Here is a 230686-nt window from a genome sequence, read left to right as displayed (position 1 = left end):
AAGCGGACGCGGTAGCGCTCGGCCCCGGCGCGGAGCTCCCGGTCGAGCGCGTCGGCGTCCGCGGCCGCTGCTGCGCCGGTGCCGTCACCAGCGGCGGACGAGGACCCGGTGACCTGGTACGTCGCCGGTCGGCCGCCGTACTGCTCGTTGAACGCCGCCGTCACCCGTTCCGCGAGCGCCCCGAAGCCGACGACGACCGCGAGCGACGCGACCGCGATGGTCACGCCGACCAGGCTGAGCACGACCCTGCCGCGGTGCACCCGGAGTTCCTGCCACGACTCGACGACCGTCCCGACGACCGTGGTGAGCAGCCGGTTCACGCCGCCACCACCCCGGTCGCCACGGCCGCCGGGTCGACGACGAGTCCGTGGTCGATGCGGTGCACGACGTCCGCGCGCGCCGCGACCGCCGCGTCGTGCGTGATCGTGACGAGGGCCGCACCCGTCTCGGCCGCGACGGTCTCGAGGAGCTCCATCACCACCCGGCCGGTGTCGACGTCGAGCGCCCCGGTCGGCTCGTCGGCCAGGATGAGCCGCGGCGAGCGGACGAGCGCCCGGGCGATCGCGACCCGCTGCTGCTCCCCGCCGGAGAGCCGGTGCGGCTGGGTGTCGGCCCGGTCGGCCAACCCCACACGGTCGAGCATCGCGAGGGCGAGCCGACGCCGCGACCAGAACGCGCGGCCGGTCGCGTAGAGCAGGGGGACCTCGACGTTCTCGAGGGCGGTCCGGCCCTGCAGCAGGTTGAACTGCTGGAACACGAAGCCGACGTCCGCTCCCCGCACGCGGTCGCGTCGGACGGATCCGGCGCGGCCGAGGTCCTGCCCGTCGAACTCGTGCAGTCCCTCGGTGGGGGTGTCGAGGAGACCGAGGACGTTGAGGAGCGTCGACTTGCCCGAACCCGAGCGGCCGACGATCGCGACACGGCTGTCCGCCTCGACGTCGAGGTCGACCCCGCGGAGGATCTCGAGCGTCGAGCCGTCCGGCAGGGCGACGGACTTCCGCAGGTCGCGGACGCGCACGAGGCTCATCCGCCCACCACCGTGCCGTCCTCGGCGGACCCGTCGTCGGGCTGCGCCTCCTTGCCCGGGACGAACTGCAGGACGGTGTCTCCCTCGGTCAGTCCGTCCTCGATCTCGACGTGCTCGCCGTCGTTCAGGCCGAGGGTGACCTGGCGCTCGGAGCGCTTCCCCTCGTCGTCGACCACGGTGACGACGCCGCGCTGCGCGGTTCCCTGCACCGCGGTGGTCGGCAGCGTGAGCACGCCCTGGGCCGAGCCCGCCGACACGGCGACCGTGACCTCGAGCCCGGGGAAGACCGTGACGTCCCCGGGGACGTCGCAGCGCAGTTGCGTCGCGCCACCGCCCGACGCCGAGCCGCCGTCCGTGCCGTCGGATCCCGCGCCGGACGCGCTGCTCGAGGCGGAGTCGGAGGCGGGGGCCGCGGAGCTGAGCGACAGGTTCGTGCAGGTGAACGGCGCCGGCCCGTCCGTGATCGTCACGGTCGCCTCCGACGGGCGCGAGGTCAACCGGTAGAGCTGCGCGGCCTTGAGCGTTGCGGTCACGCGGTACGCCTCGGGAGCGACGCGCGCGACGGTGTCCCCGATCGCGACGGGCTGCTTCGCCACGAGGTCGAGGCCGGAGACCGTGCCCGACGACGACGCGACGACGGTCGCGAACGTCACGACCGCGGGGAGCGGCTCACCGTCCTCGGTCGTCCCCGTCGCCGGCGTCTCGACCCGCAGGTCGATGATCGGCGCGCCCTGCTCGACGTGCGTGCCGTTCGTCACGAACACCTTGTTCACCGTGCCCTCGGCGGTCGACCGCACCGGTGTCGAGGCGACGGACTCGATCGTCCCGGTCGCCTCGACGTCGTTGACGACGTCGCCCGTCTCCACGGTGACGGTCGGGTCCTCGAGCTGCGCCGTCGGCAGCGTCTCGGCCTCGTCGGGCTGCGCCGCGAAGAAGGCGAGGCGGACGAGCGACACCGCGATGGCGGCGAAGACGAGGAACTTCAGGCCGGGCCACACCCAGCGACGCAGGACGGTCACCCTCGGACGGTATTGGCTGACATACCGAGCGAGCATCAGCCTGAGGGATGACGCAGGGTGGCCGCCCGGCCGGTTCCGGCCGGTCCCGGCCGGTCCCGGCGGACCGCCAGACCGGTCCCGGCGGACCGCCGGACCGGTCCCGGTGATCACGACGTCACCACGGGACGGGAACGGCCGGGAGGCACGGCGAGCGTTCCCGGGGAACGCTCGCCGTGCCTCCCGGCCGGTTGCCGCGCTGGTGCCTACGCCTCGATGACCACCGGGACGATCATCGGACGACGACGGTGCTTGGTGTTGACCCAGCGGCCGACGGTCCGGCGGACGACCTGGCTGAAGGCGTGCGCATCGCGCGTGCCGTTCGCCGCGGCCTCGGCGATCGCCTTGGCGATCTGCGGGCGGACGTCGTCGAAGACGGAGTCGTCCTCGGCGAAGCCGCGCGACTGGATCTCCGGCCCGACCACGCACTGGCCGGTCGTGAAGTCGACGGCGCAGAAGATCGAGATGAAGCCCTCCTCGGCCAGGACGCGGCGGTCCTTGAGGTCGGCGTCGGTGATCTCACCGACGGTCGAGCCGTCGACGTAGACGTACCCGATGTCGAGCTGTCCGGCGACGCTCGCGACGCCGTCCTTGAGGTCGACGACGATCCCGTCCTGCCCGAGGATGACGTTGCGCGGCGGGACACCCGTCTGGATCGCCAGGTCGGCGTTCGCGTACAGGTGGCGGTGCTCGCCGTGCACGGGCAGCACGTTCCGCGGACGCAGGATGTTGTAGCAGTACAGGAGCTCGCCGGCGGACGCGTGCCCGGAGACGTGCACCTTGGCGTTGCCCTTGTGCACGACCTTCGCGCCGAGCTTCGTCAGGCCGTCGATCACGCGGTAGACGGCGTTCTCGTTGCCCGGGATCAGGCTCGAGGCGAGGATGACGGTGTCGCCCTCGCCGATCTCGATCTGGTGCTCGAGGTTCGCCATGCGCGCCAGGACGGCCATCGGCTCACCCTGCGAGCCGGTCGACATGTAGACGATCTGGTCGTCGGGGACGTTCTTCGCCTTCTTCGTGTCGATGAGCACGTCGTCCGGCACCCGCAGGTAGCCGAGCTCGGCGGCGATGTTCATGTTGCGGATCATCGACCGGCCCATGAACGCGACCTTGCGGTTGGTCGCGGCGGCGGCGTCGAGGACCTGCTGCACGCGGTGCACGTGCGAGGAGAAGCTCGCGACGACGACCTTCTTGCGGGCGCGCGAGATGACGTTCTCGAGCACCGGTCCGATGTCGCGCTCGGGGGCGGTGAACCCCGGCACGTCGGCGTTCGTCGAGTCCGGCAGGAACAGGTCGACGCCCTGCTCGCCCAAACGGGCGAAGGCACGGAGGTCCGTGATCCGGTCGTCCAACGGGAGCTGGTCCATCTTGAAGTCGCCCGTGTGCAGGACACGACCGGCCGGCGTCGTGATGGCGACGGCGAGGGCGTCCGGGATCGAGTGGTTCACGGCGACGAACTCGAGGTGGAACGGGCCGAGCTGCTCGGTCTGGTCCTCCTGCACGACGAGCGTGTAGGGCTTGATCCGGTGCTCCTTGAGCTTCGCCTCGACGAGCGCGAGGGTCAGCGTCGAGCCGATCAGGGGGATGTCGGCCTTGAGCTTGAGCAGGTACGGGACGGCGCCGATGTGGTCCTCGTGCCCGTGCGTGAGCACGACACCGAGGACGTCGTCGAGGCGGTCCCGGATCGGCCCGAAGTCGGGGAGGATGAGGTCGACGCCCGGCTGGTGCTCCTCGGGGAAGAGTACGCCGGCGTCGACGATCAGCAGCTTGCCGTCGAACTCGTAGACGGTCATGTTGCGACCGATCTCGCCGAGGCCCCCGACGGGGATGACGCGGAGGGTGCCGGGTTCGAGCGGCTGCGGTGTGGAGATCTGGGTGGGCATTCGGTCCTGACTGTCGTGCGACGCGCTCCGGCGCCGCGGTCTTCCTAACGTGTGGTGCCTGGCACCTTCGGCAGTGCGCCGCCGGCCGCCGCGTTGCGGTCCGGGCGGAAGTTCGAGAAGTCGGCGCCGGGGATGTCCCGGACCGCTTCGAGTGAGGTCTCGATGGCGTAGGCCTCGGTGTCCTCGGGGCCGACGAGCGGGAGCCGGACGCGCGGGCTGCCGATGCGGCCGAGCCCGTGCAGGACGTACTTGGCCGCGACCGTGCCGGGGACGTGCGTCATGATCGCGCGGACGAGCGGCTCGACGCGCTTGTGCTCGGCGGTCGCGGTCGCCAGGTCGCCGCGGTTCACGGCGTCGACGATGGTGCGGTACGGGGTGCTCGTGATGTTCGCCGTCACGCCGATGAGGCCGGTCGCGCCGATCGACAGGTGCGGGAGCACGTTCGTGTCGTCGCCCGAGAAGTACATGAGGTCGGTGTTGTTGAGCACCCGTGAGACCTCGGCGAAGTCGCCCTTGGCGTCCTTCACCGCGAGGATGTTCGGGTGGTGCGACGCCCGCACGATGGTCTCGTACGTGATCGGGATGCCCGTGCGACCCGGGATGTCGTACAGGATCACCGGCAGGTCGGTGGCGTCGGCGATCATCCGGAAGTGCGTGAGGACGCCCGCCTGCGTCGGCTTGTTGTAGTACGGCGTGACGATCATCACGCCGTCGGCGCCAGCCTTCTCGCTCTGCTTGTACAGGTGGATGGCGTGCGCGGTCTCGTTCGACCCGCCGCCCGTGATGATCTTCGCGCGGCCCGCGGCGACGGACTTGCCGACCTCGACGAGCCGCAGCTTCTCGGGGTCGGTCAGGGTGCTCGTCTCGCCGGTCGTCCCGGTGACGACGATGCCGTCGGCGCCGGCGGTGATGCAGTCGTCGATGTGCTGCTCGACGCCGGGCCAGTCGACCTCGCCGTCGGCCGTGAACGGCGTCACGAGGGCGACGAGGACCTGACCGAAGGGATTCTCACGCGGGGACACGCCCTCCAGCGTACCGGGGATGCGCGCGGGGACCGCCGTCCGGTCGGACGGTGCGCGGCTCGCGGACGGCGTGCGGCCCACGGACGGTGCGCGGCTCGCGTCGGTCGCTCGGACGGGAGGCGCGGTGCACCTCCGCCGGGCGGCTCGCCGTCGGCGCGTGGTCGCGACCGGCTGGCGCGCCGCACGACCGGAGGCACGTCGCGCCGCGGAATCGCGTGGCGCGACGTGCTTCCGGTTGTGCGCGAGCACGTCGCACCGGCGGCTGCGTCGCGCCGCGTGCGGCCTGCGGCGCTCGCTACGCGCGGCGGCGCCACTCCAGGAAGCGGTAGCGGGTACCGTCGACGCGGGACTCCTGCCACGGGCCCTCGTCGACGAGCTCCCACGCGTCGTCGAGCGCCGGCGCGCGGGTGTCGCCCGGCACCTCGAGGTCGACGATCGTCTCCGAGACCCGGTCCGCGAAGGGCAGCGCGTCGGCGTAGACCGCTCCCCCGCCGATCACCCACACGGGTTCGTCGGTGTCGAGTGCCGTCGCCAGGTCGTGCACGACCTCGGCGCCCTCGGCCGACCACGAGGCGTCCCGCGTCAGCACGACGTTCCGCCGTCCGGGCAGCGGCCGGAACCGCGGCGGCAACGAGTCCCAGGTGCGCCGGCCCATCACGACGACGCCGTCGCCGGTGACCTGTCGGAAGTGCGCGAGGTCCTCCGGCACGTGCCACGGGATGCCCCCGTCGGCGCCGATGACCCCGGCCGCCGTGCGCGCCCAGACCATGCCGACCCCGCGGACGGGCTCGGCCCACGCGGCGTCGGAGGTGTCGGAGCCCATCAGACCGCGACCGCGGCCGCGATCGCCGGGTGGTGCTCGTACCCGACGACGGTGAGGTCCTCGTAGACGTAGTCGTCGATCGAGTCGCGCGGGGCGATCTCGAGCGTCGGGTACGGGTACGCCGTGCGGGACAGCTGCTCGCGGACCTGCTCGACGTGGTTGTCGTACACGTGGCAGTCGCCGCCGGTCCACACGAAGTCGCCGACCTCGAGCCCGGTCTGCGCAGCGATCATGTGGGTGAGCAGCGCGTACGAGGCGATGTTGAACGGCACGCCGAGGAACATGTCCGCGCTCCGCTGGTACAGCTGGCACGACAGCTTGCCGTCGACGACGTAGAACTGGAAGAACGCGTGGCACGGGGCGAGCGCCATCTCCGGCACGTCGGCGACGTTCCACGCCGACACGATCAGACGCCGCGAGTCGGGGTTCGTGCGGATCTGCTCGATGACCTGCGCGATCTGGTCGACGTGCTCGCCGGACGGGGTCGGCCACGAGCGCCACTGCACGCCGTACACCGGGCCGAGGTCGCCGTCCTCGTCCGCCCACTCGTTCCAGATGCGGACGCCGTGCTCCTGCAGCCAGCGGGCGTTGCCGTCGCCGCGCAGGAACCAGAGCAGCTCGTACGCCACCGACTTGAAGTGCACGCGCTTGGTCGTGACGAGCGGGAAGCCCTGCGACAGGTCGTAGCGGAGCTGCGCGCCGAAGATGCTGCGCGTTCCGGTGCCGGTGCGGTCGCCCTTCGGCGTGCCCTCCTCGAGCACCCGGCGCAACAGGTCCTCGTAGGGAGTGGGCACTGCCGGGGTGGGGACGGTGGGGTCGGGCTGCACGGTCTCGCTCACACGGAGAGCCTACGTCCACAAGGAGAACGCGGAGCGCGCTGAGTACCGTGGCCCCCATGTCGACCCAGCCGCTCTCGATCCTCGTCGCCGGTGCGTCCGGCTTCATCGGGACCCCCTCGTCCACGCCCTGCGCGAGGCCGGGCACCACGTCACCACGCTCACCCGCAGCGAACCCCGCACCGCGAGCGCGTTCCGCTGGTCCCCCGGCACCCGCCCGCTCGACCCGGCGGTGCTCGACGGTGCCGACGTCGTGATCAACCTCGCCGGGGCGAACATCGGCAAGCTGCCGTGGACCGAGTCGTACAAGCGCGAGATCCTCGACTCGCGGGTCCAGGCGACGGAGACCCTCGTCGAGGCGATGCGCCACGCCGCGGCGCCGCCGGCGCTCTTCCTGTCCGGGTCGGCCTCGGGCGTGTACGGCGACCGTCCCGTGGACGTCCTCGACGACGACGCCGATGCGGGCAGGGGCTTCCTCGCCGACGTCTGCACGAAGTGGGAGGCGGCTGCGACCGCCGCACCCGAGGGTGTCCGCGTCGTCCTGCTCCGCACCGGCATCGTGGTCGGCCAGGGCGGCGGCGCGCTCGCACCCCTCGTGCCGCTCACGAAGGCGGGCCTCGGCGGCAAGCTCGGCACCGGCGGGCAGTTCTGGCCGTGGATCGCGCTCGAGGACGAGGTCGGCGCGATCGTGCACCTCGCCACCAGCCCGGACGCCGCCGACGTGCGCGGTCCGGTGAACCTGGCCGGCCCGGAGGCCGCGGTGTCGAACCGCATCACCCGCCGCGTCGCCGAGGACCTGCACCGCCCCTACCTGTTCAGCATCCCGGCGTTCGCCCTGCGCACGCTGCTCCGCGAGGCCGCCGACGAGATGCTGCTCTCCAGCCAGCGCATGGTGCCGCGGAAGCTCACCGAGTCCGGCTACCGGTTCCGGCACGCGACCGCCGAGGACGCGGTCGACGCCGCCTTCTGACCCGACGGCGCGGCCAGACGGCCCGAGTTGACGTCCCGGCCCGACGGCCCGACGGCCCGACCCGGACCACACGACGGACGGGAGGCCCGTGGCGACACCGCCACGGGCCTCCCGTCCGTCACCGGGTCGCCGCAGCCTTCGCCAGTGCGGTCCGCATCGCCGCTCGCGCCCGCTTGCGGTCGCCTGCGGCGTCGTAGACGACGCCGAGCCGGTACCAGCCGCGCCAGTCCTCGGGGTCGGCCTCGACGGCGTCCCGGTACCGCGGGAACAGCTCGTCGGCCGCCTCGCGGGTCGGCCGACCGGACGGGCGGACCGGGACGACCTCGTCGGGGGTCGCGCCCTCCTGTTCGAGCCGCGCACCGAGCCGGGTGATGCGCACGCCGAAGCGGACCTCGAGCACGAGCAGCAGCGCACCGATCGCGGCGACGACGAACAGCGCGACGCCGATGCCGATGCCGATCGGCTGGCCGGTCTGCACGAACGCGACCGCACGCTGCCCGACGAGCCCGATGTAGAGCGCGAGCAGCAGGGTCATCAGTGCCGCGCCCCAGAACGGGGAGCGGAGGGACCGCCAGGTCGAGGTCACGGCTGTCCGATGCCGAGGACGCTGCCGAGGCCGACGGTCAGGCCGCGGGCGTCGACCACGGCGGACAGGGCGGCGCGGATGCCGGCGACGTACGCCACGTCGTCGTTCGTGTCGTGGCGGATCGTGACGGTCTCGCCGGGGCCGCTGAGCAGCACGTCCTGCACGGCCTTGACGCCGGGCAGGCGGAGCGAGTGGATCGGCACGCTCGCGACCTGCTGCCCACGGGCGCGCTGGTCGACGTGCGGGGCGTCCACGGGGCCGACCTCGCGCCGGGCGTCGGCGATGAGCTCGGCGGTCCGGACGGCGGTGCCCGACGGGCTGTCGATCTTGCCCGCGTGGTGGGTCTCGACGATCTCGACGGACGGGAACCACGGCGCGGCGATCGTGGCGAGGTGCGTCGCGAGCACCGAGCCGATCGAGAAGTTCGGGACGACCAGGGCGCCCTGGTCCGGTCGTGCCTCGAGTCCGGCGCGGAGCTTCGCGAGGCGGTCGAGCGACCAGCCCGAGGTCCCGACCAGGACGTTCGCGCCGCTGGCCAGCGCGTGCTCGACGATCGCGGGGCTGAGGGCGGGGACGGTGACGTCGACCACGACGGCCGCTCCCCCGAACACCGACGGCGGTGCCTCGTGCACGGCGTCCCGCGAGGACAGCGAGGCGACGAGCTCGAAGCCGTCGAGCGACTCCACGACGGAGGCCACGAGACCCCCGAGACGACCGGTGGCGCCGACGACGGCGACGGGAGTGACCATGGCTCCATCCTAGGATCGACGCATGCCGCTCCAGGTCAGGTCCGTGCCCGCCGACGCGCCCGAGGTCGACGCACTGCTCGACGCCTACCTCGACGAGCGCGAGGCGACGTTCCCGAGCGCGCAGGGCTCGTACTCGCGGAAGCGCACCCCGGCCGTCGAGTTCACGGCGCCGGACGGGGTCTTCGTCGTGGCGTACGAGACGGACGGCGACGCAACCGTCCCGGTCGGGTGCGGCGGCCTGCGGCGGATCCGGACCCCGCAGGCCGTCGACGACGACGTGTGGTTCGAGGTGAAGCACGTCTACGTCTCCCCCGACGGCCGCGGGCGGGGCGTGGCGACCGCGGTGATGGACGCGCTCGAACGGGCAGCGCGGGACCTCGGTGCGACGAGCGTCGTCCTCGACACCAACGACTCGCTCGTCGCCGCGGGGGCGATGTACCGGAGCCGCGGCTACCAGCGCGTCGCGGCGTTCAACGACAACCCGAACGCGACCGCCTGGTACCGCCTGCCGGTGCGCTGACCGAGGTCGCGCCTCCCGGTCGTCGCCGTCCCGCGGCCGTCGGCCGGTCGCTAGACGGGCTGGTCGACCGGCAGCCCCGTGCGGAGCTCCACCGGCAGGTGGGCCAGGTCGTTGAGGGTGACCACCTCGGCCGGCTTGGCCGACCGGATGCGGATGATCGTCAGTGCGGTGTGCGCCACGTTCGTGCCCATCCAGCGCCACTCCGGGGCCTGGAATGCCTCGCGCACGAACCAGCCGATCACGGCGTTGTGCGTGATGAGCAGGTCGTGGCGGTCCTCCCGCGCGGGCGTGAAGAACTCGGCCACGGCGTCGCCCATCTGGGCCTGACCCGCGACGATCTCCTCCTCGGTCACGCCGCCGTACCAGCCCTGGTAGGCGTGCGGCATGTCCGGAGTCGGACCGGACGGGATGCAGTCGAAGAGCAGCGTCGAGGGCTCGGGCTGGATCGACGGCAGGCGCTGCGCGAGGTACGCGGCGGTCTCGCTCGCGGCGTCGAGCGGCGAGTGGTACACGCCGTCGAAGGGCACCCCGCCGAGCCGGTCGGCGACGAGCACCGCCTGGCGCTTGCCGCGCTCGGACAGCTTGCCGTCGCGGAGGCCGTGCTCGGCGTCCTGGTGCTCACCGTGCCGGACGAGGTACAGGTAGTGCGACACGTCCGTCACCCCTCGACGCCGAGGGCCGCTGCGAGCTCGTCCCGCTGCACGGCACCGACCACCGAGGTGATGGTGGGGCGGGTCAGCAGGTCGCGCGCCAGGTCGAGCACGTCGCCGGCGGTGACCCGGTCGACCCGCTGCAGCGCGGTGCCGAGGTCGGTGAACTCCCCGGTGCCGAGCTCGGAGCGGCCGAGTCGGGTCATCCGGGCGTCGGAGTCCTCGAGCGAGAGCGTCAGGGCGCCCTCGATCTGCCCCTTGGCGCGGCGGAGTTCGTCCTCCGTGATGCCGTCGTCGACCATGCGCGCGAACTCGGCGTCGATGATCTCGACGACGCCCGCGACGTTGTCCGGGGCGCAGCCCGCGTAGACGCCGAACGCGCCGTTGTCGAGGTAGGCCGGAGCGAAGGACGACACGGCGTAGGCGAGGCCGCGGCGCTCGCGGACCTCCTGGAAGAGGCGCGAGCTCATGCCGCCGCCCAGGACGGCGTTCAGCACGCTGAGGACCGGACGGCGGTCGTCGCGCAGGTCGAGGCCCTGCGAGCCGCGGAGCATGCTGACCTGCTCGGTCGGACGGTGCGCGACCGCCAGGCGCGGGACGGCCGGGTCGGCCACCGTCTGCGGCGTGCGTCGGGCGAGCGGCGAGGCCTTCGGCGCGTCGCGGAAGACCCGCTCGACGAGCTCGCGGAAGCGGTCGTGGTCCACCGCTCCCGCGGCGGTGACGACGATGCCGTTCGGTGCGTAGTGCTCGCGGTAGTGGTCGAGGACCTGGTCACGGCCGACCGCGCGGATGCTCTCCGGGGTCCCCCCGATCGGACGGCCGAGGGGGTGTCCGTCGAAGGCGGCGGCGAAGAAGGCCTCGCCCGCGACGTCCGCGGGGTCGTCAGCGGCCATCGCGAGTTCCTCGAGGATGACGCCGCGCTCGACGGCGAAGGCGTCCTCGTCGAGCACCGAGCCGGTGACCATGTCGCCGATCACCTCGACCGCCATCGGGACGTCGGTGTCCCGGACGCGGGCGTAGTAGCAGGTGTACTCCTTGGCGGTCGCGGCGTTGTGCTCACCGCCCACGGAGTCGAAGGCGATGGCGATGTCGAGTGCGCTCCGACGTGCGGTGCCCTTGAACAGCAGGTGCTCGAGGAAGTGCGTGGACCCGAACTGCCCCTCGCGCTCGTCGCGGGAGCCGACGCCGACCCAGAAGCCGAGGCTGGTCGAGCTCGCCCCCGGGACCGATTCGGTCAGGACGCGGACACCGGACGGCAGCACGGATCGACGGACGAAGGCACCACCGGACGTCAGGAAGGACGTGTCCTGGGCCTCGAGCGGCAACGGCACTGGCTGGTTCATCGCAGGAGAGCCTACTGACCCGTCAGGGCCGATCATCCAGTTTCCACAGCCTCGCGGCGCGTGCCTCGAAGTGGGGTACGGCAGAGGAGGATAGAAAGACTCGTCTGTCTGTCCTCACTGTGGTACAGTCGTCACATCGGGTCGGAAGCCCCCCTAGATTCCGACCCGGTGGCTCGGGACATCAGTCCTGCGCGGCGGAGTCCCCCCACTCCCCCGCGGAGCCGATGAGTCCGAGGAGCAGCGCTGTGACGGTCGATTCCCCCCAACCGACCGTCCAGCGTCTCCCCGGCCCGAGCACGAACCTCGCGTCGCCGGACGGGTCGAGCGTCCCCCCGACTCCCCGCTCCGGCGGCGCGAAGGTCCGCATCCTCGAGACCGCGTCGAGGCTCTTCTACGAAGAGGGCATCCGCGGCGTGGGCGTCGACCGCCTGATCTCCGAGGCGAGCGTCACGAAGGCGACGTTCTACAAGCACTACGGATCCAAGGACAACCTGATCCTCGCCTACATCCGCGCGCAGGACGAGCGGGTGCAGCAGGCCTTCGGGCGCATCGTGGCCGAGGCGCCGACGCCGACCGACGCCGTCCGCGCCTGGGTCGCCGCCGTCTCCGACGACGTCGGCCGACCGGACTTCCGCGGCTGCGCCTTCCTGAACGCGGCAGCGGAGTACCACGACCCCCGCGACCCGGTCCGCCAGGTCGTCGCGGCGCACCGTGACTGGTACACCGAACAGCTCTTCGCGCTGCTGCAGCGTGCCGGGCACCCGATGCCGGGTGACGGCGCGGACGAGCTGATGCTCGCGCGCGACGGCGTCATGGCCGGTGCCTACGCCGGCGACGCCATCGCGGCCACCGCAGCGCTCGGGCGGGTCGTCGAGCGCGTCATCACGCGCTGACCGCGACGGACGGGAGTCACGGGGCGGCGCCGCCGCGTGCCTCCCGTCCGTCCCACCCGCGGACCAGGACGCGGGTGTTGGCTGGTCGCATGGCCAACGACCCCAACTGGAACCTCCCCGAGGTCCCCACGTTCACCCTGACGAGCCCCGACTTCACCGACGGCGACCGTCTGCCCGACTGGGCACGCGGCTCCGACGTGGGCGGCGAGGACCGCTCCCCCGCACTCGAGTGGTCCGGGGCGCCCGAGGGCACGCAGAGCTACGTCCTCACCGTGTACGACCCCGACGCCCCGACCGGCTCGGGCTTCTGGCACTGGAGCCTGAGCGACATCCCGGCGTCGGCCACCTCGCTGCCGCAGGGTGCCGGTACCGACGACGCCCTGCTGCCCGCCGAGGCACTGCGTCGTCGCAACGAGTACGGCACGGACACGTTCCTCGGCGCCGCACCGCCCGCGGGCCACGGCCCGCACCGCTACGTCTTCACCGTCAGCGCGCTCGACGTGCCGGTGCTCGAGGCACCCGCCGACGCCACCCCGGCCGTCGTCGGCTTCCTGCTCCGCGAGCACCTGCTCGGTCGCGCGCAGCTCACCGGCACGCAGGAGACCCCCGCCTCCTGACGCCTCCGTACCGACGGCGACGGCCGCCACTCCAGCAGGAGTGGCGGCCGTTGCGGTCTCAGCAGCGCGAGGCGCCGGGGATCAACCCTCGGCGGGGTCCTCGGTGTGCTTCTCGTGGCCCTCGCGGCCCTCGGTGTCGACCTCGTCCGCGACGACCGGCGCGAGCGACAGCTTGCCGCGGTCGTCCACCTTGGTGACCTCGACCAGGATCTTCTGGCCGACGCCCAGGACGTCCTCGACGTTCTCCACGCGCTTGCCACCGGCGAGCTTGCGGACCTCGGAGACGTGGAGCAGACCGTCGCGGCCCGGGAGCAGCGACACGAACGCACCGAACGTCGCGATCTTGACGACCGTGCCGAGGAACTGGTCCCCGATCTCCGGGTTCGTCGGGTTCGCGATCGCGTTGACCTGGGCGCGGGCGGCCTCGGCCGACGGGCCGTCGACGGCGCCGATGTAGACCGTGCCGTCGTCCTCGATCGAGATGTCGGCGCCGGTCTCGTCCTGGATCCCGTTGATCGTCTTGCCCTTCGGGCCGATCAGCTCGCCGATCTTGTCGACGGGGATCTGCACCGAGATGACGCGCGGAGCGGTGTCCGCCATCTCGTCGGGGGCGTCGATCGCCTCGGTCAGCACGCCGAGGATGGCCGAGCGGGCCTCCTTGGCCTGCTTCAGCGCGGCGTCGAGGACCGACGACGGGATGCCGTCGAGCTTCGTGTCGAGCTGGATGGCGGTGACGAACTCCGAGGTACCGGCGACCTTGAAGTCCATGTCGCCGAGGGCGTCCTCGGCACCGAGGATGTCGGTCAGCGCCGCGTAGCGGGTCTGGCCGTCGACGGTGTCGGAGACGAGACCCATCGCGATGCCCGCGACCGGGGCGCGCAGCGGCACACCGGCGTTGAGGAGCGACAGGGTCGAGGCGCAGACGGAGCCCATCGACGTCGAGCCGTTGGAGCCGAGGGCCTCGGACACCTGACGGATCGCGTAGGGGAACTCCTCACGCGACGGCAGCACCGGCACGAGGGCGCGCTCGGCGAGGAAGCCGTGGCCGATCTCGCGACGCTTCGGCGAACCGACGCGACCGGTCTCACCCGTCGAGTACGGCGGGAAGTTGTAGTGGTGCAGGTAGCGCTTCTTCGTGACGGGCGACAGCGAGTCGATCTGCTGCTCCATCTTGAGCATGTTCAGCGTGGTGACGCCGAGGATCTGCGTCTCGCCGCGCTGGAAGATCGCCGAACCGTGGACGCGCGGAATCACGGCGACCTCGGCGTCGAGCGGACGGATGTCGGCGAGGCCGCGACCGTCCATGCGGACCTGCTCGGTCAGGATGCGGCCGCGGACGACCTTCTTCGTGACCGACTTGTAGGCGGCGCTGACCTGGCCGTTCGCGGACTCGGGGAGCTCCCCGGCCTCGACCTTGGCAGCGACGGCCTCCTTCACGCGGGCCTTGAGGGCGTCGTCCTTGTCCTGACGCTCGAGCTTGCCGGCGATCTGGTAGACGTCCTTGAGCTCGTCGAGGGCGATCGCCTCGACGGCGGAGTAGACCTCGGGCGCGTACGGCGGGAAGACCGGGTAGTCCTGGATCTCCTTGGCCGACTGCGCGGCCATCTTCGCCTGCGCCTCGACGAGGACCTTGAGGAACGGCTTCGCCGCCTCGAGGCCCTGGGCGACGATCGCCTCGTCGGGCTTGGTGGCGCCGCCCTGGATGAGGCCCCAGGCGTGCTCGGTCGCCTCGGCCTCGACCATCATGATCGCGACGTCCTCGTTGCCCTGGTCGTCGGTGACGACGCGGCCGGCGACCGTGAGGTCGAAGACCGCTTCCTCGAGCTGCGAGGCCTTCGGGAACGCGACCCACTGGTCACCGATCAGCGCGAGGCGCACACCGGCGATCGGGCCGGAGAACGGCAGACCGGAGATCTGCGTCGACGCGGACGCCGCGTTGATCGCGAGCGCGTCGTAGAACTCGTCCGGCGCGATGCTCAGGACGGTGATGACGATCTGGACCTCGTTGCGCAGGCCGTCGACGAACGACGGACGCAGCGGCCGGTCGATGAGGCGGCAGACGAGGATCGCCTCGGTGCTGGGACGGCCCTCACGACGGAAGAACGAGCCGGGGATCTTGCCGGCGGCGTACGAGCGCTCCTCGACGTCGACCGTCAGCGGGAAGAAGTCGAAGCCCTCGCGCGGGTGCTTGCCGGCGCTGGTGGCCGAGAGGAGCATGGTCTCCTCGTCGAGGTACGCGGCGACCGCGCCCTGGGCCTGCTGTGCGAGGCGGCCGGTCTCGAACCGGACGACGCGCTTGCCGAACTTGCCGTTGTCGATGACGGCTTCGGCGAACTTGATCTCGGGACCCTCCAAAGGGGTGCCTCCTTGACGTGTTCGGCAGACCTGGGCGACGGCACCCGTGGTGCGTGCACGCCGAGGGGTCGGGGCGCATGTCTGGCCAGCAGTAGAAGCACTCGGGACTCCGAACGGCCCGCGAGCCACCACCGATGACCAGCTCCGTGCCCGGTCTGCGCAGTGTTGTGTGCCAGCCCCGCGAGTGTGACAGCGGGGCGTGACGTCCGGAGAACGGTCCCCGGACGATGAGGACTTTACCAGTCCTCAGGCGTCCGGCGGGTGTTGCTCCCGGCGAACGGGCGTGTCCCCGGTAGCCTGCCGCCATGCGCACCAGCCCTTCCCGGCGCGTGCTCGTCGCGGCCGCCGTGGTCGTGGGCGCGCTCGTCGCACCGGTCGTCACCGCCCTGCCCGCGAGCGCCGCGACGACGCAGTACCCGACGTGGCAGGACGTGCAGCAGGCGAAGGGCAACGAGCAGGCCGCCGCCGCCGAGGTGACGAAGGTGCAGGCCGCGCTGCAGTCGGTGCAGGCCGACGCCGCCGCGAAGTCGCAGCGCGCACTCGACGCCTCCGCAGCAGCCGACCGGGCCGAGGCGGACCTCGCCGCGGCGACGCAGACCGCATCCACCCTCCGCACCCAGGCGGACGACGCCGAGCGCACCGCCGCCCAGGCGCAGGACCGCGCCGGGCAGCTCGCCGCGACCCTGTACCGCGACGGCAGCCAGAACGCCATGACGACGCGGATCGCCACGACGCACGACCCGGACCAGCTGCTCTACCAGCTCGGCGCGGTCGACCAGCTCTCGAGCACGTGGGAGGGCGTGCTCGAGGACGCCTCGGTCGCCGGCCGCACCGCGGAGTCGCTGCACGACCAGGCCGAGCGTGCGGAGTCCGAGCGGAGCACCCTCGCCGCCGCCGCCGAGGACCGCTCCGCGTCGGCCCGCACCGCGTCCGACGCCGCCGCGCGGGCCGTCGCGGACACGCAGCAGCACAGCGACGAGCTCTACGCGCAGCTGGCCGCCCTGAAGGACACCACCGCCACGACCGAGCAGCAGTACGAGCTCGGCGTGCAGGTGGCCGCGCAGCAGGCCGCCCAGCAGCGGGCCCGTGAGCGAGCGGCCGCAGCAGCGGAGCAGCAGGCGGCGGCCGCCGCCGCCGTACCGTCGTCCCCGGCGCCGGTCGCGACGAGCGGCGGCTCGGGGACGAGCTACCCGAGCACCGGCGGCGTCACCGTCGACCCGGCAGGCGCGCAGGCGTACGCCCGCAGCGCGATCGGCGCCTACGGCTGGGGCGGCGACCAGTTCTCCTGCCTGGTGTCCCTCTGGACCCAGGAGTCCGGCTGGCGGGCCAACGCCCTCAACGCCTCGAGCGGCGCGTACGGCATCCCGCAGTCACTGCCCGCGAACAAGATGGCGGTCGCCGGTGCGGACTGGCGGACGAACGCGGCGACGCAGATCAACTGGGGGCTCGCCTACATCCACGACGCCTACGGCTCCCCTGCGCGGCGTGGAACCACGAGATGAGCGTCAACCCGCACTGGTACTGAGCGCCCGGTCGGGCGGCCCGGTCAGTGGCCGAGGCCGCCGAGCAGGGACGCGAAGTCGGTCGGCGCGGCGAGCGTCTCCTGCTGCGGGCTCCGCCGGGAGGCGCGGATCGCCCAGGCGAGGTCGACCCCGGCCCGTCGGATGCGGGCGTCGAGCGCGGCCGAGTCCGCCTCACTCCCCCAGTCGTCGGTCGCCGCGAAGACGCCGGTCGGCACCACCGCTGCGCGGAGGTACGCGAACACCGGGCGCAGGGCGTGGTCGATCGCGAGCGAGTGCCGTGCGGTCCCCCCGGTGGCGGCGAGCAGCACCGGCAGGTCGGTCACGCCGTCCTTGTCGAGCACGTCGAGGAACGACTTCGCCAGACCGCTGACCCCCGCGGTGAAGACCGGGGTGACGAAGACGAGCGCGTCGGCCTCGAGCACGGTGCGCTGGGCGGCGGCGAGGCCGGGTGCGGCGAACCCGGTGAGCATCGCGTCGACGATTTCGTGCGCGATCGGACGCAGCTCGACGTGGCGGACGTCCACCGCGCCTCCCGGCTGGTCGGCCGAGACGGCGGCGACCGCGGAGGCGGCGAGCCGGTCTGCGAGCAGGCGGGTGGAGCTGGGCTCGGAGAGCCCGGCGGAGACGACGACGATGGTGGTCATGGCAGTTCCCGACTTTCGATGCGTTTGCATGAACACCCTACCGAACCGAGCTGCCGGCGCAACCATTCCCGGTCCCTGTCGGCCGGCGACCCAGTCCTCTGCGACCGGGGAACGAGGAACGCCCCGGTCCTCACGAGGAGGACCGGGGCGTCCGGTCACGCAGTGTCTGCGAGTCGACTAGCGGCGCAGGCCGAGGCGCTCGATGAGCGCACGGTAGCGGTTGATGTCGACGTCGGAGAGGTAACCGAGGAGACGGCGACGCTGACCGACCATGAGCAGCAGACCACGACGCGAGTGGTGGTCGTGCTTGTGCTCCTTGAGGTGCTCGTTCAGGTCGTTGATGCGACGCGTCAGAACGGCGACCTGGACCTCGGGGGATCCGGTGTCGCCCGGGTGGGTCGCGTACTCTTCGATGATCTCCTGCTTGACCTTCGCGTCAAGTGCCATGGATGATCCCCTTTCCTGTCCGTTGCGCGGTGCCCGTACCTGATGCACGAGCGCTCTTGATCCGCGGCCGTTCGACGGCAACCGGACGAGACTACCAGAGATCAGGCGGTGCGGGCACGCAGGCGCTGCCGTCGCGGCACCGGGAGCAGGCTCCGGACGAGCCCGACGAGGGTTGCCCCGAGCAGTCCGCCGAGGCCGTTCGAGAGCACGTCCCGAGGGTCGGCGACGCGGTACGGCAGGAACCGGGCCTGCGCGAGCTCGATCCCGACCGACAGCACGACCGCGATCACCGCTCCCGCCAGCCACCAGCGGCGCGGCAGCCAGAGCGCCGCGATCATCCCGACGGGCACGAACATCCCGATGTTCGCGAGGAACTCGACCCGGTCGTAGGTGAACCAGGCGCCGTGCGGGAGCTGCTGCAGCCAGGCGATGGCGTGCAGCACGAGCTCGTCCTGCGCGTGCGTGAAGACCCGCGGCGTCAACGTCGTCCGCCAGATCACCCAGGCGTAGCCGGCGGTGAGGGCGAGCAGCAGGAGCTTCCGGAACATCCGGTCAGTATCGCTGCCGGGTCCTGGCAGGCGGCCGCACTCCACCTGGGCGGACGCCGGGCCACCCTGGCGGGACGCCGTGGACTGCTGCCAGCATGGACGCATGCCGGAGCAGGGGACGCGCGGCCGCACCAGGGGCAGCGGACGACGACAGTGGGCTGTGCTCGCCGTCGGTGGCGTCGTCGCGGTGGCCGTGGTCGCGCTCGTGCTCGCCACGGTGACCGGACCCGACGGCGGCGGGCGCGGAGGTGCCGGGACGGACCGGCCCGTCGCCGGTCGCGAATCGGCCGCGGCGGCGTTCCCGGGCGGCCTCGCCCGGCAACCGGAACAGGACAACCAGGCGGCGCGCCGCGCGGCGGACGCCCGGGCGGACGGCGACCGCACCACCGCCGACCGGATCGACGTGATCGCGGACCAGCCGGTGGCGACCTGGCTCGCTGACCCCTCCGAGTCCGCCACCCGCCAGGTCGTCCGGCGGGTCGTCCGGAGCGCCGAGCAGCAGCACCGCACGCCGGTGTTCGTCCTGTACGCGATCCCGGACCGCGACTGCGGCAGCTACTCCGCGGGCGGTACCGCCGAGGACGCCTACCTGCCGTGGGTCCGGTCGGCCGTGCGCGCGATGGCGGGTTCGCACGCGGTCGTGCTCGTCGAACCGGACTCGATCGCGCAGATCCACGTGTGCGAACGCCTCGGGCAGGACCGGCTGCGTCTGCTCGACCGCGCGGTGGACGAGCTCACCGGGCACGGACTGACGGTGTACCTCGACGGCGGCAACGAGGACCGGGTCCCCGTCGCCACGATGGCGCGCTGGCTGCGGGAGGCCGGGGTCGACCGGACGCAGGGCTTCGCGACGAACGTCTCGAACTTCTACCGGGTCGACACCGAGCGTGCGTACGCGGACCGGCTGGCGGACGCGATCGGCGGCGACCCGCACTTCGTGATCGACGTCTCGCGGAACGGGCAGGGTTGGCGCGGGACCTGGTGCAACCCCGAGGGTGCGGGACTCGGACAGGCGCCCCACGTCACCGCGGGGTCCTCCCGGCTCGACGCCCTGCTCTGGGTGAAGACCCCCGGGCTCAGCGACGGCACGTGCAACGGCGGCCCGGCGGCCGGACAGTGGTGGGAGTCGTACGCGCTGGCGCTCGTGGAGCACCGCCGCCAGGACTGACCCCGGCGCGGCCCGTCGTCGGTCGTCGGTGGTTCCATGGCGCCATGACCGCCATCCGTCGCCACTCCGTCGTCCCGCCGTACCTGCTGCGCGCCGTCGCCGCCGCTTCGGAGCACCCCCGAGCAGCCTCGGCGGCCCGGACCGCCCTCGCCGAGCTGGAGGTCGTCGCCGCACCGAAGCACGAGCACCGCGTCCGGCCGCAGGGCATCAGCGGCACGGTCGACCGGTCGCCGCAGCGCACGATCTCCGACGCGCGCGGAACGACGACCCTGCCGGGCGAGGTCGTCCGGCGGGAGGGCGACGCGGACTCGGGCGACGCCGCGGTGGACGAGGCGTACGCCGGCCTCGGCGCGACGCACGCGTTCTGGCTCGACGTGTTCGGTCGGGTGTCGATCGACGGCGCAGGGCTCCCCCTGGACGCCACGGTGCACTACGGCCAGGACTACGACAACGCCTACTGGGACGGCCAGCGGATGGTGTTCGGCGACGGGGACGACGAGGTGTTCCGACGCTTCACGATCGCGCTCGACGTGATCGGCCACGAGCTCGCGCACGGTGTCACGCAGTACACGGCCGACCTCACCTACCAGGGGCAGTCGGGTGCGCTGAACGAGTCCGTGAGCGACGTCTTCGGCTCGCTCGTCGCGCAGTACGCCGCCGGGCAGACCGCCGACCAGGCGACCTGGCTCATCGGCGAGGGGCTCTTCACCGACGCCGTGCACGGTGTGGCGCTCCGGTCGATGCGGGCGCCGGGGACCGCGTACGACGACCCGGTGCTCGGGAAGGACCCGCAGCCGGCGACCATGGCCGACTACGTCGAGACCACCGAGGACTCCGGCGGCGTGCACCTGAACTCGGGCATCCCGAACCACGCCTTCTTCCTCGCCGCGACGGCGATCGGCGGGTTCGCGTGGCAGGGCGCCGGAGCCGTCTGGTGGGACTCCCTTACCTCGCCGGAGACGTCCGAGGACATCGACTTCGCCGGCTTCGCACGCGTCACCGTCGACGCCGCCGCGGCGCGCTTCGGGCAGGGCTCGACGGAGCACACCGCGGTCGCGGACGCCTGGCGGACCGTGGGCGTGCTCACCGGTCCGTGACGGCGTACAACCGGAGCATGCACATCGTCGTCCGCCGCAGTGGTGGGTTCGCCGGTCTCTCGCGCGGCTGGCGGATCGACACCGCCTCGTGCGACGACCCTGGCGCATGGGACGACCTGGTCGGCGCGCTCCCGCGCGAGGCGCCCGTCCGGCACCGGCACACGGTGCCCGACGACTTCACCTGGACCGTGACGGTCGCCCGCACCACCGTCGAGATCCCCGGCAGTCAGCTCGACGGCCCGTGGGCGGCCCTCGTCACGCGGGTGCGCGACGAGGGCGAGCCGATCAGCCGGTGACGTCGATCAGTTGCTGACGTCGATCACGACCAGGCGACGCGTCGGGCGGGTCATCGCGACGTAGACGGCGGCTGCGGCCCGCGCCGCGTCGGCGCCGACCCGGTCCGGGTCGACGAGCAGGACACCATCGAACTCGAGGCCCTTCGCGTCCGCACCCGTCAGGACCGTCACCGACCCGGGCCGCGGCGAGCCGAGCCCGCGGACGTCCGCGTCGGTCCGCGCCAGGCGCTCGCGGACCGCGGCGACGTCGTCCTCGGGCACGATGACCCCGATGGTGCCGGAGCCGATCCGCCCGCGCTCGGCCTCGACGCGCCCGGCGACCGTGTCGAGGAGCGCCGCGCGGGGCACCGCCACGCGGTCGACGGGGTCCCCGTCGCGGACGGCCTCGGTCCTGGTGACCGCCAACCCGGCGGCGTCGGCGAACGCACCGGCGGCCTGCACGATGGACCGCGGGGTGCGGTAGTTGACCGTCAGCTCCTCGATCCGGTGGTCGAGCGGCACCACGGGCGCACGCCCGCGACGACGGCGTGCGAGCGCACCGACGACGTCGTCCCACGTGCGGGCGGCGGCGGGCGAGGAGCCCTGCGCCATGTCCCCGACGATCGTGAACGACCGGAGGGGGTTCCGGCGGGCGAGGACCCGCCACTGCATCGGCGAGAGCTCCTGCGCCTCGTCGACGACGATGTGGCCGTAGGTCCACTCGCGGTCCTCGGCGGCGCGCTCCGCCGTGGTGCGGGGGTCACCGCCCTCGGCGAAGGACCCGGCGACCTGCTCCGCGGTGACGATGCCCTCGACGCCCATGTTCTCGATCGCCTGGCGGGCGTTCTCGATGTCGCGGTTCCGGCTGGCCTTCGCGGCACGCTTCGCCGCGCCGCCGGTGGGGTCGAACGGCCCGAGCAGCTCGGCGGCCTCGTCGAGCAGCGGGACGTCCTCGATCGTGAACCCGGCACCGCGGGGTCGCTGCAGCAGGGCGCGGCGAGCCGGGGTCCAGTCGGGGGTCAGCGAGGCCAGCCAGTTCGGCCGGGCGTACAGGTCCTCGAGGAACTTCTCCGGCGGGAGCGGCAGCCAGGCGGTGTTGAGCAGGACCCGGGCGTCGTACGAGCTGCGGATGTCCTCGCGCAGGACCTTCTCGTCGGCCTCGTCCACCGTGGTCCCACGGGCACGGAGCTGGTCGGCGAGCAGCCGCGTCATCGCGTCGAGGGCGATCTTGTTGAAGGTGACCCGGGCGACGTTGTGGGGCTTCCCGCGGTCCTGCGCCCGCTTCAGTGCGTCGGCGACGAGCTGCGGCGGCACCGTGAGCCGCTCCCCCTCGACGTCGAGCACGACCGACTCGGTGGGGACGACCTGGCGGGACCGCACGGCGCGGCGGAGCAACGACGCCATCTGCGCCGACCCCTTCACCGCGGCGACGTCCCCGTGGTCGTGCGTCGTGGCGTGCACGCCCGGGTAGAGCGAGCCGAGCGAGGCCATCACCACACCGGTCTCGCCGAGGGACGGCAGCACCTGCTCGATGTAGGTCAGGAACGCCGAGGACGGCCCGACCATGAGCACGCCCGAGCCGCGGAGCCGGTCGCGGTGCGTGTAGAGCAGGTAGGCGGCGCGGTGCAGCGCCACGGCGGTCTTGCCCGTCCCGGGGCCGCCCTGCACGATCAGGACGCCCTCGAGCGGGGAGCGGATGATGCGGTCCTGCTCGCCCTGGATCGTCGCGACGATGTCCGTCATCCGACCGGTGCGCTCGGCGGTGACGGCCGCGAGGAGCGCTCCCTCGCCCTGCAGGTGCGTGCGGTCGTCGTCGTAGAGCGACGCGTCGAAGACCTCGTCCTCGACGTTCACGACGGACCGGCCGTCGAGCGTCAGGTGCCGGCGGGCGCGCATGCCCATCGGGTGCGCTGCGGTCGCCTGGTAGAACGCGCTCGCCCCGGGGACCCGCCAGTCGAGCAGGAGCGGGCGGTGCTCGACGTCGCGGAGCCCGACGCGGCCGATGTAGCGGAAGGCGTCGTCGGCCTCGTCCGGCTCGGAGACCTCGAGCCGTCCGAACACCAGACGGTCACCGACGCGCTCGAGCGTCGCGATGGTGTCCTCGTAGAGGCGGGCGTACGCGTCACGTTCGCTGCGGCTCTGGTGGTTCCCGCCGACCGCCTGACGGCGGGTCTCGGCGAGGCGCTGCTCGGCCTCGGCCGTCAGCTCGTCGAGGCGGGTGAAGAGGCCGTCCACGTACGCACGCTCACGGTCGATCTCGGTCGGTTCGGACACACGCCACCCTTCGGGAAACAGGGGTGTCCAGTGTAGTCCCGCCGTGCGACCACCGGAGGCGACGTGACGCACGGGTGACAGGAGGACGGACTGGAGGCGCGTGGCGGACCCGCCACGCGCCTCCCGTCCGTCAGGGCGTCAGCCCCTACATCTCCTCGTGCGAGTCCGGGTCGCCGTCCCAGAGGCGACCGCGCTCGAGCCCGGAGATCGCCCGGACCTCGTCGTCGGACAGTTCGAAGCCGAACACGTCGAGGTTCTCGCGCTGCCGCTGCGGGTCGCCGGACTTCGGCACCGGTACGGCACCGAGCTGGACGTGCCAGCGGAGCACGACCTGGCCGGGCGTCACGCCGTGTGCGGCCGCCGCGTCGAGCACGGGCTGCTCGGTGAGCAGCTCGGACTGCTTCGCGAGCGGGCTCCAGCTCTCGGTGACGATGCCGTACTCGGCGTGCACCTTGCGGAGCTCGGCCTGCGGGAAGTACGGGTGCAGCTCCACCTGGTTCACGGCCGGGGCGACACCGGTGGCGTCGATGATGGCCTTCAAGTGCTCCGGCGTGAAGTTCGAGACGCCGATCGAGCGGACCTTGCCGCTGTCGCGGAGGTCGACGAACGCCTTCCAGGTGTCGACGAACTTCCCGACCGATGGGTTCGGCCAGTGGATGAGGTACAGGTCGACGCGGTCCAGCCCGAGGTTGCCGAGCGTCTCGTCGATCGAGCGGTGCGCCTCGTCGTAGCCGTGGTGCCGGCCGGGGAGCTTCGAGGTGACGACGAAGTCCTCGCGGTCGACCTCGGCCTCGCGGACCGCACGGCCGACGGCGTCCTCGTTGCCGTAGTTCAGCGCGGTGTCGAGCAGCCGGTAGCCGCTCGAGATCGCCGCGCCGACCGCCGCGGTGCCCTCGTCGCCGTTCAGCCCGTACGTGCCGAGGCCGAGCTCCGGGAAGCGGTGGCCGTCGTTCAGCTCGACGGTGGGCGCGCCGACCTGCATCAGCGGACCCCGAGCAGGTCGATGATGAAGATCAGGGTCTTGCCGGACAGGAAGTGGCCGCCGCCGGCCGGGCCGTAGGCGAGCTCCGGCGGGACGGTCAGCTTGCGGCGTCCGCCGACCTTCATGCCGGGGATGCCCTCCTGCCAGCCGCGGACGAGCGCCGCGAGGGGGAAGTCGATCGGCTCGCCGCGGTTCCACGAGCTGTCGAACTCCTCGCCGGACTCGTACTCGACGCCGGCGTAGTGCACCTTGACGGTCGAGCCGGGCTGCGCGACGTCGCCGTCGCCCTCGACGATGTCGGTGATCACGAGCTCGGTGGGGGCCGGGCCCTCGGGAGCGTCGAACTCGGGCTTGCTGTTGAGGTCAGTCATGGTCGTCAGTCAACCAGGTGGGGTGCGGGGGCATCCCCGGCGGCACGGACGTCTCGCTCCCCGCGAACGGGCACGATCCGTCACGCTCGGCGGACGAACGCGACGGATCCCGCCCGCTCGTGCCCGCGATGGTGCCGGTTCTGCCCGCTCGCGCCCGGCAACCCGCAGAATGGTTCCACCGTGACACGACCTGACACCGCACCCCGACGCCGCCTGCTCGCCGACCTCACCCCGCTCCGCCGCTCCCCCGCGTTCGCCCGACTGTGGGCCGGCACGGCGATCGCCGGCATCGGCACGCAGATGACCACCGTCGCGGTCGGCCTCGAGGTGTACGAGATCACCCGCTCGACCTTCGCGGTCGCACTCGTCGGCGTCATCGCCCTCGTCCCGATGATCGTCGCGGGGCTCTACGGCGGGATGCTCGCCGACGCGTTCGACCGGCGGCTCGTGGCCCTGGTCTCGGCGATCGTCGCCTGGGTCGCGGTCGCGCTCATCGCCACGCACGCCTGGCTCGGACTGCAGAGCGTGGCGTTGCTCTACGTCCTGGCGACGGTGAACGCCGTGGCCGCGACCGTGAGCAACGCCTCGCGATCGGCGATCGTCCCCCGGCTCGTCGGGACCGACCTGCTCCCCGCGGCGAGCGCCCTCGGCGGCATCGCGTCCGGGTTCCAGGTGACCGTGGGTCCGGCGATCGCCGGAGTCCTGATCGCGAGCGTCGGGTTCGCGCCGACCTACACGATCGACGTCGTGCTCTTCACCTTCGCGTTCCTCGGCGTCTTCACCCTGCCCCGGATGGCGGCGGACCGCGACGCCCTGCGCCCCGGACTGAGCTCGCTGATCGAGGGCGCGCGCTTCCTCAAGCGGTCCCGCAACATCACCATGACGTTCGTGCTCGACATCGTCGCGATGACGTTCGGGCAGCCCCGTGTGCTCTTCCCAGCGATCGGCGCGCTCGTCATCGGCGGCGGTTCGATCACGGTCGGCACCCTGACCGCCGCCTACGCCATCGGTGCCCTGCTCTCGAGCGTGTTCTCCGGTCCGCTCGGGCACGTGCGCCGCCAGGGCGAGGCCGTCGGCTGGGCGATCACCGCGTACGGCGGGGCGATCGCGGCGTTCGGTGTCGTCATCGCGGTGGCGCACCTGCTCGGCGGTCGGTCCGGCGAGGCGTTCGGCGTCGAGATCCTGCCCGCGCTCGGGCTCGCGGCGCTGTTCCTGGCCGCGGCGGGCGGCGCGGACAACGTCAGCTCGGTGTTCCGGAACACGATCCTGCAGGCCGCGTCGCCCGACGGGATGCGCGGCCGGCTGCAGGGCATCTTCATCGTGGTCGTCACGGGTGGCCCGCGCCTCGGCGACCTGTACGCCGGTCTCGTCGTGGCGGCCGGCATCGCCTACCCGCCGATCATCGGCGGCGTGCTGATCATCGGCCTCGTCGCGCTGCTGCTCCGGCTGGTGCCGTCCTTCCGCCGCTACGACGCGCTCGACCCGCACGCGAACTGACCGGCGGCGCGGCGACACCACGCGCTCAGCGACACCTCACGGCGCGGGGCGCCCGTGAACTGTCGCTGAGCGCGAAGAACTGGATGGACCCCACGGGACGCGACCGGATGACGGACGGGAGGCGCGTAGCGGCGGTGCACCGCGCCTCCAGGCCGTCACGGGGTCGGGTACCGTACATCGCATGCCCGACAGCGCCTCGCGCGACCTGCAGCGGACCGGTGTCCGCGCGGTCGTCCGGCGCACCTACCACTCGGTGATCCGGCACCGCGTCGTCGACGCCGCGGCCTCGCTGACGTTCTTCGCGCTGCTGACGGTGTTCCCGGCGGCGCTCGCGGTCGTCTCTGCGCTGTCCGTCGTCGACCGGCAGGGCGACAGCCTGACCGACATCGTCCAGGTGCTCGGGTTCATCGTCCGACCGGAGACCGCGCAGCACCTCGAGGGACCGCTGCGCCAGCTCCTGACGCTCGACAACCCGTGGGTCGGGTTCTCGATCGGGCTCGTCCTGACGCTGTGGTCGCTCTCCGGCTACGCGACCGCGTTCGGTCGTGCGATGAACACCGCGTACGAGGTCGAGGAGGGTCGCCGGATCTGGAAGTTCCGCAGCATGATGCTCCTCGTCACGCTGCTCGTGATGGTGGGCGGGGCGATCGCGATCATCATCCTGCTCGGCACCCCCACGATCTCGGCGGCGATCGTCCGGCAGCTCGGGTGGGCGCCGTGGATCGACGACCTGTGGAACGTGGCGAAGTGGCCCGTGCTCGCCGTCGTCCTCGTGGTGATGGTCGCGGTGCTGTACTACGCGACCCCGAACGTGAAGACCCCGCAGCTGCGGTGGGTGTCCGCCGGAGCGGCGTTCGCCATCGTGACCTGGGCGCTGGCGACGGTCGGCTTCTCGGTGTACGTCGAGACGGTCGGCAGCGGCGGGAACCGGGCCTACGGCTGGCTCGGCGGCGCGATCCTGCTGCTCGTGTACCTGTACATCTCGAACTTCGTCCTCGTGGTCGGCGGGGAGCTCGACTCCGAGGTGATCCGGATGCGGCAGCTGCTCGCGGGCATCGAAGCGGACGAGTCGATCCGGCTGCCGCTCCGCGACGTCACGCGGAACTTCACGCTCGCGCGGTGGCGTGACCAGGACATCGCGGCGGCGCACCGGGTGCGGATCGCCGCGCAGCAGCGTGCGGAGGACGCGGAGCCCTCGCCGACGGAGGAGCACCTGCGGGCGATGTCCCGCCAGGTGCGGGTCGGCGAGCCCCCGCTGCCCTAGTGCCCGGCGGCGGCTCAGCGCTCGCGCGCGACCCGCTCGGCCTCGGCGTCGAGCATGGCCTCGGTGACGACCGGGATCGCCCCCGTCGCGAGCTCGATGCCCGACAGACGCGCCGGCGAGAGCACGCGCTGCACCTGGTCCTCGTCCATCAGTCCGGCAGCGGTGACGAGCGTCGCGATCGGCGTCGAGGTCGTCAACGCCGTGTGCGCGATCGACGCAGCGGCCGCGTACCCGATGTACGGCGTCAGGGCGGTCACGACGCCGACGTTGGTGTCGACCTGCGCGGCGAGCTTCGCCTCGTTCGCCTCGATCCCCGTCACGCAGTTCACCCGGAGCGTGGCGCACCCGCTCGCCATCCACTGCAGCGACTGCAGGATCGAGTGCGTGATGATCGGCTCGAACGCGTTGAGCTGCAGCTGCCCGCCCTCGGCCGCCATCGTCACCGTGGTGTCGGCGCCGGCGACGGCGAACGCGATCTGGTTGACGACCTCGGGGATCACCGGGTTCACCTTGCCGGGCATGATCGACGAGCCGGCCTGGCGTGCGGGCAGCGTGATCTCGCCGAGTCCCGCCTGCGGCCCCGAGGCGAGGAGGCGCAGGTCGTTGCAGATCTTCGAGAGCTTCGCGGCGCTGCGCTTCACCGTGCCCGACAGCGTCATGAAGGCACCGGCGTCGCTCGTCGCCTCGATCAGGTCGGGCGCGGTGACGATGTCGAGCCCACTCGCGACCTGGAGCTGCCGACGCACCTCGTCGCGGTACTGCGGGTCGGCCGTGATGCCCGTGCCGATCGCGGTGGCACCGAGGTTCGTCTCCGCGAGCAGCGGCGAGACGGTACGGAGGAGCAGGACGTCCTCCTGGATGGTGTGCGCGAACCCGGTGAACTCCTGCCCGAGGGTCATCGGCACGGCGTCCTGCAGCTGCGTGCGGCCGATCTTCAGCACGTCCTGGAACGCGCGGCCCCGCTCGGCGAAGGCGTCCGACAGCCGCTCGAGCTCACCGGTGAGCCGCCGGACGCCCAGGATCATCGCCAGCTTGATGCTCGTCGGGTAGGTGTCGTTCGTCGACTGGCTGCGGTTCACGTGGTCGATCGGGTGCAGGTACGCGTAGTCGCCCTTCTCGCGCCCGAGGAGCTCGAGGGCCCGGTTCGCGAGCACCTCGTTCGTGTTCATGTTCGTCGAGGTCCCCGCCCCGCCCTGCACGATGTCGACGACGAACTGGTCGCGCAGGGCCCCGTCGCGGACCTCCTGCGCCGCCTGGTCGATGGCGTCCGCACGCTCGGCGTCGAGCACGCCGATGGCCTTGTTCGCCCGGGCGGCGGCCTGCTTCACGGTCGCGAGCGCCTCGATGAGGTCCGGGTACACCGCGATCGGCACCGACGTGATCGGGAAGTTCTCGAGCGCCCGCAGGGTGTTGATGCCCCAGTAGGCGTCGATCGGGACCTCGCGGGATCCCAGGGAATCGGTCTCGGTGCGCGTTCGTGGTGCTTCGTTGCCGGTCACCCGTCCGAGGCTAGCCCGTCCGGCCGGTCGGGGCCGGCAGGCGGATGCGCGTGGTGGGCGGACGACACGGACGGGAGGCCGGGTCGCCGACGTCAGTGGAACTGCGGGACGATCAGGTAGATGCCGTAGAGCACGGCCAGGCCGCAGACGGCGAAGCACGCCACCGCGAGCGCGCGGAACGCGCGGACACCGGGCTGGACGACGCCGGGCTGCGGGAAGCCCATCGTGGCCGGACCGACCGTGCCGTCGTCCTTCACCGTGTACTTGCCGGCGCGGGTGTCGGCGGCGCTCCACAGGCGCAGGCCGATCGAGTAGACGAGCACCACGAAGCATGCAGAGACCACCGCGACGATCGCGACCGTCAGGAATGCGAACCAGTCGATGCCCATCAGCGGGTCCCTCCGATCAGGAAGGCGAAGCAGCGCGAGTCAGTGGCGATGCGCATCAGCGGGTCCCTCCGATCAGGAAGGCGAAGCAGCGCGAGTCAGTGGCGATGCCCATCAGCGGCGTCCTCCGTTCCGTCCGGCCATGCGGCGCAGGGTGCGCTCGCGGCTCAGCTCCGCGCGGCGCTCGGCCACCTGGGCGGCACGCTTCTTGCGCTGCAGGTCGCGGAGCTCCTTGCGGGTGTAGACCGCGTTGGCGGCCACGTCGACCTCGATGGCCGCGGCCTGCTCGTGCGGCTTGCGGAGCGACCACAGGTACAGCCCGAGGATCACGGCCGCGCCGACGACCGCGTCGACGACGAGACCGCCGACACCGAGCCGGGCGATGCCGGAGGCGATCGCGCCCACGGCTGCCGCGGCCGGCAGGGTGATGAACCAGGCGATGACGATCTTGCCCGCGGTCGACCACTGGATCTTCGAGCCGCGTCGGCCGAGACCAGCACCGATGATCGAGCCCGACGACACCTGCGTGGTCGAGAGCGCGAAGCCGAGGTGGCTCGACGCCAGGATGGTCGCGGCGGTGGAGGCCTCGGCCGCGAAGCCCTGCGTCGCACGGATCTCGGTGATGCCCGAGCCCAGGGTCCGGATGATGCGCCAACCGCCGGTGTACGTGCCGAGGGCGATCGCGAGCGCACAGGCGACGACGACCCAGAACTGCACGCCCTGGTCGGCGGACTGCGCACCCGACGCGATGAGCGTCAGCGTGATCACGCCCATGGTCTTCTGCGCGTCGTTCGTGCCGTGCGCGAGCGACACCATCGAGCTCGTGAACACCTGGCCGATCCGGAAGCCGCCGCGTTCGTTCGGGAACACCGGCCGACGGGTGACGCGGTACGCGATCCGGGTCGCCAGGAGCGACACCAGCGCGGCGATCACCGGCGACAGGAACGCCGGGATGATCACGACGGTCAGCAGTGCCGCGTAGTTGACGGACCCGAACCCGGCGCCGACGATCGCAGCGCCGATGAGCCCGCCGAACAGCGCGTGCGAGGACGACGACGGCAGACCGCGCAGCCACGTGATCATGTTCCACACGACCGCGCCGATGAGGCCCGCGAAGATCATCTCCGGGGTGATCGCGACGCCGCCGGGGCCCTCGTTGATCAGCCCGTGCGAGATCGACGTCGCCACGGCGGTGCTGAGGAACGCACCGACGAGGTTGAGCACCGCGGCGACCGTGACGGCCACCTTCGGCTTCATGGCACCCGTGGCGATCGGGGTCGCCATCGCGTTGGCGGTGTCATGGAATCCGTTTGTGAAGTCGAAGAAGAGGGCCAACGCGATGACCAGGACGACTATGAGTGTGATGTCCACCGCGGGCAAGTGTCCCAGGCCCGACCGCTGAGCACAAACCCTGTCGTTCACCCGCCGTTCACCCCGCCTGCGCAGTCGTTCAGGTTCGGAACCATCCGGATGGGAGGATTGCTCCCATGGACACCGCGGAACTCCTCATCCTGTTGATCGGTTCACTCGCGGTGACCGGGTTCGCGCGGGCGAAGGGACTCCCCGCTCCGCTGCTCGTGACGGCCGTGGCCCTCGCGGCGTCGTTCCTGCCCGGTCTGCCGGAGATGGAGATCGACTCCGAGGTGATCCTCACGGTCATCCTCCCGCCGCTGCTGTACTCGGCGGCGCTCGACGTGTCGTGGCAGAGCTTCCGGCAGTCCATCAAGCAGATCCGCCGACTCGGCATCTTCCTCGTCATCGTGACCGCCCTCGCGGTGGCGGTCGCGGCGTACGTGCTCATCCCCGACATGGACTGGCCGGCGGCCATCCTGCTCGGCGCCGTCGTCGCGCCGCCGGACGCCGTGTCGGCCGCGGCCATCGGCCGGAAGCTCGGACTCCCCCGCCGGGTGATGACGGTGCTGTCCGGCGAGAGCCTCATCAACGACGCGGCGTCGCTGACCCTCGTGCGGGTCTTCACGCTGATCGCGGCGGGGACCTCGCTGACGATCTGGCAGGACCTCGGGATCTTCGGGCTCGCGATCGGCGTCGGCCTCGCGGTCGGGATCGTGCTCGGCGTCGCGGTGCACTGGATCCGGATGCGCATCAACGACCCCGTCGTCGAGACGATCATGAGCATCCTGCTGCCGTTCGTCGCGTACATCGTCGCCGAGGACCTGTCCGGCTCCGGGGTCATCGCGGTCGTCACCGCCGGCCTGTACATCGGCTACAACTCGCCGAAGGAGGGCTACGCGACGCGGCTGCAGGAGCGCCCGCTGTGGACGAGCATCGACGTCATCCTCGAGGGCTTCGTCTTCGCCCTGATCGGCCTGCAGCTGAAGACCGTCGTGCAGGACCTGGTGGAGAGCGACCGGAGCCTGACCCAGACGCTCACCGCGGCGGCCGTCGTGCTGGTCGTCGTGATCCTGGTCCGGCCGCTCTTCGTGTTCGAGTCCTACGTGCGGAACCGCATCAACGGCCGGTGGCTCCGACCGCTGCGCGTCCGACTGTCCCGTGGGCACCCGTCGCTCCGCTGGCTCCGCGGTTCCGCGGAACCGAAGCTCAACTGGCGGGAGCTCACGGTCATCTCCTGGACCGGCATGCGCGGGGTGGTGACCCTCGCCGCGGCGGTGTCGGTCGTCGGCAACTCGGTCCAGATCAAGGCGCAGGACACCATCTTCGTGATCGCCTTCGTGGTGACGGTCGGAACGCTCCTGCTGCAGGGCCTGACCCTGCCCTTCGTGATCCGCGCGCTGAAGGTGCAGGACCCGGCCGAGGGCGAGGAGGACGTCCGCAGCGAGATGCGCCTCAACCAGCGGACGACCGAGGCCGCGATCGCGCTGCTCGAGCGGCGGCGGCCGGCGTGGGCCGAGCAGTACGGCGCCGAGGCATCGGACAGCGTCGTGAACCGGCTGAAGGCACGACTCGAGCGGCAGGCCGAGACCTTCCGTCGCGATGCGGAGGAGGAAGAGGTCGAGGACCGGAACGCTCCCCTCCGGCTCCGCGGGGCGCAGATCCAGGACATCCGGCGCGAACTGCTCGACCGGCGGCGCGAGATCGTGCTCGAGGAGCGCGAGAAGGGCAACCTCGACGAGGAGGTCATGCGGCGCGTGCTCGTGACGCTCGACGCCGAGGAGCTCGCGATGGACTCGGCGCAGGCGTCCCGCAGCCGGAGCTGAGCTGCCGGCGTCCACGGCCGGGGCTGCGCTGCTCTCGGCGCGCGGTGAGCGCGCGCGGCGTACCGTGATGCTCCGACCAGCAGAAGGAGCAGAGCGCCGAGTGAGCGAGCCGCGGAACGACGTCCCCAGGAACAGCGACCTCCCCGATCGCGACGGAGCGCCGCGGTCCTCCACGCCGAAGCCCCGCCAGACGCGACCCTCGACGCGCAGCGGCTCGCGACCCCGTCGTGGCGCACCCGTCGCCGGCAGCCGCGGCGGCGGGCACCGCGCAGCACGTGTCCGCCAGGCACCCGTGCCGGAACCGCAGAAGATCAGTCGCTACCGCCGCTGGTACGGCACGCTCCACCCGTCCCTGCAGCTCATCGGCCTGCAGCTCTGGATGCCGTTGTTCTTCATCGTCGGCTTCTGCCTCTGCTACGTCTTCGCCTTCCACGCCCCGCACCCGCACGACGTCCCCGTCGCCCTGGTCGGCAGCGACCCGACGCTCGTCGCCGCCGTCGACAAGGCCCTGCCCGGCGAGTACGTCTTCCACACCTACGACTCGCTCGCCCGCGCGAAGCAGGACGTCCTCGCCGGCGCGATGGCCGTCGCGTACGACCCGTCCGCCAACGAGGTCTTCAAGGCCAGCGCTCACCAGTTCCAGGTCGCCTCGCTCGTCCCGGCCACGTTGAGCTCCGTGCTCACCGGCATCGGCGTCGCCGCTCCGACCGTCACCGAGCTCGCACCGCTGCCCGCGTACGACGAGTACGGCACCGTCGCGATGTACGTCATGCTCGCGTGGTGCATCGGCGGCTACATGGTCGCGATGTTCATCGGCATCATGGGCGGCCCGCTGCGGCACCGCACCCGCATGACCGTGATCGTGGTCGGCGGCCTCGTGATCTCCCTCATCACGAACACACTGGCCGGCCCCGTCGTCGGTGCGATCCGGGGGCACTGGATCGAACTCGTCCTCATCGCGTGGGGCTGGATCGTCGCGATCGGTCTCGCCGTCAACGGACTGAGCTACTTCGTCGGCCGCTTCATCGCCGCACCCGCCATGATCTGCTTCGTCTTCCTGTCGATGCCGTCCTCCGGCGGGGCGTACCCGAAGTGGTTCATGCCGGAGCCGTTCGCCTGGCTCAACCACGTCGTGGTCGGCTCGAGCATGGTCGACATGATCAAGCACGAGATCTACGGGGTCGGTCCCGGGTTCGGCCGCGGCCTGATCACCATGGGCTGCTACGCCGCGGCCGGGCTCGTGCTCATGTTCTTCGGCAAGCAGTGGTGGGAACGCCGCCGGATCTCCGCGATCGTGAACAACCGCACGACGATGTTCCAGGACGCGCAGAACGCGAACCGCGAGTTCCTCGGCAAGCAGCGGGACGCCGAGCTCGAGCGCCACGGCTTGACCTCGACCGAGACCGGCACGCTGAGCGTCCTGCGCGACGACGACTGGGAGGACGACCGGGTCTCCGGCGACGTCTTCACCGGCGGCCGCGACGGCCTCGAGCAGGAGACCACCCCCACCGGACGCATCCCCGTGGTGCGGCAGGCGGACCGGTCCGGTCCCGGTCGACCGGGAGGCCCGTCCAGCGGCCCGCGCACCCGTCCCGTCCCGCGCGTGGACGCAACCGGTCGGCGCCCGGCCCCGGCGGGATCGCGCACGACGCGCACCGGTGCGCCCGAGGGGCGCGAGCGTGAGCGCGAGCACGGACGGCACGCCGAGCGCTGACGCGCGCGTATCCTGGTCCGCATGCACCCGCGCACCGCCTGGCACCGCGTCCTCGTCACCGCCGTCGTCGCGTTCCTCGTGCTCGCGGCCGCGTTGTACGCCGCGAGCGTGTTCCTCGCGCCCGCCGACGGCCGGAACACCGCAGGCCTCTTCGTCGGCTGGGCGATGTTCGCCGTGCTCGGCGCGATCGCCGCGGGCATCGTCGACTTCTTCGTCCGCCCGCTCGGTGGCCGCAGCGGGGACGCGGACGTCCTGGCCGCGGCCGAGGAAGCACGCACCGGCAGCACCCGGGTGCAGCAGGGCCGCGCCGGCGTCCGCTAGACGCCCGCGCCGCTGAAGCCCGACACCGTCGCGTTGTCCTCCGCGAACGTGAAGCGAGCGTGGACGCTCCCACCGGCCAGTACGCCCGGCAACCAGTAGCGGGCGTCGTCCCACATGGCGTCGTACGGCACCGTGTCGACCGGGATCCAGCGCGGCTCGAGCTCGTCGCTGCCGGACGGTTCGCCCTGCCACCGGCGGCAGACGAAGACGTCCGAGACCTGTGACCAGGACGGGCGGAACGGGAACCGGTAGTCCAACGTGCCACGTGCCTCCAGGTCGTCCGTGTCGAGGCGCAGGCCGACCTCCTCCGCCACCTCGCGGACCGCTGCCGCCACCGGCGGCTCCCCCGGCTCCCGCTTGCCGCCGGGACCGACCACCCGACCGGCACCGAGCCCGCGACGCTTCTCGCCGAGCAGCACCTCGGGGCCGTCGACGCCGTCGCGGAGCAGGTAGACGACCACGACCGGGGCGTGCTGGGACTTCGTCTCGTCGCGTGCGGTCACGGTCCCCAGTCTGGCGGACGTGTCCGGTGGACGCTCCGTGCTGGCGTACGATCGCAGGCATGGCAGGCGTGCTGCGGGGGCACCATGGCTGAGCCCCGCAGGACCGGGCGCAGCCTCGAAGTGCTGCGCGCCGAGGCCGCCGAGGAGATCTCGATGATCGTCGAGCACCGGAGCCGCGCGGGCGAGGACCCGTGGGAGTTCATGCCGACGCTGCCGACCGTGGACGAGCAGGTCGTGCTCATCCTGCGCGCGGACGCCGTCGAGCTCGACGCGGCGATCGGGCAGCGGAGCGCGCACTGGGCCGGGCACCCGGCGTCCGGGCAGCGCACCGAGCTCGGCGAGGAGTACCACCGGCTGCGTCGCATCGCCCTGCAGCACCCTGAGCTGACGCCCGCGGTGTGGAAGCTCATGGGGTCGCTCCCCGGCCGCGACTGACGCCCGCCCACCCGGCGCTGCGGTTGGATGGACGCATGACCGACACCGTCCTCGCCGTCCTCAATCAGCCCTCGCGCGACGCAGCCCCGCACGACCCGGAGGCCGACGCCTTCACGTGGGCGACGCCGCTCGAGGAGCACCTGCAGGTGCAGGACCTCGGCGCGATCCGCGGCGACGGGGTGTTCGAGACCATCACGGTCGTCGACGGTCGGCCGCAGGCACTCGAGCCGCACCTGGCGCGGTTCGTCCGGTCGGCGGCGATGCTCGACCTCCCCGCGCCGGACCTCGACGCGTGGCGGCAGGCGATCGAGGCCGCGTGCGCCCGGCTCGACCCGGTGCACGAGGCCTTCGCGAAGACCGTCATGACCCGCGGCGTCGAGGGGTCGGGTCGCCCGACCGGCTGGGTGTACGCGGCGCCGTCCGGTGACCAGACCCCCGCACGCACCGAGGGCATCGCCGTCGTGACGCTCGACCGCGGCTACCGGCACGACGTGGAGCGGACCTCGCCGTGGCTGCTGCAGGGCGCGAAGACGCTGTCGTACGCGGTGAACATGGCGGCGCTCCGCGAGGCCGAGCGGCGCGGCGCCGACGACGCACTCTTCGTCTCCTCGGACGGCTACGTGCTCGAGGGCACGCGTGCGAACCTCGTGGCGTCCGTGGACGGACGGTTCGTGACGCCGCGGACCGACATCGGGATCCTGGCCGGGACGACGCAGGCCGACGTGTTCCGGTTCGCCGAGGGCGAGGGCATCGAGACGTCGTACGAGCTGCTCACCTTGGCCGACCTCGAGGCTGCGGACGCCCTCTGGCTGCTGTCGAGCGTCCGCCAGGCCGCACCGATCCGCTCGGTGAACGGCGTCGCCCGGTCGATGGACCTGCCGATGACGGAGCGCATCAACGACTTCCTGCTCTCCCGCGACCAGTAGCCGGACGGGAGGCCCGTGGCGGGTCGCCACGGGCCTCCCGTCCGCCACCGGGTCACCAGCGCGGGGTGGTGACGCCCGTCCCGTCGGCCCACTCGTAGACGGACGCGCCCTCGATCCAGACGCGTGTCGCGCGACTGGTCGCGGCGAGCGGGTCGCCGTCCCACAGGACCAGGTCGGCGTCGAATCCCGGCGCGATGCGGCCGACGCGGTCGCCGAAGCCCAGGAAGTCCGCCGGGTTGGTGGTGAGGGCCTCGAGCGCGGTCTGCCAGGGCAGGCCCTCCTTGACCGCGGCGGCGGCCTGGTCGACGAGCATCGCGATCGGCACGACCGGTGCGTCCGTCGTGATCGCCACCCGGACACCGGCGGCGGCGAGCGCCACGACGTTCGGGATGCCGCGGTCGCGGAGCTCGACCTTCGAACGGCTCGTGAACAGCGGGCCGTAGATGACCGGCACGTCGCGTTCGGCGAGCAGGTCCGCCAGCTTGTGCGCCTCGGTGCCGTGGTTCACGACGAGCCGGTAGCCGAACTCGTCCGCCAGGCGGAGTGCGGTCGCGAGGTCGTCGTGCCGGTGCACGTGCTGGTCCCAGGCGAGCTCGCCGTCGAGCACCCGGACGAGCGTCTCCTTCGTCAGGTCGCGGGTGAAGGGCTCCCCCTTCGCAGCCGCGGCGTCACGGGCGGCGCGGTGGTCCTGCGCGGCGACGAAGGCCTCGCGGATGACCTTCGCGACGCCGAGCCGCGTCGACGGCGTCCTCCCCTTCTCGCCGTACACCCGCTTCGGGTTCTCGCCGAGGGCACTCTTCACGCTCACGGCGTCCGAGATGAGCTGCTCGTCGATCGTCCGACCGCCCCAGGTCTTGATCGCGACGGTCTGCCCACCGATCGGGTTGCCCGAGCCGGGCTTCACGACGATGCTCGTGATGCCGCCGGACAGCGCGTCGCGGAAGCCCTCGTCGTCGATGTCGACGGCGTCGATCGCCCGGACCGCGGCCTGGTTCGGGTCGGTCATCTCGTTCGTGTCGTTGCCGGCCCAGCCGTTCGCCTCCTCGTGGATGCCGACGTGGCCGTGCGACTCGACGAAGCCGGGGACGAGCCAGGCACCGGCGGCGTCGACCACGGGCAGGCCCCGGGGCGGCGTGACGTCGGGACCGACCGCGGTGATGCGGCCGTCCTCGACGACGACGGCACCGCCGTCGAAGGGCGGAGCGGTGACGGGGACGACGTGCGCCCCGGTGACGACGAAGGAGTTGCGCATGCCACCACGGTACGGCGGCCCGGTGACGCCGCTCGCGAGATGCGGATTCCTGGTACCAGCGGGGCGGATCGTCCTAGCGTCTCGGCACCGACGACCCACCCAGGAGGCCCCGTGACCCGACCCCGACCCCGCTGGCCCGTCCACGGCACGGTCGTCTGTCCCTGGCGCAGCGCCGTCCGCGGTGACCGGACCGTCCGCCGGACCACGACCGTCACCGCCTCGGTCCCGCCCCGGATCGCCGACGCCTGCTGGGAGCCCGATCCGACGACCGCCGCCCTGCTCGACCGCAGCCTCGACGCACTCCGGGCCCTCGACGACGGCGACGGCGGTGCCGCTCCCCTGCACCGGCTGCTCACCCGGACCGAGGCGGTCGCGACCTCGCGCATCGAGCACGAGGACGCCACCGCCGAGGACGTCGCACGCGCCCTGGTGGGCATGCGGGCGAACACGAGCGCCACGGCGATGGTGCAGGCCGGCGACGCCCTCGAGCGCCTGGTGCGCGCGGCCGGGGCCGGACGCCTGGACGAGACCGCACTGCTCGACGCCCACCGTGGTCTGCTCCGGGGCGACCCGGTGGACGGCCCGTACGCCGGCCGCTACCGGACGGTGCAGAACTGGATCGGCGGCGGACGCACACCGGGTGACGCCGACCACGTCCCGCCGCCGCCCGGACTCGTGCCCGGCCTGATGGCCGACCTCTTCGCCTTCCTCGAGCGCGACGACCTGCACCCGGTGGCCCAGGCGGCGATCGCACACGCGCAGTTCGAGTCGATCCACCCGTTCACGGACGGCAACGGTCGGACGGGGCGGGCGCTCGTGGCCGCGGTGCTGCGCGCTCGGGGCGCGTCACGGCGAGCGAACCCGCCGGTCTCGACGGTCCTGGTCGCCGAGCGAGCGCGGTACTTCGCCCACCTGGCTCGGTACCGCGACGGCTTCGTCGACGAGTGGGTCCGCGACGTGGCGATCGCCGTGGGCGCCGGCTCGGACGAGGCGCTCGTGACGGGTCTGCTGCTCGACGAGGTCGCACAGGACCGCGCGGCGACGGTCTGTGCTCCCGGTCCGCACGCGGTGCTCGTACGGGCGCTCGAGCAGGACGCCGTCCTGACGGAGGAGCACGCCGAGGACCTCCTCCGCCGCGCGATCAGGCAGGGCGTCGTCGGGGGCGCGGTCGAGCCGTTGCTCGAGACCACGATCGTCGACCTCTGCCGGGCCGGGGTCCTCCGGCCGGTGACCACGCGTCGACGACGCCGCGCGTGGATCGCACCCGCGGTCGTGGTCGAGCTCGACGCGTTCACCGAGCGCGTGCGGGCGGGCGTCGAGGCCCGGGCGCATAGGGTGGCGTGGTGAGCAGTGAGCACGCCCAGGCCACCCCGCCGACCGCCGCGAAGCGGCCCGTCACGCGGACCCACCACGGCATCGACTTCGTCGACGACTACGAGTGGCTGCGGGACAAGGAGTCACCGGAGACCCTCGCCCACCTCGAGGCCGAGAACGCTTGGACCGAGGCGCGGACGGCGCACCTCGCCGGACTCCGCGACCGCATCTTCGCCGAGGTGAAGAACCGCGTGCAGGAGACCGACCTCTCCGTGCCGGTGCGGATGGGCGACTGGTGGTACTTCACGCGCACGGCCGAAGGCAGCCAGTACGGCGTGCACTGCCGCGCGCCGATCAGCGGCCCGGACGACTGGACGCCGCCCGCGGTCGACGAGGGCGCAGCGGCCCTGCCCGGGGAGCAGGTCGTCCTCGACGGCAACGCCCTGGCCGAGGGACACGACTTCTTCTCGCTCGGCAGCTACGACATCAGTGACGACGGCACCCGCCTGCTGTACGGCGTCGACGTCGAGGGCGACGAGCGCTACACGCTGCACGTGCGGGACCTCACGACCGGCACGGACCTCGGTGACGAGATCCCGGACACCGGCTCCGGCGCCACCTTCGACCCGTCCGGGCAGTACGTGTTCTACCCGACGGTCGACGAGTCCTGGCGTCCTGACCGCATCTGGCGGCACGCCGTCGGCAGCGCCACGGGCGATGACGTCGTCGTGTTCGAGGAGTCCGACGACCGCTACTGGGTCGGCGTCGGGGTCACCCGCTCGTCGCAGTACATCGTCATCGAGCTCGGGTCGAAGATCACGTCCGAGGCGCTGGTGCTCGACGCGGCCGACCCGACCGGTGAGTTCCGCGTCGTGTGGCCGCGGCGCGACGGTGTCGAGTACGAGATCGAGCACGCCATCGTCGGTGGGAGCGACCGCTTCCTGGTGCTGCACAACGACGGCGCCGAGAACTTCGAACTCGTCGACGTGCCCGCCGATGACCCCACCTCGGAGCACGACCGGCGGGTCGTCGTCGCGCACCACCCCGAGCGTCGCATCGAGTCCGTGGATGCCTTCGCCGGGCACCTCGCGCTCGAGTACCGGGCAGAGGCGCTCCCCCGCGTCGCCGTCATCCCGATCGAGGGCGACGGGTACGGCGACGCGCACGAGGTCCCCTTCGACGAAGCGCTGTTCTCGGCGGGGCTCGGCGGCAACCCCGAGTGGGAGCAGCCGACCCTGCGCATCGGGTACACGTCGTTCGTCACCCCGTCCGAGGTGAGCGACCTCGACCTGGCGACCGGCGAGGTCACGGTCCTCAAGCGCCAGCCGGTCCTCGGCGGCTACGACCCGGCCGACTACGTGCAGGAACGGGACTGGGCCACAGCCGAGGACGGCACGAAGGTGCCGATCTCGCTCGTCTGGCGTCGCGACGCGGTCGACGCCGACACCCCTTCGCCGCTGCACCTGTACGGCTACGGGTCGTACGAGCACTCGATCGACCCGGGCTTCAGCGTCATGCGCCTGTCGATGCTCGACCGAGGGGTCGTCTTCGCGGTCGCCCACGTGCGGGGCGGCGGTGAGATGGGCCGCCACTGGTACGAGGACGGCAAGACGCTGACGAAGAAGAACACCTTCACCGACTTCGTCGCGGTCGCGGAGCACCTGATCGAGAGCGGCCGGACGAGCGCCGACCGCCTGGTGGCCGAGGGCGGCAGCGCCGGTGGCCTGCTCATGGGTGCCGTCGCCAACCTGGCGCCCGAGCGCTTCGCCGGCATCCTGGCCGCCGTCCCGTTCGTCGACGCGCTGACCAGCATCCTCGACCCGGACCTGCCCCTCACGGTGATCGAGTGGGACGAGTGGGGCGACCCGCTGCACGACGCCGAGGTCTACCGGTACATGAGCGAGTACTCGCCGTACGAGAACGTGCGCGACGACGTGCAGTACCCGCAGATCCTCGCCGTGACATCGATCAACGACACGCGCGTGCTCTACGTCGAGCCCGCGAAGTGGACGGCGAAGCTCCGTGAGGTCGGCGCTCCGGTGCTGCTGAAGACCGAGATGGCCGCGGGACACGGCGGTGTGAGCGGCCGGTACGACTCCTGGCGTGAGCGGGCGTTCGAACTCGCGTGGCTGCTCGACGTGCTCGGTCTGGCCGACGTCAACCCGGCGGCCGCCACGGCGGAGCCCATCGCCGCCGGCTGAGCGCGGAGCGGCTGCCGGGCTGCCGCGCTGGGCGCTGGGCGCTCGCCGCTGGCCGCTCGCCGCTCGCCGCTCGCCGCTGGCCGCTGGCCGCTGCCGATCGTCCCGCGACAGCGACAGGACTCCGCCGAACATCGGCGGAGTCCTGTCGCTGTCGCGGAACACCTGCGCGCAGCACGCGGGCTGGGCGCCCGGCCGCCACGGGCTCACACGCGGTTGAGCGCGTGCACCGCCTGGTCGTAGGAGTCCTCGGCGAGCCGCACGCGGTCCCCCGCGAGCACGCCGTACCCGAACGTCCCCTCTCCACCGCGCTCGGCGATGCCGGAGTGCACCCGCAGCACGTCGAGGGCGTGCAGGGAGCGCACCCGCTCGGTGAGCACGTCCGCGGCGTCCCCGATGCGCTTCCACAGCGCGTGCGGGAAGGCGTCGTCGCCCAGCACGTCCATCGCGGCGCGGGCACGGGTCGCCGCACGCCAGGCCTGCTCGGTCGCGGCACGGTCGGCGGCCTCGCGGTCCACGAGCCCGACGCTCTCGTCGTCGTCCCCGACGGCGTTGCGGACGAGCTCGCGGACGCGCGGCTTCTCGACGGCCGAGACGTCCTGCGCCACGTGCTTCGGGGAGCGCAGCGCCCACGCCGTCGGAGCCGGCCGTTCGACGGCGTCGTCGAGGGCGTCGAGGAGCTCGAGGTACGGCTCCGAGTGCAGGAACGCCGTGACCTCGCCGACCGCGACGGCGCGGCGCTCGCGGGTTGCGGCGAGGACGCGCTCGCGGGTCATGGCGTCGACGAGCAGGTCCTGCGCCGGCGTCGACGCGTTCGGCAGCCGCTCCACCAGGTAGTCGGCCAGTGCGGCACGTGCCGTCACGGCGGCCAGGGCGTCCGCTGCCTCGGCGGCGCGGTCGGCGGCCGGTGTGGCGGGGAAGGCCGGCCGGTAGGAGCCCAGCACCGCGGCGGTGTCGAGGGCGGTCCGCGCGGTGGCTCGGAGGTCGACGTCGCCGCCGGTCCGCAGCTCGGCGTCCGCTGCCAGGAGCGCGGCCCGGAGCTTGCGCAGGCGCTTCGTCAGCGCACGTGCGGCGGTGTGCTTCTCGGGCTTCTCGGCCGTCCGGAGCCGCGCGGCGGGGGCGCCCTCGAGTCCCCGTGCGAGCTTCGAGGTGACCGCCGCGGGGTGGGCGCCGATGTCGGCGAACCGACCGTCGAGCGCTGCGAAGAGCTCGTGCGCCACCTGCTCGTCGACACCTTCGACCGTCTCGACCTCGACCTCGCGCCAGGTACGCGGGGTCGCGGGCGCCTGGTCGTCGAGGCGCTGGGCGACCACGCGGTCGTCGGCGAGTTCGGCGACCTGGTCGTCGTCCTCGTCGAGCAGCCGGGTGACCGCCCGCGTGGTGGTGATCCGGACGACCGGGCGCAGGCCGCGGCCCCGACGCTCGGTGAAGAGCGCGCCGAGGACCGCGTCGGGCACGGTGTCGGCGTCGTCGGTCAGGGGGAAGTGCTGCTCGTGCCGGACGGTGTCCGACGCGGCTCGCTTGATGTGCCACCCGGCGTCCGGGCCGCCCGTGCGCCGTCGGACGGTCACCCGCGACGCGACGAGGTCGTACCGCTCGGTGTCCCAGTAGGTGGCGTCGAGCTCGAACTGCTCCTGGTGCTCCGTCCGGGCGATGCTACCGACCCCGATGAGGTCCGGCAGGGCGTCGCCCTCGGGCATGTCGTACGTACGCTCGATCTCGAGGTGGGTGTCCGTCACGCGCTCCTGTCTACCAGGGGTCACCGGGGTTCCCCGACCCGACGGGGTTAGCCTGGTGCCCATGAGCGAGACAGTCACCCGAGACGCGTTCGTGCCCGAGGCCGGCGGCGTCACGATGTTCACGACGACCTGGTGCGGCTACTGCGCCCGGCTGAAGAACCAGATGACGAAGGCCGGCGTGCCCTTCCGCGAGGTCGACATCGAGCAGACCCCGGGCACGGCCGAGCTCGTCGCCGAGGTCAACGGCGGCAACCAGACCGTGCCGACGCTCGTGTTCCCGGACGGCAGCACCGCGACGAACCCGTCCCTGGCCGAGGTGCAGTCGCGCATCTGACGCTGCGCACCCCGCTCAGGCGCTGCGCACAACAGGAAGCGGCTCGAACCACGGAATTCCGTGGTTCGAGCCGCTTCCTGTTGTGCGTGAGCACGTCGCGCCACAGCGCGGCGCCGCCGCCGATGCGCCCGGCGGTCAGCCCCCGAGCGCCTCCGTCAGCAGCGCCACCATCGCGTCGAGCTGGATGTCGCCCGAGTCGTCGACCTCCTCGTCGGAGCCGTCGAGCGCGCGGGCGGCCAGGGACGCCTTCGAGTCGATGAGCTCGGCGATCTTGGTGTCGATCGTCTGCGCGGCGATGATGCGCCACGCGGTGACGGGTTCCTCCTGCCCGATCCGGTGCACGCGGTCGATCGCCTGTGTCTGCTCGGCCGAGGTCCACGACAGCTCGGCGAGCACGACGTTCGAGGCCACCTGCAGGTTCAGGCCGACGCCCGCAGCGGTGAGCGAGCAGACGATCACGGCAACGTCGGGGTCGTTCACGAACGCGTCGATCTCGGCGGTGCGCTGCGCGGGCGTCTGGTCGCCACGGACGGTCGCGGTCTTCAGGTGCCGACGGGCGAAGACCTCCTCCGCCTGGTCCATCACGTCGAGGTGCTTCGCGAAGAACACGACCTTGCCGACGTTCGAGGCGAGCTGCGCCGCGTAGTCCGCCGCGAGCTGCGCCTTGGCGCGACCGATCCGCCGGACCATGGAGAACACGTTCTCGCCGGTCGACGAGGCGTCCTGGTCCTCGAGCTCCCACCGGGCGACCTGGCGGACGAGCTTGTGGTCGATGCCGACGACGGGGTCCTGCCCGGTGCGGGCGTCGAGTGCCTGGTGGTAGCGCCGGACGAGCTTCGCGGTGAGCTCGCGCTCGGCGTCGCGGATCGAACGGCCCTCTTCCCCGTCGAGCTCGACCGGGATGTCGGCGATGCGTCGGGCGGGGATGTCCGCGGCGACGTCCACCTTGCGGCGGCGGACGATGCCCTGGTCGATGACGGCCTTGCGCGCCTCGACGAAGAAGCCGGGGTCCGCGGGGGTGAGCCCGATGTCCTCGAGCTCGTTCATGAGCTTCGCGCGGGGCTTCTTGTCGTCGATCCAGCCGAGGAACTCCCAGATGGTGCGGAAGTCCTCGACCGAGTTGATCAGCGGGGTACCGGTCAGCGCCATGAACAGCGGCGAGGACACCCGCGAGCGGATCTGCTCGGCGAGCTGCAGCACGAACCGGGAGCGCTGCGACTCCTTGTTCTTGATGAAGTGCGCCTCGTCGACGACCATGCCCTTGAACCCGAAGGACCCGAGCCACCCGGCGTGCCGGTCGAGGATCTCGTAGTTCACGATGACGATGTCGGCGAAGCCGTCCAGGTCGTCCCCGTCGCCGTGGATGACGGTCGCGGTCCGGTTCGGCACCCAGCGCTCGGCCTCGCGCGCCCAGTTCGTCTTGACGACGTTCGGCACCACGACGAGCAGCGGGAAGGCGTTCGCGGCGTCGGCGGCGAGCAGCGACTGCGCGGTCTTGCCGAGGCCGGGCTCGTCGGCGAGCAGGAAGGTGCGGTGCCCGTGCGACGCGGCGGCGACGAGCTCCGCCTGGTGCTTCATCAGCGTGGTGCCGGACCGCGAGTGCAGCGACGTCGGCTCGGGCAGCGGCATCGACGCCGCTCCCCCGCCCGCGCCGTACTCGAACGACTTGAACAGCGGACCGAAGAGCTCCCAGTTCGCCAGGCGACGCGGGTGCGCGACGGGCTGGTCGGCGAGGGCGAAGTCCGGCGGCAGGAACGGGTTGGCGAGCTGCCGCTGCACGACTGCCTGCGGGACGACCGCCCGCACGGGCGACTCGACCACCGGCGAGGGCTCCGCCGCGATGACGAGCTCCTCGGGCTGCAGCTCCATGCCACCGGCGATCATCATGTCGCGCTTGACCGTCCGCGTCGCCTCGCTCACCGAGGCCTCCTCGGTCAGCAGCTGGATCACGCTGGTGTCCCGCGCCGCGGTCTTCGCCAGGATGGTGGCGACGCCGTCGAGCCGCTTCAGCTGCTCGGCGCGCTGCGCGTCGGTGAGCTCCGGGTCGGCCTTGACCCGCGCACGCTCCTCGCGCATCAGCAGGGCCACCGCCTGGAACTTCGACCGGTTGGACGCCTTGAGCGGTCCGCGCTGCGCTGCCGCCTCGACCTCGCGCACCGCGCGGGCGAGCACCGGGATGACGCCGTCGTTGTCCAGCGGCCGGGTGCGGCGCGACGCGGTCCGCGTCCCGCCGGCTGCTCGCCGGGTGCCTGATCGAGCCAACGCTCCTCCTCCTTGCGCCCGTTCCGCACGGGCGAGCCGCCGTCGTGGCGGGAAGTCCTCGACCGGCGTCTGGCGCGACCCCGGTCCACGGGCCACCCTGGCCCGCTCGTGCGCCGGTCCCGTCGAGGGACGTCCGGTGGACTCCCGCGGCCCGCGCGGCCGGCACACTCGGGTGCTCGGCACGACGATCCGCGCCGGGACCCGGCGCCGTCGCACGCACGTGGTGCCCGTCGGACGCCCACGGATCCGGTCCCCACGTCGGTTCGGTGACCGACAGCCGCGTCCGGAAACGACGCGGCACGCGACGACACGGTGCGTGCTGCGCACAGTTTACTCCCGCACCCCCGACGGAGGCGACTCGACAGGACCCGCGCGCGTCGTGCCTCCCGTCCGGTCGTCGGGCGGTCGGGACGGGCGTCGGCCGGGAGGCGCGGCTCCCCTCCACCTGCCCGTCCGTTCCCGGCGGACGGCCGGGTCAGGCCTGCGGTGCGGACCGCGGACGGAACACGCCGTCCGAGGGCACGGTCGGCGCCGCCTCGGCGAGCGCGGCGCGCGTCGCCGCCAGCAGCTGCCGGGCGGTCCGGATCCCGTTCTCCGAGCCGGTCGTGGCCTGTCCGCCCGCGTGGGCGAGGAGCTGCGCGCCGATGGCGGGGCCGATGCGGTCGGCCTCACCGGGGTTGCGCGCGACCCAGTCGCGGGCGACGGCGTCGGCGAGCCGCTCGGCAGCGGCCCCGCGCTCGGCGTCCCCGCGCGACCGGTGCCACAGCCCGGTGACGACCAGGTGGGCGACGACCGCACCGACGTCGCGGACCGGGAACCCCCAGCCGGCGGTGTCGATGTCGAGCAGGCCGGAGATGCGCCACGGCTCGTCCTCGTCGACGAAGACCTGCTCGAGGTGCAGGTCACCGTGCACCACCTGCTTCGTGGCGGCGCCCCAGCCGACCGACCGTCGACCGATGGCGTCGTAGAGCTCGTCGACCTCGGCGGCGTCCTGCGGCAGTGCGGCGACGAGCGTGCGGCGGTGCCAGTCCGCGTGGTCCATCGCGTCGGCCCGTGCCTGCTGCGTCATCGGGACGGTCGCGATGCGACCGGTCAGGGCGGCGAGCGACGCGACGAAGCGCGGGTCGTCGGCGATCTCGGTGATCCGGCTGCCCGCGGGCATGCCCCGGATGCGCTCGAGGACGAGCAGTCCGTCGCCCCGGCTCGACAGCACCCGCGGGACCGGCAGTCCGGCGGCCACGAACTGCTCGTGGGTCTCGACGATCGGCGCGACGCGGTGCGGGCGGACGATCTTCAGGAAGAGCACCCGCTCCGGGGCGTCGACGCGGACGACCGCCCGCTTGCCCGGGCGGTAGGCGGCCACCGACAGCACCGGGTCGGTGACCGGCATCCCGATGCCCGCGAGGAGTTCGGCGACGGCGTCGCGGTACGTCACCTGCGGCAGCACCGGCAGCCCGGGGTCGTTCGGGTAGGCCCAGACCGAGACCGGCTCACCGGTGGCCGGGTCGGTGACGATCGCGCTGTTCTGGTCGTGGGCGCCACCGGTGTCGACGTAGGTCAGGACGGTGGCGCGCTGACCGGTCCGGTCGACGGTGTCGACCTCGTAGCCGTACAGGTAGCCGTTGCCCGACGGCTCGACCGAGTGCGCGCGTGCGGCCACGACGGAGGTCCCGGAGCCGGCGAAGGCCTGCGGGATGACGCGCTCGTGGTTGGGCCACACGGGACCAGTCAACCGTGCCGCGGCGGTTTCGTCGCCATCGTGCACGGCTCGGCGTGCGGCTTGTGGCTACCGTGGTCGTCGTGAACCCGGTCGCACGTCTCCGCAGTTCCAGCCGCACACCGTTCCTGCAGGTCGTGAAGACGGCGGTGGCGGTGGTCGCCGCAGTGCTGCTCTGCCGGGTCCTCATCGACGGCCCCTTCCCGACCTTCGCCGCGATCGCCGCGCTCCTCGTCGTGCAGCCCAGCATCAACCAGTCGTTCGTGAAGGGTCTCGAGCGCAGCGCCGGCGTGGTGCTCGGCGTGGTGCTCGCGACCGCGTTCCACCTGCTGCTCGGCGACTCGGTGTGGGTCGTGCTCGTCGTCATCGTCCTGGCGATCCTGCTGAGCTGGGCGCTCCGCCTGACCCCGACCTCCGCCACCCAGGTCGGCATCAGCGGCATGCTCGTGCTCACCGCCGGGGTCGTCACGCCGAACTACTCGGCCGACCGGATCCTCGAGACGGTGGTCGGCGCGGTCGTGGCGCTTGCGGTGAACGCCGTGGTCGTGCCGCCGGTCCTGCTCGAGCCGGCACACCTCGCGGTCGCCCGACTGGCCCGCGACACCGCTGCCGCGTTCGAGCGGATCGCGATCGGCCTCACTGAGGGCTGGGACGCCGCCCGGTGGGACGAGGCCCTGCGGCAGGCGCGGGCGCTCCGACAGCAGCACGCCCGTGCCGAGGCCTCGCTCACCGCTGCGGGCGAGTCGCTCACGATGAACCCCCGCGGTGGCCGGCACCGGACGATCCTGCAGCGCGACACGGCGATCGCCGAGCACCTGCGCGTGCTCGTCACCCGTGTCACGGGGATGACCCGGGCGATCCGGGACAACACCGCACCGGACCTCCGGTCGGACCCGGTGGTGGGGAGCATCGCGACCGAGGTCGCCCGGATCGGTGCGGACGTCCGGGCGCTGAGCGCGCGGGTCGAGGCGACGCGGCTGCACCACGTCGAGCGGGACGGCTTCACCGGCACCGGTGGCGAGGACACGACGGCCACGGACCACGCGTTGACGGCGCCGCTCGAGGTCGTCCGACCGAACTCGCGGCACTGGGTGCTGATCGGCGCCCTGCTCGAGGACATCCGACGCGTGCGCGAGGAACTCCTCGGCGAGGACGACTGAGGTCCGCGGGCGGTCGTGCCGGTGCCCGGTCAGGCCGTGGCGTGCTGCTCCGCGCGGTCGTACGCTCCTGCTGGCCCGGTGGCGGCGGACTCGTCGGCGGCGGCGACCGCCTCGAACGCGGTGAGCACGAGCCGGTCCCACAGCGCCGTCGCCGACTCGTGGTCGTCGGCCCGGCTCCCCTCGAAGCGCCGGATGGTGGCCACCGCCCGGTCCGAGCCGGCCTCGTACGCCGCGCGGCTCGCGACGTCCGGCACGGCGCTGAGCAGCTCCGCGACGACCCGCTCGCGCCGGTCGGTCTCCAGCTCGCCGAGCACGCCGATGCCGTCCCGTGCCGCGTCGAGCTCCGCCTGCAACCGGACGATCGCCGGGTGGTCGCTGTCGTCCGGACGGTACGGACGGTTCTCCTGATCCTGCATGGTGCCCCCTCGGGACACTGCGTCGGGTACGCCGTGTCCGGTGCGGAGCCTAGCAACGCGGCGCTCCTCGGGCCGATACCCCCCTCCGTGGGACAGGGCGTTCTGCCCTCGTCCGGGTGACGGACCCACCGCGCCGCGCGCACCGCGGTCGGACCGCGGTCACTGTGACGAGATTCAGCGACTTCCCACCGGGAATGGCCCACCGGCGCCCGTTCCCTGCCACGATGGGGGCCGAGGAGGTCGATCATGCGCCTGTTGGTGGTCGAGGACGACGACGAGATGCGCGCGCTCATGGAGCGTGGTCTCGCGGCAGAGGGGTACCGCGTCACGGCGGTCGAGAACGGTGTCGAGGCGCTCATCGCCCTCGGCGAGCAGGCCTTCGACCTGGCGGTCGTCGACGTCATGATGCCGGGCATGTCCGGCTTCGAGCTCGCCCGCCGGATCCGCGAGCGCGAGGACCCCGTCCGCATCCTGCTCGTCACCGCACGCGACGCCGTCGACGACCGGGTCTTCGGGCTCGACGCCGGTGCGGACGACTACCTCACGAAGCCCTTCGCCTTCGCCGAGCTGACCGCTCGCCTCCGTGCGCTCGGTCGCCGCGAGTCGGCTGCCGGGCAGCGGGTCATCGAGGTCGGCGACGTCGCCATCGACTCCGAGGCCCGACGCGTCGCGATCAAGGGCCAGCGCGTCGCCGTCAGTCCGACCGAGTTCGCCCTGCTCCGGCTGCTCGCCCGTTCCGTGGGCACGGTCGTCGACCGTCCGAAGATCCTCGAGGAGGTCTGGGACGGCTCGCAGCACGTCGACCCGAACGTCGTCGAGCAGTACATCTCCTACCTGCGCAAGAAGCTGACCTCGCACGAGGCGACGGTCGCCATCGCGACGGTCCGGGGCCGCGGCTACCGGCTCGACCTGCTCGGGGCGTGACCGGGACGGCACCCACGACCGGGACGGCCCGCGGCGGACGCGGCCTGCCCCGGCCCCTCCGGGTGCTCTCGCTCCGCGCGCGCATCACCATCGGCTCGACGGCCATCGCCGCGGTCGTGATCCTGCTGCTCGTGCTCGTCATGCGCTTCCAGGTCGTCAGCGTGGTCGCGAGCGCCACCAGGACCCTGCTCGACGCCGACGTCGACCCGTACGTGGCGACGCTCGAGGTCGACAGCGACCCGGACCTGTCCGCGCCGGGGAACGCCCAGCTCGTCGCCGTCGTGGCACCCTCCGGCCAGATCCGGCTGTCGACCATGCCACCGCGGGTCGAACGGGCGCTCGGCAGCCTGGCGTCCACCGAGGCGGGCACGTCGCTCATCACCGTCTCCGGGTCGGAGTACCGCGTCGTCATCGAGCACCCGGTCAACGCCGCCGGGCGCTGGACCGTCGTCGCGGCGCGCAACTCGCAGGCGGAGGCGATCGTCGTCGACGACCTCACGACGACCCTGTCGCTCACCGGCCTCGCGATCCTCATCGCGTTCGGCATCGCGTCCTGGGCCCTCGCGACCGCCGCCCTCCGCCCGGTGAACCGGATGCGCCGCGAGGCCGAACGGCTCTCCGTCGCTCCCGAGCGCGCCGAGCTGCCGGTCGGTCCGGCGCAGGACGAACTGGCCTCGCTCGCCACCACGCTGAACGCGTTCCTCGCCCGCACGCGCCAGGTCACCGAGCGCGAGCGCCAGATGGTCTCCGACGCCAGCCACGAACTCCGCACGCCGCTGGCGATCCTCACCACCCAGCTCGACCTGGCGTCGCTCGACGGTGACGACGCGGCGGCGCTCGCCGCGCACATCGACCGCGCCAAGCGGAGCGTCGCGCGGCTCTCGCGGCTCGCGAACGACCTGCTCACGCTGTCGCGCATCGAGGACGCCGAGGAGCGCGAGCAGGACGGCGCCCACCCGACCACCACCTGGAGCGACCTGGGCGACGAGGTCATGGCCGCCGTCGACCGCGTGCGTCTCATCGCGTCGGCGAAGGACATCACAGTGGACTTCGACCTCGAGCGGAGCGAGGACTCGTCCGAGGCGTCGGAGCCGCGATTCCGCCTCGACACCGGCGGCATGGCACAGCTCGTCACGAACACCGCGAGCAACGCGGTCGCGGCACTCCCCGCGGCGGCGGCGTCTTCGTGTCGTGGCGGGTCGAGGGCGACGAGGGCGTCCTGCAGGTCACGGACGACGGCCCCGGTGTCCCGGAGTCGTTCATCCCGGTCGCGTTCGACCGTTTCACCCGCCCGGACGAGGCCCGGACCTCGCGCCGCGACCCGGACCCGGCGACGGGCGGCGTCCCGGTACCGGGCGGCTCGGGCCTCGGGCTCGCGATCGTGCGCGCGATCGCGGAACGGTCGGGAGGCACGGCTGCCCTCCGCAACGTCCGCTCCGGTGGGCTCGAGGTCACCGTGCGCATCCCCGCGGTGCGCGAGCAGACCGGGTCCTGACCCGGCACTGCCGGGCACGGCCGGTCGCGGCCGGCCCCGGTCCGACACGGCCGGTCGCAGCCGGTCCCGGTCCGTCACGGCCGGTCGCAGCCGGTCCCGGTCGGTCACGTCCGTCACGGCCGGTCACTGGAAGTCCCGCGACCGGGTCCGCACTGCCAACGGCAGGTGCTCGATGCGGTCCGCCACGAGGTTCACCACGCCGTCCGGCGACCGCTCCAGGATCCCCCGCACCACCACGGCCGGCGACTCCCGCGCCACCCGTCGGTACCGGCCCCACACGCCCACGCTGCAGATGACGTTCACGAGCCCGGTCTCGTCCTCGACGTTCAGGAACGTGATGCCCGACGCCGTCGCCGGCCGCTGCCGGTGCGTCACGATGCCGCCCACCTCGACCCGGCGTCCGGTCTCCGCCGTCGCGGTGTCCTGCACGCTGAGCACCCCGCGGGCCCGCAGCCGCGGTCGGACGTGGTGCACCGGGTGGTCGTCGGTCGACATGCCCGTCGACCACATGTCCGCGATCAGGACGTCGCCGCTCGTCATCTGCCCGAACAGCGGCGGCTGCACCGTGACCTGGGTGTCGGGCAGCTGGTCTGGGCGTTCCGCCGCGGCCTGCGCCGCCGACCACATGCCGCTGCGCCGGTCGATGCCGAGCCCGGCGAAGGCGTCCGCCGCCGCCAGGGCCTCGAGCTGCGCCGTCGTCAGCCGGACCCGGCGGGCCAGGTCGGACATGTCGGCGAAGGGTCCGTGCGCCTCGCGCTCCGCGACGATCGCCTCGGCGCTCCGCCGGCCGAGCGAGGCGACCTCGACCAGCCCCAGGCGGACGGCGAAGGCACCGTCGCGGCGGTGGTCAGCGGTGTCGTCGGGCGACGAACCGTCGAACGGCAGCACGGGGGGTTGTTCCTCGGCCAGGCAGGCGTCGGCGCCCGTCGGACCGGCCTCGCCGTCGGACAGCGGCTCCAGTGTCGCGTCGACCGCCGACCGCAGGACGTCCGGCCGCAGCACCCGCACCCCGTGCCGTCGGGCGTCGGCGACCAGGGTCTGCGGCGAGTAGAACCCCATCGGCTGCGCCCGGAGCAGTGCCGCCAGGAACGCGCCCGGGTAGTGCAGCCGCATCCAGGCGCTCGCGTAGACGATGAGCGCGAAGCTGATCGAGTGGCTCTCCGCGAACCCGAAGTTCGCGAACGCCTGGATCTTGGCGTAGATCGCATCCGCGTCCTCGCCGTGGATGTCGTTCGCCGCCATCCCCGCGTAGAGCTTCTCGCGCAGCCGCTCGATCTTCTCGAGGCCGCGCTTGGAGCCCATCGCCCGCCGGAGCAGGTCCGCGTCGTCCCCGGAGCACCCGCCGACGGCGATCGCCATCTGCATGAGCTGCTCCTGGAACAGCGGCACCCCGAGGGTCCGCTCGAGCACGGGTTCGAGCGACGGGTGGATGTACGTGATCGGTTCCTCGCCCGTCCGACGTCGGATGTACGGGTGCACGGCACCGCCCTGGATCGGGCCCGGACGGACGAGCGCGACCTCGATCACCAGGTCGTAGAACCGTCGGGGCAGCAACCGCGGGAGCGTGCCCATCTGCGCGCGGGACTCCACCTGGAACACCCCGATCGTGTCCGCGCGGCAGAGCTGGTCGTAGACGCCCTGTTCCTCCTTCGGGATCGAGTGCATGTCCCAGCGCTCCCCGCAGTGCTCGTCGGCCAGGTCGAACGAGTACTGCAGCGCCGCGAGCATCCCGAGCCCGAGCATGTCGAACTTCACGAGTCCCATGAAGGCGCAGTCGTCCTTGTCCCACTGCAGCACGGTCCGGCCGTCCATGCGGGCGTGCTCGATGGGCACGACCTCGCCCACGGGTCGGTCGGTGAGCACCATGCCCCCGGAGTGGATGCCGAGGTGCCGCGGGAAGCCGAGCACCTGCTGCGCCATGTCGACCACGGTGTCCGGGATGTCGTGGTCCTGGCTCTCGGTGACCGACCCCCACCGCTCGACCTGCTTCGACCAGGCGTCCTGCTGCCCGGGACTGTGCCCGAGGGCCTTCGCCATGTCCCGCACGGCCCCCTTCGGCCGGTAGGTGATGACGTTCGCCACCTGCGCCGCGTTGAACCGTCCGTACTTCTCGTAGACGTACTGGATCACCTCTTCGCGACGGTCCGAGTCGAAGTCGACGTCGATGTCGGGTTCCTCGTCGCGCATCGCCGACAGGAACCGCTCGAAGGGCAGTCCGTACCGGATCGAGTCGACCGCGGTGATCTCGAGCAGGTAGCAGACGGCCGAGTTCGCCGCCGAGCCGCGCCCCTGGCACAGGATGCCCCGCTGCCGGGCGTACTGCACCATGTCCCGCACGATCAGGAAGTACCCCGGGAAGTCCTTGTCCGCGATGACGGAGAGCTCGCGCTCGATCCGCTCGCGCTTCTGCGGGTCGACCCCGTCGGCACTGCCCGGGTAGAACCGCCGGGCGCCCCGCCAGGTGAGCTCCCGCAGCCACGACATCGTCGTGTGCCCCTCGGGGACCTCGACGTCGGGCAACCCGGGCTTGGCGGTCCGGAGGCGGAAGCCGAGCTCGTCTGCCAGCTCCACGCTCGTCTCGACCGCACCCGGCCACCGCGCGAAGCGCCTGGCCATCTCGGCGCCCGACCGCAGGTGGGCGGTCGGGGCCGCCGGCAGCCAGCCGTCGATCTCGTCGAGGCTGCGCCGGGCCCGCACGGCCGCCAGCGCGGTCGCCACGGGGAAGCGGTCCGGGGTCGCGTAGTGCACGTTCCCGGTCGCCACGACGGGCAGGGCGTGCCGCGCCGCGAGCGTTGCGAGGACGTCGTTCCTGGCGGTGTCGAGCGGTTCGCCCTGGTCGGTCAGCTCGACGACGACACCGGCCGTGCCGAACCGGTCGAGCAGTGCCCGCAGGGCCTCGTCCGCCGCCGACTCCCCGCCGCGCTCGAGGGCCTGGCGCACGGTGCCCTTCCGGCAGCCGGTGAGGACCCGCCAGTGCCCGTCGGCCTGCGCCGCGAGCTCGTCGAGGTCGTACTGCGGCCGCCCCTTCTCGGCGCCAGCGGCCAGGTTCGCCCGCGTGACGGCGGCCGCGAGCCGGTGGTAGCCGTCCTGCCCGTCGGCGAGGAGCAGCAGGTGCGTGCCCTCCGGGTCGGGGACGCCGTTCTGCGGCTCGGTCAGCCCGAGGGACAGCTCGGTGCCGTACACGGTCGTCACGGTCGGGTACGCCTCGGCCACCTCGGCCATCCGGGCAGCGCCGTAGAACCCGTCGTGGTCGGTCAGCGCCAAGCCGTGCAGGTGCAGTCGTGCGGCCTCCTCGACCAGGTGCTCCGGGCCGCTGGCACCGTCGAGGAAGCTGAAGGTCGAGTGCGCGTGCAGCTCGGCGTACGGCACGACGGGGACGTCGTCGTCGGCCGCGGGTGTCGGTGGGACGTACCGGGACCGCTTGCGCGACCAGGCCGGGCTGTCCCCGCCGTCACCGGCGTGCGCGCTGTCCGGGCGCCCGTCCGACAGCGCACGCTCGAACTGCGACCACGGGATCGGTGGATTGCTGTAGCCCATCAGGTCTCCTTCACGTCGCGACCGCCTCGGCCCACCACCGGTGGTCGGCGAGCACCAGGTACCAGGCCCGGCCGTCGTCGTCGACGAGCTGCAGTCGGTGCAGGCGTCGTCCGCCGGCCTCCCACCAGCGCACCACGAGCGGCCAGGGCCCCGCCCACGCGGTCACGGGTGCGAACCTGCCGCCCCGCTCGCCCTCGGCCCGGAACCGCTCCGGCACCCCGGTCAGTGCGCCGCGCTCGTCGACGTCGACGGTGTCGCCGCCCGCCGCCACGACGTCCACCGGACGGGGCCGCTCGAGCACGGTCGCCGGCGGCGGGCCCGGCAGCCTGCCCGGCCACGGTCGGTCGCGCACCGTGGCGAGCGCCCGCTCGCCACCGACGGGGGTGTCGCCCCACGGCACGAGCACGACCCGCTCGGCCAGCGTCCGGCCGCCACCGATCCGCGGGGTGACCACACCCTCGTGCCCCACGAGCCCCTGCACCCGGGCGAGGGCGTGGTGCACCCGTTCGTCGGGCCCGGTCCCCCAGAGCCCGCGCTCGTGGTTCGACGCGTCGTCGACCGCGACCGGCTCGAGCACCACCTGGACCACGGGTGCCTCGAGCCCGGAGGGGTCGACGCCGCCCGCGAGCTGCCAGCGCACGCGGTCGACCACGTCGGCCGCGTCGAACCAGCGCGGGTGCACCCAGGTCCGTTCGAGCAGCAGGTCGCGTTCGTCGACGATGCCGACCCGGATCGTGGTCGCGACGAGCCCGGCGGCGCGCAGCCGGGCGGCGAAGTCGTCGGCCGACCGGCGGAAGGCGAACGCGACCTGGTCGGCGCGGTCGAGCGGCGGCTCGAAGGACGCCTCGACCCGGAGCTCCGGCGGGACCGCCCGCGCGGCGACCTCGCGCGGGTCGCGGCCGCCCGCCAGCCGGTGCAGGAACGCGCCGGCGACCCCGAACCGGTCGCGCACCTGTTCGTCGCCGAGTGCGGCGAAGTCGCCGAGCGTGGCGATGCCGAGCCGCCCGAGCACCATCGCCAGGTCGGGGTCGCCGAGCACCCCGAGCGGCAGGTCCGCCAGGAACGCCGCCGATCCCCCGACCGGCACGATGCGCACCCGCTCCCCCGGCCGCACCGGGCGCGCCCGCGCTGCCTGCTCCGCCGCGAACGGGGTGTCCGCCACCCCGGCACGGACGCCGGGGGCCCCGTGGTCGGCGGCGATGCCGGCCAACGTCGCCGCAGCCGCCCGCTCGCCGCCGTAGTACCGCGCCGGCCCGCGGGAACGCAGGGCGACTGTGCCGGGACGCAGGACCTCGACCCCGGGGACCGCCCCCTCGATCGCACGGATGACCGGCTCGAACGCACGGTGGTCGAGCGCGTCGTCGTAGGGCTCGACCACGAGCTCCGGACAGCGTGCCTGGGCCTCGCGCACGCGGAGGCCACGGACCACCCCCTGCTGCCGGGCACTGGCCGAGCTGGCGAACACCAGCCCCTTGGCCACCAGCGCGAAGGGGTGCTCGGGCGGTGACCCCGCTGCCCGGGCGGCCGCGATCACCGGCCAGTCCGGGCACCAGAGCACGATCGTGCGCGCGGGTGGCGGTTCCGGCAGGGCACCACCGCGCGCCAGCGCGTCGGCACGGACGACCCCGGCACCCGGCACCCCTGCCCCGGCGGTGCCCCGGATCGCGCCGCGCGGCGAGGCGGCACGTGCTCGTCCTCGGGGACTCACGACGCCACCGCGACCGGACGCAGCACGCGGGACGTCCCGGCGCCGTCCGCCGGTGCGGCACCGGGGACGACCGGGGTGGTACCGGGTCCACCGGTGACACCCGTGTCGGTCCCGCCCGCCCGGGTGACGAGGGGCGCAGCGGGTCGCACCGCACCGTCCGCCGCCGGCAGCAGCAGGTCGGCGCTGACGCCCCGCCCCGCCCCCGCGCGGCCGGACGCCGTCACCGTGGCCCGGCGCTCCGCCAGGTACCCGTGCCCATCGCCGATGCCGGTCCACACCGAGCCGCTCACCCGCAGGGTGACGTCGGCGCCCGGCCACGACCCGAGTGCGACGAGTGCCCCACCGCGCTGCCGCAACCGCGCGGACAGCCGGGAGACGTCACCGGGCACGACCCGACCGAGCGGCCGCGTCAGGACGATCTGCGCCACGTCGGCGAGGGCCGCGGTCACGGTGAGCCACTGGTCGCCCGGGTCGGGCACGAGCACGAGCCGCTCGAGGTCGATGCCCATCGCCGCAGCCGCCTCGACCCCGAAGGACGGCACCCCGACCACGGCGCACCACGCACCCTCGGCCGAGGCCGCCTGCAGCATGGTCATCGCGAGCAGCACGGACTCCTGCACGGCGTAGGACCCGCCGACCCGGATCGCGCCACCGGGCAGCAGCGGCTGCAGGGCGTCGGCGGTGGGGAGCCCCTGGACGTCGACGCGGGGGGCCTCCATCTCGGACACCCGGGAGCGCAGCGCCGTGATGCGTTCGAGCGCCGTCCGGGCATCCCCCAGGTGGTCGACGCGCCGGGTCGGGCGGGTCGTTCCCGACCGGCCACCGGAGCGGCCGGGCCCGTCGGGACGAGCGGGCCCGTCGGGACGAGCAGGCCCGTCGTGCCCGGTCGCCCCCTCGGGTCCGGGCGACAGGAGTGCCGCCGCCGTCTGCATGCCCTCATATTCGAACATGTGTTCGATGATGTCAACCGGGTCCGACATCCGGTGGACACCGGATCGAACACTCGTTCGACACGCCCGGTGGCTCACGACCAGGAGCCCGCCTCCGTCCGGGTCACCAGCTGGCCGTGACCCCCAGCGCCCCGAACACCGACCGTGTCTTCGTCTCGACCTCGTCCGCCTCGTCCGACGCGACCGAGGACCACGTCACCGCACCGCCGGCCCCGAACGTCCGCGAGCGTTCCGCTCCCCGGTCGTCCAGCACCGTCACCAGTGTGCGGATGGCCACCGACAGGTCGACCGAACCGTCCGCCGAGAAGTACCCGACGACCCCCGAGTACACGCCGCGGGGCGCCCCCTCGAGCCGGTCGGCGATCGCCATCGCGCTGATCTTCGGCGCCCCGGTCATCGACCCCGGCGGGAACGCTGCACGCACCACCGCCGCTCGCGACGCCCCGGCCGGCAGCACGGCGGACACCGTCGACACGAGCTGGTGCACGGTCGCGTACGTCTCGACGTCGCAGAGCCGCTCGACGTGCACCGACCCGGGCACCGCCGTGCGCAGCAGGTCGTTCCGCAGCAGGTCGACGATCATGACGTTCTCCGCGCGGTCCTTCGAGCTCGCCGCGAGCGCCGACCGGGCGACGGCGTCCCGTGCCGGGTCCGCGTCGCGCGGCCGCGTGCCCTTGATCGGCTCCGCGACCACCGTGCCGTCGGCGTCCACCCGCAGGAACCGCTCCGGCGACCGACTGGCGATCCGCAGCGGGCCGAGCCGCAGCCAGGCACCGAACGGGACGGGGTCCGCGCGGCGCAGTCGCAGGTACTCGACCAGGTGCGGGTCGGTGGCGGGCGCGAGCAGGGCCTCCCGTCCGGACGCGCCCACCGCGAAGGCGGTCGTGAGGCACACCTGGAACGCGTTCCCGTCGCGGATCTCGGCGCGGCACGCCTCGACCGCGCCCTCGTACGCGGTGCGGGACACGCGACCGACGGCGACGGCCGGGAGGCCCGTGGCGCCGTCCGGCACGTCGACCGGCGGCCGTCCCGTGTGCGGTCCGTCGAGCCACGCGCGGTTCGCAGCGCTGGCCGCCGGTTCGTCGTCGGTCACCAGGGCGAGCGCCCAGGCGCGGCCGTCGGCGTGCACCAGGACCGCGCGGTCCGCGAAGCGCAGGTCGGCGTCCGCGTGCGCCGCGGTGCTGTCCGGGCCGCCGGACTCCCGGCCGAGCTCGTGGCCGAGGAACCCGACCCAGCCGAGCGCGAAGCCGCAGCCGGGCACCGGGGTGTCGAGCGCGGGTGTCCGCGAGAGCAGGTCGTCGAGCACGGCGAACGCCGGGCGGTCCTCGGAACGCGACGTCCCGAACCACCGGCGGGCCGCGGGCGGGACCTCGAGCTCCGCGCGTCGGTCCTCGTGCCGGAACCGGGTCGCGAACGGTCCGTCCGTGTGCGCGAGGAGCGACCACCGGGCGCGTCCGCGAGCGGCCTCCGGCGCACCCTCCGGCAGTCCGGAGTCGAGCCAGACGACGTCGGACCCGGTGGCCGCCGCCAGCGCGCCGAGGTCGGGCGCGACGTCGAGCCGTCGCGTGAGGACCCGCGCTCGGGTCAGACCGCGGCGATCGTCCACGAGGCGGCGTGCGCGGCACCGGGGGCGAGCACGACGAGGCCGGCCTCCTCGCCCGCGTTGAAGGCGTCCGGTGCGCAGGTCATCGGCTCGACCGCGAGGCCGACACGGTGGTACTCCGGCACGACGTGGTCGGCGGTGTGCACCTGCGCCCAGCCGCACTCCGGCCCGAAGGACACCCGCACGCCGCGGCCGTCCGCCGCGGTGAGCTCGATCGTGGCCAGTCCCTCGGCGTCGCGGTCGAACCCGGTGAACGCGTGGTCGATGAACCGGTCGCCGATCGGGGTCGCCGTGCGCAGGTCGAACTCGTCGTGCACGGGCGCCAGGCCGGTCGGCACGAGGCGGTCCTCGGTGACCTCGAGCACCTCGGCGGCGGGCAGGGTCAGCGTCCAGTCGTCGACACGGCCCGCGCCGGCGACGAGGTACGGGTGCGGACCGGTCCCCCACGGCGCGGCGTCCCCACCCGTGTTCGTCCCGGTGACGGTCGTGTGCAGGCCGTCGGCGTCCACGCGGTACTCGACGAGCACCTCGACGCGGTACGGGTACCCCTCCTGCGCGGGCACCGTCGTGGCGAGCACCGCACGGTCGGGCTCGTGGGCGACGACACGGAAGTCCGTCCAGGCGACGAGACCGTGCAGTGCGTGGTGCCGCTTCGGCTCGGTCAGCGCGAGCTCGTGGTCCTGCCCGCCGAAGGCGTACCGGCCGTCGACGACACGGTTCGGCCAGGGCGCCAGCACGGCCCCGCGGAAGGCCGGACGGACCTCGTCGGCGGAGAACGGGACGACCAGGTCACGTCCCTCGGCGCGGAGGGTCCGGAGCGATGCCCCGACCGAGGCGATCTCGGCGGTGTACCCGCCTGCGGTGATCGTCAGGGCGGATCCGGACAGCGGGGCTCCGGCGAGGGGCGCGTCGTTGCTCATGCGCAACAGCGTAGTGGGACCTGGGAGCCCGGACGGCCTCGGTCACCGATGGTCGCGCCGCCTGTCGGGGCCGGACCTGCGGAACGACGAAGCCCCGCCGGAGGTCCGGCGGGGCTTCGTCTCGTGGGTGGATCTGAGGGGACTCGAACCCCTGACCCCCTGCATGCCATGCAGGTGCGCTACCAGCTGCGCCACAGACCCATGTTCACTTCTTCGCTGTGTTCCCCGTTCCCGGAGGCACCATGGAAGCGTACACCACGCGAACGCCCGGTGACGAAATCGACTCCGTCACCCGGGCGCGTCGCGTCTACGCCGTGTGGTCGACGGGCAGCTCGAGCGGGATCGTCGGGCAGTCCGACCAGAGGCGCTCGAGCGAGTAGTACTGGCGGTCTTCCTCGTGGAAGACGTGCACGACGATGTCACCGAAGTCGATGAGGACCCAGCGGCCCTCGGTCCGGCCCTCGCGACGGAGCGGCTTGGCCCCGGCTGCGATCAGGCGTTCCTCGACCTCGTCCGCGATGGCGAGCACGTTGCGCTCGTTCCGACCGGTCGCGAGCAGGAACACGTCGGTGAGCTGCAGCGGCCCGGTCACGTCGAGGGCGACGAGGTCTTCGGCCTGCTTCGCGTCGGCCGCCTGGGCGGCGATCTGTACGAGTTCCACTGCGCGTGAGGAGGCGGTCACGGAGTCCTTCCGGTCGTCGGCACCGCACTCTGCGGGTCCGTGTGATGGGTCCTGATCATAGGCCACCCCGCCGACAGCGGCCAGGCCGGTGGGCCGGGACGGACGACGGGGCGGTCGGATGCGAGGGGTCCGGCGGGCGGTCAGCCGCCGAAGTGGGTGGTGAGCAGGGCGACGATGATGACCCCTGCGGCAGCCAGGCCGACGGCCCCGACGGTGACGCCGAGGATGACCGGCGTCCGGGACTCCTTCGGCTTCGCGGCGGCGAGCACGACCTGACGCGTGGACGTGTGGCTCGAGATCGCTCGGCTCGCTCGGACGGGACTCGCGTCGGTCTCCGGCTGCTCGTCGTGCTGCTCGAGCAACCGATCGACCTCGGCCCCGTCGATCGGTCGGTGCGACCCGGTGGACGACAGCGAGGCCGGCAGGTCGATCGAGCCGGTCAGGATCACCTCGCCGGTGGCATTCAGGGCGCCGGTCGGGTCGGCCAGCGCGGAGTTCGGCAGCACGATCGAGTTGGTGTCCTGCACGGCGACGCGGCGGGTGCCCGTCACGTCGTGCACCTCGGCGTCGTCGGTGTCCCGGGCCTGCTGGGTCCAGTGGCCAGCCGGGGGCTCGAAGGCCGTCGTGACGGGCTTCGGCTCGGGGCTGCGCCGGAAGGCCGCCGGGACGCGCGGTGCATCGGCATCCGCGTCGTCGCCCCGACCGGCACCGTCGTCGGACCGACGAGCGGTCGCGGGCGTCGGGAGCTGGATCGGGACCTCGTTGGTGTCGTCGTCGAGCGACAACGGGAACACGACGGGGGTCGACGCCGTCGGCGCCGGTGCGGACGCCCGGGCGGCGTCCTCGGACTCGGGTGTCTCGGTGTCGTCGGTCTCCGGCGGGGCCCAGGTCGTCCGGTGGCGCCGGGGCTCCTCGGCGTGGGCTGCGGCCTCGCTCAGGGGCTCGATCGCGTCCGGGGACCCGTCCGCCTCGGTCGCCTGCGCCACCGCAGCCGGGTCGAGCAGTTCGGACTCGGCCGACGGCTCGTCTGCCGGTGCCTCGCGCTCCGGGGCCTGCTCTGCCGCACCGGTCCGGTCGTCGCGGTCGCCCGACGCCTCGGACGCGTCGACGACCGGGGTCGGGGCGAGCGGGAACTGTGCGGAACGAGCCGGGTCCTGCGCCGACGTCGGACGCTCGGCCGGAGCCGGGACCGGACGGTCGTCGGCCGGACGTGCCTGGGCGTGCGACCACGCGGCGGTCGGCGCCGAGCGCGGACGCTCGGCGTCCTGGTCGAGGTGGTCGACCGACCCGATGACGTCCTGCACGGTGCGGTCGGACGACTGCGGGGTCGGTGCCTGCAGCGGAACGGGCTGCACGGCCTGCCCCTCGGCCTCGCGCATCAGGCGGAGCTGGCGACGGGTGAGGCCACCGGTCCCCGGCACGATCTCGGTCGCCGAGGCCGGCGCCGGTGCGAGGGGGAAGACCGGCCCGGGCTGCTGCTCCGGCTCAGTGCCGCCGGAGGTCGGACGGGCGGCCGACCGCGCGGGGCCGCTCGGCGAGGGCGCGACGTGCGAGCCCGGCCGGCGGCGGGCGTCGGACCGGTCGGACGGTGCGGCGACGGTCGGCGGCGGGGTGACGGGCTGCCCGCCGGCTGCGGCGGCACGCTCCCGCTCGCGCGCCTCACGCCGCGAGAGTGGCGGCTGCGCGTCGGACGAACTCATGCAACGCTCCGATACAGGTGGTGCTTGGAGATGTACTGGACGACCCCGTCCGGCACGAGGTACCACACGGGGTGACCGCGCCTGACCCGGTCGCGGCAATCGGTCGAGGATATCGCCAGTGCGGGGACTTCGAGCAAGCTCACGTCTCGCTCGGGGAGTCCGGTGATGCTCAGGTCGTGGCCCGGACGGGTGACCGCGACGAAGTGCGCGAGGTCCCAGAGACCATCGTGGTCCTTCCAGTCGAGGATCTGCTGAACGGCATCCGCGCCGGAGATGAAGACGAGCTGCGCATCCGGTCGCTGGTCGCGCAGGTCGCGCAACGTGTCCACCGTGTAGGTGGGCCCGGGACGGTCGATGTCCACCCGACTGACCGTGAACATCGGGTTCGACGCGGTGGCGACCACCGTCATCAGGTACCGGTGTTCGGCGTCGGTGACGTCCGACTTCATGTACGGCTGGCCGGTGGGGACGAAGACGACCTCGTCCAGGTCGAACGCACGGGCGACCTCCGACGCCGCCACGAGGTGCCCGTGGTGGATCGGGTCGAACGTGCCGCCCATCACGCCGATGCGTGGGCGCCCCGTGCTCTCGAGCATCGAGCGGCGTGTCAGAGCTTGGTGTGACCGAACTCGTCGACACCCGTCTCGTGGTGGCGGGTGGCCTCGAACTTGTGCGAGTGACGGTACGCGACGTCGCGGAAGCTCCAGGTCACGAACCCGAGGAAGGTGAAGAACAGCGCGCCGCACATCGGGAAGACGAACGCGGGCACTCCGGAGGCGTGCTCAGCGGCTTCAGCGAGGAAGGTCATCGGTCCGGTGCTCCGTTCGATCGGGTGGGAAGTCGCCGCCCAGTCTAGCCGCGGATCTGTCCGTGCCCGCGCACGATCCACTTGGTACTGGTCAGTTCGGGGAGCCCCATCGGCCCGCGCGCGTGCAGCTTCTGCGTCGAGATGCCGACCTCGGCCCCGAAGCCGAACTCGCCGCCGTCGGTGAACCGGGTCGACGCGTTCGCCATGACGACTGCCGAGTCGACCTCGGCCAGGAAGCGCTCGGCGGTGTCGACGTCGTCCGTCACGATGGACTCCGTGTGGTGCGTCGACCACCGCGCGATGTGCGCCATCGCGGCGTCGACGTCCGGCACCACGCGGATCGACAGGTCGAGGTCCATCGACTCCGTCGCCCAGTCCGCCTCGGTCACTCGGAGCACGCCGGGCACGATGGTCCGCGTGGCATCGTCCCCGCGCAGGGTCACCCCGGCCGCGCGGAGGCGGTCGGCCAGGACCGGCAGCAACCGTTCCGCCGCCCGTTCGTGCACGAGCAGCGTCTCGAGGGCGTTGCAGACGCTCGGCCGCTGCACCTTGCTGTTCAGCACGATGTCGATCGAGCGCTCGAGCGGCGCCGACGCATCGAGGTACACGTGCACCACACCGGCGCCCGTCTCGATCACGGGCACCTGCGACTCCGTCACCACAATCTGGATCAGCGATGCGCTCCCCCGCGGCACGAGCACGTCGACGAGTCCGCGCGCGCGCATCAGGTCGGTCGCGCCCTGGCGGCCGAACTCGTCGATCGTCTGCACGAGGTCCGCCGGCAGCCCCACCGAGGCCACCGCCCCGCGGATGCGCTCGACGAGCTCGGCGTTCGTGCGCTTTGCCGCCGAGCCGCCGCGGAGCACGACGGCGTTGCCGCTCTTCAACGCGAGCGCCGCGATGTCGACGGTGACGTTCGGACGTGCCTCGTAGATGGCGCCGACCACCCCGAACGGCACGCGGACCTGGGTGAGCTGGAGTCCGTTGGGCAGCCGGGACCCGCGAACGAGGTCACCGACCGGGTCCGGCAGTCCGACGACGTGCTCGACCGCGGCCGCGAGGGCGTCGATCCGCGCGGCGTCCAGTCGCAGGCGGTCGAGCAGACCTGAGGACAGCCCGCTGTCCTCGCCCGCGACGAGGTCTCCGTGGTTCGCCGCCACGATGGCGTCCGTGCCGTCGCGCAGTGCGGCCGCGACCGCTCGGAGCGCCTGGTCCTTGACCGCGGTCGTGGCGGTGGCGAGCGCCGTGGAGGCAGCACGCGACGCGACCAACTTGTCGGTGAGCGAGGGGGCGGTGACCGTCGACGACATGGTCCGATACTAGGTCGGCCGCCCCGCGCATGACGCTGACCGCGTCACTCCTGTGGACACGTCCTGGAGGCGCCGCTCGTGTGCAGGAGTTCGTCCGCGGCCGCCCGGGGTCCGACTCGGGTCCGGTGCCGTGGCGTGGTCCGCGCACCGCGTCGGGCCATCGTGGGACGCCACCGTCCGAGCGAGACGCCCCGGTCCCACCGAGACGGGCCCGGTTGCGGCGGCGTCTCGCGCCCGTCAGGGCGTCTGGCACTGACGCCGGCGTCCCGAGCGCACGTCGGCGTCTCGGACGCACGCCGGGGTCTGGAGCGCACGCCGGCGTCTCGGACGAACCCCGGCGCCGCGAGTGCCCGCGGCAGGCCCGACCGCACGCGGCCTCGTGCCGACGCTGCGGACCGGCACCGCGTCTCCCGGCCGCCCCTCACGTCGACCGCAGGCCGACCTGCCGGACCGGCGCCGCGCCTCCAGGCCGACAGCAGGCCCGTCAGCCCCGGGGCGCCGCCTGGAACCAGGTGCCCACGTGCTCGCCGGCCAGCGCCCGGTCGACGAGCGCGGTACCGGTCACGAGGACCGACGTCCCGGCCTCGGCCGCGAGTCGGGCAGCGGCGACCTTCGTCCCCGCTCCCCCGGTGCCGACGCCGGCCGAGCCGACCGACCCGAAGGTGACACCGGCGAGCTCGTCGCCGAACGGGACCTCGTCGATCGGTTCCGCGTCCGGGTGCTCCGGCGGACGGGTGTAGAGCGACTCGACGTCGGACAGCAGCACGAGCGCGTCGGCGCCGAGGAGCCGTGCGACGAGCGCCGCGAGCCGGTCGTTGTCGCCGAAGCGGATCTCGTGCGTCGCGACCGTGTCGTTCTCGTTCACGATGGGGAGCACGCGCAGCGCGAGCAGCCGGTCGACGGCCCGCTGTGCGTTCACCCGGTGCGTCGGGTTCTGCATGTCGCCCGCGGTGAGCAGGACCTGGGCAGCGACGATGCCGTGCCGGTCGAGCTCCTTCTGGTACCGGAACATGAGCACGTTCTGCCCGGTCGCCGCGGCCGCCTGCTGCGTCGCGAGGTCCTCGGGGCGTCCCTCGAGCCCGAGGAACGGGAAGCCGGTCGCGATGGCGCCGGAGGACACCAGGACGACCTCGGTCCCACGTGCGTGCGCGGCGGCCAGGGCGTCGACGAGCGCGGCGATCTGTCCGGTGTTGTCACCGCTGACCGACGACGACCCGACCTTCACGACGAGCCGACGCGCACGCGGCACGTCCTGCCGCCGTTCGACGGGGCCGAGGTCGGTGCGCGCGTGCGTGTCGGTCATGCGTGGATCAGTCCTGGTCGTCGCGGTCGTCGTCGGCCCACAGGCCGGACACGCGCTCCTGCTCGAGCTCGGCGCGCGCGGCGGCCTTGGCGTCCATGCGCTCGAAGTACTCCTCGCGGCGCTCGTTGCGGGTCGGACGCGACGATCCACCGACGCGGGCGTCCGTGCCGCGGGCGCTCGTGATGAGCTCCGCGGTCGAGGTCAGCGTCGGCTCCCAGTCGAAGACCATGCCGCCGTCGCCACCGATGACCACGGTGGACCCGGCGACGGCGCCGGCCTTGAACAGACCGTCCTCGACGCCGAGCTTCGCCAGACGGTCGGCCAGGTAGCCGATGGCTTCCTCGTTGGTGAAGTCGGTCTGCACGACCCAGCGCTCGGGCTTCGCGCCGCGGACCCGGTAGAAGCGGTGCTCCTCGCCGCCCTCCGCGCGCACCGTGAAGGGCTTCTCGTCGACGGCCTTCGGGCGGAGCACGATGCGCTCCTGCTCGGGCGCGGCGGGACGGTCGGCGCGGGCCTGCTCGACGACCTCGGCCAGGGCGAACGTCAGCTCCCGGAGACCCTTGCGGGACGCGGTCGAGATCGGGAAGACGCGGTAGCCGCGCTCCTCGAGCTCGGCGGTGACGAACTCGGCGAGTTCGGCAGCCTCGGGCACGTCGACCTTGTTCAGCGCGACGAGCTGCGGACGCTCGAGCAGCGGGGTCTGCCCCTCCGGCACCGGGTAGCGCTCGAGCTCGCCCAGGATGACGTCGAGGTCGCTGATCGGATCGCGGCCGGGGTCGAGCGTGGCGCAGTCGATGACGTGCAGGAGCGCCTCGCAACGCTCGACGTGACGGAGGAACTCGAGGCCGAGGCCCTTGCCCTCCGACGCGCCCTCGATCAGACCGGGCACGTCGGCGACGGTGAAGCGGACCTCACCCGACTCGACGACGCCGAGGTTCGGCGTCAGGGTCGTGAACGGGTAGTCGGCGATCTTCGGCTTCGCGGCGGAGATCGCGGCGATGAGCGAGGACTTGCCGGCACTCGGGAACCCGACCAGGGCGACGTCGGCGATCGTCTTCAGCTCGAGGCTGACGTCGCCGGTCCACCCCGGGGTGCCGAGGAGCGCGAAGCCGGGGGCCTTGCGCTTGGTGGTCGCGAGGGCCGCGTTGCCGAGACCGCCCTGGCCGCCTGGTGCCACGACGACCCGCATGCCGGGCTCGGTCATGTCCGCCAGGACCTCGCCGTCCTCGTCGTGCACCACCGTGCCGATCGGGACGGGCAGCTCGAGCGTCTCGCCGCTCACACCGCTGCGCATGTCGCCCATGCCGGGCTGGCCGTTGCGCGACGAGCGGTGGGGCGAGCGGTGGTACCCGAGCAGGGTCGTCACCTGCGGGTCGGCGACCAGGACGATGTCGCCCCCGTCGCCACCGTTGCCGCCGTCGGGGCCGGCGAGCGGCTTGAACTTCTCACGGCGGACCGACACGCAGCCGTTGCCGCCGTTCCCCGCGGTGAGGTGCAGGGTCACGCGGTCGACGAAGGTCGCCATGGTTCCACTCCTGGTTCTGACTCGGGTGCGCGGACGGTACCGCGACGCTCGAGGTCGTGCACGAAAGAACGGGAGGGGCGGGCACGTGGCCCGCCCCTCCCGCAGAGTCTGTCGTCGCTGGTGTTACGCGTTGACGATGTTGACGACCTTGCGGCCGCCCTTGGTGCCGAACTCGACCGAACCGGCCGAGAGGGCGAACAGCGTGTCGTCGCCACCGCGGCCGACGTTGGCGCCCGGGTGGAAGTGGGTGCCACGCTGGCGGAGGATGATCTCGCCGGCGTTGACGACCTCGCCACCGAAGCGCTTCACGCCGAGGCGCTGTGCGTTCGAGTCACGACCGTTGCGAGTGGAGCTCGCACCCTTCTTGTGTGCCATCTTCTACTCCCGCCTTACGCGATCGAGGTGATCTTGACGCGGGTGAGCTCAGCGCGGAAGCCCTGACGCTTCTTGTACCCGGTCTTGTTCTTGAACTTCTGGATGACGACCTTGGGGCCGCGGAGGTCCTCGAGCACCTGGGCGGTGACGGTCACGTTCGCGAGCTCGGAAGCCGCCGACGTGATCGTGTCACCGTCCACGAGGAGCACCGGGGCGAGGTCGATGTTGCCCTTGTCGTCGGCCTTGGCACGGTCGATCGTGAGGATCGTGCCGACCTCGACCTTCTCCTGACGGCCGCCGGCGCGCACTACTGCGTAAACCACGTGGAATTCCTTACGTACTCTGCTTGAGGGAAGTCTCGGGTGCCCACTTCTGCACGAGCGGCTCCCGGAGGCCGGGCCCGATCGGCGACGCAGGCAGAACGGCCCGCTGACACCAGGGATCGAGAATACTCGATGCCCCCGGGTCCGGTCAAACGGCGACACACGTACGATGTCCCGCGTGACCGTGTTGATCGACCCGCCGACGTGGCCCGCCCACGACACCGTCTGGTCGCACCTCGTCAGTGACGCATCCTACGACGAGCTCCACGCGTTCGCCGAACGGGCCGGCATCCCTCGCCGTGCGTTCGACCACGACCACTACGACGTGCCGCGCTCCCGCTACGACGACCTCGTCGCCGCGGGCGCGACGGCGGTCACCGGTCGCGAGCTGGTGCTCCGGCTCATCGCCAGCGGCCTTCGGGTGCCGCAGCGTGACAAGCGCGGGAAGGGCCGACGCGCGCACTGAGGTCCCGCCCGGGTCGCGCGGCGGGGTGCCCGTACCGAGTGCGCTGCGGCGCTCCCCGTGGGGCGGCCGTCGGACCGCGTGCGGGTGACCTCCGGCGGCCGACCGGGAGGCACGACCCACCGCCGCCACGCCCCGCACCTCGCGTGCGTTGCCGGCCGGGAGGCGCACCCCACCGCTGCCACACCGGGTCGCGCCGGCACACGGCCGATCGGACCAGCGGGGTCCGTCGCGCGTGCTCGGCGCTCGGCGCGTTCCGCCCGGCACGCTCGGCCCGCCAGGCCGCGCAGCTGCCGGGCCGCCCGGCAGGCGAGCCGCCCGGCAGGCGTGCTGGCGGGCCGCTCGGCAGTCGGGCCGGCGGGCAGGTGCGCCCGTGCACCGTCCGCACGACGGCGAGCACGTCGCGCCACGGCGATCCATGGTGCGACGTGCTCGCCGTCGTGCCGCGGCAGCTCGAACCACGCGGCCGCCGGTCACCGGTCACCGGTCAGCGATCACCGGTCACTGGTCAGCGGGGCGGCGCACCGGCCGCCGCGACGTCAGCGCGTGGGCGGCGCCCACCGGTCGTCGGGGCGCTGTGCGGGCTGCTCGCCCGCCGCCGGACGCGCGCCGAACCGCTGACCGTACGGTTGCTGCTGCTGGCCGTACGGCTGCTGCTGCTGCTGCGTACCGTGCGGCTGCGGAGCGGGGTGCACCGTCGACGGCGGGATCGCATCGGCGGGACGCACCGTGCCAGGTCGTCCCCCGGCGGTCCCCTGCGCCGCGCGCCCGCCACGCGGACGCCCGAGCCACAGCCACGCGGCCGTCGAGGTCGCGAGGAGCATGAGGGTGAACGGGATCCCGTTCTGCAGGGGCCCGGTGAGCACGTCGATCACGAGCCGCGCCCCCGATCCGGTGCTGACCGCCGCGTAGGACCCCGTGAAGACCCCGACGAGCGCCAGGGCGACGGTTCCCGCGGCACCGGCGAGCACGGCACGCAGGAGCACCGTCGGCAGCGGGCTGCGTCGTGCGATCGGCGTGAGGAACGCCAGGGCCAGGAACGCCCCCGCGTAGAACGGGAACGGCGCGGCGAACACGCCGGACACGAAGCTGCCGAGCAGGCTCGCGCCCGTGCCGTACGTCGCGAAGGGGTGCACCACGAGGGACGTGCCGAGCAGCCCGAGGACGCCGGAGACCACCTCGACGAGCACGATCGACACGACGGCGATCAGGGCACCGGTGGTGTTGGCCAGCGACGCTCCCGGCGCGAACGCCCGTCGCGGGTCCGGCGTCCTCGAGGCGCGCGCCCGGAGCCGGCCCTGGTCACCGGACGGCTGCTGCGACTGGCCGTACTGCGGCGGCTGCTGCTGGCCGTACTGCTGCTGGCCGTACTGCTGCTGCCCGTACTGCTGCTGCGGCTGGCCGTACGGCTGCTGCCCGAACTGCGGCTGCTGGCCGGGCCACGCCTGCCCACCGGGCTGCCCGGCCGCGGGCGGTGCGGGCTGCGACCAGCCCGCACCGTAGTACCCGCGGTCCTGCTGCCGACCGTGCGGGTCGCCCCCGTCGGACACGTCAGTTCCCCACGATCACGGAGCCGTCGTCCTGCCCGTCGCCGTCCGACGACGCCGGTGCGCTGATGCTCGGCGACGACACACGGCGCGACCGCGAACGGCCCTGCCCCGGCTGCTTCGGCTCCGGCAGCGCTTGCAGCACGGAGTCGAGCAGCGACTCGGCGTCGCCGCGGGACGGTCGCGGCTCGCGCTTGGTCACGGCCACCGGGATGTCGAGGATCGCGACGGTGTTCTCGGTCGGGGTGACGGGGGCACTCGAGCTCACGCGGCGACGGGCCGGCGCGGTCTTCGCGGGAGCCGGGTCCTGCTCGGGCGCCTCGGGAGCGGACCCCCGCGCCGGAGCCGCCCCGGACGCCGAGGTCCCGGCACGAGCGTCGCGGTCCGTCACGGCGGCGTCGGACGCGCGCGCGACGGCACGCTCCTCGGCGCCGCGCTCGGTTCCGTGCTCGTCAGCACCGCGCTCGTCGGCCCCGCGCTGTTCGGGTGCAGCACTACCGGCACCACGACCACCACGGCGGCGACGACGCTTGGAGCCGGACGGCTGCTCGCCGTCACGGTCTCCCGCGCCGGTGGCGCCCTCCGACCCGCGCTCGGGCGCGGAGACCGGGGAGGCGCTCGACGCGGGTGCGTCGGCAGCCGAGGACACCCCGGCCTCGGCCTCCGGCGTCGCGGCACCGCCGCGTGGCGACGCCACACCGGTCACCGGTGCGCCGGACGACGCCTCGTCGTGCGGCAGCGTCGAGGCCGCGATGCGGGACAGCGCGTTCTTGACGTCCTCGGTGATCTGGTGGGCCTGCGACGACTGACCGGCCGACCCGTTGCCGGAGCCGCCGTTGCCGACGTGCCCGGTGCCTCCCTGGCCGTTGCCGTTGCCGCCCGTGGAGCCGTTGCCGCCACGGCCCTTGCGACGCGACTTCGAGGGGCCGGGGTCCGCGTTGTTGTCGTTGACCTTGGCGTTCACCTCGTCGAGCGACTCGCGCAGCCCGACACCGATCTTCTTGCGGGTCATCTGCACGAGGCCGAGCGAGGTGACCTCGGCCACCTGGTGCTTCGTGCGGTCGCGGCTCAGGCACTCGACGAGTCGACGGAGCACCAGGTCGCGGTTCGACTCGAGCACCATGTCGATGAAGTCGATGACGATGATGCCGCCGATGTCGCGCAGGCGGAGCTGTCGGACGATCTCCTCGGCCGCCTCGAGGTTGTTCTTGGTGACGGTCTCCTCGAGGTTGCCGCCCGAGCCGACGAACTTGCCCGTGTTGACGTCGACGACCGTCATGGCCTCGGTGCGGTCGATCACGAGCGACCCACCCGAGGGCAGCCAGACCTTGCGGTCCAGGGCCTTCTCGATCTGCTCGTTGAGGCGGTACTCCTCGAACGAGTCCGGGCCGTCGTAGATCTCGACGCGGTCCTTGAGGTCGGGCGCGACGGCGTCGAGGTAGTCCTCGATCGTCCCTCGGGCCGCGTCGCCGTCGATGATGAGCTTCGTGAAGTCCTCGTTGAAGACGTCACGGACGATCTTGACGAGCAGGTCCGGCTCCGAGTGCAGCATGACCGGGGCGTGCCCGTTCTGCACCTTCTTCTGGATCGCCTCCCACTGGCTGGTGAGGCGCTGCACGTCGCGGGTGAGCTGCTCCTCGGTCGCGCCCTCCGCCGCGGTGCGGACGATGACGCCCGCGTGCTCCGGCAGGACCTCCTTGAGGATCTTCTTCAGGCGCGCGCGCTCGGTGTCGGGCAGCTTGCGCGAGATGCCGTTCATCGAGCCGTTCGGCACGTAGACGAGGTAGCGGCCCGGCAGGGAGACCTGCGAGGTCAGGCGCGCACCCTTGTGCCCGACCGGGTCCTTCGTGACCTGCACGAGGACCTTGTCGCCCGGCTTGAGCGCGGCCTCGATGCGACGGCCGTGGTTGCCGGTGTCGACCGAGTTCCAGTCGACCTCGCCGGCGTACAGCACGGCGTTGCGACCGCGGCCGATGTCGACGAACGCCGCCTCCATCGAGGGCAGCACGTTCTGCACCTTGCCGAGGTAGACGTTCCCGATGAGCGAGACGTTGTGCGACTTGGTGACGTAGTGCTCGGCGAGGACGTTGTCCTCGAGCACGCCGATCTCGATCTTCGACGAGCTCGAGCGCACGATCATCTGGCGGTCGACGCTCTCGCGACGGGCGAGGAACTCGTCCTCGGTGATCACGGTGCGGCGGCGACCGGCGTCACGGCCGTCGCGACGACGCTGCTTCTTCGCCTCGAGTCGGGTCGACCCCTTGATGCGCTGCGGCTCGGTGATGAGCTCCGGCTCACGGCGACGCGGCTCCTGGTGGTCGCGCGGCTCACGGACGCCGCGCTCCTGGCGGTCGGCGCTGCTGCCACGACGACGCGAGCGACGGCGGCTGCCGCCCTGCTCGTCGTCCTCGTCGTCGTCCTCGTCACGCGCGGCGCGCACCGGCAGGTCCGGCAGGACCGGCGCGTGGAAGATCAGGCTGAGGGTGCTGGTCGCCTTCGGCACGAAGGGCTCGTCCGCCTCGGGCGCGGAGGCGGGCTCCGGCCGGGAGGCACCGCTCGCCTCGTCCGCGTCCGTCGCCACCGCGGTGGCGGGCTCGGACGCGGTGGTTGCCTCGTCCGCGGCGGCCACCGCGGGCGCGCCGGCTACCTCGGTGACACCCTCGTCCGTCGATGCCGCGGCGCCCGTCTCCTCGACGACGGGCTGACTGCCCGTGACCGTCGACACGTCCTGGGGCTCCGCAGCGGCGGCCGGGACCTGCTCGACCGCGACCTCGACGGTGCCGTCCGACGGCGCGGTGCTCTCCGCGACCGGTGCGTCGTCGTCCGACGCGACTGTCTCGACACCCGAGGTGTCGGTGTCGACGTCACCACGGGCCTCCTGGCCGGTGGACCGGGCGCGACGGCTGCCGAACAGGCGGCCTCGGCGCTTCGGTGCGACTTCTTCGTTGTTCGGGTTGTCGGTGTTCTGCTCCACCATGGATCTGGTGCACTCCTCGGCCCCACTCGCGTCCTGTCGGACGGCGGGAATTCTGTGGTTGTCACGGGTGGCGTCCACGCCCCCGCGTTCGTTCTCGTGACCGTGGGATCCTGCGTGCGGTCCGGTGTCGTTCCGCGTCGGGCACCCGGCCCGACCGGCTCGGCACCAGAGGTGACGCGAGTCCCGGTCACGGCGCGCTCTCACCGCGCCTGATCGTCCGGGCTGCGCCCGGAAAGCTCTCTCGCCGCACGGATCGGCCGCGCGACTGCTGTCATTGTCGCACGAGGTGCCAGGAAAGGCCCGGAACGCTCGTGCGATGATGACGCCGTGAGCACGAGCGCAACCACGCCCCGCCGCCCGGTCGCGATGGCGGTCTTCCTCATCGTCACCGGAGCAGTCGGCCTCTTCGCCGCGTTCAACCTGGTGCTCGACGAGTTCGCGAAGTACGAGAACCCCTCGAAGGCGCTCAGCTGCGACGTCAGCCCGTTCGTGAACTGCTCGCAGGTGATGACGAGTTGGCAGGGCTCCCTGTTCGGCTTCCCGAACCCGCTGCTCGGCGTGATGGGCTTCGTCGCCCCGATCGCCGTCGGCGTGATGCTGCTCGCCGGCATGCGCAACGGGCACCGATGGTTCTGGGTGCTGTTCAACGCCGGGGTGTTCCTGGCGTGGGTGTTCGTCACCTGGCTGTTCACGCAGACCGTCTGGGTGATCGGGTACCTCTGCCCCTGGTGCCTGCTGGTGTGGAGCGTGACGATCCCGATGTTCTGGATCTTCACGACGTGGAACGCGGCGCAGGGTCGCTTCGGCGCCGGACCCCAGCGGCTCGGGCGCACGCTGCTGCCCTACTCGTGGGCGTTCGTGCTGGCGAACTACGCGGTGATCGTGGTCTGCATCCTCATCGTCTTCCCGCGGGTCCTCACGACGCTGCCGTTCTGACGCCGGAGCGCTGATCGCCCCGGCGCGCTGATCTGCCCGGCGCGCGGATCTGCCCGGCGCGCTGATCGGCCCCGCCCGCTCGCGCGCCGAGCGGGCCGGATCCGTCACGCTCGACGGCTGCCGAAGACTCCGCAGTGTGCCCGTTCCTTCCCATGACACGTGCAGTGCCGTGTGGGAACGGGCATCCCTGGTGGGACCGACGGATCAGGTACGCCCGGTTCCACTCGGTGTGCCCGGAACGCACAGATTTCCTGCCGCCAGGGGACGTGCACGGGCCCGGTCAGGGCCCGCCCCGGGACAGCACGCGGCCCCGCGCTCCCGGGGAGGGAACGCGGGGCCGCGTGGGGCGGGACCGACTACTTCGCGGCGGCCTCGATGGTCGGGACGACGTCGGTGAGGGTGCTCACACGCTGCCCGTTCACCAGGATCGTCGGCGTGCCGAAGCCCTGGGGACCGGCGACCGCGGGGTCCGAGGTCACCTGGTTCGTGATCTTCGTCACCCAGCCCTTGTACGTCTCGTTCGACAGGCACTCGGACACGTCGGAGCCGGTCGCTCCCCCGGCCTTCACCAGGTCGGCGATCTCGGCGTTGGTCAGGCCCTTCGTGCCCTCTTCCGGCTGCTTCTCGAAGAACTGCGTCTGCACGTCGAGGAACTTGTCCGGCGCGTAGTTCGCGACGCACATCGCGGCGTTCGCGGCACGGCTGGCGTAGCGCGAGCCGAGGTAGCTGCGGTCGAGGATCGACACCGGGTGGATCTCGAGCGTCGCCTGCCCGTTCTTCACGAAGTCGGTGATCTGGTCGGCGTAGGCGCCCTCGAACTGCTTGCAGACCGGGCAGGCCCAGTCGACGTACTCGACGACCTTGACCTTGCCGTCGCTGTCGGCGGTCGCGACCGGCGACGGGGTGCCGTCCGCCGAGACCGCTCCGGTCGTGACGGGCGTGATCTTGCCGTCGCCGCCGGTGAACTGGATGCCCCCGGTGACCATGTTCTTCGGGCCGGCAGCCGACGTGGTCCCGCCGCTGTTCACGTTCACCACGACGATCGCGATGATCGCCGCGACGGCCACGATACCCAGGCCGATGCCGCCCTGCAGGAACCACTTGTTGCGGCGCTTGCGGCGCTTCTCGGCGTCGGCCCGCTGCCGGGCGACCTCACGGGCGTGCTGGCGACGCTCGTTCTTGGTGGGACGGTCGTTGTTCGTCATCGCGTCTGTGCTCCGCTTCCGTCGATCAGGCGAACCAGAGCGCGAGCTCGCGGGCGGCCGACTCCGGGGAGTCCGAGCCGTGCACGAGGTTCTGCTGCACCTTCAGGCCCCAGTCGCGACCGAGGTCACCACGGATGGTGCCGGGCGCGGCCGAGGTCGGGTCCGTGGTGCCGGCGAGCGAGCGGAAGCCCGCGATGACACCGTTGCCGGCGACGCGCACGGCGACGACGGGGCCGGACTGCATGAACTCGACGAGCGGCTCGAAGAACGGCTTGCCCTGGTGCTCCTCGTAGTGCTGGTCGAGCAGCTCGCGCGACGCCGTCACCATCTTCAGGTCGACGATCTCGTAGCCCTTGGTCTCGATGCGACGGAGGACCTCTCCGGTGAGCTGGCGGGCGACGCCGTCGGGCTTGACGAGGACGAGGGTCTCTTCGAGGTCGGACACGCAGTTCTCCTGTGGTTCGGTGGTGGTCAGTCCTCGGCCTGGGCGGCCCGGAACGCGGCGTTCTGCCGGTCGAGCTGACCGCCCTTGACGAAGCAGAACACCCACAGCGCCAGGAACACCGCGCCGACCGCGAACATGAACGGTTCGATGAACCCGGTGGCGAGGATGGCCGCCTGCAGCAGCCACCCGAACCATACACCGGCCGGCTTGCCCGTCAGGCGTGAGGCAGCTGCGAGGACGATGATCGCCAGGATGCCCCCGCCGAACGCCGCGAGGGGCGGCAGCGTGCCCTTCCCGTAGACGACGAGCATCGGGAAGAAGAACATCACGGCCTCGAGTCCGAGGGTGATCGAGAGCAGGCTCTCGCGGGCTCCGCGCTGCGGGCGCGGCTTCCGCACGCGCGGCTGTCGGCCCGGCCGGGAGGCCCGTGGTGCGTCCGTCACGCTGCCCCGCCTTCCGCGTGGACCAGGTCCATGACCTTCCCCACCATGACGATGGAGCCCGCGACGAGCACGAGGGCGTCCTCGGCGTCCGCCTCGTCCGCCAGGTCGCGTGCCTCCTGCAGTGCCTGCTCGAGCGACGGCTCGACGACGACGCGGTCCTCGCCGACCTCGGCCACGACGATCCGCGCGAACGCGTCCGCGTCGAGTGCCCGGTCCCCCGGCGGCTGCGTCACGACGAAGGTGTCCACCGTGTCCGCGAGCGCCCGGACGAAGCCACGGGCGTCCTTGTCGCCGAGGATCCCGACGACGCCGACGACGTGCTCCGACGGGAACGCGACCGGCAGTGCCTCGGCCAGCGCGCGTGCGCCGTGCGGGTTGTGCGCGGCGTCGACCACGATGGTCGGCTCCTGCGCGATCGGCTGCAGTCGCCCGGGGCTGGTCGCGCTGGCGAGCCCCTCGGACAGGACGTCCTCGTCGAGTGCCTGGGACCCGCGCCCGAGGAACGACTCGACCGCGGCGATCGCGACGGCGGCGTTGTGCGCCTGGTGCTGGCCGAAGAGCGGCACGAAGAGGTCGTCGTAGCGCCCGGCGATGCCCTGCACGGTGACGAGCTGCCCGCCGACCGCCGGGGTGTCGGACACGACGGAGAACCCGGTGCCCTCGACCGCGAGCGTCGACTCGGTCAGCTCGGCCGCGCGCTGGAGCTCGGCGAACGCCTCGGGCGTCTGCGCGCTCGACACGACCGACGAGGACGGCTTGATGATCCCCGACTTGGTGCGGGCGATCTCGGCCACCGTGCTGCCGAGCTGCTTGGCGTGGTCGATCGCGATCGGGGTGAACACCGCGACCTGGCTCTGCACGACGTTGGTGGAGTCCCACTCACCGCCCATGCCGACCTCGATGACGGCGACGTCCACCGGCGCCTCGGCGAAGCACGCGAGCGCGAGGACGGTGAGCGCCTCGAAGAAGGTCAGCGGCAGCTCGCCCTTGGCGGTGAGCTCCTGGTCCGTCATCTCGAGGATCGGCGTGATGTCGTCCCAGTTCTCCACGAAGCGGTCCGCGGCGATCGGCTCGCCGTCGATCACGATCCGCTCCCGGATGGACACCAGGTGCGGGCTCGTCATGAGGCCGGTGCGGAGCCCGTGGGCACGGACGATGCTCTCCGTCATGCGCGCCGTCGAGGTCTTGCCGTTCGTCCCGGTGACGTGGATGACCGGGTAGGCCAGGTGCGGGTCACCCAGGAGCTCGACCGCGCGGCGTGTGGCGGTCAGCCGGCGCTCGGGCGCCTGCTCGCCGATGCGGGCGTACAGGGCTGCCTCGACCCGGCGGACCTCGTCGTCGTCCCCACCGTAGGGCAGTGCCTCGGTCGGGGCCTGGTCGCCGGACGGTCCGACCGGGATGCGGACCCCGGCCGTGTCGTCGAGCGGACCGAGGTCCTCGATGCCGTCGTGGTCGTCGTACTGCTCGCTGTCGCTCATGCGCGTGCCACCTCCACGGACACCTTCGCACCGTCGCCGACGTCCGAGCCCTCGCCGGGAGCGAACGTCGTCGTGCTCACCTCGACGCTCGTCGCCAGGGTCTCCCCCGCGATGAGCTGCTCGTGCGTGCGGACCGCGCCCTCCGCGTCGGCGGACACCCGGAGCGTCAGGCCGATGCGGTCACTGACGTCGAGGTCGGCGTCGCGACGGGCCTGCTGCACGGCTCGGACGACGTCACGCGCCAGCCCCTCGGCCTCGAGCACGGGGGTCGTCACGGTGTCGAGCACCGCGAAGCCGCCGCCGTCGAGGAACGCCACCGCGACGGACGGGTCCGCCACGGTGAGGTCGAGCGTGTACTCGCCCTCGACGAGGTCGACGCCGCCGACGGTCACGCCGGACTCGGTCGCGACCCAGTCGCCCTTCTTGGCTGCCGGGATCACCTGCTGCACCTGCCCGCCGATGCGCGGACCGGCTGCACGGGCGTTCACGGTGAGCTTCCGCTCGATGCCGTAGCGGCCGAGCGAGGACTCCTCCTGCTGCTCGAGCACGACCCGCTTGACGTTGAGCTCGTCGCGGAGGATGTCGGCGAAGGGCTCGATCGCCGACGGGTCGGGCACCACGAGGGTCAGCGTCGCGAGCGGCAGGCGGACACGACGGCCGGTGGCCTTGCGGAGCGCGAGCCCCTTCGAGGCGACGTCGCGCACGCGGTCCATCGCGCCGACGAGGGCGTCGTCCTCGGGGAACTCGTCGGCGTCCGGGAAGTCCTCCAGGTGCACGCTGCGCCCACCGGTCAGGCCCTTCCAGACCTCCTCGGTCACGAGCGGCGCGAGGGGGGCGGCGACGCGGGTGAGCGTCTCGAGCACGGTGTACAGCGTGTCGAACGCGGCGCGGGCCTCGGGCGACGACTCCGCGCCGAGCCAGAACTTGTCACGCGACCGACGGACGTACCAGTTCGTCAGCACGTCGGCGAAGTCGCGGACGGCCTGCGCCGCGAGCGGGGTGTCGAGTGCGTCGAGGTGCTGCTGGACGTCCGCCACGAGCACGCGGGTCTTCGCGAGCAGGTACCGGTCGAGCACGTCGGTGCTCGCCGTGCTGCGGGATGCCTGGTACCCGGTCTCACCCGACGCGTTCGCGTAGAGGGTGAAGAAGTAGTACGTCGACCACAGCGGCAGCAGGAACTCGCGGACGCCCTGGCGGATCCCCTCCTCGGTGACGACGAGGTTGCCGCCGCGGATCACCGACGACGACATGAGGAACCAGCGCATCGCGTCGGCGCCGTCGCGGTCGAACACCTCGGACACGTCCGGGTAGTTCCGGAGTGACTTCGACATCTTCTGGCCGTCCGAGCCGAGCACGATGCCGTGGCTGATGACGTTCCGGAAGGCCGGGCGGTCGAACAGCGCGGTCGACAGCGCGTGCATGACGTAGAACCAGCCGCGGGTCTGCCCGATGTACTCGACGATGAAGTCGGCCGGGCTGTGCTCCTCGAACCACTCGCGGTTCTCGAAGGGGTAGTGCACCTGGGCGTACGGCATCGAGCCGGAGTCGAACCAGACGTCGAACACGTCCGAGATGCGGCGCATGGTCGACTGCCCCGTGGGGTCGTCGGGGTTCGGGCGGGTCAGCTCGTCGATGAACGGACGGTGCAGGTCGACCTCGCCGTCGGCGTTCACCGGCAGGCGGCCGAAGTCACGCTCGAGCTCCTCGAGCGAACCGTAGACGTCCTGGCGCGGGTACGCCGGGTCGTCGGACACCCACACCGGGATCGGGGTGCCGAAGTAGCGGTTGCGGGACACGGACCAGTCGATGGCGTTCCCGACCCACCTGCCGAACTGGCCGTCCTTGACGTTGTCCGGTACCCAGTTGACGTCCTGGTTGAGCTCGCCCATCCGGTCGCGGAACTCGGTGACGCGGACGAACCACGACGAGACCGCCTTGTAGATGAGCGGCTTGCGGCAGCGCCAGCAGTGCGGGTAGCTGTGCTCGTAGGAGGCCTGGCGGAGCAGTCGGCCCTGCTCGCGCACGGCCCTGGTGAGCGGCTTGTTCGCGTCCGACCAGAGCATGCCGGCGACCTCGCCGAACTGCGCGGTGAAGAGGCCGCCCTCGTCGAGGGAGAGCACGACGGGGATGCCCGCGGCCGCGCAGACCTCCTGGTCGTCGGCACCGTACGCCGGCGCCTGGTGCACGATGCCGGTGCCCTCGCCCGTCTCGACGTACTCCGCGACGAGGATGCGCCAGGCGTGCTCGTAGCCCTCGGTCTCCGCCAGGAAGTCGAACAGGCGCTCGTACTCGACGCCGTCGAGTTCGGCGCCGGCGACCGTGCGCAGCACGGCGGCGGTCGCGTCGTCGGCGCTGTCGTAGCCGAGGTCCTTCGCGTGGGCGGCCACGGTGTCGGACGCGAGCAGGTACGTGGCGGAACCGGCGGCGCCACCGTCAGCCGCGCCTCCCGGCCCGGCCGGCACGACCGCGTACGCGATCTCCGGACCGACCGCGAGCGCGGCGTTCGTCGGCAGGGTCCAGGGGGTCGTCGTCCAGGCGAGCGCGCGGACACCCGTCAGGTCGAGCGATGCAGCGCGCGACCCCTGCAGCGGGAAGGCGACCGTGACCGACTGGTCCTGACGCGTCTTGTAGACGTCGTCGTCCATGCGGAGCTCGTGGTTCGACAGCGGCGTCTGGTCGTTCCAGCAGTACGGCAGGACCCGGAAGCCCTCGTACGCCAGGCCCTTGTCCCAGAGCTGCTTCCAGGCCCACAGGACGCTCTCCATGAAGGTGACGTCGAGGGTCTTGTAGTCGTCCTCGAAGTCGACCCAGCGCGCCTGGCGGGTGACGTACGCCTGCCACTCGTCGGTGTACTGCAGCACGCTCTTCTTGGCGGCCGCGTTGAAGACGTCGACGCCCATGTCGTCGATCTCGTGCTTCTCGGTGATGCCGAGCTGGCGCATGGCCTCGAGCTCGGCGGGCAGGCCGTGGGTGTCCCAGCCGAACCGGCGGTGCACCTGCTTGCCGCGCATGGTCTGGTAGCGCGGGAAGACGTCCTTGGCGTAGCCGGTCAGCAGGTGGCCGTAGTGCGGCAGGCCGTTCGCGAAGGGCGGGCCGTCGTAGAACGTCCACTCGGGGCAGCCCTCGCGCTGGTCGATCGACGCCTGGAAGGTGTCGTCGCCCTTCCAGAAGGCGAGGATCCCCTGCTCGACGGCGGGGAAGCTCGGCGAGGGCGTGACGCCGTCGGCGTTCGAGTTCAAGGGGTAGCGCACCGCATGGCTCCTGTGGTCGGGGTTCTCTGCCACGAGGACGGAGCGTGCTCCGCGGTACCACCTCGCTTGCCGTTCACTGCTCACGCTGCGACCGACCGCTCGTTCGCCGGAAGGGGGTGCGGTCCGGTCCGCCCGGTTCTACTGACGGCGGTGGGGCTGCCGCGTTCTTCCGGAGGCTCGCCGGTGATGGCCGGGTCGACGCCTGATGGGACGAGTCTACAAGAGTCGGAGCATGCTGGAGCGATGCCCTCGTCCGAGAAGCAGGACCGTCCGGAGTCCCTGCTCACCGTCGTCATCGCCTTCGCCGCCAACCTGCTCGTCGCCGTCGCCAAGACCGTCGCCTCCCTGATCTCGGGCTCGGCGTCGATGACCGCCGAGGCCGCGCACTCGTGGGCCGACACGGGCAACGAGATCTTCCTGCTCGTGGCGGAGCGGCGGGGTGCGAAGGAGCGGGACCGGAAGCACCCGCTCGGGTACGGCCGCGAGACCTACATCTGGTCGATGTTCGCCGCGTTCGGCCTCTTCACCGCGGGTGCCGTCGTGTCGATCTGGCACGGCATCACCGAGCTCGGCGAGACCGGGCCGGCCGAGGACGTCGTGCTCAACTACGTCGTGCTCGGGATCGCGTTCCTGCTCGAGGGCACGAGCTTCCTGCAGGCCTACCGCCAGGCGCACGGAGCCGCGACGAAGCGCCGCGTCCCGGTGCTCCGGCACGTGCTGCAGTCGTCGAACCCCACGCTCCGGGCGGTCTTCGCCGAGGACGCCGCCGCGCTGATCGGGCTCGTGATCGCGTTCCTCGGCGTGCTCCTGCACCAGCTGACCGGTCTCGCCGTGTTCGACGCGATCGGCTCCATCGCTGTCGGCCTCCTGCTCGGTGTCGTCGCGATCGTGCTCATCGAGCGGAACCGCCGGTTCCTGGTCGGCGAGGCGACGTCACCCGAGCTCGAGGACGCCGTGCTGACCGAGCTACTCCGCCGCGACGAGGTCGAACGCGTGACCTACCTGCACCTGGAGTTCGTCGGGCCGTCGCGGGTGTTCCTCGTCGCCGCGGTCGACCTGACCGGCAACGAGCTCGAGGACCACGTCGCGGTGCGGCTCCGCCGGGTCGAGGCCTCGCTCGAGGAGAGCCAGTACATCGAGGAGGCCGTGCTCACGCTGAGCATCCCGGGCGACGCATCGCTCGTCGCCCGTCGTGACGGCGAGGTGCCGGCGACCGTCCGGGACGGCACGGTCGAGGACGTCGCGGCCGGCGGCGCGGGGACGCTCCGCACCGAGTGAGCTCCGCCGACGACGGCCAGGGGCCGCGCCGACCCGTCAGGACCAGCGCGCTCACGCCCGGGCAAGCGCGCCTGCGCCCCGGTCAGCGCGTCTGCGCCCGGGTCAGCGCTCGATCGTCAGGGTCGACCCGGAGACCACGACGTCGCCGCCGCCCCGCGGGACCCACACACGCAGGTCGTCGACCCGGAAGGACTCGAGCGCGTCCGCCTCGTCCTGCGTGAACGCCCGCACCGCTCCGGGCACCGGGAACCGTCCGTCGGTCCCCTGCACGATCGCGGCGTAGCGTCCGTCGACCAGCACGTCGGACCCGCGCTGCGCGAAGTAGGGCCGCCAGGCCGGGGCGCCGTACGACGTGAACAGGATCGTCCCGCCGTCGACCCCGTGCGCGCGGAGCTCGGTGTCGAGCACCGCGATGCCCGCCGGCCGGACGTGCGCGACGGCCACGGCGAGCGCCGCGGTGGTCGACGCAGATGCGACGACGCCGGCCGCGACGAGCGCGACGAGCGCAACACCGAGCACCGGCACCCTTCCGGGACGACCGGGACGGCCGGCTCGTCGCCGGGCACCGGAGTCGTCGCGACGACCGGCCCGTCGGCGCGCCAGCTCGTCCCGGGCGAGCACGCCCAGCCGCGTCCACCCGACGGCGGCGAGCGCGAGCACGAACGGCATCCAGGCGTCGTAGTAGTGCGGCAGCGACACCGTGGACAGTGCGAGGAACACCATGAGCGGGACGAACGCGGCGACGAGGGTGAGGACCAGCCGGTCCGGGCGGACGACGACCGCAGCGACCGCGCCGACGAGGACCACCGCCACGAGGACCGGGCCGGTGCCCTGCGTGGCCCACCAGAACTGCGTCCACCAGGGAGCGAACCGGTAGGTCGTGCCGCCGAGGTCGACGAGGTGTCCTCCGTCGTCGTGCCGGGTCTGGAAGGCGATCATGTACGACACCGCGGAGACGAGCCCGAGTGGTGCGTAAGCGAGGCAGAAGGTCACGATCGCCGACACGGCGGCGATGGCCCCTCCGGTGAGCAGGTCCCACCACCGGCGGAAGAGCACCGGGAGCAGCACGATCGCGAGCACGACGAACGCCGCGGTCACCTTCGACGTGACGGCGAGGCCCAGCGCGGTGCCGGCGAGCCCGGCCCACCACCACCGACGTCGACCGTCCGTGGTCATCCACGCCCACCCGGCGGCGATCGCGACGACGGCGAACAGCACCATCACCGGTTCGAGCAGCGCGATGCGGTCGACGCGGACGGGCGTCGCCGACGCGGGGTCGAAGGCGTCGAGACCGGCGGCTCGAGGGGTGAGCCACCAGAGTCCGGCGGCGAACAGGGCGCCCCAGTGCCCGAGCGGGCGGCGCAGCCAGACGAAGAGGACGAGTCCGGTCAGGAGGACGGCGGCGGCGGCCACGAGGCGTGGGGCGAGGACCCCCTGCCCGAACAGGACCTGCGCGAGCCCGTAGAGGTACTTCGCGGTCGGTGGGTGCTCGAGGTTCGCGGTCACCGTGCCGTGGACGTACTCCCAGCCGGCCTGCACGTAGACGAGCTCGTCGACGTTGATGCCCTGGCGGCCGAGGTGCCAGCAGCAGGTCCACACCGCGAGCAGCGCCACCGCGCCGAACGCACTCCACTGGACCAGACCCGACCGTCGACGCACCGGACGATCCTCGCACAGCGGACCACGACGAGGGAGTGCCCGGGTCCGTCAGCGGTGCGCGTCGAGCCCGACGGCCACCGGGGTGAGCGCAGCACCGACGTACTCGACGAGGGTGCGCCGCCCGACCCCGTCCGCCACCCAGACCCCGAACGCCGCAGCCGCCGCACCGAGCATCGCCCCGGACACGGTCTGCGGCCAGAGGGACATCGGGTGCTCGCCGGTCCGCGACCCGACGAACGCGGCGACGGCGCCGTGCTGCGCCATCACCCGGGCCGCCACGCTCGCCACGAGCTCGGAACCGATGTCCATCACCTCGGCCTGGGCGATGGCCCACGGGACCTGCTCCGGGTCGTGCGCCCGCGCCGCGGCGAGGAGCGCCTCCTCGACGGCCCGCACGGACGAGGGCTCCGTCGATGCGGCGAGGAACGCGGGCAGGTCGGCGACCGCGGCGTCGAGCTCCAGCCAGAGCACGTCCGACTTCGCCCCGAAGTAGTTGAAGAACGTCGCCCGGCTCACCCCGGCCCGTGCTGCGATCTGGTCGACGGTCGTGCGCGCGTAGCCCTGCTCGAGGAACAGTTCGGCGGCGGCGTCGGCGAGGACCTCGGCGCTCGACCGTCGGGGGCGGCCACCGCGGCGCATCGTCTCGTCCATGTGCTCAGTAAACCGCTAGACTCGATCCGCCATGATCTTGGACCGAGTACAGAAAACACGCGCCCGCGCACTCCTCACCGCCGCGGGTGCCACCGCGGTCCTGCTGGCCCTGACCGCCTGCACCGGCGGCGGCACCGCCACGGACGCGAGCACGCCCGTCAGGGGTGGCACGCTCACCTACGCCTCCGGCGACGCCGAGCCGACCTGCCTCGACCCGCACGTCGGTGGGAACTACCCGCAGGCGCTGCTGTCGACGCAGTACATCGAGATGCTCACCGGCCTCGACCGCGATGGGCAGCCGACGCCGGCCCTTGCGACGCGGTGGACGACGAGCGACGACGGCAAGACCCTGACGCTCGACCTGCGCACGGACGTCCGGTTCTCCGACGGCACCCCGTTCGACGCGGACGCCGTGGTCGCGAACATCGAGCACGTCCAGGACCCGACGACGGCGTCGAGCACGGGCTACCTCGCCCTGCAGTCGATCACGAAGGCCACGGCGACCGACGACCACACGGTCACGCTGACGCTGAGCCGTCCGGACAGCGCGCTGCTCGAGTCGTTCTCGCAGCCCTGGGTCGGCATGGAGTCGCCGAAGGCCCTCCAGCGCCCGCAGGCCACGAACTGCGCTGCCCCGGTCGGCACCGGCCCCTTCACCGTGACCCAGTGGCAGCGCGGTGACCGCATCACGCTGGCGAAGAACGACGACTACACGCCGCTGTCCGGCTCGACGAAGCCCCGCCTCGACGGCATCACCTGGCGCTTCCTGCCCGACTCGACGTCGCGGTACGCGGCGCTCCAGGCCGGCCAGGTCGACGTCATCGACAACGCCCAGCCCGACCAGCTGAAGAGTGCCTCGACCAAGGGCACCATCCGCGACCTCGACGCCCCGCGTCCCGGCGCCTCGAACCGTCTCGAGCTGAACTCCGGGCACGGTGTGTTCCGCGACGAGGCCGTGCGCAAGGCCTTCATCGCCGGTGCCGAGATCGACCCGGGCCTGCAGAGCCTGTTCCTCGGCACCGCGAAGCGCTCGTACTCGGTGCTCTCCAGCGTCGAGCCGGACGGGTACTCCGACCCCGCGCTCTTCGAGTACTCGCCGAGCACGGCGAAGCGGCTGCTCGACGAGGCCGGCTGGAAGGTCGGCAGCGACGGCGTCCGCGAGAAGGACGGGCAGCGGCTCACGGTCACCTTCCCGGTGTCGACGAACCAGTCGGTGCCGGCGGAGCGCAGCCTGTTCCAGCAGGTCCAGGCCTCCGAGAAGGCCGTCGGCTTCGACGTCCGGCTCGAGGAGCTCGACCTGTCGAGCTGGTACGCCGCGCTCGCCGCGAACGAGTACGACGTCGTGAGCGCGCCGTACACGAAGGTCGGCCCGGACGTCCTCCGCATCCTCTACGACAGCGCGAGCATCGAGCCCGCCCCCTCCGGTTACTTCGCGAACCTCGCGCAGCTGGACGACCCGACGGTCGACGAGCTGGTGGAGCGGGCGGCGCGCACGTCGGACGCCGACGAGCGCCGTGCCCTGTACCGACAGGCGCAGCAGCGGATCCTGGCCAGCGGCACCGTCCTGCCGCTCTACGACCAGCAGAACCACTTCCTGTACCGCTCGTCGGTCCACGGCATCGAGACCACGTCGGTCTCCACCCCGTGGTTCGGCACCGCGTGGATCGCGCGCTGACGGGCGACCCGGCCGGGAGGCCCGCCCCACCCCCGCGACGCGCCGTCACCCGTCGCGGGTGGTCGGTCTGGGTCCTGTGGGGACTCCGTCGACTGGCCGGCGGTGTCGGGGTGCTGTGGGCGGTCGCCACGATCGTCTTCGTCGCGATCCGGCTGATCCCCGGTGACCCGGCGCTGGCGATCCTCGGCGGCCCCGGGTCGCAGGCCTCGGCCGCGGCGGTCGAGTCGGTCCGCCGCGAGTACGGGCTCGACCAGCCGGTGCTCGTGCAGTACGCGGTGTTCCTCGGGCGCCTGGCGACCGGGCACCTCGGCGACTCGTACGCGTTCCGCACACCCGTGTCCGAGCTCCTCGCGCAGCAGGTCCCGGTGACGCTGACGCTCGCCGTCGCCGGGCTCGTCGTCGCCTGGGTCCTGGCGATCGGCGCCGCGTGGTGGTCGACGCAGCGGGGTCGGATCGCCGCGGCGCTCACGGGAGCGATCACCGTCACCGCGAGCGTCGTGCCGCACTTCTGGCTCGGCAGCGTGCTCATCGTGGTCTTCGCGAGCGCCCTCGGGTGGGTGCCGGCGGTGTCGGACGGCAGCCTGCGCGGGTGGGTCCTGCCCGTGCTCACCGTCGCCGTGCCGGTCGCCGGGTACCTCGCCGAGACGGTCCGCGACGGCGTGGTCGACGCCCAGCGCTCCGCGTTCGCCCTGGCGGCGCGCGGTCGTGGCGAGTCCCGGGTCGGGCTGTTCGGGCGGCACCTGCTCCGGCACGCCGCACTCCCCGGCATCGCCCTGTCCGCCTGGGCCTTCGGGTCGCTGGTGTCCGGCGCCGTGGTCGTCGAGTCGGTCTTCGCGCTGCCCGGGATCGGTCGCGCCCTGGTCACCGCGGTCACCCAGCGGGACATGCCGCTCGTGGCCGGGATCGCGCTGGTGTCCGCCGCGGCCTACGTCGTCGTGCTCGCGGTCGCGGACCTCGTCGAGCAGGCGGTGGACCCGCGCACCCGCGGACGAGCGCGGAGTGGACGAGCGCGGACCGGACGGACGCGGCGAGGGCACGTCGGCATGGGGAAGCAGCACGGGGCGGACGCACGGTGAGCGGGGTGCTCGACCCGGGCCTCCAGGCCGGTGCACCAGGACGACGGGCCCGGCGATCCGAGCGGTTCCGTGGGGGGACGCTCGGCCCGGCGGGAACGATCGCGGCGATCGTCGTCGCGGTGGCCGTGGTGGCCGCGGTGTGGCCGGCGCTGCTCGGCGGCGGCGACCCCCTCGCGGTGCACCCGACGGACGCGCTGGCGCCACCCGGTGCGGCGCACCCGTTCGGCACGGACGAGTCCGGGCGCGATGTGCTCACGCGTGTCGTCGCGGGGACGCGGGCCTCGCTGCTGGTCGGGGTGGCCGCGACGCTCGTCGGCGGGGCCACCGGGGTCCTGCTCGGCACGCTCGCCGGGCTCGGCGGACGGCTCGTGGACGCGGTCGTCGGTCGGGTGACCGAGGTGGCCTTCGCGCTGCCGCTGCTGCTCGTCGCACTCGTCGTCATCGCGGTCACCGGACCCGGACCGGTGCCGGCGACCCTGGCGGTGGGGTTCGCGACCGCGCCCGGGTACGCCCGGATCGTCCGCGGCCTGGTGCGCAGCGCCCGGTCGTCGCAGGTGGTCGAGACCGCCGTGCTGCAGGGCCGCTCCCCCGGCCGGATCCTGGTCCGCCACGTGCTGCCCGCGGCACTCTGGCCCGTCGTCGCGGTCGCCACGCTCGGGGTCGGGCAGGCGATCGTGTGGGCGTCCGCGCTCAGCTACCTCGGCGTCGGGACCCCGCCGCCCGCACCGGAGTGGGGCGCGATGCTCGCGGACGGACGGACCTACCTGCTGACCGCGCCGTGGATGAGCACCTTCCCCGGTCTCGCGATCGTCGTCCTGGCGACCGCCGTGACGGTGCTCGGTCGCGCCCTGCGTCGGACGGGGGCTGCACGGTGACGCGCGCGGACCGGGCGCCGGGCGGGGTCCCGACGCCGTCCGGTGCCCTCCCGACCACGGGGACCCGCGTGCTCGACGTCCGGGGGCTCTCGGTGTCGATCGACGGCACGACGGTGGTGCACGACGTCGACCTGCACGTCGACGCCGGCGAGTGCGTCGCCCTCGTCGGGGCGTCCGGCTCCGGCAAGACCGTGACCGCCCGGGCGGTGCTCGGCCTCTCCGCCGCGGGTGCCGACGTCACCGCCGACCGGCTCGACCTCGTCGGCGCGGACGTCCGCGGCCTCCCCGAGCGTCGCTGGCGTCGACTCCGCGGGCGGTCCGTCGGCTACGTCGGCCAGGAGGCCCTCGGCGCCCTCGACCCGTTGCGCCCGGTCGGCCGCGAGGTCGCCGACGCCCTGCGCCTGCACACCGACCTGCGCGCAGCCGAACGGGTCGACGCCGTCCGCGCGGCCCTGTCCGGCGTGGGACTCGACCCGGCGATGGCGACCGACGGCCGACGCTCCGGCACGCTCTCCGGTGGGATGCGGCAGCGGGCGCTCATCGCGGCGGCGACCGTGGCCTCCCCCGCCCTCGTGGTGGCGGACGAGCCGACCACGGCGCTCGACGCGGTCGTGGCGGTCACGGTGATGGAGCAGCTCCGGGCAGTGCAGGAGCGCGGCGCCGGGCTCCTCGTCATCACCCACGACCTCGGGCTCGTGGCCGGCTGGGCCGACCGCGTGCTGGTCGTCGACGACGGCACGGTGGTCGAGCACGGACCGGTCGCCGACGTCCTCGGCGCGCCCGGTCACCCCGTCACGCAGGCGCTCGTGCGCGCGGCTCGGGCGGGCGACGAGCGGCACTCCGCTGCCGGCGCCGGTGCCGGTGCGGTGTCGACGGTCCTCGATCCGGCGCCCGGGCCGCCGCCGCTGCTGCACGGGGTCGGGATCTCGCGGTCGTTCGACGGGGTACCCGCGGTCGACGACGTCTCGATCGCCGTCCACCCCGGCCGGGTCGTCGGCGTGATCGGCGCGTCCGGGTCCGGCAAGACCACGGTGGCGCGGATGCTGCTCGGGCTCGAGACGCCCGACGACGGGACCGTCACGCTCGACGGGCAGCCGTGGGTCCCGCTGCCCGAGCGCGACCGCCGGGGCAGACGGCACCGGGTGGCGGCCGTCGTGCAGGACCCCGCCGCGACGTTCGACGAACGGTGGACGGTCGACCGGGTGCTCGCCGACGCCCTGACCGACGGTCGGGAACGTCGCGCGCTGGGTCGGCTGGCCGCAGAGGTCGACGCCGCGCTCCGGCAGGTGGGACTCGATCCTGCGCTGCGGTCACGGGCACCGCGCACGCTCTCCGGCGGGCAGCGGCAGCGGCTGGCGATCGCCCGGGCGCTGGCGACCTCGCCCGAGGTGGTCGTGCTCGACGAGCCCGTGACGGCACTCGACGCGACCGTGCAGGACGCGGTGCTCACGCTGCTCGAAGGGCTGCGCGACGAGACCGACGTGGCGATGGTGTTCGTCTCGCACGACCTGCGTGCCGTCCGGCGGATGGCCGACGACGTGCTCGTCGTCGACCGGGGCCGCGTGGTCGAGCAGGGGCCGGCGGAGCGGGTGCTCGGCGCGCCGGAGCACCCCGCGACGGCACGCCTGGTCGACGCCGCCGCCCGGCTCGCCCGCGGCGCCTGAGCGCGGCGCGCTTCGGGCTCCGGGTTGTTCCGCGAGAGCGACAGTTCTCGGCCGAACGACGGCGGAACACTGTCGCTCTCGCGGAACTGACAGGAGGCACGGTGCGCGTCCGCGACGGACGTGCACCGTGCCTCCTGGCCGACAGCGGTGACTACGGGCCCGCGGGCTCCCTGTCGGCGCCCGGCGTCGGGGCGTCGCCCGAGATGATCGGGATCTCGCTCGTCGAGAAGTCCTTCGCCCAGTCGGACTGCGCGAGCTCCGACGTCGGGTCGTTGTAGTCCTCGATGACGCCCGCGACCTCGTCCTCGTGGGCGACCGTCGGGCCCGAGCCCATGAGCGGGGTCGCAGCGGTCTCCTTGGTGAAGAACACGGCGACGAGGCCGATCACGGCGGCGAGCATCAGGTAGAAGGCGGGGATGTCCTCGGCCCACGACAGGCCCGCGTCCTTCGCACCGGCGATGAGCGCCTGCGTGGCGAGCGGGGTCGTGCCACCGAACAGCGAGACCGACACGTTGAACGCGATCGCCAGGGCACCGTAGCGGATGATCGTCGGGAACAGCGCGGGGAGGGTCGACGGCATGGTCGAGGTGAACGTGACGAGCACGAGACCGAGGATCAGCAGGCCGAAGAAGACGCCCGCGCCGCTGCCGGTCTGGACGAGCTTGAGCGCCGGCCAGGACAGCACGATGAACCCGATGCAGCCCGCGGCGAGGACCGGTCGACGGCCGAACTTGTCGGACAGGCGACCACCGAAGGTGATGACGACCATCATGAGGATCATCACGATGACGATGAGGATCAGGCCGAACGTGGCGTTCTGCCCGAGGTTCGTCTCGAGGTAGGTCGGCATGTACGACAGCAGCATGTAGTCGGTCACGTTGAACACGAGGACCAGGCCGATGCAGATGAGGAGCGAGCGCCAGTTCTCGGCGAACAGCTTGAGGAACGGGGTCTTCTGCGACTCGCGCTCGGCGGCCTGCTCCTGCTGCTTCTGGAACGCCGGGGTCTCCTCGAGCTTGAGGCGGAGGTAGAGGCCGATGAGGCCGAGCGGACCAGCGATCATGAACGGGATGCGCCAGCCCCAGCTGAGCAGGGTGTCCTCGGGCATCGCGTACTGCAGGACCGTGACGATCGAGGCACCGAGCACGTAGCCGGCGAGCGTGCCGAACTCGAGCCACGAGCCCATGAACCCGCGGCGCTTGTCCGGCGAGTACTCGGCGATGAAGGTCGCGGCGCCGCCGTACTCACCACCCGTCGAGAAGCCCTGCACGAAGCGGGCGACGAGGAGCAGCACCGGCGCCCAGAAGCCGATCGTCGCGTACGACGGGATCAGGCCGATCATGAGCGTGCCGGCGGCCATCAGGATCATCGTCAGCGCGAGGACCTTCTGTCGGCCGATCTTGTCGCCGATCGGACCGAAGACGGCGCCGCCGATCGGACGCACGATGAACGCGGCCGCGAAGAACCCGAAGGTCGCGACGAGGTTCGAGGTCGGGTCGCCCGCCGGCAGGAACACCTTCGAGATGGTGACCGTCAGGTAGGCGAAGATGCCGAAGTCGAACCACTCCATCGCGTTGCCGAGGGCCGCCGCGGCGACGGCACGCTTGAGCAGCGACTCCTCGACGACGGTGACGTCGTCCTCGGTCAGCTTGCGGCGCGCGCGCTTGGCCTGGGCCTTCGTGCGCAACGGCCGGTCGCCGTGCTGGTGTGCTTCGTTCGGTGCCACGTTCGTTCCTCCGGTAGTGCTGTGTCTTGCCTTCGGGCATCCGGCGGAGAGCGACTGTGCAGTCCCTGCGAACACCGCGTCCGCCGGACAAACTCCGACAGCCTACCAGATGGAGCGCTCCCACGCGGTGGGCCGCTACGATGAGACCACCGCGTACTGTACGCGCGACACTCAGGCACCTCACCACGGACTCGGTGCCGCACACATCGATCGAAAGGCCCCGCCATGACGAAGCCCATGCCCGACAAGCCCACGGTGGACGGCCTCGAGGACGTCTGGGGTCCGGTCTGGGAGCAGGACGGCACCTACCGCTTCGACCGCGACAGCGCCACGAAGGACGCCGTCTACTCGATCGACACCCCGCCGCCGACCGCCTCGGGCTCGCTGCACATCGGCCACGTCTTCTCGTACACGCACACCGACCTCAAGGCCCGGTACGAGCGCATGCGCGGCAAGCACGTCTTCTACCCGATGGGCTGGGACGACAACGGCCTGCCGACCGAGCGCCGCGTGCAGAACTACTACGGGGTCCGCTGCGACCCGCAGCTCCCCTACGACCCGGCATTCGTCCCGCCGTTCGAGGGCGGCGACGGCAAGTCGAGCAAGGCCGGCGACCAGCTGCCGATCTCGCGTCGCAACTTCATCGAGCTGTGCGAGCGCCTCACCGTGCAGGACGAGCAGCAGTTCGAGCACCTCTTCCGCACGCTCGGCCTGTCGGTCGACTGGACGCAGTCGTACCGCACCATCGACGACACCTCGCGGGCGAGCGCGCAGCGTGCGTTCCTTCGCAACCTCGAGCGCGGCGAGGCGTACCAGGCCGACGCCCCGACGCTCTGGGACGTCACCTTCCGCACCGCCGTCGCCCAGGCCGAGCTCGAGGACAAGGAGATGCCGGGCGCGTACCACGGACTGGCGTTCCACCGCACCGACGGCGGTGACGACGTCGTGATCCAGACCACCCGCCCCGAGCTGCTGCCGGCCTGTGTCGCCCTCGTCGCGCACCCGGACGACGAGCGCTTCCAGGACCTGTTCGGGAAGACCGTCCGCTCCCCCCTGTTCGACGTCGAGGTCCCGGTGCTCGCGCACCACCTCGCGCAGCAGGACAAGGGCGCCGGGATCGCGATGGTCTGCACCTTCGGGGACACCACCGACGTGGTCTGGTGGCGCGAGCTGCAGCTGCCGAACCGCGCGATCATCGGGTTCGACGGTCGCGTGCGCTCCGACGAGCCCGCGTGGATCGAGTCGGCCCGCGGCCGGGAGCTCTACGCCGAGATGGCCGGCAAGACGGTGTTCTCGGCGAAGAAGGTCCTCGTGGACGCCCTCACCGAGTCCGGCGAGCTGGTCGGTGACGTGAAGACGATCAACCACCCGGTGAAGTTCTTCGAGAAGGGCGACAAGCCGCTCGAGATCGTCTCGACCCGCCAGTGGTACATCGTGAACGGTGCGCGTGACGAGCAGCTCAAGGAGACCCTGCGGAAGCGCGGCGAGGAGATCGCCTTCCACCCGGACTTCATGCGCGTCCGCTACGACAACTGGGTCGGTGGCCTGTCCGGCGACTGGCTCATCTCGCGCCAGCGCTTCTTCGGTGTGCCGATCCCGGTCTGGTACCCGCTCGACGCCGACGGCAACCCGGTCTTCGACCAGCCGATCGTCCCGACCGAGGCCCAGCTGCCCGTCGACCCGGCGTCCGAGCCGGCCCCCGGCTACATGGAGGACCAGCGCGGCGTCGCCGGCGGGTTCCAGGGCGAGCTCGACGTGATGGACACGTGGGCGACCTCGTCGCTGACCCCGCAGCTCGCCGGCAAGTGGGAGACCGACCCGGCGCTGTACGACCTGGTGTTCCCGTACGACGTCCGCCCGCAGGCGCAGGACATCATCCGCACGTGGCTCTTCACGACGGCACTGCGCAGCCAGCTCGAGGCCGACGTCGCGCCGTGGAAGCACGCGAGCATCTCGGGCTTCATCGTCGACCCCGACCGCAAGAAGATGTCGAAGTCGAAGGGCAACGTCGTCACGCCGCTGTCGATCCTCGAGCAGCACGGCGCCGACGCGGTCCGCTACTGGGCGGCCTCGTCGAAGCTCGGCACCGACGCGGCCTTCGACCCGCAGAACCCGAAGCAGATCAAGGTCGGTCGTCGTCTGGCGATCAAGGTGCTCAACGCGGCGAAGTTCGTCTACGGCTTCGAGCTGCCGAGCGGCGCGACGAGCGTCACCGAGCCCCTCGACGTCGACGTGCTGGCCGAGCTCGGCTCCGTGATCGAGCAGGCGACCGCGGCGTTCGACGGGTTCGACCACGCGCGTGCGCTCGAGGTCACCGAGCGGTTCTTCTGGACGTTCTGCGACGACTACCTCGAACTCGTCAAGGAGCGCGCCTACGGCACCGCACCGGACGCGACGCACGAGACCCAGGCGAGCGCGGTCCTGGCGCTGCGTGCCGCGATCGACGCGCTGCTCCGTCTGCTGGCACCGTTCCTCCCGTTCGCGACGGAGGAGGTGTGGGCCTGGACCCACGACACGAGCGTGCACACGGCGGCGTGGCCGACGGTCGCGGAGCTGCCGACCCAGGCCGAGCCGACCGGGCTGCTCGCGGCCGTCGGCCAGGCGTTGATCGGGATCCGCGGTGCGAAGACCGCCGCCAAGGCGTCCCAGAAGACGCCGGTGACCCGGGCCGTCGTCGCCGCTCCGGCCGACCAGCGCGCGCTGATCGAGCGTGCGGCGGTCGACCTGGCGGCCGTCGGGCGCATCGAGAACCTGTCGTTCACCGACGGCGAGGAGCTCGCGGTGACCGAGATCGAGCTCGCCGAGCAGCAGGCGTAGCGTCGCCCCCGGCGGGCCGGGTCGCGCGTGCGCCCGGCCCGCCGGCACGTGTTCGAGCACGAACACCTGCACGAGCACGAGCACGAGCACGAGTTCGAGTACGAGCACGTGTTCGAGTACGAGCACGGATCACGAGTCGGCAACGGAGGCACGGATGCAGTTGGGCACACGCTGGAACGTCGGCGGACAGCCGCCCGAGCGGCTCCCCGACGCGGTGGTCGTCGCCGTCCGGGGCGTCGAGGACGAGCTGGCGACGGAGTCGGTCGACGCGTCGACCTGGCGCTGGACGCTGACCTACCTGGAGGGCAAGCCCGTCGTCGAGCTCGACGACGGTACGGCGATCCACCTCGACCCAGCCGGACGGGCACAGGTGACGAACCCGGACGACGCGCCGGAGGAGGACTGACCGGTCCCCGCTCGACGGCACCCCGACCCACGGAACGGCGTGGACCGGGGTGCCGTCGTACGGGCGGGCCTCCCGAGGCGCCGCCGCATCGCCGGGGGATCAGGGCCCGGCGAGCACGAGCCGGCGAGAACGATCGTTCTCTCCGACTGCGGCCTACACTAGAGAACGCCGGTTCCCGCCGCAAGTCGGAACCGGCGGACACACAGGGAACAAGGGGACGCATGGCCACCACGAGCAGCACCGTGGACCCGGAGGTCCGGTCGCGGATCGTCGACGCCGCGGACGCACTGTTCTACGCCCGCGGGTTCCAGTCGGTGGGCATGGACGAGATCCGGACGGCCGCCGGCGTCTCGCTGAAGAAGCTGTACTCGGTGTTCCCCGGCAAGGAGCAGCTCGTCGCGGCGGTGCTCGGCGGCCGACACGCGTACTGGGAGCGCGGCATCGAGCAGGCCGTCGCCGCCGCCGACACGCCTCGCGACCGGTTGCTCGCGATGTACGACTTCCTGGAGCAGTGGTTCGGCGACGACACCTTCCGCGGCTGCGGCTTCATCAACGCGTTCGGCGAGCTCGGCGCGACGTCGCCCGCGGTGGCCGAGATCGCCCGCGAGCACAAGGACTCGTTCCAGCGCTACGTCGCCGAGCTCGCTGCCGCAGCGGTGCCCGACGCAGACACCGCCGAGGAGCTCGCCGCGCAGCTCGCCCTGCTCGCAGAGGGAGCGCAGACGACCGCGGCGATCGCCGGAGACACTGCGCCGGCCCGCCACGCGCGTCGCGCGGCGGAGACGCTCATCGACGCGGCGACGCGCCACGCCACCCGTCGGGAGCGCTGACCGGACCACACGGCGGACGGGAGGCTCGTGGCCGTACCCGCCACGAGCCTCCCGTCCGGCATCCGGCCCGGTCCGTAGGGTGGGGCCATGGACACCCCGTTCGACCAGCCGAGCACCCTCCCCTACGCCCTGCCGCCGTTCGACGACGTCCGGCTCGAGCACTTCCGTCCCGCGTTCGACGCCGGCATCGCCGAGCAGCGCGCCGAGGTCGAGGCCATCAGTGCCGACCCCGACGGCCCGACGTTCGAGAACACCCTGGTGGCGCTCGAACGCTCCGGGCAGCTGCTGACCCGGGTCTCGCACGTCTTCTTCACCCTGTCCTCCGCGGACTCGACGCCGGAGCTCCACGACCTCGAGGCCGAGGTGTCACCGCTCCTCGCCGCCCATCGCGACGCGATCACCCTCGACGCACGCCTGTACGCGCGGGTGGACGCGGTCCGTTCCTCGCTCGGTGAGCGGACGGACCTGACCGACGAGGACCGACGGCTCGTCGAGCGCGTGCACACCGAGATGACGCTCGCGGGGGCCGGCCTCGACGACACCGGCAAGGAGCGCCTGACCGCGATCAACCAGGAGCTCTCCACGCTCACCACGACCTTCGAGCGGAACCTGCTCGAGGACACGAACGACCTGGCGGTGCACGTCACCGACGAGGCCGAGCTCGCCGGGCTCGACGACGGGGCGAAGTCGGCCGCCGCAGCAGCTGCGCAGGACCGCGGGCTCGACGGCTGGCTCGTGACGCTGCCGCTGTACACCGGGCACCCGTGGCTGGCCTCGCTGCACGACCGCGGGCTCCGCGAGCGGATCATGCGCGCGTCCCTGTCCCGCGGCCGTCGTGGGAACGCGTACGACAACCGCGAGGTGCTCCTGCGCATCGTGCGCCTACGGGCCGAGCGGGCGGAACTGCTCGGGTTCCCGAACCACGCCGCCGTGGTCACCGCCGACGAGACCGCGGGTACGCCCGAGGCCGTCGACGGGCTGCTCTCGTCGCTCGTGCCCGCCGCCGCAGCGAACGCCGAGGACGAGCGTGCCGTGCGCTCCCGCACCGTCGGCTTCGACGTCGAGGCCTGGGACTGGGCCTACGCCACCGAGGTCCTGCGCGGCGAACAGTTCGCCGCCGACAGCTCGGCACTGCGCCCCTACTTCGAGGCCGACCGTGTGCTGCACGACGGGGTGTTCCACGCCGCCGGCGCCCTGTACGGCCTGACCTTCACCGAGCGCCAGGACCTGCACGGCTACAACGGCGAGGTCCGGGTCTTCGAGGTGCGCGACGAGGACGGCGCCGAGGTCGGGCTGTACCTGCTCGACCTGTACACGCGGGACGGCAAGCGTGGCGGCGCGTGGATGAACCCCGTCGTCGAGCAGTCGCACCTGCTCGGCACGCTGCCCGTCGTCGTGAACAACCTCAACGTCGCCAAGCCCGCCACCGGTTCGCCCACGCTGCTGATCCAGGACGAGGTCGAGACGCTCTTCCACGAGTTCGGGCACGCGCTGCACGGGCTCATCGCTCGGACCACCTACCCGCGGTTCTCCGGCACGAACGTCGAACGGGACTTCGTGGAGTTCCCGTCGCAGGTGAACGAGATGTGGGTGACCTGGCCCTCCGTGCTGGCGAACTACGCGAAGCACCACGAGACCGGCGAGCCGCTGCCGCCGGAGCTCGTCCTCGGGCTGAGCGACTCCGCCGGTTTCAACGAGGGCTTCTCGACGACGGAGTACCTCGCCGCGGCGCTGCTCGACCAGGCGTGGCACCGCCTGTCGGCCGCCGAGGCCGCCGCGGTGACCGACGTCGAGGCGTTCGAGCGCGACGCCCTCGCAGCCGCTGGTGTCGACGTCGCTGCGGTCCCGCCGCGCTACTCGTCGACGTACTTCGCGCACACGTTCTCCGGCGGGTACGACGCGGGGTACTACGGGTACATCTGGTCGGAGGTGCTCGACGCCGACACCGTCGAGTGGTTCCGCGAGCACGGCGGCCTGTCGCGCGAGGCCGGGCAGCGCTTCGCGTCGCTCGTGCTCGGGGTGGGCGGCGCGCAGGACCCCCTCGAGGCCTACCGGGCGTTCCGCGGCCGCGATGCGGAGGTCGGCCCGCTGCTGCGGCGCCGCGGGCTCGAGTAGCGCGGCGACGGCCCGGCCCCGCACGGAGACCGGGCCGTCGATCGGCGGGCGTCGGACGCTACGCCGACTTCTCCACACGCTTCGCCCGCGGGCGCGGCACGATCGTCGGCGCCGCGTTCTCGAGCACGGACTCGCGGGTGATCACCACGCGGGCGACGTCGTCGTCCGAGGGCACGTCGAACATGACCGGGCCGAGGACCTCCTCGAGGATCGCCCGGAGTCCGCGGGCACCGGTCTGGCGCAGCACCGCGAGGTCCGCGATCGCCTCGAGCGCACCACGATCGAACTCCAGCTCGACACCGTCGATCGCGAACATCCGCTGGTACTGCTTCACGAGCGCGTTCTTCGGCTCGGTGAGGATCTGCATGAGCGCTGCCTGGTCGAGCTGCGACACGGTCGTGACGACCGGCAGGCGTCCGATGAACTCCGGGATGAGCCCGAACTTGTGCAGGTCCTCGGGCAGGACGTCGGCGAACAGGTCCTGCTGGTCGAGCGGGCTGTGCAGTGGAGCACCGAAGCCGATCCCGCGCTTGCCGACGCGCGACGACACGATGTCCTCGAGCCCGGCGAACGCACCGGCCACGATGAACAGCACGTTCGTCGTGTCGATCTGGATGAACTCCTGGTGCGGGTGCTTCCGGCCGCCCTGCGGTGGGACCGAGGCCGTCGTGCCCTCGAGGATCTTGAGCAGCGCCTGCTGCACACCCTCGCCCGAGACGTCGCGGGTGATCGACGGGTTCTCCGCCTTGCGCGCGATCTTGTCGACCTCGTCGATGTAGATGATGCCGGTCTCGGCGCGCTTGACGTCGTAGTCCGCGGCCTGGATCAGCTTGAGCAGGATGTTCTCGACGTCCTCGCCCACGTAGCCGGCCTCGGTCAGCGCGGTGGCGTCGGCGACGGCGAACGGCACGTTGAGCCGCTTGGCCAGGGTCTGCGCCAGGTAGGTCTTGCCGCAGCCGGTCGGGCCGATGAGCAGGATGTTCGACTTCGCGATCTCGACGTCGTCACGATCCTCGGCAGCGGTGATCTGCCCCTGCGCCCGGATGCGCTTGTAGTGGTTGTAGACGGCCACGGCCAGGGCGCGCTTCGCCGGGTCCTGCCCGATCACGTACTCCTGCAGGAAGTCGAAGATCTCCCGGGGCTTGGGCAGCTCGAAGTCGCCGCTCGTCGTGTCCTCGCCCGCCTCGGCGAGGCGCTCCTCGATGATCTCGTTGCACAGCTCGACGCACTCGTCGCAGATGTACACGCCCGGTCCGGCGATCAACTGCTGGACCTGCTTCTGGCTCTTGCCGCAGAAGGAGCACTTCAGCAGGTCAGCGCTCTCCCCGATGCGTGCCATGTCGATGCCCTCCTTGGATGACCGGTGCGTTCGACCGATGCAGGCTGGTGACCCGCCCGATGTGATCGACTCTAACCGCATCCGGTGACAGCCACCGCGACGCCGCCCGGCCTGTCCCCGCCCGTTCGCCCAGGGCGTGCACACCTGGTACCGTTGCCCCGTTCCTCTACAAGTTGTAGAGAACCGGAAGGACCCCATGACGAAGCGCCTCGCCCTCCTCGGCACCGGAACCCTCGGCGTCACCGCCGCGATCGTCCTCGGCACCGCGGCGGCCGCCAGCGCGCACGTCGAGGCCGATGCGACCTCGACCGCGGCGAACTCGTACACCACGGCGACCTTCTCGGTCCCGCACGGCTGCGACGGCTCCCCCACGACGAAGCTCGTCTTCCAGGTGCCCGAGTCCGTCATCGAGGTCACGCCGACCGTGAACCCGAACTGGACCATCACGAAGGCCACCGAGCCGTACACCGCCCCGTCGAGCAGCGCCGCGAGCGACGAGGAGTCGGAGGCCGGCGCCGAGCGCGTGACGAGCGTCACCTACACGGCGAAGACGCCGCTCCCCGCCGACGAGCGCGACACCTTCTCGCTGTCCTTCGCACTGCCCGACGGCAAGCCCGGCGACCGCGTCTCCTTCCCGGTCGTGCAGACCTGCGAGCAGGGCTCGACCGACTGGGACCAGGTCCAGGAGAGCGGGAAGGCCGAGCCCGAGCACCCCGCGCCGTCCATCGTCCTGACCGCCGCCAGCTCGGCGAACGGTGACGACGACGACGCCACCACCGCGACCGCGACCGACACCACGACCACCGCGGCGCAGCCTGACCTCGTCGGCCGGTTCCTCGGCCTCGGCGGCCTCGTGGTCGGCGCGGTCGGCCTGGTCGTCGCCGTCGCCGCCACCCGCCGCCGGGACGCCGCGAAGTGACCCGTCGCGCACGTCCGACGGGCGGCCGTCGGTCCGACGCGTCCCGCCGCTCGGCCTGGAGGCCCGTGGCCGCGACCGCCGCGACCCTCGCCGTGGCGGGCGGTGCGGTCCTCGGGCTCGCTGCGCCCGCCAGCGCGCACAACTACCTGGTGTCCTCGACCCCGCCGGTCGGTGGGACCCTGACCGAGCTGCCTGACCGCTTCGACATCACCACGAACGACCGGCTGCTGGCGATCGGCGGATCGGACTCGGGGTTCGCCTTCCGGGTGATCGGCCCCGACGGGCGCTACCACGAGGACGGCTGCGTCTCCGTCGACGGTCCGTCGATGACCACGAAGGCGGCCCTCGGCGAGTCGGGGAAGTACGAGGTCGAGTGGCAGATCGTGTCCGCCGACGGCCACACCGTCTCCGACCGGTACGACTTCACGTGGAAGGCGCCGACGGGCTTCTCCCCCGACCGCGGCACGGCGGAGCCGGCGACCTGCACGACCGGCGACGGGGGCGGCTCGGAGTCCGGCGCGGCGTCAGGCGCGGGGTCCGGCGCCCACGACGGCGCAGCCGGTGACACCGGCGGCGACTCGAGCGCGACCGACGCCCTGTTCATCGGTGCCGGCGGCGTCGTGCTCGCCGGTGTCGTCGTAGCGGTCCTGCTGCTGCTCCGACGCCGCCCGGCCACACCGGCGACCGACGACCACGACGAGGACTGACGGCGTCCCACCGGACCGGCACCGCGCCTCCCGGCCGGGGATGCCCGTCCGAGCGGACACGACGAAGGCCCCGCACCGATCGGTGCGGGGCCTTCGCGCGTGCAGCGCTACTTGACGAGCGCCGGCAGGTTCTTGCGGCTCGTGAGGACCTGGTCGATCAGGCCGTACTCGAGCGCCTCTTCGGCGGACATGATCTTGTCGCGCTCGATGTCGTTGTTGACCTGCTCCGGAGTGCGGTTCGAGTGCTTCGACAGCGTCTCCTCGAGCCAGGTGCGCATGCGGAGGATCTCCGCCGCCTGGATCTCGATGTCCGACGCCTGACCGCCACCCTGCTGGGTCGCCGGCTGGTGGATGAGCACGCGGGCGTTCGGCAGGGCCAGACGCTTGCCGGGGGTACCGGCAGCGAGGAGCACCGACGCCGCCGAGGCAGCCTGACCGAGGCAGACCGTCTGGATCTGCGGACGGATGTACTGCATCGTGTCGTAGATCGCCGTCATCGCGGTGAACGAGCCACCGGGCGAGTTGATGTACATCACGATGTCGCGGTCCGGGTCCATCGACTCGAGCACGAGCAGCTGAGCCATGACGTCGTCGGCCGACGCGTCGTCGACCTGCACGCCGAGGAACACGATGCGGTCCTCGAAGAGCTTCGCGTACGGGTCCTGCCGCTTGAAGCCGTAGGCCGTGCGCTCCTCGAAGCTGGGGAGGATGTAGCGATCGGACGGAGCCGGGACGTTCTGCGCGCCACCGAGCATGGGGAGGTGCATTCTCGTTTCCTTCTCTTCGGTGGTGGTCAGTTGGACTCGGGCTCGGCTGCCGTGGTCGGCGTCTCGCCGTCGCCCACGGTGCCGCCGCCGCCGACGACCTCGTTCGAGGACGCACGGAGGTGGTCGACGAAGCCGTACTCGAGCGCTTCCTGCGCCGTGAACCAGTTGTCGCGGTCGTTGTCCTTGAGGATCTGCTCGATCGACTTGCCGGTCTGCTCGGCCGTGAGCTCCGCCATGCGCTGCTTCATGTCGAGGATGACCTTGGCCTGCGTCTGGATGTCGGCAGCGGTGCCGCCGAAGCCACCGGACGGCTGGTGCAGGAGCACGCGGGCGTTCGGGGTGATGTAGCGCTTGCCCGGCGTACCCGACGAGAGCAGGAACTGCCCCATCGAGGCGGCGAGGCCGATGCCCACGGTGACGATGTCGTTCGGCACGAACTGCATCGTGTCGTAGATCGCCATGCCCGCGGTGATCGAGCCACCGGGCGAGTTGATGTAGAGGTAGATGTCCTTCTCAGGGTCCTCGGCGGCGAGCATCAGCAGCTTCGCTGCGATCTCGTTCGAGTTCTCGTCGCGGACCTCAGAGCCGAGCCACACGATCCGGTCTCTCAGAAGGCGGTCAAAAACACTGGGGTTCAGTGTCGCTTCGGCCATGGAAAAGCTCCCGTTCAGTTGTCGCTTGATGTCGAACTTATCGGGTGCAACGCGGCTGTTCGCGCCTGTTCGCTCTGGGCGGTGCGCGGGCGCGGAAACCGCGTGCACGACGAACGGGAGGCACGGTGCCAGCTGGCACCGTGCCTCCCGTCCGTCAGCGCGTCGCGTTACTTCGCGTCGGCCTCCGTGGCCTCGTCGGCGTCGGCCGACTCGTCGTCAGCCGACTCCTGCGCCACACCGGCGGTGAAGGCGGAGAGGTCGACGACGTCACCGTTGGTGTCCTTGACGGTCACCTTCGACAGGACGGTCGCGACCGCCTTGGAACGGGCGACCTCGCCGACCATGCCGGGGATCTGGCCGTTCTGGTCGATGACCTTGATGAACTCGGCCGGCTCCATGCCGTACTGCGCCGCCGCCTGGATGAGGTACTGCGTGAGTTCCTCCTGGGAGACCTGGATCTCCTCCTTCTCGGCGATGGCGTCGAGGAGCAGCTGCGAGCGGAAGGCCTTCTCGCTGGACTCGGAGACCTCCTTGCGGTGCTCGTCGTCCTCGAGGCGGTTCTCCTGCTCGAGGTGACGGTGCACCTCGTCCTCGATGAGCTGCTCCGAGATCGGGATGTTGACGTCCTCGATGAGCTTCTCGACGAGCTTGTCGCGAGCCGCGGCGCCCTGACCGAAGGTCTTGGACTTCGCGATCTGCTCCTTGAGGTCGCCCTTGAGCTCGTCGATGGTGTCGAACTGGCTGGCGATCTGCGCGAACTCGTCGTCGGCCTCGGGGAGCTCGCGCTCCTTGACGGCGGTGACGGTGACGGCGATCTGCGCGGTCTCGCCCTCGCGGTCGCCACCGACCAGCGTGGACTCGAACGTGGTCGACTCGCCGGCGGTGAGCGACTCGAGCGCCTCGTCGATGCCCTCGAGCAGGTCGCCCGAGCCGATCTCGTAGGAGACGCCGGTGGCCGAGTCGACCTCGTCGTCACCGATGGTGGCGGTCAGGTCGATCTGGGCGAAGTCACCGGTCTTCGCCGGACGGTCGACCGTCACGAGCGTGCCGAAGCGGGTGCGCAGGTTCTGCAGCTCCTCCTCGACCTCGTCGTCGGAGACCTCGACGGCGTCGACCGTGAGCTCGTACTCGTCGTACTTCGGCAGGTCGAACTCCGGACGGACGTCCACCTCGAAGGTGAGGACGAGGTCGCCCGAGAAGTCCTTGACGTTCGGGAGCTCGGCGACGTCGGCCTCGGCACGGCCGAGGATGCGCAGCTCCTGCTCCTCCACCGCCTGGCGGTAGAAGGTGTCGATGGCGTCACCGACGGCGTGGTTCAGGACCTCGCCGCGGCCGACGCGCTGGTCGACGATCGCCGGCGGGACCTTGCCCTTGCGGAAGCCGGGGATGTTGATCTGCTCGGCGATGTGCTTGTAGGCGTGGTCGATGCTCGGCTTGAGATCGTCCGGCGTCACGTTCACGGTGAGCTTGACGCGGGTGTCGCTCACCTTGTCGACGGTGCTGGTGGCCAAGGGATGTACTCCTGTTGGTTGACGTTCGAGTGGACCTGGTCGGGGCGACAGGATTCGAACCTGCGACCTCCCGCTCCCAAAGCGGGCGCTCTACCAAGCTGAGCTACGCCCCGTGACTGGGCCAGGTGGCCGCGCACGCCCGAGGGCACGCACGACCGCGACGAGTCTAGCGGTCCCGCGGTGGCTGCTTCCCGGGAGGCGTGCCGGGTGTGGACGGTTCCTGTCCGGCGTCGCGCCGGAGACCCTGCCGCCACCGCACCCCGACGACGACCTGCACCCCGAGCGCGGCGACCATCAGCGCGACGCCGAGGACGATCCGCCAGACGTGCAGCAGGGCGTGCCAGGGCTGGGCCTGCGGGTCGCCGAAGGCCTCGGGACGGAGCGAGAACACCACGGCGGCGACGGCGAGGAGCACGAACGAGAGCACCCGGGAGCGCTTGATGCGGCGCGTGTCGGAGCCGTCCGGCTGCGGCAGCACGTTCGATGGCATGTCGGGGGCCGTTCGTCCGCTACGATAGTGGCGCTGCGGACTCGTGCCGCAGCGCGGGGATGTAGCTCAATGGTAGAGCCCCAGTCTTCCAAACTGGCCACGCGGGTTCGATTCCCGTCATCCCCTCCACCACCTCGACGGTCCTCCAACTGGCACTGCGCCGATGCTCGACTCCCGTCATCCCCTCCACGCCCTCAGGGGGCGTCGACGGTCAGGGTCACGTGGACGACGTCGCCGACCTCGACGGCCGCGCGACAACGCTCCGCCGTGCGCAGGGGTACGAGGTAGCCGCCGTCCTTCGGGAAGAGCGAGGTCGTCCAGCGCACGCCGCGGATCGTCACCCCGGCCGGTACGACGCCCCACCCGTAGGTCACCTCGGACGCGAGGTCGTGGACGAGGTCGACCACGTCCGGCGGCACCACGGCGAAGACGTACGGCGCAGGTCCGCGCCACTCGATCACCTCGGCGTCGAACTCGATGTCCACGCGGGCATCGTAGGGCTCAGGCGGTGGTCTTCGTCAGGCCGTGCTCCGTCTTCTCCCAGTAGTGCGGCCGGGTGATCAGCTGCCACAGCCCCTTGTACGCGGCGACCGAGTGCAGGATCCAGTAGAGCGGGTTGACCAGCGCCCAGCCCATCAGGTCGAACCGCCCGCGCTTGTACGGTCCCATCATCGTCAGGTAGATCATCGTGGCGTTGCCGAGCAGGAAGTCGAGCACGCACAGCCACAGCACCGGTGCCGGGAACAGCGGCGCGGTCCAGTCCGCCGGCAGCACGAGCGTCGCGATCGTGACGACGACGCCGGGCAGCATCCCGAGGAACGTCAGCGGCGTCCCGGCGATGAGCAGGGCGAACGCGGCGGCCCGACGCGGCCCGATCTCCCGGACGAGCGCCCGCGGACGCCGTGCGTGCACGAGTGCCGTCTGCATGTACCCCTTGATCCAGCGGGAGCGCTGCCGGACGAAGTTCGGGATCGAGGTGTTCGCCTCCTCCATCGTCGTCGAGTTGACGACGGCGACCCGGTACCCGACGGCGGACGCCCGGATGCCGAGGTCGGCATCCTCGGTGACGTTGTACGGGTCCCATCCGCCGAGCTCGCGGAGCAGGTCGGTGCGGAAGTGGTTCGACGTGCCACCCAGCGGGATCGGGAGCTGTCGGGCGTCGAGTCCGGCGAGCATGTAGTCGAACCAGTACGAGTACTCGAGCGTGAACATGCGCGTGAGTGCGTTCTCGTCGGCGTTGAAGTAGCTCAGCGCCGCCTGCACGCACACGGTGTCGTCCCCCGCGCGGTCGAAGGTCAGGAACACCTTCTTCAGCTGGTCGGGGTCCGGACGGTCCTCGGCGTCGTAGATGACGACGTACTCCCCCTGCGCGATCGCCAGTCCGACGTTGCACGCGCGGGGCTTCGTCTGCGGTGACCCCGGTGGCACGATGACGATGCGCATCCACTCCGGTGGTGCCGCGTCGATGACGGCCTCGCGGGTCTCGTGGTCCTCGGCCTCGACGAGCACCAGGACCTCGAGCCGGTCCTTCGGCCAGTCGAGCACCTCGAGGTTCCGGACGAGGTCGTGCACGATGTTCGCCTCGCGGAAGACGGGCACGAGCACGGTGTACGTCGGCAGGGCGTCGTCGTCCAGTGCGGCGACGTCCTCGGCCGAGACCTGCTCGACCAGGTCGAAGCGCGCGCCGACCATCGACACCCAGAACTTGAAGAGGATGCCGGCGAGGAAGCCGAGCGAGAGCACCGCCGTCGCGACCGCCACCGTGCTGCCCGGGGCGAGGACGAGACACGCCGCGAACACGAGCAGGGCGACCACGCCACCGACCTGCTGCCCGCGGGAGAGGACGGTCCGGGCGGACAGCGCCGGGTTCGTCCGGGCGAGGCCGTGGGCCGCGAGGTCCGCGACCTCCTCCTCGAGCTCGTACGCGACCCGTTGTCGCACGTCCGCCTCGGACGCGCTGCGGAGGACGACGGGCTCGCCGAACTCCTCGGTGAGCGCTGCGCGGAGGACGTCGGGGTCCGACCGGCCGCTCGTCAGGACGAGGACGCCCTCGCGGATCCGGGCGGACGCGACCCAGCCCTCGTCGACGTGCCGCTGCACGGAGCAGCGGTGCCGCGGTCGCCAGTCGGTCTCCTCGCCGCGGTGCCGACCACCGGTTGCGACTGCGGTCAGAGGTCCGGGCGCGGTCACCGGAGCACCACCGCGGTGACGGCGTGCATCCACTCGACGACGACCTGACGTTCGGACGCCGCGGCCCACGCGAGGGGCACCTGCAGGACGGCGAGGACGACGACGAGGGCACTCGTGACGCGGCCCTCGACGGGCGGCAGGATCGCGATCGCCACGCTGAGCATGGTGACGAAGACGTTGCCGGCCGTCGCGACCGGCACGAGCCCGATCGCGTACCCGCCCATGGCCCCGATGAAGAGCGCCGCGACGAGGGCGATCGCACCGGGCCGACGGACGAGCAGTGCCAGGGTCGCGCCGGCGACGAGCATCGCCACGAGGAGCAGGCCGTCCGCGGTGGCGAACAGGTGGCGCAGGGCGTCGAGTCGTTGCTCGGACACGTTGATCGTCCCGCGCAGCGCCGCGAACGGGTCGTGGAGCACCATCAGGTCGAGGACGGCGGTCGACAGTGCGACCGCGAGGCTCGGGAACACGAGGACGAGCACGTTCGCCCGACGGATCCCCCGCTGGTCGTGCCGCGCCAGGTCGAGCAGCGGTGCGGCGAGCGCCGCGATGCCGACGTAGACGAAGCCCATCGGGTCGACCAGCGTGGAGAGCATGAGCGCGAGTCCAGCGCGGAACCCCGCCTGCGTGTCCCCCCACGCGAAGAACCGGACCATGTCGACGACGGCCAGGGCGAAGAGGGCGATGCCGAGGAACGCCTGCAGGTCGTCGAGTGCGATGAAGGCGTACAGCGGGTTGGCGCCGAGGGCGATCGTGAACGCGACGACCTCGCGCATCCGCAGGCCGCGTCGCAGCATGTCCTGTGCGAGGAGCTGGAGCAGCACGCCGGCGACGATCGCACCGAGCACCGCGGCACCCTGCACGCCGAACGGCATGAACCGGAGCAGCACCCCGGAGAGCAGCGGCCAGAGCTGCCCGATGGCCTGGACCACGCCACCGTCGAGTGCGGCCGTCGCCCGGTCGAACGTGACCTGGTTGCCGGTGAGTCCGAGCGATGGCGTCGGTGTGCCGCGCGCCGCGACCAGTGCGAGGACGACGTACGGCAGCGCGAAGGCGGCGCGGAGGGACCACCGGACGGCGACGGGCGGCAGCGGGCGCAGCGGTGCGGGTGCCGGCACCGCACCGGTCGGTACCGGGTGCGGGCGGGAGAGCGTGACGGTCATGCGGCTCCTCCGGGTGAAGCACGCAGGGGGTGTCCTGCACGGTCCATTCCACCCCGTGTCCACAGGACGCGACAGCCCGCGAACGGGGTACAAACGGGTCCCCCTCGTGGTGGACCTGCCGCGACCGGTGGCGCGTCAGCCCCCGTCGACCGCGATGAGCTGCAGCTGCGTCAGCACCACGGGGGTCGCGGCCTCGAGCGTGAGGGTCCCGTCGGTGACCGCGCCACCGTCGAACCGGAAGACGCGGGTCTGCCCGGTCCAGCTGAACGCCGCGTCGTGTTCCTCGACGTCGTGCACGACGCTGCCGTCCGCGTCGCGGAGCACCGCACGCCACGACGCGGTGACCGGCTCCGCCACCGTGACTGCGACCAGTGACGTCCTCGGGGCGGTGATCGGCACGGAGACCGACTCCCCCGCGGCGAGCGCCACCCGCCTCAGCCCGGTGTCGTCGGTGAGCGGGGATGCCCCGACGGGCAGGACGTCGTCCGGGGTGTCCCGGAAGCCGTGCAGCTCGGACGCGGAGACCGGTCGGGTGTCGGATGCCCACCCGGTGGCGGTCGCCGACAGCTCCACCACGATCGACGATGCCCCGACGACGACCGCGTGCGGGATGCTGATCGACGTCCACGGCTCGCCGTCGACCGTGACGGAGGCGATGAACCGCCCGTCGCCGGCGGTCTCGATGACGGTGGTCGCGCCTCCAGGCCGCCGCAGGACCGTCCGCCGGACCGACGGCGGGACGAGCACGTAGGTCCCGGTCGACGGCGCCAGCGGGTACAGACCGATCGTGGCGAAGACGTACCAGGCGCTCATCTCGCCGTTGTCCTCGTCGCCGGGGTATCCCTGCCCGAGGTCGGACCCGACGAAGAGTCGGTCGAGGCACTCGCGGACGATGCGGTGCGCGTCGTCGTGCCGTCCGGTGAACATGGGGAAGAACGGGATGTGGTGCGCCGGCTGGTTCGACATGCCGAGCATCCCCATCCGGACGTCGCGCGCCTCGGTCATCTCGTGGATGGCGAACCCGTAGGAACCGGAGCGGTCGGTGGCACCGGTCTCGGGTCGCCGCAGGAACCGAGCGACGGCGTCGTCGAAGCCGACCGGTCCGCCGTGCAGGTCGACGACGCCGGCACCGTCGTGCGGGGCGGTGAACATCGTCCCCCAGGCGTTGGTCTCGGTGTAGTCGCTCCCCCAGACGTCGGGGTCGAAGTCGTCGCCCGCTCGCCAGGCGCCGTCGGGTGTGCGGCCGATGAAGAACCCGCGCTCCCGGTCGAAGACGTTCCGGTACCGCAAGGAGCGGCGTGCGAACCACTCGTGCTCCGCCCGGTACCGTCGCTCGCCGTCCGGGTCGCCGGCAGCCGCGGCTCGGGCCGCCATCGCGTCCGCCAGGACGGCGACACCCCAGTCGTTGATCGCGGCGTCGAGGGTCCAGGACATCCCCTCGCCGGTCGCCGTGTCGACGTACCCGCGGAGGTCGCCCGGGAGGCTCCCCTTCCGTCCGACGCGTCGGTCCGGCGACGGGACGGTCGCGTTGCGCACCGCGGACCGGTAGGCCTCACCGATGTCGAACCCGTCGATCCCCTTGACCACGAGGTCGGCGAACACGGTGTCGCTCGTCGTGCCGGTCATGACGTCCTCGGCGCCGGGTGCACTCCAGCGCGGAGTCCACCCACCGTCGGTGAAGTGCCCGACGACCCCCTCGGCGAGGTCCGCCGCGGTGTCCGGCGTGAGGAGCGCGAGCAGCGGCCACGCGGTCCGGTAGGTGTCCCAGAACCCGTTCGTGGTGGTGAGCGGGCCGTCGACGACCTCGGGTCCTGGTTCGTCGCGGATCGGCTCGGTCAGGACGTCCCCGTACGGCGAGCGGTGTCGCGGTGCACCCGTCAGCGCGGTCTCCCCCGCGCGCGTCGGGTACAGGAAGACCCGGTACAACCCGGAGTACAGCGAGACGAGCTGGTCCTCGGTGGCGCCCTCGACCTGCAGCGTGTCGAGTTCGGTGGTCCAGCGTTCCTCGGCGTGCTGCCGCATCGCGTCGTGGTCGCCGGCGGCGGCGAGGTTCGCTGCGGCGTCGGCGGCCGAGACGGTCGAGATCCCGAGGAGCACGTCGGTGTCCCCGCTGACCGCGACCCAGCCGCGGAGTTCCCCGTCGACGAACGTCGTGCGGTCGGCCACGGCGTTCGCGATGCGCACGTGCACGTGGTGCGGCGGTGTCTCCGCGCGGTCGTCGAGCAACGCGTCCACGATCGCCGTCTCGTCCTCGAGACGGACCGTGCACGAGCGGAGGACGCCGTGGTGGTCGAGCACGACGCTGCGGACCCCGGTGAAGCGCCACCCGAGGGCGAACTCCCCCGCGGTCATCTCGGCGGTGACGCCGTCGTCGAGGGCGACCCGGTAGCGGTGCGGTCCGTCGGCCTCGTCGACCCGGTCGAAGCCGAGCGCGCGGGCGGTCCGGTCGACGTCGGGGTCGGCGAGCGGCGACGGCATCACCTGGAAGACCCCGCGGTCGCCCATCCAGGGTGAGGGCAGGTGGCTCGTCGCGAACGCCTGGATCGCGGGCCGGTCGTCGCTCGGTCGGTTGTGCTCCTGGTAGGCGTACGGCCACCGGCTGTCGGAGGCGTCGGTCATCGGCAGGCCGAAGACGCCCCCGTGCGGAAGCCCGACGAGGGGCGCGGTGTTGCCGCGCGAGAACGTGCCGGACGAGTGGGTGCCGCGCGTGGTGCGGACGTGGTCGAGCGATCGGGCACCCTCCGGCAGCTGGCCGGTTGCGCGCCCGGCGGGTCCGATCCGGACGTCGTCGAGCCAGCCGCGGACGGCGGAGCCGGTGTCGTCATCGGGCGCGGGCCGGTCCGCCCGGCCGAGCCGCGCCTCCAGACGGTCCACCGTCCGGCCGGCGTGCGCCGACAGGTCGACGGTCCGCCCGTTCCACTGGTCGACCCACTGCTTGCGGGCGTCGTCCTGCGCCTGGGGCGTGACGGGGTCGCCGTACTGGTCGCGGGCACCGCCCGCGCTGAGTCGGGTGCCGTCGGTGAAGACGACGTCGAGCGCGAACGCCGTGGCGGCCCAGAACCGGTCGAGGTCCGCGACCGTCGGCTCGATCCGCCCGTCGGGCAGCGACCGTTCCGGGAACCAGACCCAGGTCAGGACGTCGGTCGGGCCGACGTCCTGACCGTGGAACCCGTCGAGGACCTGCACGGTCCCGGTGGGGTCGGTCTGCTCGACCAGCGTCGCCCGGTGCGCGACGAACCCGACCCCGTTGCGGGCCGCGACCGCGGTCTCGGGGCCGGTCGGGCCGCCACGGCGTTCAGCACTCATTGATCGTCGTCCTCACTCGTGGGTCGTGGTCTGGCCGTAGAGCACGTTCGTGAACCCGGAGACGTACGAGCTCACGTCGCCGTCGGGCAGGTTGTACGTCATGAAGACGCCGTACCCGTCGGCCTTCGAACGCTGCGCGAGCGAGACCGCCGTCGACCGCGGGGTGTTCTGGATGTCGACCGCCGCCGCCGAGAGCCGGTCCTTGCCGAGCCCCGGGATCGAGGGCGCCGAGTACGTGCCGTAGTACGGGTTCCAGGCGTAGTCGAGCTGCGACCCGATCGTGCTGCTCGACGACGACAGGGCGTCGGATGCCGGGCCGATGTCGTAGAACGAGATGAGCTTGTCGGGCATGTCGGCGCGCAGGGCACTGACGAGCCAGCCGATCGACTGCTGGTTCGGCTGCGGGGTGCCGTCCGTGCCGTAGTCGGAGTACTCGTCGTCGAGGTCGACCCCGTCGAGGCCGTACTCCGCGACGGTCGCGGAGACCTGGGCCGCGAAGTCCTCGGCGGCGGCCTGCGTCGGCAAGTTCGCGATGCCGGTGCCCTGGTGGTTGCCGAGGATCGACAGCGACACCTTGATGCCCTTCGCCTGCAGCGGCCGGATCTGCGTGGCGGCGTCGTCGAGCGTGCGCTGCACGTTCTCGTTGGCGTACAGCAGTGCGTTGCCGTCCGCGTCGCGGTTGATGTTCGCGGCGAAGATGATCGCGACGTCGAAGGCGTTCGCACCGTTGGCGAGCCGGTAGTGGCCGACGTTCGCGAGCTGGTCGTTGTTGACCTCGACGTAGGCGATGCTCGTCGGGCCGGACTTCGTCGCGGACGCGGTGGACGGTGCGGCGGATGCTGCCGCCGGGATCATCGGGGCTGCGAGCACCGCGGCGAGCGCCGCCACGATGCCGATCTGCGTCTTCTTCTGCATGACACTCCTCATCGAGTGGTGGGCCGGACGGCTGCTGCCGCCCAGCACCGGACGGCTGCTGCCGTCCGGCTCCGGACGGCACGAGCCGTCCGGCTCCGCCGCCGGGACACCCGAGCGTCCCGGCGGCGGGGTCTCAGCCGCGCGGGTAGCGGAAGGTCCGGACCTCGTACGCGTCCACCGGGAACGCGGCGACACCGTCCGTGACCGCTGCGACACCCGGCAGTGCGTCGTCAGCCTCCTCGAGCAGGGTCACCTCGGCCGGTTCGCCGAACGGCCCGTCGACGGCGATGCCGCCGGTCCCCCGTCGCCCGCTCGGCTCGTAGACGCGGACGACCAGGTCGCCCGAGCGGTCGTCGGCGAGCTTGACGCTCGACAGCACGACGTCCCCCGACACCTGCACGAGCGGCTCGAACCCGTGGGCGCCCGTGACGCGCCGCGCCGGGGCGTTCATCACGATGCCGGCCGCGGTCGCACCGAGCTGGTCCGTCCCGACGACGATGCCGTACCGGTGCGTCTGCACGCCCTGGTCGGTCTCCGGGTCGGGGAACCGCGGCGCGCGGAGCAGCGAGAGCCGCACGGTCGTGGTGACGTGGCCGTCGACGGCGTCCCGGGTGGTGTCGAACCCGTGGATCGAGGAGTTCACGAGCGCGACACCGAACCCGGGCTCCTCCACCAGCACGTAGCGGTGCATCGACGTCTCGAACTTCGCGGCCTCCCACGACGTGTTCGTGTGCGTGACACGCTTCTGTGCGCCGAACTGCGTCTCGGCGCTCGTGTGCTCGGCGCGGACGTCGAGCGGGAACGCCACCTTGAGGAACTTCTCGGTCTCGTGCCAGTCGGTCGTCTGGTCGAACTCGAGGGTGCGGGAACCGGGCGCGAGCACGATCTCCTGTGTGACGGAGGAGTCACCGAACGAGCGCGACACGACGACGCGAGCAACTCCGGCGGCGTCCACCGATGCGTCGAGCGAGTCGACGACGACCAGGTCCTCGACCCGGTTCCGGTAGTACCGGTCGACGTCCCACGCGTCCCACATGTTCGGGAAGTCCTGGTGCAGCTGCAGCAGGTTGGCGGCCTGCTCCGGGGCGATCGCGTCGCGCCCGGTGGTCAGGTCGACGGCGCTCGTCACGAGGCCCTGCGCGGTGACGACGACCCGCACCAGGTCGTTGGTGAGCACGTACCCGCCGTCCTGCTGGGTCAGCGAGACCGGCTCAGCGGTGGGCACGTCGCCCGCCGGGACCGCGCCCTGCGCGGGCGCACCGGCCTGGAGGACCGGGGCCGGGTTCACGACGACGGTCGCGTCGCCCTCCCCGGCCAGTGCCGACAGGGACCGCTCGATGATCGCGGTCAGCGCTGCGGCCGTCTCGGCGTACTTCGCCACCGCTTCGCGGTGCACCCACGCGATCGACGTGCCGGGCAGGATGTCGTGGAACTGCTGCAGCAGGACCTGCTGCCAGAGCGTGTCGAGCTCGTCGTACGGGTAGGCGGATCCGGTCCGGGCGGCGGCGGTCGCCGCCCACAGCTCGGCCTCGATGAGCAGCTGCTCGCACCGGCGGTTGCCCTGCTTCGTCTGGTGCTGGCTCGTCAGGGTCGCCCGGTGCAGCTCCAGGTACAGCTCCCCCACCCAGACCGGCGGGTTCGACAGCTCCGACTTCGCCCGGTCGAAGAACGCGTCCGGGTGCTCCCACCGGACCTTCGCGCTGCCCTCGAGGTCCGCGAGCCGAGCGGCCGTGCCGGTCATCTCGCGCGTGGTGCCACCACCGCCGTCACCCCAGCCGACCGGAGCGATCGACCCCGTGGCGAGGCGGTTCTCCCGGAACTGCCGGGAGGCCTTCGCCACCTCTTCCCCGGAGAGCCGGGAGTTGTACGTGTCCATCGACGGGAAGTGCGAGAACACCCGCGACCCGTCGATGCCCTCCCAGAGGAAGGTGTGGTGCGGGAACTTGTTCACCTGGTTCCACGAGATCTTCTGGGTGAAGAACCACTCGAAGCCCGCGCGGCGCATGAGCTGCGGCAGTGCCGGCGAGTACCCGAAGCTGTCCGGCAGCCAGACACCCTTCGGCCGGATGCCGAACTCCCGCTCGAAGAAGCGCTGCCCCTGCGAGAACTGCCGCACGAGGCTCTCGCCCGTCGGCATCACCGTGTCCGACTCGACCCACATGCCGCCGAGCGGCAGGAAGCGACCGGCCTCGACCGCGGCACGCACCCGGGCGTACACCTCGGGCCGGTGCTCCTTGATCCAGGCGTACTGCTGCGCACTCGACATGCCGTAGAGGAAGTCGTCGGTCTGGTCGATGAGCTCGGTCATCGTCGAGGTCGTCCTGGCGACCTTCCGGATCGTCTCGCGGACGGGCCACAACCAGGCGGAGTCGATGTGGGCATGACCGATTGCCGAGATCGTGTGCGCCGAGGCGTCGGCGGGCGCCGCGAGCACGTCGGCGAGCGCAGCGCGGGCGTCCCCTGCCGTCTCGGCGATGTGCTGCAGGTCGAGCCGGTCGAGGGCGTCGTCGAGCGCCTGCAGGATCCGCATCCGCCGCGGGCCGTCCGCCAGCTGCGCCTGCAGTTCGAGGAGCACCTCGAGGTCGAGCGACAGCTCGTGCACCTCGGACGCGAACACCGCGAGGTCCATGCGGCGGCTCGTGTACAGCCGCTTCGACGACGAGGTCTGCACGTCGCCCTCCTGCGTCGGCAGGAAGGGGTGGTAGTCGAGGAGCACCGGGTTCGACGCGGCCTCGACGAACAGCTCGACGGTCTCGCCGCCCTCGGCCCGCTCCGTGACGAGCACCCACTGGTTCCGCGGGTTGATCGACTTCACCGGCGTGCCGTCGGCCAGGTACACGAGCCCCTCGCACTGGAACCCGGGCATGTTCTTGTCGAAGCCGAGGTCGATCACCGCCTCCACGCGCTGCCCGGCGTACTCCTGCGGGACCGTGCCGGACAGCCGGAACCACGTCGTGCCCCAGGCAGCTCCCCACGCCGTCCCCACCTCGTACGGAGTGAAGTCGAGCTGCAGACCGTCGGCGGGCGGGACCGGCTCCCCGGGCAGCTCGTGCCAGGCGGCCGTGAGCGGCACCGCGGTCGCGTGCACCGCGGGCAGGATCCGCTCGTCGAGGACCCGTCGGGCCCGTCCGGTGGTGAGGGGGATGTCGTCGTGCATGGGGTCCTTCCGGTTGGACGGATCGGGGCATGGTCGGGCGGGCGCGGTCGGCCGGGGTCAGGGCATGGTCGCGGGGTGCGCGACCGAGAGCGCGGTGCCGGCGAGGTCGTCGGGCACCTCCACGGTGCTCCTGATGCCCCGGGCCACGGTGTGCGCGGTGTCGGACAGTCGGGAACGCAGGACGACCTGGGGTCCGCGGCCGTCCGCCGAGGACTCGGCGCAGGCGAGCCACGCGGCCGCGAATCGGCCACCCGGGGCACAGTCGGCACGGACGCCGTACCGGGGTGAGCCGTCGGGCAGCACGTCGTCCAGCACGACCGCGATGGACGGCGGTGCAGCCGGTGTGGGCATTCTGGACCGCGCGAGCGCGGCGAACGCCTCGCCCGCGGGCTTCAGCCGTCCGTCGTTCGTGAACAGTCCGAGGTCGTACTCGAGCTCCGGGAAGTCGGCGAGCGACCGTGCGACGTCGTGCGAGCACCACCAGGTCACCCCGAGCAGGTCCTGGGCGCCGGCGACGTGCCGGATGGTCCGGTCGGTGAACGCGGCGGCGTCGGCCGGGTCGACGACGTTCGTCGGCGCGCCGACCTCCTGCAGCCAGTTCGGCCGACCGGGCGCACGGTTCCAGGCCGCGGCGAGCTGGAGCAGGTACTCCCCGTGCCGCACCGACCCGGCGCCGAGTGCACCGTGCAGGGCCGCGGCCCCGTTGAACACCCACGAGTGCGTGACCGTGGCGTCACCGTGGTCCGCCGCGTGCTCGGGACCGAACGGCTGCGCGTCGTCGTACCAGGCCGCGTCGTACTGCGCGACGGTGACCAGCGGGGCGGAGCCGCGCCGTGCCTCCCTGCCGGACGTGTCCCGCGCTCCGGTCAGGCCTCGCCGGGCGGCGGCGACCATCGCTGCCGCCCACGCGTGCCCCTGCTCCGCCGTGGTGTCGTGCGGAGCGGGGTGCGGTGCGTGCGCGAACTGGTTGACCTCGTTGCCGATCGAGATGCCGAGCAGGTTGGGCTTGTCGGCGACCGCCGCGGCGAGCGCCTCGACGTAGGCCGCTGTCGACGCGACCACCTCCGGGTCGGTGAACATGTTCCGCCGGTGCCAGCTGTCGAGCCACGACGGCACGAAGTCGAAGCTCGACAGGTGCCCCTGCAGCGCGTCGACGTTGACGTCGAGACCGAACGACCCGGCGATGTCGACGACGGTCGCGACGTCGTCGAGCGCGGCCCGCCGGATGAGCGTCCGGTTCGGCTGGACGACCGGCCACAGCGGGAAGACCCGCACGTGGTCGGCACCGAGCGACGCGATCTGCTCCATGTCCCGCGCGGTGTCCGACGGCGAGAAGTCGAGCCACGAGTGGAACCAGCCGACCGACGGGGTGTGGTTGACACCGAAGCGCATCAGCCCTTCACCCCGCCCTCTTCGACGCCCTTGAAGAAGAAGCGCTGCAGGACGGCGAAGATCACGGCGATCGGGATGAACGCGATCATCGTGCCGGCCGCGATCATCCGTTGGTCGGTGGCGAACGTGCCCTGCAGGTACTGCAGCCCGACCGTCAGGGTGAGGTTCTCCGGCGACTGCAGGACGATGAGCGGCCAGAGGAAGTCGTCCCACGCGCCGATGAACGAGAAGATCGCGATCACCGCGATGGTCCCCTGCACCGCGGGCAGTGCGATGTACCGCAGCCGTTGCACCGCGTTCGCGCCGTCGACGACCGCCGCCTGGTCGATCTCCTCGGGGATCTGCCGGAAGGCGTTGAACATGAGCAGGACGTTGAGCGCGGCGATCATGCCGGGCAGTGCGACACCGACCAGGTTGTCGGCGAGGCCGAGGTCCTTGACCGTCACGAACTGACTGATGATCGTCGCCTCGCCCGGCAGCACCAGGGTGGCGAGGAAGAGCCCGAGCACGACCCTGCGGAAGCGCCACTGCAGGCGGGCGAGGGCGAACCCGGCGAGGGTCGCGAACACGATGTTGCCGAACACGTCGATCGCCGCGACGAGCAGCGAGTTGCCGATGTACCGCCACACCGGGATCGCCGCCGCCACCTTCAGGTAGTTCTCGATGGTCGGCTCGCTCGGGATGAACGACGGGTTCGCGGTGTAGATGTCCTCGCCCGCGCCCTTGAGCGAGGTGGACAGCTGCCAGAGGAACGGGCCGATCGTGATGAAGAGGACCACCACGAGCAGGACGTAGCGGACGACCTTCTCACGGGTGGACATGACGCCCCAGACCTGGCGGCGCTTCCGCGGTGTCGGACCGGAGGCGCGTCCGCGTGCCGTCGCGCCGGTCACGTCCGGTGCGGGTGCGGCGACGCCGGCGGCGCCCCCGATCACGGGTTCCGTGGTGCTGGTCGTGTTCGTCACTTGTCCGCCTTGCTGTTCATGCGCGCCAGGGCGAGCATCGGCACCAGCGTCACCACGAAGAGCAGCAGGCTGAGCGCGGACGCGTAGCCGAGGTTGCCGGTGAAGCCGCGGGCGTACTGCTGGATGAGCATGACGAGCGAGTTGTCCTGCCCGCCGGGTCCGCCGGTGCCGTTGGTGAGGATGTAGAGCTCGCTGAACACGCGGAGCGCGCTGACGCACACCAGGATCCCGACGAGGGTCATCGTGCCGCGCACGCCCGGCATGGTGACCGACCAGAACCGACGAACCGCTCCGGCGCCGTCGAGCGCCGCGGCCTCGTGCAGGTCCTTCCCGACGTTCCCGAGCGCCGCGAGGAAGATGATCATGTAGTAGCCGAGGCCCTTCCAGACCGTCAGGCTGATCGCGCTGATGAGCAGCAGCCACCGGTCGGTGAGGAACGGGATGCCCGCGCCACCGAGCGCCTTCACGATCTCGTTCACCACGCCGCGGTCGTCGAGGATCCACGTCCAGATGAGCCCGACCACGACGGCCGAGGCGATCACGGGCGTGTAGTACGCCGTACGGAAGAACGCGATCCCGGGGAGCTTCTGCTGCACGAGCACCGCGATGAGCAGCGGCAGGACGGTGAGCAGCGGCAGGCAGATCGCCATGTAGATGACGCTGTTGAGCAGCGCCTCCCACACCTGCGGGTCGGCGAGCAGGGTCTGGAAGTTGCGGACGCCCACCCACTGGCTCACGCCCCCGAGCGGGCTGGCGTTCGTGAACGACAACCGGACGGTGTTGATCGACGGCCAGAGGCTGAACGCGAGGAGCCAGACGAGTGCCGGCAGGACGAGCAGCCAGGGCGTGAACCAGCGGTTGGCGCGCATCAGCCGTTTGCCAAGAGCGAGTTCATCTTGTCCTGCGCAGTCTGCAGGGCCTTCTCCGGCGAGACCTGCCCCTTCATGGCGAGGGCGATCTGCTGGTCGAGGAAGTCCGTCATCGCGGAGTTCGCCTCGACCGGGTTGAGGACCTTCGCCTCCTTGAGCGCCTCGTTCGCGAGCACGCGGGCCTTGCCGTTCACGGTGCCGTCGTCCTTCGAGAAGTACGGGTCGGACTGCGACGAGACGGTCGACGGGAAGATGTTCACCTGGTGGGCGAACGCCTCCTGGTTCTTCGCGTTCGTCATGTACTGCGCGAACGCCTCGGCGGTGGCGAGGTGCTTCGACTTGCTGGACACCGACAGGCCCTGCACGTACAGCGGCGGGGTGTCGAGCGCCGGGCTGACGGTGACGTTGCCCTTGAGCGACGGATTGCTCTTCTCCATGTCGGCGAGCGCGGTCGCACCACCGGTGGTCCAGGCGACCTTGCCTTGCGTGAAGAGCGTCGAGTTGCCGAGGTAGTCGCTGTTGAGGACGTTCGACGGCATGTAGCCGTCCTGGTACGCCGTCCTGTAACGATCGATCAGGTCGACGGCCTTCGACGAGTCCGCGAACGTGAACTTCGTACCGTCCCCGTTGACCACCTTCACGCCGGCGAGCGTGAAGTCACCGAGCCCGGGCTTCCGGCTCATCAGGTAGTCGTCCGGGCAGTTCTCGTGCATCGTCTTCGCCTGGGTGAACAGGTCGTCGGTGGTCTTCGGCGGTTCGTTCGCGTCGAGCCCGCACTTCGCGAACATCGACGAGTTCCAGTAGTCGACGTCGGTGTTGAGGTACCACGGGTAGCCGTAGGTGCCGTCGAGTCCCTTGTACTTGTAGGAGTCCAATGCGCCGGCGACGTACGTGCCGCTCAGCTTGCTGTCGTCCTTCGAGACGTCCTGCAGGAACCCGCGCTTCGCGAGCGGCAGCGCGATGTCCGGGGGCAGGTTGATGACGTCCGGCAGCGAGTTCGACGACGCCTGGCTGAGCACCTTGTCCGCGTAGCCGTCGCCCGGCTGGTCCTGCAGCTTCACCTTCGCGTCGGGGTGTTCCTGCTCGAAGCCGTCGATGACGCCCTGCAGGTAGTCCGTGTAGGTCGGCGTGAGCGCCCAGGTCTGCAGGGTGATGGTGCCCTCGACCTTGCCGTTCCCTCCGCCGGTCGCGCCGCTGCTGCCGCTCGAGCAGCCGGTCAGGACGAGGGCGGTGGCCGCCGCGGTCGCGAGCAGCGCTGCCGCGCGGCCCCTCGTCGGTCGTGGTGTGGTCCTCATGGCGTTGTGACTCCTTCGTCATCCTGCTCAAGCGGTTCAGCTGTCGTGTGCTGCAACCGGGGTTGCGTGCCACTGTGCGGGACTAAAGCGTTATAGTCAACCCCGTGCAACCACACCGTCGGACGACCATCGCCGACATCGCCGCCCGCGCCGGGGTCTCCATCAGCGCGGTGTCGTTCGCGCTCAACGACCGACCGGGGGTCTCTGCGGAGACCCGTCGACGGATCCAGGAGATCGCCCGCGAGCTCGACTGGCAACCGCACACCGCGGCACGCGCCCTCGGCGGCGCCCGGGCGGGCTCGATCGGGTTCGTGCTGAACCGACCGGCACGGACCCTCGGCACGGAGTCGTTCTTCGGTGACCTGATCTCCGGCATCCAGCTCGGCCTCGCGGGTACGCACGTCGGCATGACCCTGCTCGTGGCGCGCGATGCCGAGGAGGAACTGCAGACCTACCGGGACTGGTGGCGCGGACACCGGGTCGACGGCGTCGTCGTGATCGACCCGCGTCGGCACGACGACCGACTGTCCCTGCTCGCCGAGCTCGGGATGCCGGCCGTCGTCGTCGGGTCCCACCCCTCACCGGAGGGAACGGCACCGAGCGTCTGGATCGACGACTCCGACGCCACGGAGACCGTGCTGCGCTACCTGCATGCGCTCGGTCACCGGCGGCTCGCCCACGTGGCCGGGCCACCCGAGTTCGAGCACACGGCGATGCGCACCGCCCGCGTCCGCACCTTCACCGAGGCCGAGGGGCTCGAGCAGCCGATTACCGTCCCGACGGACTACTCCGCCGAGGCCGGCGCCCGCGCGACACGGACGCTCCTGTCGGGGCCCGACCGCCCCACCGCGATCGTGTACGACAACGACGTCCTGGCGGTCGCGGGCCTCGGCGTCGCGAGCGAGATGGGCGTCGCGGTCCCCCGCGCCGTGTCCCTCGTGTCGTTCGACGACTCGGCGATGATCCGCCTCGTGCGGCCCGCGATCACGTCCCTGACCCGCGACACCGTCGAGCTCGGGCAGCGCGCGGCCGTGCTCCTGCGCGAGCAGATCGACGCCGGTGCGGTGCTGCCGTCCCGCCCCGGACCCGCACTGACGCTCAGCGTGCGCGACTCGACCGGTCGGGCACCGACACGCCCGCCGCGGGGCCGCTCCACGCACTGACCGCGCGGGCGACTTGACGACGGTTCGAACACACGTTCGAATACCCGTGTGGGACGGCGTCGCGAGAACCGGTGGCAGCCCCCGGAACACCCGGAGGTCGAACGCCCGCGCGCCTACTCCCTGTCGGAGGACGCCCGCGGGCCCGACGTCTGCCACGCCGTCACACCCGCCCCTGTGTGGGCCTGGATCCAGTTCCCCACCTTCCACATCCGGGTGAAGGGCTTCGCGAAGAGCTGGACCCGCGACGCCGTGCTCGTCGAGTGGGCGCAGTTCGGCCAGCAGGCCGACGCGTGGGTCTGGCGGTCCGCCGTGAAGCACCGCACGCTGCGGGCCGACCGCGCAGATCGGCATCCAGGGAACGCACCGCATTGACTTCCACCCCGATCCCGAGGATCGTTCCCCACACACCGGTTCGACGAACTACTCGATCATCGAGAAGTTCGTCTGCCACAACCCGACGACACGACCCGATGGAAGGAGGCACGATGAAGAAGAACGAGGTGCCGTCCTGGGTCGCGCACGTGCTCACCCCGCCGGAGGTCATCGCGGCCTACGTCGAGCGTCGGGTCAACGACCCGGCGCTGCTGTCGGGTGTGCAGGCCGAACCCACGTACGCGGACTTCCTGCGCGCCGAGTAGGCGGTCGGCCGGGAGGCACGGCGGACGTCCCCGACGTCAGGGAACCTGCCCCGCGCCTCCCGTCCGTCCCGCGTCCGGTCGCGCGCGACCGCGTCGCGCCGACAGGGTGACCCCGATGCTCGCGACGCTCACGCACGCGAGGGCGACGACCTCCTGGGCCGCCAGCCCCTCGTGCAGCACCACCAGGCCCGCGAGGGCCGCGATCGCCGGGCCCAGGCTCTGCAGCACCCCGAACACCCGCGTCGGCATCCGACGCAGGGCGAGCATCTCGAGGGCGTACGGCAGCACCGTCGACAGCAGGGCCACGCCCGCGAACACGAGCAGCAGCGACGGGTCCCCCGCCACCCCCGCGACCGCCGGACGCAGCCCGCTCGGCAGGGACACGAGCATCGCGACGACCATCGACACCGCGAGGCCGTCGACCCCCGGGATCGCGGCACCGACGCGCCGGTTCATCACGATGTAGCCGGCCCAGCACGCGGCGGCGGCGATCGCGGCGAGGACGCCGGCGACCGCGGTGACCGCAGCCGGACCGACGCCGAGCAGGACGACCCCGGCGAGCGCGAGGGCCGCCCAGGTCACGTCGCGCCAGCGGCGGGTGTGCGCGAGCGACAGGGCGAGCGGCCCGAGGAACTCGATGGTCACCGCGACGCCGATCGGGATGCTCGCGAAGGCGACGTAGATGAAGACGTTCATCCCGCCGAGCGCCAGGCCGAGCAGCACCGCGGCCGTCCACTGCGCACGGGTCCAGTGCCGGACGCGCGGGCGGACGACGAGCACGAGCACGAGCGCGCCGATGACGAGCCGGAGCGCGGCGGCGCCGACGGACCCGACCTCGTCGAAGCGGGTCTTCGCGAGCGCGGCGCCGATCTGCACCGAGAGCATCGCGGTGAGCGCCAGGAGCGGCGCGGGGACCCGGGTCACGGTGCGGTCGCCAAGCGTCGGGTCACCCGAGGTACGCGAGCACGGCGAGGACGCGGCGGTGGTCCTCGCCGGTGTCCTCGAGGGCGAGCTTGCCGAAGATGCTCGACACGTGCTTCTCGACCGCGCCGGTACCGATCACGAGGGCGCGGGCGATCGCGGCGTTCGTGCGGCCCTCTGCCATCAGCCCGAGGACCTCGCGCTCGCGGGGCGTCAGGGCGGCGAGCGGGTCCCGGCGACGGCCCATCAGCTGCGTGACGACCTCGGGGTCGAGCACCGTGCCGCCGGCGGCGATGCGGCGGACGGCGTCGTCGATCTCCTCGAGCCGGGTCACGCGGTCCTTGAGCAGGTAGCCGATGCCCGTCGCCCCGGCGGCCAGGACGTCCTCGGCGTAGGTGGCCTCGACGTACTGGGACAGCAGCAGGACACCGGTGCGGGGTGCCACGCGGCGGGTCTCGACGGCGGCGCGGACCCCCTCGTCGGTGAAGGTCGGCGGCATCCGGACGTCCATCACGACCACGTCGGGGGCGTCGTGCGGCAGCGTGGCGAGGAACGAGTCGGCGTCGGCGTACTGACCGACGACGTCGATGCCGGCCTCGTCGAGCACCCGGGCGAGCCCCTCGCGCAGGAGCACGGCGTCGTCGACGACGACGGCCCGGATGCGTGCTGCACCCGGGCCGTCGCTCATGCCGACCAGCCTAGTGGGAGCGGTCGCGCCGGCCGTGGCGTCCGACCGCTCCCGGATCGTCACCCGCGGGCGACGGGGACACCGTTCAGGGCGCCGAGCGGGATCCGGGCGGTGGCCTCGGTCGGCCCGCCCTCGGGGCTGTTCACGACGAGCTCGCCGTCGAGGGCGCGCATCCGACCCATCAGGCCCTCGATGCCGTGGCCCTCCTGCGGTCGAGCACCGCCGCGGCCGTCGTCGGTGACGCTCACCGTCAGGTACCAGAGGCCCGAGGCGTCGACGATCAGGCCGAGGTACACACCGGCCGTCGTGGCGCCGGCGTGCTTCGTGGTGTTCGTCAGGAGCTCGCTCACCGTGAAGTACACGTTGCGCTGGATCTCGGTCGCGAGCTCGAGTCCCTCGGGCAGGCGGACGTCGAGCCCGACGGGGATCGGGGTGCGGGCGACGAGGGCCTCGAGCGCGGCGACCAGACCGCGGTCGAGCAGGATCGGGGGCGCGAAGCCCCGGGACAGGGCGCGGAGCTCGTCGAGGGCGTCCTGGGCGTGCTTGGTCGCCTCGCCGATGAGCTGCTTCGCCTTCTCCGGGTCGCGGTCGAGGGCACGCTCGGCGGCCGCGAGGTCCATCCGCAGCCGGACGAGTCGCTGCTGGGGCCCGTCGTGCAGGTCGCGCTCGATCTGCCGGAGTGCCTGCCCCTCGGCGGTCACGGCACCGGCGCGGGATGCCTGCAGCCCGGCGACGCGCTGCTCGAGCTGCTCGGCACGGAAACCGCCGAGCAGGCCGAAGTCGATCCAGTAGTGCGCGAGCACGGAGCCACGTGCCCAGAGCGGCAGGAGCAGGACGGACGCGGCCATCGACAGCAGACCGAGGAGCGCGACACCTCCCACGAAGCCGGTGTCCGAGCTCGGGAAGTACAGGCCCCCGACGCCGCCCAGGCTCCACGCCGCGGCGACTGCGAGGGGCCACGCGAAGCCGACGGCGAGCAGGGCTCCGGCCCCGACGGTCACCAGGGCCGCGAGCGGGTAGACCACGGCCGCGTGCAGCAGGTACAGCCAGTAGTGCGGGTTGGCAACCGCGGATCCGGTGCGCGTCCACCAGTTCTGCTGCCACCGCGGTGTCCAGTCCACGGGACGGATCGGACGGGGGTCGGCCCAGCCGATGCGGAGCTTCTCGAACTGACCGAGCCACCGTGCCACGAACAGCGCGATGAAGAACATCAGGAGCACGAACGGGTTGAACAGGTCCCGGAGGCCGCGTCCGAACAGCGCCGCGGGGAACGCCGCGTAGAGCGTGCAGAGGAGCACGGCCGTCAGCGCCATGTACCCGAAGTCGCGCGGCAGGCGGCGCCAGGCCTCGCGGTAGAACCGGCCGGCGGTCATGCCCGAGCCCGTGCCGCCACCGCCGGTCGGCACACCGGCCGTCGGGGCGCCCACCGCCGGCGCGCTCGCCGCCGGCGTGGCTCCCCAGCCCGACGACGCGGTCGGCGGACCGGAGGCGGGCGGCTGGGGCTGCTCGGGCATCGGCTTCGTGGCTCCCTGGGGCACGGCACCGTCCAGCGGGACGGTCTGTGCGCGATCGGCGGCGTGGTCGTCCAGCGGGACGGTCTGGGCCTGGTCGAGGCGGTCGGTGTCGGTCATGGGTCTAGCCTCTCGGAGCCCGTCCCCGCATCCCATCCTGCCGTCTCCCGGATCGGGGGTGGGGTTGTCCCCACCCCGGATCGCCCTCCCCAGTTCGTCCGGCGCTGCCCCGAAGGCGACCCGGAGGTGCCACGGTGGCCTCGTGGATGCGCTCGCCTGCCTGCTCGACACGGTCGGACTCGATGTCCGGGACGGCCGCGAGATCGTCTCCGCGACGCCGGACTGGACCCTCGACCTCGGGCCGAGCGACGGGTACGTGTGGGTCGCATCGCGGGAGACGACCGTGTGGGTGTGGCCAGGGCGCGACCCCGAGGGGGTCCGCGCCGGCAGCGCCCTGCTCGTGCGCGCCGCGGCCCCGATCAGGATCGGCACGAGCCCGGACCGCCACGAGCCACCCGACGGCTCGCCGTCCGACCCCTTCGACGCGACGGGCGTCCACCTCGGTACCGCACGCTTCGGCCCCCTCGCTGCGGAGGCACTCCACCTGCCGGACATCCTGCGGACCCGTCCCCGCGACGCGCTGTCGGACGACGTGCTCCGCTCCCTCGGGCACCTCGACTCCCTGACCGTTGCCCGTCGAGCGTCCGCGCACCGCGACGCACTGGCGCGCACGATCGTGCTGACGGTGCTGCGCGACGAGCAGCCGCCGTTCCTCGCGGACGGCAGCATCGCGCGGTGCATCGACGCGTTGTTCGCGGCAGAGCCGAGTCGGACGACCGGCGACGTCGTGTCGGCGACGAAGCGGTGCTCGCGTCGCACGGCCGAGCGTCGGTTCCGCGAGAGCACGGGCCGGACCCCGGACGAGCTCCGTCGCTGGTACCGCTCGCTGCAGGCCCGGCAGGCGATCGTCGACGGCGCGGACGAGCACGAGGTCGCGCGCCGTTCCGCCTTCGCGGGCGTCGGGTCGCTCCGCCGAGCACTCGCCCGCGCACGCCCCCCGATCACGGCAGATGCGCACGATCCCCTCGCGTCGTGACGATCCCGGTGCGCGCGAGCCGACAGTCGTGCACCGAGATCGTCACGGCGGGCACCGAACCCGACGGTCGAACGCGAGCACGCGTGCCACGACAGATCCGGTGCTCCGCGGTCGCGCCGTCGATCGTCCGCCGCGCCCGATCCCCCGGGACACCGAAACGGGTTCGGTTCTGCACGGTTGCGCCGTCGATCGTCCGACCGCGCTCGGCCACCCGGAACGGCACGGCGGCCGACCGACACGGCCGGCGGACCAGCACGATCACTCCGTGCCGTGACGATCCTGGTGCTCCGACACCGGGATTCGTGCACCGCGATCGTCACGGCGCAGATCTGGATCCGCCTCGGCTACCGGTCGACAACGACGAGCGCTCGGCGTACGGTGTTTCACATGCAGAGTCGCGCTCAGGAAGGTCTCGTCGTCGGAGGCGCGGTGCTCGCCGCCCTGCTCCCCGCACTCGCCGGAGTGGTCCGTGCACTCCCGGTCGTCCCGGTCGACGTCTCGCCGCGGACCCTGGTGGTCGGTGCCGTGGTCTCGGGCATCGCCGCCCTGGTCGTGCTGGGGCTGGGGGTCCGACGGCGCGACCCCGTACGGACGGCCGTCGCCCTGTCGGCGCTCGCCCTCGCGGCGTCGTGGTTCGCCGCCGGGGTGTTCGTCGTCGTGCTCGTGGCGGTCGCCCAGGCTGCACTGCTCGCCGCGGGCGTGCTGGCTCGTCGAGCGCACCGCACCGGGCAGGCGCGGTCCGGACAGCGGACGCTCGGGCTGCTCCTGGCCGTGCTCGCCGCCCTGTGGTTCGTCGCCCTGCTGGCCACGTCCAGCGTGCCACTCGGAACGGACTCGCAGGCCGTGCTCCTCACCTGGTTCTCTGCACCGAACGTGTTCCAGGCGGCCGCCTACCTCGTCGCGGTCGTCCTGGTCTCCCGACCGGTCTGGACGCGGATCGGCCGGGGCGTCCGGTACCTCCGCGAGTCGGCCGAGGTGCGTTGAGACGGATCGCGCCGCGCGACCCCGGCCGCTGCCGCGCCGTCCCGGTCAGACCAGGGCGGCGGCGACCTCCGGCGACTCCTCGGGCACCGACCACGGACGGTGCGTCATGCCGCTGTCACCGCGGAACGAGACCGCCCGACCGGAGTCGTCGCGCGTGTAGGTGATCCGCTCGTCCACCGACCCGAAGCGGTTTCCCGCGGCCATCACGAGCGTGTCCTCGTCGACGACCCGGAGGCGCACCGGCGACTCGGTCGGCACCGGCTGCGTCGGATCGATCGCGAGCAGCCGGTCCCCGACCCGAGCGATGTCGGTGATGCCCTCGAAGGTCGTGAACCGTCCCGCGTACCGGCTGGTGTCGACGCCCTCGGGCAGCTCGGGACCGGGAGCCTGCTCGTCGGCCGCGGCGTCGAGCAGGTGCACGATGCCCGTGGCGAGCATGCCCGCGGGACCGGTCGCGCTGCTCGTCAGGACGGACACGACGAGCGACGACGCCGGGTCGAACACCGTCTGGGTGATCTGGCCGGGGAAGCCGCCGGAGTGGCCGCGCACCTCGCGCCCGCCGATCCGGTCGACGATGAACCCCGCACCGTAGCCGCGCGCTGCCGGGTCGGTGTCCAGCGCGCTCCAGGCCTTCCGCTGCGCCAGGCGCTTCGCGTGGTCGGACAGCAGCGAGCCCCGGCCGGGCACGTGCGCCGAGAAGTAGCGGACGAGGTCGGACGCGGTGCCGTGGAACCCCGTCGCGGCGGCGAGGGCCCCGGTCGTGACGTGCGGGACGCGCTGGCGGGTGCGGGCGGCGTGCAGACTCGTGTAGCCGACGACGAACTCGCCCTCGCGGGCCGGGTCGAACTCCGGCCCGGTCCCCGTCAGGCCGAGCGGCTCGACGATCGCGCTCCGGACGTGCTCGGCGTAGGTCGTGCCAGTTACGGCCTCGATCACGAGTCCGAGCAGGCCGTAGCCGAGGTTCGAGTAGTTGAAGGCCGAGCCGACGGGTACCTTCGCGCCACCCTCGACCACGAGCGCGACGAGCTGGTCGGCGTCCGGGAACGGGTGGTCGAGCGCCCAGTGGTCGCCGTCGGCACCGTCGCGGACGACCCCGGCCCCCATCTCCATCAGCTCGCGGACGGTCGCGTCGGCGACCGGCGACCCGGCCTCGACCAGGGCGGGGACGAACGACCCGACGGTGTCGTCGAGCCGCAGCGCCCCGGCGTCGGCGAGCTGCAGCAGCGCGGTCGCGGTGAACGTCTTCGAGTGCGACGCGATCCGGAACAGGTCCGTGGTCGTCAGGCGGCGGCCGGCCTCGACGTCGGCGTAGCCCCAGGCCTCGGAGAACAGCACCTCGTCCTCGAAGCCGATCGCGACCTGCACGCCCGGGAGCCGGAGCTGCCACACCTTGTAGTCGATCCACTCACGGACGTAGGGCAGGACGGACTCGTACGCGGCGCGCTTCTCCATGCCGACCAGCCTGGCATGTGCCACGCTCGTCGCATGCGCCACACACCCCACTTCCTGATGACCGACGTCGACGAGGTGCGACGCCTGATCGACGGGCACCCGTGGGCCACGATCGTGTCGCACACCGCCGCCGGGCTCGTCGCCTCGCACTACCCGTTCCTGCTCGAGGCACCCGGGCCGGACGAGGACCCCGACCAGATCGTCCTCGTGTCGCACGTCGGCCGGCCGGACGAGGTCGCGCACGAGCTCGGGCAGCACGAGGTCCTCGTGGTGTTCCAGGGCCCGCACGGCTACGTCTCCCCCGCCTGGTACCCGCCGGAGCAGTTCGTCCCGACCTGGAACCACGTGACGGCGCACTGCTGGGGGACGCCGGAGATCCTGTCCGACGAGGAGAACTTCCGCGTGCTCGGCGAGCTGGTCGACCACTTCGAGCGGGTCATGCCGGAGCCCGTGTCCCTCGAGGTCGACGAGGACACGGCACGGCGCGCGGCGAAGGGCACCGTCGGCATCCGCATCCGGGTCGCCCGGTTCGACGCCCGCGCCAAGCTCTCGCAGAACAAGGCTCCCGAGGTGGTCGAGCGGATCGTCGCGGGGCTCCGCGGCGACGGCCCCTACGCGTCGCCGGCGCTCGCCGACGCCGTCGAGCGCGCGCAGGTGGACCGCGCGGTCGGCCGGGAGGCATCGTGACCGACCTCCTGCTCCGCACCGTCCGCCGGGTGGGCACCTCCGGCGCTCCGTGCGACGTCCGCATCGTCGGCGGCCGCATCGAGGCGGTCGCCCCCGCCGGCACCCTGGACCCGGCCCCGGGCGCCGACGCCGACGTCGTCGAGACCGACGGCGCGTGGCTCGGTCCTGGCCTCGTCGACCACCACGTGCACTTCGACCAGTGGGCCCTCGTCCGCCGACGCGTCGATGTCTCCGCCTGCACGTCGGCGGAGGCGACCGCCGACGCGCTCGCCGCGGTCGCGCGCACCGGGGTGGCGGACCTGGTGCTCGTCGGTCACGGCTACCGCGACGGCACCTGGCCCCGCCCTGCACGACGCGAGCTGCTCGACCGGGCCGCACCGGGCCTCCCGGTCGTCGTCATCAGCGCGGATCTGCACGCCGTGTGGTGCAACGCCCTCGCGCTCGCCCACTGCTCGGCGCTCCTCGGACGGCAGCTCGACGCGGGTGACGACGGGGTCCTGCGCGAGCAGGACGCCTTCGACGTGACCGCGGTGCTGTCCCGGGTGCCGGACGACGTGCTCGACGGCTGGGTGGCCGAGGCGGTCGACGCGGCGGCGGCCCGCGGCGTGACCCGCGTCGTCGACCTCGAGATGGTCTTCGGAATCGACCGCTGGAACCGGCGGGTGCACGCAGGGACGGACGGGCTGCGGGTCGACTCCGGCGTGTACCCGGGCGAGCTCGACGTGGCGATCGCCCGTGGCCTGCGCACCGGCGACGTCGTGGACGGCACCCGCGGGCTGGTCCGGATGGGCCCGTTCAAGGTGATCACCGACGGCTCGCTCGGTACGCGCACCGCCGCGATGACGTCGGGTGAGGGCGTGCTCGCGTACCCGTTCGCGGACCTCGTGGCGATGGTCCGGCGCGCGGTCGACGCCGGGCTCGTACCGGCCGTGCACGCGATCGGCGACCGGGCGAACACCCTGGCGCTCGACGTGTTCGAGGCCGTCGGTGCCCGGGGCAGCATCGAGCACGCGCAGTTGCTCGTCGACACCGACGTCGACCGGTTCGCCCGGCTCGGGGTCGCGGCGTCGGTGCAGCCGGAGCACGCGATGGACGACCGGGACATCGCCGACCGGTACTGGGCGGACGTGACGGACCGGGCCTTCCCGTTCGCGTCGCTGCACCGGGCGGGGGCCGAGCTCCGGCTCGGGTCGGACGCTCCCGTGGCGCCGCTCGACCCGTGGGTGTCGATGGCGGCCGCGGTCGGGCGGGACCGCGACGGCCGTGCGCCGTGGCACCCCGCGGAGCGGTTGTCCGCGCTGTCCGCGTGGCGCGGCTCGACCGAGGGCGGGCGCGTCGGCGTCGCGGTGGGCGATGTGGCGGACGTGGTGCTGCTCGCTGCGGACCCGCTGGCGGTCGCCGACTCGGCGGCGCTGCGGCACGCTGAGGTGCTCGGGACCGCGATCGCGGGGCGGTTCACGCACCGCGACCTGTAGCCGACGCCCCTACTTCTGGTCCTTCGGGCACCAGTAGAGCTTGCGTCCGGCCATGTCCGCCATCCGGATCTCGGTGCCGCACACCCGGCAGGGCTCCCCCTCGCGGTGGTACACCCAGTGGCGGTCCTTCCGCGAGCGCACGGCCTTGGCGTGGTCGGCCTCGGACAGGTCGTCCATGGTCAGCATGAGGCCGTCACGGACCCCCGCGTGCAGCAGCTTCGACCAGTCCTGCCACAGCGCCTTCGCCTGCTTGACGGTGATCTTCTTGCCGGGCTTGTACGGGTCGATGCGCTGGCGGAAGAGCAGCTCGGCGCGGTAGATGTTCCCGATGCCCGCGACCACGGCCTGGTCCATGAGCAGCTGCCCGATGGCGACGTTCCGCTTCCGGACGTTGTCGACGAAGGTCTGCTCGGCCTCGGGCCCGTCGTCGTTGATCGGGTCCGGCCCGAGCTTGTCGAGCGCCCGCTGCACGCCGGCCGGGTCCTCGACCACGCAGGCGGTCGGGCCGCGGAGATCCGCGACCGTGTCCTCGGTCAGGATGCGGACGCGCACCTGGCCGACGGGGTCCGGCGGGAAGGACTCGATCGGGTCCTCGGACTTCTCCTGCTCGGCCATCCGGTAGCGGGCGAGCCGCGGAGCCCCGATCGACGACAGGGACTCCTCGCCGTCGCCGTCCTCGGACAGTGCCTCGGCGGAGGAGATCACACCCGCGAAGTCCCATGCACCGTAGAGTCCGAGGTGGACGCGGAGGAACAGGTCGTCCTCGAACTCGAGGAACATCTGCTTCGCCACGGCCCGCGCGGCGACCATGCGCTTGCCGTCGAGCTGCGCAGCTCCGGCGGCGAACCGCCCCTGCGGGCTGGAGACCTCGCACCGCTTGCCGACGAAGTGCCGGGAGAACTGGTTCGCGATGCGGTGGACGGAGTGACCTTCGGGCATCGGTCCTGTCTACCCGGCCTACTCGTCGATCTGCCGACCGGCGATGTGCCCCGTCGTCTCGTACTCCGCCAGCTGCGCGATGCGGCGGGCGTGCCGCTCCTCGCCCGAGAACGGCTCGGCGACGAACAGATCGACGAAGTGGATCGCCTCGTCCTCGGTGTGCTGGCGCGCGCCGATCGAGATGACGTTCGCGTCGTTGTGCTGTCGGGCGAGCAGCGCGGTGGACTCGTTCCAGACGAGCGCGGCGCGGATGCCCTCGACCTTGTTCGCGGCGATCTGCTCGCCGTTGCCGGAACCGCCGAACACGACACCGAGGGCCTCGACCCCGGCGCGCTGGTCCTGCACGACCGCGTGTGCGGCGTTGATGCAGAACGAGGGGTAGTCGTCCAGCGCGTCGTACTCGGTCGGCCCGTGGTCGACGACCTCGTGCCCCGCCTCGGTGAGGTGCTGGGCGAGGGTCTTGGTGAACTCGAGGCCGGCGTGGTCCGTTCCGAGGTGGATGCGCATGGCTCCGATCCTATTCCCGGCCCCGAGGCGCCCGGACCACCACCACGACGTACCGCACGGGCTCCGCGCCGGGGTTCCGGTAGACGACGTCCGCCGGGTCCCCGAGCTCGATGCGGTCGCCGGCGCCGAGGCGCGTCGACTCACCGCCGACGACGACCTCGAGCACGCCGTCGACCACCCAGATGCAGTGCCGGAGGAACGCGTAGGCGGACGCCGGGTAGGCCACCTGCTCACCGGCCGGGAGGCGCACCTCGGTGACGTCCGCGGGGAAGTCCGCGCTCGAGACCGGACGCCGGCGGTACCCGGTCTCGGGATCGGTCCAGGAGTCCGCGGTCACGCCGCGCTGGACCCCCCTGGCCTGGTCGGGATCGGTCGCCCTGGGCACCTCGTGCTCGAGCGCCTCGTCGAGGAGCTGCGAGATCGTGAGGCCGAAGGCACCGGACAGCCGACCGAGGATGGTCGCGGTCGGACTCGACACCCCGCGCTCGACGCGGTTGATCATCGCGCGGGAGACGCCGGACTCCTCGGCGAGCTCGGTCAGGCTCCACTTGCGTTCGGTCCGCAGTCGCTGCAACCGCTCCCCCAGGCGGCGCTGGTCGGCGTCGTCCGAGTGATCGACTCCGGGTTCCGTCGCCGCCGTGGCGTCGTCTACGATCTGAGACATGGCGACAGCATATGCGACGGAGGAAGCATCTCCGGTCACGGTCCGGGACTGCGAGCCGCGCGACCTGGACGTCGTCCACGCCCTGCACGTCGACGCCGTCCTGCACTCGACGGCGATCTGGCAGGAGGAACCGCACCCGCGGGAGTACTTCGACGGCTGGCTCGCCGAGCGTCGCGCCGCCGGGCTGCCCGTGCTGGTCGCCGAGGTCGACGGGACGGTGGCGGGCTACGTCACCTACAGCGCGTTCCGGCCGCACCAGGGCTACCGCCACACGGTCGAGCACAGCGTCTACGTCGTGCCGGCGTTCCGTGGCCGGGGCATCGCGACCGTGCTGATGGACGCCCTCGTCGCACACGCCCGGGCGGCGGACGTGCACGTCGTGATGGCCGGCATCTGCTCGTCCAACACCGGCTCGATCGCGCTGCACGAGCGGCTCGGCTTCACCACCGTCGGCGTGCTGCCCGAGGTCGGTCGGAAGTTCGACCGCTGGCTGGACCTGACGCTGATGCGGTTGCCGCTGTCCTGAACCGGCGGACCCTGCGCTCCGGAGGCACGGGGCGGGCCCGCCCCGTGCCTCCAGACCGTCCACGGAACGGGTCGGGGACGCTTGCCGGGCTACGCGACCGTGTCGAAGATCGGGCCGACCGTGCGCGAGCGCTTGAGCTCGAAGAAGCCGGGGACCTTCGCGACCGCGACGACGCCGTCCCACAGGTCGAGCGCCTCCTGGCCCTTCGGGGCCGGGGAGATCACGGGGCCGAAGAACGCGGTGCCCTCGACCGCGATGACCGGCGTGCCGACGTCCTGCCCGACGCGGTCGATGCCGTCCTGGTGGCTCGCGCGGACGGCCTGGTCGACCTCGTCGGTCCAGGCGTACTCGAGCAGGTCCTCGTCGAGGTCGAGCTCGCGGAGCACGGCGGGGACGACCTGGTCGGGGTCGGACTCCTGGCGGTGGTGGACGTGCTCGCCGAGCGCGTCGTACAGCGGCTTGACGATCTCCTGACCGTGGCGGAGCAGCGCGGCGGTCACGATGCGCGGGTAGACCTGCCCCTTGTGGATGCGCTCCCGGTACTCCTCCGGGATGTCCTGGTCCTCGTTGAGGACGAACAGGCTCATCACCCGCCAGGTCACGTCGATCGGGCGCTGCCGCTCGACCTCGCCGACCCAGCGGCTGGTCATCCAGGCCCACGGGCAGTTCGGGTCGAACCAGAACTCCACGGCGGTACGGGCGGTCTCGGTGTTGTCCACAGCAGTCTCGGTCACGATGCGAGCGTACGCGCGCTCGCTAGGCTGATCCCATCGTCCCGACGGCGCACGACGCCTGCCGGGAACCCCCTCACCGCGGACATCGATCGTCCGCGCCGCAAGCGAAGTTGGAGCGTCCGTGCCCGGAGAGAACCTCACCAGAACCGAAGCCCAGGAACGTGCCGCGATCGTCGACGTGCAGACGTACGACGTCGAGCTGGACCTGACCCGCGGTGCCGAGACCTTCGGCAGCACCACGCGCGTCCGGTTCTCCGCGACGCAGGGTGCCTCGACCTTCATCGACGCGATCACGAAGACCGTGCACTCGATCACGCTGAACGGCACGGCACTCGACGTCGCGGCCGTGAACGACGGCGTGCGGATCCAGCTCGACGACCTGCAGGAGCAGAACGAGCTCGTCGTGGTCGCCGACGCGATGTACACCAACACGGGCGAGGGCCTGCACCGCTTCGTCGACCCCGTCGACGACGAGGTCTACCTGTACTCCCAGTTCGAGGTCCCGGACTCGCGGCGCATGTTCGCGGTGTTCGAGCAGCCCGACCTCAAGGCCGAGTTCACGTTCACGGTCACCGCGCCGTCGCGCTGGCAGGTCGTCTCGAACTCCCCGACCCCCGAGCCGCACGTCGACGGCGAGGTCGCGACGTGGTCGTTCAGCCCGACCGCGAAGATCTCGAGCTACATCACCGCGCTCGTCGCCGGCCCGTACGAGGTCGTGCGCGACGAGCTCACGAGCCGCGACGGTCGGACCATCCCGCTCGGTGTGTTCGCGCGCCGCTCGCTCGCCGAGTACCTCGACCCCGAGTACGTGTTCGAGACGACGAAGAAGGGCTTCGCCTACTACGAGGAGAAGTTCGACGTCCCGTACCCGTTCGAGAAGTACGACCAGCTCTTCGTGCCGGAGTTCAACGCCGGCGCGATGGAGAACGCGGGCTGCGTGACCTTCACCGAGACCTACGTGTTCCGGTCCAAGGTCACCGACGCGATCAAGGAACGCCGGGTCGTCACGATCCTGCACGAGCTCGCGCACATGTGGTTCGGCGACCTCGTCACCATGAAGTGGTGGAACGACCTGTGGCTGAACGAGTCGTTCGCCGAGTGGGCGTCGACCATCGCCACGGCCGAGGCCACCGAGTGGACCGAGGCCTGGACCACGTTCCAGGCGATGGAGAAGTCCTGGGCCTACCGCCAGGACCAGCTCCCCTCGACGCACCCGATCGTCGCGACGATCAACGACCTCGAGGACGTCCAGGTCAACTTCGACGGCATCACCTACGCCAAGGGCGGCTCCGTCCTGAAGCAGCTCGTGGCGTGGGTCGGCATCGACGCGTTCTTCGCGGGCGTCTCGCAGTACTTCAAGAAGCACCACCACGGCAACACCGAGCTCCGCGACCTGCTCGTCGAGCTCGAGGCGACCAGCGGCCGCGACCTGTCCGAGTGGTCGGGGCTGTGGCTCGAGACCGCCGGCGTGAACACGCTGCGTCCCGAGATCGAGGTCGACGAGTCCGGTGTGATCACCTCGTTCGCCGTGCTGCAGGAGGCCCCCGCCGACCACCCGACGCTCCGCCCGCACCGCCTGGCGATCGGCGTCTACGGGTTCACGACGGACGAGTCTGCGCCGTTCGGCGCGGACACCGCGTCGGCCGGCGGCAAGCTCGAGCGCACGCACCGCGTCGAGATCGACGTCGACGGCGCCCGCACCGAGGTCCCCGAGCTCGTCGGCGTGCACCGCGGCGACCTCGTCCTCCTCAACGACGACGACCTGGCGTACGCCAAGATCCGGCTCGACGAGCAGTCCCGGCGCACCGCGATCGAGCACCTCGCCGCGATCGCGAACCCGCTGGCCCGCTCGATCGTCTGGGGTGCGATGTGGGACGCCACGCGCGACGCCGAGTCGCCCGCGAGCGACTACGTCCGCCTGGTGCTCGGCAACATCGCGACCGAGACCGAGTCGACGACGATCCGCACGACGCTGTCGCAGCTCCTCCTGACCGCGCGCAGCTACGTCGCGCCGGCGAAGGTCGACGCCACGGTCCGCACCGTCGGCGACACCCTCTGGCAGCTGGCGTCCTCGGCCGAGGCCGGATCCGACGCCCAGTTCCAGTTCGTGAAGTTCTTCGCGCAGATCGCGTCGACGCCGGAGCACGTGGCGACGCTGCACGGCCTGCGCGACGGTTCCGTCACGCTGCAGGGCCTGGAGATCGACACCGACCTGCGCTGGGAGCTGCTCGAGGGCCTCGTGCTCGCCGGTGCCGCCGGTGACGCCGAGGTGGACGCCGAGCTCGCGGCCGACAAGACCGCCTCCGGGGAACAGGCCGCCGCTCGTGCGCGCGCGACGATCCCGACCGCCGAGGGCAAGCTCGCGGCGTTCTCGTCGCTCGTCGACTCGTCCGAGGCGCCCAATGCCATCGTCCGGCAGACCACCGTCGGGTTCCAGCACACCAACAGCCCGGTGGTGCTCGAGGGGCTCGTGTCGAAGTACTTCGACGTGCTGACGCGCATCTGGGCCGAGCGGAGCTACCACATCGCCGACACGATCGTCAGCGGCCTCTACCCGGCGCCGCTCGCGTCGGTCGCGCTGCGCGACGCCGCGAACGCGTGGCTCGAGGCGCACCCGGAGACGCCCGCGCTCCGTCGCATCGTCACCGAGAACCTCGCGGGCACCGAGCGCGCGCTGCGGGTCCAGGCGGCCGACGCCTGACACCGGTCGGACGACCACGCAGGGGCGGGGCCTCGGTGATCCTCAAGGGTCACCGAGGCCCCGCCCTCTAGCATCGTTCGGATCATGTACCTGGCTGCGAACACGACCGACGACGTCTCGAAGTGGGCGTCGAACGCATTCACCCAGTTCGTCGACACCTGGCACATCCCGATCACGATCGTCATCACGATCATCGCCGCGATCATCCTGCGGCTGATCCTGCGCAGGGTGATCAAGGGTGTCGTCGACCAGGTGGTGACCGGCGCGAAGCGTCGACAGAACGTCGACGACACCCAGGCGCTCATCGCCTCACCCGTGCAGACCGCCCGCGTGGTGCAGCGGACCCGGACGCTCGGCAGTGTGCTCGAGAACCTGGCGACGGTGGTGGTCGCGATCATCGCGCTCGCCGTCATCATCTCCACGTCGTTCCCGACGGCCGCGGTCGGCATCGTCGGCGGTGCCTCGGTCGTCGCCGCGGGTCTCGCCGTCGGTGCGCAGAGCATCGTGAAGGACCTGCTCTCCGGCGTCTTCATGATCCTCGAGGACCAGGCGGGCGTCGGTGACGTCGTCGACACCGGGCCGGCCACGGGCGTCGTCGAGAACGTCGGTCTGCGCGTCATGCAGATCCGCGACGTGAACGGCATCCTCTGGTTCGTGCCGAACGGGCAGATCCTGCGCGTCGGCAACCTTTCGCAGGGCTGGTCGCGTGTCCTCGTCGACATCACCGTGCCCTACGACACGGACATCGACGCTGTGCAGGATGCCCTGCTCCGTGCCGCCGTCACGATGTCGCAGGAGCCTCGCTGGCGTCAGCGGATCGTCGAGAAGCCGGAGATCTGGGGCCTGCAGTCCATCACCGACACGGGGATGGTGTTCCGCCTGGTGGTGAAGACCCGGGCCTCGGAGCTCGACGTCGTCGGACGGGAGATGCGGGTGCGGCTGAAGCGTGCCGTCGACGAGCTCGGGGTCACGCTGCCCGCGATGGCGATGATCATGCCCGAGGGGTGGGAGAACGCCACGTCGATCAACGGCCTCCGCACCGTGCGGACGCAGCCGACCCCGGCGCCCACGAAGTCCCGCGGCGGGAAGCGTGGGAACCTGTTCGGACGGGCGATCCGGACGGACGACCCGGGGCGCGACGAGGACCGCGGGCAGCAGCCCGGGAAGGACCACCAGTGAGCGACACCACCCCTCCGTCACGCGGCGCCGTGCCCGCGCAGCCGATCACGCTCCGAGTGGGTGTCGGCGGCGCCGCTGCCACCGGGTCGCTGTACGAGCGGATCGGCGGGGCACCGACCTTCGACCGGCTCGTCCGCCGCTTCTACGAGGGTGTGCAGCAGGACGAGGTGATCTGGCCGATGTACCCGGCGGACGACCTCGAGGGTGCGATCTGGCGGCTGTCGGCGTTCCTGCAGCAGTACTGGGGCGGCCCGGGCACCTACAGCGAGGAGCGTGGGCACCCCCGCCTGCGCATGCGCCACAACCCGTTCCGGATCACGTCCGAGGCCCGGGAGCGCTGGCTGCACCACATGCACGAGGCCGTCGAGTCCCTGGACCTGGCGCCCCTCGACGAGGCCGAGCTCTGGGCGTACCTCGACCGAGCGGCCCACGCGATGACGAACACGTTCGACTGACGGACGGGAGGCGCGTGGCGCAACCGCCTCGCGCCTCCCGTCCTCCGTTCGTCGCCTGCCGTCCGTCGTTCGTCGTCCGTCGTTCGTCGTCCGTCGTCCGTCGCCCGGCGCCCGCCGTCCGTCGCCCGCCGCCTGCCGCCTACCGCCTGCCGCTCACCGCTCACCGCTCGCCGCTCGCCGGACTACTCGACGGGTGAACCAGCCGCCAGGTCCTCGACCAGGGACGGCCGGGTCGGTTCCCAGCCGAAGGCGGCGCGTGCGTGCGCGCCGGACGCCTCCTGGTGCAGCAACAACGCGTCCGCGAAGGCGCGGCCGAGCCGCTCGCGACTGTCGTCGACGCTCTCTGCGACGACGGGCGACCCGTGGGCGCCCGCCTCGGCGATCTCGCGGACAGTGGGGTTGTCGCCGGTCGCAGCGACGACGTAGCCGTCCTGCTCGCCGCGCTGCAGGGCGAGGACGTACAGCTCGGCCAGGTCGTCGACGTGCACCGTCGTCCACCGCTGCGATCCGTCCCCGACCAGCCGGACCTCGTGCTCGCCGTCCCCGACGAACATCGTCGGGATGCCCGCGCCGCGGCCGTACACGATGCCCGGGGCGACGATGGTGGTCCGGGCCGCACTCGCGCGGACCCGCGCCTCGATCGGGGCGCGCCACGCGGTGAGTTCCGGCGGGGAGACGGGCGACTGCTCAGAGATGTCGGTCGAGTCTCCGAACGTGAAGATGCCGCCGGTGTGCACGAACGGCTTCGGGGTCTCGGAGAAGGCCTGTGTGACCGTCGCCGTGAAGTCCGGGTCGACGGACTCGGCCGAGGCGGTGTGCACGACGGCATCGCTCTCGTGGGCCAGGCGTCGGACGAGGTCCGTGTCGGTCAGCTCGCCGACGATCGCGTCTCCCCCGGCGTCGCGCACCGCCTCGGCCTTCTGGTCGGAACGGACGACCGCCGTCACCCGGTGCCCGTGGGCGACGAGTGCGCGGAGGACTGAGGACCCGATGTACCCGGATGCGCCGGTGAGGAAGACGTTCATGGTGCAACCCAACCACGCCGGTCACGGTGCCGGGTGCGCATCCTCAGGGCCTGTGGACGACGGCGTTGACCTGGCCCGCCGTGCAGGGACGGACCGTGCCGGAGCTACCGGTCGAGGTTCCAGCTGCGCCGCTTCACCAGGATGTGCCCGCGCGACGACGTCAACCGGCTCCACGGACCCGTCTCGAACAGCCGTACCGGGTCGTGCCCGAGGAACCCGAGGCTCTCCCCCGCGAACCCGGCAGCAGCCGGGACGTGCTCGATCCCGGGGACGGGTCGGCCCCAGACCTCGGCGCGGATGCGACGGACGATCGCCTCGCCGGCGTTCGACGGGACGGCGTCCGCGACCTCGGCGATGCCGTCCCGTGCGGCGCGGCGGAGCAGCTCCGGGGAGACGTCTGGCAGCGGTACCCAGCCACCGCGCGGCGGCGAGATCGCGGCCCACGTGACGGTGTTGACCTCGTGCGGGAGCTCGACCTCGATCGGGGTCGGCCGCGTCGGATCGGCGCCATCGGCCCCGGCGGCGTCGTGCTCCTCGGAAAGCACGCGCAGTCGCTCCTGCAGCGACGCGAGCGGCACGACCGCGTCGATCGTCGCCGGCTCGGTGAGCGAGAAGGTGCGCAGACCGAGCACCGTCGGGAGTTCGTCGAGCAGTCCGATCGGGTACAGGATCGCCGTGTAGACCGCCAGGACGCCCGAGTCGGCGATGAGCCGCACGGAGCCGTCCTCGATCCGGGCAGCGCGTCCGAGGTAGGTGCGGAGGTCGCCGAGCGAGGCGGCGTCGGGAAGCGTGAACGTGGTGCCCATGTCGACACCGATCCTACCGGTGGCGGGTTCGTAGACTGCGGGGGTGAACGGCGAACCCGACTTCCTCAGCACCCTCCGCCTGCAGGACACCGGCGCGAGCACGGGCGAGACGATCCTCACCGGCGCGAGCCACTGGTCTCCCGGTGGACGGGTCTTCGGCGGGCAGGTGCTCGCGCAGTGCATCGTCGCCGCGCAGCACACCATCGAGGACCGCGTGATCCACTCGATGCACGGGTACTTCCTCCGGCCCGGCGACATCGACGTGCCGATCACGTTCGCCGCCGAGCGCATCCACGACGGACGGTCCTTCGCCACGCGGCGCGTCCAGGCCTACCAGCGCGGTGTCCCGATCTTCTCGATGATCGCGTCCTTCCAGCGGCCGGACGACGGACTCGAGCACCAGGACTCGTTCCCCGTCGACACCCCGGAGCCGGAGTCGCTGCCCTCGGCCGCGTCGATCCTGTCGCGGATCGACCACCCCGTGGCGCAGGCCTGGGCCGAGCGGTCGATCGACCTGCGGCACGTCGAGGGTCCGGTGTTCGTCGACGTGCAGGGCGAGCGGGTCCCGCACCAGGCCGTGTGGTTCCGCGTCGACGGCGACCTGCCGGAGGACGCAGCGCTCCACCGCGCCGTGCTCGGGTACGCGAGCGACCTGTCGATCCTCGAGCCGATCATGCGTCGGCACGGTGTCGCCTGGGGGACGCCGGGTGTGAAGAGCGCGAGCCTCGACCACGCGATGTGGTGGCACCGCGACGGTCGCGCGGACGACTGGGTGCTCTACACGCAGGAGTCGCCGAGCGCGCAGGGCGGCCGAGGACTCGCGTTCGGCCGGATGTTCTCCCGCGACGGCCGTCTGCTGGCATCGGTCGCGCAGGAGGGCATGATGCGCGTCCCGCGCTGACGCTCCGCGCTACGGGCGGGAGAACTGCACCGCGGGTTCGACGAACGGCCCACAGGCGGCGCGCTCGCCCTCGGACAGGCGCCGGGGACGGTTCGTGGCCGCGTCCACCATCACCAGGGCGGTCGTCGCGCGGGTGTAGAGCACCTGCGGCTCGACACCCGCCGGCGACCAGATCTCGTAGGACACGTCGATGCTCGCGCCACCGATGCGCCCGATCCACATCTGCACGTCGAGCGGTCGCCGGAGGTACGGGATCGACGCGAGGTACTCGAGACGCTGCGCGGCGATCACCGTCATCGTGCCCGAACCGGGGCGGCCGTCGATGATCGGGTCCGGCAGGTCGTCCTCGGGTGCGACGTCGGCGGGGTCGTTGCCCCAGAACCCCGCGATGCGCGCCTCCTCCAGGAGACGCAGCATCGCGGAGTTGTTGACGTGGCCGTACGCGTCGATGTCGCTCCACCGGATGCGGACGGGGACGTGCAGCCTCGTCACGGGTCAGTCGCGCGTGAGCTTGCGGTACGTCGAGCGCCCAGGCTTGTTCGCGTCCGGGCCGAGGCGAACGAGCTTGTTCTCCTCGTAGGCCTCGAAGTTGCCCTCGAACCAGTACCAGTTCGGGGTGCCGTCCTCGTTCAGGCCCTCCCACGCGAGGATGTGCGTCGCGATCCGGTCGAGGAACCAGCGGTCGTGGGTGATCACGACGGCGCAGCCGGGGAACTCGAGCAGGGCGTTCTCGAGGCTGCCCAGCGTCTCGACGTCGAGGTCGTTCGTGGGCTCGTCGAGCAGCAGCAGGTTGCCGCCCTGCTTGAGCGTGAGCGCGAGGTTCAGGCGGTTGCGCTCGCCGCCGGAGAGCACGCCGGCCTTCTTCTGCTGGTCCGGTCCCTTGAAGCCGAACTGCGACACGTAGGCGCGGGACGGGATCTCGGTCTTGCCGACCTGGATGAAGTCCAGGCCGTCGGAGACGACCTCCCAGAGGTTCTTGTTCGGGTCGATGCCGCCACGGCTCTGGTCGACGTACGAGATGTCGACCGTCTCGCCGACCTTCAGCTGCCCGCCGTCGAGCGGCTCGAGACCGACGATGGTCTTGAACAGCGTGGTCTTGCCGACGCCGTTCGGGCCGATGACCCCGACGATGCCGTTGCGCGGCAGGGTGAAGGACAGGCCGTCGATGATGACGCGCTCGCCGAACTGCTTGCGGAGCTTCTCGGCGTCGATCACCTGGGAGCCCAGACGCGGGCCGACCGGGATCACGATCTCCTCGAAGTCGAGCTTCCGCGTGCGCTCGGCCTCGGCAGCCATCTCCTCGTAGCGGGCCAGACGCGCCTTCGACTTCGCCTGGCGACCCTTCGAGTTGCTCCGGACCCACTCGAGCTCGCTGGACAGACGCTTCGCGAGCTTTGCGTCCTTCTTCCCCTGGACCTCGAGTCGCTCGCGCTTCTTCTCGAGGTAGGTCGAGTAGTTGCCCTCGTACGGGTAGAGACGGCCGCGGTCGACCTCGGCGATCCACTGCGCGACGTGGTCGAGGAAGTACCGGTCGTGGGTGACGGCGAGCACGGCGCCGGGGTACTTCGACAGGTGCTGCTCGAGCCAGAGCACGGACTCGGCGTCGAGGTGGTTGGTCGGCTCGTCGAGGAGGAGCAGGTCGGGCTTCTCGAGGAGCAGCTTGCAGAGCGCGACACGGCGCTTCTCACCACCCGAGAGGTTGGCGATCTGCGCGTCCGCCGGCGGGCACTGCAGTGCGTCCATGGCCTGCTCGAGCTGGGAGTCGAGGTCCCACGCGTCGGCAGCGTCGATCTCCTCCTGCAGGGTGCCCATCTCGGCGAGGAGCGCGTCGAAGTCGGCGTCCGGCTCGGCCATCAGCGCGGAGATCTCGTTGAAGCGGTCGAGCTTGCCCTTGATCGCGCCGACGCCCATCTGGACGTTCTCGAGCACGGTCTTGGACTCGTCGAGCTCGGGCTCCTGCATGAGGATGCCGACGGAGAAGCCGGGGGTCAGCTTCGCCTCGCCGTTGGACGGCTGGTCGAGACCCGCCATGATCTTCAGGATCGTCGACTTGCCCGCACCGTTCGGCCCGACGACGCCGATCTTGGCACCGGGGAGGAACGACATCGTGACGTCGTCGAGGATCAGCTTGTCGCCGACCGTCTTGCGGGCGCGGACCATCTGGTAGATGTACTCAGCCATATCGGCGCAAGTCTACTGACCCCCGCGTGCCACCGCTGCCCCTGCGCCGCCACCGGACGGTCCGGGTGGAGCTCGGGGCCGGAGCCGGAGCCGGAGACGAGGCCGGGGCCGGAGCCGGAGCCGGGGCCGGAGCCGGGAGCACCCGATCCCGTCGTGCGACCGGTCCTGCGGCGGTCCGCTCACGCGACGGCACGCGGTCCCTCGCCGGGGAAGGACTCCCGCAGCGCGGTGGCGGCCGCGTCGTCCCCGTCACCCGCTGGCGCGTCGCGTGGTTCCACGCCGTCGTGCTCCACCCTGTCGAGCGGCAGCGCCGAGCCGTCGGCAGGACCGGGCACCGCGTCATCGCCGTCCGTTCCGGGGACGGTCGCCAGGTGGTCGTCCTCCGGGAGCGTTCCCGTGACCTCTCCCGTGTCCGGGTTCACCGTCGGCACCCCCGGCGGGACCCCGGGACCAGCGTTCGAGTCGCCGACGTGCCGCGGGACACGGATCCAGTTGCTGATGCCCCATGCGAGGTCGTGCCCGATGCCGTCGGCGTCGATCTCGACGGAGGTGCCACCCCGTCCGTCGCGCTCCCACGCCCGGATCCGCACGCGCCCCGTCACGACGATCCGGTCACCCTTCTTCAGGGACTTGTGGACGTTGGCGGCGAGGGAGCGGAACGCGGTGACGGTGTACCAGTTGGTCGGGCCGTTGGTCCAGGACGAGGTACTGCGCTCCCATCGTCGCGAGGGGGACGCCAGGCGCAGGCTCGAGATGGCGATGCCGGTGTCGGTGACGAGGTGCCGGGGTTCGGTCGCGACGATGCCGCAGACGGTGATCGTGTCGTTCATGACTCGATCGTGCGCGAGCCCCGGGACGCGGACGCGGCCCGGGGCTCGATCTGTGACTCGCCGTCTCGTCCAGGTGGGTTGTGGAGGAAGAGTCCCCCGAGCCTCCCGTCCGACCCGATCAGTGCGCGCGGAACTCGGGACGATCCGCGAGGGGTCCGAGGGCCGCGTGCACCGCGCCCTTCGCGGACTCGAGGGACGGGTACGTCCCGCCCCTGCCGCGCCGACCGTAGAGCTCGACCTGGAACCCGTCCGGTGCGCGGCGGATGCTGCCGACCGCGCCCGCCGGACCGACGGCCACCCAGGTCCCGGTGTTGTCCATCATCGTTCGACCACCTCCTCGTGGCCCCGGCGCCCGCGTCTCAGGACGCCAGGATGTACTGACTGTAGGCCCTGCGGACCTTGTTCACCTTGGGCAGCGCGACCGCGAGGCAGTAGCCCTGTCCGGGGTTCTTGGCGAAGAAGTCCTGGTGGTACTCCTCCGCACGGAAGAACGTACCGAGCGGCTCGATCGTCGTCACGATGCCGCCGTCCCAGATGTCCGTGGCGCGCTGGACAGCCCGCTCGAACAGGACTCGCTGCTCGTCGTCCGCCGGGAACATCGCCGAGCGGTACTGGGTGCCGACGTCCGCGCCCTGACGGTTCAGCTGCCGCGGGTCGTGGAGCGTGAAGAAGACGTCGAGCACGACGTCGGCGGGGATGACCGACTCGTAGAAGGTCACCGCGACCGCCTCGGCGTGACCGGTCGTCCCGGTGCACACGGCCTCGTACGTCGGATCGTCCGTCGCGCCGCCGGTGTACCCGGAGACCACGTCCTGCACGCCCTGCAGGGTCCGGTACACGGCGTCGAGGCACCAGAAGCATCCGCCGGCGAGCACGAAGGTCGTCATGCGCGACACCGTACCCTCCGTCGCTCCGGACGCGCCGGCGGGGTACGACTCCTGCACAGGAACGTGTCCACGTCGTCCGTCCCCGGACGGTCCAGCACCCTCCTGCCCTGTCGGTGGTCGGTCGTACCGTCGAGGCAACGAGACCACGACAGACCAGCAGGAGGCACCCGTGCAGACGAGCACCGCACCAGCGTTCCGGATCCGTTCCACGCCGGTGGCACGCAGCCGAGGGGACCTCCGCGTGCTCGACGTGCGGGACGATCTGAGCCGGGTCACCCGCGCCAACGGCGAGATCGTCGGGTACGTCGACCGGGTGGACGTCGCCGGCGGCACGGCGTACCGCGCGCGTCGGTACGTCGCGACGGAGCGTCGGTTCGTCGAGCTGCCGAACGTCTGGTCCGCCGACGACGCTGTCGACTGCCTCCGCTGGGGCTGACCCGCCGGGGTCTGCCGGCCGGAGTCCGACCAGGCCAGGTCTGACCCGCCGGCGTCCGGCCCGGCGAGGTCCCCCGCCGGAGACGGACCCGTCGGAGACCACTGGAGCGGCTCGCCGGACCGTCCGGCGGACACGGCTCGACGGAACGCCGATCGGCCTCCGCGGATCCGGGCCGAGCGCTGCGTAGGGTTCGCCCATGGACTGGTGGAACGACCTGACCGACTGGAGCGCATCCGACGAGGGCTGGCGCGTGCTGTCCGGCGCGATCATCCCCTTCGTCGCGATCGTCGTCGCCGGAGTGATCGCCGCGCTCATCGGGCGTGCGGCAGCGAAGCGCGTCGTCGCGCTCCACGATCGAGAGAGCCGCAACTCGGCGGTCGCGGGCGTGGTCAGCGCGGCGCGCAAGGCCTCGCGCTGGGGAGCGCTCGGACACGAGGAACGTGCCTACGCCGATCACCTCGCCGAGGACGCCGACGTCCGACTGCGCCTCCTGCCGGTGAGCGGTGCCCCGCTGGCCGCCGACTGGGTGCAGCACGAGATCGCCGACATCAAGCGGAACTCCTCCACCTTCACGTCGCAGGCGGACCAGTCCCTCGCCGAGCTCCGCGACCGGCTGCTCGAGTGGAACGCCCGACCCGGTCGCGCCAAGAAGCTGTTCAAGGCCGACCTCGAGCGGTGGAAGTTCGACTCGCCGGATCCGGACGCCGAGCTCATCGCCCGCCAGCAGGACTGGAACGCCGGTCAGCAGCAGCGGGCGACCGACGCCACGCCGTCACGCGCGACGCCGACCACGACCTCGCTCCGCCCGGCACCGCAGCAGTCCGGCGCTCCCGCCGGAGCCGCGGCTCCCGGGAGCTCGGCGCCGGGGAGTCCGGCACCGTGGTCGTCGGGCGCGGCCACGGTCTCGACGACCGATCAGGACGCCACCACCCCGATCGACGACGTGCGTGGTTCGTCCGACAACCGCACGCGGCCCTACGGCGACCGTGAGACCGTGCCGCTCGACGGCACGCCCGTGCGCCCGCAGCTGGGCTCGCCGATCGCGTCCGGACGCCCGGGCACCGGCACGGTGTCGACCTCCCGGAACGACCTCGGCACACGCGGCGTGGACGCCTCCGACCCCGGCGAGGTCGACCCGACCGACCGTGACCAGGGAGAGCGATCCGACGACCGACCGGCTGCAGCGCCGGGCGTCGCGAGCCCGACCTCCGCCGACGCGCACGTGAACCGTGCCTCCGCTTCGGCGAGCGGGCTCGACCGTTCACCGGCGTCGACGACGTCGGCGGGCGCGCGAACGGACGAGGACGAGGACGGGCACGAGGACGCCTCGCCCTACACGCAGCCGATCAGCGCGAGTGAGCTCCGACGTCGGGCATCCGACGACGATTGACCGTCCGACGACCCGACCACCAGAGGCCGCCATCCCGGGGATGGCGGCCTCTCGTCGTGTGTGCCCCCGGCAGGAATCGAACCCGCGACACGGAGGGTAGAAACCACCTGCTCTATCCACTGAGCTACGGAGGCGAGCGGCGACGATTCTACCGCCGTCGGTCGGCGAGGCGCTGCACCGGGCCGTCGGCACCGAGGACGACCGGCGAGCAGCAGGTCGCACAGCCTGCCCGAGCGGGCGGAACCGGCAGCGCCCGACCGGCAGGGCAGCAGAGAACGCCCGCTCGGGTGTCCCCGACCTCGCGCGTGCGGACGCGCGCCGGGGTAGACGGGGTCGAGCCTGCCCGAGCGGGCGGAACCGGCAGCGCCCGACCGGCAGGGCAGCAGGGAACGCCCGCTCGCGGAGCGACGTTCTCCCGCTCGCGTCCGGTCGGGTCGGGTCGGGTCGGGTGGTCGGGTCGCACAGCGTTCGGCGCCCGTCTCCCTGTCGTTCGTCTCAGGGTCACCGCTCCTCCGTACGGTCCGGGACATGCACTCCCGCGGAGCAGGACCAGGACCAGGACCCGGCCCCGTCGTGGCGATCGTCCCGGCCCGCGCGGGGTCGAAGGGCATCCCGGGGAAGAACCTCCGCACCGTCGGCGGTCGCTCGCTGGTCCGGCGCGCGGTGGATGCCGCCCGCGCGACCCCGACGATCGACGCCGTGGTGGTCTCGACCGACGGTGACGCCATCGCCGACGCGGCCCGCGACGCCGGCGCACTCGTCGTCCGGCGTCCGCCTGAGCTCGCCGGCGACGAGGCCTCCTCGGAGTCCGCGCTCCTGCACGTGCTCGACGCCATGACCGCGGACGGCCGGGCTCCCGAGGTCGTGGTGTTCCTGCAGGCGACCTCCCCGTTCATCGACCCCGTCGACCTCGACCACGCGGTCCGACGTGTGCAGAACGGCGCCGCGGACGTGGTGTTCGCGGCCACCCCGTCGCACGCCTTCCTCTGGCGCACCGCTCCGGACGGCGGCGCGCACGCCGTGAACCACGACGCCGCCACCCGACCGCGCCGCCAGGACCGCGAGCCGGAGTACCGCGAGACGGGCGCCTTCTACGTCCTCCGTGCTGCGGCCCTGCGCGCACACGGTCACCGCTTCCACGGCCGGGTGGAGCTCGCCGTCGTCGACCCACGGACGGCGATCGACATCGACGACCTCCACGACCTCGAACTCGCCGACGCCCTCGCGACCGAGCGCGACGCGACCCGCGCGCACGAGCACGAGCACGAGCACGAGCACGAGCACGAGCACGAGCACGAGCCGACACCCACGCTTGCATCCCAGCGCACGACCGCACACGCACCGAACGGAGCACCATGACCGTCACCATCGGCACGTCGACCATCGGCGCCGGCAACCCCGCCTACCTGATCGGCGAGATCGGGCTCAACCACAACGGTGACGTCGACATCGCGAAGCGACTCATCGACGTCGCCGCCGACGCCGGCCTGCAGGCGGTGAAGTTCCAGAAGCGCACGCCGGAGATCGCCACGCCGGAGCACATGAAGGCCACCCCGCGGAGCACCCCCTGGGGCGAGATGACCTACCTGGAGTACCGGTACCGCGTCGAGTTCGACCGCGAGCAGTACATCGAGATCGGCGACCACGCCACGCTCCGCGGCCTCGACTGGTTCGCGTCGCCGTGGGACGAGCCGAGCGTCGACTTCCTCGAGGACCTCAACGTCGTCGCGTACAAGATCGCCTCGGCGTCGGTCACCGACATCGGCCTCCTTCGCGCCGTCGCGGCGACCGGCAAGCCGGTGATCCTGTCGACCGGGATGTCCACGCTGGAGCAGATCGACCGCGCGGTCGAGACCCTCGGAACGGCCCGACTCGTCCTCATGCACGCCACGTCGACCTACCCGATGCCCACAGAGGAGGCCAACCTCCGCATGATCGACACCCTCGCCCTGCGCTACGCCGGTGTGCCGGTCGGCTACTCCGGGCACGAGCCGGGTCTGCAGATCTCGCTCGCCGCGGTCGCCCTCGGCGCCTCGGCCGTCGAGCGGCACATCACCCTCGACCGCACCATGTGGGGGTCGGACCACGCGGCCTCCCTCGAGCCGCACGGACTGCAGACCCTGGCCCGGGACGTGCGTGTCATCGAGACCGCGCTGGGCGACGGGATCAAGCGGATCTTCCCCGGCGAGCAGGCCCCGATGGCGAAGCTCCGCCGCGTCGGCGCCTGACTCGTCGCGTGCACGAGCGGGCGGAAGCGGCGGAGGCCGCACCCACGCGACCGGACGGAACCGACGAGCGGACGGAAGCGGCGGGGATGACACCCACGCGAGCGGACCAGATCGGCGAGCGAGCGGAACCGGCGGAGAGCGCACCCACGCGAGCGGACCGGACCGACGAGCGGGCGGAACCGGCGGGGACCGGTCGTCGCGGGTCGACGGTCGGACGGGAGGCGCGCCTCCCGTCCGACCCGCCGCCCCGCGCCCGTCGCGTGGTCGGCCTGGTCGACACGGACTCCTTCGCGAAGTGGGGTGCGCACCTGCTCGCCACGGCTCCGGCGCACTGGCGCCTCGAACTCCTCGTCGTGGCGACTCCGCGGTCCGCGAGCCGCACGCAGCTGACGGCGGCCTTCCGTGGGCTCGATGCGCGGCTGCGACACCTCGCCGCACGACCTCCCGAGCCGGTGCCGGTCGACGCGATCGTCCGACTGCTTCGGGACGACCCGCCGGACGCCGTCCTCGTGGCGTGCATCGGGCCGGTCGCCGAACTCGTGATCGACGAGGTGCACCGACGGGTACGGCGCCGGCCGGTGCTGTTGACCGGGCTGCCGGGGATCTCGTTCCCGGCGAAGTGGAAGGGCGTGTTCTTCCGCGCCCGGGCCGACCTCTTCGTGCTGCACAGCCACCGCGAGGTACGTGCCTACCGCGACCTCGCGCGAGCGGGCGGAACCGAACCCCACTTCGCGCTCGCGACGCTCCCGTTCGCCCGCTCGACGGGTGCCGGTCCGGGCGACGGGGCAGCGGCCGACGTCGCAGCGGGTGACGGGACGGCCCACGACACGGACGGCGCGCGGGACGCGGTGGTCTTCGCCGCGCAGCCGAGCGTCCCCGCGGACGAGCACGACCGACGTCGGGTCGTCGGCTGGCTCGTGGAGACGGCGCTGCGGCACCCGGAGTGGCGCGTGGTCGTGAAGGTCCGGGCGGCGTCGGGCGAACACCAGACCCACCGCGAGCAGTACCCGTACCCGGCGCTGCTCCCCGCCGACGCTCCGCCGAACCTCGTGGTCGCGAGCGGGCCGATGGCGCAGCACCTCGACCGTGCGGTCGCCCTGGTCACGGTGAGCTCGACCGCAGTGCTCGAGGCCGTGGCCCGCGGCGTGCCGGCGCTCACCCTGACGGATTTCGGCGTCTCGAGGATGCTCATCAACGAGGTCTTCGTGGACAGCGGCCTCGAGGGCGACGCCGACGACCTCGTGGCGGGGCGCTTCGGCACCGTCCGACCCGAGTGGCGACACGACAACCACTTCCACCCGCTCACCGACGACGACTGGGCCGACCGGGCGGAATCGCTCATGCGCGCCCGGGACGACGGGACGCTCGTGGACCGACCGGCCGCTCGGCGGAGCCGGGGTGGGGCGCTCCGTCGGGCCTGGGAGCGCAAGAACGCCCTCGGGTCGGACGATCGTTCCGTGCTCGGCGTGGTCGCGCTCGGCCTCGGGACCCCGGTGCGGGCGGTGAAGCGCGTCGTCCGGCGGCTGCGCGGACTGGTCCGGCCGGCACCGGTGTCGACGGCGGTCGTCGGGCCGCCGCGGTCGCAGCGCGACGAAGTGCCGGCCGGGCCGTCCCACCGGGAGTGACGCGCGCCTCGCGCCCAGCACCACGAAGACGCCGAGGCACCGGCTGTGCAGCGAGCACCCGGGCGAGCACACGGGCGAGCGCCGCGGCGGACGCGCCCGGCGCCTCCCGGCCGGCGACGGCACCAGCGCGACGGGCGGGGCGGAGGGGGCCGCGCCTCCAGTCCGGGTCAGAGCGCCTTCGCGACCGCCACCAGCAGCTGGTCCCGCGACGGGACGCCCGGCGAACGGAAGACCTCGGCACCGTCGTCGCGCCGCACGATGATCGTGGGGGTCGAGCGGATGCCGAGGTCCTCTGCGGTGTCGGGGTCAGCCGCGACGTCGCGCTCCGTGACCCGGAGCCCGGGGACGAGCGCCGCTGCCTCACCGGTCACGCGGCGGGCGGCTGCACACGGGGCGCAGAAGGCGGAGGTCCAGAGATCGAGCTGCACGGGACGGTGCAACGTGCGCGGCGCGGGGTCTACTCCCGGTCGAACTCGCCGCTGCGGTCGCCGCGCTCCTGCAGGTCGTCGACCGGGTCGGAGTCCGCGGCGTCGTACTCGTACTCGACGGAGGTCTGGTCGAGCACCTGCCGGGTCTTCGTGGCCTTGTAGGTGAAGGCCGTCTGCAGCCCCTCGACGTCCGCGTACACCGTGACCTCGTCGTCGACCGCGTCGCTCGTGGCGGTGCGGGTGTCGGTCGTGCCGTCGAAGGGACCGCCGTGGAAGATCGCGGTGTACTCGTCGCCCTCGTGGATGGTGATGTCGCTCATGCGTCCCTTGTACCAGGGGCGCCCTGTTGACGGATGCATAGCACCGCTATATAGTTCAGCTATGGAACCAACACGGGCGCAGACGCTGGAGACGCTCGTCGTCTCCGTCAACCGACTGGTCCGCGCTGCGGCACGGGCCTCCGGCGACGCGACCTCGGCCGCGGTCTGGCGCACGCTCGGCATCCTCGAGACCGAGCAGCCGCTGCGGCTCGGGGAACTCGCAGCCGCGTCACGCGTGGCGCAGCCCACCATGACCCGGATCGTCTCCGGGATGCTCGCCGACGGACTGCTCTCGCGCACCGTCGACCCCGACGACTCCCGCGGCCAGCTCATCGAGCTCACCGACACCGGGCGCGAGCGGCTCCTCACCTGGCGCGCGACCATCGCCGACTCGGTCGGGGCGGTCTTCGCCGACCTCGACGACGACGACTGGGACGTCCTGCGTCACGCCGCCGCCATCATCGCCTCGCGCACCAGCACGAACCCCACCAGAACGGAGATCCCCGCGTGAACGCCCACGCACCCGCTGCGTCCGGCAGCATCCTCAAGCAGTCGTCCGCGGTCTGGGCGATCGCGTTCGCCTGCGTCGTCGCCTTCATGGGCATCGGCCTCGTCGACCCGATCCTCCCCGCCATCGCCAGCTCACTCAAGGCGACGGCAGCGCAGACCGAGCTGCTCTTCACGAGCTACCTCGCCGTCACCGGCGTCGCGATGTTCTTCACCAGCTGGGTGTCGAGCCGCATCGGCGCGAAGAACACGCTGCTCATCGGGCTCGCGCTCATCGTCGTGTTCTCCGTGCTCGCGGCGACCTCGGGCAGCGTCTGGAACATCATCGGCTTCCGCGCCGGATGGGGCCTGGGCAACGCGCTCTTCATCTCCACCGCGCTCGCGACCATCGTCGGTGCAGCATCGGGCGGAACGGCCTCGGCGATCATCCTGTACGAGGCCGCGCTCGGCCTGGGCATCGCCGTGGGTCCGCTCGTCGGCGGCCTGCTCGGGTCGGTGAGCTGGCGGGGTCCGTTCTTCGGCGTCACGACGCTGATGGCCATCGCGTTCATCGCCGTCGTCACGCTGCTCAAGTCCTCGGGACTCGAGAAGCCGACGCCGACCACGCTCTCGGCGCCCTTCCGCGCACTCGGACGGCCGGCACTCGCCGCCCTCGCGGTGACCGCGCTGTTCTACAACATCGGCTTCTTCGTGCTCCTCGCCTACACGCCGTTCCCGCTCGGCTTCGGCGCGCTCGGCATCGGGTTCACGTTCTTCGGCTGGGGTGTCGGCCTCGCCGTCACCTCGGTGTGGGTGGCACCGATGCTCACCGCACGGCTGCGCCGCACGACCGTCCTGAAGATCGCGCTGCCGCTGCTCGCCCTCGACCTGTTCGCCGCGGCGGTCGTCGTGACCTCGCAGGTCGGGCTGATCATCTGCGTGGTCATCGGTGGACTCGTGCTCGGTGTCCTCAACACGGTGCTCACCGAGTGCGTCATGGAGGCCACCGACCTCCCCCGCTCGGTCGCGTCCAGCGCTTACTCGGCGGTGCGCTTCATCGGTGGTGCGATCGCTCCGCCCGTGGCGACGCTGCTGGCGGACGCGTTCTCACCTTCGGCGGCGTACGTGTTCGCCGGCGTGTCCGTGGCGATCGCGTTCGTGGTCGTGGTGCTGACCACGAAGGTGCTGCGGCGGGTCGACGACGGCGCGGAGCCGGAGCGCGTCGAGGCCGAGGCGATCTCGGCGGGCGAGATGGTCTGAGCGCTCCCCGCTCTCGCTCTGGGCGGGAACTGCGGACGGACTCCGGTCCGGTCGTGGTTCCCGCCCGTTCGTCGTGTGTGGCGGGCGGATCGGAATCCGTCCGGCGGGGTGGGCGAGCGCGGGCCCGGCGCTGGGGCCGTGTCCGGGCTGGGCTGGCGCTGGGCTGGGCTCGGCTGGGCTGGGCCGGCGTAGGGGCTGAGTCGGCACGAGGAGCACCGGTCGGGCACGTGCCGGCGAGCGTGCGGATTCCCCGGGACGGGACGGGACGGGACGGCACGGCGCGTGTGGGCGAGCGGGCGGAATCGGAAGGGTGCGGCGGCCCGCGCGACCGGTTCCGCCCACTCGACCAGCCCGAGGGCGTCGCGGGAGGACCGCCGGACCGTTGGCGGGCCTCCAGTCCGAGTGGAGCGCCGACGGCGGGATCGGGGCTGCGCGCGGGACGCCCGCGACGGCGAGCGGGCGGATCCCGCACTCGGGACGTCCTGTCCGAACCTGTTCCGCCCGCTCGCGGCCCGGAGCGGACCGCCCGGACCGGAACTGCTTGGAGGCACGGATCACCCCCGCTGCGCGAGCCCGGTCGCGAACGGGCGGAACCGGACCCCTCTGCGGCTCACGCTCGCAGGTTCCGCCCGCTCACGGCGCGCGCTCGTTCCTTCCGCTCGCAGGACCGGACCGGATCGGACCGGTCTGGAGGCACGGATCACCCCCGCTGGACGAGTGTGGTCGCGAACGGGCGGAACCGGGCACCTCTGCGGCGCTCGCTTGCATGTTCCGCCCACTCACGGCCGCCGGGCGGACAGCACTCCCGTCCCATCTCGCCCCTCCACAGCCGCACACGGAGGGGCGGGAGCGTCACCGGGCCGGAATAGGATCGGGGGCATGGCAACTGCGAACGACCGCCTCGTCTGGATCGACTGCGAGATGACGGGCCTCGACCTCGGGGTCGACGAGCTCGTCGAGGTGGCCGTCGTCATCACCGACTTCGACCTCGTCCCCGTGCACCCGGGCTTCGACATCGTGATCAAGCCGGACCAGTCCGCGCTCGACAACATGAACGAGTTCGTGACGAACATGCACACGACGTCAGGCCTGCTCGAGGAGATCCCGCACGGCGTCTCCCTGGCGGACGCCGAGTACCAGGTGCTCGAGTACATCCTCCAGCACGTCCCGGCCGAGGGCAGCGCTCCGCTGGCGGGCAACACGATCGGGACGGACCGCGCGTTCCTGTCGAAGTACATGCCCCGCGTGGACGGGCACCTGCACTACCGCAGCGTGGACGTGTCGAGCATCAAGGAGCTCTGCCGTCGCTGGTTCCCGCGCGTGTACTTCAACGCGCCGGAGAAGCACGGCGGCCACCGCGCCCTCGCGGACATCCTCGAGTCGATCCGTGAGCTCGAGTACTACCGTCGCGCGGGCTTCGTCGCAGAGCCCGGCCCGACCACCGAGGACGTCCGCGCCGTCGCGGCCGAGGTCGTCGAGCGGTGGGAGCCCCGACTCGCACAGCCGGCCGCAGAATAGCCACGGGCGCTGCCACCCAGCGGTGGTGCGCCGACGAGTCAGCACCGAGGCGACGGCGACACGCCTGGTCGGAGGAGCCTCCGGCATGTACTACTATTGAGTGGTCGCGCCGGTCCGCCAGCGTGTACATGGTGGGTATAGCTCAGTTGGTAGAGCGCCTGGTTGTGGTCTAGGAGGTCGCGGGTTCGAGACCCGTTACTCACCCCAGTTCGTGAAGGCCCCGTCCGAGAGGACGGGGCCTTCGTCGTTCTCCGATGCCGGTGTGCCACGATCGACGTCGTGATGGAGATGTCCGCCGACGCGTTCGAGCAGCTCGTGTCCGACGAGCTCGACCTGCTGCCCGACGAGATGGTCGACGGGCTCGACAACGTGGTGTTCGTCGTCGAGGACGAACCCGAGGACGGCTCCGACCTGTTCGGCGTCTACGAGGGGGTCGCCGCGACCGAGCGCGGGCAGTACGGGTTCGGCGAGCTGCCGGACCGGATCGTGGTGTTCCGGAAGCAGCACCTGGAGGAGTGCGACACCGTCGAGGAACTCCGCGACGAGGTGCACACCACGCTCGTCCACGAGATCGGGCACTTCTACGGCATCGACGACGCCCGGCTTCACGAACTCGGCTGGGCGTAGCGCAGCGCAGCACTGCGCCGCCCCGCCCCGCCCTCAGAACCGCGTCGGCCCCACCTCGTGGTACCGCTCCCACGCGTCGACCGGCCCCCGCCCGTGCAGCACGTACTCGCCCACGAGCCGTTCCTTGTACACGGCCGGGTTGTGCGACGCCACGACCCGGGCGTTCCGCCAGTGCCGGTCGAGCGCCCGGGTCCGATCCGCCGCCGAGGCCCCGCCGACCTCGAACAACTCCGTGGCCGCCCGCAGCACCCGCGGCCCGACCTCGACCTGCGCCTGGTAGACGGCGTTCTCGGCCGCGTCGAGCAGCGCGTGGTCGACGCCGGCCCCCGGCACGTTCGTCGCCACGACCCCGTCGAGCAGTCCGGCCGCCGCAGCGACGAGCGACCGGGCCATGAACGCTCCGGCCGACAGCCGCCCGAGCACGGCGAGCACCTGCGGGTCGTCCCCCGGCACGGCGGCGTTCGCGTGGATGTACGTCCGGGTCCGCGGTCGGACGAACGCCACCGCATCGTCGACGACCGCCTGCCCGATCCCCGCGAGGACCGCCAGCAGGTACAGCTGGTAGAAGGCCTGGATGTGCGACAACGGTGCGTCCCGGTACGCCGAGATCACGGACTCGTCGACCGCGACGCCGGAGAACACGGTCGTCCCCGAGGCGGTGAGCCGCTGTCCGAACCCGTCCCAGTCGTCGATCCCGGTGACACCCGGGGCACCAGTGGGCACCGCGAACGTCACCCGCTCGCCGTCGCGGTCGGCCGCCAGGTAGATCCAGTCGGCGTAGAGCGTGCCGGTCGAGTAGAACTTCCGTCCGTCGAGTCGCCACGTCCCGTCGGCATCTGGCGCGACGGTCGTCGAGATGTCGGCGAGCGTGGTTCCGGTCCGTTCCGAGGTCGCGTTCCCCACGACCGCCCCGTCGACGATCCGCTGCAGCCACTCGTCGCGAACGGGCGAATCCGGACGCAGGAGCACGAGTTCGGTGTACCCGAAGTGCCCGCGCCACAGGTGCGCGATGTTCGAGTCCGCCGCCGCGAGGTCCGCCACCAGGTGCGCCAGCTCCACGAGCGTCACACCGGACCCGCCGCGGTCCTCGGGCACGCGGAGGCGACCGAAGCCCGCCTCCGCCAGCGCCCGCACCTCGGCGTGCGGCAGTTCCCGCTCCCCCGGCGTCCCGGACGCCAGCTCGCGTCCGACGGCCCCCTCGCGGATGCGGTCGAAGACCGGGGCGAAGTGGTCCCGCAGTGCCGCGAGTCGGTCGGTCTGGAGGCGCGGAGCAGCCCCGTCGGTCGTCGTCGCGTCGGTCACGCGGTCACCTCGACTGCGTCGCGCCCGCCGTCCGCGCCCGTCGCGGCGCCGGACGCGCCGGACCCGCCAGTCACGCCAGTCACGCCAGACCCGCCGGACCCGCCGGACCCGCTCGACCCGCCGGAGAACGCCCCGCGCCACCGCCTGGCCGGGTGCGAGTCCGGGAGCTGCGGATGGCCGAAGAGCTTCTCGCGGAGGGTGCCCTCCCGGTACTCGGACTGCATGAGTCCGCGCTGTTGCAAGGTCGGCGCGACGTGGTCGACGAACTCCTCGTAGGAGCCGGGCAGCGTCCAGTTGATGACGTTCACCCCGTCGACACCGACGCGCTGCCAGGCGGCGAGCTCGTCGGCGATCTGCTCCGGTGTCCCGACGACGCGGGCGCGGAGCTTGGCGGACAGCCGGGCCAGGTCGGCGATGGTCGGCTCGCGGTCGCCGGCGGCCTCCCGGAGCCACTGGAGGTGCGACTGCCCGGCGTGCGTCCGGACCTCGGACAGGGGCGTCGCCGGGTCGAGCGGTTCGCCGGTGTCGGGGTCGAAGCCGAGGTTCGAGTGCACGAGGAAGCCGTCGGCCGCGAGGTACTCGTCGATCTCGGCCTCCTTCGCCTTTGCCTCGGCCTCGGTGGACCCGGTGACGAAGGTCAGGCCGAGGAAGAACGCGATGTCCTCGCGGCGTCGGCCGGCTGCGGCGGCGAGGTCGCGGGTCTCACGGATGAGCTGCTCGGTGGCGTCGCGGTTCGAGGTCAGGATGAACTGGGCCTCGGCGTTCCGCGCGGCGAAGGCCCGACCGGCCGGCGAGGACCCGGCCTGGAACAGCACCGGCGTTCGCTGTGGCGAGGGAGCGCTGAGGTGCGGCCCCTGCACGTCGTACCGCTTCCCGTGGTGGTCGATGCGGTGCACCTTCTCCGGGTCGGCGTACCCGCGCTCCGGGTCCTTGAGCACGGCACCGTCGTCCCACGACCCCTCCCAGAGCTTCGCGCAGACCTCGAGGTACTCCTCGGCCCAGGCGTAGCGCTCGTCGTGCTCCTCGAGCCGGTCAGCCCCGAAGTTCCGGGCGGCGCTGTCGAGGGCGCTCGTGACGACGTTCCAGCCGATGCGGCCACGGGTGATGTGGTCGAGCGTGGAGACCTTGCGGGCGAAGTCGAACGGGTGCGCCTGGATGACGCTCGACGTGAACGCCAGGCCGAGGTGCTCCGTGGACACGGCGAGCGCGGAGAGCAGCACGGACGGGTCGTTCGAGGGGATCTGCAGGCCCTCGCGGAGGTTCGTCGCGTAGTCGCCGCGGGCGGGCCCGTACGTACCGACGACGTCGGCGAAGAACATCGCGTCGAACCTGCCCCGTTCGAGCGTCCTGGCCAGGTCGGTCCACAGGGTGACGTCGTCGAAGTCGGCCTGCCGGGCGTCGGGGTGCCGCCAGAGGCCGTGCTGGATGTGCGACGTCGTGTTCATGACGAAGGCCGCGAAGCGCAGCGGACGGGTCGGTGCATCGCTCATGGACCCATGGTGTCGACCGACGTCGCGCTGGCGACGTGACGTGACCTCGCGTTACGGGCGGTGTTCCGTCGCGGCCCGGTGGCGACCATGCTCCAGGGTCATGCCGACCCAGACGACCGCAGCCGCGCCTCCCGTCCGTCCCGCCGATCCGTCGACGAACGCGACCCGACGTCGCGTCGCCCTCGCGTCGTTCGTCGGGACGACCGTCGAGTACTACGACTTCTACCTGTACGCGACGGCCTCGGCGCTCGTGTTCGCGCCCACCTTCTTCCCGTCGGTGACGCCCGCCGTCGGTGTGATCGCGTCGTTCGCGACCTACGGCGTCGGGTTCGTGGCGCGGCCGCTCGGCGGGATCGTGGCGGGGCACCTGGGTGACCGGATCGGGCGGAAGAAGCTGCTCGTCGCGTCGCTCGTGCTCATGGGGATCGCGTCGACGCTCATCGGAGTCATCCCCTCCGCCGCGACGATCGGGGTCGGCGCCGTCGTGGCGCTCGTGGTCCTCCGGCTGCTGCAGGGTGTCGCCGCGGGTGCCGAGTGGGGCGGGTCGGCGCTGCTGTCGGTCGAGCACGCACCGGTGCGGCACCGGGGGCTGTTCGGGGCGTTCACCCAGATGGGGTCCGCGTGCGGGATGCTCCTGGCGACCGGGGTGTTCACCCTCGTGCGGACGGTGCTCGGCAACGACGCGTTCCTGGCGTGGGGCTGGCGACTGCCGTTCCTGTTCTCGGCGGTGATCGTCGCGGTCGGACTCGTCATCCGGCTCGGTGTCCAGGACGCCCCGGTGTTCCAGGAGCTGCGCGCATCCGGTGGTGTCGAGCGGTTCCCGGTGTGGCAGGCGATCCGCCGGCACCCGCGGTCGATCCTGGTGACCGCCGGGCTGCGGCTCGTGCAGCCGGCGCTGTACTCGATCCTGACGACGTACTCGCTGACCTACCTCGGGGCGAAGCGCGGCGAGGAGGGGTCGGCAGCAGGTCTGCAGGCGGTGCTCGTGATCTCGGCGGTGTCGCTCGTGTCGACGCCGTTCTGGGGGTGGCTGTCGGACCGGGTCGGGCGCCGGCCGCTCGCGATGGGGTCGGCTATCGGGATCGCGGTGCTGATCTGGCCGTTCTTCGCGTTCCTCGACGCCGGGCCCCTCGTGCTGCTGCCCCTCGTGGCGCTGATCGGCATGAGCGTGTTCCACGACAGCATCTACGGGCCGCAGGCGGCGTGGTTCGCGGAGCAGTTCCCGACCGGGCGCCGGTACTCGGGGATGAGCCTCGGGTACCAGATCGGGTCGATCTTCTCGGTGGGGCTGACGCCGTTGCTCGCGGCGGTGTTCGTCGAGGTGGGCGGGGGTTCGCCGTGGATCCTGTGCGCGTACCTCGGGGTGTACGCGGTGCTCTCGGTCGTGGCCGCGGTGTTCGCGGTGGACCCGGTGCGCGACGCGCGGCGGGCGGACGGCGGTCCGCGCGGCGGCGCCGGTCGCGCCGAGTGACTCCACGCGCTCAGCGACACTTCACGGGTCCCGACGGGCGTGAGGTGTCGCTGGGCGCGTGAACTCGCCGGACGAGTCGCCGCCGGCCCGCCCCTCCCTACGTCCGGACGACCACGTCCGCCAGCGCTGCCGGCCCCTCGGCGGCGATGAACGCCCGCTCCTGCGCGGCCCAGCGCTCCCACTCGCGGGCGAACACCTCGCCGTCGCGGCCGATCGCCCGGTCGCGTCGGACCTCGTCGTCGGCCTCGAGCCACACCCGGAGCGTCGCGAGCGGAGCGGACGCCCGGGAGACCGCGCCGCACCCCTCGACCACCAGCGGCGCGTCCGGCTCGATCGTCACCCACTCCGTCGGCTCGGACCGCTCCCAGTCCCAGCGCCGGTACCCCGACGGCGGCCCGAGCAGGTCCGAAACCACCGCATCGGAAGCCGCCCGCAGCCCGTCCCACCCGGGGTAGACGTCGTCGAGGTGCACGACCCCGGCGCCGAGCCGTGCCGCGAGGGCATCGCCGAGCGTGGTCTTCCCGGTCCCCGAGCGTCCGTCGACCAGGACGACGAGCCGCCGTCCCGTGGCGGCAGCAGCCCCGGCCGCGGCAGCGGCGAGCCCCTCGACGAGCGCCGCGTCGGGCGCCGTGCGCCCGTCGGGCTGCGTTTCCTGCGCCGCGGGTCCGCCGGGCGCCGAGCCGCGAGCCGCGGACCCGGAAGGCAGCGCGCCGGGCGTCGCGGACCCGGAAGGCAGCGCGCCGGACATCGGGGGCCCGCTGGCTCCGGCGGGCGCGGGCCGCCCGACGTCAGGCACGCCAGGTCCCGAGGGCCACGGCAACGGCGATCGACACGACACCGATGCCCACCAGCACGGCGAGCACCGCCCACTCCGGTCCCGCGAACCGTGCCGGCCGCGCCCACGTCCGTGGACCGGGAGCGCCGAACCCGCGCGACTCCATCGCCACCGCCAGGGTGGTCGCCCGTCGGAGCGCGAGCACGAGCAGGGCGAACGCCATCGACGCCCCGCGCCGCAGCCGTCCGTGGTCGGCGAGCCCCCGAGCTCGTCGCGCCATCGCGAGCTGGCGCCAGTCCTCGCCGAGCAGGGTCGTCATCCGGACCGCGGCGAGGGCCCCCAGCACGAACCGCGCCGGCAGCCGCAGCAGCTGTGCGAGCCCGTCGGCCAGGTCGGTCGGGTCGACCCCGACGAAGAGCAGGACCGCCGGCAGCCCGACCGCGAGGACGCGCAGCGCGGTCGCCAGCGCGAGCGTCAGCGACCCGTCGGTGACGTGCGCGAAGCCGAGGTCGAACCACTCCCGCCCGGAGGGCCGTCCGTACAGCGCGATGCTCAGCGCGGTCAGGGGTACGGCGACGAGCACCGGCGACGCGCGCAGCAGCAGGGTCCGCGGTGGGATCCGGAGCACCGGCAGGAGCAGCAGCTCCAGCGCGAGCGCGACCGTCGCGGACACGACGTCGAGGCTCGTCACGAGGCACACGCCGAGCGCGAGCACGCCGAGCATCGCCGCCACGGGCTGGGTGCCGGCGATCCCGCGTCGGGTCCGGCCGGGAGGCACGGCTCGGCCGCCGTCGTCGGCCCGCGTGGTCGCGGTGGTCACCGGGGCACCTCCGTGGTCGGTCGGTCCAGGTCGGCGCCGCCGCTCGTCACGGGTTCGGCCCGTGCGTCCGCCGACGACGCGTCGCCGCCGCTCGTCGTCGACACGGGGTGTGCGCCGTCTGCGGCGAGCACCACCTCGTCGGCGTCGAGCGCGCGGACGAGGTCACGGTCGTGCGTCACCACGACGAGTGCCGTCCCGGCGTCCGCCGTCGCCCCGAGCAGGTCGACCACGGCCTGCCAGGTCGCGCGGTCCTGCCCCGAGGTCGGCTCGTCCAGCACGACCACCGGCGGCCTCGATGCGACGACGGCGCCGATCGCGAGCCGCCGCTGCTCGCCCCCGGACAGCGTGAACGGGTTGGCGTCGGCGAGGTGCCGCAACCCGAACAGGTCGAGGAGGTCCTCCACCCGTTCGTCGGCGTCCGGCAGGCCGAGCACGCGCGGACCGGCGGCGAGTTCCTCGCGGACGCTCCGTGCGACGAACTGGTGCCCGGGGTCCTGGAACACCGTGCCGATCCGGGACGCGAGCTGTCGGCTCGTCCAGCGGTACGGCGCAGCACCGACGTCCCCGGCCAGCGCCGGCATCGCCTCGAGCGTGCCGCCCGCGGGTCGCAGGAGTCCGGCGAGGGTGAGGCCGAGCGTCGACTTGCCGATGCCGTTCGGACCGGTGACCGCGAGGACCCGGCCGCGCCGCACCCCGAGGTCGATGTCGCTGCCGACGCGGGTGCCGCCGGTGCGTCGGAGGATGCTCCCGCGCGCGGTCGCGAGTCCCAGCGCCTCGAGCAGCACCGCTCCCCCGTCGAGCGGGCGGGACGTGCCCTCGGCGCGCGGTGCACCCGGTGCGGTTCCGCCCGCTCGGGACGGACGGCGGTCGGCCCATGACGGAGCGCCGTCCCCGCGGGACGCGACCCCGCTTCCGCGCGACGCGCCATCGCCCCCTCGCGACGCGACCCCGCCCCCCTCGCGATGCGCCGCCGGCCGCTCGCGACGGACCGCCGGCCGCTCGGGACGAGCCCCGGGCCGGACCGGCGCCCGGCACCCAGACGCCGGCCGCGGTCAGGGCAGCCCCGTGCTCGGCGAGCACCGTCGCCGGAGCGCCGTCCGCCACGACACCGCCGCCCGGCTCGAGCAGCACGAGGCGGTCGACCAGGTCGAGCCAGGTGCCGATCCGGTGCTCGACCACGAGCATGGTCGCGCCGGTCGTGTCGAGCAACGCCCGGACGGAGTCGTGGACCTGCGCCACCCCCTCGGGATCGAGGTTGGCGCAGGGCTCGTCGAGCACGAGCACGCCCGGACGCATCGCGAGCACGCCCGCGAGCGCCAGACGCTGCCGCTGCCCGCCGGAGAGCCGGCTCGTGGAACGGTCGAGCGGCAGGTCGAGTCCGACGACCCCGAGTGCGTGCCGGACCCGTTCCCAGGTCTCGGCTCGGGGCACCCCGGTGTTCTCGCACCCGAACGCGACGTCGTCGCCGATGCGTGACATCACCGTGTGGGCCTCGGGGTCCTGCATGACGAGGCCGACGCGCCCGCGGACCGCGCGGGGATCGACGTCATCGACCAGGACCGAGCCCTGCACGGCGGCCGCGGTGTCGTCGTCGGGGTCGGGCTCGTCGGCCAGGACCGCCGCCACCGCGCGGAGCACCGTCGACTTGCCGGCGCCCGAGGGACCGACGACCGCGACACGCTCACCCGGCTCGACGACGAGGTCCAGGCCACGGACCGCCCAGGCGTCCCGCCCGGCGTACCGCCAGCCCCAGTCACGGAAGGCGACGCGCGCCGCCCCCGAGGACGACACGGTCGTCACCGGGTGGCGCGGGACCCGCGCTCGGCCTGCTCGGCGGCAGGCGTCGTGGTGTCGGTGGCCACTGCGTCCGCCGAGGTCGTCCCCGGGGCCTGCGACCGTCGCGCGTGCTCACGTCCGGCGGCGAACGAGGAGAGCACCCCGGTCGCGGCGAGCGCCCGCACGAGCAGCCACGAGCCGAGCCCGGCGATCACGGCGCCGGACACCACGGCGGACACGACGTAGACGGTCTTGAACGCAGCGTCGAGCCCCGGGTACCAGAGCACCGTGTCGTTGATGCCGAGGGCGAGGCCGGCGGCGGCTCCGGCGAGCACGACGACCGGCAGGCGGTAGGCGCGGTACAGGAACAGCGCGAGCACGAGCTCGGCGCCGAGGCCCTGCACGAGGCCGGCCTCGAGCGTCAGCCACCCCCACTGCGTGCCGAGCAGCGCCTCGACGCTGGCGGCGACCATCTCGGCGTAGAGTGCGGCGCCGGGCTTCCGGACGACGATCGCGACGACCGGTCCGGCGAGCAGCCAGACCCCGCCGAAGAGCGCCTGGGTGCCCGGCAGGACCAGACCGGCCACGGCGCTGATCGGCTCGTAGCCGAACTCCCAGAGCTTGAAGACGACACCGATCGCGACGGCGAGGACGCTGGCGACGACGATGTCGACGACCCGCCAGCGCAGCGAGCGCTTCGGGGCGGTGGACGGTACTGCGGACTGCGTGGTTGCAGGCATGGTTGCTGACTCCTCCCTGCGCCGGCATGACCCGGATCAGGTTCGACGGTCGGAGCGCCGTTCGCTCCCTCTCAGCCCGGCGGTCCCGGACTCCCGTGTGTGTGGCAGCAGTCTAGACGCGGTCGCGACGTGTGACGCGCCCACGTGACGGACGGGAGGCCCGTGGCGGCGTCGCCACGGGCCTCCCGTCCGGTGGGTCACTTCTTCAGGGCGCGGATCACCTTGCTCAGGGCCTTGCCGGTCACCCAGATGGTGGGGATGCTCACGGCGAGCAGCGAGATGAGGTTGGGCTCGAACTGCAGGTCCTGGCCGGGTCGACGCACGTAGGCGCCGACGGGGATCGAGGCGCCGCCACCGCCGCCACCGCCGTTCTCGTCGTCCCCGCCGGCGCCGAAGCCGAACCAGCCGATCGACACCGGGATCAGGGTCTGGTCGCCGACCTCGACCGGCTCCCCGTAGTTCGTCGAGACGCCCACCGGGCGCACCTTGTCTGCGATCTGACTCACGATGTTGGCCATGCGCGCGAGGCTACTCGGCGGTTCCTCCACAGGGCGGGATCGGGCCCACGGTGTCCACGGCTGTGGCTTGTCTGCGGACGCCGGAGGCTCGCGCCGATATGTTGACGAAACCCACACCTGGAGGACCGTTTGCACACCTGGCCCGGCAACCCGTACCCCCTCGGGGCGACCTACGACGGCAGCGGCACGAACTTCGCCCTGTTCAGCGAGGTCGCCGACCGTGTGGAACTGTGCCTCTTCGACGACGCGGGGAACGAGGAGTGCGTCGACCTGGTCGAGGTGGACGCCCACGTCTGGCACGCGTACCTGCCGAACGTCGCCCCGGGGCAGGAGTACGGCTTCCGCGTGCACGCCCCGTACGACCCGGCGAACGGGCTGCGCGGCAACCCGAACAAGCTGCTCCTCGACCCGTACGCCAAGGCGACGAGCGGCGACATCGACTGGGACCAGGCGCTGTTCTCGTACACGTTCGGCGACCCGGACTCGACCGACGACCAGGACTCGGCGTCCCACATGATGAAGGGCGTCGTCATCAACCCGTTCTTCGACTGGCAGGGCGACCGGGCTCCCCGGATCCCCTATGGCGAGACGGTCATCTACGAGGCGCACGTCAAGGGCCTCACCGAGACGCACCCCGACGTGCCCGAGGAGCAGCGCGGCACCTACGCCGGCGTCGCCCACCCAGCCGTCATCGAGCACCTCAAGCGGCTCGGGATCACGACGCTCGAGCTCATGCCCGTGCACCAGTTCGTCAACGACTCGACGCTGCAGGAGAAGGGGCTGTCGAACTACTGGGGCTACAACACCATCGGGTTCTTCGCCCCGCACTCGCACTACTCGTCCTCCGGCGACCGCGGCCAGCAGGTGCAGGAGTTCAAGGCGATGGTCCGCGAGCTCCACCGCGCGGGCATCGAGGTGGTCCTCGACGTCGTCTACAACCACACGGCAGAGGGCAACCACCTCGGCCCGACGCTGTCGTTCCGCGGCATCGACAACGCCGCCTACTACCGCCTGGTCGAGGACGACAAGCGGTACTACATGGACACGACCGGCACGGGCAACTCGCTCAACGTCGGCCACCCACACTCGCTGCAGCTCATCATGGACTCCCTGCGCTACTGGGTCACCGAGATGCACGTCGACGGGTTCCGCTTCGACCTCGCCGCGGCGCTCGCCCGCGAGTTCTACGAGGTCGACCGGCTCGCGGCCTTCTTCGAACTGGTGCAGCAGGACCCGATCGTGTCGCAGGTGAAGCTCATCGCCGAGCCGTGGGACGTCGGCCCCGGCGGGTACCAGGTCGGCAACTTCCCGCCGCAGTGGTCGGAGTGGAACGGCAAGTACCGCGACACGGTGCGCGACTTCTGGCGGGGCGAGCCGTCGACCCTCGGTGAGTTCGCCTCGCGCATCTCCGGGTCGGCGGACCTGTACGAGCACGACGGCCGGACGCCCAAGGCCAGCATCAACTTCATCACCGCGCACGACGGCTTCACCCTGTACGACCTCGTCGCCTACAACGAGAAGCACAACGAGGCCAACGGCGAGGACAACAACGACGGCGAGAGCCACAACCGGTCCTGGAACTCCGGGGTCGAGGGGCCGACGGACGACCCCGACGTCGCGGCACTCCGGCTCCAGCGTCGGCGGAACTTCCTCGCCACGCTGTTGCTGAGCCAGGGCGTGCCGATGATCGCCCACGGCGACGAACTCGGCCGGACGCAGCACGGCAACAACAACGTGTACGCGCAGGACTCCGCGATCAGCTGGATCGACTGGGAGCACGCCGACGACGAACTCGTGCAGTTCACCGCCGACGTCGTGAAGCTCCGGCACGACCACCCGACCTTCCGCCGCACCCGCTACTTCAACGGCCGCCCGGTGCGTCGAGGCGAGGGCGAGCCCCTGCCCGACGTCGTGTGGCTGACCCCCTCCGGCGACGCGATGGACCCGGAGGACTGGGACTCCGGCTTCGGCAAGAGCGTCGGCATGTACCTGAACGGCGAGGGCATCCGCGGGCGCGACCGCTGGGGCGAGCGCGTCACCGACGTGGCGTTCCTGACCTACTACAACGCCCACGACGACGTCGTGACCTTCACGCTGCCGCCCGAGGAGTACTCCCCCGGGTGGACCGTGCGCATCGACACGGCTGAACCCGGGGCGCGCGAGACCGTGCTCGACGCGGGGACCCCGCTCGACGTGCCGGCGCGGTCGATGATCGTGCTCCGCGCGGAGCCCGACCACGAGGTCACCACCACCGAGGTCGAGTCGGTCGAGGGCGGGCGGCAGTCCACCCCGACGAACCCGGCGGCGTCGACCGCCGCGTCCGCGACCGATCCCGGGTCCACCGCTGCCCCGTCGTCCCCCTCCGCACCCGCCGCGGACCCCGACTCCACCGACACCGACTCGCCCGACACCGAACCCGAACCCACAGGAGCCACCGCGTGAGCGCTCGCCGCGTCCCCACGTCCACCTACCGGCTGCAGGTCACCGCCGACTTCGACCTCGCCGCCGCCCGGGGCGTGGTCGACCACATCCGCACCCTCGGTGCGGACTGGGTCTACCTCTCCCCCGTGCTGCAGGCCGAACCCGGTTCCCAGCACGGCTACGACGTCGTCGACCACTCGCACGTCGACACCGAGCGTGGCGGCGACGCCGCGCTCCGGGCGCTCGCCGAGGCTGCGCACGCCGCCGGTCTGGGCGTGCTCGTCGACATCGTGCCGAACCACGTCGGCGTCGCCACCCCCGAGGCGAACCCCTGGTGGTGGTCGCTGCTCGAGTCCGGCCAGGGCTCGCCCGTCGCGTGGGCCTTCGACGTCGACTGGCAGGCCGGCGACGGGCGAATCCGCATCCCGGTGCTCGACGACCGGCTCCTCGATGCGGTCGAGCTCCGCGACGGTCGGCTGTACGTCGGTGAGACCGCCTACCCGACCGCCGAAGGCACCGTGCAGGACGGCGACGACGTCGAGACCGTGCACGCCCGCCAGCACTACGAGTTCGTGCACTGGAAGCGAGCCGACCACGACCTCAACTACCGCCGGTTCTTCGCGGTGAACACCCTCGCCGCCATCCGGGTCGAGGAGCCCGAGGTGTTCGCGTCCTCACACGCGACGATCGGCGGATGGTTCCGCGACGGGCTCGTGGACGGCCTGCGCATCGACCACCCGGACGGCCTGTACGACCCCGCCGGGTACCTGCAGGACCTGCACGAGCTGACCGGCGGTGCGTACACGCTCGTCGAGAAGATCCTCGAGCCCGGCGAGCAGCTCCCGTCGTCGTGGCCCGTCGACGGCACCACCGGGTACGACGCCCTCGCGGTGGTCGACCGGGTGTTCGTCGACCCCGCCGGCGAGCAGCCGCTCACGGCCGCCTCCGGCGCCGAGCCGACCGACTGGCAGCAGCTCACGCACGACACCCGACGCGGGATCGCGGACGGCATCCTCGGCAGCGAGGTCCGTCGGCTCGCCCGGCTCCTCGCCCCCGTGGCGCCCGACGTGCCCGAGGACCGGATCGTGGACGCGGTCGCCGAGATCGTCGCCTCGTTCGAGGTCTACCGGACGTACCTGCCCGAGGGGGTCCACCACCTCATCGACGCCCTCGAGCGCGCTGCCGAGGCCCGTCCGGACCTCGACGACGTGATCGACCGCATCGCACCGGCGCTCGTCGATCCGGCTCACGCGGCGGCCGTCCGACTGCAGCAGACGTCGGGCATGGTGATGGCGAAGGGCGTCGAGGACACCGCGTTCTACCGCACGTCGCGCCTCACCACCCTGAGCGAGGTCGGCGCGGACCCGAGCCTGTTCGCCGTGTCCGTCGAGGACTTCCACCAGGCACAGCGCGACCGTCAGGGCAGCTGGCCGCACACCATGACCACGCTCACCACGCACGACACCAAGCGCAGCGAGGACACCCGCGCACGCATCACCGTGCTCGCCGAGCTCGGCTCCGAGTGGACCGATGCACTCGAGCGCCTGCAGTCGCTCGTCCCGCTCGACGACGCCGCGTTCGCCGACCTGCTCTGGCAGGCGATCGTCGGTGCGCGGCCCGCCAGCCGCGAGCGCCTGCACGCCTACGCCGAGAAGGCCTCGCGCGAAGCCGGCGACAGCACGACGTGGACCGAGCCGGACGAGGCGTTCGAGGCGCAGATGCACGCCCTGGTCGACGCGTCGTTCGACGACCCCGAGGTCGTGGCGGTGCTCGACGAGCTCGACCGGGTGGTGGACGAGGCCGGGTGGTCGAACGGCCTGGGCCAGAAGCTCGTGCAGCTGACGATGCCCGGCGTGCCGGACGTCTACCAGGGCACCGAGGGCTGGGACCGATCGCTCGTCGACCCGGACAACCGTCGACCGGTCGACTACACGGAGCTCCGCCACGTGCTCGCCGGGCTCGACGGCCCCGAGGACGACGGCCCGGAGCACCTGCCGGCCATCGGGCTCGACGGTGCCGTGAAGACCCTCGTGGTCAGCCGTGCCCTGCGCCTGCGCCGTGACCACCCCGAGCTGTTCACCCGCTACCTCGGGCTCGAGGCCTCGGGGAGTGCCGCCGACCACGTGCTGGCGTTCGACCGCGGCGGTGCCGTGACCGTCGCGACCCGTCTGCCGGTCGGGCTCGAGCGGGTCGGGGGCTGGGGCGACACGCTCGTGCACCCGGTGCCGCTCGACCGCGTCGACCTGCTCACCGGCCGACACTTCCCGGCGTCGCGCGGCATCGCGCTCGCGGAACTGCTCGCCGACCTTCCGGTCGCGCTGCTCGTCCCCGCCGACCTCACCGACACCACGACGGCGGACGGTGCGGCAGCCGCCGCCTCGTCCACGTCGTCGACCACACCCGCGGCCGCCGGGTCCGACGGCACCGCCGTCTCCGACCAGCAGGCCGAGATCGAGATCCTGGAGGGTCACGCATGACCGTTCCCGCCCGCTACGCCGTCTGGGCGCCGAACCCGGAGCGCGTGCGCCTGGTCGTCGACGACGTCGAGTACGCGCTGACCCGCGGTGACGACGACTGGTGGAGCACCGACGAGATCGCTCCGGTGGTCGGTGCACGCTACGGCTTCCGCATCGACGACGACGAGGACGTCCGGCCGGACCCCCGCAGCCGCTACCAGCCGGACGGCGTGCACGGCACGTCCGAGGTCGTCGACCCCGAGCGGTTCGCGTGGACGGACGAGGCGTGGACCGGTCGTCCGGCGCGCGGGGCCGTCATCTACGAGATGCACGTCGGCACGTACACCCCCGAGGGCACGCTCGACGCTGCCGCCGCCAAGCTCGACCACCTCGTCGAGCTCGGCGTGGAGTTCGTCGAGCTCCTGCCGGTGAACGCCGTCAACGGCGAGTGGAACTGGGGCTACGACGGGGTCGGCTGGTTCGCGGTGCACCACCCGTACGGCGGCCCGGACGCCTACGACCGGTTCGTCGACACCGCCCATGCGCTGGGCCTCGGGGTCATCCAGGACGTCGTCTACAACCACCTCGGTCCGAGCGGCAACTACCTGCCGCTGTACGGTCCGTACCTGCTGCAGGGACTGGGTAACACGTGGGGTGATTCGGTCAACGTCGAGCACCCTGAGGTCCGTCGGTACGTGTTGGACAACGTCCGGATGTGGTTCCGCGACCACCACGTCGACGGGCTCCGGCTCGATGCCGTGCACGCGATCCGGGACACCACCCGCCCGCACGTGCTGCAGGTCATGGCGTCGGAGACCGAGGCCTACAGCGAGTTCGTCGGCCGCCCGCTGTCGCTGATCGCCGAGTCCGACCTCAACGACCCGGTCATGTTCCGTCCGCAGGAGGCCTCGGGCTACGGCCTCACCGGCCAGTGGTCGGACGACTTCCACCACGCCGTCCACGTGGCCGTGACCGGTGAGACGAACGGCTACTACGCCGACTTCGAACCGCTCTCGGCGCTGGCGAAGGTCCTGGAGCACGGGTTCTTCCACGACGGCACGTGGTCGTCGTTCCGGGGGAAGCGACACGGACGACCGATCGACCGCGGCACCTCGCCCGCGACGGCGCTCGTCGTCGCGAACCAGAACCACGACCAGATCGGCAACCGCGCGGCGGGCGACCGCCTCGCCGCGACGCTCGACGACGAATCGCTCGTCATCGCCGCGGCGCTGACGCTGCTCGGCCCCTTCACCCCGATGCTGTTCATGGGCGAGGAGTTCGCGGCGACCACGCCGTGGCAGTTCTTCACCTCGCACCCGGAGAAGGCCCTGGGCGAGATCACCGCGAAGGGCCGCATCGCCGAATTCGCGGAGCACGGGTGGGACGAGTCGGTCGTGCCCGACCCGCAGGACCCGACCACGTTCACGAACTCGAAGCTCGACTGGGCGGACGTCACCTCCGACCGGGGAGCGCGCATCCTCCGGGCCTACCGCGTGCTCGTCGCGCTGCGCCGGACCGAGCAGGCGTTCGTCGACCACCGCTACGAGGCGAACGCCGTCCGCTTCGACGGGGACGACCGGTGGCTGGTGCTCACCCGCGGTCTGCTCGGTCCCGACGCGAAGCCGGTGCACGTCGTGGTGAACTTCACCGACGACGCGGCCGAGGTGCCCGTACCCGACTCGACCGGCGAGGAGCTCTACCGCTTCGGCGAGGCATCCGTCGAGGCGGGGGTCGTGCAGTTCTCGTCGCGGGGCGTGGTCGTCCTGCGCTGACGCCCGCTCCGCGACGGTCGTCCTCGACCCGTCCGGGAACGCGACAGTCCCCCGTGGAACTTCCACGGGGGACTGTCGCGTTCGCGGATCAGACCGGGCACAAAGACCGCGTGTCGCGCCGCCCGGTCAGCGCGACCGGGCACGGAGCAACCGGCTCAGGCCGACTGGTCCGCCACGGCGTGCGCGTTCTTCCGGACCGACGGCAGGCGGCGGTGGTTCTTGATCACCGACCGGACCTCGCGCAGACGACGGTCGATGCCCCACTTCGTGACCAGGGTCAGGCTCTCGCGGACGATGTTGCCGCTCATCTTCGAGACGCCGAACTCGCGCTCGGTGAAGGTGATGGGCGTCTCGACGACGCGGAGGCCGGCCTCGAGAGCACGCCAGCACAGGTCGACCTGGAAGCAGTAGCCCTTCGACGCGACCCCGGCCAGGTCGATGCGCTCGAAGGCCGACGACGTGAAGACCCGGAAGCCGCCGGTCGCGTCGCGGACCGCGATGCCGAGGGCCATCCGCGTGTAGAGGTTGCCGCCGCGCGAGAGCAACTCGCGGTACCACGGCCAGTTCTCGACCTCGCCGCCCTTGATCCAGCGGGACCCGAGGACGAGGTCGTTCGAGTCGGCGAGCTCGAGCATCCACGGCAGGTACTCCGGGTGGTGCGAGCCGTCGGCGTCCATCTCCACGAGCTTGTCGTAGCCGTGCTCGAGACCCCACGCGAAGCCCGCGAGGTACGCGCCGCCGAGTCCGTCCTTGACCGTGCGGTGCATCACGTGCACACGGTCGGTCTCGCGCGCGATCTCGTCCGCGATGTCACCGGTGCCGTCCGGGGAGTTGTCGTCCACGACGAGGACGTGGACGCTGTCGTCGGTGGCAGCCAGGGTGCGTGCGACGATCGGGCGGACGTTCTCCGCCTCGTCGTAGGTCGGGATGATGACCAGGGACGTGCTCATGGTGCTCCTTGCGCTTCGCATCGAAGGGTATCGGGTCGCTCCTGCGTCAGTCCGACGAGAGGTCTGCGAACACGATCAGATTGTCGGTGTAGTGCCCGGTGGCGGTGTCGAACGTGCCGTCGCAGGTGATCAGCCGGAGCTGCGGCGTGGGGGCGCTGCCGTAGACGTCGCTCGTGGGGAACGCCGACTTCGCGGCGCGCTCCGACCGGTCGACCGTGAAGGTGCGGGTCGTGCCGTCCGACATGACCACGCGGATCTCGTCCCCGGCCACGAGTTCGTCGAGGCGGAAGAACACCGCGGCGCTCGTGGGGCTGTCGACGTGCCCGGCGATCACGGCCGGTCCGACCTGACCCGGCACGATGCCGTCGGCGAACCACCCGGCGCTGTCCCAGTCCTTCGGCGGGTCGAGCTCGCCGGCCGCTCCGCGTCCGAGGTCCTCGAGCCCCGAGGAGACCCCGATCGCCGGTATCTCCACCCGCACGGGGGTTGCTGACGAGCGAGCCGCCGGCGCTGCCGGATCCTGGAAGCCCGACGTGTCCCCGGCGCCGGAGCCGTTCGCGGCCGCAGCGGGATCGGTCGACGCGGACGCGCTGCTGCCCGCTGCCGGTCGTGCGACCCGGTCGCCGTTTCCCGTGGTCGCGACGGCCACCCCGGCGATGCCGCCGCCGACCAGCACCGCTGCGAGCACCCCGCCGACGACCGCACCGCGGCGGCCGGACCACCAGCGGGTCGGTCCGGTCGCGGCGCGACGCCCGGTCACGAGGCACCTCCCGCCTCGGTCGCGCAGCCACCGAGGACGTCCGACGTGAGCATGGTCGCGCCGAGCGCCGCCCACGCATCGCCGTAGTAGGTCGGCGTGGTCGCCGCCGTCCGGTCCATCCGGCGCAGGTCGGCGGCAGCAGCCGAGGACGAGCCCGCTGCGTGCTCCGCGGCTGCCCGGGCCGCGTAGGCCAGGCCGCTCGTGTCCCCGGTCACGGCGGTCCCGCCGAGGTCGAGCTGCGCCGCGAGCTGCGTGGTCCGCGCGAGCGTCGGCGCGACGGAGCCGGCGAGGGCACGGTCGTCCGCGGAGCAGGCCTCGGCGTAGCGCAGCGGCAGGCGCATGGCCTCCCACCCGTAGACGACGCTCCCCTGGTCGCCCGTGGCCGGCATCGGGTCGACCGAGCCGTCCGCGTGCACCTGCGACCAGTCGCTCGGCAGGTCGCTCTCGTCGAGCACGGCGGCGGTCGCGGCCGACGAGCCCCGCTCGAGCTCGGTCCAGCGCCGGTCACCGGTGGCCCGCTCGAGGATCCGGAACGCCGCCGGCGACGCGTACGAGGCGTTGTACCGGTACGGCTCGCTGTCCGCCCACGGCCCCGGCAGCAGGATCGTGCCGAGGTCGGTCGTCGCGGTCTCGTGCTCGAGGATCGCCGACGCCAGGGCCTTGCCCGCCGTCGTGTAGCGCTCGTCGTCCCAGTGCTCCCCCGCGAGCACGAGGGCCCGGGCCGCATCGAGGTCGGCGTCGCTCGCGGACTGCCCGTCGGCGACGCCGTCCTGGGGCGTCCACCGCCAGGCGAGGAGGTCGTCCTCGGTCACCAGGTGTCGCTTCGTCCACGACCAGATCTCCCCGAAGGTCTCCCGGTCGTCGTTGGCGTACGCGATGAGCAGGCCGTACGCCTGCCCCTCGCTGACGGTGTCGCCGCCCTGGTCGGTGCGGACGACACGGCCTTCCCGGACGTAGTCGTCGAGGAAGTCCGTGCGGAGCTGTGCCGGGCTGCGGTCGACGTCAGGTGCCGTCGACGAGGTCGCGCTCGACGTCGCCCCGGCCTGCGGCACGGTGTCGCTCCACGGGCGGACGGCGACGAGGGCGACGCCCACGGCGACGACGAGGGCCGCCGCGGCGGTGATGGGGATCCAGGTCCTGCGGGTCATGCCGGCACCTCTTCCGGGGTGGTCGGGGACGGTCGGACGGGAGGCGCGGTGCACGTGGGCGGACCGGCCGCGGTGATCCGCGCCTCCAGGCCGGGCCCGACGGGTCACGCGACCCGTCGGCGGCCCGTCGGTCAGTGGAACAGCGAGCGGAACGCCGCGACGACCGCGTGCGTGAACTCGGTGAAGGGACGGTCGGCGGCCGCGCCGCCGCCACCGGTCTGGACGCCGCCGGACGGCGTCGCTGCGGTAGCGGCCGCGTCGGTGACGGGCACGACGGTCAGGTCGCCCTTGCTGTCGTCGAGGACGAAGAGCGTGGAGACGGTGTTGCCGGCGAGGTCGACCTCGGCGGTCCCGCGCTGGCCGCTGCCCGAGACGTCGAGGTCCCACTTGCCGGCGCCGACCGTGGCGTACTGCGTCGCGGTGCCGAAGGCGGCGTCCTCGGCGATGGCGGTGCCGTCGGTGGTGCTGACGTCGACCTCCTTCGCGGTCGTCGCAGCCTGCACGAGCCGGAGCTTGGCCTTGCCGTCGCCGGGCTGCTGCAGGTCGTCGGTGAACGCCGTGGTCTTGAGGTCGGCGTTCTTGCCGTAGGCGACGACGGTGTTCGCGTTGCCCTCCTGCACCTGGACGTCGGTCGAGATCACCGGGGTGGAGTCGGGGGCGTCGGCGGCGCGCATCGACAGGACGTAGGTGCCGACCGGGAGTTCCTGGTACGGGCTGACCTGGCCGTAGGTGACGTCGTCGAGCTCGAAGACCGTCTTGCCGCCGGACAGGCTCGTGAGCTCGACGTCGACGCCCTTGGTGTCCGGTGACAGGTGGCCGACGCGGAGCCAGCCCTCGTCGGTGCCGGTCGCGGCCGAAGCGGTCTGCGGTGCGGCGAGGCCGACGGTGGCGGCGACGACGGCCGCGGCGATCCCGGCGACGACGACCGGGCGGCGGGCCGTGCGGCGGGCGGTGGTGCGGGCGGTGGTGCGGGTGTCGTTCGGGACGGAGGTGCGTGCGTGCATCGTGGTGCTCCTTCGGTTCGGGAAGTGCTGCGTGGTGCTGGCTCGGGTGCTGCGTGGCTGGTGTCGGCTCGGGCTGCTGGTCGGCTCGGGTGCTGGTCGACGTCGGCGGCTGTTGCGCGAGCGGGCGGTTCCTGCTCGGGCTCGGGGCCCGCGCTGCCGGTTCCGCCCGCTCGGCCCCGGACGAGGTACGGGAGCGCGGGCCGGTCCCGCGAGCGGGCGGTTCCTGCTCGGGCTCGGGGCCCGCGCTGCCGGTTCCGCCCGCTCGGACGGGGTCCGGGTCAGGACGTGCTGGTCGGAGTCGTCGTGGGGTCAGCCGGGGCGTACGTCACGACGACGCGATCGCCGTCACGCTCCACGTCGGCCGGGCGGATCCCGTCGCTCATCGACTCGAACGTGGCCGCGGCACGAGCAGCATCTGCCCGATCGGTGGTCTGCAGGACGAGTCGGCGGAAGGGCTGGCCGTCCTCACCCGTGAGTGGGCGGAATCGTTCGACCGTCACGGACCGGTCCGCGAGCACCTGGCCGAGGGCGAGCATCGCGCGCGAGTCGACCTGTCCGGCGCGGAACTGCGACCTCGTTCCCGCGTCAGCCCGCAGCGCCGGGTTCTGCGCGAGCTCGGTGCCCATCGTCTTCCGCCCGTTCGCCGACGCGGAGATGGACTCGTCGGCGGCAGCGAGTCCCTCGGCGTGGATGCGCCGGACGTCGACCTGCTGGTCGCCGGTGCCGAACGTGGCCACGCTCGTCGAGTTCCGGATGGCCTGCGTCACGTCCTGCGAGGAGTTCCCGCCGGTGCGCATCGAGTCCGTCGTGACGACGTAGTCCGAGTCCTTCCACCCGTTCGGCGACTGACGCTGCACGGCGGCGTCGGTGTCGAGCTTGTAGTACCAGATCACGTTGTTCCTGGCGAAGCCGTCGCGCACGAGGTCGACCCACATGGCGTCGTCCACGAGCAGCCGCGAGGACTTCGGGACGTTGTCGCCCACCCACTGCTCGGCCTGCTGCATCGGCAGGTCGAGGTTGCTCGCCAGGAACCCGCGGAGTTGTGTGCCCCACAGCGGGACGGCGACCACGAGTGCTGCGGCGGTCACCACGGCCCACGTCGCCCCGAGGCCCCGACGGGCGACGCCGCGGACGCGGGTCCGTGCGTTGCTGCGCGTCCGACCGACCAGAGCGAGGACCGCCCGCTCGGCGGTGTACGCGACGAGCAGAGCCGCGAAGGGCACGAGCATGATCACGTACGGCACGGGCAGGTACCCGTTCGGTCGGAACATCATCGCAAGCAGGAACACGAGCATCGCGGCGATCGGGCGGACCCGGCGCAGGAAGAGCCCGACGACCGCGGCGACCGAGCCGAGCACGATGAACACGGGGTCGAGCGCCCACCACTGGGCGGCGGCCTGGTTCGCCAGGCTGCCGGCGTCGAACACCGAGCCGGACGCGGTGCGCGACCCGAGCTGGTAGGTGATGCCCTCGAGCAGGCTGACGCGGCCGGCGCCGGGCAGGAGCTCACCCTTCACGGCGGCGAGCAGCAGGTACCCACCGCCGATCACGACGAGCACGGCCCCGGCGACGCTGAGCGTGTAGCGCCGGGTGCTCCGGTCGGCGCGACGGACCGCGATCCAGATGAGGAACGGCAGCGCCAGCAGGTACGTCTCCTTGGAGAGCACCGCGATGCCGAGGCAGGCAGCGGCACCGGCGAACCCGGCGAGTTGCTGCCGACGACTGAGCACGAGGACGAACGCGGCGAGGAGCCAGGGCGTCGCGACGTTGTCGATGTAGACCGTGCGGTGGTACTGCAGGGCCAACGGCGAGAGGGCGAAGACGAGCCCCGCCACCGCTGCCGTCGCGCGACCTGCGCCCAGTCGGCGCGCGAGCACGAAGAGCAGCAGGCTCGAGACGGCGGCGAAGAACACCATCGCCTCACGGGCTGCCTCGACCGCGAACGGGTAGCGCGTGAACGCTCCGGTCAGCGCGGTGTAGGCCGCGATCTGGATCCACCCCAGCGGCGGGTGGTCGTACCAGTACGTGTAGTGGGTGATCTCGCCGAGGTTCGTGATCGCCCACGCCTGGGCGGTGTAGGTCCCCTCGTCGTCGATGCGCTGCGGCGTGCCGGACATGTTCCAGAGCTGCACCATGACGGTGACGGCGAGGACGGGCAGCAGCCATCCGAGACTTGCGGCGTGCACGCGGAACCAGCCGCGCACGCCGGAGAGCGATCCGGCGCCCCGGACCGGGATCCCGGTGGTGTGGGTGAGGCTGGCGGTCATCGGGTACCCCCGGTGGTCGAGCCGGCGAGCTCACGCTCGGACGACGAGGACGAAGAAGACGATGAAGACGAGGCGGACGAAGCCGCGGACGCCGAGCCGGTCAGCTCGGATGCGAACCCGACGACCTCGGACTGGCCGCCGCCGGTGCGGTGCTGCCCGGTGTGCTCGGTCTTCTCCCACCCGTTCTGCCCCTTCACGTGGCGGACGACGGCACGGACGGCTGCGGCGGCGAGGAACACCTGGTACGGCACGAGGCCGAGGACGAGCTTCACGTAGTCGCGGATGCGGACCTTCTCCTTGTAGATGCGGCCGAACTCGTTGAGCCCGACGACCTCGACGGCGAGCAGCATGAGCGTCGGCGCCACCGGGATGAACGAGATGAGCGCGACCGGGGTCGGCACCTTGACGAAGAGGATCATCAGGACGCTGAGTGGGATCAGCAGGCCGGTCGCAGCCTGGATGAACGGCATGGTGAGCATGTAGCGGGCGAAGAAGCGCTGACGGAAGGACGGCAGCTTCTTCCACTCCCCCTTGCCGAGGACCTGCAGGAACCCCTGGTTCCACCGGGTCCGCTGCTTGAGCAGGGACGCGAAGGTGGGCGGGGTCTCCTCGCGGGTGACGGCCTCGGGGCTGTAGGCCACGACGACCTTCGCCCCGTCGGCGGAGAGCCGGACGCCGAGCTCGCAGTCCTCGGCGAGGCAGTGGGCGTCCCAGCCGTTCGACCACTCGAGCCGCTCGCGGGTCACGAAGACGGTGTTGCCGCCGAGCGGGATGAACTTCGAGCCGGCGTGGAAGTGGAGGCGCGAACGGAACCAGAAGTAGTACTCGAGCACGTTGCGCAGCGACCACCAGCTCGACTTGAAGTTCATCAGCTGCACGCCGCCCTGCACGACGTCGGCGCCGGTCTCCTGGAAGCGCGAGTCGACGAGCGACAGGAGCTTCGGGTACACCTCGTCCTCGGCGTCGAACACCCCGACGACGTCACCGGTGGCGTACTGCAGCGCGAGGTTCATCGCCTTCGGCTTGTTCTTCGGCGCGGTGTCGTCGACGACCACGCGGATGAGCTCGGGGTGGCGGGCGGCGGCGGCGCGGACGACCGCGTCGGTCTCCGGGTCGTCCTCGCCGACGATCGCGATGATCTCGAAGTCGGGGTGGTCCTGCTTCGCGAGCATGTCGAGCGTCTCGCCCATGACGTCCTGCTCGTGCCGACCGGGCACCAGCAGAGTGAAGCGGTGCGCCGCCGGCAGCGGCGTCTGGCTGAAGCTCGTCGACTTGAGCGCGTCGCGCGACCGCCAGGCGTGCAGCATCCACCAGAGCGTGGTGAGTGCGATCACCGTGAGCAGCACGGAGACGGCGATGAGCGCGGAGTACCCGATCCACTCACCCAGCGACCAGGCGACCTGCGGGGCCTGCCCCGAGCCTCCCGTCGGGACGTCCGTGGTCCCGCGGTTCGGGAGGTTCCCGGCGGGCCCGGTCCCCTCGTTCGGCTGCAGCAGCGGCCCGGCGGCCGTCAGCAGCGTGGCGGTGATGGTCATGCGGCGTGCTCCTTCGCGTGAGCGTCGGTGGAACGGAAGACGAGGGCCTTGTACGCGACGAACCGGAAGACCGTGCCGAGGACGAGGCCCACCCCGTTGCCGGCGACGTTGTCGGCGAGGGTCGAGGTGAAGCCGAGGACGTAGTGCGAGACGAACAGGCAGGCCGCGGAGATGCCGAGGCCGACGACGTTCGTGACGGCGAAGAGGAGCGCCTCGCGGAGGGTCTCCTTCCGGCCGACCTGCCGCTGCGAGCGGAACGTGATGGAGCGGTTCGCCAACCAGGCGACCGCGGTGGCGACGACGGCGGAGACGATCTTCGCGACGATCGGACCGTCGGGCAGGACGGTCGCGCGGAGCAGGTTGTAGACGCCGAGGTCGATGAGGAAGCAGACGGCGCCGATGGTGCCGAAGGAGGCGAGTTGCGTTGCCGTGGCGCGCATGCGGGAGGCGACTGTCGGTCGGGCCACGGTCACCGCAGGGCCGGCGGGCGCCGCTGGGTGGGCGGCGCGTGCAGCGGGGACTGCAACGGGGGTCGGCACCGACCCGGTGCCGGGTGGCACCAGAACGGGGGTGTCGGTTCGGGTCATGCCCCCTCTTCGGGGGCATGCAACGGGGTGGTTTGGGTGGGGTACAGGGTCTGCCAGGACCCTGCCAGTTCCGCGACACCTGCTGTTCATCAGTGAACATCCGTCAGTGTTTTGGCCGATCAGGGCTCAAGTCCCCCGTCCGTCCGGACGGTCACGGGGGCTGCGTGGTGACCGGACGACGGACGGGAGGCGCGGTACCAGCTGGCACCGCGCCTCCCGTCCGTCGGTCGGTCGCGTCCTACGCGGGGCGCTTCTCCGGGCTGACCGTCTTGCTGGCATCGCGCTCCGGGATGTCGCCGAGCGCGTCGTCGATCGCGGCGAGCGCGTCGGCGTCGAGCGTGACGCCCGCTGCCTTGACGTTGTCCGTGACCTGCTCCGGGCGGGACGCACCGACGATCGCGGAGGCGACGTTCGGGTTCTGCAGCGTCCACGCGATCGCGAGCTGGGCGAGCGTCAGGCCGGCCTGGTCGGCGACCGGCTGCAGGCGCTGCACTGCCTCGAGGACCTCGTCGCGCATGAACCGCTTGATCATGTCCGCGCCGCCCTTCTCGTCCGTGGCGCGGGAGCCCTCGGGGGCCGGCTGGCCCGGCTTGTACTTGCCCGTGAGGACGCCCTGGGCGATCGGGGACCAGACGATCTGGCTGAGGCCGAGCTGCTTCGAGGCGGGGACGACCTCGCCCTCGATGACGCGCCACAGCATCGAGTACTGCGGCTGGTTCGAGATGAGCTGGAAGCCGAGCTCCTTCGCCAGTGCGGCGCCGGCGCGGATCTGCTCGGCGTTCCACTCGCTGACGCCGATGTAGAGCGCCTTGCCCTGGCGGACGACGTCCGCGAAGGCCTGCATGGTCTCCTCGAGCGGGGTCTCGTGGTCGTAGCGGTGCGCCTGGTAGAGGTCGACGTAGTCGGTCTGGAGGCGCTCGAGCGAGCCGTCGATCGACTCCATGATGTGCTTGCGGGAGAGGCCGACGTCGTTGTGCCCCTTCGGCCCGGTCGGCCAGTAGACCTTCGTGAAGATCTCGAGCGACTGGCGGCGCTCGGCCTTGAGCGCCTCGCCGAGGACCGTCTCCGCCGCGGTGTTGGCGTACGTGTCCGCGGTGTCGAACGTGGTGATGCCCGCGTCGAGCGCTGCCCGCACGCACTGGGTGGCGACGTCGTTCTCGACCTGCGAGCCGTGCGTCAGCCAGTTGCCGTAGGTGATCTCGGAGATCTTGAGTCCGGAGTTGCCCAGGTACCTGAATTCCATGGTCCTGACGCTAGTGGAGTGAGCGCTCTCGTGAGGGGGTGTGGGAGTACCTGTGGACAGCGAGCGGGCGGATCGGGCGGGGCGGGTCTCCTGGCGGGGCCGGTTCCGCCCGCTCGTCCGGACCTCCGCCGCTCGTCCGTGGGGATGCCGTCGCTCGTCCGTACTTCCGTCGCTCGTCCGCGGGGATGCTGCGTGTCGTCACCACCCCGTCCGCGTGAGAGGGCGGATTCGGGGCCACGCGCGGCCCGGCCCTGGCCGGGTCCGCCCGCTCGCGCGAGCGGGCGGAACGTTCATCATCCGCGGCCCGGCCCTGGCCGGTTCCGCCCGCTCGCATGAGCGGGCGGAACGTTCATCACCCGCCGCCCGCCCCTGTCCGGATCCGCCCGCTCGCATGAGCGGGCGGAACGTTCATCACCCACTGCCCGCCCCTGTCCGGATCCGCCCGCTCGCATGAGCGGGCGGAACGTTCGTCACCCACTGGCCGCTCCTGTCCGTATCCGCCCGCTCGGGATCGCGCTTCCCGTGGCAGCGACACCCAACCCCGGTCCTGCACAGCGCGCTCCGCCCTGCACCTGTCCACACTCGAGCAGCTCGCGTCCCGACTGACGGGAGGACGCTGCCACGCTCGCCGCATGCCCATCCCCGACCGCTTCCCACCGGCCCTCCGCGGACGCCCGTTCCGCGTCCGTGAGGCACTGCGCCGCGGCGTCCCGGCCAGCAGACTCCGCTCGAGACGGCTCTACCGCCCGTTCCACGGCACACGCTGCTGGACCCCTCCCGCCTCCCCCACGGAACGTGCACGAGCAGTCGCCCCGCGGCTCCGGCACGACCAGGCCTTCAGCCACACCACGGCCGCGCAGCTCCTCGGCGTCCCGCTCCCCCGCAGGCTCGAGGCCGACCAGCGCGTCCACGTGACGACCATCGGGAAGGACCAGGCGCTCCGCGTGCGCGGGACCGTCGGGCACCGCACGCGCGCACACTTGGCGAGCGTAGTGCGGTCCGGGACGACACACATCGTGGATCCGGCGACCACCTTCGTCATGCTGGCGGCGTTCCTCACCGTCGACGAGCTCGTCATCGCCGGCGACGCCCTGGTCGGCTGGTTGAACTGGTGCACGGTCGACGAGCTCGCAGCCGTCGTCGATCGACACCGTGGCGGGAGGCACATCCGGAAGGCGCGCGCTGCCCTCATCGAGGTGCGACCGGGTTCACGGAGTCCCGGAGAGACACGCCTCCGACTGGCCCTGGTCCGGCGTGGACTCCCCGAGCCGACACTGAACCACGACGTGGTGGTCGCCGAAAGGTGGATCGCGTGCGTCGACCTCGCGTACCCCGAGGCCCGGGTGGCGATCGAGTACGAGAGCGACCTGCACCGATCCGACCCGCGGACGTTCCGCAAGGACCTGACACGAGGCGAGCACCTGAAGGACGTCGACTGGTGGCTCGTGCGTGCGACCGCGGAAGACGTCGGCCCGATGACCGACGCCTTCGCGCAACGCATCCGGAGGCTGCTCACGACCGGCACGGCCGGGAGGCACGACACGCGTACGCGACATCTCCTGGCGTCGATCTCGTGAACATTGGTTGACGCTTCAACCAATGGGGTGCAGAATGGGCTACAGTTCAGATCGATGCAGGCGCATGCAGTTGCTCGCCTGCTCGGGGACAGCAGACCAACGCTCTCGTAAGGAGTCACCATGACGCTCACCGCCTCCGCCATCCCGGGCTACCAGACCGGTACCTGGAAGATCGACCCGACCCACTCCGAGGTCACCTTCTCGGTCCGCCACCTCGCGATCAGCAAGGTGAAGGGCTCGTTCGAGCGCTTCGACGCGACGCTCGTCACCGCAGACAACCCCCTCGACTCGACGCTCGAGGCCTCCATCGACGTCGCGAGCATCAACACCAACCAGGCGCAGCGCGACCAGCACCTCGCCACCGGTGACTTCTTCCTCACCGAGGAGCACCCGCAGATGGTCTTCAAGTCGACCGGCATCCGCGAGGACGGCGACGACATGCTCATCGACGGCACGCTGACCCTGCGCGGCGTCACCAAGGACGTCACCCTGAAGACCGAATTCGGTGGCGTGACCACCGACGGCTACGGCCAGGTCAAGCTCGGTGCCGAGGCGACCACGAAGATCGACCGCACCGAGTTCGGCGTGAACTGGAACGCTGCGCTCGAGGCCGGCGGCTTCACGCTCGGCAACGACGTCACGATCAACCTCGACGTGCAGTTCGTCCTCCAGGCGGCCTGACCTCCGAGTCCCTGACCCGCGGTCGTCGTCCCACCCGCGAGCGGGAGCGACCGCGGACACCGAACGAAGTACCTGCAGTACCCGGCGAACGGCCCGGCTCCTCCCCCACGGAGCCGGGCCGTTCCGCGTCCCGGGGTGCGTTCGCTGAGAGTGCAGAGTCGGACGTCGGCCGAGGCGCAGGCTCGATCTGCCGACGCGCGACCACGAGCGGGCCTGTTCCGCGCGCATGGTGCCTGTCCCGCGCAGGTTCCGCCCGCTCCAGCGCGAGCGAAGCTCCTCGTGCCCCCTTGCTCCACGTCGTCCTCTGCCGACCCGACGCGCCGGGCACGAGCGGGCATTCCCTGCGGATGACACCGCCGCTGACGTCTTCCTCTGCCCGATCGCCAGCTCTTCCACCTCGTCTCGATCGGACCGCGTCCCGGGGCGAGGCGGCGTCCGCGCGTGCTGATCCCGAGCGGGCGTACCTTGTCCCCTGTCACATCACGGGAATCGCCCACTCGCCAGTCCCGTTGCACCCCGCACCCGTACCGACCGAAGAGGAGCACCACCATGGCCACCGACTGGATCCGGCTGCAGTCGCTCGCCGTCGCCGAGTTCGGCCGCCGCGTCGCCGCCGTGACCGACTGGGATGCATCGACGCCCGACTCCGAGTGGACTACGCGCGACCTAGTCACGCACGTCATCGACGAGCAGCGCTGGATCCCGAAGCTCCTCACGGGGTGCGACTACGCCCAGGCCGAAGCCGACCTCGAACCGATCGGCCACGACCTGGCGAGCGAGTGGGCGAAGTTCGCAACCGCGGCATCCAACGCGTGGCAGAACGCGCCCGCTGACACCCCCGTGCACCTCAGCACTGACGTCGTCCGCGCCGACCAGTACCTCACCGAGCAGACGAGTGACATCACCATCCACACGTGGGACCTCGCACGTGCCACCGGCACAGACGAAGCACTGCCCGACGAGCTCGTCCGAGCCGTCTGGGAGTACTTCGAGCCGCAGATCCACGACCTCGCGGCGACCGGGCTCTACGCCGCCCCCGTCGAGGTCGACGAGGATGCGCCGCTCCAGGTCCGCCTGCTCGCGGTCACAGGTCGCGATGCCAGGGTGAACGCCTGACGCCCGACCTCTCCGTCTGATGTCGGCGGGCAGATTCGGAACCGGGCACTCCGGGAACGAGCAGGTTCCGCCCGCCCGACACCCGGCGGGCGAAACCGGCGTCGGACCCACCGCCCACCAGCAGGAACCGCCCGCCCGACATCCGGCGGGCGAAACCGGCGTCGGACCCACCGTCAACCAGCAGGAACCGCCCGCCCGACACCCGGCGGGCGAAACCGGCGTCGGACCGACCGTCCACCAGCAGGAACCGCCCGCCCGACATCCGGCGGGCGGAAACGATGAGGGAGCCATCACGGACACGACAGACAACGCCCGCCCGACCAGCGCGGGCGCAGCAGACAACGCCCGCTCGAACCACGCCGACGCCGACAGTGACGCCACGGCCGCACCCTCGGTCGGCACCACCCGCCTCGGGCGCACCGGCCTCGAGATCAGCCGGATCGTCCTCGGCATGATGTCCTACGGCAAGCCGGACCAGGGCGCCCACCCGTGGAGCGTCGACATCGACGACGCCCGCCCGTTCGTCCGCCGCGCCTACGAGGCCGGCATCACCGCGTTCGACACCGCCAACGTCTACTCCGCGGGCTCGAGCGAAGAGATCACCGGTCGGCTCCTCAAGGAGATCGCCCCGCGCGAGGAGGTCCAGGTCTTCACGAAGGTCTTCAACCGGATGCGCCCCGGCCCCAACGGCGCCGGGCTCTCCCGCGCCGCGATCATGCACGAGATCGACGCGTCGCTCACCCGGCTCGGCACGGACTACGTCGACCTGTACCAGATCCACCGGTTCGACCCGCACACGCCGATCGAGGAGACGATGGAGGCCCTCCACGACGTCGTCAAGGCCGGCAAGGCGCGCTACATCGGTGCGAGCAGCATGTGGACGTGGCAGTTCGCGCAGATGCAGCACGTCGCCGAGCTGCACGGGTGGACGCCGTTCGTCAGCATGCAGGACCAGTACAACCTCCTCGAACGCGAGGAGGAGCGCGAGATGCACCCGTTCGCCCATGCGACCGGCGTCGGCGTGATCCCGTGGAGCCCGCTCGCCCGCGGCAAGGTCACCCGCCCCTGGGACGCGCAGGGCTCGGGCAGCCGCTCGGACACCGACGAGTTCGGCAAGACGCTCTACCGTCAGGACGAGGACGCGAACCGCGCCATCGTCGACGCGGTCCAGCAGGTCGCCGAGGGCCGCGGCGCGAGCATGGCTCAGGTCGCCCTGGCGTGGGTGGCCGGCAAGCCCGCGGTCACCGCGCCGATCATCGGCGCGACGAAGGAGCACCACATCGACGACGCGGTCGCCGCGTCCGCGATGGAGCTCACCGACGACGAGGTGTCGCGACTCGAGTCCGCCTACACGCCCCGGGTACCGTCCGGATTCTGACGCGACCAGGCGACGGACGGGAGGCGCGGTGCCGGCTGGCACCGCGCCTCCCGTCCGTCCCCGGGTCACGTCGCGGACACGGGCGCACGTCGCGTGACACGGCCGCACGTCACGGGACACGGCCGCAGGTCACGGGACACGGGCGCACGTCGCCTACGACGGTCGATCACCGCAGACGGACCACCCGCCAGCTGACCACCGGACCGGTCGGGCGCCCGGCCAAGGTCAGGCAGTGGCGTCCTGCCGCGACTCCTGCTCCAACCGGGCGATCCGCACGAGGGCCGCGCGCTCGGTACCCGGGGTCGTCCCGAGCACCGCCCCGATCCCGTCGAGCACGACCCCCGCGACCTGGCGGACCGGCAGCTGCACCGGACCGACCCCCGGTGTCCGCAGCCCGAGCATCGACCGGTGCCGCGGGTCGAGCGACGCGACCGCCCCGTCGAAGAGCGCGCGGTAGCCCGGTCGGAGGAGCCTGGCGAGGGGCGGGTCCTTGATGAACCGGACCACGTCGTGCGTCCTGGCGTCGGCCTTGAGCTCCCCGCGGTCGAGGTACCCGTTCATCTGCGCGCGGAGCTCGGCGTCCGACTCCGGAGCGTCGTCGACCCCCATGAGCCGTCCCGCGATCGCCCATTCGCGCACGTAGGCGTCGGCTCCGCCCGGGATCGGCTTGCCCCACACCTGGGCGCTCCGCAGGAAGGCGTCCGTGAACGCGAGGTGCACCCACCGCGCCAGGTCGGGGTCGTTCGCCGCGTACGGTTTCGTCACACCGTGCCCGTCGACGTACTCGCCCACGACGCGCTCGTGCAGCTTGCGGACCCACTGGCTGGCGTGCGTGGCCTGCTGCGTGTCACCGTGCGACACCGTGTAGATCCACCGGATCGTGCCGGCCAGGCGACCGAACGGGTCCTCGCGGTAGCGGGAGTGGTCGGCGACGCCGGCGAGTGCTCCGGGGTGGAGTGCCTGCACGAGCAGCGCACGGACGCCGGCGAGCACGGTGTGGTTACCGCCGTGCACGGCCCAGGTCGCGGAGCCGGGACCGAAGAAGCCCGCGTCGGAGCCCTGTTCGAGCTCGTCGATCCAGGCGGGACGCTCGGTCGCGCCGTTGGTGAAGGTGTCGTTGAGGCGGGAGCGGAACGCGTCGGACACGGAAGGCATGCACCCATCGTCCGTCGTGCCCCTGACAGTGGGCCCTGACAGTCGGCCCTGACAACGAGCACGGCTCCGCCGGTAGGTTGGCCGGGTGAGCATCGACACGCCTCGTCCCTGGCTTGCCTCGTACGCCCCGGGGGTCCCGCACGACATCGACGAGCCCACGGGCTCGCTCGCCGACATCGTGGAGCAGTCCGCGGACCGCTTCCCGGGGAAGGTGGCGCTCGAGTTCTTCGGAAGAACGACGTCGTACGCCGACCTGCAGGAGCAGATCCTCCGCGCCGCCAACGGCCTGCGGAAGCTCGGCGTCGGCGCCGGTGACCGCGTGGCGATCGTGCTGCCGAACTGCCCGCAGCACGTCGTCGCCTTCTACGCGGTGCTCCGGCTCGGCGCGATCGTCGTCGAGCACAACCCGCTCTACACGGCGCGCGAGCTCCGCCACCAGTTCGAGGACCACGGCGCGAAGGTCGCGATCGCCTGGGACAAGTCGGTGGCCACGCTGCAGGACTTCCCCGCGGACCTGCGCCTCGACGCGATCGTGTCCGTCGACCTGACCCGCGCGATGCCCCGCGCCACCCGCCTCGCCCTGGCGCTGCCGGTGGCGAAGGCCCGGGAGTCCCGCGCGAAGCTGACCACGAGCGTCCGGGGCACGACGAAGTGGGACGACCTCGTCTCCACCCGGAAGCTGTCGAAGCGGCACCCGCGCCCGGCGACGACCGACGTCGCGCTCATCCAGTACACCTCGGGCACCACGGGGGTGCCGAAGGGCGCCGTCCTCAGCCACCGGAACCTCCTGGCCAACGCTGCGCAGGCCCGCGCATGGGTGCCGACGATCCGCCGTGGGGACAACACCGTGTACGCGGTCCTGCCGATGTTCCACGCCTACGGGCTGACGCTGTGCCTGACCTTCGCGATGAGCATGGCCTCGCGGCTCGTGCTCTTCCCGGCCTTCGACCCGGCACTCGTCCTCAAGGCGATGAAGAAGCACCCGCCGACGTTCCTGCCGGCCGTGCCGCCGATCTACACGCGACTGCAGCACGCGGCGGACTCGGCGAAGGTGTCCTTGCAGGGCATCGAGATCGGGATCTCCGGCGCGATGCCGCTGTCGCAGGACGTCGTCGAGCCGTGGGAGGCGCGCACGGGCGGCTACCTGGTCGAGGGCTACGGCCTGTCCGAGTGCTCCCCGGTCCTGATGGCGAACCCGGTCTCCCCCGAGCGCCGGCTCGGCGCCATCGGCCTGCCGCTCTCGTCCACCGAGGCCCGCGTGGTCGACCCGGACGACCAGACGAAGGTGCTCGGCACGGGCGAGCCCGGCGAACTGCAGGTCAAGGGCCCGCAGGTGTTCCGCGGCTACTGGGGCAAGGCCGAGGCCACCGACGAGGTGTTCACGCCCGACGGCTGGTTCCGCACCGGCGACGTCGTGTCGATCGACGCGGACGGCTTCGTCAGCATCGTCGACCGACTCAAGGAACTCATCATCACCGGCGGCTTCAACGTCTCACCGTCCGAGGTCGAGGACGCCCTGCTCAAGCACCCCAGCGTGCGCGAGGTCGCCGTCGTCGGCATCACGCAGGGCGGCAACGAGCAGGTCGTCGCCGCGGTCGTGCCGAAGGACCCGAAGACCTTCGACGCCGAGGCTCTCCGTGCGTGGTCTCGGGACCAGCTCGCTGCCTACAAGGTGCCGCGACGCATCGCCGTGGTCGAGGACCTGCCGCGCTCGATGATCGGCAAGGTGCTGCGCCGCAAGGTCCGGGACCAGATCACGGCGAAGTAGCGACCGCAGGACCAGCTCACGACCGAGCAGGACCGCGGCCCCGGCGCACGGCGCACGACGGAGCACGACCGAGCAGGACCGCGGCCCCAGCTCACGACCGAGCAGGACCGCGGCGCCGTCGCGGGAGCGGGAGCCCGAGCAGCGCGAGGCCGACGACGACGAGCACGATGCCGGACCATCCGGCCGGACCGAGGTGCTCGCCGACCACGAGCACGGCGAGCACCGCGGCGACCACGGGCTCGAACAGCGACAGCAGCGTCGCGACCGAGGCGCTCACCCGCCGGAGTCCGACGGCGTACAGCGAGTGCCCGAGCACCGTCGGCACGAGCGCGAGGTAGACGAACACGGGCCAGTTCGCCCCGACCGTCAGGGCGTCCCCGCCGGCGACCAGCGCGAGCACGACGAGCGGGAGGGCTGCCAGCCCGAACACGGCACCGACGACACCGCGCCCAGCTGCTGCTCCACTCGTGGTGCCGGACGCCGAGCCCGACGGCGGACCCGACAACGGAACCGACAGGGGCGTCGCCACAGGTACCGGCACGGGCCGGGCCGCCAGGTGCATGCCCCGCGCGACCGCCCACGAGTACGTCGCGTACGTCAGCCCGGCCACGAGGGCCGCCCCCAGGCCGAGCGGCAGCGACCCGCTCCCGGACGCCTCGGACCGCGCGAGCGTGACGACGACCATGCCGGCCACGCTGACCAGCGTCGCGACGACCCACCGACCCGTGACGCGCCTCCCGTCCGCCACCCACTCCACGAGCCCCGCGAACACCGGCGACGACCCGATGGCCACCGTCGTGCCGAGCGCGACCCCCGCGTCCGCGAGCGCCGCGTAGAACGCGACCGCGTACACGACGAGCGAGACCGCTCCGACCAGCACCCACCGCCGGGAACCGGGACCGACGACGGCGCGCACCGCGGCACGTCCGCTCGTCGCGGCGAGCACGAGCCCGCCGAGACCGAACGTCACCGCACCGAACACGAACGCCGGCACCCCGGGCGCGAAGTGCGTCGCGGTCCCCGTCGTGCCCCACACGGCGGCGGCGACGAGGACCGCGACCGCCCCACCGACCGGCGAGGAGGCTCGTTCCTCGACCGCACCGCGCGTCACGACACGTGGACGGTCGGCCGCCGGTGCACGTCCGGCTCGGCCTCGCGCAGGACCTCACGCGTCACCGGTGCGACGTCACCGACCCCGGTGAAGACGAACCGCAGGGCGTTCTGGATCGGGCTGCCCTCGTTCCACTCGAAGTAGATGCTCGGCACGACACCCGCGATGTCACGAACGGCGAGCAGCGTCGACGCGATGGTGTTCGGCACGTTGCCCGACCGCACGCGCAGCACCCGGTGCCCCTGCACGACGTGCCCCTCGACGACCAGGTCCTCCTCGAAGTCGGACGAGTCGGCGGGCAGCACCTCGAGGAACATCGTCGGCACCCGGGCGGGGATGCCGGAGTCGCGGCGTTCCTCGCGCCCCTTGGACCGGTACGCCTCGGCCGTGCCGGCACCCGGCTCGTTCGCGATGATGCAGACCGAACTGAACTGGTCGGCGTCGGCCTCGATGAACTGCCGGGCGGTGGCGTCCAGCTCGATCGACGACGCGCGGAGCTCGAACGACCGCCGCACGCGGGACACCAGGGACACGACGACGATCGCGATGATGAACACGCCCGCGATCCGCACGCCGTCCGGTCGCTCGATGACGTTCGCGACCGTGGTGTAGACGAACACCACCGCGATGACGCCGAACCCGATCGTCCGCTTCTTCTGCTGCTTGCGGCGCGCGGACAGCGTCACCGCCACGGCCGCGCTCGTGATGAGCACGAGGACACCCGTCGCGTAGGCACCGCCCTGCGCGTCGACGTTCGCCTCGAAGATGATCGTGATCGCGAAGGCGATGAGCGTGAAGATGATCACGAGGGGCCGGGTCGCACGGGCCCACTGCGGTGCCATCCCGTAGCGCGGCAGGAACCGCGGCACCAGGTTCAGCAGGCCGGCCATCGCGCTCGCACCCGCGAACCACAGGATCGCCACCGTCGAGACGTCGTAGACCGAACCGAAGACGTTGCCGAGGTACTCGTGCGCCAGGAACGCCAGCGCGCGCCCGTTGGCCCCGCCGCCCGGCTGGAACTCATGCTGCGGGATGAGGAAGGTCGTGGCGATCGAGGACGTGATGAGGAACGTGCTCATGATGATCGCCGCGGTCGTCAGCAGGCGCTTCGTCCCGCGGATCCGGCCCTCGGGCCGGCCCTTCGGGTCGTCACCGGCGTCACCGCGCACCTGCGGCATGACCGCGACACCCGTCTCAAAGCCGGACAGACCGAGGGCGAGCTTCGGGAACACGACCAGCGCGATCCCGATCATCACGAGCGGGTTGCTGTGCTGCGCCGTGAGGTTCGACCACCAGTCCGTCGCGACCACCGGACGTTCGAACACGTGCCAGAGCGCCACCACGACGACGACCGCGTTGAGCAGGAGGAACACCGCGACGAGCCCGACCGCGATGCCGATCGCCTCCTTGAAGCCACGGAGGAACACGATGCCGAGCAGGAGCAGCAGCACGAGCGTGATCGGCACCGGGATCTCGGTGAACCAGTGCGGCGTGAAGGGGTTCTCGGCGATGTGCGCGGTCGCGTCGGCCGCCGACAGCGTCATCGTGATCATGAAGTCGGTCACGGCGAACCCGAGCAGGACGAGCACGAAGAGCTTGCCGGCCCACCAGGGCAGCAGCTTCTCGAGCATCATGATCGAGCCGGCACCCTTGAAGCTGTCCTGCGCGACCCGACGGTAGACGGGCAGGGCGCCGAACAGGGTCACGAGCACGAGCACGATCGTCGCGATCGGTGACAGCAACCCTGCGGCGAGCGCCGCGATGGCGGGCTGGTAGCCAAGAGTCGAGAAGTAGTCGACGCCGGTGAGGCACATCACGCGCCACCACGAGTGGGTCTTCTCGACCTCGACCTGGTGGGGGCCCTGGTGCGAGGCACCCTGATCGGCTCCGTGCAGCATCCAGCGGCGCAGTCGCACGCTGCGGTCGGAGGGTCGCCCACTGGCGCCGCGCTGGGCGGCACGCTCGGCTTCGGTCGCGGTCACGAGAGTCGATGGTAAGCGGTCCCGGCGACGCTCGGGGACGCCGCGTCCCGGTCTGTGGGAAGCGGCTCAGCCCGCACTGATCCGTGTGTACTTCCGCACCGCCAGCGGCACGAACACGACGAGCATCACCGCGATGCCGACGAGCACGGTCGCGACCGGGTGCTGCATCGTCCACACGTCGGGCACGGGCGCGCTGCCGGCGTTGCCGAACAGCTCCCGCGCGGCCTGCACGAGCGACGACACCGGGTTCCACTCCGCGAACACGCGCAGCACCAGCGGCATGGTCTCGCTCGGCACGAACGCGTTCGAGATGAACGTCAGCGGAAACAGCACCATGAAGGACGCGTTGTTGATGACCTCAGGCGTCCGGACGCTCATCCCGAGCAGCGCCATCACCCAGCTGAACGCGTAGCTGAACAGCAGGAGCAGCCCCACCCCGGCCAGGAACTCGTGCGGCGCCGACCCGACCCGCCACCCGACCGCGAGCCCGGTGAGCATCATGATCACCATCGAGATGGCGTTGAGCACCAGGTCCGAGTTCGTCCGCCCGACCAGCACCGCCGATGCGGACATCGGCAGCGTCCGGAAGCGGTCGATCAGGCCCTCCTTCAGGTCCTGCGCCATCGCGGACCCCGAGAACGTCGCACCGAACACGACCGTCTGCGCGAAGATCCCCGCCATCAGGAACTGCGTGTAGTCGGTCCCCCGCACCTGGATGGCCCCGCCGTAGACCTGGCTGAACAACAGCACGAACATGATCGGCTGCAGCACCGCGAAGACGAGCATGTCCGGGGACCGCTTGATCTTCGTCAGGTTCCGCTTCGTCACGGTCCAGCCGTCCTCGAACCAGATCGCGACGGGCGACGTCACGACGACCGGCAGCTGCTGCCGGGGTGCGCCCACGGCGGTCACCGGACACGCTCCGGAGCACTGTCGGTCGCGTCGCCGGCCGCCGGTACCGGGTCACGGCGACCCGGCCTGGAGGCCCTGCCCGCGCCCGCCCCGCCGCCGCCGTCCCCCGCGTCCTCGTCGCCCGCCGTGGCGGCGTGTCCCGTGAGGCGCAGGAAGACGTCGTCGAGCGTCGGCCGGCGCATGCCCGCGTCGTGCAGCCGGATCCCCGCCTCGCCCAGGTCGGCGAGCACCCGCTGGAGCGCCTGCGGCCCCGCCTCGACCGCGATGCCGGAGGTGCGCCCGTCGGCCGAGGTCTCCACGTCCCCGACGCCGTACCGGCGCAGGGCGGTGACCACGGCCTCCCGGTCGTCCCCGTCCACGAGGGTGACGACGACCCGGTGGCCGCCCACCTGCGCCTTGAGCTGGTCGGCGGTGCCCTCGGCGATCACCCGGCCGTCGTCGATCACCGCGATGTCGTCGGCGAGCTGGTCCGCCTCTTCCAGGTACTGGGTCGTGAGCAGCACCGTGGCGCCGTCACCGACCAGGCCCTCGATGATCCCCCACAGCGCGAGACGGCTCCGGGGGTCGAGGCCGGTGGTCGGCTCGTCGAGGAAGAGCACCCGCGGGTTCGTCACGAGGGCACCGGCGAGGTCGATGCGACGCCGCATGCCGCCGGAGAAGCCCTTGACGGGCCGGTCACCCGCCTCGGCCAGGTCGAACACCTCGATGAGCTCGCGGGCCCGCTGCCGCGCCGCCCGACGGCCGAGGTGGTACAGCCGACCGATCATCTCGAGGTTCTCGGCGCCGGTGAGGTTCTCGTCGACCGCGGCGTACTGCCCGGAGACCCCGATGGACCGCCGCGTCGTCTGCGGGTCGGCGACCACGTCGACGCCGTCGATCGTCGCCCGTCCGGCGTCCGGGGTGACGAGTGTCGTCAGGACCTTGACGGTCGTGGTCTTGCCGGCACCGTTCGGCCCGAGCAGCGCCGTGACGGTGCCCTCGGGGACGGACAGGTCGAGCCCGGCGAGCGCGTGCACCGGGCCCGAGCGCGATCGGAAGGTCTTGGTCAGCCCGGAGGCCTCGATGATGGCCATGTCGCTCCCTCGTCGGCCACGTCGGTGTGGTGTGGGATCGGCGGGAGCGACGACGTCACTCAGACGTCGAAGTCACCGCCGAAGTCGCCGAAGCCGCCGCCGCCGAAGTCACCGCCGCCGTCGTCCCAGCCCGCGTTCTCGTACCCGCCGCCGTCGGACGCGCCCGCATCGGACGCTCCGCCGTCACCGGAGTCGGCACCAGTGTCCTCCGAACCGCCGTCGCCCGCAGCATCGGTACCGCCGTCGAACGATCCGGCGTCGGGCAGGAAGGCGCTCATGATCGCCGAACCGATGACGTACCCGGCGACCGTACCGAGGATCGATGCGCCGATCATCCGGCCGAACGAGGGACCGCCGCGCTGCCCCATCGCACCCGCGCCGCCGTTCATCCCGCCGAGCGACCGCTCCATGAAGCCGGGCTGGCGGATCTCCGAGCGGGTCGCCGCCTGGGCCAGGGACCGCGGGTCGTCGCCGCGAGGAGCCTCGCCGTCGGGCGCGCTGCGGGTGAACTCCTCGTAGACCATCCGGCGCTGCTCGGGCGTCAGGGTCGCGAAGGCCTCGGCGTGGACCGCCTCGATGCGCTCCGGCGGTGCCGTGCGGAGCAGGTAGCGGTAGCGCTCGACGGCGCGCTCGTCCTCGGTCGAGGCCGCACCCTGCTGACCGCCCGGCTGCTGGCCACCGGGCTGGCCCGGACCCCACTGCGGGGTGCCGTACTGCTGGCCGCCGAACTGCTGAGCTGGCTGCGCCCCGTACTGCTGACCGCTGTACTGCTGACCGCCGTCCTGCTGGACCGGCGGCACCTGGTACGACTGCTGCCCGTACCGGTACCCCTGCTGGGCCGGCTGCTGGGGCTGCTGCGGCTGACCCCACCCGCCCTGCTGGTCGCGGTCACGGTCGGGACGGCCGAGCAGTCGGTCGAGGAATCCCATGTCGTTGCTCCTTCGGTGCGGTCCGCCCGGGTCGGGAGGGTCCGTCGCAGCCACACTAGGCAGCGCCGACGACCGCTGACTGTACGACCGCACAGAACCAGCCGAGAGCGGCCTCAGCGCTCGGCGTCAGCGCTCGGCGCCAGCGCCGGTGGTCAGCGAGCATCGAGCGCCGTCGACCAGATCGCGAAGAGCTCGTCGGCCGCACCGGGATGCGCGACGAGGACGGGCTCCCCGGCTCGCGGGAACCCGTCGACGGGTCCGTCGAGCGTGAGGACCACTCCCCCGGCCTCCTGCACCAGCAGCACCGCCGCGCCGTGGTCCACGAGATCGAACGACGGCACGCAGCCGCCCGCCCCGCGACCGGCGGCGACCTGCGCGAGCGTCAGCGTGCTGGAACCCATCACGCGCACGGCGCAGGAGCGCTCTGCCAGCGCGGCCACGAGCCTCCCGAGACCGTCCCACGCCCCGAGTCCGCCGAACTCGGCCGCCACGACGGCCCCGGCGAGCGGCCGCGGCGCGTCGTCGAGCCGCAGCGGTGTGTCGCGGAGCACCGCACCGCGACCGCGCCGGGCTTCGAGCACCTCGCCCCGCCACGGGTCGGCCACGACCCCGACGAGGGGCTGCCCGCCGCGGGTCAGGCAGAGCGACATCGCCGTCCAGGGAACCCCGTTGACCAGGTTCGTCGTGCCGTCGACCGGGTCGAGCCACCAGTGGTGTCGGTCGCCGGGCGCCGTGCCGTACTCCTCGCCCGTGAACCCGTGCGTGGGGAAGGCCGCACGGACGCGGGACCGGACGAGTCGCTCGACGGCACGGTCGACCTCGGTGACCGGATCGCCGTCGCCGTGCTTCGTCGCGACCTGCCCGATCGGGTGCTCGCGGGTGAACGCGACGACCTCGTGCGCGATGCGGTGGGCGAGCGCCTGAGCGCGCGTGCCCACCTCGTCCTCGGTCGGTCCGCGCTCGGACAGCGCCCAGCCGTCCCGCTCCCCTCCGGCCAAGACGGCTCGGACGGAGGCGACGTCCTCCGTGGCCACGAGGTCCGCACCCGTGCGCGCCGCCCACCGGACCGGTTCCGGCTCGTCGACGGTCCGCACCGCCACCGCGAGACCGAGGTCGTGCGCCGCCGCGACCGTGTCCGGCGTCAGGAACACGTCGTCGAGCACCAGCGTCGACGGCCGGAGACCGGCCGTGTCCGCGGCGGTGGGGACGTCGAGCGACTCCCACGGCAGCCACGTGTCGGCGGTCGGCAGCGCTGCCCGGACCGCGGCGAGCGCCGGCGGCGTGCCCGTCCACGCCACCGCGGTGTCCCAGGTCGACGAGGCGACGGTGCGGGTCGCGACGAGGGCGTCCGCGGGGTCGACGACGTGGAGCAGCAGGGCGGCCCGGCAGCCGTCGAGCCGTTCGAGCACGGCGTCGAGGCGCGGGATGCGGTCGAGCCCGTTGCCGAGCCGGGCGACCTCGCACCACGAGACCTCGGCGACGCGACGCGGATCGCCCCAGAGCCGGCCGAGGGTCTCGTCGTGCAGCAGGACCGCGACACCGTCGGCGGTCCGGCGGACATCGACCTCGACGACGTCGGCACCGAGGGCCTCGGCGACGGCGATGGAGGGCAGGGTGTCCTCGCGCCGGACCCGGGGCGCGCCGCGACGGGCCACGAGTCGCGGGAGGGTCCTCGCTGCACGGCCGTCGTGGTCGTGGCCGACGGCGGCGTGGTCGAGGGTCGTCATCCTGGTATGTTCCCCGCAGCGGGTGGCGGGTGGGTGACCGGCGGGTGAACGGGAGCGGCGGTGCGGCGGTGCGCTCGTGTGCCCGTGCGGCGGTGCGGCTGCCTCGCGGCGTGCGCTCGTGCGGCGATGCGGCTGCGTCGCGGCGGGTGGACCGGCGGCCGATCGTCCGACCCCGTGGTGTCGCCGGGCGGACGTCCGGTCAGGCGCGCCCGCGACCCCGGCGACCGACGCGGAGGACGAGCCCGGCGACGGTACGCCACCCCAGCAGGAAGACCGCCAGGACGATCGTCGCGACGATGACGAACGACAGCGGCAGCGGGTCGCCCGCGACGTCGCCCTGCCCGGTCAGCACCCGGAGCAGCATGCCGATCGCGACCGTGGCGACCCACACGACCACGCCCGTCGGCCACACGCGCAGGGGACGACGCCACCCGAGGACGACCAGCCAGCCGACGAGCCAACCTGCCAGGAACGGGTAGGCCGTGGTCCAGGTGCCGGCGAGCGACGTGGCCTCGGCGTGCGAGGACCGCCCGACGAGCGCGAACACGACGATGAGGACGATGTCGACGACGGCTGCGATCCAGCCCCAGGTGCGAGTCACCCGCCCATTCTCCCGCGATCCGACCACCACGGGTGACGGGCCGGCACCCGCGGGGCCGCCGTCAGAAGAGCCCGGGGCGGCCGGGTTCCTCCGGTCCGTCGAAGCCGCGGAACATGTCGGACACCAGCGCCGCGATCTGTGGTTCCACGAGACGCTCGACCGCCTCGGCGATGCGCGGACGGTGCTCGACGAGGGCCAGGCACACGGCCGTCCCCGTCGCCCGAGCACACTCGTCGGACAGGGCGATCTCGTGCCGCAGTGCCGCCTTCGCCTCGTCGGACAGCGGCTCGCGCGGGGTCTGCTCGCCCGCACCCGTGCCGGTCATCTCGTCGAGGGTGAAGAGGAACGGCTCCCCCGGCGAGGGCTCCGGGTCCACGTCGAGGCCCTGGAACTCCGGCGACAGGCCCTCGGTCGGCTGGTAGCCCGCGTGCCGCTTCCGGGCGGCGGCCCGTTCGAGCTCCCGCTGGAGCAGCGGGAGGTTCTTCGCGGTGTACTCGTCGACGGCGTCCTCGACGATGGTCGAGATCCGACCGATCAACGCGTGCTGGACCGCGTGCGGCACGTCCGGACCGAACCCCGCGGCGGAGGCGATCGGCGACCCGGTGCACTTCCGGCAAATCCGCGTCCGAGGTCGGGCGGTCCCGATCTGCCACCGCGGCAGCCACCGCAACCACACGTCGACCGCGCCCCGCACGCGACCGTCGATGCCGTCCATCCCTCAACAGTAGGCCGCGCGGCGCGCTTCCCCCGGAGCACGCCCGAGCGGGCGGAAACGCACCGCGTCCGCGGCGGCGCGTGCCACTTCCGCCCGCTCACCACCGCACGACCGGCACCCACCCCCCAGACTCCGTGAACGGGCGGAAACGAAAGCGAGACCCGGACCGGAGGCGCGACTTCCGCCCGCTCACCGGCCCACGCCCGGCACCCACCCGCCAGACGCCGTGAACGGGCGGAAACGGAAGCGAGACCCGGACCGGAGGCGCGACTTCCGCCCGCTCACCGGCCCACGCCCGGCACCCACCCGCCAGACGCCGTGAACGGGCGGAAACGGAGGCGAGACCCGGACCGGAGGCGCGACTTCCGCCCGCTCACCGGCCCACGCCCGACATCCACCCCCAAGGGATCACGAGCGGGCAAAATCGGAAGCGAGACCCGGACCGGAGGCGCGACTTCCGCCCGCTCACCGGCCCACGCCCGACACCCACCCGCCAGACGCCGTGAACGGGCGGAAACGGAAGCGAGACCCGGACCGGAGGCGCGACTTCCGCCCGCTCACCGGCCCACGCCCGACACCCACCCGCCAGACGCCGTGAACGGGCGGAAACGGAAGCGAGACCCGGACCGGAGGCGCGACTTCCGCCCGCTCACCGGCCCACGCCCGACACCCACCCGCCAACGGCCGCGAGGGGGCGGGAACGGGGACGCTCCCGCCCCACGACGAGCGCCGGCAGGGTGGCCGAACGGGTCAGGCCCGCGGCTCGGTCACGAAGTCGATGAGCTCCTCGACGCGCCCGAGCAGCTGCGGCTCCAGGTCGGCGAAGGTCCGGACCTGCCCGAGGATCCGCTGCCACGCGCGGGCGATGTCGGCCTGTTCCTCGGCGGGCCACCCGAGGTGCTGGCAGATGCCCTTCTTCCACTCGATCGACCGCGGGATCGTGGGCCACGCCTGCAGCCCGAGCCGCGACGGCTTCACGGACTGCCAGACGTCGACGAACGGGTGCCCGACGACGAGCACGTGCGCGCCCCACTTCCCGCGCATCACGGCGTCGGCGAAGCGGGACTCCTTCGACCCGGGCACGAGGTGGTCGACCAGGACCCCGACTCGGCGGTCCCTGGTCGGGCGGAACTCCTCGAGGACGTCCGCCAGGTTGTCGACGCCGGAGAGCTCCTCGACGACCACTCCCTCGACACGCAGGTCGGCTCCCCAGACCTTCTCGACGAGTTCGGCGTCGTGCTTGCCCTCGACCATGATCCGGGAGGGCAGCGCCACGCGAGCCCGCTGCTGCTCGACGGCGAACGAGCCGGACGCGGTGCGGAGACGACCACCGTCGGAGGCGTGCCGGACCGCCGGAGCCGCACCGGGCCTCCCGGCCGTCCCCACGGACCGCGCGGGTGGCGCCGCCGCAGCCGATCGGCCCACCGGAGCCTGCGGACGACCGAGGGTGACGAGCTCGCCCTCGAGCAGGAACTGCCCGGTGAAGGGGAAGGCGCGGGTGCGACCCTTCCAGTCCTCCAGGGTGACGTTGCCCGCCTCGAGCCCGACGACGGCGCCCGCCCAGCCGGAGTCCGGGTCCTCGAGCACCATGTCGCGTTCGAGCGGCACCTGCCGCACCTTCTTGACGCCCTTCGAGCGCCAGTCGCCCGAGAGCACGTCACTGCCGTAGCGGTCGTCGTCCACCCGGGAAGCGTAGTGTCGACGGGTCCCGCAACGGCGCCGGCACCCTGGCGCGTCACGGTACGCGCCGCGTCCACCCCCACGATCGGAAGGCCACACCGTGCGCGCAACCGTCATCCACGCCCCTCGCGACATCCGCGTCGAGGAGCGCGACACCCCCGTCCTCATCGACCCCACCGACGCCGTCGTCAAGGTGACCGCGTCCTGCGTCTGCGGGTCCGACCTCTGGCCCTACCGCGGCGTCCGCGGGACCGAGCAGGCCCACACCATCGGGCACGAGTTCGTCGGCGTCGTCGAGTCCGTCGGTGCCGACGTCGCCGACCTCGCCGCGGGCGACTTCGTCATCGCGCCGTTCACCACCAACGACGGCACCTGCCAGGCCTGCACCCACGGCATGACGAGTGGCTGCGAGCACAGCTCGATCTTCGGCGGCACGACCGACGCGTACGGCCACCCGATCGGCGGTGCGCAGTCGGAGTACGTGCGCGTGCCCGACGCCGCGGCGACCCTCGTGAAGGTCCCCGGCCCGGTGGACGACGACCTCGTGCCGTCGCTCCTCACGCTGTCCGACGTGTTCTCGACCGGGCACCACGCGGCCGTGTCCGCCGAGGTCGGCCCCGGCAAGACCGTCGTGGTCGTCGGGGACGGCGCCGTCGGGCTGTCCGCGGTGCTCGCAGCGTCGCGCCTGGGTGCCGAACGCATCATCGCGATGAGCCGGCACGCCGACCGTCAGGCGCTGGCGCGGGAGTTCGGGGCGACCGACGTCGTCGAGACCCGCGGTGAGGAGGGCATCGCCGCCGTGCGCGAGCTGCTCGGCGGAGAGCTCGCCGACTGCGCCCTCGAGGCCGTCGGCACCGCGGAGAGCATGGACCAGGCGCTGCGGGTCGTCCGCCCGGGCGGCAACGTCGGCTACGTCGGTGTCCCCGCGGGTGACCCGGAGCTGCCGATGCCGTTCCTGTTCGCGAAGAACATCACCGTGGGCGGCGGCATGGCCCCGGCACGCGCGTACATCGAGGAGCTGCTCCCGGACGTGCTGTCGCGGACGATCGAGCCCGGCAAGGTGTTCGACCTCGAGCTGCCCCTCGACCAGGCAGCCGAGGCGTACGCGGCGATGGACGAGCGGCGTGCCATCAAGGTGCTGCTGCGTCCGTAGCGCCGCCACGCCGCCGCCCGCGCGCGGCTCACGAGCGGACGGTCGGGCCCACGCGGACCGGCGGGTCTGCCCGAGACTCGGCCCCGCGGACACGTTCGCAGCACGACGTGCGCGGACCCGTCCGAAGGGCCGAGTCCCGTGCGCACGGCGGCGCCGATGCGCGCGGTGCCGCCGCCATGTGCACGGCGGCGCCGATGCGCGGGCCGGGGCCCGTCAGGCGTCCCGCACCGCGAGCACCCGGTGCGGTGCCGCCCGCTCGGCGGTCCATCCCGCAGGCAGCACCTCCTGCAGCTCGGGGACCGTGAACGACCGACGGATCGAGCGGAGCCCGTCCACCCGGACGAACGTGCCGGCGGACACGAGCGGCGACGCCAGCGCGTACGCCCGGTAGGCCTGTCGCGACCGCCGGATGTCGGAGTGCAGGCTCCGCCCGGTGGCCAGCCGCTCGGAGTCAGCGAGGAACGCTGCCCTGGCGTCGTCGTCCAGGTGGTGCAGCACGTGGTTCGAGACGACGACGTCGAACCGCTCCCCCGCCGCGACGAGGTCCGTGCTCGATGCCTGACGGAAGGTCACCCCCCGGGCGGTCGACCGGCGAGCCGCGGTGATCGCTCGCTCGTCGGGGTCGACCCCGACGACCTCGAGCGAGAAGCCGTCACTGCCCGCCCACCGCACGAGCGAGCGCGCGAGGTCCCCGCCGCCGCACCCGAGGTCGAGCACGCGGGCGCGACCGCTCGGCGGCAGCGCCGGGACGACGTGCGTGCGCCACACCGCCCGCCACCCGCTGACCAGCGCGTTCACCACGGCGAATCGTCGGAACGTCCGGTCGAGCACGCGCGGGTCGCACCCCGGGTCGTCCATCAGCTCCTGCAACCGTGTGTCCCGCTGCCGCAGGTCCACGGCACGGAGTCCGGGCTCGCGGCCGTCGCCCGCGCCGCGAACGGACCAGGTCCGGTCGTTCACGCCCCGACCGCCGTGAGCCTCGCGCTCTCCACCGTCAGCCCGGGTCCGAAGGCGACGGCCGCGACCGGGGATCCCGGTGCGAGCCCCTGCTCGACGGCGTCCCGGAGCACGAACAGCACCGTCGCGCTCGACATGTTGCCGTGGTCCCGGAGCACGGCGCGACTGGAGGCGACGGCGCCGTCGGGCAGCGCGAGGGCGTCCTGGGCGCGGTCGAGGATCGCGCGTCCGCCGGGGTGCACCGCCCACACCGGCAGGTCGGCGAAGGTCTCGCCCTCGCCGAGCAACGCGGTGACGGCAGCGGGCACGTGCACGCCGACGAGCTTCGGGACCGCGGTCGAGAGCACCATCTCGAAGCCCTCGTCGCCGATGTTCCAGGCCATCTCCGACGCCCCCTCGGGCACCGTCGCGGTGGCGAAGCGCTCGATGCGCAGGCCCGGTCCGCCCGAGGTCACGACCGCCGCGGCGGCACCGTCCCCGAAGACGCTGTTCGCGACGATCTGGTCCGGGTCGTCCGACGCGCGGACGTGGAGCGTGCAGAGCTCGGCGCAGACGACCAGCACGACGGCGTCGGGGTCCGCCTCGGCGAAGGCCGCTGCAATCCGGAGCGCCGGGAACGCCGCGCAGCACCCCATGAAGCCGATGTGGTGCCGGAAGACCCCCGCCGGCAGCCCGAGCTGGTCGACGACGTCGATGTCCGGCCCGGGTTGCGTGAACCCCGTGCACGAGACCGTGACCAGGTGGGTAACGCGGTCCGGTGCGATCGCGGCACGCTCGACGGCGTCCCGAGCGGCCGCGACGAACAGCGCCGGGGCGAGGTCGCGGTAGCGGTCGTTCCGGGTGCCGGTGGACGGCGACACGAGCGCACCGGACTCCTGTCGGAAGAGTCCGCCGGGCCGCGCGGCGTCGAGCTCCTCGATGACGGTGTGCCGGTGTTCGACGGCGGATGCGTCGAAGGCCGCCGGGACGATCCGCGCGCCCAACCGACCGAGGTCCGGCTGTCCGGCGAACAGGTCACGCACCGCACCCTGGTCGAGGGTGGTGTCGGGGACGGCGGTCCCGATGGCGCGGATCGTTGCGGTCACTCCTCATCCTGTCACCGGGTCGCTGACGCGTCCCCAGGATCGCGGACCGGCCGAGCACGAGCCGGCACGAGGGCTCGCCGGCACGAGCACGGGTCGGCACGACGACAGACCGGCCGCATGACGGACGGGAGGCACGTGGCGGACCCGCCACCCCTCCCTCGCAGGCTCGGTCGGCGCGCCCCGCGCAACGCTCCGCATTGCCGCTGAGCGGGGCGCGCCCGTCCGTCGTCGTGGTCGCGCTACGACTGCTGCGCGCGCTCCAGCACGAGCTCACGGACGCGCGCGGCGTCGGCCTGGCCCTGCATGGCCTTCATGACCGCACCGATGATCGCGCCCGCGGCCTGGACCTTGCCGTCACGGATCTTGGCGAGCACGTCCGGCTGGGCCGCGAGTGCCTGGTCGACCGCGGCGGTGAGGGCGGAGTCGTCCGAAACGACCTTCAGCCCACGGGCCTCGACGACCTGCGCCGGCGAACCCTCGCCCGCGATGACGCCCTCGAGCACCTGGCGCGCCAGGCGGTCGGTCAGGTCGCCGGACTCGACGAGTGCGATGGTCTCGGCGACGTGCTGCGGCGAGACGAGGTCCCCAGGGGTGGTGTCCTGCGCGTTCGCGACGCGGCTGATCTCACCCGTCCACCACTTGCGGGCGGCCTGCGGCGACGCACCCGCGGCCACGGTCGCCTCGACCTCGTCGAGCAGACCGCCGTTGACGACGTCCTGGAACTCGAGGTCGCTGAAGCCCCACTCGCCCTTCAGGCGACGGCGACGGGCGACGGGCGCCTCGGGCAGGGACGCCCGGAGCTCCTCGACCACGGCCGGGTCCGGCACGACCGGCAGCAGGTCGGGCTCCGGGAAGTACCGGTAGTCGTCCGCGTCCGACTTCGGACGACCGGCCGAGGTGCGACCGGTGTCCTCGTGCCAGTGACGCGTCTCCTGCGTGATCGTGCCGCCCGCGGCGAGGATCGCGGCCTGCCGTTGGATCTCGTAGCGGATGGCGCGCTCGACCGCGCGGAACGAGTTGACGTTCTTCGTCTCGGTCCGGGTACCGAGCTCCTCCTGCCCCCAGGGACGCAGCGAGATGTTCGCGTCGCAGCGCAGGTTCCCGCGCTCCATCCGGGCCTCGGAGACGCCCAGCGCGCGGACGAGGTCACGGATGACCTGCACGTACGCGGCGCCGAGCTCCGGGGCGCGGTCCTTCGCGCCGAAGATCGGCTTCGTGACGATCTCGACCAGCGGGACACCGGCGCGGTTGTAGTCGACGAGCGAGTACTCGGCACCCTGGATGCGGCCGGTGGCACCGCCGACGTGCGTCAGCTTGCCGGCGTCCTCCTCCATGTGGGCGCGCTCGATCGGCACCTGGAAGATCGTCCCGTCGGCCAGTTCGACCTCGACCTCGCCCTCGAACGCGATCGGCTCGTCGTACTGCGAGATCTGGTAGTTCTTCGGGTTGTCCGGGTAGTAGTAGTTCTTCCGGGCGAACCGCGAGGACTCGGCGATCGAGCAGCCGAGCGCGAGCCCGAGCTGGATCGAGTAGCGCACGGCCTGCTCGTTCACGACCGGCAGCGACCCGGGCAGCCCGAGGTCGACCGGGGTCACGTTCGTGTTGGGCTCGCCGCCGAAGAAGTTCGGGGCGTCCGAGAACATCTTGGTCTTCGTCGCGAGCTCGACGTGGACCTCGAAGCCGAGCACCGGCTCGAAGCGCTCGAGCGCCTCGTCGAAGTCCATCAGCGCGTCCTTCTGCGCCATCAGATCACACCTTCCTGCGCAGCGGACTGCTGAGACTGGTCGAGGTCCGGGATGCTGTCGATGAGCGGGCGACCCCACTGCTGCTCGAGCAGGCGCTCGAGCGCGGCACCGTACCGGTACAGACGGGCGTCCTCGCGCTGCGGGGCCATGAGCTGCACACCGGTCGGCAGGGAGTCCTCGGGCGCGAGGCCGTTCGGGATGCTCATGCCGGGGACACCGGCGAGGTTCGCCGGGATCGTCGTGAGGTCGTTGAGGTACATCGACAGCGGGTCGTCGAGGCGCTCCCCGAGCGGGAACGCCGTCGTCGGCGCCGACGGGCTGATGAGCAGGTCGACCTGGTCGAACGCGGCCGCGAAGTCGCGCTGCACCAGCGTGCGGACCTTCTGCGCGGAGCCGTAGTACGCGTCGTAGTACCCGGCGCTGAGCGCGTAGGTGCCGAGGATGATGCGTCGCTTCACCTCGGGACCGAACCCGGCCTCGCGCGTGGCGGCCATGACGTCCTCGACCGTGGCGCCGCCCTCGGGCGTGACGCGCAGGCCGAAGCGCACCGAGTCGAACTTCGCGAGGTTCGACGAGGCCTCTGCCGGCAGGATCAGGTAGTACGCGCTGATGGCGTAGGCGAACGACGGTGCGTCGATCTCGACGACCTCGGCTCCCGCCTGCTCGAGGATCGCCACCGTCTCCTGGAATCGCTGCGTGACGCCGGCCTGGAAGCCCTCGCCCCCCGCGAGCTCCTTGACGATGCCGACCTTGAGCCCACGGAGCGTGTCTGCCTGCAGGCCCTCGCGCGCAGCGGCGGCCATCGACGGCCAGGCGTCCGGGATCGAGGTCGAGTCCTTCGGGTCGTGTCCGCCGATGACGTCGTGCAGGAGCGCGGCGTCGAGGACCGTGCGGGACACGGGGCCGATCTGGTCGAGCGACGACGCGAGCGCGATCGCACCGTACCGGCTGACCCCGCCGTAGGTCGGCTTCACGCCGACCGTGCCGGTGACCGCACCGGGCTGGCGGATCGAGCCACCGGTGTCGGAACCGAGGGCGAAGGGTGCCTCGTGCGCGGCGACCGCGGCGGCCGAACCACCGCCGGACCCGCCGGGGATCCGGTCGAGGTCCCACGGGTTCCGCGTCGGGCCGTACGCCGAGAACTCGGTCGTCGAGCCCATCGCGAACTCGTCCATGTTGGTCTTGCCGAGCGGCACCAGGCCGGCGGCGCGGAGCTTGGCGACCGGGGTGGCGTCGTAGGGCGGTCGCCAGCCCTCGAGGATCTTCGACCCCGAGGTCGTCGGCATGTCCTGCGTGCACAGGACGTCCTTGATCGCGATCGGGACGCCGGCGAGCGCGCCGAGGTCGTCGCCCGCGGCACGGCGCGAGTCGATCGACTTCGCCGCCGCCAGGGCGTTCTCGTTGACGTGCAGGAACGCGTGCACGTCGCCGTCGACCGCTGCGATCCGGTCGAGGTGGGCCCGGGTGGCCTCGACGCTCGAGACGTCGCGCGCGACGAGGGCGTCGGCGAGGGCGGCCGCGCTGAGGCGGGTCAGGTCGTCGGTCACTGCTCTTCTCCCAGGATGGCCGTCACACGGAACCGTTCGCCGTCGGAGTCGGGCGCACCGGAGAGCGCCTGCTCCTGGGTCAGCGTCTGCCCCACCACGTCGGGTCGGGTGACGTTGCCGAGCGGCACCGGGTGGCTCGTCGCCGGGACGTCGTCGGTCGCGACCTCGGCGACCTTGGCGACGCTCTCGACGATGTGCGACAGCTCCCCGGTCAGCTTCTCGATCTCGTCGGGCGTGAGTGCGATACGTGCGAGGTTCGCCAGGTGGGCGACCTGCTCGCTCGTGATGTCAGGCATGGTGCTCCGTCGATCGGTTCGTGGAATGCGCACCAGTCTATTGGCCGCGTCCGGCGGCGGCGCCACGGTGGGCGGGGCTGTGGAGAACCGGTCTGGAGGCCCGGTGCCGGTCATCCGGACCGGCACCGCGCCTCCAGACCGTCACCTCCTGGTCGTCGTCACTCAGCCGTGCGACGGCGGCTGCTGGGCCGTCCCGCCCGTCGACGTCCCCTGGGCGCCACCCGTCCCGGTCGACGTCCCGCCGGCGCCAGTGCCCGGTTGCGACCCGGATCCGGCGGCGGCGCCCTGGGCGGGCGTGCCCGCCGTCGTTCCCGTGCCGGAGGACCCCGGAGCTGCCTGTCCCTGGGCCGGCTGTCCCTGGGCAGCCTGCCCCTGGGCCGGCTGTCCCTGGTCACTCGTCCCCGGCGCCGACGGGTCCCCGCCGGTCGCAGCACCCGACGCCGTCCCGTCGGTGGACCGCGGAGCGGAACCGATCATCGCCGGGTCGGGCTCGGGCAGCGCTCCCCCGCCGTACCGCTGGTCGAGCCAGGACATCATCGACCGTCCCACGCCGAACTTCGCGCTGTACCCGGTCGTGCCGTGCGGGAAGGAGACGTCCGCCAGGCCGACCAGTCCGGTGACGTTGCCGATCCACGTCGCGTTCGTCCACTTGGTGCTCGACGTGACGAGCCAGTTCTGCGTGTCGGCGTCGGTCGTGCCGGTCTTGGCGAACTTCGGGGTGGCGTCACCCGGGTTCGCCGAGGCCGCCGTGCCGTTGCCGGTCAGGACGCCCTGCAGCGCGTAGTCGACCGTCCCGGCGACCTCGGCGGAGACGCCCCGGGTGCAGCTCGAGGGGCTCGGCGTGATCGTGGTGCCGTCGGCCTCGCGCACCGAGTCGATGACGGTCGGCGTGCACACGACGCCGCCGTTCGCGAAGCCCGCGTACGCCTCGGCCAGGTCGATCGGCGAGAGCGGGTTGGTGCCGAGCACGGACGCCGGGTTCGACGCCGGAGCCGACCCGTCCGCCTGGTGGATGCCCATCGCCTGCGCCAGGCCCTTGATCTTGCAGAGGTCGAGCTGCTTCGCCATCGCGCCGAACGCGGTGTTGATCGACTCCGAGGTCGCGGCCTGGACGCTCATGCTCGCCGGGACGGCCTCGGCGTTCGAGACCGGCCAGGGGGAGCCGCCGAGGGCCTCGCACGAGTTCGTGAACTCGGACTGCTGGAACAGGTGCTCGCCCGTCGGCACCGACTCCGACAGGGTGTGTCCGGAGGCGAGCCACTCGGCCAGCGTGAACACCTTGTAGGTCGATCCGGTCTGGAAGCCTCCGGAGTTGCCGTAGGCGGAGTCGGCGTTGTAGTCGATCGCGGTCGCGCCGGGGCCGGCGTTGTCGCTCTGCGTGTACGTGGTGTTCTGCACCATGGAGAGCACACGGCCCGTTCCCGGCTCGACGGTGACGTTCGTGCCGCCGAGGTCGACGCCCGCCATCGTCGTCGGCACGTACGACGAGAGCGCGGATTGTGCCTGGGCCTGCAGGTCGAGGTCGAGCGACGTGTGGATCTCGAGGCCCATCGTGTCGAGGGTCTCGATGCGCTCCGCCGCGGTCTTCCCGAACGCCGGGTCCTGCAGCACCTGGTCGCGGACGTAGTCGCAGAAGTACCCGGCGTCGTAGGCACTCGCCGCCGCCGAGCACCCGTTCGCGGTGTCGGTGACGTGCGGCGTGATCGGGGTGGCCTTCGCCTGGTCGAGCTGCGCCTTCGAGATGTCGTGGTGGACGTACATCCGCTGCAGGACGTAGTCCCGTCGGGTCTTCGTCGCGGCGTAGCCGTTCGCCGCGCCGTTGTCCTTGTCGTCCGGCTCGTCGATGCGCAGGTTCGCGGGGTTGTTCAGGATGGCGACGAGGGTCGCCGACTGCGGGAGCGACAGGTCCTTCGCGTGCACGCCGAAGTAGTACTCGGCCCCCGCCTCGGCGCCGTAGACGCGGCCGCCGAGCCCGACGAGGTTCAGGTAGCCGGTGAGGATCTGGTCCTTCGTGTACTTCTTGTCGACCGCGATCGCGTAGCGCATCTCCTGCAGCTTGCGCTGCGGCGTCACCCCCGCGGCGTCCTGGTAGCACGCCGCGACCTTCGCCTTCGTGGCGGCCGCGTCCGCGCCGGTGAGCTGCTCGCACTGCTGCACGAGGACGTTCTTCACGTACTGCTGCGTGATGCTCGAACCGCCCTGCACGTCGCCGCCGACGACGGTCGCCGCGACGCCGCGGACGGTCCCGAGGACGTCGATGCCGCCCTCGTCCTCGAAGCGGGGGTCCTCGGTGTCGATCGCGGCGCGCTTGAGGGAGTCGGCCATCGCGTTCGATGCGACGTCGGTGCGGTTCTCCGCGTAGAAGGAAGCGATCTTGACCTGCTGCCCGTCCTTCGTCGCGTAGACCGACGACACCTGCTGCGGGGTCTGGATGTCGAGGTAGCTCGGCAGGTCCTCGAAGAACGACACCGCACCGGAGGCGCCCTCGCCCGCGACGGCGACCGCAGGGGTCACCGCGACCGCCACCAGCAGGCCCGCGAGGCCGGACATGGCGACGAAGGTCGTGAGGGCACCGGTCCACCGCATCGCACGCATGGCGGCACGGTACGGGTCGGGACTGGGGTCGTTCTGCCGTGGAACGGTCGGGGGCTGCGGCGGCGCACAGGAACGTCCACAGGGACGCCAACGGGGACGTGGGCAGGGACGAGCGCTGTGCGGAACGGGCTGGGTCGCCCCCCTGCCGGCCCCGGCCGCGACGGACCCCGCCGGGTCAGTCGCGGGGGTGCAGGTCCTGAGGACGCAGGAGGTACATGTCGGGCAGGGACTGCGCACCGCCGTCGCCGCCCTGGCCGCGTCGCGCCTGGTGCCGGACGAGGTCTCCGCGTCCGATGCCGATGAGGGCGACGTCGTGCAGCGAGGCGGTGCCGGGCTTCAGGTAGTCGTTGTGACCGATGGGCCGGCGGAACGCGCCTGCGTCCGTCCCGACGGTGTCCGCCGACAGGTCGAGGAGCGTCGACCCGAACCCCGCGGACCCCGGGTCGGTCCCGAAGTACCCCGAGCCGGCGATCGGGTCGCTGTGCGCGTCGCCGACGTAGACCTGGCCGGTCCGGACCGCGAGGTCCGCGGCGGACTGCACGTCGCTGCCCGGCGAGCCGAGCACCGTGAGGGAGTCCGCCTGCATGCGCCCGGACGACAGGGCCATCAGCGCCGTCGTCGACCCGTAGGAGTGCGCGACGACGTTCAACCGGGGTCGGTCGGCACCGCGGACGGCGTCGAGGCCGTCGACGACACGTTCGAGTCGGTCTGCCCCGGTGCGCGCGAGTCCGAGCGACAGGATGTTGGACATGTCCGGTGTGCGGTAGCCCATCCACGCGAGCACCGCCGTGCCCTCCGTCGAGTCGTCCGCTGCGACCCGACCGGTCCCCGTCGCGGCGAGTGCCGACACCGCCGTCTGCTCGTCGTACAGGTCGCTCGCGGTGTCCGTGAAGTCGTGCATCTGCCCGGTCACGGTGAAGAACATCCCTGGGACGACCACCGTGACGTCCCGTGCGCTCGCCAGGTCCCCGACCGCGATCGCCGCGCGCCCGGTGCCCCGGGTGTCGAGGACGACCAGGTGCCGCGGACCCTGGCCGGGCTCCTGGTGCAGGGCGTCCCGGACCTGCTCGAGCAGCGCGGTGCGGGTGGTGGTCCGACCCTCGTCGTCGGTCAGCTCGTCGTCGAGGGTGCTCCGGTTGGCACGGTCACGGACGTCGTACGGCACCCCGTCCAGGTTGCCCACGACCGCCGGGGCGAACGCGACCAGACGATCCTGGGCCGCAGCACTCAGCGCTTCCCACCACCGTTCGACCGAGACGGCCGTCGGTGGTCGGTCCTGGGCCGTCGCGAGCACCTGCTCGTCGGAGTCGGCGCGCACCAGGTCGTCCGGGCTGGCCGAGCCGAGCGCGTCGAGGAATGCTGCACCCCGCGCCACTGCCAGCGCGTCGACGTCGGCGGCGTGGGCACCGACCGGGGCCGACGGGACCTCGCGCAGGACGACCTGCGAGGCCGTGTGCGCACCATGCGGTTCCGGACCGGGCACGTCGGGGGCCTCGACCACTCCCATCGAGTGCATCGAGGCGGTGAGTAGCAGGGCCGCGGCGATGAGCAGCAATCAGGTCTCCCCGGGAAGGCCGTGTCGTCGACCCCCTCAGGCGACGATTGATGCCCTTTCGAGTGTAAGGAGAATGTGCTCGCGAGGGGATGCGTCCTGCAACTTGTCCCTCGAACTGGGTGCGCACTGCGGCTGCTCGCCTGCGGTCAGCGGCGCGTCGCTCACGGCGAGCCGCGACCCGCCGTGCTGCTCGACCGCGCGTTCAGTCCGCGTCCGACGACTCCGCTCCGTCCGTCTCGTCCGCTCCCAGTGCCCCGGGCCCCTCCGTCACGAGCAGCCGGAACTGCTCGGCGTCGATGATCCGCAACCCGAGCTGCTCGGCCTTGGTGAGCTTCGACCCCGCACCGGGCCCCGCTGCGACGAAGTCCGTCTTCTTGCTGACGCTCGACGCGGCCTTGCCGCCGGCGGCGATGATCGCCTCCTGCGCCCCCTCGCGGGTGTAGCCCTCGAGCGAGCCGGTCGCCACGACCGTGACCCCGCTGAGGACGCCCCCTTCGACAGCGGCACCGGGACCCGGGTGGTCCGGTGTGGTGAACTGCACACCGGCCGCGGTCCAGCGGTCGATGATCTCGCGGTGCCAGTCGACGGCGAACCAGTCGAGCAGTGCGTCGGCGATGATCCCGCCCACGCCGTCGACGGCCGCGAGCTCCTCGCGCGAGGCGTTCCGGATCCGGTCGAGCGACCCGAAGTGGTTCGCGAGCGCCCGAGCGGCGACCGGCCCGACGTGGCGGATGCTCAGCCCGACCATGATGCGCCAGAGGGGCTTCGTCTTCGCGGCGTCGATGTTCGCCAGCATCTCGAACGCGTTCTTCGACGGGTAGCGGCTCGGCTCCCCGGTGTACTCGGCGCCGCGCGCGTCGGGGTCGAACGGCGGGTCGGTCTTCTTGCGGGCACGGCTGAACGGCGTCACGCGCTTCGGGGTGCCGTCGTCGTCGGACTTCTCCATGCCCGTCTCGGCGTCCCGCACGATCACCTCGATGGGGACGATGTCCTCCATCGTCAGGTCGAACAGGCCGGCCTCGGTGACGAGCGGTGGCTGTTCCGGACGTAGTGGCTGGGTCAGCGCCGCGGCGGCGACCTCGCCCAGGCCCTCGATGTCGAGCGAGCCGCGCGAGGCGATGTGCTCGACCCGACCGCGGACCTGCGCGGGGCAGCTCCGGGCGTTCGGGCAGCGGAGGTCCTTGTCGCCCTCCTTCGCCGGGGCGAGGGGCGTGCCGCACTCCGGGCACTCGGCGGGCATCACGAACTCGCGCTCGGAACCGTCACGCAGTTCGACGACCGGACCGAGCACCTCGGGGATGACGTCGCCGGCCTTCCGGAGCACCACGGTGTCGCCGATCAGGACGCCCTTCGCCTTGACGACGTCCTGGTTGTGCAGGGTGGCCTGGCGCACGACCGAGCCCGCCACCTCGGCCGGCTGCATGACGGCGAACGGCGTCGCGCGACCGGTCCGGCCGACGCTCACGACGATGTCGAGGAGCTTCGTGTGGACCTCTTCCGGCGGGTACTTGTACGCGATCGCCCAGCGCGGTGCCCGTGAGGTCGACCCGAGCTCCTCGTGCAGGGCCAGGTCGTCGACCTTCACCACGACGCCGTCGATCTGGTGCTCGACCGACGCGCGACGCTCACCCGTGGACCGGACGAAGCCGAGCACCTCGTCCACGGTGTCGAAGACCCGGTAGTGCGAACTCGTCGGGAGGCCCCACGTCTGCAGCAACTCGTACACCTCGGACTGGGAGTGCACCTCGGTGTCGCGCTCGAGCTCGCGGACCGGCCAGGCGCCGATGCCGTGCACGAGCATGCGGAGGCGTCGCAGGCGGTCGACCATGAGCGCGCGCTTCGCCTCGGACTTGCCCTCCTCCTTCTGGCGCAACGACCCGGCGGCGGCGTTCCGCGGGTTCGCGAACACCCGTTCCCCCGCCTCGCGCTGCCGGGCGTTCAGCTCGTCGAACTGCGCGACGGGGAAGAAGATCTCGCCGCGGACCTCGACGATCGCGGGGTGCCCCTCGCCGGAGAGTCGATCCGGGATGGTCCCCATCGTCCGCACGTTCCCGGTGACGTCCTCGCCCACGACGCCGTCACCGCGGGTCGCCGCCGAGACGAGCCGTCCGTGCTCGTACCGCAGGTTGATCGCGAGCCCGTCGATCTTCAGCTCGGTCAGGAAGCGGACCCGCTCGGACCCGGCGTCGCGCTGGACCTTGTCGGCCCACTCGGTCAGCTCCTCGGGGCTGAAGACGTTGTCCAGGCTGAGCATCCGCTCGGCGTGCTCGACCGGCGCGAACTGCACGGTCTGGGCCTGGCCGCCGACGGTCTGCGTCGGGCTGTCCGGGGTGAGCAGGTCCGGGAAGCGCTGCTCGATCGCGTCGAGGCGACGCACCATCGCGTCGTACTCGCCGTCGGACACCGTCGAGCCGTTGCCCTCGTAGTACTGGTCGCGCAGCTCGTTGACGCGGACCCGCAGACGGTCGACCTCCTGCTGGGCCTGCGCGGCGTCGAGGTCGGCCGGGGCCAGCGTCTCGAACGTCGAGTCGGCGGAGTCGGGGGTCGTGTCGCTCATGCCTCAGTTCTACCGTGCACCGCCGACCCCGGACGCAGCGGGCAGCAGCACCCCGACGCAGCGCGCAGCAGCAGCCCGCCGCAGCACCCCGCCGCAGCAGCCGCAGCCCTCGGGCCGCACGCTCGGGGCGGGGCCGGCTCAGACGGCCGCGGGCACCGCCGACACCGTCCGGTCGATCGTGCACTGTCCGAGCACCCGGGTGCCGACGTAGACCACCGCGGTCTGCCCGGGAGCGACCCCCGACAACGGCTCGTCGACGTCGATCACGAGCTCGCCGTCGGCCACCCGCGCCGTCGCCGACACCGGGTCGGCGTGGGCCCGGATCTGCACGTCGCAGGCGAAGGACTCGGCCGGGTCGACCGGCGCCGTGCCCGCCCAGGTGAAGCGGGACCCGGCCATCGACCGGACGTCGAGGGCCTCCTTCGGTCCGACGACGACGGTGTTGTCCTTCGGCCGGATCTCGAGCACGAAGCGCGGCTTGCCGTCCGGTGCGGGGCGTCCGAGGTGCAATCCGCGCCGCTGGCCGACCGTGTAGCCCGTCGCGCCCTCGTGCTCGCCGACGACGGTGCCATCGCGCTCCACGACCGACCCCGGCTCGGCACCGACGCGGTCGGCCAGCCACCCGCGGGTGTCCCCGTCCGGGATGAAGCAGATGTCGTACGAGTCGGGCTTCTGCGCCACCGTGAGTCCGCGCGCCGCGGCCTCGGCACGGACCTCGTCCTTCGACGGGGTCGCACCGAGCGGGAACATCGCGTGCTCGAGCTGCTCGGCCGTCAGCACGCCGAGCACGTACGACTGGTCCTTCGCCCACGCCGCCGAGCGGTGCAGCTCACGCGCGCCGTCGGCCCCGGTCACGATCGAGGCGTAGTGGCCCGTGCAGACGGCGTCGAACCCGAGGGCGAGCGCCTTCTCGAGCAGCGCGGCGAACTTGATCCGCTCGTTGCACCGCATGCAGGGGTTCGGGGTCCGACCGGCCTGGTACTCCGCGACGAAGTCGTCGACGACGTCCTCCTTGAACCGCGCCGAGAAGTCCCACACGTAGTACGGGATCCCGAGCGCCGAGGCCGCCCGCTGCGCGTCCATCGAGTCCTCGATCGTGCAGCAGCCGCGGCTGCCGGTCCGCAGCGTGCCGGGCATCCGGCTCAGAGCCAGGTGCACGCCGACCACGTCGTGCCCGGCGTCCACGGCCCGCGCCGCGGCCACCGCCGAGTCGACCCCACCGCTCATCGCCGCAAGTACACGCATGCATCCAGGGTAAGCGCATCCCCCGACCGGGCCAGGCGTACCGTTGCTCGACGATGACCAGCACCACGAACGACGCCTTCGACCGCCGCGGCGTCCTGCTCTCCGGCTTCCTGCCCGCGGCGCTCTTCGCGATCGGCGAGGGGGCGATCATCCCGATCATCCCGATCGCCGCGGACTCCCTCGGCGCGAGCCTGGCGTTCGCGGGCTTCGTCGCGGCGCTCATCCTGGTCGGCGAGCTCATCGGCGACGTGCCCTCCGGCGTCGTGGTCGGACGGATCGGCGAGCGCAACGCGATGATCGGCGCCGCGGTGGTGTCGGTCGTCGGTCTGCTCGTCTGCGTCGTGTCGCCGAACGCCTGGGTGCTCGCGGTCGGGGTGTTCCTGGTCGGTGTCTCGACCGCGGTCTTCGCGCTCGCCCGGCACGCGTACATGACGACCGCGATCCCCCTGCGGATCCGGGCGCGCGCCCTGTCGAGCCTGGGCGGGGTGTTCCGGTTCGGCTACTTCGTCGGCCCGTTCGTCTCCGCCGGCGTGGTCCACCTGACCGGGACGACGCAGAGCGCCTTCTGGATCCACGTGGTCTGCTGCCTGGCGGCTGCGGTGGTGCTCCTCGTCCTGCGCGACCCCGCGACGGGCGCACGCGGTCTGCGGTTGCCGAGCCGGGCCTCCAGACCGGACGCACCGAACGCGACCGACACGACGGCCGCGCCGGACGCACCGGACGCAACCGACGAGACGCACGCGACCGATGCGCGCACCGCACCCGCGCCGCACCCGGACGAGCCGCCGACCGACACCGGCGCGCAGTTCGTCGAGCGCGAGGCACACGGCCTCTTCCGCACCATCCGCGAGAACCGGGCCGTCCTCGCCCGGCTCGGCAGCGGCGCGGCGCTCATCGGCGCGCTCCGTGCGGGACGCCAGGTGATCCTGCCGCTCTGGGCGGTCAGCGTCGGCCTCGACGACGCCTCGGCCGCGCTCGTCATCGGCATCGCCGGAGCCGTCGACTTCGCACTGTTCTACACGAGCGGGCAGATCATGGACCGCTGGGGCCGCCTCGCGAGCGCCCTCCCGTGCATGCTCGGGCTGGCGGTGTCCTACTTCCTGCTCGCGTGGAGCGGTCACCTCGACGCACGGGTCGGCTGGTTCGTCGCCATCGCGATCGGCATGTCGCTCGCGAACGGGGTCGGCAGCGGCATCCTCATGACGCTCGGCGCGGACCTCGCGCCCCGCGGGAACCCGGCGCCGTTCCTCGGCGCCTGGCGCTTCACGGGCGACTTCGGGTCCGCGGCGGCACCGCTGCTGATCTCCGGTGTCACCGCGGTCGCGTCGCTCGCATTGGCGAGCGGGGTGATGGGCGTGCTCGGTCTGGTCGGTGCAGGGGTGCTGCTGCGGTACGTGCCGCGGTACCTGCCCCGCCGGTTGCGCTGACGCCATCGGGTCCCGTCGGTCGCGTCGGTGTCGTCGGCGCGGCCGGGAGGCGCGGCTCACGTCCGCCCGCACGTCGCGCTCGGTAGACTGCCGCTGCTCGCGGGAGTGGTGGAATCGGTAGACACGCAGGATTTAGGTTCCTGTGCCCCAGGCGTGAGGGTTCGAGTCCCTCCTTCCGCACAGTCGTCCCCGATGCTGGGGGAAGTCACACCGCAGGGGGATGGGCCGACGCGCCCCGGGCGGTACCCTCGTCACGCGGGAGTCCCCCGTGACCTCGCCCGTCCACGACCGGAAGAACCATGCACTCCGTCGCACTCGCCCTGATCCCGTGGCTCGACCCGCAGTACATCCTCGACCACTTCGGGGCCATCGCCGTGCTCGTGGTCTGCGCCATCGTCTTCGCCGAGACCGGCCTGCTCATCGGCTTCATCTTCCCCGGCGACAGCCTGCTCGTCATCACGGGCCTGTTCGCCTTCGACCGCGGGGGCCAGATCGGCGGGATCCCCATCTGGGTGGCCGCGCTCATGATCGGCGCCGCGGCGTTCCTGGGCGGTGAGCTCGGGTACTACATCGGCAAGAAGGCCGGCCCCCCGATCTTCGAGCGCAAGGAGAGCGGACTGTTCTCGAAGGAGAACGTCGACCGCACGAACGCGTTCTTCCACCGCTTCGGCCCGCTCGCCGTCATCCTCGCGCGGTTCGTCCCCGTGGTCCGCACCTTCCTGCCGATCGCGGCTGGCGTCGGACGCATGAACTACAAGAAGTACTCGCTCTACAACGCGATCGGCGCGGTCGTCTGGGGCGTCGGTGTGACCTTCCTCGGGTTCTTCCTCGGCTACATCCCCCCGATCGCCTACATCGTGCGGAACTACATCGACGTGATCCTCATCCTCGCGGTGCTCGTCACGGTCGTGCCCGCGGGGCTGCACTACTGGCGGACGGCGCGGAAGGCGAAGCACGCCGCCGAGGCCGAGCAGGCAGCGGGCCAGCGCCCGGCCGACGGCCCCGCCTGGCCCACCGAGCGCTAGACGCGGGGCGAGGCGCTTGCCGCGTCGCGGCGCGTCGCGTCCGTGCAGGTTCGTCGCACAACGGGAAGCACCCCGTGCCGCGGAGTTCCGTGGCACGGGGTGCTTCCCGTTGTGCCGTCGTCGGATCGTGCCGCCAGACCCCTGCCGGCCCCAGACCCCTGTCGGCGTCGGACCCCTGGTGGCGTCAGACGCCGAAGTACTCCCGCACGATCGGCGCGATCCCGCGGAAGGCCTTCGACCGGTGCGACAGCGCGTTCTTCTCGTCGCGGGTGAGCTGCGCCGCGGACCGGTCGGCGTCGTCGGGCTGGAACACCGGGTCGTACCCGTGGCCGCCGTCCCCCACCGGCTCCGTCAGGACCTCACCGTTCCAGACCGCCTCGAACAGGTGCTCGGTGCCGTCCGGCGTGACGAAGGCCGCCGCGCAGACGAAGGCGGCGGTCCGCTCGACGACCCCGTCGAGGTTCGTCAGGAGCAGCGCGATGTTGTCCGCGTCCACGCGGGTGCCGGCGTACCGGGCCGAGTGGATTCCGGGCGCACCACCGAGGGCGTCGACCGCGATGCCGGAGTCGTCGGCGAGCGCCGGCAAACCGGTGTGCGCCACGGCCGCGCGCGCCTTGATGAGCGCGTTCGCCGCGTAGGTGTCCCCGTCCTCGACGGGCTCCGGACCGTCGTACCCGACGAGCTCGACGCCCTGTCCGAGCGCCTCGCCGAGGATCCCGCGCAGCTCGACGACCTTGCCCTGGTTGTGCGTCGCCAGGACGACGGTGTGCCCGGTCACGCCAGGCCCAGCACGTCGCGCTGGATGGCCGCGAGCGAGCGGTTGCCCGCGAGGCCGAGGTCGAGCAGCGTGTCCAGCTCGTCGCGGTCGAACGGCGCGTGCTCGGCGGTGCCCTGCACCTCGATGAACTTCCCGGAGCCGGTCGTGACGATGTTCATGTCGGTGTCCGCCGCGGAGTCCTCGGTGTAGGCGAGGTCGAGCATCGGCTCCCCCCCGACGATGCCGACCGAGATGGCCTGCACGCTGTCGGTGAGCGGCGTGGCCTTCTTCGCGATGAAGCCCTTGTCACGGCCCCACTCGATCGCGTCGGCCATCGCGACGTAGGCGCCGGTGATCGACGCGGTGCGGGTCCCGCCGTCGGCCTGCAGCACGTCGCAGTCGAGGACGAGGGTGTTCTCGCCGAGGCCCTTCATGTCGACGACCGCGCGCAGGGAGCGGCCGATCAGCCTCGAGATCTCGTGGGTGCGTCCGCCGACCTTGCCCTTGATCGACTCGCGCTGCATGCGCTCGTTCGTCGACCGCGGCAGCATCGAGTACTCGGCCGTCACCCAGCCGGTGCCCTTGCCGGCCATCCAGCGCGGGACGCCGTTCGTGAAGGACGCCGTGCACAGCACCTTCGTGTTGCCGAACGAGATGAGCGCGCTGCCCTCGGCCTGCGTGCTCCACCCCCGCTCGATGCTGACCGGACGGTGGTCGGAGGCGCTGCGGCCGTCGATGCGGGTGCTCATGGGGTCCTTTCGGTTCGGGGCAGCGTGATCGCCCCGGTCTGGAGGTGTCCGACGCTCGAGACCTCGGGACCGAGGAAGCGCCGGGCGAGCCGGATGAAGCCGTTCTTGTCGTCGCCGGTGGCCTCGAACGCGTAGGTCGGCGGCTCCGGGGTGGTGCGCTCGAGCCCGTGCTCGACGAGCCGGCGGTACACGTCGTTCGCGGTCTCCTCGGCGCTCGACACGAGCGTGACGTCCGGACCCATCACGTACTGGATCGCCGCGGACATCAGCGGGTAGTGGGTGCAGCCGAGCACGAGCGTGTCGACGTCGGCCTCGCGGATCGGGGCGAGGTACTGCGCTGCGACCTCGCGGAGTGCCGGCGACGAGGTGTCCCCCGCCTCGACGAACTCGACGAAGCGCGGACACGCGGCGAGTGCCAGGGTGACGTCGGCGGCAACGGCGAAGGCGTCCTCGTACGCCCGCGAGGCGATGGTCCCCACGGTCCCGATCACCCCGATGCGCCCGGTCCGGGTCTGCTTGACGGCAGCGCGGGCGGCCGGCTGGATCACCTCGACGACCGGGATGCCGTACGCCTGCTCGTAGCGTTCGCGGGCGTCGCGGAGCACGGCGGAGGACGCGGTGTTGCACGCGATGACGAGCGCCTTCACGCCCTGGTCGACGAGGTCGTCCATCACCTCGAGCGCGTACCGCCGGACGTCGGCGATCGGCTTCGGACCGTAGGGCGAGTGCACGGTGTCCCCGACGTACCGGATGCTCTCGCGCGGCAGCTGGTCGATGATCGCCCGCGCGACCGTCAGCCCACCGACCCCGCTGTCGAAGACTCCGATCGGTGCATCCGTCACCCCACCAGCGTACCGAGCCGCTCCCGCTCCGCCCGCCCGCTCCGCGCGCCCGCCCGCTCCGCCCGTCCGCACCCCGACGTCACTAGTGTCGGAGGCGTGACCAGCGCGCTCCTCACGGACCAGTACGAACTCACCATGGTGGACGCCGCCCTCAAGGACGGCACCGCCGATCGACGCTGCGTGTTCGAGGTGTTCGCCCGCCGCCTGCCCGACGGCCGTCGCTACGGCGTCGCCGCGGGCCTGGGGCGCTTCCTCACCGCGCTGACGGAGTTCCGCTTCGGCGACGAGGAGATCGGGTTCCTCCGCGACCGCGGCGTCATCGACGAGGGCACGGCCCGCTGGCTCGCCGACTACCGCTTCACGGGCGACGTCCGCGCCTACCGCGAGGGCGAGGTGTTCTTCCCGAACTCCCCCGTGCTGCAGGTCGAGGGCACCTTCGCCGAGTCGGTCGTCCTCGAGACCCTCGCGCTGAGCACCTTCAACGCCGACTCCGCGATCGCCGGTGCCGCCGCCCGTATGGTGTCCGCCGCCGACGGTCGACCGCTCGCCGAGATGGGCTCGCGTCGCACCGGTGAGTGGAACGCCGTCGCCGCCGCCCGCGCCGCGTACATCGCGGGCTTCGGCGCGACGAGCAACCTCGAGGCCGGCCGCACCTGGGGCATCCCGACGATGGGCACCGCCGCGCACGCGTTCACGCTCCTGCACGACTCCGAGGAGGCCGCGTTCCGCTCCCAGCTCGACGCCCTCGGTGACGGGACGACGCTGCTCGTCGACACCTACGACATCGAGGCAGCGGTGGAGACCGCCGTCCGTCTGACGAACGGCCGACTCGGCGCGGTCCGCATCGACAGCGGCGACCTGCCGAGCGTCGTCGCCGCCGTGCGCGCCCAGCTCGACCGGCTCGGCGCGCCGGCGACGAAGATCACCGTGACGAACGACCTGGACGAGTACACGATCGCCGCACTCCGTGCCGCTCCGGTCGACTCCTACGGCGTCGGCACGAGCGTCGTCTCGGGGTCGGGCCACCCGGCAGCGGGCATGGTGTTCAAGCTCGTCGCGCACCAGACCCCGGCGGGCGACGAGTGGGTCCCCGTCGCGAAGAAGTCCGCGGACAAGGTGTCGACCGGCGGCCGCAAGGAGGCCGGACGACGACTCCGCAACGGCATCGCGACCGCCGAGGTGGTCCTGACCTCGGGCCGGGTCGGTCCGGACGAGCGTCCCCTGCTCGTCCCGGTGGTCGAGCACGGCGAGGTCGACCCCGCGTTCCTCGGGGTCGCCGGCGTCGAGGCCGCGCGGGCCCACCACAAGCGGGCGAAGGCCGAGCTGCCGGTGGACGCGTCCCGCATCGGCCGCGGCGACCCGGCGATCCCGACCCTGGTGATCTAGCGGCCTACTCGGCCTTCATCTTCTCGTAGATGGCCTTGCAGTCCGGGCACACCGGGAACTTCTCCGGATCGCGGCCGGGCACCCACTTCTTGCCGCACAGCGCCTTGACCGGCTTGCCGGACAGGGCGGACTGCAGGATCTTGTCCTTCTTCACGTAGTGCGAGAACCGCTCGTGGTCGCCGGGCTCGATCGCCTCTTCCTCGAGGAGCTTCTCGAGCTCGCGGTCCATCACGTCGAGGCCGCCGCCGGGTTCCGTCATGCTCATGCCTCCAGGGTACGACGATGCGGCCGACGCCGCGACGGACGGGAGGCACGGGCAGGCCCCGCCGCACGGCCCACCGCACGCGCGCGGACGGGAGGCACGGGGCGGTCCCGACACGCGCCTCCCGTCCGACGGCGCATCCGGACCGGAGCCGACGCGACCGCGTGGTCACGTGCCTCCTGTCCGGCAGTCGGTCAGTTGCGCTGCGCCGCAGCGAGCAGGTCGGGACCGCGCCGGTCGAAGAACCGACCGCCGACGGCCACGCCGACCACGAGCACGACGACGCCCACGGCGACGCCGACGACGAGCGTCGCGGTCGCCCAGGGCTCCTGACCGTCCACGGCGGTGAGCACCGCGAGCCACACCGCGGGGACGAGCGACGCCAGGATGCCGACGATCATCGTCGTCTGCGCGACCGCAGCCGTCGTGCCGGCGGCCTGCGGCTGCTGGAACGGGTGGTCGCCCGGGCGGACCGTCGGGTACGGCAGCAGGACGGAGACGACGCTCGACAGTCCGAGACCGGCCAGCAGGGCGCCGACCGCGATGCCGGTCAGCACCGGGAAGGCCACGGGGTCGCCGAAGAGCGCGGCGGAGACGGCGGCACCGGCCACCACGAGCGGCAGTCCCACGACGAGCAACGGCACGAGACGGCCGAGTCGGTCGCTCCACCCCGGAGCGCCCGAGGCGACGTGCAGCCAGACCGCGGTGTTGTCGTAGGAGACGTCGTTGTGCGGCAGGAACCCGGCGATGAGCGCCATGAGCGGCAGCGGGACGAGCGCGGTCCAGTGCCACGGCACGCCGGCCACCCCGAGCGGGAGCACGACGATCGGCACGAACAGGATGACGAGGTAGGACATCCGGTACCGCGGGTCGCGGCCCCAGTAGGTCAGTGCGCGTGCGGCGACCGCGCCCACCGGGGTGGAACCGAGCCCGGCGAACCAGCCCAGCCCGCGGTAGCGCCGGGAACCGGTACGGCCGTCGGCTGCCTCGAGCGCCCGACCAACGAGCGCCCACCACGCCAGTGCGAGCAGTGCGACGGTGACCAGGGCGACCAGGAGCTTCAGGACCCCCTCGCCGACACGACCGCTGGCGACGTCCGCCGGGACGGCCCAGGCGGCACCCCACGGGGTCCACCCGGCGACGTCGGCGACCCGCTGCAGCTCGGCGCTGGCCGGGTCGAGCCAGTCGCTCCGGAGCAGCAGCGACGCCACCGGCAGCCCGAGGACGACGATGACCAGGGCGGCGAGCCAGCCGGCGTCGCGCGACCGGTGCGGACCGACGAAGGTCGCACCGACGGCGCTGCCGACCCGGAGCAGCAGTGCGCAGGTCAGGGTGCCGAGCAGTGCGGCGACGACCGCGAGCACCGCAGTGCCCCCCGTGCGCGACCAGGCACCGACCTGGCCGACCGCGACGATCGCGACCGCGAGCACCGGGATCCCGACGAGACCGGCGACCCCGAGCCCGACGGCGAGCCGACGACGGTCGATGCCGTACACGGCGAACCGTCGTGGGTCGAACTGGTCGGTCCGGCCCACGACGAGCGGGACGAGGGTGAGCGCGAGGGAGACGAAGGTGCCGACGGGGACCGCGACGGAGCGGGCGACCTCGACGGGCGCCGACCGGAGCGCGAGGAGCTCCCCCGCGACCACGACCGCGGCGACCAGGCCGAGCAGGGACCCGAGCACGACGAGGACCGACCGTCGGGCTCCTCCGCGGACCTCGCCCGCGAGCAGGTCGACCCTCAGTCGGAGAAGCTGTGCAACCATTCCATGCTCTCTGCCACGACGCGGCCGCCCGCGAGTTCGACGAACTTGTCCTCGAGGCTCTTGCGCCCGCGGACCTGCGCCATCGTGCCGGAGGCGAGGACCTTGCCGCCGACGATGATCGCGACCGAGTCGCAGGTGCGCTGGACGAGCTCCATGGAGTGGCTGGAGAGCACCACGGTCCCGCCGCCGCGGGTGTAGCGCCGCAGGATGTCCGTGATGGTCGCCGCGCTCACCGGGTCGACCGACTCGAACGGCTCGTCGAGCACGAGCACGCGCGGCGAGTGGATCAGGGTCGCTGCGAGCGCGATCTTCTTCGCCATCCCGACGGAGTAGTCGGCGACCTGGCGCCCGAGCGCCTCGCCCAGGCCGAACGCCTCGGCCAGGTCGGCACTGCGCTTCCGGGCGGTCGCGCCGTCGAGGCCGCGGAGGGTGGCCGAGTAGTGCAGCAGCTGCGCGCCGGTGAGCCGGTCGAAGAGCCGGAGGCGGTCGGGCAGCACGCCGAGGGCACGCTTCGCCGCAGTCGGGTCCGACCAGACGTCGTGGTCGAGGACGGTGACGGTGCCGGCGTCGGGACGGAGGAGACCGGTGACCATCGAGAGCGTCGTGGTCTTGCCGGCGCCGTTCGGGCCGACGACCCCGAAGATCGAGCCCTGGCGGATCTCGAGGTCGACCTCGTCGGCGGCGAGGGTCTGGCCGTACCGCTTGACCAAGCCGCTCGCGCGGAGCACGACGGGCTGCTGCGCCTGCGCGGTCTGCGTCGCGGCAGCGGTGGCGGTCGGCTGGCGACCGGGAGTGCGCTTCTTCTTCGTCGAGGGGGTCTTCGCGGTCGAGGTCGTGCTCGCGTCAGGGGTGGTGGTCGTCCCCCGGTCGTCGGCGGCGACGGTCGGACTGCCGGTGGTGACACCCCCGGGGGCTCCTGCGGCGAGGGCGCCGCCGGTCGTCGCCGGGGTCGCCGACGCGGGCGTGCCGGGGCCTCCGGGACGGGTGGCGCGACCCTTGCCCTTGCCCTTGCCCTTGCCCTTGCGGGGCGTGCGGTCCGTCGGAGCCGTCGTCGCCGCGGTGGTCGCTGCGACGGCGGTCGCGCCGGCGCCCGTCGCAGCAGCCGGACCGTCGGAGCGCTCACCCTGGTCGACCGCGACGGCCGTCGTGCTCGCGTCGTCGGTCATCTCGTCATCATCGGAGGCGTCGTGCGCATCCCCGTCCCCCGTGTCGTCGTCGGCCGCGTCACCGGGCGGTTCGTCCGCCTCGGCCAGCCAGGCGGCGTCGGACGTCGCGTACACGTCGTCGTCATCAGCTGCAGCCACCGCCCCACCGTACCAACGCGTCGGACGCCCCCGACCCCGACCGTCGGCGCGTCCGCCCGGGCTCCGGTACCGAACCGGTCACAGGGTCACGAATTGAGCACGAAGCGCGCACCGGTGTACCCCGCAGCGGACTCGTTCCGTATCATTCACCAGGGCACGACGGAGTGTTCACCACACGGAAACCTGCTCGGACGGGCTCCGCCGTGGCCGCTCGTCCCCCTCGAGAAGGTGCAGGATGCGCACGCTCACGGCGAACTCCGAACCGGTGCGAGCACACTCGACGAGGCCCGCCCGTGCCCCACGCGGCGCGCGGGCGGACACCAGAAGGGACCAGCATGACCACGCAGATCGTCATCCTCGCAGCGGGGATGGGCAGCCGGCTCGGCCGCAGCCTGCCGAAGCCGCTCACCGAACTCAGCGACGGCCGCACCATCATGCAGCAGCAGTTCGACAACATCCGCGCGGCGTTCGGCTCGAGCGCGCGCGTCACGATCGTCGTCGGATACAAGTCGGAGTACATCGTCGAGGCGTTCCCCGAGGCGAACTTCGTCTACAACGAGTCCTACGACTCCACGAACACGTCGAAGAGCCTGCTGCGTGCGCTGAAGGCCACGGGCAAGAGCGGTGTCCTCTGGATGAACGGCGACGTCGTCTTCGACCCGCGTGCCCTCGTCCGCGCCGCCGACATGATGGACCAGGACCGCTCCTTCGTCAGCGTCAACACCGAGAAGGTGTCCGACGAAGAGGTCAAGTACACGGTCGACGCCCAGGGCTGCATCAAGGAGCTCTCGAAGCGGGTCGTGGGTGGCCTGGGCGAGGCCGTCGGCATCAACTACGTCTCCTCGCGTGACAAGCAGGCGCTCATCCGTCAGCTCGGCCGTGTCGACGACCAGGAGTACTTCGAAGGCGGCATCGAGGCTGCCATCGCCGAGGACGGGCTACGCTGGTCGCCGATCGACATCTCCGACCTGTACGCGGTCGAGATCGACTTCGCCGAGGACCTCGAGCGCGCGAACGACCTGTTCGCCTGAACCGCCGTCAGGACCCCCTCGGCGGATCCGCCCGGAGGGAAGCCGTGACCACAGCGAGTGCGCCGACCGCGCCCGCGACGACCGCATCGACGGCGTCCCGGAGCGCCGGTCGGCGCTACCGTCAGGCGCTCTGGCTGCTGACGGTGCGCGACCTGCGCGTCCGGTACTCGACGTCGGCGCTCGGGTACCTCTGGTCGATCCTCGACCCGCTGGTGATGTCGGCGATCTACTGGTTCGTCTTCACCCAGGTGTTCCACCGTGGGTCGGTCGGTGAGGAACCGTACATCGTCTTCCTGCTGTCGGCGCTGCTGCCGTGGATGTGGTTCACCGGGGCCGTCTCGGACTCGACGCGCGCCTTCACCAAGGAAGCGAAGCTGATCCGGTCGACGACGATCCCGCGGAGCATCTGGGTCGCCCGGGTCAACGCCTCGAAGGGCATCGAGTTCCTGCTGAGCCTGCCGGTGCTCGCCGTGTTCGCGATCGCCACCGGTGCGCACCTGCACTGGGAACTCGCGCTCTACCCCCTGGCCATCGTGCTGCAGGGGGCACTGGTCTACGGACTCGGCCTGATCGTCGCCCCGCTGGTGGTCTTCTTCCGTGACCTGGAACGCGCCGTGAAGCTCGTGCTGCGCTTCCTCTTCTACGCGTCGCCGATCATCTACGGCACGCAGGCGCTGCCGGACCGGCTGCACGACATCGCCGCGCTGAACCCGCTCAGTGGCATCTTCGGCATCTACCGCTCCGCGTTCTTCCCCGGTCAGCTCGACTGGAGAGAGGTCGGCGTGTCGGTCCTCGTCACCGCCGTGGTGCTCGGGGTCGGACTGGTCGTGTTCCGCCGGAGCGAGCACCGTGTCCTGAAGGAGCTGTGATGACCGCCACCGACTCCACCGCGCCGTCGACGACCGTGGCCCCCGTGATCTCGGTCCGGGACGCCGGCATCCGCTTCAAGCGCAACCGCCGGGCGAGCCGGAGCTTCAAGGACCTGTTCGCCGGCAGCAACCGGCGGAAGCGCGCGGACGAGTTCTGGGCGCTCCGCAACGTGTCCTTCGATGTGCGTCCGGGCGAGGCGATCGGCGTCGTCGGGCGCAACGGTCAGGGCAAGTCCACCCTGCTCAAGCTCGTCGCGCAGGTCATGCTGCCGGACGAGGGCCGCGTCCGCGTGAACGCCGGGGTCGCGCCGCTCATCGAGATCACCGGCGGCTTCGTCGGTGACCTCACAGTCCGGGACAACGTGTACCTGACGGCCGGCCTGCACGGGATGTCCCGGTCGGAGATCCGCGACGCGTTCGACGAGATCATCGACTTCGCGGAGATCGGGGACTTCGTCGACACCCCGTACAAGCACCTGTCGAGCGGCATGAAGGTGCGCATCGCCTTCGCCGTGATCTCCCGGTTGGACGAACCCGTCATCCTGGTCGACGAGGTACTGGCGGTGGGTGACAAGAGCTTCCGCGAGAAGTGCTACAAGCGCATCGAGGAACTGCTGGCCGGCGGTCGGACGCTGTTCTTCGTCTCGCACAGCGACAAGGACCTGCGCCGGTTCTGCGACCGCGGGCTCTACCTCGACAAGGGGCGGCTGCAGCTCGACGACACGATCGAGGCAGCGCTCGCGCGGTACGAGGCGGACCACGGGGCCTGAGCCCCTCCTCCACACCAGGGGCCCGCCGTCCCCTCCTCCACAAGCAGTCGTCCCGGACGGCTCCCCCGGGCCCCCGACGTCGGCCCCTCCCCCTACCGTGACCCGCATGCACCACCCACCAACGGCCTACGCAGTCCCGTTCACCGTCGACCGCTCCGGAGCACCACGTCGCTACGACCTGGTGAACACCGGCGCCGAGCCCCTGCACGCGATCTCCTTGACGCACCTCGGCAGCGGCTACTGCCCGCCGCTCGCGGTGAACCGTCTCGACCCGGGGCGGTCCCTGTCGATCGCGGTGTTCGGCGCCGATCCCGAGCAGACCGGCATCGTGGTCGTCCGGTGGCGGCGCCCCGACCGGTCGGAGTACCTGTGGCGGATGGCACTGGTCGGCGACCGCCTCGTCGGGCTCGCGTCGTGACAGCGCCCGCCGGGTCAGGCCTCGCCGCGCTCCGCGGCGACCTCGTGCCAGCGCGTCACGAGTCGGTCCACGGCGGCGTGCAGCCGACTCGTCGCGACACCCGGCGTGGTGTCACCGAAGTACCGCTCGACCCAGTGCCGGAGCTTCGCGAGCTGCTCGGCGTCGTTCGCCGCGGCGTCGACCCGGGCGACGATGTCCACGGCGTCCTCGGCGAGCAGCCAGTTCGCGTCGCCGAGGTACCCGCGCTCGTCCACGTCCGCGTCGGGCGCTGCCGGACGCGTCACGATCAGGGGCTTGCCGACGGCCAGCCGGTCGTAGATCATCGCGCTGATGTCGGTGACCGCGACGTCGGCGTCCGCGAGCTGCCACCCGAGCTGCGGTCCGTCGTCGTACACGTGGTGGGCGGACGGGTCGGCGGCGTTCGCGGCGGCGATGGCGGCGACGATGCGCTCGTGCGCCGACCGGTAGTCCTGGTCGAGCACGCCGCTCCGGGGGTGCGGGCGGTACACCAACCGGTGCCGACCCGTGGCGAGCAGGCGCTCGGCGAGGACGACCCCGTGCGACGCGATCGACCCGTACGCGGCAGCGGCGCGGTCGCCCTCCCACGTCGGCGCGTAGAGCACCACGGTGCGGTCGTCCTGCGGGTACGGCACCGCACCGGCGAAGTGGTCGGCCTGCGGACGGCCGATGGCGATGGTCCGGCGGTCGACGTCGTAGTCCCAGAGCGCTGCACGCAGGCGGTCCCGTGCCGCATCACCCGCGATCAGCGCGTAGTCGTACGCCTTGAACTGGTTGGTCGTCATGTACATCTTGTCGCTCTCGCCGTGGTTGACGAAGACGTGCCACATGCGCCCGTACCGCATCATCTGGAAGTTGCGGGCGTTCTGGTTGACGTACAGGACGATCTTCGGTGCCTGCTCCTCGACGAATCGCTCGAGGTCGACGACCTGACGGGCGTACACCGCGGGCACGGGCGACTCGTCGAGCAGCGTCGTCATCGTGCCGGGGCTGCGCGAGACGATCGCGACGGGGTGCTCGCGGGCGAGTTCCGCCAGGGGCGCGTACCACTGGCGGAGCTGGTACATGTTGACCGCGCCGTCCGCGAAGTAGACCGCCACCTCGATCGACCCCGGCGACAGCCGTGGCGCCTCGGGCAGGCGGCGGGCGAGTTCCCGTCGGTTCCGGCGCGAACGCAGCAGGCGGCGGGCGAGACGGATCGCGGTCCGGACGTCCTTGGTGATCGGCATGGTGGTCCTCAGGCTACGGGCGGTTGCTGTGCGGGTTGCTCGACGGCACGGTCGGCGGCGGGAGCGCCCTCGAGCGCTGCGACACCGACGCCGGAGACGACGGTCCTGGTCCGGGAGCGCGGCGGGGTCAGACGACCGGCGGACGACCGGCGAGCGTCATCCGGGCGATCGTCAGCCACCCCATGGTCCGTGTCGGACCGCAGTCAGCCGTCCAGCCCTCGCGGACGCCGGCGAACCAGGTCCGCAGACGCAGCGGGTGCCGCCACCACCGAGCGACCTGGATCGCGGCCCACGATGCGACGTAGAGCGGTCGCAGCGCCACCGGCAGGTTGCGCCGTGCCAGGAACACGCGGTTGCGCGCGTTCAGGCGGATGTACTCGGTGTGCCGGGCGGGATCGATCGCCGGGTGGTGCGCGACGAGGTCGCCTGCGTACCACGCACGTCGACCGGCGTCCCACACGCGCCACGCGAGCTCGATGCCCTCGTGCGCGTAGAAGTACGGCGCTCCCCAGCCGCCGACGGCACGGTAGACGTCCATCGGCAGGAGCACGGCGCCCTCCCACACCGAGAACACCGGCGACGAGTCCGTCGCGGAGCCCTTGCGGATCCGCGGCACCCAGCGGCGGGGGTTCGCGGAACCGCTCGGGTCGACGACCCGCGGCTGCACGAGCCCGAGCGACGGGTCGCCGTCGAGCAGCGCCACGGCGTCGCGCAGGAAGGTCGGCGACGGGATCGACGCGTCGTCGTCGAGGAAGAACACGTGGTCGCCGTCGACGACCTCGGCCCCGGCGTTCCGACCGGCGGGGATCCCGACGTTCTCCGGCAGGGCGAGCGCACGCACGCCCTCCGGCAGCCCGGTCGGTGCCCAGCCGTTGCCGACGCACACCACGTCGAGCTCGACGTCCTCCTGCGCGAGCACGCTGTCGAGGCCCCGGCGGAGGTCGTCCGGCCGGGTGCCCTGGGACAGGCTCACCACGGCGATGCGCGGTCGCGATCGGCGCATCGGCGCGTTCCGTCGAGCGGTGCCCGGGGTCACGGCCGAACGCTGGCCCTGCGGCACGTCGGGGGCCGGCCCGGTCATGCGCGCACCCGCTTCGACGAGATGATGGCGACGAAGTGACCGGCCGTGGCCAGGACCGCGAGCGGCAGCAGCACCCCGACCAGGATCCGGTCTGCCAGCGGGTCGCCGATCAGGAGCCCGAGCAGGGCGAGGACGAACGCCAGGATCGTGAGCTCGACCGAGTGGTACAGCCGGTGGAAGGGCAGGAAGCGCGCGGCACGGCGGAGTGTCGCCAGGCGTCGACCGGACGGCGCGGTGCCCGCGTCACGACGGTCGACGAGCTTCTCGAGGCCCGCGTTGGCCCGGGCGACGTGGACCATGTCGTTGAGCGCCTTGTTGAGCACGATCACGAGGCCGAGCGCACAGCCGATCGTCGTCCACATCCAGTCCGCGCCGTGGATCGGCCAGGTCGCCGCACGGACCCCGAGGGCGATCGGGATGAGCCCCTCGGTGGTGTAGTGCCCGACCTTGTCGAGGAACACCCCGGCCGGCGACCGGGTGCCGCGCCAACGGGCCACTTCACCGTCGCAACAGTCGACGAGCATCTGCAGTTGGCCGAGCACGAGTGCGAGCAGCGCACCCCAGATGCCGGGGATCAGCAGGGCCGCGGCGACGCTCCACCCGACCAGGATCATCAGGCCGGTCACCTGGTTCGCCGACACGCGGGTCTTCAGCAGCAGCCAGGTCAGGTACGGCGAGACGTCGCGCAGGTAGAGGGACGCCGTCCAGTGCTCGGCGTTCGCGCGCGAGCGGACCTCGTCGGGTTGGGCGACCGCGCGGAGCTCCGCGATGGAGGTCGGTCGGGTCGTGCCGCGGCCGGTGGTGTCGTCGGTCAAGGGGTCAGGTCACCGTCCCGTGTGCGTGGTCAGCTCGGAGGTCCGGGTCAGGAACCCGATGATGAAGCCGATGCCCCAGCCGACGTGGATGCACGGCAGCACCACGATCAGCCACAGCATGGTGGACAGCCCGGAGCGCCGCGCCACGGCGACGGCACCGAGCACGACGAAGAGCAGGTAGACCGCGGGGACGACGAAGCCGAGGGTGGTCCAGGCGACCGGCGAGCCGAGTGCGGCGCCGACGATGCCGACGAGGCCCGCGACGATCCCGAGCGCCATCGCCACGACCATCGCCGGCGGGACGAAGTACCGCACGCCGTTGTTCGCGGGGAACCGGCGCGCGAGCTCACCGCGCCACAGACCCGTCGCGACGAACTGCCGGACGAGTCGGCGCAGGCTCGGGCGCGGACGGTAGGTGACCACGAGCTCCGGGGTGAACCACACCGTGCCGCCGGTCTGGCGCAGCCGACGGTTCAGCTCCCAGTCCTGACCGCGCTTGATGCCCTCGTCGAAGAGCCCGACCTCGAAGAGCCGGTCGCGTCGGAACACCCCGAGGTACGCCGTCTCGGCTGGCCCTGCCTTGCCACCGACGTGGTGCGGTGTCCCACCGAGACCGACCCGGCTGCCGTAGGCGTGCGCGACGGCACGCTCGAACGGTGTCCGTCCCTCGGCGTGCATGATCCCGCCGACGTTGTCCGCGCCGGACTCGAGCAGCACCCGCACGGCGATCCGCGTGTAGTCGGACGGCAGGACCGAGTGGGCGTCGACACGGATCACGATCGGGTGCACCGAAGCGCGGATGGCGACGTTCAGCCCGGCGGGCGTGGACCCGACGGGGTTCTCGATCGCCCGCACCCGCGGATCGGCGGCGCTCATCTCGGCGACCAGTTCGTTCGTCCCGTCGATCGACGGACCGAGCGCGAGGATGACCTCGAACGGCCCCTCGTAGTCCTGGTCGAGCAGGCTCCCGACCGCGGCACGCACCTCGGTGACCTCGTTGAGCACCGGCATCACGTACGAGACCCCCGGAAGGGGCTGTCCGTCTGTCTGCATGCGGTCCTCGGGGTCGTGGCTGGTGCGCGGAGCGCACCGCGGACCGGCACCGCCCCGGAGAGCAGCCATGAGCCTATCAAGCGGCAGGAGCGCCCACCTGCGTCGTGACCGTGCCGCCGGACGCGCCCGGAGGTGGACGACCACCGCACGACGGACGGGAGGCGCGGTACCAGCCGGCACCGCGCCTCCCGTCCGTCGTCCGTCGCGTCAGCTCTTGTACGTCCCGAGCGTGACGTCGGCCTCGCGCGTCTGACCGTCGCGGATGTAGGTGATCGTCGTCTTCGCACCGCCGGCGAAGAAGCGGACCTGCGCGGTCAGGTCGGTGGCGTCCGCCACCGAGGCCGAGCCGATCTTCGTCACGACGTCGCCCTTCTGCAGACCGGCGTCCGCCGCCGCCCCACCGGACGACACCGACTTGATGAGCGCGCCCGTCTGGGTGGCGTTCGCGTCCTCGGAGGCGTCACCGACGGTGGCACCGAGCAGGCCGTGCGTCGCGGAACCGTTCTCACGGATCTCGTTCGCGACGCGCTCCACCAGGTTCGACGGGATGGCGAAGCCGACGCCGATGCTGCCGGACTGCGCGTCCGACGACTGCGAGCTGCCGGCGCTCGCGATGGCGACGTTGATGCCGATCAGCTTGCCCTTCGAGTCGAGCAGGGCACCACCCGAGTTGCCGGGGTTGATCGATGCGTCGGTCTGGATCACGGGCAGCGAGACCGTCGTCGAGGTGGACGACCCTCCGTTGCCCGGGAACTCGAAGGGGCTGTCGCCGTTGCCGCCCTCGTTCGAGTCGCCGCCCTGGTTGGGGGCGCTCGAGGCGACCTGGATGCTGCGGTTCAGGGTCGAGACGATGCCGTCGGTGACGGTGTTCGACAGGCCGAGCGGCGCACCGATCGCGACGGCGGTGTCCCCGACGTTGAGGTCGGACGAGTCCGCGAACGAGATCGGCTTCGTGCCGGTCGCGTCGATCTTGATGACCGCGAGGTCCACCGTCGGGTCCGTGCCGACGAGCTTCGCCGGGTAGATCCTGCCGTCGGACGTCGTCACCGTGATGGTGCCGTTCGAGCTGTCGCCGTCGAGCGTCACCACGTGGGTGTTCGTGACGATGTAGCCGTCCTTGGTGAAGAAGACACCGGAACCGGTGCCGCCCGCGGAACCGGACGACACGTTGATCGTCACGACCGACGGCGTGGCCTGCGCGGCGACGGCGGTGACGACGGTGGCGTTGTTGTAGTCGTTGACCGTGAGGTTGCCGCCGCTCTGCGACGAGCCCGAGCCGATCACGGTCGTGCCGGTCTGGGACGCTCCCGCGGCCCAGCCCGCACCGCCACCCACCAGGCCGGCGAGCACCA

At 72.2% G+C, this 230686-nt stretch carries 200 protein-coding genes, 6 tRNA genes, 2 pseudogenes and 1 riboswitch (2 of these 209 cut by a window edge); of the genes and pseudogenes, 76 read left to right on the top strand and 132 right to left on the bottom strand.

Features of this window, described 5'->3' with window-relative positions:
- From LCG91_RS05405 to LCG91_RS05375, 7 genes are all read right to left on the bottom strand, one after another.
- A protein-coding gene (locus tag LCG91_RS05405) for an ABC transporter permease (RefSeq protein WP_224442740.1) crosses the window boundary here: on the bottom strand, positions 1–320 show its beginning. 928 nt of this gene lie to the left of the window's left edge; only the first 320 of its 1248 coding nucleotides appear in the window; its start codon is at positions 318–320; its stop codon lies beyond the left edge, outside the window.
- Positions 317–1027: an ABC transporter ATP-binding protein gene (locus LCG91_RS05400; RefSeq protein WP_224442739.1), complete on the bottom strand. Its 711-nt coding sequence runs from the start codon at positions 1025–1027 to the stop codon at positions 317–319. Before LCG91_RS05400 ends, LCG91_RS05405 begins: the two co-directional genes overlap by 4 nt.
- Positions 1024–2046, bottom strand: coding sequence for an efflux RND transporter periplasmic adaptor subunit (locus LCG91_RS05395; protein ID WP_224442738.1), 1023 nt, complete (start codon positions 2044–2046; stop codon positions 1024–1026). Before LCG91_RS05395 ends, LCG91_RS05400 begins: the two co-directional genes overlap by 4 nt.
- Before the next feature lie 242 nt (positions 2047–2288).
- Complete coding sequence (locus LCG91_RS05390) at positions 2289–3965, bottom strand: ribonuclease J (protein WP_058730182.1); 1677 nt, start codon at positions 3963–3965, stop codon at positions 2289–2291.
- Between the two features lie 44 nt (positions 3966–4009).
- Positions 4010–4987, bottom strand: coding sequence for a 4-hydroxy-tetrahydrodipicolinate synthase (gene dapA / locus LCG91_RS05385; protein ID WP_058730183.1), 978 nt, complete (start codon positions 4985–4987; stop codon positions 4010–4012).
- A gap of 295 nt (positions 4988–5282) precedes the next feature.
- Positions 5283–5810 (bottom strand): dihydrofolate reductase, encoded by a 528-nt coding sequence (locus tag LCG91_RS05380; protein WP_058750087.1) that lies wholly within the window; start codon positions 5808–5810, stop codon positions 5283–5285.
- Positions 5810–6649, bottom strand: coding sequence for a thymidylate synthase (locus tag LCG91_RS05375; protein WP_318010452.1), 840 nt, complete (start codon positions 6647–6649; stop codon positions 5810–5812). The genes LCG91_RS05380 and LCG91_RS05375 overlap by 1 nt, the downstream gene beginning before the upstream one ends.
- Before the next feature lie 127 nt (positions 6650–6776).
- Here LCG91_RS05375 and LCG91_RS05370 point away from each other — a divergent pair, with 127 nt between their 5' ends.
- On the top strand, positions 6777–7616 hold the full coding sequence (locus LCG91_RS05370; protein WP_411955833.1) for a TIGR01777 family oxidoreductase: 840 nt from the start codon (positions 6777–6779) through the stop codon (positions 7614–7616).
- Between the two features lie 118 nt (positions 7617–7734).
- On the opposite strand, the gene LCG91_RS05365 is transcribed toward LCG91_RS05370, so the two are convergent.
- Complete coding sequence (locus tag LCG91_RS05365) at positions 7735–8202, bottom strand: hypothetical protein (RefSeq protein WP_411955829.1); 468 nt, start codon at positions 8200–8202, stop codon at positions 7735–7737.
- Entirely contained in the window at positions 8199–8951 is a 753-nt protein-coding gene (gene dapB / locus LCG91_RS05360) for a 4-hydroxy-tetrahydrodipicolinate reductase (protein WP_058750089.1), read from the bottom strand. The genes LCG91_RS05365 and dapB overlap by 4 nt, the downstream gene beginning before the upstream one ends.
- A 22-nt stretch (positions 8952–8973) precedes the next feature.
- Here dapB and LCG91_RS05355 point away from each other — a divergent pair, with 22 nt between their 5' ends.
- Positions 8974–9471: a GNAT family N-acetyltransferase gene (locus LCG91_RS05355; protein ID WP_058728810.1), complete on the top strand. Its 498-nt coding sequence runs from the start codon at positions 8974–8976 to the stop codon at positions 9469–9471.
- 50 nt (positions 9472–9521) lie between these two features.
- Here the strand turns inward: LCG91_RS05355 and LCG91_RS05350 are convergent, their stop codons facing one another.
- A complete protein-coding gene (locus LCG91_RS05350) occupies positions 9522–10124 on the bottom strand; it encodes a histidine phosphatase family protein (RefSeq protein WP_058728809.1) in 603 nt (200 codons plus the stop codon).
- 5 nt (positions 10125–10129) lie between these two features.
- Positions 10130–11464 (bottom strand): M16 family metallopeptidase, encoded by a 1335-nt coding sequence (locus LCG91_RS05345; protein WP_058728808.1) that lies wholly within the window; start codon positions 11462–11464, stop codon positions 10130–10132.
- A 245-nt stretch (positions 11465–11709) separates the two neighbouring features.
- Here LCG91_RS05345 and LCG91_RS05340 point away from each other — a divergent pair, with 245 nt between their 5' ends.
- Entirely contained in the window at positions 11710–12357 is a 648-nt protein-coding gene (locus tag LCG91_RS05340; protein WP_202596841.1) for a TetR/AcrR family transcriptional regulator, read from the top strand.
- 89 nt (positions 12358–12446) lie between these two features.
- A complete protein-coding gene (locus LCG91_RS05335) occupies positions 12447–12974 on the top strand; it encodes a YbhB/YbcL family Raf kinase inhibitor-like protein (RefSeq protein ID WP_058728807.1) in 528 nt (175 codons plus the stop codon).
- Between the two features lie 81 nt (positions 12975–13055).
- Here the strand turns inward: LCG91_RS05335 and LCG91_RS05330 are convergent, their stop codons facing one another.
- A complete protein-coding gene (locus LCG91_RS05330) occupies positions 13056–15329 on the bottom strand; it encodes a polyribonucleotide nucleotidyltransferase (RefSeq protein ID WP_224442737.1) in 2274 nt (757 codons plus the stop codon).
- Positions 15330–15634: 305 nt separating this feature from the next.
- Here LCG91_RS05330 and LCG91_RS05325 point away from each other — a divergent pair, with 305 nt between their 5' ends.
- Complete coding sequence (locus tag LCG91_RS05325) at positions 15635–16831, top strand: coiled-coil domain-containing protein (RefSeq protein WP_224442736.1); 1197 nt, start codon at positions 15635–15637, stop codon at positions 16829–16831.
- A gap of 44 nt (positions 16832–16875) precedes the next feature.
- Here the strand turns inward: LCG91_RS05325 and LCG91_RS05320 are convergent, their stop codons facing one another.
- From LCG91_RS05320 to LCG91_RS05310, 3 genes are all read right to left on the bottom strand, one after another.
- Positions 16876–17496 (bottom strand): CE1759 family FMN reductase, encoded by a 621-nt coding sequence (locus tag LCG91_RS05320; protein ID WP_224442735.1) that lies wholly within the window; start codon positions 17494–17496, stop codon positions 16876–16878.
- Between the two features lie 177 nt (positions 17497–17673).
- Positions 17674–17943 (bottom strand): 30S ribosomal protein S15, encoded by a 270-nt coding sequence (gene rpsO / locus LCG91_RS05315; protein ID WP_022902140.1) that lies wholly within the window; start codon positions 17941–17943, stop codon positions 17674–17676.
- Positions 17944–18044: 101 nt separating this feature from the next.
- Complete coding sequence (locus LCG91_RS05310; protein WP_224442734.1) at positions 18045–18491, bottom strand: VanZ family protein; 447 nt, start codon at positions 18489–18491, stop codon at positions 18045–18047.
- A 103-nt stretch (positions 18492–18594) separates the two neighbouring features.
- Between LCG91_RS05310 and LCG91_RS05305 the strand changes: the two genes are divergently transcribed.
- The 3 genes from LCG91_RS05305 to LCG91_RS05295 are packed head-to-tail and all read left to right on the top strand — an operon-like array spanning position 18595 to position 21052.
- Positions 18595–19659, top strand: coding sequence for a glycoside hydrolase family 6 protein (locus LCG91_RS05305; RefSeq protein ID WP_082687632.1), 1065 nt, complete (start codon positions 18595–18597; stop codon positions 19657–19659).
- A 44-nt stretch (positions 19660–19703) separates the two neighbouring features.
- Positions 19704–20756, top strand: a complete 1053-nt coding sequence (locus LCG91_RS05300) for a M4 family metallopeptidase (RefSeq protein WP_058750096.1) — start codon at positions 19704–19706, stop codon at positions 20754–20756.
- A 17-nt stretch (positions 20757–20773) separates the two neighbouring features.
- Positions 20774–21052: a protealysin inhibitor emfourin gene (locus LCG91_RS05295; RefSeq protein ID WP_153001834.1), complete on the top strand. Its 279-nt coding sequence runs from the start codon at positions 20774–20776 to the stop codon at positions 21050–21052.
- 6 nt (positions 21053–21058) lie between these two features.
- On the opposite strand, the gene LCG91_RS05290 is transcribed toward LCG91_RS05295, so the two are convergent.
- The 3 genes from LCG91_RS05290 to LCG91_RS05280 form a co-directional block, all read right to left on the bottom strand.
- Positions 21059–23305: a HelD family protein gene (locus tag LCG91_RS05290; protein WP_224442733.1), complete on the bottom strand. Its 2247-nt coding sequence runs from the start codon at positions 23303–23305 to the stop codon at positions 21059–21061.
- Between the two features lie 145 nt (positions 23306–23450).
- The gene (locus LCG91_RS05285; RefSeq protein WP_224442732.1) at positions 23451–24287 is read right to left on the bottom strand and encodes an aldo/keto reductase; all 837 of its coding nucleotides are present in this window, start codon (positions 24285–24287) and stop codon (positions 23451–23453) included.
- Positions 24287–24658 carry an FKBP-type peptidyl-prolyl cis-trans isomerase gene (locus LCG91_RS05280; RefSeq protein ID WP_058728797.1) on the bottom strand — a complete coding sequence of 124 codons (372 nt, stop codon included), beginning with the start codon at positions 24656–24658 and terminating at the stop codon, positions 24287–24289. Before LCG91_RS05280 ends, LCG91_RS05285 begins: the two co-directional genes overlap by 1 nt.
- Before the next feature lie 180 nt (positions 24659–24838).
- On the opposite strand from LCG91_RS05280, the gene LCG91_RS05275 reads away from it, so the two are divergent.
- Together LCG91_RS05275 and LCG91_RS05270 are read left to right on the top strand one after the other, a co-directional pair.
- Positions 24839–26155, top strand: coding sequence for an MFS transporter (locus tag LCG91_RS05275; protein ID WP_082688397.1), 1317 nt, complete (start codon positions 24839–24841; stop codon positions 26153–26155).
- 181 nt (positions 26156–26336) lie between these two features.
- Positions 26337–27419, top strand: coding sequence for a YihY/virulence factor BrkB family protein (locus tag LCG91_RS05270; RefSeq protein WP_224442731.1), 1083 nt, complete (start codon positions 26337–26339; stop codon positions 27417–27419).
- Between the two features lie 14 nt (positions 27420–27433).
- Here LCG91_RS05270 and LCG91_RS05265 read toward each other — a convergent pair whose 3' ends face one another.
- From LCG91_RS05265 to LCG91_RS05255, 3 genes are all read right to left on the bottom strand, one after another.
- On the bottom strand, positions 27434–28918 hold the full coding sequence (locus LCG91_RS05265) for an aspartate ammonia-lyase (RefSeq protein WP_224442730.1): 1485 nt from the start codon (positions 28916–28918) through the stop codon (positions 27434–27436).
- Between the two features lie 92 nt (positions 28919–29010).
- A complete protein-coding gene (locus LCG91_RS05260) occupies positions 29011–29307 on the bottom strand; it encodes a hypothetical protein (protein WP_058728794.1) in 297 nt (98 codons plus the stop codon).
- A gap of 111 nt (positions 29308–29418) precedes the next feature.
- Complete coding sequence (locus tag LCG91_RS05255; protein ID WP_058728793.1) at positions 29419–30675, bottom strand: inorganic phosphate transporter; 1257 nt, start codon at positions 30673–30675, stop codon at positions 29419–29421.
- Positions 30676–30791: 116 nt separating this feature from the next.
- Here LCG91_RS05255 and LCG91_RS05250 point away from each other — a divergent pair, with 116 nt between their 5' ends.
- The 3 genes from LCG91_RS05250 (at position 30792) to LCG91_RS05240 (ending at position 34515) form a co-directional block, all read left to right on the top strand.
- Positions 30792–32480 (top strand): cation:proton antiporter, encoded by a 1689-nt coding sequence (locus tag LCG91_RS05250; protein ID WP_224442729.1) that lies wholly within the window; start codon positions 30792–30794, stop codon positions 32478–32480.
- Positions 32481–32772: 292 nt separating this feature from the next.
- Positions 32773–34194 (top strand): ABC transporter permease, encoded by a 1422-nt coding sequence (locus tag LCG91_RS05245; RefSeq protein WP_224442728.1) that lies wholly within the window; start codon positions 32773–32775, stop codon positions 34192–34194.
- Positions 34195–34215: 21 nt separating this feature from the next.
- Entirely contained in the window at positions 34216–34515 is a 300-nt protein-coding gene (locus LCG91_RS05240; RefSeq protein ID WP_058728790.1) for a hypothetical protein, read from the top strand.
- Here LCG91_RS05240 and LCG91_RS05235 read toward each other — a convergent pair.
- Positions 34512–35018 (bottom strand): 8-oxo-dGTP diphosphatase, encoded by a 507-nt coding sequence (locus tag LCG91_RS05235; RefSeq protein ID WP_058728789.1) that lies wholly within the window; start codon positions 35016–35018, stop codon positions 34512–34514. The genes LCG91_RS05240 and LCG91_RS05235 overlap by 4 nt on opposite strands.
- 84 nt (positions 35019–35102) lie before the next feature.
- On the opposite strand from LCG91_RS05235, the gene LCG91_RS05230 reads away from it, so the two are divergent.
- Positions 35103–35453 (top strand): hypothetical protein, encoded by a 351-nt coding sequence (locus LCG91_RS05230; protein WP_058728788.1) that lies wholly within the window; start codon positions 35103–35105, stop codon positions 35451–35453.
- Positions 35454–35488: 35 nt separating this feature from the next.
- Positions 35489–36379 (top strand): aminodeoxychorismate lyase, encoded by an 891-nt coding sequence (locus LCG91_RS05225; protein WP_224442727.1) that lies wholly within the window; start codon positions 35489–35491, stop codon positions 36377–36379.
- A gap of 52 nt (positions 36380–36431) precedes the next feature.
- Here LCG91_RS05225 and LCG91_RS05220 read toward each other — a convergent pair whose 3' ends face one another.
- A complete protein-coding gene (locus LCG91_RS05220; protein ID WP_224442726.1) occupies positions 36432–37631 on the bottom strand; it encodes an amidohydrolase in 1200 nt (399 codons plus the stop codon).
- Between the two features lie 111 nt (positions 37632–37742).
- Between LCG91_RS05220 and LCG91_RS05215 the strand changes: the two genes are divergently transcribed.
- Together LCG91_RS05215 and LCG91_RS05210 are read left to right on the top strand one after the other, a co-directional pair.
- Positions 37743–38978: a Fic family protein gene (locus LCG91_RS05215; RefSeq protein ID WP_224442725.1), complete on the top strand. Its 1236-nt coding sequence runs from the start codon at positions 37743–37745 to the stop codon at positions 38976–38978.
- On the top strand, positions 38975–41146 hold the full coding sequence (locus tag LCG91_RS05210; protein WP_224442724.1) for a S9 family peptidase: 2172 nt from the start codon (positions 38975–38977) through the stop codon (positions 41144–41146). The genes LCG91_RS05215 and LCG91_RS05210 overlap by 4 nt, the downstream gene beginning before the upstream one ends.
- Before the next feature lie 203 nt (positions 41147–41349).
- On the opposite strand, the gene LCG91_RS05205 is transcribed toward LCG91_RS05210, so the two are convergent.
- Positions 41350–42882, bottom strand: coding sequence for a CYTH domain-containing protein (locus tag LCG91_RS05205; RefSeq protein WP_224442723.1), 1533 nt, complete (start codon positions 42880–42882; stop codon positions 41350–41352).
- A 61-nt stretch (positions 42883–42943) separates the two neighbouring features.
- Between LCG91_RS05205 and LCG91_RS05200 the strand changes: the two genes are divergently transcribed.
- Entirely contained in the window at positions 42944–43216 is a 273-nt protein-coding gene (locus LCG91_RS05200; protein ID WP_058728783.1) for a mycoredoxin, read from the top strand.
- Positions 43217–43351: 135 nt separating this feature from the next.
- Here the strand turns inward: LCG91_RS05200 and LCG91_RS05195 are convergent, their stop codons facing one another.
- Together LCG91_RS05195 and LCG91_RS05190 are read right to left on the bottom strand one after the other, a co-directional pair.
- On the bottom strand, positions 43352–45478 hold the full coding sequence (locus LCG91_RS05195; RefSeq protein WP_058728782.1) for a DEAD/DEAH box helicase: 2127 nt from the start codon (positions 45476–45478) through the stop codon (positions 43352–43354).
- A 475-nt stretch (positions 45479–45953) separates the two neighbouring features.
- Positions 45954–47198: a phosphotransferase enzyme family protein gene (locus LCG91_RS05190; protein WP_224442722.1), complete on the bottom strand. Its 1245-nt coding sequence runs from the start codon at positions 47196–47198 to the stop codon at positions 45954–45956.
- Positions 47199–47278: 80 nt separating this feature from the next.
- Here LCG91_RS05190 and LCG91_RS05185 point away from each other — a divergent pair, with 80 nt between their 5' ends.
- Positions 47279–48355: an FUSC family protein gene (locus LCG91_RS05185; RefSeq protein ID WP_224442721.1), complete on the top strand. Its 1077-nt coding sequence runs from the start codon at positions 47279–47281 to the stop codon at positions 48353–48355.
- Between the two features lie 29 nt (positions 48356–48384).
- Here LCG91_RS05185 and LCG91_RS05180 read toward each other — a convergent pair whose 3' ends face one another.
- The gene (locus tag LCG91_RS05180; RefSeq protein WP_058728779.1) at positions 48385–48771 is read right to left on the bottom strand and encodes a hypothetical protein; all 387 of its coding nucleotides are present in this window, start codon (positions 48769–48771) and stop codon (positions 48385–48387) included.
- Positions 48772–49017: 246 nt separating this feature from the next.
- On the opposite strand from LCG91_RS05180, the gene LCG91_RS05175 reads away from it, so the two are divergent.
- The 3 genes and pseudogenes from LCG91_RS05175 to LCG91_RS05165 all read left to right on the top strand — a co-directional run bounded on the left by LCG91_RS05175 (position 49018) and on the right by LCG91_RS05165 (position 51190).
- Positions 49018–49695 carry a response regulator transcription factor gene (locus tag LCG91_RS05175; protein ID WP_058728778.1) on the top strand — a complete coding sequence of 226 codons (678 nt, stop codon included), beginning with the start codon at positions 49018–49020 and terminating at the stop codon, positions 49693–49695.
- Positions 49696–49835: 140 nt separating this feature from the next.
- A pseudogene (locus tag LCG91_RS16505) lies at positions 49836–50561 on the top strand (HAMP domain-containing protein); the annotation flags it as partial.
- A 320-nt stretch (positions 50562–50881) separates the two neighbouring features.
- Entirely contained in the window at positions 50882–51190 is a 309-nt protein-coding gene (locus LCG91_RS05165; RefSeq protein ID WP_263480176.1) for an ATP-binding protein, read from the top strand.
- Positions 51191–51313: 123 nt separating this feature from the next.
- On the opposite strand, the gene LCG91_RS05160 is transcribed toward LCG91_RS05165, so the two are convergent.
- The 15 genes from LCG91_RS05160 to rplU all read right to left on the bottom strand — a co-directional run bounded on the left by LCG91_RS05160 (position 51314) and on the right by rplU (position 67934).
- Positions 51314–54727, bottom strand: coding sequence for an error-prone DNA polymerase (locus tag LCG91_RS05160; protein ID WP_224442720.1), 3414 nt, complete (start codon positions 54725–54727; stop codon positions 51314–51316).
- Between the two features lie 10 nt (positions 54728–54737).
- The gene (locus LCG91_RS05155) at positions 54738–56435 is read right to left on the bottom strand and encodes a DNA polymerase Y family protein (protein WP_411955828.1); all 1698 of its coding nucleotides are present in this window, start codon (positions 56433–56435) and stop codon (positions 54738–54740) included.
- Positions 56432–57385, bottom strand: coding sequence for a hypothetical protein (locus LCG91_RS05150; protein ID WP_224442719.1), 954 nt, complete (start codon positions 57383–57385; stop codon positions 56432–56434). The genes LCG91_RS05155 and LCG91_RS05150 overlap by 4 nt, the downstream gene beginning before the upstream one ends.
- 103 nt (positions 57386–57488) lie before the next feature.
- Entirely contained in the window at positions 57489–58991 is a 1503-nt protein-coding gene (locus tag LCG91_RS05145) for an anthranilate synthase component I family protein (protein ID WP_224442718.1), read from the bottom strand.
- Entirely contained in the window at positions 58970–59908 is a 939-nt protein-coding gene (locus LCG91_RS05140) for an aldose 1-epimerase family protein (RefSeq protein ID WP_224442717.1), read from the bottom strand. The genes LCG91_RS05145 and LCG91_RS05140 overlap by 22 nt, the downstream gene beginning before the upstream one ends.
- A gap of 128 nt (positions 59909–60036) precedes the next feature.
- Positions 60037–60109, bottom strand: a tRNA-Ala gene (locus LCG91_RS05135).
- Positions 60110–60215: 106 nt separating this feature from the next.
- Positions 60216–60590, bottom strand: a complete 375-nt coding sequence (gene rsfS, locus LCG91_RS05130; RefSeq protein WP_058728436.1) for a ribosome silencing factor — start codon at positions 60588–60590, stop codon at positions 60216–60218.
- Between the two features lie 140 nt (positions 60591–60730).
- A complete protein-coding gene (locus LCG91_RS05125; protein ID WP_224442716.1) occupies positions 60731–62290 on the bottom strand; it encodes a hypothetical protein in 1560 nt (519 codons plus the stop codon).
- A complete protein-coding gene (gene nadD, locus LCG91_RS05120) occupies positions 62287–62886 on the bottom strand; it encodes a nicotinate-nucleotide adenylyltransferase (protein ID WP_082687387.1) in 600 nt (199 codons plus the stop codon). Before nadD ends, LCG91_RS05125 begins: the two co-directional genes overlap by 4 nt.
- An 11-nt stretch (positions 62887–62897) precedes the next feature.
- Complete coding sequence (locus LCG91_RS05115) at positions 62898–63098, bottom strand: hypothetical protein (protein WP_058728434.1); 201 nt, start codon at positions 63096–63098, stop codon at positions 62898–62900.
- Positions 63099–63142: 44 nt separating this feature from the next.
- Complete coding sequence (locus LCG91_RS05110) at positions 63143–64408, bottom strand: glutamate-5-semialdehyde dehydrogenase (protein WP_224442715.1); 1266 nt, start codon at positions 64406–64408, stop codon at positions 63143–63145.
- Between the two features lie 484 nt (positions 64409–64892).
- Positions 64893–65711, bottom strand: a complete 819-nt coding sequence (proB, locus tag LCG91_RS05105) for a glutamate 5-kinase (protein ID WP_082687388.1) — start codon at positions 65709–65711, stop codon at positions 64893–64895.
- Positions 65712–65718: 7 nt separating this feature from the next.
- Entirely contained in the window at positions 65719–67236 is a 1518-nt protein-coding gene (gene obgE, locus LCG91_RS05100; protein ID WP_224442714.1) for a GTPase ObgE, read from the bottom strand.
- Positions 67237–67359: 123 nt separating this feature from the next.
- Positions 67360–67611: a 50S ribosomal protein L27 gene (gene rpmA / locus LCG91_RS05095; protein ID WP_022905368.1), complete on the bottom strand. Its 252-nt coding sequence runs from the start codon at positions 67609–67611 to the stop codon at positions 67360–67362.
- A 14-nt stretch (positions 67612–67625) separates the two neighbouring features.
- Positions 67626–67934, bottom strand: coding sequence for a 50S ribosomal protein L21 (gene rplU, locus LCG91_RS05090; RefSeq protein WP_058728431.1), 309 nt, complete (start codon positions 67932–67934; stop codon positions 67626–67628).
- Positions 67935–68112: 178 nt separating this feature from the next.
- Between rplU and LCG91_RS05085 the strand changes: the two genes are divergently transcribed.
- Positions 68113–68400 (top strand): DUF4031 domain-containing protein, encoded by a 288-nt coding sequence (locus LCG91_RS05085; RefSeq protein WP_058728447.1) that lies wholly within the window; start codon positions 68113–68115, stop codon positions 68398–68400.
- Positions 68401–68936: 536 nt separating this feature from the next.
- Here LCG91_RS05085 and LCG91_RS05080 read toward each other — a convergent pair.
- Together LCG91_RS05080 and LCG91_RS05075 are read right to left on the bottom strand one after the other, a co-directional pair.
- On the bottom strand, positions 68937–69947 hold the full coding sequence (locus LCG91_RS05080) for a hypothetical protein (RefSeq protein ID WP_224442713.1): 1011 nt from the start codon (positions 69945–69947) through the stop codon (positions 68937–68939).
- Position 69948: 1 nt separating this feature from the next.
- Complete coding sequence (locus tag LCG91_RS05075; RefSeq protein WP_224442712.1) at positions 69949–72921, bottom strand: Rne/Rng family ribonuclease; 2973 nt, start codon at positions 72919–72921, stop codon at positions 69949–69951.
- A gap of 327 nt (positions 72922–73248) precedes the next feature.
- Here LCG91_RS05075 and LCG91_RS05070 point away from each other — a divergent pair, with 327 nt between their 5' ends.
- Positions 73249–73857, top strand: coding sequence for a vitamin K epoxide reductase family protein (locus tag LCG91_RS05070; protein WP_224442711.1), 609 nt, complete (start codon positions 73249–73251; stop codon positions 73855–73857).
- A 356-nt stretch (positions 73858–74213) separates the two neighbouring features.
- Here the strand turns inward: LCG91_RS05070 and LCG91_RS05065 are convergent, their stop codons facing one another.
- From LCG91_RS05065 to ileS, 5 genes are read right to left on the bottom strand one after another with little or no spacing between them, the layout of a single operon-like run.
- A complete protein-coding gene (locus LCG91_RS05065; protein ID WP_058728427.1) occupies positions 74214–75062 on the bottom strand; it encodes a DsbA family protein in 849 nt (282 codons plus the stop codon).
- A 25-nt stretch (positions 75063–75087) separates the two neighbouring features.
- The gene (gene ndk, locus LCG91_RS05060; protein ID WP_058728426.1) at positions 75088–75507 is read right to left on the bottom strand and encodes a nucleoside-diphosphate kinase; all 420 of its coding nucleotides are present in this window, start codon (positions 75505–75507) and stop codon (positions 75088–75090) included.
- A gap of 26 nt (positions 75508–75533) precedes the next feature.
- Positions 75534–75950, bottom strand: coding sequence for a DUF4233 domain-containing protein (locus LCG91_RS05055; protein WP_058728425.1), 417 nt, complete (start codon positions 75948–75950; stop codon positions 75534–75536).
- A complete protein-coding gene (locus LCG91_RS05050) occupies positions 75947–77428 on the bottom strand; it encodes a bifunctional folylpolyglutamate synthase/dihydrofolate synthase (RefSeq protein WP_224442710.1) in 1482 nt (493 codons plus the stop codon). The genes LCG91_RS05055 and LCG91_RS05050 overlap by 4 nt, the downstream gene beginning before the upstream one ends.
- The gene (gene ileS / locus LCG91_RS05045) at positions 77425–80679 is read right to left on the bottom strand and encodes an isoleucine--tRNA ligase (RefSeq protein ID WP_224442709.1); all 3255 of its coding nucleotides are present in this window, start codon (positions 80677–80679) and stop codon (positions 77425–77427) included. The genes LCG91_RS05050 and ileS overlap by 4 nt, the downstream gene beginning before the upstream one ends.
- 243 nt (positions 80680–80922) lie before the next feature.
- Between ileS and LCG91_RS05040 the strand changes: the two genes are divergently transcribed.
- Positions 80923–81957 (top strand): cation diffusion facilitator family transporter, encoded by a 1035-nt coding sequence (locus LCG91_RS05040; protein WP_058748844.1) that lies wholly within the window; start codon positions 80923–80925, stop codon positions 81955–81957.
- A 102-nt stretch (positions 81958–82059) separates the two neighbouring features.
- Here the strand turns inward: LCG91_RS05040 and LCG91_RS05035 are convergent, their stop codons facing one another.
- Both LCG91_RS05035 and LCG91_RS05030 read right to left on the bottom strand, forming a co-directional pair.
- Positions 82060–83616, bottom strand: coding sequence for an ArnT family glycosyltransferase (locus LCG91_RS05035; protein ID WP_224442708.1), 1557 nt, complete (start codon positions 83614–83616; stop codon positions 82060–82062).
- Positions 83617–83664: 48 nt separating this feature from the next.
- Complete coding sequence (locus LCG91_RS05030) at positions 83665–84267, bottom strand: TetR/AcrR family transcriptional regulator (protein WP_224442707.1); 603 nt, start codon at positions 84265–84267, stop codon at positions 83665–83667.
- A gap of 31 nt (positions 84268–84298) precedes the next feature.
- Here LCG91_RS05030 and LCG91_RS05025 point away from each other — a divergent pair, with 31 nt between their 5' ends.
- From LCG91_RS05025 to LCG91_RS05010, 4 genes are read left to right on the top strand one after another with little or no spacing between them, the layout of a single operon-like run.
- Complete coding sequence (locus tag LCG91_RS05025) at positions 84299–85942, top strand: ABC transporter substrate-binding protein (RefSeq protein ID WP_082687390.1); 1644 nt, start codon at positions 84299–84301, stop codon at positions 85940–85942.
- A complete protein-coding gene (locus tag LCG91_RS05020) occupies positions 85927–87018 on the top strand; it encodes an ABC transporter permease (RefSeq protein WP_224442706.1) in 1092 nt (363 codons plus the stop codon). Before LCG91_RS05025 ends, LCG91_RS05020 begins: the two co-directional genes overlap by 16 nt.
- 5 nt (positions 87019–87023) lie before the next feature.
- Complete coding sequence (locus LCG91_RS05015; RefSeq protein WP_224442705.1) at positions 87024–87893, top strand: ABC transporter permease; 870 nt, start codon at positions 87024–87026, stop codon at positions 87891–87893.
- On the top strand, positions 87890–89557 hold the full coding sequence (locus LCG91_RS05010; RefSeq protein ID WP_224442704.1) for an ATP-binding cassette domain-containing protein: 1668 nt from the start codon (positions 87890–87892) through the stop codon (positions 89555–89557). Before LCG91_RS05015 ends, LCG91_RS05010 begins: the two co-directional genes overlap by 4 nt.
- 151 nt (positions 89558–89708) lie before the next feature.
- Here the strand turns inward: LCG91_RS05010 and proP are convergent, their stop codons facing one another.
- The gene (gene proP, locus LCG91_RS05005; protein ID WP_224442703.1) at positions 89709–91283 is read right to left on the bottom strand and encodes a glycine betaine/L-proline transporter ProP; all 1575 of its coding nucleotides are present in this window, start codon (positions 91281–91283) and stop codon (positions 89709–89711) included.
- Positions 91284–91508: 225 nt separating this feature from the next.
- Between proP and valS the strand changes: the two genes are divergently transcribed.
- The 4 genes from valS (at position 91509) to LCG91_RS04985 (ending at position 97451) form a co-directional block, all read left to right on the top strand.
- On the top strand, positions 91509–94100 hold the full coding sequence (gene valS / locus LCG91_RS05000) for a valine--tRNA ligase (RefSeq protein WP_224442702.1): 2592 nt from the start codon (positions 91509–91511) through the stop codon (positions 94098–94100).
- A gap of 154 nt (positions 94101–94254) precedes the next feature.
- Entirely contained in the window at positions 94255–94506 is a 252-nt protein-coding gene (locus LCG91_RS04995; protein WP_058748849.1) for a hypothetical protein, read from the top strand.
- Positions 94507–94727: 221 nt separating this feature from the next.
- Entirely contained in the window at positions 94728–95336 is a 609-nt protein-coding gene (locus LCG91_RS04990; RefSeq protein ID WP_224442701.1) for a TetR/AcrR family transcriptional regulator, read from the top strand.
- Between the two features lie 87 nt (positions 95337–95423).
- Positions 95424–97451 (top strand): M3 family metallopeptidase, encoded by a 2028-nt coding sequence (locus LCG91_RS04985; RefSeq protein ID WP_224442700.1) that lies wholly within the window; start codon positions 95424–95426, stop codon positions 97449–97451.
- Between the two features lie 58 nt (positions 97452–97509).
- On the opposite strand, the gene clpX is transcribed toward LCG91_RS04985, so the two are convergent.
- The gene (gene clpX / locus LCG91_RS04980) at positions 97510–98790 is read right to left on the bottom strand and encodes an ATP-dependent Clp protease ATP-binding subunit ClpX (RefSeq protein WP_058728416.1); all 1281 of its coding nucleotides are present in this window, start codon (positions 98788–98790) and stop codon (positions 97510–97512) included.
- A 196-nt stretch (positions 98791–98986) separates the two neighbouring features.
- Between clpX and LCG91_RS04975 the strand changes: the two genes are divergently transcribed.
- Together LCG91_RS04975 and LCG91_RS04970 are read left to right on the top strand one after the other, a co-directional pair.
- Positions 98987–99709 (top strand): YcnI family protein, encoded by a 723-nt coding sequence (locus LCG91_RS04975; RefSeq protein ID WP_224442699.1) that lies wholly within the window; start codon positions 98987–98989, stop codon positions 99707–99709.
- Between the two features lie 65 nt (positions 99710–99774).
- Positions 99775–100416 (top strand): copper resistance protein CopC, encoded by a 642-nt coding sequence (locus LCG91_RS04970; RefSeq protein ID WP_224442698.1) that lies wholly within the window; start codon positions 99775–99777, stop codon positions 100414–100416.
- Positions 100417–100523: 107 nt separating this feature from the next.
- Here the strand turns inward: LCG91_RS04970 and LCG91_RS04965 are convergent, their stop codons facing one another.
- The 5 genes from LCG91_RS04965 to LCG91_RS04945 all read right to left on the bottom strand — a co-directional run bounded on the left by LCG91_RS04965 (position 100524) and on the right by LCG91_RS04945 (position 103837).
- The gene (locus LCG91_RS04965; protein ID WP_058728413.1) at positions 100524–101183 is read right to left on the bottom strand and encodes an ATP-dependent Clp protease proteolytic subunit; all 660 of its coding nucleotides are present in this window, start codon (positions 101181–101183) and stop codon (positions 100524–100526) included.
- A 26-nt stretch (positions 101184–101209) separates the two neighbouring features.
- Complete coding sequence (locus LCG91_RS04960; protein WP_224442697.1) at positions 101210–101836, bottom strand: ATP-dependent Clp protease proteolytic subunit; 627 nt, start codon at positions 101834–101836, stop codon at positions 101210–101212.
- Between the two features lie 167 nt (positions 101837–102003).
- The gene (gene tig, locus LCG91_RS04955) at positions 102004–103347 is read right to left on the bottom strand and encodes a trigger factor (protein ID WP_224442696.1); all 1344 of its coding nucleotides are present in this window, start codon (positions 103345–103347) and stop codon (positions 102004–102006) included.
- Between the two features lie 36 nt (positions 103348–103383).
- Positions 103384–103460: transfer RNA gene (locus LCG91_RS04950), tRNA-Pro, on the bottom strand.
- A 53-nt stretch (positions 103461–103513) separates the two neighbouring features.
- The gene (locus LCG91_RS04945; RefSeq protein ID WP_224442695.1) at positions 103514–103837 is read right to left on the bottom strand and encodes a hypothetical protein; all 324 of its coding nucleotides are present in this window, start codon (positions 103835–103837) and stop codon (positions 103514–103516) included.
- 55 nt (positions 103838–103892) lie between these two features.
- On the opposite strand from LCG91_RS04945, the gene LCG91_RS04940 reads away from it, so the two are divergent.
- Positions 103893–103966: transfer RNA gene (locus LCG91_RS04940), tRNA-Gly, on the top strand.
- Positions 103967–104031: 65 nt separating this feature from the next.
- On the opposite strand, the gene LCG91_RS04935 is transcribed toward LCG91_RS04940, so the two are convergent.
- From LCG91_RS04935 to LCG91_RS04890, 10 genes are all read right to left on the bottom strand, one after another.
- Complete coding sequence (locus LCG91_RS04935) at positions 104032–104322, bottom strand: DUF1905 domain-containing protein (RefSeq protein ID WP_224442694.1); 291 nt, start codon at positions 104320–104322, stop codon at positions 104032–104034.
- Positions 104323–104338: 16 nt separating this feature from the next.
- The gene (locus tag LCG91_RS04930; RefSeq protein WP_224442693.1) at positions 104339–105937 is read right to left on the bottom strand and encodes a glycosyltransferase; all 1599 of its coding nucleotides are present in this window, start codon (positions 105935–105937) and stop codon (positions 104339–104341) included.
- An 86-nt stretch (positions 105938–106023) separates the two neighbouring features.
- Positions 106024–107190, bottom strand: coding sequence for a hypothetical protein (locus tag LCG91_RS04925; protein WP_224442692.1), 1167 nt, complete (start codon positions 107188–107190; stop codon positions 106024–106026).
- 135 nt (positions 107191–107325) lie between these two features.
- Positions 107326–110496 (bottom strand): GH92 family glycosyl hydrolase, encoded by a 3171-nt coding sequence (locus LCG91_RS04920; RefSeq protein WP_224442691.1) that lies wholly within the window; start codon positions 110494–110496, stop codon positions 107326–107328.
- 12 nt (positions 110497–110508) lie between these two features.
- A complete protein-coding gene (locus LCG91_RS04915; protein WP_224442690.1) occupies positions 110509–111411 on the bottom strand; it encodes an endo-beta-N-acetylglucosaminidase H in 903 nt (300 codons plus the stop codon).
- A gap of 133 nt (positions 111412–111544) precedes the next feature.
- A complete protein-coding gene (locus LCG91_RS04910; protein WP_224442689.1) occupies positions 111545–114568 on the bottom strand; it encodes an alpha-mannosidase in 3024 nt (1007 codons plus the stop codon).
- Positions 114569–114625: 57 nt separating this feature from the next.
- Positions 114626–115960: a glycoside hydrolase 5 family protein gene (locus tag LCG91_RS04905; RefSeq protein ID WP_224442688.1), complete on the bottom strand. Its 1335-nt coding sequence runs from the start codon at positions 115958–115960 to the stop codon at positions 114626–114628.
- Positions 115960–116925, bottom strand: a complete 966-nt coding sequence (locus LCG91_RS04900) for a carbohydrate ABC transporter permease (protein WP_224442687.1) — start codon at positions 116923–116925, stop codon at positions 115960–115962. The genes LCG91_RS04905 and LCG91_RS04900 overlap by 1 nt, the downstream gene beginning before the upstream one ends.
- The gene (locus LCG91_RS04895) at positions 116922–117794 is read right to left on the bottom strand and encodes a carbohydrate ABC transporter permease (RefSeq protein ID WP_069711523.1); all 873 of its coding nucleotides are present in this window, start codon (positions 117792–117794) and stop codon (positions 116922–116924) included. The genes LCG91_RS04900 and LCG91_RS04895 overlap by 4 nt, the downstream gene beginning before the upstream one ends.
- Positions 117794–119089: an ABC transporter substrate-binding protein gene (locus LCG91_RS04890; protein WP_224442686.1), complete on the bottom strand. Its 1296-nt coding sequence runs from the start codon at positions 119087–119089 to the stop codon at positions 117794–117796. Before LCG91_RS04890 ends, LCG91_RS04895 begins: the two co-directional genes overlap by 1 nt.
- Before the next feature lie 104 nt (positions 119090–119193).
- Between LCG91_RS04890 and LCG91_RS04885 the strand changes: the two genes are divergently transcribed.
- The 3 genes from LCG91_RS04885 (at position 119194) to LCG91_RS04875 (ending at position 120890) form a co-directional block, all read left to right on the top strand.
- Positions 119194–120252 carry a LacI family DNA-binding transcriptional regulator gene (locus LCG91_RS04885; RefSeq protein ID WP_224442685.1) on the top strand — a complete coding sequence of 353 codons (1059 nt, stop codon included), beginning with the start codon at positions 119194–119196 and terminating at the stop codon, positions 120250–120252.
- A 48-nt stretch (positions 120253–120300) separates the two neighbouring features.
- Complete coding sequence (locus tag LCG91_RS04880) at positions 120301–120624, top strand: hypothetical protein (RefSeq protein WP_058748865.1); 324 nt, start codon at positions 120301–120303, stop codon at positions 120622–120624.
- 113 nt (positions 120625–120737) lie between these two features.
- Positions 120738–120890, top strand: coding sequence for a hypothetical protein (locus LCG91_RS04875; protein WP_161968383.1), 153 nt, complete (start codon positions 120738–120740; stop codon positions 120888–120890).
- A gap of 36 nt (positions 120891–120926) precedes the next feature.
- Here the strand turns inward: LCG91_RS04875 and LCG91_RS04870 are convergent, their stop codons facing one another.
- The 3 genes from LCG91_RS04870 to LCG91_RS04860 are packed head-to-tail and all read right to left on the bottom strand — an operon-like array spanning position 120927 to position 124130.
- A complete protein-coding gene (locus LCG91_RS04870; protein WP_224442684.1) occupies positions 120927–121814 on the bottom strand; it encodes an EamA family transporter in 888 nt (295 codons plus the stop codon).
- Between the two features lie 22 nt (positions 121815–121836).
- Entirely contained in the window at positions 121837–122499 is a 663-nt protein-coding gene (locus LCG91_RS04865) for a response regulator transcription factor (protein WP_058727600.1), read from the bottom strand.
- Positions 122500–122558: 59 nt separating this feature from the next.
- A complete protein-coding gene (locus tag LCG91_RS04860; RefSeq protein WP_224442683.1) occupies positions 122559–124130 on the bottom strand; it encodes a sensor histidine kinase in 1572 nt (523 codons plus the stop codon).
- 142 nt (positions 124131–124272) lie between these two features.
- Between LCG91_RS04860 and LCG91_RS04855 the strand changes: the two genes are divergently transcribed.
- Positions 124273–125106, top strand: coding sequence for a helix-turn-helix domain-containing protein (locus LCG91_RS04855; RefSeq protein ID WP_224442682.1), 834 nt, complete (start codon positions 124273–124275; stop codon positions 125104–125106).
- 387 nt (positions 125107–125493) lie between these two features.
- Positions 125494–126090: a hypothetical protein gene (locus LCG91_RS04850; RefSeq protein WP_224442681.1), complete on the top strand. Its 597-nt coding sequence runs from the start codon at positions 125494–125496 to the stop codon at positions 126088–126090.
- Between the two features lie 45 nt (positions 126091–126135).
- Here LCG91_RS04850 and LCG91_RS04845 read toward each other — a convergent pair whose 3' ends face one another.
- The gene (locus LCG91_RS04845) at positions 126136–127542 is read right to left on the bottom strand and encodes a serine hydrolase domain-containing protein (RefSeq protein WP_224442680.1); all 1407 of its coding nucleotides are present in this window, start codon (positions 127540–127542) and stop codon (positions 126136–126138) included.
- 33 nt (positions 127543–127575) lie between these two features.
- On the opposite strand from LCG91_RS04845, the gene LCG91_RS04840 reads away from it, so the two are divergent.
- Together LCG91_RS04840 and LCG91_RS04835 are read left to right on the top strand one after the other, a co-directional pair.
- Positions 127576–128229: an FMN-binding negative transcriptional regulator gene (locus LCG91_RS04840; RefSeq protein ID WP_224442679.1), complete on the top strand. Its 654-nt coding sequence runs from the start codon at positions 127576–127578 to the stop codon at positions 128227–128229.
- Positions 128226–129704: an amidohydrolase family protein gene (locus tag LCG91_RS04835; RefSeq protein ID WP_224442678.1), complete on the top strand. Its 1479-nt coding sequence runs from the start codon at positions 128226–128228 to the stop codon at positions 129702–129704. The genes LCG91_RS04840 and LCG91_RS04835 overlap by 4 nt, the downstream gene beginning before the upstream one ends.
- Positions 129705–129713: 9 nt before the next feature.
- Here the strand turns inward: LCG91_RS04835 and LCG91_RS04830 are convergent, their stop codons facing one another.
- The 3 genes from LCG91_RS04830 to LCG91_RS04820 are packed head-to-tail and all read right to left on the bottom strand — an operon-like array spanning position 129714 to position 131814.
- Entirely contained in the window at positions 129714–130643 is a 930-nt protein-coding gene (locus LCG91_RS04830; RefSeq protein WP_224442677.1) for an Fpg/Nei family DNA glycosylase, read from the bottom strand.
- An 18-nt stretch (positions 130644–130661) separates the two neighbouring features.
- The gene (locus LCG91_RS04825; protein ID WP_058727607.1) at positions 130662–131150 is read right to left on the bottom strand and encodes a ribose-5-phosphate isomerase; all 489 of its coding nucleotides are present in this window, start codon (positions 131148–131150) and stop codon (positions 130662–130664) included.
- A gap of 10 nt (positions 131151–131160) precedes the next feature.
- Positions 131161–131814 (bottom strand): helix-turn-helix domain-containing protein, encoded by a 654-nt coding sequence (locus LCG91_RS04820; protein ID WP_224442676.1) that lies wholly within the window; start codon positions 131812–131814, stop codon positions 131161–131163.
- On the opposite strand from LCG91_RS04820, the gene LCG91_RS04815 reads away from it, so the two are divergent.
- On the top strand, positions 131813–132340 hold the full coding sequence (locus LCG91_RS04815) for a GNAT family N-acetyltransferase (protein ID WP_224442675.1): 528 nt from the start codon (positions 131813–131815) through the stop codon (positions 132338–132340). The two genes, LCG91_RS04820 and LCG91_RS04815, sit on opposite strands and share 2 nt — an antisense overlap.
- 89 nt (positions 132341–132429) lie before the next feature.
- On the opposite strand, the gene LCG91_RS04810 is transcribed toward LCG91_RS04815, so the two are convergent.
- Entirely contained in the window at positions 132430–132990 is a 561-nt protein-coding gene (locus LCG91_RS04810; RefSeq protein ID WP_263480184.1) for a disulfide bond formation protein DsbA, read from the bottom strand.
- Positions 132991–133195: 205 nt separating this feature from the next.
- On the opposite strand from LCG91_RS04810, the gene pepN reads away from it, so the two are divergent.
- From pepN to LCG91_RS04795, 3 genes are all read left to right on the top strand, one after another.
- Positions 133196–135775 carry an aminopeptidase N gene (gene pepN / locus LCG91_RS04805; RefSeq protein ID WP_224442673.1) on the top strand — a complete coding sequence of 860 codons (2580 nt, stop codon included), beginning with the start codon at positions 133196–133198 and terminating at the stop codon, positions 135773–135775.
- A gap of 84 nt (positions 135776–135859) precedes the next feature.
- Positions 135860–136954 (top strand): mechanosensitive ion channel family protein, encoded by a 1095-nt coding sequence (locus LCG91_RS04800; protein WP_224442672.1) that lies wholly within the window; start codon positions 135860–135862, stop codon positions 136952–136954.
- Complete coding sequence (locus tag LCG91_RS04795) at positions 136951–137409, top strand: globin (protein ID WP_411955827.1); 459 nt, start codon at positions 136951–136953, stop codon at positions 137407–137409. The genes LCG91_RS04800 and LCG91_RS04795 overlap by 4 nt, the downstream gene beginning before the upstream one ends.
- 182 nt (positions 137410–137591) lie before the next feature.
- Here the strand turns inward: LCG91_RS04795 and LCG91_RS04790 are convergent, their stop codons facing one another.
- Positions 137592–138434, bottom strand: coding sequence for an NAD-dependent epimerase/dehydratase family protein (locus LCG91_RS04790; RefSeq protein WP_224442671.1), 843 nt, complete (start codon positions 138432–138434; stop codon positions 137592–137594).
- Between the two features lie 104 nt (positions 138435–138538).
- The gene (locus tag LCG91_RS04785; RefSeq protein WP_224442670.1) at positions 138539–139240 is read right to left on the bottom strand and encodes a hypothetical protein; all 702 of its coding nucleotides are present in this window, start codon (positions 139238–139240) and stop codon (positions 138539–138541) included.
- 43 nt (positions 139241–139283) lie between these two features.
- Here LCG91_RS04785 and LCG91_RS04780 point away from each other — a divergent pair, with 43 nt between their 5' ends.
- Entirely contained in the window at positions 139284–140141 is an 858-nt protein-coding gene (locus tag LCG91_RS04780; protein WP_058748875.1) for an acyl-CoA thioesterase, read from the top strand.
- A 9-nt stretch (positions 140142–140150) separates the two neighbouring features.
- On the opposite strand, the gene LCG91_RS04775 is transcribed toward LCG91_RS04780, so the two are convergent.
- The 5 genes from LCG91_RS04775 to msrA all read right to left on the bottom strand — a co-directional run bounded on the left by LCG91_RS04775 (position 140151) and on the right by msrA (position 144039).
- Entirely contained in the window at positions 140151–140633 is a 483-nt protein-coding gene (locus tag LCG91_RS04775; RefSeq protein WP_224442669.1) for an acyl-CoA thioesterase, read from the bottom strand.
- Positions 140634–140636: 3 nt separating this feature from the next.
- Complete coding sequence (ettA, locus tag LCG91_RS04770; RefSeq protein ID WP_058727615.1) at positions 140637–142322, bottom strand: energy-dependent translational throttle protein EttA; 1686 nt, start codon at positions 142320–142322, stop codon at positions 140637–140639.
- Positions 142323–142501: 179 nt separating this feature from the next.
- Positions 142502–143152 carry a single-stranded DNA-binding protein gene (locus LCG91_RS04760; RefSeq protein WP_224442668.1) on the bottom strand — a complete coding sequence of 217 codons (651 nt, stop codon included), beginning with the start codon at positions 143150–143152 and terminating at the stop codon, positions 142502–142504.
- A gap of 118 nt (positions 143153–143270) precedes the next feature.
- Positions 143271–143474, bottom strand: coding sequence for a hypothetical protein (locus LCG91_RS04755; protein WP_082687396.1), 204 nt, complete (start codon positions 143472–143474; stop codon positions 143271–143273).
- Positions 143475–143511: 37 nt separating this feature from the next.
- Positions 143512–144039, bottom strand: a complete 528-nt coding sequence (gene msrA, locus LCG91_RS04750) for a peptide-methionine (S)-S-oxide reductase MsrA (RefSeq protein ID WP_224442667.1) — start codon at positions 144037–144039, stop codon at positions 143512–143514.
- Positions 144040–144208: 169 nt separating this feature from the next.
- Here msrA and LCG91_RS04745 point away from each other — a divergent pair, with 169 nt between their 5' ends.
- Both LCG91_RS04745 and LCG91_RS04740 read left to right on the top strand, forming a co-directional pair.
- Positions 144209–144475 carry a hypothetical protein gene (locus LCG91_RS04745; RefSeq protein WP_058727618.1) on the top strand — a complete coding sequence of 89 codons (267 nt, stop codon included), beginning with the start codon at positions 144209–144211 and terminating at the stop codon, positions 144473–144475.
- A 196-nt stretch (positions 144476–144671) separates the two neighbouring features.
- Positions 144672–145865, top strand: coding sequence for a hypothetical protein (locus LCG91_RS04740; RefSeq protein WP_224442666.1), 1194 nt, complete (start codon positions 144672–144674; stop codon positions 145863–145865).
- 61 nt (positions 145866–145926) lie between these two features.
- Here the strand turns inward: LCG91_RS04740 and LCG91_RS04735 are convergent.
- A tRNA-Arg gene (locus tag LCG91_RS04735) sits at positions 145927–145999 on the bottom strand.
- 394 nt (positions 146000–146393) lie between these two features.
- Between LCG91_RS04735 and LCG91_RS04730 the strand changes: the two genes are divergently transcribed.
- The 3 genes from LCG91_RS04730 (at position 146394) to LCG91_RS04720 (ending at position 149718) form a co-directional block, all read left to right on the top strand.
- Positions 146394–147224 (top strand): cytidylyltransferase domain-containing protein, encoded by an 831-nt coding sequence (locus LCG91_RS04730; protein WP_224442665.1) that lies wholly within the window; start codon positions 146394–146396, stop codon positions 147222–147224.
- Positions 147221–148093 (top strand): N-acetylneuraminate synthase family protein, encoded by an 873-nt coding sequence (locus LCG91_RS04725; RefSeq protein WP_224442664.1) that lies wholly within the window; start codon positions 147221–147223, stop codon positions 148091–148093. Before LCG91_RS04730 ends, LCG91_RS04725 begins: the two co-directional genes overlap by 4 nt.
- A gap of 86 nt (positions 148094–148179) precedes the next feature.
- Positions 148180–149718, top strand: coding sequence for a DUF6716 putative glycosyltransferase (locus LCG91_RS04720; protein ID WP_224442663.1), 1539 nt, complete (start codon positions 148180–148182; stop codon positions 149716–149718).
- A gap of 167 nt (positions 149719–149885) precedes the next feature.
- On the opposite strand, the gene LCG91_RS04715 is transcribed toward LCG91_RS04720, so the two are convergent.
- Both LCG91_RS04715 and LCG91_RS04710 read right to left on the bottom strand, forming a co-directional pair.
- Positions 149886–150146 (bottom strand): thioredoxin family protein, encoded by a 261-nt coding sequence (locus LCG91_RS04715; protein WP_224442662.1) that lies wholly within the window; start codon positions 150144–150146, stop codon positions 149886–149888.
- A gap of 29 nt (positions 150147–150175) precedes the next feature.
- A complete protein-coding gene (locus LCG91_RS04710; protein WP_058727624.1) occupies positions 150176–150466 on the bottom strand; it encodes a hypothetical protein in 291 nt (96 codons plus the stop codon).
- Between the two features lie 61 nt (positions 150467–150527).
- Here LCG91_RS04710 and LCG91_RS04705 point away from each other — a divergent pair, with 61 nt between their 5' ends.
- The 5 genes from LCG91_RS04705 (at position 150528) to LCG91_RS04685 (ending at position 154357) form a co-directional block, all read left to right on the top strand.
- Positions 150528–150977 carry a MarR family winged helix-turn-helix transcriptional regulator gene (locus LCG91_RS04705; RefSeq protein ID WP_224442661.1) on the top strand — a complete coding sequence of 150 codons (450 nt, stop codon included), beginning with the start codon at positions 150528–150530 and terminating at the stop codon, positions 150975–150977.
- Positions 150974–152212, top strand: coding sequence for an MFS transporter (locus LCG91_RS04700; RefSeq protein ID WP_224442660.1), 1239 nt, complete (start codon positions 150974–150976; stop codon positions 152210–152212). Before LCG91_RS04705 ends, LCG91_RS04700 begins: the two co-directional genes overlap by 4 nt.
- Before the next feature lie 879 nt (positions 152213–153091).
- Positions 153092–153730 carry an oligoribonuclease gene (gene orn / locus LCG91_RS04695; protein ID WP_058750810.1) on the top strand — a complete coding sequence of 213 codons (639 nt, stop codon included), beginning with the start codon at positions 153092–153094 and terminating at the stop codon, positions 153728–153730.
- A gap of 131 nt (positions 153731–153861) precedes the next feature.
- Positions 153862–153937, top strand: a tRNA-His gene (locus tag LCG91_RS04690).
- Positions 153938–154012: 75 nt separating this feature from the next.
- Positions 154013–154357 carry a metallopeptidase family protein gene (locus LCG91_RS04685; protein WP_058727628.1) on the top strand — a complete coding sequence of 115 codons (345 nt, stop codon included), beginning with the start codon at positions 154013–154015 and terminating at the stop codon, positions 154355–154357.
- A gap of 33 nt (positions 154358–154390) precedes the next feature.
- Here the strand turns inward: LCG91_RS04685 and LCG91_RS04680 are convergent, their stop codons facing one another.
- Positions 154391–155659: an acyl-CoA dehydrogenase family protein gene (locus tag LCG91_RS04680; RefSeq protein WP_224442659.1), complete on the bottom strand. Its 1269-nt coding sequence runs from the start codon at positions 155657–155659 to the stop codon at positions 154391–154393.
- A complete protein-coding gene (locus LCG91_RS04675) occupies positions 155656–157149 on the bottom strand; it encodes an LLM class flavin-dependent oxidoreductase (protein ID WP_224442658.1) in 1494 nt (497 codons plus the stop codon). Before LCG91_RS04675 ends, LCG91_RS04680 begins: the two co-directional genes overlap by 4 nt.
- A 100-nt stretch (positions 157150–157249) precedes the next feature.
- Here LCG91_RS04675 and LCG91_RS04670 point away from each other — a divergent pair, with 100 nt between their 5' ends.
- Positions 157250–158620 carry an MFS transporter gene (locus LCG91_RS04670; RefSeq protein ID WP_224442657.1) on the top strand — a complete coding sequence of 457 codons (1371 nt, stop codon included), beginning with the start codon at positions 157250–157252 and terminating at the stop codon, positions 158618–158620.
- A gap of 97 nt (positions 158621–158717) precedes the next feature.
- On the opposite strand, the gene LCG91_RS04665 is transcribed toward LCG91_RS04670, so the two are convergent.
- The 6 genes and pseudogenes from LCG91_RS04665 to LCG91_RS04640 all read right to left on the bottom strand — a co-directional run bounded on the left by LCG91_RS04665 (position 158718) and on the right by LCG91_RS04640 (position 163249).
- A complete protein-coding gene (locus tag LCG91_RS04665; protein WP_224442656.1) occupies positions 158718–159368 on the bottom strand; it encodes an ATP-binding protein in 651 nt (216 codons plus the stop codon).
- A 40-nt stretch (positions 159369–159408) separates the two neighbouring features.
- Positions 159409–160215 carry an energy-coupling factor transporter transmembrane component T family protein gene (locus tag LCG91_RS04660; RefSeq protein WP_224442655.1) on the bottom strand — a complete coding sequence of 269 codons (807 nt, stop codon included), beginning with the start codon at positions 160213–160215 and terminating at the stop codon, positions 159409–159411.
- Positions 160212–161000, bottom strand: coding sequence for an ABC transporter ATP-binding protein (locus tag LCG91_RS04655; RefSeq protein WP_224442654.1), 789 nt, complete (start codon positions 160998–161000; stop codon positions 160212–160214). Before LCG91_RS04655 ends, LCG91_RS04660 begins: the two co-directional genes overlap by 4 nt.
- A gap of 532 nt (positions 161001–161532) precedes the next feature.
- Positions 161533–162006, bottom strand: a pseudogene (locus LCG91_RS16455) (ABC transporter ATP-binding protein); the annotation flags it as partial.
- Between the two features lie 5 nt (positions 162007–162011).
- Complete coding sequence (locus LCG91_RS04645) at positions 162012–162731, bottom strand: ECF transporter S component (protein ID WP_082688247.1); 720 nt, start codon at positions 162729–162731, stop codon at positions 162012–162014.
- Positions 162727–162838, bottom strand: a riboswitch (TPP riboswitch). (Overlaps the previous gene by 5 nt.)
- A gap of 90 nt (positions 162839–162928) precedes the next feature.
- Positions 162929–163249, bottom strand: a complete 321-nt coding sequence (locus LCG91_RS04640; protein WP_058727630.1) for a hypothetical protein — start codon at positions 163247–163249, stop codon at positions 162929–162931.
- 129 nt (positions 163250–163378) lie between these two features.
- Between LCG91_RS04640 and glgX the strand changes: the two genes are divergently transcribed.
- From glgX to treZ, 3 genes are read left to right on the top strand one after another with little or no spacing between them, the layout of a single operon-like run.
- Positions 163379–165691, top strand: coding sequence for a glycogen debranching protein GlgX (gene glgX, locus LCG91_RS04635; RefSeq protein WP_224442653.1), 2313 nt, complete (start codon positions 163379–163381; stop codon positions 165689–165691).
- Positions 165688–168147: a malto-oligosyltrehalose synthase gene (gene treY, locus LCG91_RS04630; RefSeq protein WP_224442652.1), complete on the top strand. Its 2460-nt coding sequence runs from the start codon at positions 165688–165690 to the stop codon at positions 168145–168147. The genes glgX and treY overlap by 4 nt, the downstream gene beginning before the upstream one ends.
- Entirely contained in the window at positions 168144–169898 is a 1755-nt protein-coding gene (gene treZ, locus LCG91_RS04625) for a malto-oligosyltrehalose trehalohydrolase (RefSeq protein WP_058727632.1), read from the top strand. The genes treY and treZ overlap by 4 nt, the downstream gene beginning before the upstream one ends.
- 155 nt (positions 169899–170053) lie before the next feature.
- Here the strand turns inward: treZ and LCG91_RS04620 are convergent, their stop codons facing one another.
- The 8 genes from LCG91_RS04620 to LCG91_RS04585 form a co-directional block, all read right to left on the bottom strand.
- Entirely contained in the window at positions 170054–170848 is a 795-nt protein-coding gene (locus LCG91_RS04620; protein WP_209442847.1) for a polyprenol monophosphomannose synthase, read from the bottom strand.
- A gap of 46 nt (positions 170849–170894) precedes the next feature.
- A complete protein-coding gene (locus tag LCG91_RS04615) occupies positions 170895–171608 on the bottom strand; it encodes a class F sortase (RefSeq protein ID WP_224442651.1) in 714 nt (237 codons plus the stop codon).
- Positions 171605–172756: a glycosyl hydrolase family 8 gene (locus LCG91_RS04610; protein ID WP_224442650.1), complete on the bottom strand. Its 1152-nt coding sequence runs from the start codon at positions 172754–172756 to the stop codon at positions 171605–171607. The genes LCG91_RS04615 and LCG91_RS04610 overlap by 4 nt, the downstream gene beginning before the upstream one ends.
- Before the next feature lie 131 nt (positions 172757–172887).
- Positions 172888–173760: a DUF4397 domain-containing protein gene (locus LCG91_RS04605; protein WP_224442649.1), complete on the bottom strand. Its 873-nt coding sequence runs from the start codon at positions 173758–173760 to the stop codon at positions 172888–172890.
- Between the two features lie 278 nt (positions 173761–174038).
- Positions 174039–176027, bottom strand: a complete 1989-nt coding sequence (locus LCG91_RS04600) for an ArnT family glycosyltransferase (RefSeq protein WP_224442648.1) — start codon at positions 176025–176027, stop codon at positions 174039–174041.
- Positions 176024–177562: a glycosyltransferase gene (locus LCG91_RS04595; RefSeq protein WP_224442647.1), complete on the bottom strand. Its 1539-nt coding sequence runs from the start codon at positions 177560–177562 to the stop codon at positions 176024–176026. Before LCG91_RS04595 ends, LCG91_RS04600 begins: the two co-directional genes overlap by 4 nt.
- On the bottom strand, positions 177559–178002 hold the full coding sequence (locus LCG91_RS04590) for a GtrA family protein (RefSeq protein ID WP_224442646.1): 444 nt from the start codon (positions 178000–178002) through the stop codon (positions 177559–177561). The genes LCG91_RS04595 and LCG91_RS04590 overlap by 4 nt, the downstream gene beginning before the upstream one ends.
- A gap of 385 nt (positions 178003–178387) precedes the next feature.
- A complete protein-coding gene (locus tag LCG91_RS04585) occupies positions 178388–179392 on the bottom strand; it encodes an aldo/keto reductase family protein (protein ID WP_058750614.1) in 1005 nt (334 codons plus the stop codon).
- A 632-nt stretch (positions 179393–180024) separates the two neighbouring features.
- Here LCG91_RS04585 and LCG91_RS04580 point away from each other — a divergent pair.
- The 4 genes from LCG91_RS04580 to LCG91_RS04565 all read left to right on the top strand — a co-directional run bounded on the left by LCG91_RS04580 (position 180025) and on the right by LCG91_RS04565 (position 184144).
- A complete protein-coding gene (locus LCG91_RS04580) occupies positions 180025–180969 on the top strand; it encodes a hypothetical protein (RefSeq protein WP_224442645.1) in 945 nt (314 codons plus the stop codon).
- A 120-nt stretch (positions 180970–181089) separates the two neighbouring features.
- On the top strand, positions 181090–181650 hold the full coding sequence (locus tag LCG91_RS04575) for a YceI family protein (protein ID WP_058727641.1): 561 nt from the start codon (positions 181090–181092) through the stop codon (positions 181648–181650).
- Between the two features lie 549 nt (positions 181651–182199).
- Positions 182200–182766 (top strand): TIGR03086 family metal-binding protein, encoded by a 567-nt coding sequence (locus LCG91_RS04570; protein WP_224442644.1) that lies wholly within the window; start codon positions 182200–182202, stop codon positions 182764–182766.
- 430 nt (positions 182767–183196) lie between these two features.
- Entirely contained in the window at positions 183197–184144 is a 948-nt protein-coding gene (locus tag LCG91_RS04565) for an aldo/keto reductase (protein ID WP_263480183.1), read from the top strand.
- A 225-nt stretch (positions 184145–184369) separates the two neighbouring features.
- Here the strand turns inward: LCG91_RS04565 and LCG91_RS04560 are convergent, their stop codons facing one another.
- Positions 184370–185299, bottom strand: coding sequence for an oxygenase MpaB family protein (locus tag LCG91_RS04560; protein ID WP_224442642.1), 930 nt, complete (start codon positions 185297–185299; stop codon positions 184370–184372).
- 85 nt (positions 185300–185384) lie between these two features.
- On the opposite strand from LCG91_RS04560, the gene LCG91_RS04555 reads away from it, so the two are divergent.
- A complete protein-coding gene (locus LCG91_RS04555; RefSeq protein WP_224442641.1) occupies positions 185385–187067 on the top strand; it encodes a long-chain-fatty-acid--CoA ligase in 1683 nt (560 codons plus the stop codon).
- Between the two features lie 91 nt (positions 187068–187158).
- Here LCG91_RS04555 and LCG91_RS04550 read toward each other — a convergent pair whose 3' ends face one another.
- From LCG91_RS04550 to LCG91_RS04510, 9 genes are all read right to left on the bottom strand, one after another.
- The gene (locus LCG91_RS04550) at positions 187159–188178 is read right to left on the bottom strand and encodes a DMT family transporter (protein ID WP_224442640.1); all 1020 of its coding nucleotides are present in this window, start codon (positions 188176–188178) and stop codon (positions 187159–187161) included.
- On the bottom strand, positions 188175–190160 hold the full coding sequence (locus tag LCG91_RS04545) for an amino acid transporter (protein WP_411955826.1): 1986 nt from the start codon (positions 190158–190160) through the stop codon (positions 188175–188177). The genes LCG91_RS04550 and LCG91_RS04545 overlap by 4 nt, the downstream gene beginning before the upstream one ends.
- 66 nt (positions 190161–190226) lie before the next feature.
- Positions 190227–191072, bottom strand: coding sequence for an ABC transporter permease (locus LCG91_RS04540; RefSeq protein ID WP_082687692.1), 846 nt, complete (start codon positions 191070–191072; stop codon positions 190227–190229).
- Entirely contained in the window at positions 191069–192145 is a 1077-nt protein-coding gene (locus tag LCG91_RS04535; RefSeq protein WP_224442639.1) for an ATP-binding cassette domain-containing protein, read from the bottom strand. Before LCG91_RS04535 ends, LCG91_RS04540 begins: the two co-directional genes overlap by 4 nt.
- A 59-nt stretch (positions 192146–192204) precedes the next feature.
- The gene (locus LCG91_RS16405) at positions 192205–193074 is read right to left on the bottom strand and encodes a hypothetical protein (RefSeq protein ID WP_263480175.1); all 870 of its coding nucleotides are present in this window, start codon (positions 193072–193074) and stop codon (positions 192205–192207) included.
- 152 nt (positions 193075–193226) lie between these two features.
- On the bottom strand, positions 193227–194801 hold the full coding sequence (locus tag LCG91_RS04525; protein WP_224442638.1) for an inositol monophosphatase family protein: 1575 nt from the start codon (positions 194799–194801) through the stop codon (positions 193227–193229).
- A 199-nt stretch (positions 194802–195000) separates the two neighbouring features.
- Positions 195001–195402: a DUF3054 domain-containing protein gene (locus LCG91_RS04520; RefSeq protein WP_058728907.1), complete on the bottom strand. Its 402-nt coding sequence runs from the start codon at positions 195400–195402 to the stop codon at positions 195001–195003.
- A gap of 61 nt (positions 195403–195463) precedes the next feature.
- The gene (locus LCG91_RS04515) at positions 195464–196117 is read right to left on the bottom strand and encodes a hypothetical protein (protein WP_058728906.1); all 654 of its coding nucleotides are present in this window, start codon (positions 196115–196117) and stop codon (positions 195464–195466) included.
- Positions 196118–196867: 750 nt separating this feature from the next.
- Positions 196868–197800 (bottom strand): DUF3097 domain-containing protein, encoded by a 933-nt coding sequence (locus LCG91_RS04510; protein WP_224442637.1) that lies wholly within the window; start codon positions 197798–197800, stop codon positions 196868–196870.
- Positions 197801–197897: 97 nt separating this feature from the next.
- Between LCG91_RS04510 and LCG91_RS04505 the strand changes: the two genes are divergently transcribed.
- Positions 197898–198950 carry a zinc-dependent alcohol dehydrogenase family protein gene (locus tag LCG91_RS04505; protein WP_224442636.1) on the top strand — a complete coding sequence of 351 codons (1053 nt, stop codon included), beginning with the start codon at positions 197898–197900 and terminating at the stop codon, positions 198948–198950.
- 213 nt (positions 198951–199163) lie between these two features.
- On the opposite strand, the gene LCG91_RS04500 is transcribed toward LCG91_RS04505, so the two are convergent.
- The 9 genes from LCG91_RS04500 to mnmA form a co-directional block, all read right to left on the bottom strand.
- The gene (locus LCG91_RS04500) at positions 199164–199910 is read right to left on the bottom strand and encodes a methyltransferase domain-containing protein (protein WP_224442635.1); all 747 of its coding nucleotides are present in this window, start codon (positions 199908–199910) and stop codon (positions 199164–199166) included.
- The gene (locus tag LCG91_RS04495) at positions 199907–200992 is read right to left on the bottom strand and encodes a type III polyketide synthase (RefSeq protein WP_224442634.1); all 1086 of its coding nucleotides are present in this window, start codon (positions 200990–200992) and stop codon (positions 199907–199909) included. Before LCG91_RS04495 ends, LCG91_RS04500 begins: the two co-directional genes overlap by 4 nt.
- Before the next feature lie 239 nt (positions 200993–201231).
- Positions 201232–202737: an Asp-tRNA(Asn)/Glu-tRNA(Gln) amidotransferase subunit GatB gene (gene gatB, locus LCG91_RS04490; RefSeq protein ID WP_224442633.1), complete on the bottom strand. Its 1506-nt coding sequence runs from the start codon at positions 202735–202737 to the stop codon at positions 201232–201234.
- Positions 202737–204284: an Asp-tRNA(Asn)/Glu-tRNA(Gln) amidotransferase subunit GatA gene (gene gatA, locus LCG91_RS04485; RefSeq protein WP_058750424.1), complete on the bottom strand. Its 1548-nt coding sequence runs from the start codon at positions 204282–204284 to the stop codon at positions 202737–202739. The genes gatB and gatA overlap by 1 nt, the downstream gene beginning before the upstream one ends.
- On the bottom strand, positions 204281–204580 hold the full coding sequence (gene gatC, locus LCG91_RS04480; RefSeq protein ID WP_058728900.1) for an Asp-tRNA(Asn)/Glu-tRNA(Gln) amidotransferase subunit GatC: 300 nt from the start codon (positions 204578–204580) through the stop codon (positions 204281–204283). The genes gatA and gatC overlap by 4 nt, the downstream gene beginning before the upstream one ends.
- 162 nt (positions 204581–204742) lie before the next feature.
- A complete protein-coding gene (locus tag LCG91_RS04475; RefSeq protein ID WP_224442632.1) occupies positions 204743–207175 on the bottom strand; it encodes a transglycosylase domain-containing protein in 2433 nt (810 codons plus the stop codon).
- A 175-nt stretch (positions 207176–207350) separates the two neighbouring features.
- Entirely contained in the window at positions 207351–208730 is a 1380-nt protein-coding gene (locus tag LCG91_RS04470; RefSeq protein WP_224442631.1) for an alpha/beta hydrolase, read from the bottom strand.
- A gap of 202 nt (positions 208731–208932) precedes the next feature.
- On the bottom strand, positions 208933–211287 hold the full coding sequence (ligA, locus tag LCG91_RS04465; RefSeq protein WP_224442630.1) for an NAD-dependent DNA ligase LigA: 2355 nt from the start codon (positions 211285–211287) through the stop codon (positions 208933–208935).
- Between the two features lie 138 nt (positions 211288–211425).
- A complete protein-coding gene (gene mnmA / locus LCG91_RS04460; protein ID WP_224442629.1) occupies positions 211426–212532 on the bottom strand; it encodes a tRNA 2-thiouridine(34) synthase MnmA in 1107 nt (368 codons plus the stop codon).
- Between the two features lie 53 nt (positions 212533–212585).
- On the opposite strand from mnmA, the gene LCG91_RS04455 reads away from it, so the two are divergent.
- From LCG91_RS04455 to LCG91_RS04445, 3 genes are all read left to right on the top strand, one after another.
- Entirely contained in the window at positions 212586–213959 is a 1374-nt protein-coding gene (locus tag LCG91_RS04455; RefSeq protein ID WP_224442628.1) for an MFS transporter, read from the top strand.
- Between the two features lie 99 nt (positions 213960–214058).
- Positions 214059–214139: transfer RNA gene (locus tag LCG91_RS04450), tRNA-Leu, on the top strand.
- A 119-nt stretch (positions 214140–214258) separates the two neighbouring features.
- Positions 214259–214984: a DedA family protein gene (locus LCG91_RS04445; protein ID WP_058728895.1), complete on the top strand. Its 726-nt coding sequence runs from the start codon at positions 214259–214261 to the stop codon at positions 214982–214984.
- Positions 214985–215168: 184 nt separating this feature from the next.
- Here LCG91_RS04445 and rdgB read toward each other — a convergent pair whose 3' ends face one another.
- Genes rdgB through murI form a run of 3 tightly spaced genes read right to left on the bottom strand, consistent with a single transcriptional unit; the run spans position 215169 to position 217332 of the window.
- Positions 215169–215762 (bottom strand): RdgB/HAM1 family non-canonical purine NTP pyrophosphatase, encoded by a 594-nt coding sequence (rdgB, locus tag LCG91_RS04440; RefSeq protein ID WP_224442627.1) that lies wholly within the window; start codon positions 215760–215762, stop codon positions 215169–215171.
- Positions 215759–216490, bottom strand: a complete 732-nt coding sequence (rph, locus tag LCG91_RS04435; protein ID WP_137766749.1) for a ribonuclease PH — start codon at positions 216488–216490, stop codon at positions 215759–215761. The genes rdgB and rph overlap by 4 nt, the downstream gene beginning before the upstream one ends.
- On the bottom strand, positions 216487–217332 hold the full coding sequence (gene murI / locus LCG91_RS04430) for a glutamate racemase (protein ID WP_058728892.1): 846 nt from the start codon (positions 217330–217332) through the stop codon (positions 216487–216489). The genes rph and murI overlap by 4 nt, the downstream gene beginning before the upstream one ends.
- A gap of 135 nt (positions 217333–217467) precedes the next feature.
- On the opposite strand from murI, the gene LCG91_RS04425 reads away from it, so the two are divergent.
- A complete protein-coding gene (locus tag LCG91_RS04425; RefSeq protein WP_058750629.1) occupies positions 217468–218718 on the top strand; it encodes a nicotinate phosphoribosyltransferase in 1251 nt (416 codons plus the stop codon).
- 4 nt (positions 218719–218722) lie between these two features.
- Here the strand turns inward: LCG91_RS04425 and LCG91_RS04420 are convergent, their stop codons facing one another.
- The 3 genes from LCG91_RS04420 to LCG91_RS04410 all read right to left on the bottom strand — a co-directional run bounded on the left by LCG91_RS04420 (position 218723) and on the right by LCG91_RS04410 (position 222050).
- Positions 218723–218983: a DUF3039 domain-containing protein gene (locus LCG91_RS04420; protein ID WP_111228526.1), complete on the bottom strand. Its 261-nt coding sequence runs from the start codon at positions 218981–218983 to the stop codon at positions 218723–218725.
- Between the two features lie 191 nt (positions 218984–219174).
- On the bottom strand, positions 219175–220746 hold the full coding sequence (locus LCG91_RS04415; RefSeq protein WP_224442626.1) for an ABC transporter permease: 1572 nt from the start codon (positions 220744–220746) through the stop codon (positions 219175–219177).
- Positions 220722–222050: an ABC transporter ATP-binding protein gene (locus LCG91_RS04410; protein WP_224442625.1), complete on the bottom strand. Its 1329-nt coding sequence runs from the start codon at positions 222048–222050 to the stop codon at positions 220722–220724. Before LCG91_RS04410 ends, LCG91_RS04415 begins: the two co-directional genes overlap by 25 nt.
- A 335-nt stretch (positions 222051–222385) precedes the next feature.
- Between LCG91_RS04410 and LCG91_RS04405 the strand changes: the two genes are divergently transcribed.
- The 4 genes from LCG91_RS04405 to LCG91_RS04390 all read left to right on the top strand — a co-directional run bounded on the left by LCG91_RS04405 (position 222386) and on the right by LCG91_RS04390 (position 225138).
- Positions 222386–223081: an NTP transferase domain-containing protein gene (locus LCG91_RS04405; protein ID WP_058728890.1), complete on the top strand. Its 696-nt coding sequence runs from the start codon at positions 222386–222388 to the stop codon at positions 223079–223081.
- 44 nt (positions 223082–223125) lie between these two features.
- On the top strand, positions 223126–223950 hold the full coding sequence (locus tag LCG91_RS04400; protein ID WP_058728889.1) for an ABC transporter permease: 825 nt from the start codon (positions 223126–223128) through the stop codon (positions 223948–223950).
- Complete coding sequence (locus LCG91_RS04395) at positions 223950–224720, top strand: ABC transporter ATP-binding protein (RefSeq protein ID WP_224442624.1); 771 nt, start codon at positions 223950–223952, stop codon at positions 224718–224720. Before LCG91_RS04400 ends, LCG91_RS04395 begins: the two co-directional genes overlap by 1 nt.
- 106 nt (positions 224721–224826) lie before the next feature.
- The gene (locus tag LCG91_RS04390) at positions 224827–225138 is read left to right on the top strand and encodes a hypothetical protein (RefSeq protein ID WP_224442623.1); all 312 of its coding nucleotides are present in this window, start codon (positions 224827–224829) and stop codon (positions 225136–225138) included.
- 14 nt (positions 225139–225152) lie between these two features.
- Here the strand turns inward: LCG91_RS04390 and LCG91_RS04385 are convergent, their stop codons facing one another.
- The 5 genes from LCG91_RS04385 to LCG91_RS04365 all read right to left on the bottom strand — a co-directional run.
- Positions 225153–226385, bottom strand: coding sequence for a CDP-glycerol glycerophosphotransferase family protein (locus tag LCG91_RS04385; RefSeq protein WP_224442622.1), 1233 nt, complete (start codon positions 226383–226385; stop codon positions 225153–225155).
- Positions 226386–226512: 127 nt separating this feature from the next.
- Positions 226513–227388: a glycosyltransferase family 2 protein gene (locus LCG91_RS04380; RefSeq protein WP_224443096.1), complete on the bottom strand. Its 876-nt coding sequence runs from the start codon at positions 227386–227388 to the stop codon at positions 226513–226515.
- A gap of 74 nt (positions 227389–227462) precedes the next feature.
- Positions 227463–228281, bottom strand: a complete 819-nt coding sequence (locus LCG91_RS04375; RefSeq protein WP_058728249.1) for a CDP-alcohol phosphatidyltransferase family protein — start codon at positions 228279–228281, stop codon at positions 227463–227465.
- Between the two features lie 9 nt (positions 228282–228290).
- Positions 228291–229334, bottom strand: a complete 1044-nt coding sequence (locus LCG91_RS04370; protein WP_058728248.1) for a glycosyltransferase family 2 protein — start codon at positions 229332–229334, stop codon at positions 228291–228293.
- Between the two features lie 207 nt (positions 229335–229541).
- Positions 229542–230686, bottom strand: the 3' portion of a protein-coding gene (locus LCG91_RS04365; protein ID WP_224442621.1) for a S1C family serine protease. 928 nt of this gene lie beyond the right edge of the window; 1145 of the gene's 2073 nt are visible here — the last part of the coding sequence; the start codon falls outside the window, past its right edge; it ends in the stop codon at positions 229542–229544.

The organism is Curtobacterium sp. TXMA1 (assembly GCF_020162095.1).
GTDB lineage: Bacteria > Actinomycetota > Actinomycetes > Actinomycetales > Microbacteriaceae > Curtobacterium.
Note: the sequence above shows the minus strand (reverse complement) of the source record. Positions and strands in the feature narration are given on the sequence as shown.

Excerpts from the sequence above, each read along its gene's own strand:
- LCG91_RS05400 (WP_224442739.1), bottom strand. The coding sequence starts at position 1,027 with ATGAGCCTCGTGCGCGTCCGCGACCTGCGGAAGTCCGTCGCCCTGCCG.
- LCG91_RS05390 (WP_058730182.1), bottom strand. The coding sequence starts at position 3,965 with ATGCCCACCCAGATCTCCACACCGCAGCCGCTCGAACCCGGCACCCTC.
- LCG91_RS05380 (WP_058750087.1), bottom strand. The coding sequence starts at position 5,810 with ATGGGCTCCGACACCTCCGACGCCGCGTGGGCCGAGCCCGTCCGCGGG.
- dapB (WP_058750089.1), bottom strand. The coding sequence starts at position 8,951 with ATGGTCACTCCCGTCGCCGTCGTCGGCGCCACCGGTCGTCTCGGGGGT.
- LCG91_RS05355 (WP_058728810.1), top strand. The coding sequence starts at position 8,974 with ATGCCGCTCCAGGTCAGGTCCGTGCCCGCCGACGCGCCCGAGGTCGAC.
- LCG91_RS05345 (WP_058728808.1), bottom strand. The coding sequence starts at position 11,464 with ATGAACCAGCCAGTGCCGTTGCCGCTCGAGGCCCAGGACACGTCCTTC.
- LCG91_RS05335 (WP_058728807.1), top strand. The coding sequence starts at position 12,447 with ATGGCCAACGACCCCAACTGGAACCTCCCCGAGGTCCCCACGTTCACC.
- LCG91_RS05325 (WP_224442736.1), top strand. The coding sequence starts at position 15,635 with ATGCGCACCAGCCCTTCCCGGCGCGTGCTCGTCGCGGCCGCCGTGGTC.
- LCG91_RS05320 (WP_224442735.1), bottom strand. The coding sequence starts at position 17,496 with ATGACCACCATCGTCGTCGTCTCCGCCGGGCTCTCCGAGCCCAGCTCC.
- rpsO (WP_022902140.1), bottom strand. The coding sequence starts at position 17,943 with ATGGCACTTGACGCGAAGGTCAAGCAGGAGATCATCGAAGAGTACGCG.
- LCG91_RS05310 (WP_224442734.1), bottom strand. The coding sequence starts at position 18,491 with ATGTTCCGGAAGCTCCTGCTGCTCGCCCTCACCGCCGGCTACGCCTGG.
- LCG91_RS05305 (WP_082687632.1), top strand. The coding sequence starts at position 18,595 with ATGCCGGAGCAGGGGACGCGCGGCCGCACCAGGGGCAGCGGACGACGA.
- LCG91_RS05300 (WP_058750096.1), top strand. The coding sequence starts at position 19,704 with ATGACCGCCATCCGTCGCCACTCCGTCGTCCCGCCGTACCTGCTGCGC.
- LCG91_RS05295 (WP_153001834.1), top strand. The coding sequence starts at position 20,774 with ATGCACATCGTCGTCCGCCGCAGTGGTGGGTTCGCCGGTCTCTCGCGC.
- LCG91_RS05285 (WP_224442732.1), bottom strand. The coding sequence starts at position 24,287 with ATGCAGGTCGGCGCGCCCACCGTCGAGCTGAACGACGGCCACCGCTTC.
- LCG91_RS05280 (WP_058728797.1), bottom strand. The coding sequence starts at position 24,658 with ATGACTGACCTCAACAGCAAGCCCGAGTTCGACGCTCCCGAGGGCCCG.
- LCG91_RS05270 (WP_224442731.1), top strand. The coding sequence starts at position 26,337 with ATGCCCGACAGCGCCTCGCGCGACCTGCAGCGGACCGGTGTCCGCGCG.
- LCG91_RS05260 (WP_058728794.1), bottom strand. The coding sequence starts at position 29,307 with ATGGGCATCGACTGGTTCGCATTCCTGACGGTCGCGATCGTCGCGGTG.
- LCG91_RS05250 (WP_224442729.1), top strand. The coding sequence starts at position 30,792 with ATGGACACCGCGGAACTCCTCATCCTGTTGATCGGTTCACTCGCGGTG.
- LCG91_RS05240 (WP_058728790.1), top strand. The coding sequence starts at position 34,216 with ATGCACCCGCGCACCGCCTGGCACCGCGTCCTCGTCACCGCCGTCGTC.
- LCG91_RS05230 (WP_058728788.1), top strand. The coding sequence starts at position 35,103 with ATGGCTGAGCCCCGCAGGACCGGGCGCAGCCTCGAAGTGCTGCGCGCC.
- LCG91_RS05225 (WP_224442727.1), top strand. The coding sequence starts at position 35,489 with ATGACCGACACCGTCCTCGCCGTCCTCAATCAGCCCTCGCGCGACGCA.
- LCG91_RS05220 (WP_224442726.1), bottom strand. The coding sequence starts at position 37,631 with ATGCGCAACTCCTTCGTCGTCACCGGGGCGCACGTCGTCCCCGTCACC.
- LCG91_RS05200 (WP_058728783.1), top strand. The coding sequence starts at position 42,944 with ATGAGCGAGACAGTCACCCGAGACGCGTTCGTGCCCGAGGCCGGCGGC.
- LCG91_RS05180 (WP_058728779.1), bottom strand. The coding sequence starts at position 48,771 with ATGCAGGATCAGGAGAACCGTCCGTACCGTCCGGACGACAGCGACCAC.
- LCG91_RS05175 (WP_058728778.1), top strand. The coding sequence starts at position 49,018 with ATGCGCCTGTTGGTGGTCGAGGACGACGACGAGATGCGCGCGCTCATG.
- LCG91_RS05160 (WP_224442720.1), bottom strand. The coding sequence starts at position 54,727 with ATGGGCTACAGCAATCCACCGATCCCGTGGTCGCAGTTCGAGCGTGCG.
- LCG91_RS05150 (WP_224442719.1), bottom strand. The coding sequence starts at position 57,385 with ATGTTCGAATATGAGGGCATGCAGACGGCGGCGGCACTCCTGTCGCCC.
- LCG91_RS05140 (WP_224442717.1), bottom strand. The coding sequence starts at position 59,908 with ATGAGCAACGACGCGCCCCTCGCCGGAGCCCCGCTGTCCGGATCCGCC.
- LCG91_RS05125 (WP_224442716.1), bottom strand. The coding sequence starts at position 62,290 with ATGAGTTCGTCCGACGCGCAGCCGCCACTCTCGCGGCGTGAGGCGCGC.
- nadD (WP_082687387.1), bottom strand. The coding sequence starts at position 62,886 with ATGCTCGAGAGCACGGGGCGCCCACGCATCGGCGTGATGGGCGGCACG.
- LCG91_RS05115 (WP_058728434.1), bottom strand. The coding sequence starts at position 63,098 with ATGACCTTCCTCGCTGAAGCCGCTGAGCACGCCTCCGGAGTGCCCGCG.
- LCG91_RS05110 (WP_224442715.1), bottom strand. The coding sequence starts at position 64,408 with ATGTCGTCGACGGTCACCGCCCCCTCGCTCACCGACAAGTTGGTCGCG.
- proB (WP_082687388.1), bottom strand. The coding sequence starts at position 65,711 with ATGACCGACACGCACGCGCGCACCGACCTCGGCCCCGTCGAACGGCGG.
- obgE (WP_224442714.1), bottom strand. The coding sequence starts at position 67,236 with ATGGCGACCTTCGTCGACCGCGTGACCCTGCACCTCACCGCGGGGAAC.
- rpmA (WP_022905368.1), bottom strand. The coding sequence starts at position 67,611 with ATGGCACACAAGAAGGGTGCGAGCTCCACTCGCAACGGTCGTGACTCG.
- LCG91_RS05075 (WP_224442712.1), bottom strand. The coding sequence starts at position 72,921 with ATGGTGGAGCAGAACACCGACAACCCGAACAACGAAGAAGTCGCACCG.
- LCG91_RS05065 (WP_058728427.1), bottom strand. The coding sequence starts at position 75,062 with ATGACGAACAACGACCGTCCCACCAAGAACGAGCGTCGCCAGCACGCC.
- LCG91_RS05050 (WP_224442710.1), bottom strand. The coding sequence starts at position 77,428 with ATGAGCGACAGCGAGCAGTACGACGACCACGACGGCATCGAGGACCTC.
- LCG91_RS05040 (WP_058748844.1), top strand. The coding sequence starts at position 80,923 with ATGCCCTCGTCCGAGAAGCAGGACCGTCCGGAGTCCCTGCTCACCGTC.
- LCG91_RS05030 (WP_224442707.1), bottom strand. The coding sequence starts at position 84,267 with ATGGACGAGACGATGCGCCGCGGTGGCCGCCCCCGACGGTCGAGCGCC.
- LCG91_RS05025 (WP_082687390.1), top strand. The coding sequence starts at position 84,299 with ATGATCTTGGACCGAGTACAGAAAACACGCGCCCGCGCACTCCTCACC.
- valS (WP_224442702.1), top strand. The coding sequence starts at position 91,509 with ATGACGAAGCCCATGCCCGACAAGCCCACGGTGGACGGCCTCGAGGAC.
- LCG91_RS04995 (WP_058748849.1), top strand. The coding sequence starts at position 94,255 with ATGCAGTTGGGCACACGCTGGAACGTCGGCGGACAGCCGCCCGAGCGG.
- LCG91_RS04990 (WP_224442701.1), top strand. The coding sequence starts at position 94,728 with ATGGCCACCACGAGCAGCACCGTGGACCCGGAGGTCCGGTCGCGGATC.
- LCG91_RS04985 (WP_224442700.1), top strand. The coding sequence starts at position 95,424 with ATGGACACCCCGTTCGACCAGCCGAGCACCCTCCCCTACGCCCTGCCG.
- clpX (WP_058728416.1), bottom strand. The coding sequence starts at position 98,790 with ATGGCACGCATCGGGGAGAGCGCTGACCTGCTGAAGTGCTCCTTCTGC.
- LCG91_RS04975 (WP_224442699.1), top strand. The coding sequence starts at position 98,987 with ATGACGAAGCGCCTCGCCCTCCTCGGCACCGGAACCCTCGGCGTCACC.
- LCG91_RS04965 (WP_058728413.1), bottom strand. The coding sequence starts at position 101,183 with ATGCACCTCCCCATGCTCGGTGGCGCGCAGAACGTCCCGGCTCCGTCC.
- LCG91_RS04960 (WP_224442697.1), bottom strand. The coding sequence starts at position 101,836 with ATGGCCGAAGCGACACTGAACCCCAGTGTTTTTGACCGCCTTCTGAGA.
- LCG91_RS04945 (WP_224442695.1), bottom strand. The coding sequence starts at position 103,837 with ATGCCATCGAACGTGCTGCCGCAGCCGGACGGCTCCGACACGCGCCGC.
- LCG91_RS04925 (WP_224442692.1), bottom strand. The coding sequence starts at position 107,190 with ATGACCGTCACGCTCTCCCGCCCGCACCCGGTACCGACCGGTGCGGTG.
- LCG91_RS04920 (WP_224442691.1), bottom strand. The coding sequence starts at position 110,496 with ATGAGTGCTGAACGCCGTGGCGGCCCGACCGGCCCCGAGACCGCGGTC.
- LCG91_RS04915 (WP_224442690.1), bottom strand. The coding sequence starts at position 111,411 with ATGCAGAAGAAGACGCAGATCGGCATCGTGGCGGCGCTCGCCGCGGTG.
- LCG91_RS04910 (WP_224442689.1), bottom strand. The coding sequence starts at position 114,568 with ATGCACGACGACATCCCCCTCACCACCGGACGGGCCCGACGGGTCCTC.
- LCG91_RS04905 (WP_224442688.1), bottom strand. The coding sequence starts at position 115,960 with ATGCGCTTCGGTGTCAACCACACCCCGTCGGTCGGCTGGTTCCACTCG.
- LCG91_RS04895 (WP_069711523.1), bottom strand. The coding sequence starts at position 117,794 with ATGCGCGCCAACCGCTGGTTCACGCCCTGGCTGCTCGTCCTGCCGGCA.
- LCG91_RS04890 (WP_224442686.1), bottom strand. The coding sequence starts at position 119,089 with ATGAGGACCACACCACGACCGACGAGGGGCCGCGCGGCAGCGCTGCTC.
- LCG91_RS04875 (WP_161968383.1), top strand. The coding sequence starts at position 120,738 with ATGAAGAAGAACGAGGTGCCGTCCTGGGTCGCGCACGTGCTCACCCCG.
- LCG91_RS04865 (WP_058727600.1), bottom strand. The coding sequence starts at position 122,499 with ATGAGCGACGGCCCGGGTGCAGCACGCATCCGGGCCGTCGTCGTCGAC.
- LCG91_RS04860 (WP_224442683.1), bottom strand. The coding sequence starts at position 124,130 with ATGACCGACACCGACCGCCTCGACCAGGCCCAGACCGTCCCGCTGGAC.
- LCG91_RS04850 (WP_224442681.1), top strand. The coding sequence starts at position 125,494 with ATGCAGAGTCGCGCTCAGGAAGGTCTCGTCGTCGGAGGCGCGGTGCTC.
- LCG91_RS04845 (WP_224442680.1), bottom strand. The coding sequence starts at position 127,542 with ATGGAGAAGCGCGCCGCGTACGAGTCCGTCCTGCCCTACGTCCGTGAG.
- LCG91_RS04840 (WP_224442679.1), top strand. The coding sequence starts at position 127,576 with ATGCGCCACACACCCCACTTCCTGATGACCGACGTCGACGAGGTGCGA.
- LCG91_RS04830 (WP_224442677.1), bottom strand. The coding sequence starts at position 130,643 with ATGCCCGAAGGTCACTCCGTCCACCGCATCGCGAACCAGTTCTCCCGG.
- LCG91_RS04825 (WP_058727607.1), bottom strand. The coding sequence starts at position 131,150 with ATGCGCATCCACCTCGGAACGGACCACGCCGGCCTCGAGTTCACCAAG.
- LCG91_RS04815 (WP_224442675.1), top strand. The coding sequence starts at position 131,813 with ATGGCGACAGCATATGCGACGGAGGAAGCATCTCCGGTCACGGTCCGG.
- LCG91_RS04820 (WP_224442676.1), bottom strand. The coding sequence starts at position 131,814 with ATGTCTCAGATCGTAGACGACGCCACGGCGGCGACGGAACCCGGAGTC.
- LCG91_RS04810 (WP_263480184.1), bottom strand. The coding sequence starts at position 132,990 with ATGACCAGCCGCTGGGTCGGCGAGGTCGAGCGGCAGCGCCCGATCGAC.
- LCG91_RS04800 (WP_224442672.1), top strand. The coding sequence starts at position 135,860 with ATGTACCTGGCTGCGAACACGACCGACGACGTCTCGAAGTGGGCGTCG.
- LCG91_RS04790 (WP_224442671.1), bottom strand. The coding sequence starts at position 138,434 with ATGAACGTCTTCCTCACCGGCGCATCCGGGTACATCGGGTCCTCAGTC.
- LCG91_RS04785 (WP_224442670.1), bottom strand. The coding sequence starts at position 139,240 with ATGGGCACCACGTTCACGCTTCCCGACGCCGCCTCGCTCGGCGACCTC.
- ettA (WP_058727615.1), bottom strand. The coding sequence starts at position 142,322 with ATGGCTGAGTACATCTACCAGATGGTCCGCGCCCGCAAGACGGTCGGC.
- LCG91_RS04760 (WP_224442668.1), bottom strand. The coding sequence starts at position 143,152 with ATGAACGACACGATCACCGTCTGCGGCATCGTCGCGACCGAACCCCGG.
- LCG91_RS04755 (WP_082687396.1), bottom strand. The coding sequence starts at position 143,474 with ATGATGGACAACACCGGGACCTGGGTGGCCGTCGGTCCGGCGGGCGCG.
- msrA (WP_224442667.1), bottom strand. The coding sequence starts at position 144,039 with ATGACGACCTTCGTGCTCGCCGGCGGATGCTTCTGGTGCCTCGACGCC.
- LCG91_RS04740 (WP_224442666.1), top strand. The coding sequence starts at position 144,672 with ATGGACTGGTGGAACGACCTGACCGACTGGAGCGCATCCGACGAGGGC.
- LCG91_RS04730 (WP_224442665.1), top strand. The coding sequence starts at position 146,394 with ATGCACTCCCGCGGAGCAGGACCAGGACCAGGACCCGGCCCCGTCGTG.
- LCG91_RS04725 (WP_224442664.1), top strand. The coding sequence starts at position 147,221 with ATGACCGTCACCATCGGCACGTCGACCATCGGCGCCGGCAACCCCGCC.
- LCG91_RS04720 (WP_224442663.1), top strand. The coding sequence starts at position 148,180 with ATGACACCCACGCGAGCGGACCAGATCGGCGAGCGAGCGGAACCGGCG.
- LCG91_RS04710 (WP_058727624.1), bottom strand. The coding sequence starts at position 150,466 with ATGAGCGACATCACCATCCACGAGGGCGACGAGTACACCGCGATCTTC.
- LCG91_RS04705 (WP_224442661.1), top strand. The coding sequence starts at position 150,528 with ATGGAACCAACACGGGCGCAGACGCTGGAGACGCTCGTCGTCTCCGTC.
- orn (WP_058750810.1), top strand. The coding sequence starts at position 153,092 with ATGGCAACTGCGAACGACCGCCTCGTCTGGATCGACTGCGAGATGACG.
- LCG91_RS04685 (WP_058727628.1), top strand. The coding sequence starts at position 154,013 with ATGGAGATGTCCGCCGACGCGTTCGAGCAGCTCGTGTCCGACGAGCTC.
- LCG91_RS04675 (WP_224442658.1), bottom strand. The coding sequence starts at position 157,149 with ATGAGCGATGCACCGACCCGTCCGCTGCGCTTCGCGGCCTTCGTCATG.
- LCG91_RS04670 (WP_224442657.1), top strand. The coding sequence starts at position 157,250 with ATGCCGACCCAGACGACCGCAGCCGCGCCTCCCGTCCGTCCCGCCGAT.
- LCG91_RS04665 (WP_224442656.1), bottom strand. The coding sequence starts at position 159,368 with ATGTCCGGCGCGCTGCCTTCCGGGTCCGCGACGCCCGGCGCGCTGCCT.
- LCG91_RS04645 (WP_082688247.1), bottom strand. The coding sequence starts at position 162,731 with ATGCCTGCAACCACGCAGTCCGCAGTACCGTCCACCGCCCCGAAGCGC.
- LCG91_RS04640 (WP_058727630.1), bottom strand. The coding sequence starts at position 163,249 with ATGGCCAACATCGTGAGTCAGATCGCAGACAAGGTGCGCCCGGTGGGC.
- treZ (WP_058727632.1), top strand. The coding sequence starts at position 168,144 with ATGACCGTTCCCGCCCGCTACGCCGTCTGGGCGCCGAACCCGGAGCGC.
- LCG91_RS04620 (WP_209442847.1), bottom strand. The coding sequence starts at position 170,848 with ATGAGCACGTCCCTGGTCATCATCCCGACCTACGACGAGGCGGAGAAC.
- LCG91_RS04610 (WP_224442650.1), bottom strand. The coding sequence starts at position 172,756 with ATGACCCGCAGGACCTGGATCCCCATCACCGCCGCGGCGGCCCTCGTC.
- LCG91_RS04605 (WP_224442649.1), bottom strand. The coding sequence starts at position 173,760 with ATGCACGCACGCACCTCCGTCCCGAACGACACCCGCACCACCGCCCGC.
- LCG91_RS04600 (WP_224442648.1), bottom strand. The coding sequence starts at position 176,027 with ATGACCGCCAGCCTCACCCACACCACCGGGATCCCGGTCCGGGGCGCC.
- LCG91_RS04595 (WP_224442647.1), bottom strand. The coding sequence starts at position 177,562 with ATGACCATCACCGCCACGCTGCTGACGGCCGCCGGGCCGCTGCTGCAG.
- LCG91_RS04590 (WP_224442646.1), bottom strand. The coding sequence starts at position 178,002 with ATGCGCGCCACGGCAACGCAACTCGCCTCCTTCGGCACCATCGGCGCC.
- LCG91_RS04585 (WP_058750614.1), bottom strand. The coding sequence starts at position 179,392 with ATGGAATTCAGGTACCTGGGCAACTCCGGACTCAAGATCTCCGAGATC.
- LCG91_RS04580 (WP_224442645.1), top strand. The coding sequence starts at position 180,025 with ATGCCCATCCCCGACCGCTTCCCACCGGCCCTCCGCGGACGCCCGTTC.
- LCG91_RS04575 (WP_058727641.1), top strand. The coding sequence starts at position 181,090 with ATGACGCTCACCGCCTCCGCCATCCCGGGCTACCAGACCGGTACCTGG.
- LCG91_RS04570 (WP_224442644.1), top strand. The coding sequence starts at position 182,200 with ATGGCCACCGACTGGATCCGGCTGCAGTCGCTCGCCGTCGCCGAGTTC.
- LCG91_RS04560 (WP_224442642.1), bottom strand. The coding sequence starts at position 185,299 with ATGCCTTCCGTGTCCGACGCGTTCCGCTCCCGCCTCAACGACACCTTC.
- LCG91_RS04535 (WP_224442639.1), bottom strand. The coding sequence starts at position 192,145 with ATGGCCATCATCGAGGCCTCCGGGCTGACCAAGACCTTCCGATCGCGC.
- LCG91_RS16405 (WP_263480175.1), bottom strand. The coding sequence starts at position 193,074 with ATGGGATTCCTCGACCGACTGCTCGGCCGTCCCGACCGTGACCGCGAC.
- LCG91_RS04525 (WP_224442638.1), bottom strand. The coding sequence starts at position 194,801 with ATGACGACCCTCGACCACGCCGCCGTCGGCCACGACCACGACGGCCGT.
- LCG91_RS04515 (WP_058728906.1), bottom strand. The coding sequence starts at position 196,117 with ATGGACGGCATCGACGGTCGCGTGCGGGGCGCGGTCGACGTGTGGTTG.
- gatB (WP_224442633.1), bottom strand. The coding sequence starts at position 202,737 with ATGGCGCAGAAGGACGCGCTGATGGACTTCGACGAGGCGCTCGAGCGC.
- gatC (WP_058728900.1), bottom strand. The coding sequence starts at position 204,580 with ATGCCTGACATCACGAGCGAGCAGGTCGCCCACCTGGCGAACCTCGCA.
- LCG91_RS04475 (WP_224442632.1), bottom strand. The coding sequence starts at position 207,175 with ATGCGTGCGATGCGGTGGACCGGTGCCCTCACGACCTTCGTCGCCATG.
- ligA (WP_224442630.1), bottom strand. The coding sequence starts at position 211,287 with ATGAGCGACACGACCCCCGACTCCGCCGACTCGACGTTCGAGACGCTG.
- mnmA (WP_224442629.1), bottom strand. The coding sequence starts at position 212,532 with ATGCGTGTACTTGCGGCGATGAGCGGTGGGGTCGACTCGGCGGTGGCC.
- LCG91_RS04455 (WP_224442628.1), top strand. The coding sequence starts at position 212,586 with ATGACCAGCACCACGAACGACGCCTTCGACCGCCGCGGCGTCCTGCTC.
- LCG91_RS04445 (WP_058728895.1), top strand. The coding sequence starts at position 214,259 with ATGCACTCCGTCGCACTCGCCCTGATCCCGTGGCTCGACCCGCAGTAC.
- rph (WP_137766749.1), bottom strand. The coding sequence starts at position 216,490 with ATGAGCACCCGCATCGACGGCCGCAGCGCCTCCGACCACCGTCCGGTC.
- LCG91_RS04425 (WP_058750629.1), top strand. The coding sequence starts at position 217,468 with ATGGTGGACGCCGCCCTCAAGGACGGCACCGCCGATCGACGCTGCGTG.
- LCG91_RS04420 (WP_111228526.1), bottom strand. The coding sequence starts at position 218,983 with ATGAGCATGACGGAACCCGGCGGCGGCCTCGACGTGATGGACCGCGAG.
- LCG91_RS04415 (WP_224442626.1), bottom strand. The coding sequence starts at position 220,746 with ATGGTTGCACAGCTTCTCCGACTGAGGGTCGACCTGCTCGCGGGCGAG.
- LCG91_RS04405 (WP_058728890.1), top strand. The coding sequence starts at position 222,386 with ATGACCACGCAGATCGTCATCCTCGCAGCGGGGATGGGCAGCCGGCTC.
- LCG91_RS04395 (WP_224442624.1), top strand. The coding sequence starts at position 223,950 with ATGACCGCCACCGACTCCACCGCGCCGTCGACGACCGTGGCCCCCGTG.
- LCG91_RS04390 (WP_224442623.1), top strand. The coding sequence starts at position 224,827 with ATGCACCACCCACCAACGGCCTACGCAGTCCCGTTCACCGTCGACCGC.
- LCG91_RS04385 (WP_224442622.1), bottom strand. The coding sequence starts at position 226,385 with ATGCCGATCACCAAGGACGTCCGGACCGCGATCCGTCTCGCCCGCCGC.
- LCG91_RS04380 (WP_224443096.1), bottom strand. The coding sequence starts at position 227,388 with ATGCGCCGATCGCGACCGCGCATCGCCGTGGTGAGCCTGTCCCAGGGC.
- LCG91_RS04370 (WP_058728248.1), bottom strand. The coding sequence starts at position 229,334 with ATGCAGACAGACGGACAGCCCCTTCCGGGGGTCTCGTACGTGATGCCG.